A 230,686-nucleotide genomic window follows, 5' to 3' on the forward strand; every position below is an offset into this window, starting at 1 on the left:
AAATAAAGGAAAGCCTCACAGGTCTTGCAAATGAGCTGACTAAAGATGAAAAGAAATGGCTTGAGCGCAAAAAGACGATAATGACTTTCTTTTCTGTCTGCAGAAAGAAAAAGCTTACATTTCTTGTTTGCGCTTTGGCTGTAATTCTTGTGGTCTGTCTTTTTGTTACTTTTGCAGGCTATAACAGCAGGTCGCCCAAATATTATCTAAGGCTTGCCGGTGAATCAAAAAATTCAGGGGAAATGGACCAGGCCATAGATTATCTGACCCAAGGAAATCAGGAATTTCCGGATGATTCAGACATTATTTTCCGACTTTCTGATTATTATCTTGAGGTCGGCAAGAATGCTGAAGCTGTTGATGCACTTAAACAGATAACAGGGAGCTCATCTTTTTCTGATGAAAAAGTCCTTTCTGCCTATGAGGGAATAATCTCAATATATAAGCAGGAGGGAGCTTATCAGGAAGTGACAGTTCTTTTGACTGAAAAAGATACAGATATAACAAAATCTCTCAGGGAAAAATATATTCCTTCATCACCCCGGATGGTTCCTGTATCAGGGACATATGAAGGCACTGTAAATGTTGAAATCACGGCAGATGAAAACTGTAGCATTTTCTATACGGTAAATGGAGACAATCCGGATAACAGCAGTATTGCATATGAGAATGCAATCGTACTTGATGAAAGCGGTGAGTATGACATAAAGGCTGTATGTGTAAATGAATACGGTCTTTATAGTGAGATGACAGAGCAAAGCTATGTCGTGGAACATGGCGCACCAGCTGCTCCGGAGATAATGGAACCAAGTGGTGAATATAATCAGAATACAATGATAGTTGCTGTGGCAGAAGCTGGCAGTACTATTTTCTACACAACCGACGGAAGTGACCCGACTGTTGAGTCCAAACAGTATATTTCACCAATAACTATGCCTGTAGGAACTTCTGTCTTCAAGTTTATTGCATTTAATCAGGATGGTGACTGCAGTGAGATAGTTGAAAGGCAGTATCACCTTATCTATACAAGGCTTGTTTCTACTGAACAGGCTGTTAACAGTATTGTTAATACACTGGTAAGGCTGGATATCCTTTTGGATACAAGTGGTAAGGTGAGAGGCCAGGATGGACATAACGAATATATTTACAATTCTGTTATTGAAATTCAGGGCGCCGGTGAATATTATGTTGTTGTGGAAAATCATGTTTCCAATGACGGAACAGTTAAACCAACGGGACTTATGTATGCAGTAAACACACATGATGGTACAGTTAACAGACTTGGATATGATTCGAGTGGTAAGTATACGCTGATTACTATTTCTAACAGGTGAGCATTTTAACGCTTTACCAATTTAAATTACTAATTGAAATTTTAAGCAATTTATTTTATCATTGATGCAATGTAAATTTTTATTAATGTAGGAGGAAGACTATGTTCAAAATTTTAGAGGCAAATGAGCTTACTACAAACATTTATCAAATGATTGTTGAAGCTCCACGCGTAGCAAGCGCGTGTTTACCCGGCCAGTTCCTGATTATTCGTGTTGACGAGGAAGGTGAGAGAATTCCTCTTACTATATGTGATTACAACAGAGAAAAAGGAACGGTTGAGATCGTTGCTCAGGCAATTGGAGCTGAAACATACAAACTCTCAAAGTTAAAGGCAGGCGATGAACTTGCAGATGTAGTTGGACCACTTGGCAAACCTTCTGACCTCTGTGAGATGAGCGTAGATGAACTTAAGAAAAAGAAAATCGTATTTATAGCAGGTGGTGTCGGTACAGCCCCTGTTTATCCTCAGGCTAAATATCTTAAAGAACATGGTGTTGATTGCGACGTTATAATCGGTGCAAAAACCAAGGATCTTGTAATCCTTGAGGACAGATTTAAAGAGGTATGTAACCTTCACATCACAACTGATGATGGTTCTTATGGAAGAAGTGGAATGGTTACAAAGGCTTTGCAGGATCTTTGGGATGAAGGCAATAAGTATGATCACTGCGTAGCTATCGGACCAATGATCATGATGAAATTTGTATGCAAATTAACGCAGGAACTTGGAATTCCAACAGTCGTAAGTATGAACCCTATTATGGTTGATGGAACCGGAATGTGTGGAGCATGTCGTCTTACAGTAGATGGAAAGGTTCAGTTTGCATGTGTTGACGGACCAGAATTTGACGGACATAAGGTAGATTTCGATCAGGCTATGAACCGTATGAAACTGTATAAGACAGAAGAAGGCAGATTGTTCTTAAAAGCACAGGAAGGTGATACTCATCACGGTGGATGCGGAAATTGTGAATGATAAGATTGCGAGAACGAAGTGGAGCAATCCGTATATCATTAACACCTTTGAATAAAAAATAAGGAGATCAACAATGGATGGATTTGTTAGAGTTCCTGTAAGAGAGCAGGATGCAAAAGTGCGTGCTACCAATTTTGAGGAAGTATGCCTTGGATATAATAAAGAAGAAGCTGAAAAAGAAGCGCTTAGATGTTTAAACTGCAAGAACCCTCAGTGTGTTCAGGGATGCCCTGTTTCAATTGATATTCCTGCATTTATTTCACAGGTAAAAACAGGTGATGTGGAAGGAGCTTATCAGACTATCAGTAAGTCTAGCGCACTTCCAGCTGTCTGCGGACGTGTTTGCCCTCAGGAGAGCCAGTGTGAAGGAAAATGTATCAGAGGAATCAAGGGAGATGCTGTATCAATCGGTAAGCTTGAGAGATATGTAGCTGATACAGCAAGAGAACTTGGAATTAAGCCAGAGGGTGCAAAAGAAAAGAAAGGCAAGAAGGTTGCGGTAATAGGTTCCGGCCCTTCAGGTCTTACATGTGCCGGAGATCTTGCAAAGATGGGTTATGATGTAACTATTTTTGAGGCTCTTCACGAGGCTGGCGGTGTATTGGTATATGGTATTCCTGAGTTCCGTCTTCCAAAGACTGCTGTAGTAAAAAAGGAAATTGAAAATGTTAAGTCTTTAGGCGTTAAGCTTGAGACTGACGTTGTTATCGGTAAGTCAGTTACTATAGATGAACTTATGGAAAAGGAAGGTTTTGAAGCTGTATTTATCGGTTCAGGAGCAGGCCTTCCAAGATTTATGAATATTCCCGGAGAGCAGGCAATGGGTGTGTTCTCTGCTAATGAATTCCTGACAAGAAGCAATCTTATGAAGGCTTTTGATGAGAATTCAAGAACACCTATAATGAGACCTAAGAAATGTGTAGTTGTTGGTGGTGGTAATGTAGCTATGGATGCTGCCAGAACAGCACTTCGTCTTGGAGCTGAAGTACATGTTGTATATCGCCGTGGCGAAGAAGAGCTTCCTGCAAGAAAAGAGGAAGTTGGACATGCAAAAGAAGAAGGAATCATTTTTGATCTTCTTACAAATCCTGTTGAGATCCACGCTGATGAAAATGGCTGGGTAACAGGTATTACATGTATCAGAATGGAACTTGGCGAACCTGATGAGTCAGGAAGAAGAAGTCCGGTTGAAGTTCCAGGTTCAGAGTTTGATATTGAGTGTGATGCTGTCATCATGTCTCTTGGAACATCACCTAATCCTTTGATCTCATCAACTACTGAGGGACTTGAGATCAATCGCAGAAAGTGTATTGTTGCACAGGAAGAAAATGGACAGACATCAAAGCCGGGCGTTTTTGCAGGTGGTGATGCAGTTACAGGTGCTGCAACAGTTATTCTTGCTATGGGCGCTGGTAAAGCAGCAGCAAAGGGGATTGATGAATATCTTTCATCAAAGCAGTAAATAAATATATTTTTTATAATAAAAATCTTCCCAGGCCTTGTTAATAGGTTTGGGAAGATTTGTGTTTTATGCTATAATTAGTAGGATTGCGGATTGGAGAATAATTATGGATAAGAATGAAAAAATTAAAGTTGCTATTACATCTGGTATAGTAGCTGCAATACTACTGATTTTAGTGCTGTTTTTAGCTTTTTCAGGTAAAAATAAGAATGATGAAAAACTTCTTGACGAGAACATAAGTGAGTATGCTTCGTTGGAGAGTTCTTTGGATCAGAACACGGATTCCGGTGTTTTGGCATCTTCAGAAGAAGCAAGTAGTGAATCTTCAGGCACAGCTGAAGATAGCTCAAGTGCAGATGGAAGTAGTACAGAAATAGATTTACAGACAGGAAAGACAGAATCTTCGACTAATGACATTTCCGGAAACAGTTTATATTCAACTAAGGCAGCTGTTTTAAAGAACGTATACAAAGGTCTTGCTGTAGATACTAATGCACAGCTTAAGGAGATGTATACATATTGGGCAGATAATAATACTGAGGCTGTAAGAGATCTGGCTCATCTTGAAAGATTTGAGGCAATGTCTTATAAGCTATCCGGTACTTCTGATTTCTATTACTACGGCGATCTTAATTCTTCAGGTCTTCCGGAAGGAACAGGTCTTGCTGTATATGGAGATGATCAGTACTATTTTGGTGAATGGAAAAATGGAAAAAGAAACGGAAATGGTACATGGATAAATTTCTATCCTGAGTATAGTAACTACGTTGTTACTGAGCATATGTATACAGGTGGCTGGGTAGATGATCTTCCAACAGGCGATGGTCAGGAGCATTATGACTATGACTACACCAAAATGAATGGTGATGACATTTATGTCCAGAATGCTATTGGCAGTTTTGATAAGGGCTTCTATGATGGCAAAATGTATATCATAACCGTTGATAGAGACCAGAACACAGAAGAGTGGTTTGGAACATGTGAAGATGGCGTTTGGATGCAGGTAGTAAATACACATTTAGATAAAGATGGCAAGATTCCTGTTCTTCAGAACAAGAATGACGAAAAGGACTTTGTTTACATGACCGAGGAAGGCACAAAGGATAACAAAGTTTCGGGTATCATAGTAGGCGAAAAAAAGGCTAATTGAAGATTTGAGTAAGATAACAATTATTTGTGTAGGAAAAATAAAAGAAAAATACTGGAATGATGCCATTTCTGAATATTCAAAGAGACTATCCAGATACTGTAAGCTCAACATAATCGAGGTGGCAGATGAAAAGACTCCTGATAATGCGCCACCTGCAATTGAAGAGCAGATAAAAGATAAAGAGGGGAAAAGAATAATTAAAAATATCAATCCTTCTGCCTTTGTCTGTGCACTTGCCATAAACGGTAAGAAATTCACTTCAGAGAGCTTTTCTGAGTTTATAGACAGTCAGGGAGTAAAGGGAATAAACCATATTCAGTTTATTATTGGCGGATCTTTGGGACTTCATAAAAGTGTTCTTGATCTTGCTGATCAGCATATTAGTTTTTCAGATATGACTTTCCCTCATCAGATGATGCGAGTAATCCTGCTTGAGCAGATCTACAGGGGTTACAAGATCATAAGTGGTGAGCCATATCATAAATAAAGATTATTTATTGGGGATTAGTTTTATATGAGTGAAATTACAGAACTTAGATTATCACTTTCTGCAGAAGATGAGAGAGGGATTTTTGGGGAGAATGATAGCTATATCAGAAAAATTGAGGACAGTTTTCATGTTGAGATAATCGACAGAAACGGAGAGCTTCATATCATTGGCGATAAAGAAGGCGCCGGTAAAGCCGCAAGTATCATCAGGGAGCTTGTTCAGCTCTACAGAAGAGGCGGCGGAATAGAGGAACAGTCAATAAATTATGCCATAACACTCAAAGAAGAGGAGAAAAGCTCTTCCAAGCCGCGCTATAGCGAAAATGTTCTTGTAGATATAGACAAGGATGTGATCTGCCATACTATATCAGGCAAGCCTATAAAGCCCAAGACAATTGGTCAGAAAAAGTATATAGATGCGATCCGAAACAAAATGATCGTATTTGGACTTGGACCTGCAGGAACAGGAAAGACATATCTTGCGATGGCAATGGCGATCACTGCTTTTCAGAGAGAAGAAGTAAGCCGTATAATTCTGACAAGACCGGCAATTGAGGCTGGCGAAAAGCTTGGATTTTTGCCGGGAGACCTTCAAAGCAAGGTCGATCCATATTTAAGGCCATTGTATGATGCGCTCTATCAGATAATGGGAACAGAGAATTTCATCAAGAATATGGAAAAGGGTCTCATTGAAGTGGCACCCCTTGCATATATGAGAGGAAGAACACTTGATAATGCATTTATTATTCTTGATGAAGCGCAGAATACAACTCCGGCTCAAATGAAGATGTTTTTGACCAGAATCGGCTTTGGCTCAAAGGTAATTATCACTGGTGATGCCAGCCAAAAGGACCTTTCACCGGACGTTAAGTCAGGACTTGATGTGGCTCAGAGTGTCCTTAAAGGCATTGATGATATTGAATTCTGCACTCTTACAAGTAATGATGTTGTAAGACATCCGCTTGTTCAAAAGATAGTTAAAGCATATGAGGATTATGAGAAAAAAGCAGTAAATAAACAGAAAACAAAATCTATTAGAAAACTGGAGAAGTCTCATAAGTGATGGAAAAGAAAGAACTGTCTTTCAATAAAATTGAGTTGTTATATGCTGGTATGTTTATACTTACCGGCTTATTAGTGGGCTTATTTTCCTTTATACTTAGTAAAAGCTATGAAGCAATTTTACGGAACGTGATAGTTTCTCTTATAATGTCAGGAACAACTATTTTTATGCTTTTAGATGCTGCCGGTAGAGGAAAGAGCGGTTTTTCATATGATAATTATGATAAAAAAATAAGATTTGTAATTGCATATGTTATAACTCTTATTCTTTCCTGCGTGCTGTCACTTGTTCCTGATCAGTTTTGGCCATATATGTCATTTTTTGTGATATTGGCCCTTTTTTCAAATAATGAGATAGGAATGATATCAGGCACCAGTTTTGTGATCCTGACAGTAATGCTTGAAGAGAATGGCAGCTATTCAGAGCTTTTCATGTATGTGCTTGCAGGTGCTGTTGCTATTGCTGTTTTCAGGGATCTTAATGAGAACACAAAGATAGCTTTTCCTACATTTATATCTTTGACCATGCAGGCAGTCTTACTTGTGGCATTTAATGTTCTGTTTCAGAACAGAACTCTGGGAATTAAGGTTCTTTTATTGCCAATCCTTAATCTCATGTTAAATCTTCTGATACTTTTGATATTTCTTAATATGTTTGGTGTCTATGTTATCCGAAAGTCCAATGACATGTATATGGAGATCAATGACCCTGAATTTTCTCTTTTGCAGGCACTAAAAGAGAAGGATCCTGATGAGTATTACAGGGCTATCCACACAGCTTACCTCTCCGAGAGGATCGCTATGGGACTTGGCTTTAATGCGAGAGCGGTTAAGTCATGCTCTTATTACCACAGGATAGGAATTCTTGAGGGGAAGATGGACTATGAGGATGTTTCACATTATTATACAGAAAACAGCTTTCCTCTTGAAGCTATAGAGTTTTTGCGTGAATATATGGTGCCTTCAAAAGCATCAATAAGATCTAAAGAAGCTTTAACGGTGCAATTATCGGAAACAGTTATTGCAACCATAATGCTGCTTATAAAAAAAGACCCTAATGTGAATATTGATTATGATCATCTGATTGATGGAATAATAGATAAAAAAATAGAGAACGGTGAGCTTAACGCTTATGATGTTACCTTTAGGGAACTTAATGAAATGAGGAAAATCCTTAAGAAGGAGAAACTATACTATGGTTTTTTACGTAGATAATGAAGTAGACGCAAAATTCGATTTTGATATAGAAGAGATTGCAAGTCTTGTAGCCGCTAAGGTTCTTGAGACAGAGGGGTGCGATCATGAAGTTGAGATAAGTCTTATAATTACTGATGATGAAGGCATTAGGGAGATGAATAATGAATTCAGGGAAATTGACAGACCTACTGATGTTCTTTCTTTTCCTAATGTTAGTTATGAGATCCCCGGTGATTTTTCTGTAATGGATGGGGAACAGAATATAGACCTTTTGAATCCTGATACGGGCAATATTATGTTTGGGGACATTGTTGTCAATGAGAACAGGGTAAGAGAGCAGGCCAAAGAATATGGCCATAGCGAGAAGAGGGAATTTGCATTTCTGATAGCACACAGTATGCTTCATTTATGCGGCTATGATCATATGGAAGAGGATGAAGCTGCTGTGATGGAAAATAAACAGAGAGAAGTTTTAGAGGCACTTGGAATTACAAGGGACTGATATTTTGGGAGCAGAAGTATGAAGCAGTATTTTGAGGAAAAAAGAATAAGACCGGATGTTATTACATCAATGTTTTTCTTTTCCGTTCTTATAATGATGATTTATGAGATCATAACCCTTAGGATCTATGGGGACAAGGGAGCCGGCTTTGTTGCAGGGCCTATGGTTATTTTCTATATTCTGTACCTGGCATTTATTCTTGCTGTTCAAAAGTCAGTTTGGATCATGGTAAGGCTCAGGGCCAGAAGGTCACAGTATTTAAATGCACAGACCAATATGGTAAGGTCTTTTAGAATTTTTGCATTCTGTGGCCTGATAGTATTTGCAGTGCTTTTAATTAGCAGTTATTATTGCTCAGAAATTCTATTTGGGTCTACAAGATCTTTGTTTCATTGCATTATAGTTGCTGTATGTGCTTTATTTATGTCAATACAGGGCGTCCTAAGAGGTTACCTTCAGGGACTGGGCTATACAAAACCAATAGTTATTTCTGATGTGCTTATTGCAGTGTGTGCTCTTGTATCAGGAACTATAATATCTGCAGTTCTTTATAACTATGGACTTAAGGTTAATAATCTTTTCCATGTTAATGAGCTCAGCAGCGTTTATGGCTCAACAGGAATGATGATCGGAATACTTATTGGTGTTATAGCAGGCTTTATTCAAATTGTTGTAAGCTTTGTGCTCAGGAAAAATGAGATAAAAGAAATTGTAAAGCAGGGAGCACCAAGATACCTTGATAATAAGAATGATGTCCTTATTACCATAAGATCAATAATTCCTTTATATGTTACACCTGCACTGGTGATCCTTTTTGATATTGTTTTTTATGTTATACATCAAAAACGTATTGCTGCGGAGGGAGATTATATCCTTAACTACGGAGTATACGCAGGACGCGTGCTAAGCCTTATTTCTGTATTTGTTATTTTGGGTATCGTTCCATTTATTAAGATGTGGAACAGAATAATGGCGCGTATCGAGAGAGATGAGATAACAGGTGCAAAAGACAGATTGAAGTCTTTAGCGCATAGTTTTTTTGCTTTGTCTGTGCCTTGTATGGTCTTCATATTTGTTATGGCAAAAACGGTTGAGATTGCTGTATTTGGTAAGAATAATGATCTTTCAAATTATCTTATTGAATTGGGGAGCCTGTTAATTGTTTTTGCGCCTATAGCAGTTTTCTTTTCATGGCTGTTAAATCATATGGGAAAAGCAATACTTGCGCTTGTTTCAATTTTGCTTTCATGGATACTTCATGTTGTTATGATGTTTGTTTTAGTTATTTTTGCAAATATGGGAGCATATGGAATCCTTATATCGCTTATTGTTTCATTTGTTCTGTATGACATTGTTTGCTATCTCTTGCTTTGCAAGATGCTCAAATACAGACAGGAAATAATAAGGACTGTAGGAGTGCCGCTTTTGTGTTCTGCAATTGCAGGACTTCTTGCTTTTATAATCAATGTGATCTTCCTGAATCTGATAGGAGATATTTTGACTTTGGTTATTGCACTTCTTTTATATTCAGTTCTTTATATTGTACTTATGATCATCTTCAGGGGACTTACAGCAAAAGAAATAAGCAGGATTCCTTTGGGAAATGTATTTATGATGCTGGCCGGTAATTTTGGAGTTCAAAAAAGTTTAGAGGATTAAAATTGGATAGAAGAATAATTGTAGCCGGTGGTGGTGCATCAGGAATGTGTGCCGCTATATATGCTGCCAGAAATGGTGCGTCAGTGACCATAATTGAAAAGAATAATCAGCTTGGCAAAAAGCTCTCTATGACTGGAAATGGCAGATGCAATATTTCCAATCTTAACATGAATGAGAAAATGTATAATGCTGCTGCCGAAAAGAGAATGAAGCAGTGGCTTTCTGTCTATGGAGTTTTGGATGTTATAAGCTTTTTTAAATCACTTGGAATAGTTGTAAAAAGCGAAGATGGATATTTATATCCTTTATCAGGGCAGGCTCAGAGCGTTGTTCAGGCTTTTGAAAATGAGATAAAAAGGCTCGGGATCAATGTAATATTTGGTGAGCAGCTAAAATCGGTTGAACCCATTACAGGGGGACAGGAAAGAAAGTATCGCGTTATTACAAATAACACATTTTATGAGGCCGACAGGGTTATTATCGCCACAGGCTCTTTATCCGGACCAAAAACCACTATGTCTACCGGAGATGGATATTATATATGTAAAAAGCTTGGACTTACTATTAAAGATACTTATCCTGCTCTTGTCGGATTTAAGGCAGATCCTGAGGAGATAATGCCTGAAGGTGGTGTTAGAAGTCTTGCCGAGATTTCATTTTTACTTGGAACAGAAGTTGTTGCAAAAGAATATGGTGAGCTTCAGATAACCAAAGATGGCATCTCAGGAATTCCTGTAATGCAGGCAAGTTCTAAAGTTGTAAGATTATTAGAAGAAAAGAAACCTATAACAGCTGTAGTAAACTTTTTCCCTGATTATGATGAGGACGATTATGTATCCCTGGAAAAAGAGATGCTAAGACTACGTGATGAAAGAACACTTTCTGACTTTTTAACAGGATTTCATAATAGCTTCATTACAGATATGATCATTAAAAAGATGAAAATGGGCAGATCCATGAAAATGAAGAATATATCTGAGAGCATGGTTCTTAGTATACTTGATAGTTACAGGAATTATAAGATAAAACTTGATTCCAATTATGGATATTTGCAGTCCCAGGTTACATCAGGCGGTGTAAGTCTTGGTGATGTGAGGGATGATATGACCACAACATCCCATGACGGAATATTTGTCGTTGGAGAGCTTGTTGATGTTGATGGAAGATGTGGAGGCTACAATCTTCAATGGGCCTTTACATCAGGCAGCATCGCAGGAACTGTGGCATCGATATAGTTTTGGCTGTGCAAAGATTTTGTGTTTTGGATGATATGATTATAGGAAAATATAAATGATAAGAATTAACCAGATTAAGATAATTCATGACGAGAATAAGAGCTATGATTACGATACAATAAATGATGTCTTAAAGGCAAAGGTTGCAAAGATACTGCGAGTTTCTGTGGATGATATGGAATCCTTTGAAATTATCAGGCATTCGATTGATGCCAGAAAAAAGCCTGAGATTTATCATATTTATATTGTCGATGTTTCTTTGAAAAATAATAGTGAAGAAGGTGTCGTAAAGAAATGCAGGAATAAGGATGTTTCTATAATTGAACCTGTACGATATGCATTTCCTTATGTGTATCAGCATGGCAAGGAGGAAGACCTTAGGCCTGTTATTATAGGTGCGGGGCCTGCAGGACTTTTTTGCGGATATGTACTTGCAAAGAACGGATTTAAGCCACTTATTCTTGAAAGAGGTTCTGACGTAGATAAAAGAACAGAAATCGTTGAACATTTTTGGAAGAGCGGAGAGCTTGACGAAACCACCAATGTTCAGTTTGGAGAAGGCGGAGCAGGAACTTTTTCTGATGGTAAACTTAATACCATGGTCAAAGATAAGGATGGCAGAGGAAGAGCTGCACTTAAGATTTTTGTAGAAAATGGCGCTCCCATAGATATTTTATATGATGCCAAACCACATATAGGTACTGATATATTAAGAGATGTTGTTAAGAACATGAGAAACAATATCATAAAATGGGGCGGCGAAGTAAGGTTTGAATCAAAGGTCGATGAGATTGAGGTTTCAAAAGACAGTGAGATAAAAGCTCTCAAAGTTGGTGATGAATGTATCCCTTGCAGCGAAGCTGTTCTTGCAATTGGGCACAGTGCCCGTGATACTTTTTATATGCTTAAGGATAAGAATGTAGAGATGAACCCTAAGCCTTTTGCTGTAGGATTCAGAGTTGAGCATCCTCAAGCACTTATCAATTATTCGCAGTATAAAATAGCGGAACCAAAGGCCTTGGAGCCTGCGCCATATAAGCTTACGACAACTACAGATTCCGGAAGGGGAGTTTATTCTTTTTGCATGTGTCCCGGAGGCTTTGTCGTTAATGCTTCGTCTGAGAAAGGGAGGCTGGCTGTAAATGGAATGAGTTATAGCAGGCGTGACAGTAAAAATGCCAACTCTGCAATTATTATTACAGTTGATCCCAAAGATTTTGGCAGTGATGATGTATTATCCGGGGTAGAGTTTCAGCGAGGTCTTGAAGAAAAGGCCTATAAAGCCGGAAATGGTAAGATTCCTGTTGAGTACTATGGGAAGTTTAAAGAAGCTGTATCAGGTGCGTCAGATTTGGCTAATGAGGATGCTACATTGACTCAGGTTCAGAAAGATTTTAAACTTATAGAAAACACTCCATCCATGAAAGGAGATTATGTATTTGCAAACGTGCATGATATTCTTCCGGATGATTTAAATAATGCTTTTGTCCAAGGTATGGAAAAATTTGGACGAATGATAAAAGGATACAACAGCGAATATGCTCTTGTATCAGGAGTGGAGTCCAGAACGTCGTCTCCAGTCAGGATAGTCAGGGGGGAAAACGGGGAATCTGTCAATGTGAAGGGGCTTTTTCCCTGTGGCGAAGGTGCGGGCTATGCAGGTGGCATAATGTCTGCAGCGATGGACGGAATGAAAATAGCAGAATATGTGGCAGGGAGGATATGTAAAAAATGAAAAAAAGTAATTCTTTTGGGACAAAGCAGATTGCGATAACGGCGATTCTTTTGGCAATCTGTCTTATAAGTCAGATCTTCAAATCTTTAAGTGTTTTTATTACAGGGCCGGTTATAAATGCGTGCCTTCTATTGGCAGCTTCACTTGTTAATTTGCCATGTGCGATCGCCTTATCTGTTATTACTCCGATAACAGCTTACTTTATAGCGGCATCGCCTGTAATGATGGTAGTACCGGGCATAATTCCATTTATCATGCTTGGAAATGTGGTACTTGTAGTAGCTATGAATTATCTCTTAAAGGGAGATCTAAATGATTTAAAACTTGATGGAAGATTTAGCCTTATGTTTATTCTAAAGGCAGTTTTATGTGCACTTTTAAAGGCAGCTTTTATGGGCGTAACAATTTCCTTATGGCTATTACCTACATTTATTCCTGAGCAGTCACCACTTCGCCAGAAAATGCCTGTGTTCCAGTACACATTTTCAGCAGTGCAGTTTATCACAGCATGTATTGGCTTTATTTATTTCGCTATTATTCTCGTAGCAATCAAGAGTTATGCAAAAAGAAATAGTTAAGGAAAAAGACAGGATACGAAAAGAGGTCCTGGATAAAAGAAATCAGATCTCACCAAAGAATCTTTTGGAAAAAAGCAGCTTAATTTCTGAAAAGCTTTTTGCGCTTGAAGACTATAATGCTTCAGAGAATCTTTTGATCTATGCTTCTATGAAAAGCGAAGTCATAACAGATGGCATAATTGACAGAGCTTTGAAGGATGGTAAAAAGGTCTTTTGCCCAAAGTGCATGAACAGGCAGGAAGGAATTATGGAGTTCATCCAAATAAAAAGCATATTGGATTTAAAGGAAGGCTACATGGGAATCAGAGAGCCGCAGATTCTTGACGATTCAGTTATATTTGATGGACCAATAGAAAAAACTCTTGTAGTAGTTCCGGGGGTTGCTTTTGATAAAAGAGGCAATAGGATAGGGTATAAGGGTGGATATTATGACAGATTTCTTTTTAGGTTTCCTGGTATCAGATCTGCAGCGCTTGCATTTACTGAGCAGCTTGTTGACGATGTTCCTTACGATGTGCATGATATTCCGATTGATAAGTTGTTATATTCATAAAAAAAGCCTTTCACCTTTGGAGGTGGAAGGCTTTTTTCTATCTCTTTTTTATTATAAATGCTGATCTCTGTCAATTTTGTCGTAGTGTTTTTGAAGCCATGGATAAATGGCGGCAGTTAGTTTCATATCAAGATTAAAGATATAAACTCCAAATGTTACAACAAAGAGAATTAAAACAATGATAACAATTACTTTTAATATATGCAAAAATACGTACATTAGTGTTTCTCCTTTTACCAGCTCTTTTCATCAGGAAGGACTTCAAGTGATGGATCAATAGGCTCTTCCTGCATAACAGTTCTCATAAATGAGTTGATCTGATCTCTGACACCCTGGCGGGATATAATCCTTGGATCAAAAAGATCATGGGATACCCATACAAGAGGAATGCCTTTTTCTCTGGCTTTTTCTTCAAATAGACCGTGCATTCCATCAAGGGCTTTACAACTCATGTGCTCCCAGAGTATTACCATATCTGCATTGAACATTTCAACAAATTCCCAAAGCTCATCTAAAAGAACCTTATATCCGCCATGAGTTCTGTTTCGCATTATCATGTTCTCTGTAAGCCAGGCCATATCATAATAGGCCTGTTCTCTGTTTTCCGGAGTATCTACCTCAGCAATTTCTTTTGTAGAAACCATAGAAAGCATATCTGTGAGAGGAACAATTCCCCAGCAGTTTAAAAGCCATACAAGAAAGTCCATGTAATAATGAGACTGAACACCCCATACAATGGCGCGGTGACGATATTCTTTTGCAGCCATCTTCTTTTTGGCATATGCGGCTCTTGCAAGCTTTGTTATTGTCTTATCAGCTTTTTCAAAAGCGGGAACTCTGCCGCAGATAGCCATGTAGTTGGTTTCAGTGTAGAGTGCAAGGTTTGATCCAAATACCTGAGGATATGGCGTTCTGTTCATTTCAAGCCATTCCTGTCTGCACTTTGTGGCATAGTTGACTCTTTTTGCACATTCAAAATATGCTTCCCAGTTCCACTTGTGACCGGTGTGCTTTTCTACGAATGCTATTGCGTTACGGATTTCCTGAGCGGCATATTCCTGTACATCATCCTCTCTGTGACGAAGTGGAGCAGCAAGCTGGAATACAGGAATGTTGTCTTCGTGCTCAAGCCTCTGGGAAATGACACCATTTCCTAAAAGTGAACCATCACATGTAGTGTTACATTGAATTGCACAGGCACCAAGAATAGGAGCGTCATCATCTATTGAAACGCCGGCCTCGGCTTCAGGCATAGGGCATACATCGCCTGCAAGACCATATTCCTGGGCTACGTCAATGTAGTGGCAAGCCGCATACTGATTCAGAAGAACTGAAACATAGGTAGAAGGTGTTTCTCTGCTTAATACCTTAAGATCGGGAAAACCCATCATTACGGCGGTCATTTCATTTTCGTCAACCAGAACAACTTTGTCTGAAAATTTCTTGTCGTTGCCAATTCTTCTGTCACCTCTAAAAAGTGAGTCCAAAAGATTAGCTACGTCTTTTATTACAAGGTCCTGCTCTGTATGACAGATTCTCAGGTATTCTCCACGAAGTCCTTGAGTATGCCTGTCAACCATCATTGGAACAGCCAGATAGTTTGACATCCACCTGTAGCGGAACATTGCTTTTACATTTCTTGGTTTTGCAACGAACTTACCGAGAGTCAACATGATACCAAGCCATTTGGAATAGTCATACATTGTATCAACCAGGCCGCGCCATTCACGTCTTTTTCTGACAAGAGAGCCTTCTTTATAAAAATCGCCGAGTCTGTCGGCACCAATTTCTTTAGCCATTTTCGTTACCTCGCTGTATTTTTTTGATCTCTATGCTTTCAACAAAAGCCTGGACTCTGGTCTGCATCTGACCGGAGATTCCGATAGAATAAGGTCTGTCTACAGCAAGTACCGGATATCCATATTTGTTTCGAAGGATTGTAGAGCCCATCATTTTTTCGTAAGCCCATGGATCACAGAATTTCATCTGCTCATAAATGATTCCGTCAGCTTTGTAGTCTTTTGCAAGTTGATCTACGTATTCGCGTCTATGGTCCATTTTCTGTGTGTTCATGAAGCGAGGGCATTCGCCTCTGTTCATATATGCGCGGCAGATCTGAGTAAGAGCATCTTCCTCATCATTCAGGATAATAGGATTTCTTCCTGGAAGAGAGCCGTAGCAGTAGCGGTCAGCGCAGACATAGGCACCTGAGTTTTCTATGAGTTTTATAAAATCTGTGTCATCCATTTCTGAACCTACCACGAGAACTCTGGCTCTATAATTTTTCTTTTCATCAGGTTCACGTGTTTGCAGATCTTTAAGGGTCTCTTCTAATTTTTCTATCAAAAGATATTTTGGAGCTACATAAGTTGCAAGAGTAATAACGCTAAATTCATAGCCTGTGATCCTTGGGTTATCTTCTTTTCGGAATTCCCCTATAGCACGTATAAGTTCGCAAACACGATTGTGCTCAGCTACTGCTTTTCTTATAGCTGCATCGCTTACGTCGATTCCATAGCGTTCTGACAGCGGCTTTAGTATATGATTTTTACACTGCAATACATATAGATTCAGGCCATTGTCATCGGCTTTCATGGGTACTTCCATGTACTCAAAAAAGAAGTTCTTTTTATCTTTGCCAAGAGCCTTAAGGACTTCCATGTTCTCTATGCATCTGTTTATCATAGAGCAGCCATCAGGCGTGATGATACAGTCTGCAAAGTTAAAACCGCCTTCGATAGCTCTTTCTAAAAGAGCACGAGAGTATTCACATAAAAAGCTTGTCATGTAATAAGTGGAAATATCAAGAGAACCTGTCCTTGGTGCACGGAGTCTTGCAGAAAAGCATCCGGGCAGATTAAGGAGCGGTTCAGGAGTGTTTTCGCAGGTGTACGCAACGTATACCTTTCCCCCAGCCTGCGCTTTTTGAACCAGCTCATTGTTTGCCTCAAGGAGCAGGTTCTCAAAGAATATTAGATTTTTTAAGTCTTTCACTAAGTTCCCCTACCTTTATAAAGATTTAATGAATTTATATATTTAGTCTAATGTAATACTTAATTAGTGTCAATTTATTGTGCATTTTTATTGTGCTGGTATGAAAAATTTGCTAAAAATTTATAAAACAAGCACAATATATCGTAATATTGATATAATAATTCATATAATATGGTTTATCATGGAGAATTTATATGGATATACGAAAAGATGATCAGGATTTAGGTAAAAGTAAGAGACCTTTAAAGCGCAGCATTTTTTTGTTTGTTCTTTCTTTTATAACATTGCTTTGCCTTGTACTGAGTATACTTACTTACAGGTCGTTCAATTATTCGCTGTATCAATCTTACAATAAGCGAATGATTGATGTCTTAGAGTATGTCTACAGCCATATAGATATTGAAGATCTCTCAGAGTGCGTGGAAACAGGAATTGAATCTGAAAAATATACTGAACTTGTTTCTTTTATGGATTCAATTATGGAGGATTTTGATATTCATTACCTTTATATAATAAAGCCATATATTAATGGTGATGATTATGTGATGATGAATGTTATATCTGCTGATACAGCGGAGGGAAGAGAAACAGATCCTGATGGATATTATCTTGGATATATACTTGAAGATGTCTATGAACGCGAGGAACTTGTGCGTTATCAAATGTATCTGGATAAAGATAACATTTCCTACTTTAAAAATTTTAGCACTTGGGGCTATGACTACACTGCTATGATGCCTCTTATAAATAGTAAAGGCGAACATTTTGCAGCTCTTTGCGTAGATATTGAGGTCGACGATGTAGAGCGTGCAATTCAGACTTACACAGTAGCCAATGTTATTCTTATTGCCTTTTTGGGAGCAATGTTCTTTATTCTGTTTCTTTTATGGATGAATCGCAATATTACAGAACCAATAAGAAAACTTGAAAGAAGTGTTGTTTCTTTTGCTCAGAGAAGTCACTATCAGCATGATCCTTCGCTCCTTCATTATGAAGATCCCGGGATTCACACAAAGAATGAAGTTGAATCTCTTTCTAATGCTGTAAATCAAATGTCTCAGGATATGCAGGTGTATGTGAAAAACATCATCGATGCAGAAGGTAAAGTTCAGGACATGAAAAATCAGGTGAGCCATATGGATATTCTGGCTTATCAGGATGCTCTTACACACGTAAAAAATAAGGCATGGTATGACAAAACAGAGATTCGTGTAAATGATGATATTTCAAAGGGGGCAGCCAGATTTGGAATTATTATGATAGACCTCAACAATCTGAAAAAGATCAATGACAATTATGGCCATGAGCATGGTAATGACTATATTTTCGGAGCCTGTCATGAGGTATGCGTAATTTACGATCATTCTCCGGTATTTAGAATTGGCGGAGATGAATTTGTAGTTCTTTTGGAAAACAGGGATTTTGAGAACAGAGAAACTCTATTACAAGAGCTAAAGAATGCTTTCAAATTGTTTATGGAAGACGATAGCAGGGAGCCTTGGGAAAAATATTCGGCAGCAATTGGAATGGCTGTATTTGACAAGGATAAGGATTCTTCTATGAACGATGTATTTAAAAGAGCTGATAAGCTTATGTATGAAGACAAAATGAAATCAAAAGCTGCAAGAAACTAGTTTGAAAACTAAAAAGGCGATTGAAGATCAGGTATCTTCATCGCCTTTTTCACGCATTTCATAATTTTTATCTTCATCGATCATCTGAAGCATAATGTCTGCAAAATATGGATCAAACTGGGTTCCTTTTCCTTTTTCTATTTCAGCACGAACTTTTTCCTGGGGCATTCCACGTCTGTAGCTTCTGTTACTCGACATGGCGTCGTAGGAGTCTGCCACAGCGATGATCCTGGCTTCTTCCGGTATTTTATCACCGGCAAGGCCCTCAGGATAACCTTTTCCATCATATCTCTCATGATGCCATCTTGCGCCAATCGTAAGCTCAGGCATTTCCTTTATGTTTCTTAAAATAGTTGAGCCTTTTTCCGGATGAGATTTGATAATAGAGTATTCGATATCATCAAGTTTACCTTCTTTGTTGATGATTGCATCCGGTACGCCAATCTTTCCAACATCATGCAAAAGACCTGTGATATATATCCTTTGCTGCATGTCTTCGTCGTAACCGGCTCTTTTGGCGATTTCTTTTGAATATTCTGCAACTCTTACAGAATGGCCGTTTGTATAGGTGTCTTTTGCATCAATAGCTGCGGCAAGACTTTCAACGATTCCCAAAAAGAGCTGTTCATTTTCTCTTGTTTTCTTTTTTACTTCTTTTGTCAGTTCATTTTGAAGTCTTATAAGTTCAATACAATGACTTACGCGAAGGGTAAGGATCTCAGGGACAAATGGCTTTTTTATAAAGTCCATTGCACCAAGCTCAAGAGCTTTTGTCTCTATGTATCTGTTGTCTTCGGCAGTTAAAAAGATAACAGGGATCTCTCTTTTTCCAAGTTCTTTTTCCTTTTGGCGAAGAGCAGAGAGGGTCTCAAGACCATCCATTTCAGGCATGATAACATCAAGAAGGATAAGGTCTGCTGTTTGCGCCTCAATAAAATCCAGAAGAACCCTTCCGGATGTCATAGGGATTGCTTTCATATCAGCGCTTATTAAAATATTACGTATTGCGGCTATAATTGCCGGATCGTCATCCACAACAACAATCTTGTAAGCCATCGTATGCTCCCTGATAAATGCATTTGCCACGCCTTCTTTTTAATGATAACATCTTGCCATTATTACGAGTATAAACAGTTTGTAAAAAATAATAAAAAAATAGCTTTTGGGTATTTCGATTTTTACAAAAAGAATTTTGAATATTTCATTTTTTTAGAGATTATTTTTTCTTATACTGAATACTGTAATCAATATATGAGTTTCCCCAAGGGAAGCCATTTAGAGAAGGGAAGGGAATTATTATGAAAAAGAAGATTTTAAGTTCTCTGCTTTGCGCTACAGTTGCGGCTACAACAATTATTGGCTGTGGGCAGAGCGCACAAACAACTACAGAGACTCAGAGCGAAGCACCAAGTGAGGCTGCTACAGCTGAAGCTACTGCTGAGGCAGAAAATACTCAGGCTAAGGAGCCAGGGGAGAAGGTTACACTTTCAATTTACACACAGTATGCAGATGACGATACAAAAGTTCCATATGATTATGCAGTAGAGCAGCTTAAAGAAGCTTATCCTAATGTTGAGCTTAATCTTATTGTTCAGGCTCAGGATGATGGACAGACACTTAAAACTCTTGCAGCTACAGGACAGTTACCTGATATCTACCAGGCAAGTACTGATATTATCAATACTTTCCGCGAGTCAAATCAGATCATGGTACTAAATGATGTTGCAAAGTCAACAGGCTTCCTTGATAAGCTTTATGAAGCCAATAAGGATCTTGCATATGCAGAAGATGGAAATATCTACGCATTCCCATTTTCTGGACAGGAATATGTGCTCTGGTATTACAACAAGGCTCTCTTTGAAGAAAATGGCCTTGAAGTTCCAAAGACATATGATGAATTAAAGAATTGTATTGAAGTATTTAAGTCAAAGGGAATTACTCCTCTTGCACTTTTTGGACAGGAAGGCTGGAATACAGCAGCTGCCTATGACGTTGTAGCTACAAGATACACAGAGGGCGGTATTAAGGCACTTGATGAGGGAACAGCAAGCATCACTGATGAAGCTTACCTTACAGCAGCAAAGACATTGGAAGAGCTTGTTGCAGCAGGTCTTTTCCAGGATTCAGCAACAACAACAAATTATGATCAGGCATCTGAGATGTTCCTTTCAGGAAATGCTGCAATGTTCATAAATGGACAGTGGTATATTGAGGATGCAACAGCAGCTCTTGGTGAGAATGTTGACTGGATGTTCTATCCTGCAGCAGATGAAGCTTCTTATGAAGCTGGTAAGAGCGTATTCTCAGGCGGTGGAAGTGCATCTGGATTTGCAGTTAACCCTGATTCAGAGAATGCTGAGCTCGCAGCAGAAGTAGCAGAGTTTATCACAGAGAAGTACTGCGAAGCAAAGGTTATGTACAGACATAATCCACTTGTTGCTCTTGATACAGGCAAAGAACCAGATTCTGAGTATCCTGCAATGATGAAGAAGCTTTCAGATACACTTCCTTCAATCACAGCAACAACAAAGTTCACATGGGGACTTACAAATTCAACATTTAACGATGGTATACAGTCTGAGTCACAGGGACTTGTTTCAGGTCAGTTTACAGCAGATGAGTTCATTGCAGATATGAAAGACGTGATGGAATAATTATTATCAAAACTTGATAAACCAGGCGGCTTGCAACGGCCGCCTGATTTTATGATAAGGGAGAACCACCATGAAAAAATACATGGGCAACAAGCTTGCAATATTTCTATTTGTTTTACCTGCACTTGCAATTTTTATAATCTTTGATTTTTTTCCGATCATCCAGGTTTTTGCATACAGTTTTACTGACTGGAATGGTCTTACAACACCGACTTTTCTGGGTTTAAAGAATTACATAGACCTTTTTAATGATAGAGTTTTTTATACATCCAATAGAAATCAGCTTATTTTTGCAGTTATTATAACTGTATATCAGATGTTTTTTGCAACAGTATTTGCCATAACAATCTCTGACAAAAAGATGAAGGGCAGAAAGTTTTTGAGAGTTGCTTATTTCATCCCTGTAATCCTGTCAGTAACCGTTGTTTGTCAGTTGTGGAGCGCGATTTTAAGTGGCCAGGGACTTTTGAATAAACTGTTTGAGACATTTGGTTCTGATTATACTCAGAACTGGCTGGGTGACAGATATAAGGCAATCTATGTTATTGCTTTTGTAAATGCATGGCAGTGGATGGGCTATCAGTTTGCACTTATAGTTGCAGGAATCAAATCAATACCTGCAGATTATTATGAAGCGGCTAAAATTGACGGATGCTCAAATGTAAAAGCACATATGAAGATCACGATACCTCTTCTTGCGGAAACATATAAGTTTTGCCTGATCATATCCTTAACAGGTGGTATAAAGGCATTTACTGAAATGAATATTTTGACAGGCGGTGGCCCGAATAAATCAACGTTCACGCTTACCTACATGATGTATAATGCAGCATTTAAGAAGTCTGACTACGGATATGGTCTTGCATCTGCATCGATCATGGTTATCGAGTGTATGCTTGTAATGCTGCTCATCAACTTTATTTTCAGAGAAAAGAATCAGCTAAAAGAGGAAGAAAAATCTAAGAAGAGGAGGCTGTCATATGGAAACTAAAAGAAGTGTTTTACATAAAGTTTTTGTAGTGTTCTGTTGGATATATGCAGCTTTTTCACTATATCCGCTTATATGGATGCTTTTTTATTCATTTAAGACCAATCAGGAAATATTTGTCACAAATCCATTTGGATTTCCATGGCCATTACATTACGAAAATTACATAACTGCATGGACTAAATATGATGTGCCATTATACTTTTTAAATTCACTTCTTGTATCTGTAGGAACAGTAGTTATTACAATCTTTTGTGCATTGCTATTTTCCTATGCAACAAGTAGAATGATTTGGAAGGGAAGAACATTTACAAGGTTGTTTTTGGGGCTTGGAATGTTTATCCCTGTACAGGCGATCATGATTCCTGTAGTCAAGGTTGTCCAGAGATTCAATCTTATGGGAACAAGATGGTCCTTAATTTTCCCTTATATAGCTATAAACCTTGCATTTGCCTGCATGGTATACTATGGCTTCTTTAAAGGGATACCTATGGAGCTTGAAGAGGCTGCATGTATGGATGGAGCCAATATCTATCAGACATTTTTCAGGATCATAGAGCCACTTGTAAGGCCGGCTACAGTTACGCTTGTAATATATATTTTCCTAAATGCATGGAATGAATTCATTCTTGCCAATGTTGTAGTTGGAAGCATTCCTCAGCTTAAGACACTTCCTCTTGGAGTGTTGTTCTTCCAGGGCGAGTTTACGACAGACTGGGGCGGAATGGGTGCTACAATGGTTATTGCATCATTCCCTGCAATTATAGTTTATTCTATCTTCTCTGAGCAGGTGGAAAGTGCCATGACTATCGGAGGAGCAGTAAAGGGTTAATCTTGAATATGACATTAAAGGACATGGAGAGGCAGCATTCTGACAGGAAGCTTTCCGGTAAGGATAAAGCCCGCAACATGTCAATAAAGTATAAAATAGCATCAATGACAGTTGTAGTAGCACTAATACCAATAGTGCTACTTACTGTTTTGATGCTTATTTTTTATAACAGAGCAATTATGCAAAGAGCAGAAAAACAGATTGAAGAAAATATCAGGATCATGTCGGACAGGATCACATCTGTTTTGAAAAATGGCGAGCTTTGCTCAAATAATCTTACGATCGAGTTTAGTAATTTCTATAACGAAAGGATCATGAAGCAGGTAACAAGGGATGCGAGGATAACATCGCAGCTTTCCCAATCACTGCTTATTTATAATGGAATATCATCTATTGTTTTTATTGACTCTGAAGGGCGATTTTACTCAAGTGATCCCAAGCTTGAAGATATCAAGGATAAGATAATGGCTTCGGAGTACATATCATATTTAAAGGATATGGGCGGTAAAACTGTAATGATGGATCAGGCTGAAAACATCATGAACAGGGATGACAAAGAGATAGTAACCATGGGAAAACATGTCATAAATATTGTGACCGGAAGCCCTATTGGATATCTTTTTGTGAATATGGACAAGGATTATCTTATTGAATCTTCGCAAAGTGAGATAAGCTATTATTTCCTTTACGATACATTGGGAAACTGTATTTCTGAAAGTGACAGCAAAGAGCAGTTCTATTCTGATACAGATTTTTTAAGTGGCCTGATCAAAAGTCCTAAAGAACGCTTAAAGTATGGCGGTGAGACCTATCTTATGGCAAAGGACACACTTGATGAATTCAAGTGGACGGTTGTCGGGATCACAAATTTAAACAAGTTTAATGTGACAGGTAAGGACCTTTGGTTTATTTTGCTTACTACAGGCTCTATTTCTGCAGTCCTGCTTCTTTTATCAGTTGTTTTCTCAACCAATATAATAACAAGGCCTCTTAAGATATTGCATGACGGTGCCCAGCAGATTGCCGAGGGTGATATGAGCTACAGGTTCAGATTCAAGACAAAGGATGAAATAGGAAGACTTGGAAGAATCTTTAACTATATGACTCAGAGGAACTTAGAACTCCTAAATCAGGTAGATGAAGAGGCCAAAAAGAAAAGAGAATACGAGCTTGCCTTGATCCAGGAGCAGGTAAAGCCGCATTTTTTATATAATACTCTGGATATTATCATAATGCTCATTGAGATGAACAGGTCAAAAGAGGCTGCGAGAGTCACTCAAAAGCTTGCTAACTACTACAAGAATTCTTTATCCGGCAGTGAAGAGATTGTCAGTATTGAACGGGAAATTCAGATAACAAGGGATTATCTTGATCTTCAGACCATGCGATATGGAGATAAGTTTAAGTACGATTTTGATATTCCTAAAGAGCTATTTGGGATTAATATTCCTAAGATGACTCTTCAGCCTCTGGTAGAAAATGCAATTTACCACGGACTTAAGTACAAGGAAGACTGGGGCAAGATCACTATAACAGGACATAAAAACAAAGACACTATAAAACTGTATGTAACAGATGATGGAATTGGTATTGATGAAGAGAAACTTGCGTCCATGCAGGAAAATCTAAAGAGAAATGAGATTCCTGAAGATGCGGACAGAAAGCATTTTGGCGTATATAGTGTTGATCACAGGCTCAGATTATACTTTGGTGATGAGTATGGCCTTAGCGTTGACAGCCAAAAAGATCAGGGGACGACTTTTACGATCAGGATACCTGACGTAAGCGAAAAGAGGTAAATTGTTTTGAATAAGATTATGATTGTCGATGATATGCCTATTTTTTTGGAGTATTTAAGAGGTTGCATTGATTGGAATGCATATGGTTTTGAAATCTGCTGCGAAGCCCATGATGGCAGAGAAGCGCTGCAAAAGATGGAGGAATATCTTCCTGATGTAGTTCTGACAGATATAACTATGCCATACCTAAACGGTCTTGAGCTTTCTGAAAAGATCATTAAAGATTATCCTGATACTGCAGTTGTTCTGATAACAGGAAATAATGAATTTGAATATGCAAGAAAAGCCGTAAAGATCGGTGTTTGCGATTATATAGTAAAGCCTTTTGAAAAAGAAGAACTGATCCTTAGTCTTTTAAAGCTACAGGATAATATTGGAAAAGCTGTAGAGAACTCTCTTAGAGATGATTACGTTTTGACAGATGAGCTCAAAGCTCTTATATATGCCGGGATATCAGATTCTGAGCATTCAAACGAGATTGAAGAGAAGATATTTGGATGGGGCTCCGGGGCAGGATATTTGCTGGGGCTGGTTAAATTTGACGGGGATATAAATAATAACAGTTCAAGGGAAGAACTAATGAACTGGGAGCGCCTCATTGCAAAAATGCTTGAGGATAAACTTGATATAGATGGTGAAGTAAAGATTTTTAATGATTTTGAAAATAACATCATCATTCTCATGCGCTTCAATAGAGCTTCTGATATAAGCAATTTCAAGGGATATGAGTTTACAGATATTATCGATGTAGTAAAGAACCAGCTTGGCTTTGATATTACAATAGTTCTTTCAAGGGCTGATGAGCTAAAAGGTGTAAAAAAGGCCTATGAAAGAGCGCTTGGAACAGTGATGGTCAAGGGACATGGAAAACTTATAGACCTTAGAGAAGAGTCAGAGCCACCTGTTTTTACTTCACTTGACGCAATCTTCAGGCTCAATAAGGATATTGAAAATCTCTTATCAGATGACGTTGAAAATGTTATCAATACGATGTGGCAGCATATTAGAGAAGCGCATCCTAAGGAAGATGGGCACACTATCACTGATATGAATATTATAAGCAGTGCTCTCAGCGTACTTATGACTAACATTATCAATTCGGGATTTTCAATAGAGAAAATTTATGGCGATGGTTTTTCGCCGGAACACTTTTTTTCAGGATCGATAGGTTCTGATGAAATGAAGGATAAAGTGATATATCTTTTTAAAAAGAGGATTGAATTTGAAAAGGATAAGAAAAAGTCCAAGTCAAGAGATGTTGCGCTTTCTGCCAAGGAATATATAGAACAAAACTATATTAACAGTGAACTATCAGTTGCTGACATATCGGAAGTGCTTTGCGTTAACCAGACTTATCTCAGAAAGATGTTCAAAAGTGAAATGAATATGACTCTCTCTGAATATATAACACAGGTGCGTATGCAGGAGGCAAAAAGACTTATCACTGCAACAGATGAAAAATTATCATTGATTGCAGAAAAAGTTGGCTATAGCGATGTGAGTTATTTTTCAAATGTGTTCAAAAAATATTATGGAAATTCTCCACGTAGTATGAGCAAAGAGTAGTGTATTTTAAGCCATTTGTGGTATTATTTTAAATAACGAAATTTTCTGGTGACTTGATCTTAGAAGTGGAGGAGCTATGGTATTACTTGATATTTGTAAAAATGCGAAGGCTGCAAAGCCAGCAATGATAAAACTTTCAACAAAAGAAAAAAATGGGGCTCTTTTGGCAGTTGCAGAGGGTCTTATTAAAGATTGTGGCAAGATCCTTGAAGCAAACCGCATCGATTATGAAAATGGTGTTAAAAATGGCATGAATCAAGGGCTTTTAGACAGGCTAAAACTCGATGAAAAAAGAGTAGAGGCTATGGCTGAAGGCATCAGAGAAGTATCCGCACTTGAAGACCCTATAGGGCAGGAAATTGAGCATTTTGAGAGACCAAATGGCCTTAAGATAAAAAAGATAAGAGTTCCGCTTGGAGTTGTTGGAATAATTTATGAATCACGTCCAAATGTTACAGCTGATGCATTTGCTCTTACTTTTAAGTCAGGTAACGTGACTATTCTTAAGGGTGGAAGTGATGCTATAAACAGCAATATTGCAATTACAAATTCTATCAGAAACACACTTCAAAGCCTTGGTATTACAGCAGATGCCATTCAGCTCATAGAAGCTACGGACAGACAGGTTACAACTGATTTCATGAAGATGAAAGAATACGTTGATGTTCTGATCCCAAGAGGAAGCGCAGGACTTATAAGAGCGGTTGTAGAAAACTCTAATATTCCTGTTATTGAGACAGGAACAGGTAACTGTCATATATATGTTGACAAGGATGCTGATATCCAGAAGGCAATTCCAATCATAATCAATGCTAAGACACAGAGAATTGGTGTGTGCAATGCGGCAGAATCACTTATCGTTCATGAAGATATTATGGAGAAGTTCCTTCCTGAATTTGAAAATGCCATGAAAGAACACTCTGTTGAAGTCAGAGCAGATAAGCCAAGTAAGGCATATATGTCTTTTGCCATTGATGCAACAGAAGAGGACTTCGGAAAAGAGTATCTTGATTACATTATTTCTGTTAAGTCTGTAAAGAGTGTTGACGAGGCTATTGATCATATAAATAAATATGGCACCGGTCATTCAGAGTCGATCATCACTGAAAACAAGGAAACAGCAGATAAGTTTTTGGCGCTTGTTGATGCAGCATGTGTTTATGCCAATGCATCCACAAGATTTACAGATGGCTTTGAATTTGGCTTTGGAGCTGAAATAGGAATTAGTACACAGAAACTCCATGCAAGGGGACCAATGGGGTTAAAAGAGCTTACTTCCTATAAGTACCAAATCTGCGGAAATGGTCAGACTAGAAAATAAGGCATAAGAAGGAGTGGGTTTTTATGTTACAGGGTAATGAGGAAATACTAGAAGCCAAAAAACACATAATTGAAGTTGCAAGAGAACTTCATGAAATAGGGCTTCTTGTCAGAACTTGGGGGAATGTAAGTCAGAGGATTGACGAAAATAGCTTTTTGATCACACCAAGCGGCATTAAATATGAAGATCTTACTGTCGACATGATCGTGAAGGTAAATATTGATGATCTTTCTTACGAGGGAGATGTTTTGCCTTCTACAGAAAAGTGTGTCCATGCCGCCTGTTACAAAGAAAGAAAAGATATAGACTTTATTATTCATACGCACCAGGTTTATGCCTCCTGCGTTGGAACACTGGGAATTAAAAAAGTATTTTCATATCTTGATGATGAGGATATTGAGATTCCTGTCGCAGCATTTGCCCTTCCGGGGAGCGAAAAGCTTGTTGAAAATACTGTTAAAGCCATTAATAAATTTCCTGATTGCAATGGCTTTATTATGGCTAACCATGGAACATTATGCTTTGGCAAGAACTCAAAAGAGGCTATTTATGAAGCAGAAAAAATGGAAGTAGCCTGCAACAATTTCCTTATTGATGTCTGCAAGACAGATATTAAACACGGCGTTGAGTTTGGCTTTAATTCGCATCTTGAAAATGGAGAGATAGTTTATGAAATTCCCGATACTCCTAAGCGTGTCAAACACATTCATGAGCTTATTTATGCCAAGAGAAAGGATGTAAAATACATCATTCATAATAAATCAGAAGCTGTAATGACAGTATCAAGACGAGCTAATCATATGCGCCCGCTTTTATATGATTTTGCACAGCTTATTGGCGTAAGCGTAAAGGTCCCAAGCAATGAACATGGCAAAGACGGTATGAGCTATCACAATATTAAAAAGAACGTCAATGTTGTCTTTTCACTATATGATGGAGCATACTGCCTTGGCGCTTCTTATGACGATGCCATGGATGTGGCAGATGTTCTTGATAAGGGCTGCATTGCTCATGTCGCTGTAATGAGGCATGGCGAAGGGCACTTTTTGTCACTTTTAGAATGCATAAAGATGAACAGATTTTATAGAAAATCATACTCAAAGAGATCAGAAATTGTAAAAAAATAAATTGAAAGGCAGCGCATAAAATGATCAGAAGGCCGGAAAGCATCAAAAAAGGAAATACGATAGGAATAACAGCACCTTCTTTTGGAGCAGCAACAGAACCCTATAGTGTTCTTATTGATATAGCTATAAAGAATCTAAAAGAGAGAGGCTATAACATCATAGAAGGCAAGACAGCACGAATGGGTGATGGTAAGGGAATAAGTACAGACCCAAAAGTTACAAGTGCTGAACTTATGGAGTTTTATAAATCAGACGCCATAGATGCCATTATATCTGCCGGTGGTGGTGAGCTTATGAATGAAACCATCACTTACGTTGACTTTGAAGAGCTTAAGAATTGTAAACCCAAGTGGTATATAGGCTATTCAGATAATACTCATTTTATTTTTCCTCTTGTAACTATATCCGGAACAATGGGAATCTATGGCCCTTGCATAAACGGATATGGTAAAACCTGGGAGAATACAGAAAATGACGCTTTTGCGCTTTTAGAAGGGACAAAGACCGATTTTAAAGGCTATGATATGTATTCATACAGTGATGAGCCATCTGATCCTGATGCTCCTATAGATTACGATAAACTCATGACCTATGATCTTAACCAGAAAAAGATATTAAGTTCTTTTGACTGCAGTAGTAAGAAGGCTGTTAAGGTGGATGAGACAAAAGAACTTAAGTGTGAAGGGATGCTCCTTGGAGGCTGCCTTGATGTTCTCTTTGATATTGTTGGTACAAGGTTTGACAATATGAAGGAGTTTAAAAGAGAGCACAAGGATATAATCTGGGTTTTGGAAGAATGCGATCTTAATGTTATGTCATACAGAAGAGCGCTTTGGAACCTCAGAGAAGCTGGATGGTTTGATGATGCAAAGGGCTTTATCATCGGAAGAGCAAGAGCTGCAAGAGGAGAAGAGTTTACAGGAGTTGATGAATACAATGCTGTAACAGATATTTTGGAAGGCTTTGGTGTTCCTATCATAATGGACGCTGATATTGGACATATTTCTCCCATGCTTCCTGTAATTATGGGGGCAGAAGCAATTGTGTCCGCAAAGGGAAATGACTTAAGAATCAAGTATATAGAAAATTAATTCTGTTTAGGAAATCTTTATACGCAATAAAGTAAACAAACACTATAATATAAGTACCTGAGAACATGTATAATATGTGGAAATAAACAATTTTTTGTATTGTAGAGAGGTGCAAAATGAGAAAAATATTTAAAGGTTTAGTATTATTTGTATTAACTGCCGCAATTACTATTTTCACTATGAATCTCAATGTATTTGCCATGAGTGATGTTCCGGATTACTTTGATTTTCAGGATACTGTACTTTCGATAAATGCTGGCGAGACCAAGACCATGAGTATGAGGGCCAATTACAATTACACCTATTACCTGGGACCACATACAAGTGCAGCTACATATCTGGAGTGCTCATATGCAAGTGGAACTCAGAATGTTACATTTCATATTGGAGCAGATGAGACTGTAAAGAATGTATTTTTCTATTTCTATGTTGATGATGACAGGGTGCAGAATAAAGATATAGAGGATAATGTAGAGGTATACGTACAGAATATACAGACTACTTATGAAAGCATCTCTGTAACGCTTTGCGATGGAAAAACGGGTACTGTATCTAAAAATGGTAACACAGCTATTATGTATAATCAGGATAACGTTGCAATGGCTTCTTTTGCTCTTTCCAATAACAATGGACATAATGCTACCAATGGCTTAAAAGGAGTTGTTGAAAATGGAGCCAAGTATTTTGATGTAGTATCCGGCAATCCAAATGCAACACCGGTTGTTTCTGAGTCAGATAAGGGCGTCTTTATTGCTAATGGTTTTGCAGGTGTTTGCGTAAATGGCAATTATAAAAACTGGCCATAAACAAAAAAGATAATAAAAAGCATGTTGCTTTGTAATTTAAGCAACATGCTTTTTCTATTCTTTAGTAATCAGCAGATTTTACTTCCATCCAGGCATCATTGTATAGTCTGTCTGTTTCTGTTCCAAGATACTGATACGACTCTGTGTTTATTTCATTTAGATCAGGAAAGGCAACCTTGGAGTTGCGGATCGCGTCATCTTCAATGTTTTCCTGAGCTACTGTGTTAGGAGTGGAGTAGGTAATGTACTCAAAGTTCCTAAGAGCGATGTCTCCGCGGCACATAAAGTCTATCCACTTTTCAGCATTTTCAACATTTTTGGAACCTTTGGTTATTACCCAGGAATCAATCCATACGTTTGTGCCTTCCTTTGGTACTACATATTCAAGGTCAGGATTCTCGCGGGCTGTATAGATTGCTTCTCCTGAATAGATCACACCAAGAGCTGCCTCGCCACCGATCATCTTATCCCTTACCTGGTCAACAACGTAGGCCTGTACAAGAGGCTTTTGAGCTATAAGATCATCTGTTGCAATATCAATTTCTGAAGCATCTTTTGTATTCATTGAAAAACCGTTTTTGAGAAGTGCCACCATGAATGCATCTCTGACAGAGTCCTGCATGAGAATCTGTCCTGAATATTTGCTGTCCCATAGAATATCCCAACTGTCTACAGTTTCGTCAACCATAGTCTTGTTATACAGGATTCCGACTGTTCCCCAGCAGTAGGGCACTGAATACTTGTTTTCGGGATCAAAATCTTTGGATGATTCAAAGTACTGGTCACCAATGTTTACAATATTTGGAATATTGTCAAAGTTAAGCTCCTGTATCATGTCATTTTCAATAAGCTTTTGAATCATATAATCTGACGGGCATATAACATCATAAGCGGAGGTGTCCTGAGCGAGTTTGGCAAACATTATTTCGTTAGTTTCAAACATATCATATATAACATCAATTCCGGTTTCGTCTTCAAACTCTTTTATGACATCTTCATCTATATATTCACCCCAGTTGTATACATACAATTTACCGTTTGGGTATGAAGCGCTGTTTTTTACTCCGCATCCGGATATCAGTGTACTTAATGTAGTGAGAGATAGAAATATACTTAAGAATTTCTTTTTCATATGTAACTCCAAAGTTAGTCTTTATTCTTCTTTGCAGGGACTCTGTAGACAAGCATGAGCAGAGTCAAAACTACTACAAATATAATTGCAGACAAAGCATAGATTTCAGGCTGAATACCTCTTTTTACCTCGTTATAAATAAGAGTTGAAAGTGTTTCAAAACCAGAGCCTTTTGTAAAGTAGGTGATTATAAAGTCATCAAGAGACATTGTGAAAGCCATAAGTGCTCCTGATACGATTCCAGGCCATAGATCAGGGAGAACAGTCTTGTAAAAGGCATACAAAGGTGCTGCACCAAGGTCAAGGGCTGCCTCATATACATAGACATTCATGTTCTTTATTCTGGGCATTACACTTAGCATAACAAATGGAATATTGAATGTAATATGTGCCAAAAGAATAGTAGTAAAGCCGGAGCTTATATGTAAAAACCTAAAGAGCAGCATAAGTGATATACCTGTTACAATATCAGCGTTGATCATTGGTATATTTGTGATGCTCATTATAAATGAACGAAGCTTTTTGTTAAGGCCTATCATTGCAATGCAGGAAACCGTGCCGATGATGGTTGAGATGATAGTGGCAAGTACTGCAATTGACAAAGTGTTTATAAGAGCGCTGGCAACGGCTTCATCAGAAAGTAGATTAACATACCATTCGAGAGTGAATCCTCCCCATTTTGCTCTGGATTTACTTGAGTTAAAAGATAAAACAATTAGTGTGATAATGGGGGCATACATAAAGATAAGTAAAAGCCCCAGATATAATCTTTCAAGAACTTTTCTCATTTTTACTTACCTCCCTGATTGCCTGAAAGAGCTTCGATGATCATGTTTATGAAGATAAAGATCATAAGCACGATAGAAAGACCACTTCCAAGGTGCCAATCATACAGCTGTGTAAATTCCTGCTCAATGATATTTCCGATAAGAAGGATCTTGGAACCTCCAAGCATAGAGGAAATAGCAAAAGTTGTGAGGGCAGGAATAAATACCATTGTTATTCCGCTTAAAACGCCAGGAAGTGACAATGGGAATGTTATCTTAAGGAAAGTCTGAAGAGAATCAGCTCCCAGGTCTCTTGCAGCATTTATGACATTTTCATCTATTTTGCTAAGAGAATTGTAGATTGGAAGTATCATAAAGGGCAAAAAGTTGTAAACCATGCCAAGGACTATGGCTGCAGGCGTATTTATTATATTTATGGTAGGAAGGTGAAGTGATTCCAAAACAGTATTGATAACACCTTTTCCTTCAAGCAATGTCATCCATGTCAGAGTTCTTAAAAGAAAGTTCATCCACATAGGAAGAATGAAAAGAGTAACTATATATGTGTTTCTTGTAAGCTTCATGGATGAGAGGATCATTCCAAGAGGATATGCCAAAAGAAGGCACACCAAAGTGCTGATAAGGGCAAGTCTTATAGACCTTATCAGAGCCTTCATGTAACCAGGTTTTGCAATAGTTGCTATATTTTCAAAGGTAAAAAAGCCATCTTCAGTAGTGAAACCGTAATAGATGACCATTCCAAGAGGAACAAGTATAAAGATAAGAGCCCAGGCCATGTAGGGTGATGATAGAAGAGGGGCGGTATTTTTGTTTTTAAATAGTTTCACTTATTGCCTCCTCATCCTCTGACTCAGGAACGTTCATTATCTGAATATTGTATGGATCAACATTTATTCCAACATGAGTACCTACAGGTGAAAGCTTTGTTGAGTGTACTAAAAGCTCTCGTCCGCCGACCTCAACATCCATTTCATAATGGACACCCTTGAAGGTAAGGTCAGTAACGACGCCCTTTAAAGTGCCATTTTCGGGAGAAACCAGTTCAATATCCTCAGGTCTTATAACAACGTCTACAGGTTTATTCTCGCCAAAACCCTTGTCTACGCATGCAAATTTGGCTCCGAGAATCTCTACAAGTTCATCGCGAATCATTGTTGATCTGATAATATTGCTGTCGCCGATAAAGTCTGCAACAAAGGCGTTTTCAGGCTCATTATATATTTTTTCAGGTGAACCTTCCTGCTGGATATATCCCTGATTCATTACAACGATGTGATCAGACATTGTGAGGGCTTCTTCCTGATCGTGTGTTACATAAATAAAGGTAATTCCCAGTTCTTCTTTTAGTCTTTTAAGCTCATACTGCATGTCCTGACGCATTTTGAGGTCAAGTGCTCCCAAAGGCTCATCAAGCAAAAGAACTTTTGGCTCATTTACTATAGCTCTGGCTATGGCGATTCTCTGCTGCTGACCACCTGATAAAGATTCAGGGCTTCTGTTTTCGTAGCCTTCAAGATTAACAAGTTTGAGTGCATATTTGATCTTGTCTTTTATATAACTGTCAGATTTGTTCTTTATCTTAAGACCAAAAGCGATATTTTCTGCTACTGTCATATGTGTAAAAAGAGCATACTTCTGAAAGACAGTATTAAGCTGTCTTTTGTTGGGGGAAAGATTCGTGATGTCTTTTCCGTCAAATATAACACGTCCCTTATCAGGCGTTTCAAAACCACCTATTATTCGCAAGGTTGTAGTCTTGCCACATCCGCTTGGTCCAAGGAGTGTAACAAAAGAATTTTCATATATAGAAAGATTAAGGTCGTCCAATATAAGCTGACCATCATATGACTTACTGATATGTTCAAGTGTAATTAAGTCTTTACCCATTTCCTGCTCCTGATTATTAAAAAAGTATAAAAACTGACTTACTTTATTTTAATAAAGTTGTAGTAAGTGTCAATTACTTTTTTGCGTGATTTTTATGCTGTTTTTATCACAGTAAGTGACGATTGTTCCGTAGGTGGTATCGTAAGTTTCTATGCCAAGTGATGACAACAGATCCATAAGCTTATCATCAGCAGGTCTTTCGTTTGAAGTACTTATGATTGCAAAAGAAGGATCCACAAGAGAAAGCAGGTCACTTGTGTTTTTGGTATAGCCTCCATGGTGGGGCATCTTGATCCAATCTGCGGTCAAAGAGTAATCGTCATTTATTACCTGTTCGATCCTGTCTTTTTCAATGTCTCCAGTAAAAAGAAATTTCTTTGTCCCAAAGGTTATCATTGAAACAAGTGACATATTGTTGTCCATATTTTTGCTGTCTGAAAGTAAAACTTCCGGCGAGGATGCAGGGTAAATATCGATAATAAGGTCGTTATAGTTAAAAGAGATATTTTCATTAACAAAATAAACATTTTCCCTTGTTTTTATGCTGTCCATCAGACCTGCATAATATTCCTTCTGGCTCACATAGTCGGCAAGATAAATGTTCTTTACATCTACTGATGATAGTATTTTTTCAGCACTTCCTATATGATCCTGGTCATAGTGTGTGAGGATCAGGAAGTCTATTTCTGTAATTGAATTGTCTTTTAGAAAATTATCGATAGTAGTATAGGCATCATAGGTTCCTGTATCGATCATTCCGACAATGTCATCTGCTTGCAGCACAGCGCAATCAGCTTTTCCTACGTTTAAATTGGTTATGGTAAGACTACCTCCAGCGATTTCTGATGGTATATCAGAGGTGCTGGAATTGCCATGTGCTATAAACTGAGTAAGACCTATCAATAAGATCAAAAGACATATGATAAGGATAAGTAAAAGACCTGACTTTGATTTGTTTTTTTTCATTAGATATCCCTTTTTAAATTTTTATATATTAGTTTTATTATGGCATTATTTTGTGTCGGTAGTGTAAAAAAATAATAAAAAAGCTTAAATATTGATTACCTTCATGTACACATGATATATAATCAAAATAGAAACGCTATATAGACAATTGTGTGAGGTGTTCTCATGAGTGGTGGATTAGGGATCATAGCTCTTGAATCATTTGCAGAATCAGCAAAAAGAATCGATAAGATCCTTTGCGAGTGGCGCGGCGCAGACAGCTTTCTTATTGAATGTATATGCCCGAGATTTTCAAGCGGCGAAGGCAAAGCTGTGTTAAAAGAGTCTGTCAGGGAAAAGGATATTTTTATTCTGGTGGATGTATGCAACAATTCTATAAAGTATAAATTTGACGGAGAGTATAACAGAATGTCTCCGGATGATCATTATGCTGATCTTAAGAGAGTTATTGGCGCATGCAATGGAAAAGCAAAATCTATTACTGTGGTAATGCCTTTTTTATATGAAAGCAGGCAGCACAGAAAGGTTTTGAGAGAATCACTTGACTGTGCTCTTATGTTAAGAGAACTTGAACTTCTTGGGGTTGATAATCTGATCACTTTTGATGCCCACGATCCAAGAATGCAAAATGTTCTTCCTCTGAATGGTTTTGAGAATGTTTCTCCCACTTTACAATTTACACAGGCTCTTTTGACTGAGTATGATGACATTGAAATTGATTCAGATAACCTCCTTATCATAGCACCTGATGAGGGAGCAACAGAAAGAGCGGTATTTCTTTCTTCTGTTTATGGCGTTAATCTCGGTATGTTTTATAAAAGGAGAGATTACAGTCGTGTTGTTGATGGAATGAATCCGATAATTGCGCATGATTTTTGCGGCGGCGACATAAATGGGATGGATGCTATTGTAATTGATGATATGATAGTTTCCGGTAAGAGTATGCTTGATGTTTGCAGACAGCTCAAGGAAAGAGGAGCGAAAAGAGTATTCATTTTTGCGACCTTTGGTCTGTTTTCTTATGGCTTTAAAGAGTTTGATGAAGCATATGAAAAAGGCTTTTTTGAAAGGATATTTACAACTAATCTTATTTATCAGAAAGAAGAACTGCTTAGTAAAGAATATTATTACAGCGTAAACATGAACAGGTATATAGCATCTGCAATTGACACCTTAAACAGAGGAAAATCCATGTATAAACTTGTAAGACCACAGGATAGAATTAAGGAAGTTATTGCAGAGTATAAAGCAAAAGACGTTTAAAGTTTTGATTTCTTGTGATAGAATGTAGAAAATACGTAATTCTAGGAGGCAAACTAGTAATGGCTGGTAAAGATAAATACGTAGCTTATGTGTCAAGTTATACATCCGGACTGGGCACAAAGTATGGAATCAGAATTTATGATGTAGATCTTGAGAATGGAAGGCTTTATGAAAAGCAGAAGGTTGAAATAACCAATTCTTCCTATATTGGAATTTCACATGATAATAAAACTCTATATTCCATAACTGATGCAGGAGTAGAGTCTTATCACATTCTTCCTGACGGAAGTCTTGAATTTTTGAATGAGGCTTCTATCAATGGTATGCGTGGTTGCTACCTCAATATGGATCAGAGTGATAAGTTCCTTATTACAGCAGGCTATCATGATGGTAAGGTTACAATATTGAGACTTAATGAGGATGGCAGCATCGGTGAGATCACTGATGAGAAATATCACAAGGGCCTTGGTACTGCAGCAGGACGTAATCATGTTCCTCATGTTCAGTGCATTAAGGTTACAAAAGACAACAAGTATCTTCTTGCAGCAGATCTTGGAATGGACAGAATAAATGTTTATTCTCTTGATATGGAAACAGGTAAGATAAAAGAAGTAGATGTTATCCATTGCGATCAGGAATCATCTCCAAGACATATGCAGTTCTCAAAGGAAGGCAAATTCCTTTATGTATGTCTTGAGCAGAAGTGTTCCATCGAGGTTTATTCTTATGAAGATAAGAACGGTGATCCTGAGTTCGAAAGGATCCAGTCAGTATCAACTTCTGAAGAGGCTGATTCAATCGGTGTAGCAAGCAGCGCACTTACTTTCTCAGAGGACTACAATTATCTTGTAAGTTCTACTGCAGGTGAAAATAACGCACTCGTATTCAAGGTAGATAAAGAAACAGGTCTTATCACTAATAAGATCCAGCTTCCTGTAGCAGGTGAGTATCCTAAGGATGCAGCTCTTTTCCCTGACAACAAGCACCTTGTATCTCTTAACCACGAGTCAGATACACTTACATTCTTCACAGTTGATATGGACAAGGGAACGATGGTCATGAACGGACCTGAGCTTCCTGTATCAAGACCTAACTGTATCGTTTTCCATAAACTTTAATTTTTGAAATCAGAGCCTTCGCCAAGGTGCGAGGGCTTTTGGCTTATATTGGGAGGAAAATATGTCCGGATCTGTATTTGGTAATAATATAAAGATGTCCACATGGGGTGAGTCACACGGGAAAGCACTTGGGGTAGTGGTCGATGGATTTCCAGCTGGAATGGAGCTGGATGTTTTAGATATTCAGAAGTTTCTTGACAGGAGAAAGCCTGGAACATCCCCTGCAACCACACCAAGAAAAGAGGATGATGCTGTTGATATCCTTTCGGGCGTTTTTGAAGGAAAGACAACAGGTACGCCAATTTCTCTTATTGTAAAAAATACTTCTCAAAGATCTCAGGACTATAGCGAGATTGCGCAGTATTACAGACCGGGCCATGCAGATTTTGGCTTTGATGAAAAGTATGGATTTAGAGATTACAGAGGCGGCGGAAGGTCTTCAGGAAGGGAAACTATAGGAAGAGTTGCAGCAGGTGCGCTTTGTAGTAAACTTCTTAATGAGATGGGCATTAAAGTTATGGCGTTCACCAGAGCAATCGGTGATGTCGAGATTGATGAAAAGAAATTTGATGAAAAAAATATTCTTTTGACTCCGACAGCAATGCCTGATGCTGAAGCGGATAAAAGAGCGATGGAACTTATTTCCAAGTGCAAAGAAGAAATGGATTCTGTAGGTGGAGTGGTAGAATGCCGTGTTACAGGTCTTCCTGCAGGAGTTGGAGAGCCTGTGTTTGATAAGCTCGATGCTGTTATTGCTCATGCTGTTATGAGTATAGGCGCTGTTAAAGCAGTTGAAATAGGTGATGGTACGAGAGTATCAAAATACCACGGATCAGAAAATAATGATGAGTTTGTGATGAGTGATAGTTCTGTTGAAAAAAGAACTAATCATGCTGGTGGTATTCTTGGTGGTATTTCTGATGGAAGCGAAATTGTGATCAGAGCTTATTTCAAGCCGACTCCGAGTATTGCAAAGACTCAGAATACAGTTAATAAGTCAGGAGAAAATATTCAGGTGAGTATCCATGGGCGACACGACCCTGTTGTGGTTCCAAGAGCTGTGGTAGTGGTGGAGAGTATGTGTGCTCTTTGTACACTTGATCTTTTGATGTCAAATATGCTCTCAAAAGCAGAGAATATAATTGGATTTTATAAGAAATAATCGGAAATTAAAAAAGAGGAGCCTTGTGTTGTGAAACAAAGGCTCCTTTACTGCTTTTTTATTTTGTAGTCATAGCCTGCTCGGAATCAACTTTGGCGAAGAGGTCGTTGATCTTATGGCAAAGAGCCTTGCAACTTTGATTGTCCAAAATCTTTATAATTAGGATTTGGCCTTTGTTTAACATATGGCACTTCATCCAAATAGTAGTACATTTCTCTGTCGTAACTTATTGGAATATCATGCTGGAACTCCAGAAAAAGGTCAAGCTTATTACTGTATGAGTCTGCTATCATTTTGGCTTTTTGGCTATCAATACCGTGCTCAATATAGTATTTTTTTACTTTTAACGGTGTTGGCAGAAGCGAAGCGTTGACCAAAGTTTTGTTATGTACTAACTGAAGTCTGTTTATCTCAAGCTTATCGATTCCATTATCTTCTAAACGCAGTAGTGATGCTCTGTTCATGTACTGTGGGATGTCAAAAAACATGGAATTTCCGTTATCGTATATTGGAGCCATTGAGACGAACTTGAGAGTATCCGGATTTCGTAATATTCCAAAATTATCCCAGTGTCTGTCTGCGTTTGTAGTGATGAAATCTATCATGATCATATAATCGAGAAAGTTTTGAACATAGCCACAGTCTAAACCATTGTTTATGCAGATATCAATGAATTTATTTAACTCTGTTGAGGAATCATATGATTCCTCATTTTTATATCCTCCGGTAACTTGAAATGCTGTGATTAGTTCCAGATGTTCATCGGTGAAAAAGTGACATCTGCTGTATTTATTGATCTCAGAGTCCTCGCCAAGGATTTCATAAGGTGTATATTCACTAAATCCCTGTTGCCTATGAACCAAGGATACAAATGATTCATTAACATTTTGGATACCATTGGCATATTTTGGATTGCTCAACTTATCCAAAAACCATATCCCTTTTATGTTTATGGCTTTTTTGTCCAAGGATCCGTTTAATGCTGCATCTGGCGAGTTTGAATAATGTGCTCTTCCCTCACCACTGTGAAAATGTATTGTTTTATTCCCGTTTTTAAAGAGATTAACTTCTTCCCATAATAAAGTAAGTTCTGCAGGACATATCCAATATGTATCGGTAAGGCTTAACCCCAGGTTTTTCATTAGAAGTTCTGAAGGAGAAGAGCAGTCATATGCCTTTAGAAGGGAAAGAAGATGCTCTCTCCCTTCAGGAATTGAGCGCTGTTTCCACCAGTCATATAAATGCCTGCTTTTGGTTGAACCAAGGTAAGGCATATGCATAGGATTGATGATGTGGTGATTCATGATTTCACCATTATTGTTTAATTGCAAAATTGCAACATCTATATCTTTATGTTTCAGTATGAACATTCTGTCTTCGTTCATAATATTTTGATACCCCTTTTTCGAAATTAATCTGATTTATGTATTTTTCTACAAAAAAGCCCATTCGAGCGCATTCTGCATCAAATTTGGAGGAACTGTCGCTAAAATATGGTTCATATTGCAATTCATATTTTTTCTTTTGATGATAAAAAGTAATGGTGTAATCGGTGGAATTCTTTTTAAAGCTGTATTTTATTCCCGAGTTTGTCTGTGATACAGTAGGTTGTTTTTTACTTTTTGCAGGATAGAGATCATGTGATGATATAAGCTGCTTGTTGCAGTCACTGTCAACAATAAGACCGGCAGTGGTCATGTAATCAGCTATTTTTTCGATGGATGATTCGTTGACATATATCATGTTTACTTTGTGAAGCATTTTTTTGCCGTAATAATAAATTACATAGCAGTCATTATCTTTCGAATACTGCAAATAAAAAAGGAGATTATGGCTGGGACTGATTCCCATAGCATTTTCAAGTATTTTTTCGTTGCGTTTATATGGAACAATCATAGAGTCCGGACATTGTATGTTATCAAGAAGTGTCAGGTCTTCCTCAATTTCATGAAGCCGTTTTTCAAGATTCTGTCGTAAATCAAAGCACTGTTCGCATAGGTTTTTCTTGTTTTTTGATAGATATACAGAAACAAGGCGGTAATGCGTGTCTTTAAATTGCAGATACTCGCTTTTATTACCACGGATATTCTTAACAGAAATATAGCCTGGGATGGCGTATTTTTTTGAGAGACATTGAAGAAATGCCTTTTCTGATAAAAGAGAAGATTTAGTTTTGACTAGAAAGTCTTTTAATTCGCTCATAAACAACCTCATAATATAATGCTATACATTTATTGTAGGTTGTTTTTGGGGATGAGTCAATATATATCCGGTCATCATCTGATGGCTTGAGGCATTTTTACAATTATTATTTGGTTAGCTTTTAGAAAAAATATGCAAAAATAGTGAATTTTGCGTAAATAAGTTATATAATGATTTTTAGATGCCAAAGAAAACGGCCTTTTGCGTCTAACATATCATCATAAGTACAGTCAGCGCTTGATATCCGAAATAAGAGGGGATTTCTGATATGAATGCCAGTAACTTACAGAGGAAATTATCTTATAAGGAAAAGATAATTTTCAGAGTTAAAAAATTTAATAGAAAACATAAGGCTCTTTCCTTTTTAGGGCTTGCCTATGCAGTTATATCGATCACGAGCTACAACTTTTTGTTTTACTTCTATAGTAATGCCAAGAGATTTATAAGCCTTGCATGTATCTTGCTTTTCTTTGTATCAAGTAGTAGTTTTTCGCATCCAGGAATGTCTTTTGATATCAGTTTTGATTCTGATATGAATATTGATGGTTATTCGGGTGATTCTGCGGGAGAATTGTCTGAAGTTATAGACTATGAGTCTCAAGCGGAGCTTTCAGTAACTACAGTTGATGAATCTCTTCTTGAAGAGGCTATGGAAAGTGTTAATCCTGATGCCACAGAAGCAGAGCATATGATATCTGATAATAAAGCTACTTTATCAGAGATTTTGGCTGCAACAAGCAGTGCTTCAGATGAAGAAGAAAGTGCAGAAGCAGATTTTTCTGAAAATGTAACTGAGGAGATTCCGCTTTCGGATACTGTACCGGAGCATTCTTTTTCCAGTGATGACTGGCAGATAGTTCTTATAAACAAACAGCATCCAATACCTGAAGATTACAAGGTTTCTCTTGGAACTATCAATGGTTCGATGAGATGTGATGAGAGAATAATCTCACCACTTCTTGAAATGATGAGAGCAGCAAGCAGAGATGGCGCCAATCTTATCATCTGCTCACCATACAGGGATACGGAACGTCAGACTATGCTTTTTACCAATAAGGTGGATAGGTATATGAATGGCGGCATGTCTTATATGGAAGCTTACAATCTGGCTTCACAGGCTGTAACTGTTCCCGGATCTTCAGAGCATCAGATCGGACTTGCTATAGATATTATCTGTGACGGATACTCAAGCCTTGATGAAGGCTTTGCGGATACAAAAGCCGGGAAATGGCTTGCTGAAAACAGCTATAAATATGGCTTTATCCTTCGATATCCTTTGGGAAAAGAGGATATAACAAGCATAGAATTTGAGCCATGGCATTTTAGGTACGTGGGAGTTGATGCTGCCACAGTCATGTATGAGAATGGCATGTGCCTTGAAGAGTTTTGGAACACTTATGTTAATTGATTGAGGATTTTTATGTATAAGATTTTAAAAAAAGATGGAAACGCCAAAAGGGCAGAATTTACAACTGTTCATGGAACAGTGCAGACTCCCGTATTTATGAACGTTGCAACTGTTGCAGCTATTAAGGGTGGTGTTTCCACAGAGGATCTTGAAGGGATAGATACACAGGTTGTCCTTTCAAATACTTATCATTTGCATTTGAGACCGGGTGACGAGCTTGTTTACAGAATGGGTGGACTGCATAAGTTTATGTCATGCAACAAGCCTATATTGACTGATTCAGGCGGATTCCAGGTCTTTTCTCTTGCCAAAACACGTAAGATCAGGGAAGAAGGCGTGTATTTCCATTCTCACATTGATGGCCACAAGCTCTTTATGGGACCTGAAGAGAGCATGAGGATACAGTCACATCTTGGTTCAACAATAGCTATGGCGTTTGATGAGTGTCCTTCTGCCAAGGCAGAGCATGAATATGTTCAGATGTCTGTAGACAGAACAACCAGATGGCTTCTTAGGTGTAAGAAGGAAATGGACAGGCTTAACGGTCTTGAATACACTGTAAACCCTCATCAAATGCTTTTTGGAATTAACCAGGGTGCTATATTTGATGACATCAGGATCGAACATGCCAAACGCATAAGCGAACTTGATCTTGACGGATATGCGGTTGGTGGTCTTGCAGTTGGTGAGTCTCATGAAGAAATGTATCATGTACTTGACACTGTTGTACCATTCCTTCCAGACAATAAGCCAACTTATCTGATGGGAGTAGGTACTCCGGCCAATATTCTTGAGGCTGTAGACAGAGGCGTAGACTTCTTTGATTGCGTATATCCAAGTAGAAATGGCCGCCATGGTCATCTTTATACAAACAGAGGCCATATCAATATTCTGAATGCCAAGTATGAGATGGATGACACTCCTATTGAAGAGGGATGCGGATGCCCTGCATGCCGCAGATACACCAAGGCTTACATAAGACACCTTCTTAAAGCAGGTGAGATGCTTGGAATGAGGCTCTGCGTGCTTCATAACCTTTATTTCTATAATCACATGATGATAGAAATAAGAGAGGCCATTGAAAAGGGAGAATATAAAGCATACAAAAAGAGAAAACTTGAGGGAATGCTTGAGTTTGACAGCGAGACCATCGCTGATGGCTATAATATCGCAAGAAACTGGCGCAAAGGTTAAGAAAAATCAAGGCGGTATTGATTTTTCTTAATGGATGTATATATTCACTTGAATTTGATTTTTCTTTTTAGTATTATTGATTGGTATATATTACAAGTTTTGGAGGAAGGTATGGGATTATTTTTAACTACTGAATCTGCTGGCTCAAGCACAGCATTTATAACAACAATGCTTGTTTATGCTGCATTTATGGTTGCTATTTACTTCTTGTTCATGCGTCCTAACAGAAAAGAGCAGAAGCAGAAAGCTCAGGTACTTGCATCACTTGCAGTAGGCGATAGCGTTAGAACAACAGGCGGCTTTATCGGAACAGTTATTGATATCAATGATGATATGGTAATCGTAGAATTTGGTAACAATAAGAACTGTCGTATTCCTATGGTTAAGGAAGCAATTGTTGAAGTTGAAAAGCCTGAAGATGCAGTTGCAACTGCTGCTACAGATAGTAAGGATTCAAAGAAAAAGTAATTGACGGATTTAAGCCTGGCCAAGGTGCGCCCTGGTCAGGCTTATTCTATAAGTAAATAAAACACAAAGGAGCATGGGGATGAAGCTTAATATTACATGTATTCCAGGTGACGGTATTGGACCTGAGATAGTAAAAGAAGCCAAAAAAGTTCTTGATAAAGTGTGTGAAAAGTATGGGCATGAAATATCATATAAAGATGTTTTAATGGGTGGTTGTTCTATTGATGCCTATGGTGTGCCTTTGACAGATGAGACAATTGCTGCAGCAAAGTCTGCAGATGCTGTTTTGATGGGATCTATCGGTGGAGATACAAGTACATCTCCATGGTACAAGCTCGAACCGTCAAAGAGGCCTGAGGCTGGTCTTTTGGGACTTCGCAAAGCTTTAAATCTCTTTGCGAATCTGCGTCCTGCATATTTGTATCCTGAGTTAAAAGAAGCCTGCCCTCTTAAAAAAGAAGAGGCTGAAAAAGGCTTTGATATGCTTATTATGAGAGAACTGACAGGCGGCTTGTACTTTGGCGACAGATGTACAAAAGAAGTAGATGGTGAGCTTGTAGCAACAGATACACTTGTTTATAAGGAAAGTGAGATCCGTCGTATTGCAATTAAAGCTTTTGAAGTTGCAAGGAAGAGAAGAAGCTCGGTGATAAGCGTTGATAAGGCTAATGTTTTGGATTCTTCAAGGCTTTGGAGAAAAGTTGTTGAGGAAGTTAAAAAGGATTATCCGGATGTATCGCTTTCTCATATGCTTGTTGATAACTGCGCTATGCAGCTTGTTAAGAGTCCGTCATCATTTGATGTAGTTCTTACTGAGAACATGTTTGGAGATATATTATCTGATGAAGCAAGTATGATCACCGGATCTATTGGAATGCTTCCTAGTGCTTCCCTTAATGACTCCAGTTTTGGACTATACGAGCCAAGTCATGGCAGTGCTCCTGATATTGCAGGAAAAGATCTGGCAAACCCTATTGCTACAATTCTATCTGCTGCGATGATGCTAAGATATTCATTTAATCTTGATAAAGAAGCTGACGCTATTGAAGAAGCTGTCAAAAAAGTCCTTAAGGAAGGCTACAGAACAAAGGATCTGTGCCTTAATGATAAAGAAGGCTTTGAAATAGTTGGATGCATAAAAATGGGGGATTTGATTGCTGAACGAATTAGCGGTTGAAAAAACTGAAAAGAAAATATATGACATTTTGCCACACGAGCCGGAAACAATAGCAATGGCACTTCTGGTGATAGGTATGGGTGCTTATTACTTGTGGAGAATGTTTGCCATAACTCCACAGTATGATGAACTGTATACTTACTATACTTTCATAAGTAAAGGCCCTATATATGCAGCGATTCACTGGCCACTTCCCAATAATCATGTTGGATATTCAGTACTATCCGGTATTGTTGATTATTTTGGAAATTCTTACTTTGGATTAAGAGGAGTTTCATTTGTTTGTGCCATAAGCAATTTGATACTTGTTTACAGAATCTGCAAAAGATTCTTTTCTCATGGACTTCCTTTTGCAGCAGCTCTTTTATATGCTTCCATGCAGGTAATAAATGAGTACAGTGTTCAGGGAAGAGGGTACACACTTGCAACCCTTTGCTTCCTTTTATCTATATACTGTATCTGTCAGATCTGTAGCCTGGGTGAAAAGAGAATGTATTTATACTTTTCACTCTTTGGAGTCATCGTACTTGGACTTTATACAGTGCCAAGCAGCGTATACTGGGTTGTCCCTGTAGGACTTTCCGGAGCTTTGTATCTTTTTATAAACGCTGTGAGAAGTAAAAGCGTTTATGATAAACCATCAGATAATATATATAGAAAAAAGCTGATAAATCTCGTGTTTTCGGGACTGTTTGCTGCTGCGGGAACTACTTTTTTATACTCGGTAATATGGCTTGCTATTGGTTCGAATCTTCTTGTGAAAACTTCAGGATCTGAGTTTTTTGGATGGACACACGGAGCAGTTCTTTTGCGCTCTCCCATGAAAGCTCTTTTAACAGGTATAGATTATATGCTCTCTCAGCCATATATCCAGAGTCTTGAACCTGCTGTTTTCTGGCAGAGATATTTGGGCTGGAATTATAGCATGCTAAATTATATGCTTCCTGGTATGGTAATTGTTCTTATTGTATTTATACTGGCCGGAATGGGCTGTATGATCTATGAATGTATAAAGCATTTCGAATATAGCAGGACAGTAATAAATCTTGTTGCAATCGTTAATCTGTTGTTTATAGGTGTAATGCTGATACTTCAAAAGAAATTACCCTATCTTAGAGTTTTTGGATATAGCAGTTTTATTGTGGTTTTATGTGTGTGTTCTGTTTTTGAGAGACTGATAAATGTCCATATCAGGATATACAATAGAAAAATATCCGGTCTAAACAGTGAAAATGCCGGCTCTAAAGAAAACGAGATCATTACCCGCGAGGGGAAGTGGTACTTTGGGCTTGGGGTTTACATTCCTACAATTTGTGTTGCTATTTTGTTTTTACTCAGAGTTACAAGTTCGGACTTTAATTGTCAGCTTGGGCATAGAGAAAATGAATTGTTCAATACGCTATATATTGCGGATGTGACCAAGAAAAACAATCCGGCTGTTTTGGACTGTGATCAGCAGTACCTTATGAAATTTGGCTGGGACATTGATTGTACCAAGACAGATGTTGATGACGCGGATATGGTGATAGTGGATAAGGATATGCTTCAAAGCGGTTATAGCGGCGAGGATTTTTGGAAGTTCTATCAGACTCATGAAACGATAAATTGGGATTATTTAAAGACCATGAGAGTTATATATGAAAGTGAAGATTTTATTTTATATGTGAAATAATTAAGTTTATTATAATTTTTGTTTATATAGGAGGAGAATATCATGACAATGAACAGCGACAGAGTTATGAAAGGACTTCAGCAGGCACCACACAGAAGCCTTTTTAACGCACTTGGTTTTACCGAAGAAGAGAGAAGAAAACCCCTAATTGGTATTGTTAGTTCTTATAACGAAATCGTTCCGGGCCATATGAACCTCGATAAGATTACAGAAGCAGTTAAGCTTGCTGTAGCTGAAGCAGGCGGAATGCCTGTTGTGGTTCCTGCAATTGCGGTATGCGACGGAATTGCTATGGGACACATTGGCATGAAGTATTCTCTTGTAACAAGGGACCTTATTGCTGATAGTACAGAGTGTCTTGCAAAAGCCCATGCTTTTGATGGCATGGTTTGTATTCCAAACTGTGATAAGAATGTACCTGGACTTTTGATGGCTGCTGCAAGAGTTAATATTCCTACTGTATTTGTATCCGGCGGTCCTATGATGGCAGGAAGAGTAGATGGTCACAAGACATCACTTTCTTCCATGTTTGAGGCTGTTGGCAGTGTTTCTGCAGGAAAAATGACAGAAGAAAAGCTCTGCGAGTATGAGGAAAAAGCTTGTCCTACATGTGGTTCATGTTCAGGTATGTATACAGCCAATTCCATGAACTGTCTTACAGAGACAATTGGAATGGGACTTCCTGGAAATGGAACAATTCCTGCTGTTTATTCTGCAAGGATCAGACTTGCTAAACATGCAGGCTATGCTGTTATGGAACTTGTTAAGAAAGATATCAGACCAAGAGACATCATGACAAAGGATGCGTTCATGAATGCGCTTACTCTGGATATGGCACTTGGCTGTTCTACAAACACAATGCTTCATTTACCTGCAATTGCTCATGAAGCTGGAGTTGAGCTTAATATGGAGATTGCAAATGAAGTTTCAAGCAGAACTCCTAACCTTTGTCACCTGGCTCCTGCTGGCCCAACATACATGGAGGATCTTAATGAAGCAGGTGGTGTCCTGGCTGTAATGTCAGAGCTTGTTAAAAAGAATCTTCTTAATACAGACGCACTTACTGTTACAGGAAAGACTATTGGAGAGAATCTTGCAGGTGTAAAGAACCTTAATCCTGAGGTTATCAGACCAATAGAGAATCCTTATATGCAGTCAGGCGGAATTGCAGTTCTTAAGGGAAATATTGCTCCTGACACAGGTATTGTTAAGAAATCTGCTGTTGTACCTGAAATGATGACTCATGAGGGACCTGCAAGAGTATTTGATTGTGAGGAAGATGCAATCGCAGCAATCCTTGGCGGCAAGATCGTAGCAGGAGATGTTGTGGTTATCAGATATGAAGGACCTAAGGGCGGCCCTGGAATGAGAGAAATGCTCAATCCTACATCAGCTATTGCCGGTATGGGGCTTGGATCATCTGTAGCTCTTATTACAGACGGGCGTTTCTCTGGCGCAAGCAGAGGTGCTTCCATAGGACATGTATCTCCTGAAGCTGCAGTTGGCGGACCTATCGCGCTTATTGAAGAAGGAGATATCATCAGCATTGATATTCCTAATAACTCTCTTAATGTAAAGGTTTCTGATGAAGTTCTTGCTGAGAGAAGAAAGAACTGGAAGCCTAGAGAGCCTAAGGTAACTACAGGATATCTTGCTCGTTATCGTGAGCTCGTAACTAGTGGTAACCGTGGAGCTATTTTGGAAATTCCAAGAGCTTGATCGTTCTAATATTATTGAATAAGACTACTGAAAGTAAGGAGTTTTTTTATCATGCAGTTAACTGGAGCACAGATTGTTTTAGAGTGTCTTAAGGAACAAGGCGTTGATACGGTTTTTGGTTATCCCGGCGGAACAATTTTAAATATTTATGATGAACTATACAAACAGCAGGATGATTTTTTACATATCAGAACATCGCATGAGCAGGGCGCTGCTCATGCGGCTGATGGTTATGCAAGGTCTACCGGAAAGGTTGGAGTTTGTATGGCTACAAGTGGTCCTGGTTCTACAAATCTTGTAACCGGCATTGCAACTGCTTATATGGATTCGGTTCCTATGGTTGCAATTACTTGTAATGTAAATCTGCCTCTTTTGGGTAAGGATTCTTTTCAGGAGGTTGATATAGCAGGCATAACCATGCCTATTACAAAGCATGGATATATTGTTAAGGATGTAAAAGAGCTTGCATCTACTTTGAGGAAGGCTTTCAAGATTGCAAAAAGCGGAAGACCGGGCCCTGTTCTTGTTGACATTACCAAGGATGTTACACAAAAGAGCTGTGACTACAAGGCTGCTGCAATTGCAGAAGAAAAAAGAAAAGTAACTTACGACCATGACGATATATTAACAGCCATTAAGATGATCAAAGCATCAAAGAGACCATATATCTATGTGGGCGGTGGTGCTGTAATATCTGGTGCTTCTGAGGAACTTAAGAAGTTTGCGCATACTATTGATGCCCCTGTATGTGATACGCTCATGGGTAAGGGCGCTTTTGATGGCACTGATGAGCTTTACACAGGCATGATCGGTATGCATGGCACCAAAACTTCAAACTTTGGAGTTAGTGAGTGCGATCTTTTGATCACGCTGGGAGCTAGATTTTCTGACAGAGTTACAGGTAATGCAAAGACTTTTGCTTCCAAGGCTAAGATTCTTCAGATCGATATTGATGCTGCAGAGATAAACAAAAATATCAGGACCAATTTTGCTATTGTAGGTGATCTTAAAGAGGTTCTCTCAGAAATAAATAAAGAAATTCCTGTTATGGATCATTCTGAATGGCTTGATAAGATAAAGGATTATAAAAAGAAATATCCTTTAAATTACGAGACAGATAAGCTTACATGCCCATATATCATTGAAGAGCTGGATAAGCTTACAAAGGGTGAAGCCATCATATCTACAGATGTTGGACAGCATCAGATGTGGGCTGCGCAATATTATAAGTTCAGACATCCAAGAACATTTTTGACTTCAGGTGGTCTTGGAACAATGGGCTATGGTCTTGGTGCATGTATTGGTGCGAAGGCAGGAAACCCGGATAAGCTTTGTATCAATATTGCTGGAGATGGCTGCTTTAGAATGAATATGAACGAGCTGGCAACAGCATCTAAGTATAACCTTCCTATCATCGAGATAGTGATCAACAACAATGTTCTTGGAATGGTCAGACAGTGGCAGACACTGTTCTATGAAAAACACTATTCTCAGACAATCTTTGAGGACAAGGTTGACTACTGCAAGGTGGCTGAAGCGTTAGGATGCGCTGCTTTCAGAATTACCAAGAAGTCTGAAGTGGTTCCTGTTCTAAAAAAAGCTATAAACGCAGGCAAACCTGTCGTAATTGATTGTATAATAGAGGAAGATGATAAGGTGTTCCCTATGGTTCCTGCAGGAGCATCTATCAGCGAAGCATTTGATGCCGGGGATCTTGCTTCGAAAAAATAATTAGAAATAATGAAAAGTGATTTTGGGGGAGATCATGAGTAGAGCTTTAAAGGGATTATTAATTGCACTTGCTGTTTCAATTGCAGCTTTTATAGCTGTTTATATTGGACTGGGCTTTTATTACATGAATGGTTTTCCCTGCTTTACCTGGATCAATGGAGTTTACTGCACTGGAAAAAGTGTTGATGAAGTAAATGAAGAGCTCTGCCAGAAATATCAGTATGAAGGTATTGCCATTACTGATATTAGCGGAGCAGAGCTCTTTATATCTGCTAAAGATGCGGGCGTTCGCATAGATTTTACAAATATGCTTGATTCGTATCTGTCTGACAAAAATCCTTTTGCATGGGGCTATTATTTTTTTGAAAACCTCATTGTGAACCTGTCTCCGGATGTATATGTTGATAAAGATGCAATAAAAGACATAATATCCAAATGGGAAATATTCCTTGATGATGATGAACTTAATATTAGTATAGAAAAAACCAGAGATAGTGGTTATATATTAAAAGACAATCTAAGTAAAGCCCCTGTTCAGGAGGCTATTTCACAGGCTGTAATCGACAGTATAAAAGCGCTAAAAACTGAAGTAAGGCTCTATACAGTTGATGGGTGTTATACGGAAATTCAGTTAAACGAGGAACAACAAAAGATAGTTGATCTGTATAACAAGGTAGATGCCCTTCAGTCCTGCATGATCACCTATAAAATAGCAGATGAAGAAGTTAAAGTGGATAAAAAGATAGCAGCTTCTTTTATACTTACGGAAGATGATCTTGAAAGTGCAAAGGAAGAAAAAGTATCTAAAAAACTCCCTGGAAGTGGTCTGTTTATAGCAGGCGCGGAAGAAGAGAAATTTCCTGAAGATGACATTATTATTGTTGAGGGATTTTTGATGGATTCAAATGGGAATCTGATCCTTGGAGAAAGCAGGATGTATGATTTTCTTCATGATCTTTCAGCATCTCACAGCACTGAATGGGATCTTGCAAGGTATAGAAGTGGCGATGAGAATGCCGAGATCATAATAAACAATAATAGTAAGGGCAATGGGCTTGTATATGACATAGACTCTGAATTTGAGTATTTAAAGGATGCTTATCTTTCGGGTACTACAATGAATGAGGAAGTCAGAACTCTGGAGCTTTCTGATTCGGCAGTTGTGTTTAATGCAAAGGAAAGTCTTGGGGATACCTATATAGAAGTAAATATGGGTAAACAGGAGCTCTTTTATTATGTTGAAGGGAAGCTTTCTATGAATATGCCAATTGTTACGGGGAATGTTAACAGAGGAAGAGGAACTCCAACAGGAATATTTCCTGTCTATAATAAACGATATCACACAAATTTAGTTGGAGTAGATTACGTGTCTTATGTAAACTATTGGCTTGGAGTTCATAAAGGAGTTGGCATTCATGATGCTACCTGGAGATCAAAATTTGGAGAAGAAATATATAAAAGAGATGGTTCGCATGGCTGTATAAATTGCCCTTTGGATACTGTTTCACAGTTGTGGGAAGTCGTCGAAGTAGGAACTCCGGTTGTTTTGTATTACTGATAAAATCTGGGATTATGTAAACTTATTGTTAAATATGAAATGGTTTTTGCCATTTCATATTTTTTTGCTTTTTTAGAATAAAAAAATAAAATAACATTAATTATGGAATTGCATTATTGACATTTTTTTAATGACGACTACAATGTATTTAAAGGTTAAATTTAGCGATTCAACTCGCTGAAGAATATTATCAATATTACAAAAATCATCTACATGGATTATAGGAGGAGAGAAATGTCAAGAGTTTACAATTTTAGTGCTGGCCCGGCTGTTTTGCCAGAAGAAGTATTAAAACAGGCAGCTGCAGAGATGCTGGATTACAACGGATGTGGAATGTCTATCAATGAGATGAGCCATAGATCCAAGACTTTCGATAATGTTATCCAGACTGCAGAGCAGGACATCAGAGATCTTATGAATATTCCTGATAATTACAAGGTTCTCTTTTTACAAGGCGGTGCAAGTCAGCAGTTTGCAGCAGTTCCACTTAATCTTATGAAAAATGGTAAGGCTGCATATATCATTACCGGTCAGTGGGCTAAAAAAGCATATCAGGAAGCACAGAAATATGGTGAAGCCATCGAAGTAGCTTCCAGTGCTGACAAGACTTTCTCTTATATTCCTGATTGTTCAGATCTTCCAATCCCGGAAGATGCAGATTACGTATATATCTGTGAGAATAATACTATTTATGGCACAAAGTTTAAGACTTTGCCTAATACAAAAGGACATATCCTTGTTTCAGATGTTTCTTCATGCTTCTTATCAGAACCTGTGGATGTTACAAAATATGGAGTTATCTATGGCGGCGTTCAGAAGAACGTTGGACCTGCAGGCCTTGTAATAAGCATCATTAGAGAAGACCTTATTACAGATGATGTTCCCGTTTATACTCCTACAATGCTTAAGTGGAAGACTCAGGCAGACAATGGCTCTTTATATAATACTCCGAACTGCTGGAGCATTTACATGTGCGGGCTTGTATTTAAATGGCTCAAAGCCCAGGGCGGTCTTGAAGAGATGAAGAAGAGAAATGAAGAAAAGGCTGCTGTTTTGTATGATTACCTTGATCAGAGCAAAATGTTCAAAGGTACAGTTCGCAAGGAAGATCGTTCTCTTATGAATGTTCCTTTCATCACAGACAGCGATGAGCTTAACGCAGAATTTATTGCAGAAGCTACAAAGGCTGGATTTGTGAGCCTTAAGGGGCATAGAACTGTTGGTGGTATGAGAGCAAGTATCTACAATGCAATGCCTATTGAAGGTGTTAAGAAACTTGTTGAATTCATGGATAAGTTTGAAAAGGAGAGAGCGTGATCATGTACAAATACAAGTGTTTGAATCCTATTGCTAAGATCGGACTTAATAATTTTACTGATAAATATGAAGCTGTTGACAATGTTGATGACGCAGAAGGCATTCTTGTAAGAAGTGCCAACATGCTGGAAATGGAGTTTTCCGATAATCTTCTTGCCATTGCAAGAGCAGGTGCAGGCGTAAACAATATTCCTTTAGACAGATGTGCTGAGGAAGGAATCGTTGTATTTAATACTCCGGGTGCCAATGCTAATGGCGTTAAAGAGATGGTACTTGCAGCTATGCTCATTGCTTCAAGAGATATCATCGGAGGAACTGAGTGGGTCAAGGCGAATGCCGGAGATCCTGATATTGCAAAGCTTACAGAGAAATCAAAAAAGAAATTTGCAGGAACTGAAATTTTTGGCAAAAAGCTTGGTATCATCGGACTTGGTGCCATTGGCGTAAGAGTTGCCAATGCAGCAAGACAGCTTGGCATGGAAGTTTACGGCTATGATCCATATCTTTCAATTGATGCTGCATGGAGACTGTCATCAGATGTTAAGCACGTGACCAATGTAGATGATATCTATTCAAAGTGCGATATTATCACAGTTCATGTACCTGCTTTGGATTCTACAAAGGGTATGATCGGACAGGAAGCAATTGCTAAGATGAAGAAAGGCGTTATAATCCTTAATCTTGCAAGAGACATCCTTTGTGATGAGGTTGCAATCCTGGCCGGCATTAATTCAGGTAAGATCAGAAAATATGTTACGGATTTCCCGAATCCTACAACAGCAGGACATGACGGCTGCATAGTAATTCCTCATCTTGGAGCTTCAACAGAGGAGTCTGAGGATAATTGTGCAGTTAAGGCTGTTCTTGAAATGAAGGATTTCCTTGAAAATGGAAATATCAACAATTCGGTTAACTTCCCTAACTGTGATATGGGAATTTGCAATAATCCTCGAATTGCAATTTATCACAAAAATGTTGCAAACATGATCAGCCAGTTTACAAAAGAAATTGGTGAGGCCGGATATAACATTTCGGATATGACAAATAAATCTCGCGGCGATTATGCTTATACTTTGATTGACCTTGAGGATGGAATTGAGGATGCTCTTGTAAGTAAACTTGAAAAAATCGATGGAGTTATCAGAGTAAGGGTTGTAAGAAAAGACGTTTAATAAGAAAATGTATTATAATATCGGGTAGGAGTAAAATCCTACTCGATTTTAATATGCGGAGGAATAAAGATGGCTGATATAAGACCATTTAGTGCAATAAGACCAAATACAGACATTGTAAAAGAAAAGGCTGCACTGCCTTATGATGTTTATAACAGGGAAGAAGCTTATGAAGAAGTGATGAAGAATCCCAAGTCTTTTCTTGCAATAGACAGACCTGAAACTCAGTTTTCTAAGGATCAGGATATGTATGCTCCTGAAGTATATGAAAAAGCCAGGGATATGCTAAGAGACCAAATTTCTGACGGGACTTTTATCAAGGATGAAGACAAATGCTTTTACATTTATGAGCAGACTTTCAAAGGCAGAACCCAAACGGGAATTGTTGCCTGCGCATCTATTGATGATTATTTAAACAGCGTTATTAAAAAACATGAAAATACCAGAGCTGACAAGGAAGAAGACAGAATAAGACATGTCTATACCTGTGATGCCCAGACTGGTCCTATTTTCCTTTGCTATAGAAAAAACAGGCTTTTATCTGAACTTGTTATGAAAATAAAGGAATGCGATGCGCCTGTTTATGACTTTGAATCTAAGGATGGTGTTGAGAACAGAGTCTGGGTCATCTCTGATGAGGAAGAAGTTAATACAATAAGCAGGATTTTTACGACCATAAATTCTATTTATATAGCTGATGGTCATCATAGATGTGCTTCGGCTGTCAAAGTTGGTCTTATGAAGAGAAAAGAAGGTGAAGGAAAGGTAAGAGGAAAGCTTAAATCTGACTACTTTTTGTCAGTTCTTTTCCCTGATGATGAACTTGAAATAATGGACTACAACCGTGTTGTAAAGGACTTAAATGGCCTTTCTGAGGCTGAGTTCATGGAAAGGATTTCTGGGAAATTTGACGTTAAAAAGGAAGATGCTCCTGTAAAACCTTCTTGCAAGGGAGAGTTTGGCATGTATCTTGATGGCAGTTGGTACAGACTCGATGCAAAAGAAAGCATAAAGTCCGCTGATCCTGTTGCGGGGCTTGATGTATCTATACTTCAAGATCATATTCTTTCACCTGTCCTTGGTATAGGTGATCCAAAAACTGATAAAAGAATTGATTTTATCGGTGGTATTAGAGGACTCTCAGAGATAGAGAAAAGATGCGGCAAGGACTGTAAAGTGGGCTTTTCCATGTATCCGACATCCATATCGGAACTCTTTGCGGTTGCAGATGAAGGACTTCTCATGCCTCCTAAGTCAACATGGTTTGAACCTAAGCTCTTAAGTGGGTTATTTATTCATGATATCTGTGGTACAATTGTATAGTGAAATTCACGTTTTTTGATCATATTTTCTTATTATAAATTACCCAATGGGGAGGGAGACATGAATAGTAAGCTTTACAAGATGATGAATTGGCCTGAGATTGAGGAAATTATCTATTCTGATGGCGACAATCCACACAGAATTCTGGGGGCTCATAAAGTTGGCTCAAATTATCTTATTCAGGCTTTTTATCCTGATGCAAAAGAGATAAGTGTTTTGGTTGAGAATACCAAAAAGACTTATCCTATGGAACTTGCAGATGAGGCGGGCTTTTATGCTGTTTTGGTTCCATACATCGAGAAGTTTAGATATAAACTCGTGATCACAGATGTTAATGGGGTAGAGACAACTGTAGATGATCCATATGCTTTTGGACCGTATATGGACAGAGAGGATTTTATAAAATTTGGCAGTGGTATACACTACCATATCTATGAAAAACTTGGCGCACATCCTATGAAGAGGGGAACTGTTCAGGGAACTCTTTTTGCTGTTTGGGCGCCTTCTGCTGCAAGAGTAAGCGTTATTGGTGATTTTAATAATTGGGATGGAAGAGTATGCCAGATGCATAGGCTTGACCCAATTGGCGTATTTGAAATCTTTGTCCCAGGTGCTAAGGAAAATGATGGATATCAGTTTGAGATCAAGACCAGGAGCGGCCTTATCTTCAAGAGACCTGATCCATATGCAATGCTTAGCCGCGGTGAGAATGGCATGATCTCTGTTATCAGTGAGAGAAAATCTATTGTCTGGAACGATTCCAAGTGGCTTGCACAGAGAAGAAAATTTGATCTTGATGAAGCACCACTTTCAATCTGCGAGATTTCTATCGATGCTTTTGCCGGAAGACATGAAGGCAGGAGTACAATCGAAGAAATCACTTCTGATATTCTCGAGTATGTACAGAATCATGGCTTTAACACTATTGAGCTTATGCCGGTAATGAAACATGTTCCGGGGCACTATTACCATATTCTGGATTTCTTTGCCCTTGATGATTCGAATGGCACACCGGAAGAGTTCATGAAATTTATTGACACATGCCATGCTGCAGGTATAAGAATTATCCTTGACTGGGTTCCTACATTTTTCCCTAAGTCATCTTGCGGCCTTAGTAGTTTTGATGGAAAGTGCCTCTATGAGTATGAGGACCCAAGGATTGGCGTTCATCCAAAGTCAGGGGATCTGATATTTGATTATGGCAGAAAGGAAGTTACTAACTTCCTTATTTCCAATGCTTTGTACTGGATTGAAAATTACCACATAGATGGCCTTAGAACTTCTGACATTTCAAGGATTCTTTATCTTGATTATGACAGGAAACCTGGTGAATGGATTGCCAATATATATGGCGGTAATGAGAACCTGGAAGCACTTGAATTTCTTAAACAGCTCACAACTGTCATTCATAAAAACAATCCGGGGGTCGTTCTCCTTACAAAAGAGACAGCTTGTTGGCCACAGGTTACTGATGCAGTAGATGATGGTGGCCTTGGATTTGATTATAAATGGAATAACGGCTGGACAAGGGACTTCCTTTCCTATATGCAAAATGATCCGCTCTTTAGGGCTGGTCACCATGATGAGCTTACTTTCAGCATTATTTACAGCTATACTGAAAGATTTGTTCTTGGATTCACACATGAAGAGCTTGAAAAAGGTCTTGAGGGGCTTTATTATCTGATGCCTGGTGATTCAGTACAAAAGATGGCTAATCTGCGCCTTGCAATCAGCTACATGATGGTTCATCCAGGCAGAAAGCATTTATATATGGAGCCTGATGCCCTTACTGTAGATCAGTCTGTATTTGTTGAAAATATGCTCTCTAAACTTAATAAGCTCTATTATGATCATGATGCTCTTCATCAGCTTGACAGCTCTGATGGTGGCTTTGAATGGATCAATAACATGGCTACTGATGAATGTATGCTTTCATTTGTAAGAAAAAGCAATGATTCAAAAGAGATGCTTCTTGTAGTGGCTAATATGGCCGGCGTTGAAAGAACAGTTGAAATTGGCGTTCCTGCTGATGGCAGATACACTGAAATATTCAATAGTGATGACCTTTCCTATGGCGGAACTGGCGTTTTGAATGAGGGTAAAAAGGAAGCAAGAAGAAAAGAAGTGGATGGACGCGACTATTCTCTGTCTATTAAGATTGGTGCGGTATCTCTTTGTATCTTTAGCTATGTCCCTTATACTGAGCAGGAGAAAAAGATCCGTGCGATAAAGGAAGAAGAGGAAATCAAGAAAGAGGCCGAAAGACAGGAAAAACTTGCTGCTCTTAAGGAAATGCAGAGCAAAGAGGAAGAGAGAATCTTAAAAGAGCTCAAAGAAAAATATGAAAGAGAACTCTTAGAGCAGGAGAAGGCAATAGAAGAAAAGTATGAAAAGATTGAAGAAGAGAGAATTTCTACTATTGTATCGGCTGATGCCATAAAGAGTCTTTCTTCAAAGAAAAAGACAGGTTCAAAAGAATCTAAAAAGACTACAACTAAAACTTCTAAAAAGAAATAAATAATAAAAGCTGTGAATGCAAGCAATGCTTGATTTCACAGCTTTTTTGCAAAAAAAATAAAGCTGGAAATGGGACTTGAACCCACGACCTACTGATTACGAATCAGTTGCGCTACCAACTGCGCTATTCCAGCCTGCCACAAGGCACAAATTAAATTATACATTCCACAGCATGGATTTACAAGTAAAATTCAGAATTAATTATACTAATGTGCAGTATTTGTGCTATAATTCTAAATTGAAGTATTGTTTTTTATTAGAGAGGATCGAATATGAAAGAACTTAAAGATTACGTTAGAACCATTCCTAACTTCCCTGAAGAAGGAATTATGTTCAGGGATATAACATCAGTTTTACAGGATCCTGATGGATTTAAGCTTGCAATCGATGAGATGACAAGGCTTGTTGCAGATCTTGATTTTGATGTGGTTCTCGGTGCTGAATCAAGAGGTTTTATTTTCAGCGCACCTATTGCTTATCAGAGAGGTAAGGCACTTGTTCCTGTTCGTAAAAAAGGAAAACTTCCTTGCGATACAGTAGAAGTTGAATATGATCTTGAATACGGCACAGCTGTTCTTGAGATTCATAAGGATGCAATCAAGCCTGGACAGAAGGTACTTCTTGTTGATGACCTTATGGCTACAGGTGGAACAATCGAAGCTATGATCAAGCTTGTAGAACAGCTTGGCGGCGAAGTTGCAGGTATTCTTGTTCTTATGGAGCTTAAAGGCTTAAAGGGAAGAGAAAGACTTAGCAAATACAGACTTGATGCAGCAATCAGCTACGAAGGGAAGTAATTTTAATGGTACAAAACTTCGACGACGGAAAAATTGAAGCCATTGAGGAATTTCAATCGCCGGATGTGCTGTATGAAGGACTTATAGCAAGAGTAAGAAAATATCATCCATCGGATGATATTTCTCTTATTGAGAAGGCATATCAAAAGGCGGCTGAAGCCCACAGAGATCAAAGACGTAAATCGGGTGAACCATATATAATTCACCCTCTTTGTGTTGCAATAATACTTGCAGATTTAGAGCTCGATAAAGAAACTCTGGCGGCAGGTCTTCTTCATGATGTCGTTGAGGATACTATATGCACTAAAGAAGGGATTCAGGAGGAGTTTGGAGAGGATGTAGCTCTTTTGGTAGATGGAGTTACAAAACTGACTGCTCTGCAGCTTACAACTGACAGCGCCGGCAAGACTCAGGAACAGCTTGATATACAGGCTCAGAACCTTAGAAAGATGTTTCTTGCCATGGCAAAGGATATCAGAGTAATTCTGATAAAGCTTGCGGACAGGCTTCACAATATGCGTACTCTTTCTCATATGCCTCCTGAAAAGCAGTCCAGGATTGCGCAGGAGACCCTTGATATTTACTCACCTATTGCAGGAAGACTCGGTATCAGCCGTATCAAGGTTGAGCTTGATGATCTTTCGCTTAAATATCTTAAACCTGATGTTTATTATGATCTTGTTGAAAAGGTTGCAACAAGGAAGAGCGAGAGGGAAAAATACGTTGAGGACATTTGTGAAAATGTTCGAGATGCTATTTCTGCTGCAGGTATTACGGGTGATGTAAACGGCAGAGTTAAGCACTTCTTTAGCATATATAAAAAGATGCGCAACCAGAATAAGACTCTGGATCAGATCTATGATCTGTTTGCTATCAGGATAATAGTTGGTACTGTTAAGGACTGTTATGCGGCTCTTGGCGTTATACATGAGATGTATAAGCCTATTCCCGGCAGGTTTAAAGACTATATTGCCATGCCAAAGCCCAATATGTACCAGTCTCTTCATACAACGCTAATAGGCCAGACAGGTCAGCCTTTTGAGATACAGATCCGTACTTATGATATGCATCGTGCAGCTGAATATGGTATTGCGGCTCACTGGAAATATAAGGAAGCTTCAGATGGTAAAAAGTCTGAAAGCGGCGAGGAAGAGAAGCTTATCTGGCTTCGTCAGATATTGGAATGGCAACAGGACATGTCTGATAACCAGGAGTTTATGAGCCTGTTAAAGAGTGATCTTAATCTCTTTTCCGAGGATGTGTACTGCTTTACTCCAACCGGCGATGTAAAGAATCTTCCAGCTGGATCGACACCTATTGATTTTGCATACAGTATTCATAGTGCTGTGGGCAATAAGATGATCGGTGCCAAGGTTAATGGCAAGCTTGTTCCTATTGATTACAAGATTCAAAATGGTGACAGAATTGAAGTTATCACCAGCCAGAATTCCAGAGGACCCAGCAGAGACTGGCTTGCGATCGCTAAATCTACATCTACCAAAAACAAGATCAATCAGTGGTTTAGAAATGAACTTAAAGAGGAGAACATAGTCAAGGGACGTGAACTTCTCATTGAGTATTGTAAGAGTAAGGGCATAGATCTTTTCTCTATTTCAAAACCTGAGTTTCAGAATATAGTTATAAAGAAATATGGTTTCCACGACTGGAACGCAGTTCTTGCTGCTGTTGGACATGGCGGGCTAAAGGAAGGCCAGATCGTAAATAAGATGCTTGAGCTTAATGATAAAGAGCACAAGCGCAATATTACCGATGAAGAAGTTCTTGCAGCTGTGGCTGAATCCAATGTAACACCCCAGGTTTCAGGATCTGACAATGCTATAATTGTTAAAGGCGTTCATGATGTGGCTGTAAGATTTTCAAAGTGTTGCAATCCTGTTCCCGGCGATGACATATGCGGTTTTGTTACTAGAGGAAGAGGCGTATCAATTCACAGAAGAGACTGTGTTAACGTGATCAAGATGCAGGAAGAGGACAGATCAAGGCTTATTGAGGCCAGATGGCAGTCTGATTCTCAGTCCTTTGGCAAGTACGCAGCTACTATCAAGATATTTGCCAATAACAGAAGTGGACTCTTGGCTGATATATCACGAGCTCTTACTGAGAAAAATATCGATATCATTTCCATGAATACAAGGACCAGTAAGCAGGGACTTGCTACAATGGAAACATCTTTCCAGGTTTCATCAAGAAATCAGCTTAGAGAGATTGTTGACAAGATCAGACAGATTGACAGTGTTATTGACATTGAGAGGACTACAGGTTGATGGAAAAGGCTTTATCTATTGGAATGTTTACACTTGGCATGGTTGGAACAAATTGCTATTTTGTTTATAAACCTGATGCTGAATGTAACACAGAAGATTGTAAGCATGTTATATTTTTTGACCCTGCCGATCAGGGCAAAAAAATATATGAAAAGCTATCAGAGAATGGTTTTGTTATAGACCTTATCCTTTTGACACACGGGCACTTTGATCATATTGGCGGCGTGGAAGAGCTTAAAAATCTTTCGGGCGCCAAGGTCTATTGCTATGAAAAAGAACAGGCTATGTGTAAGGATGCATATTTAAATCTCTCAAACGATTACAATATGCACCTTAAGATTGTTCCGGATGGTTTATATAAGGACGGAGATACAATTTCTGCGGCAGGTATGAGTTGCAAGTTGATCGCAACTCCGGGCCATACATCGGGGAGCTGCTGTTACTATTTTGAAGAGGGCGGCATTCTGATAAGTGGAGATACCCTGTTTGAAGAATCTGTTGGAAGAACTGATTTTCCGACAGGCTCTACAAGCGAGATAATCAGATCCATAAAAGAAAAACTCCTTGTTCTTCCTGATGAAACTGTAGTTTATCCGGGTCATGGTGAAATTACAACAATAGGACACGAAAAAATGTATAATCCGTTTGTTATTTAATGCGGATTATATTTTTTTGATTTATTTGAGGCTTATTATGCAGGTTGTTTTAATAAAAGAAGATAAGTATACATACGATATTCATTCCCTTTATAAGGCTTTTTATCCAACTGAGGATGTAAAGGTTATTTTAGAGAATGACCTTGATAAGATAGATGAAGTAAAAAGGCTAAATTCTGATATCACTGTTTCAAGTGTTGATGTCAGCGTTTCAAAAAATGAGCTTAAAAAGAGCATTTACCTGGATCTGTCTGCTAAAACAGGTAAGACTCTGCCTTGGGGAAACCTTACGGGTATAAGACCTACAAGGATAGTTATGAATCTCATTGAAGAGGGAAAAAGCGACGATGAGATAGCTCACTATATGAAAGATATCTACTGTGTATCGGATGAAAAGATTGCTCTTAGTCTTAAGATTGCCCACAGGGAAAAAGAAATACTTAAATGTATAGATTACAAGAATGGTTACAGCCTGTATTTAGGGATACCTTTTTGTCCCACAACATGTTTATACTGTTCTTTTACGTCCTATCCAATAGGAGCTTTTTCGAATATTGTTGACGATTACCTTACTTGTCTTGAAAAAGAAATTGATTATGTTGCAGAGAATTTTAAAGATAAAACTCTGGACACAGTTTATATTGGCGGAGGTACACCTACAACTCTTGAGCCTCATCAGCTTGAAAGACTTATTGGATACCTTAAGTCAAAACTTGATTTTTCAAAAGTAAAAGAGTTTACAGTTGAGTCGGGAAGACCTGACTCTATAACAAGAGATAAGCTTAAAACTATGAAGAAGATGGGTGTGACCAGAATTTCTGTAAATCCTCAGACAATGAGGGATGAGACCTTGAAGCTCATAGGAAGAAGGCATACAGTTTCTCAGCTTATCGATGCTTATAATATGGCTAGAGAAGAGGGCTTTGATAACATCAATATGGATATTATCCTGGGACTTCCGGGCGAAGGCGCAAGCGATGTTGCTTATACAATGGAAGAGATAAAAAAGCTTGATCCTGATGATCTTACTGTGCATTCCCTTGCTATAAAAAGAGGATCAAAGCTTGCAGAGATCATGGAACTTGCCAAGCATAGAGGCAAAGATAGCACCACCGGTTCTTTTGATGATAAAAAAGATATTCTTGATGATATAAAGAATACAGAAGAAATGATGGAGATTGCCCTGAAGGGAGCAAGGGATATGGGGCTTGAACCCTATTACCTATACAGGCAGAAAAATATATCCGGCAATTTTGAAAATACCGGTTATGCCAGAAAAGGCAAGGCAGGAATTTATAATATTTTGATCAATGAAGAGGTTCAATCCATTGTTGCGCTTGGAGCCGGCACTGTGACAAAGAGAGTTTACGGATATGATGGCAGGATAGAGAGGTGCGATAATGTAAAGGATGTAAAACTTTACATGGAGCAGATTGATGAAATGATAGATAGAAAGAGGAAACTGTTTTTGTAAGAATCAGTGCCCCAATTTGCCTTAAACTTTTCTAAAGAGATTGAAAGATATTGTGCAATATGCTATCATATTGATAATAAAATGACGATATTGCTCAGAAAAATAATAATGCAATATCAAAGGAGGTTTTTTATGCTATTCCAACTTTATAGCAACCATGCAGCTATGCAGCTCATTGGATGGGTGTTGGTATTCTGTGGTCTTATTCTTATGAATGAGATTGGTCGTAGGACCAAAACTGGTGGAATCGTTGTATTTGTAGTGATTCCATGTATCTTAACTGTTTATTTTATTCTGGCACATTTAGGAATGTTCGGTGGTGCATCAAACCCAACCGTAGCATTCATGGACGGATGGTTCCATTACTTCAAGCTTTATGCTGCTGATATCGGCTGCGTAGGCTTTATGATGATCAAGTACAAATGGGGCATCGGCAAAGAAAAATGGTTTGCATGGTTCCCATGGTTCATCGTTGCAGCAAACATCATGATCGCTAACGTTTCTGATATGGAATCTGCTCTTGCAGCTTTCTCAATCACAGGAAACTTAAGTGGTGCATGGTGGGCATCTAACGAAGGCGTATTTATTTACGGCGGATGGTGGAACGTTGTTAATGCTCTTGCAGGAATGATCAACATTTTCTGTATGACAGGTTGCGTTCACCTTTATACATCTAAGGATAAGAACGAGTCAGATATGCTCTGGCCTGATATGACAATCTGGTTTATTCTTGCATACGACGTTTGGAACTTTGAGTATACATACCTCAACCTTCCTACACATTCATGGTACTGTGGTGTTGCACTTCTTCTTGCTCCTACATTTGCAAATGCATTCTGGAACAAGGGTGCATGGATCCAGAACCGTGCTAATACACTTGCTATCTGGTGCATGTGGGCTCAGGTTGTTCCTGCATTCCAGCTTAGTTCAAAGTTTGCAGCAGCACTTCCTTCAATCTACGGTGGAGCTACAGCAAACGGAATTACAACAATGGATCTTTATGACAAGGCAATTAACCTTTACAACTCAGGTGCCGGCAAGACTGCACAGGCAGGCGAGATTATCGCTAGCATGGGCATAACTGCTGATCCTAGAGCTCAGGGTGTTGTTGCTATACTTGCTATCGTTATCAACGTAATTTGCATCACTGAGATCATCAAGAGATCTATCAAACTTGGCAAGAATCCATATGCAAATGAAGTATTCGGCGATACAAAGGACTTCAAGCTTGCAATGGAGCGTGCTAAATAATGGATAATGTAAGAGTTATTGAAGTAAAGCGCAGCATATTTGAAAGCAACGATAAGGATGCTGACAAACTGCGCCAGGAGCTTAAGGAGAGCAAGACATTTCTTTTGAACTTAATGTCTTCTCCTGGATCAGGTAAGACAACTACCTTGAAAAAAACAATTGAGCTCTTGAAAGATAAATACCGCATTGGCGTCATGGAAGCTGACATTGATTCAGATGTTGATGCCAAGACAATTGCGGCAACCGGTGTTAAGGCAATTCAGCTTCATACCGGTGGTATGTGTCACCTTGATGCTGACATGACAAGACAGGGAATCAGAGAGCTTGATACAAGCGATGTTGATTTTGCAATTCTTGAGAATGTTGGAAATCTTGTCTGCCCTGCAGAATTTGACACAGGAAGCACCAAGAATGCTATGATCTTATCTGTTCCTGAGGGACATGATAAGCCACTTAAGTATCCTTTGATGTTTTCAATTTGTGATGTGGTTTTAATAAATAAGATTGATGTTATGCCTTATTTTGATTTTGACCTTGAAAAGGTAAAAGAAAATATCCTGTATAGAAATCCCAATGCAAAGATAATTCCTATCTGTGCAAAGACTGGTGAGGGTATGCAGGAATGGGCTGACTGGCTCTCAGCTCAGATTGATGAAGCTATAAAATAAATGGCAATAACAAGATGGGGATGCCAGGCGATCAACTTCGCCCGGCATCTTCTTGGGTAAAGGATAATTATGCACGAGTTGGGCGTTGTTTTTCGTATAATTGATGACCTTACTGAAGTAGGTAAAGAGAATGAACTTGAAAAAATTCATTCAGTAACTTTACAACTGGGGGAAGTGTCCGGAGTAGTGCCACATCTTTTGACAGATGCGTGGAAATGGGCTTCGGATAAAACTGAGCTTATGAAGGGCTCAGAGCTTATTATTGAAACTCTTCCGGCAGTTACATTTTGTGAGGACTGTAAGAGTGAATATGAAACTGTAGCGCATGGCAAGATCTGCCCTAACTGTGGCAGTGAGCACACATATCTCTTAAAAGGCAACGAATTTATGATAAAAGAGATAGCGGCTACTTAATGAGTTTTTAAAAGGAAAATGGTAGGTAGAGAGATGAATATGAATGATATGGATATGAAAGATTTAACAACTCCATATTCCCTTGATCCGGGACGTAATAAGGTAGATCCAAGGGCTGGAATCATCCCTGAATGGGTTGATATGAATGCTCCTTTTCGTGAACCACTGGCAAAGTTTGCGAAGGTAGTTACTGACAGAAAAAATATCAAACTTGGAATTGAGAAAATAACAAAAGAAAGCCCTGAATACTGGGGCCTTTACAATCTTATCACTGACGCTCAGTGTGAGATTGCACTTAAGATGGAAAAACGTAAACCAAAGACATTTGAGGAAATTGCAGCTCTTTGCCCTGAGTACTCAAAAGAAGAGCTTCAGAATCAGCTCGATGAGATGTCTTATAACGGTGTTATAGAGTGGAACTACGAGAATGAAAAACGTGAGAAACAGTACGTTCTTCCTATGTATGTTCCTGGTTCTGCTGAGTTTGGCAACATGAACTCAAGAGTTATTGAGGCTCATCCAGAGGTTGGACCTTTCTTTGAGAGAATGAGCCGTATTCCGCTTGAAGGACTTACTCATATGGTTCCTATGGGCGGAGCAGGCGTTGGAATGCATGTTATTCCTGTAGAAAAAGCTATCAATATGCAGGGAGAGTCAATCGACCTTGAGCATATTTCATACTGGCTTGATTATTATGAAGGAAAATATGCAGCTTCTCCATGCTCATGCAGAAGATCAAGAAAAACATTTGATCAGGGCTGCGCTGATGATCCGGAAGGATGGTGTATTGCTGTAGGTGATATGGCTGACTATGTTGTTGAGACTCAGAAGGATGGTCGCTATATTACCAAGGAAGAAGCTCTTGAGATCTTCAAGCAGGCTGAGGACAATGGCTTTGTTCACCAGATCACAAACATTGACGGACAGCACAAGATTTTTGCTATCTGTAACTGTAATGTAAATGTATGTTATGCACTTCGTACATCACAGCTCTTTAACACACCTAATATGTCACGTTCAGCTTATATTGCTCACGTTGATAAGGAGAAGTGTGTTGCATGTGGACGATGCGTTGAGGTTTGTCCTGCCGGAGCAGCAACTCTTGGACAGAAGCTCTGCAAAAAGGATGGAAGCGAAGTAGTTTATCCTAAGATGCCACTTCCAACTGAGAAAAAGTGGTCTCAGGATATGTGGACTGAAGATTATCGTGATATCAACCGTATCAATACTCACAAAACAGGTACTGCGCCATGTAAGACTGCTTGTCCTGCACATATTCCTGTTCAGGGCTACCTCAAGATGGCTGCACAGGGAAGATATGAAGAAGCGCTTGCTCTTATAAAGAAGTACAACCCACTTCCTGCTGTTTGTGGTCATGTATGTAACCGTCGTTGTGAGGATGCTTGTACAAGAGGAACAATTGATCAGGCTATCGCTATCGATGAAGTTAAGAAATTTGTATCAATGCGTGATCTTAAGTCTGAGACACGTTACATACCTGAAAAGGTAATTCCAAAGATTGGTGGCGGCTTCGATGAAAAGATCGCTATTATCGGTGCAGGTCCTGCAGGTATTTCTTGTGCTTACTATCTTGCACTTAAGGGATACAAGCCAACTATCTTTGAAAAGAATAAGAAACCGGGTGGAATGGTAACTTATGGTATTCCATCATTTGTTCTTGAAAAAGATGTTGTTGAAGCAGAAGTTGATGTATTGAGAGAACTTGGCGTAGATATTCGTCTTGGAGTTGAAGTTGGTAAGGACATTACCCTTAAAGAGCTTCGTGAGCAGGGATACAAGGCCTTCTATATCGCTATCGGATGTCAGGGTGGCCGTGGTGTAAACGTTCCTGGAGAAGATGCAGAGGGCGTACTTAAGGGTGTAGATATCCTTCATGCTGTGATAGATGATGAAAGCTACAAACTTACAGGCGATACTGTTGTAATCGGTGGCGGTAACGTTGCTATTGATGTTAGCCGTACAGCAATTCGCTGTGGTTCACCTAAGATCACACAGGTATCTCTTGAGACACGTGATATTATGCCGGCTCTTCCTGAAGAAATTGAAATTGCTGAGTCTGAAGGAATTGAGTTTAAGGGCGGTTGGGGACCAAAAGAGATCCTCACTGAAAACGGAAAAGTTAAGGGCATTATATTCAAGAAATGTACACAGGTTAAGAATGCTGAAGGAAAGTTTGATCCTAAGTATGACGAGAATGAGACAATGGAAATTGCATGTTCCAACGTTATTCTCTCTGTTGGTCAGGCTACGATCTGGGGCGATCTTCTTAAGGATGAGAAAGTTGAATTTAGAGGCCCGGCTCCTGTAGCTGATAAAGTTACTTTCCAGACAACTGTAAAGGATATATTCGTAGGCGGAGATATGTTCTATGGACCAAGATTTGCTATCGATGCTATTGCATGTGGTAAAGAAGGCGCTGAATCAATCCATAGATTCGTACAGCCTCACTCATCACTTACAATTGGCCGTGATCCTAACTTCTTCATCGAACTTGATAAAGATGATATCTCTATTAAGGATTATGATCATGTTGGACGTCAGCAGGCAGGTGTAAAGAAACCTGAAGATGGTAAACTTTCATTCCGTGATACAAAGCTTGTATTCACAGAGGAACAGGTCAAGAAAGAGACATCTCGTTGTCTTGGTTGTGGAGCATCAATCGTTGACCCTAACAAGTGCGTTGGCTGCGGTCTTTGCACAACACGTTGTGAATTTGATGCAATCAAGCTTACAAGGGATAACCCAGATTGCTCTACAATGCGCAAGGCGGAAGATAAGCTCAAATATATTCTTCCTAACGGTATTAAGCAGGCAGTCAGCAGACCATTTATCAAAAAGACACCTAAAGAAACAGCATGGCTTTCTGATAAGTAATTTAATAGAAAAATGATAAATTAACTAAGGATTAAGTCAGGTGCGATATAATCGGTACTTGACTTAATCCTTAAAAATGTTTATTAATAAGAAAGTTAAACTTTAAATTTTTTATGAAGGGGTAAGCTATCCTAATGGCAACTAGTAAAAAGACATCAGAAAAGAAAACATCACTTCTTATAGTTGAGTCACCTACAAAGGTTAAGGCTATCAAGAAGTTTCTTGGCTCAGGTTACGAAGTAGCTGCGTCAAACGGTCACGTAAGAGATCTTCCAAGAAGTCAGATGGGTGTTGACGTAAATAATGATTTTGAGCCTAAATATATAACTATTCGCGGAAAGGGAGATGTTTTGGCAGCTCTTAGAAGACAGGTCAAAAAAGCAGATAAAGTATATCTCGCAACTGACCCGGACCGTGAAGGTGAGGCTATTTCCTGGCATCTTATTTCTGCCCTTAAGTTAGATCAGGCAGATGCCAAGATTCAGCGAGTTACATTTAATGAGATCACTAAAAACGCTGTTAAGGAAGCCATGAAGCATCCAAGAGATATCGATATGAATCTCGTAGATGCTCAGCAGGCAAGACGTGTCCTTGACAGAATGGTTGGATATAGTATTTCACCACTTCTTTGGAACAAGATCAAAAGAGGTCTCAGCGCAGGTCGAGTTCAGTCTGTAGCCCTTAGAATCATTGCGGACAGAGAAGAAGAGATAGATTCTTTTATACCAAAGGAATACTGGACACTTGATGTTAATCTTAAAGTTCAGGGTGAAAAGAAGCCTCTTGTTGCTCACTACTATGGAAGTGGCAATGACAAAAAAGAAATCGAGAATAAAGAGCAGCTCGAAAAGATTATGAAGTCTTTAGAGGGCGCGAAATATACTGTTTCAGATGTGAAGAAGGGAGAAAGGACCAAGAAGGCTCCGCTACCATTTACAACATCAACACTTCAGCAGGAAGCGTCAAAAGCACTTAATTTCTCAACACAGAAGACTATGCGTGTTGCGCAGCAGCTCTATGAAGGAATTGATCTTGGCAGTCAGGGAACTGTAGGTCTTATCACATATCTTAGAACTGATTCTACCAGAGTATCTGATGAAGCAGTGGCATCAGCCAATGAATATATTTTAGAGAACTTCGGTGAGAAATATATTGCTGAAGGTTTGGCAGCTAAAAAGAGCGATGTAAAGATTCAGGATGCTCATGAAGCGATCAGACCTTCAATCATTACAAATACTCCTGTAAAGGTTAAGGATTTCCTTTCAAGAGATCAGTTCAGACTTTACCAGCTTATCTGGAGAAGATTTATGGCAAGCCGTATGGCAGCTGCCAAATACGAGACTACATCAGTTAAGATTGATGCAGGAGAAAGCAGATTTACTGTATCAGCTTCAAAGACAGTTTTTGATGGTTTCTTAAATGTATATACTGATGAAGACGATCAGATTGAAAAGAATGTGCTCATGAAGAATCTGGATACAGATACAAAGCTTTCCTTTGATTCTTTTGAAAGCGCACAGCACTTTACACAGCCTGCTCCTCACTATACAGAAGCTTCACTTGTTCATGATCTTGAAGCCCTTGGTATTGGAAGACCTAGTACCTATGCTCCGACAATTTCAACGATCATGGCAAGACATTATATTACAAAAGAGAATAAGAGTCTTTATATAACTGAGCTCGGACAGGCAGTTAACAAGATGATGATGGATGCTTTCCCTCAGATCGTCGATGTAAACTTCACATCTAACATGGAAGCGCTTCTTGATGGTATTGCCGATGGTAATGTTAAATGGAAGACTGTTATTGAGAATTTTTATCCTGATCTTGAGGAAGCGGTTAAAGCAGCTGAACAAGAGATGGAAAAGATACAGGTTCAGGATGAAGTTACAGATGAGATCTGTGATAACTGCGGAAGAAACATGGTTATCAAATATGGTCCTCATGGTAAATTCCTTGCCTGTCCAGGTTTCCCTGAGTGTAAAAACACTAAGCCATATTATGAGAAGATTGGTGTTGCATGTCCTAAGTGTGGGAAAGATGTTGTTCTTAAGAGAACCAGAAAGGGCCGTATGTTCTATGGATGTATAGATAATCCTGATTGTGATTTCATGTCCTGGACAAAGCCTGTTGCAGAGAAATGTCCTAAGTGTGGCTCATTTATGGTTGCAAAGAGTAACAAGGTAACCTGCACAAATCCGGATTGCGGATATGTCGGTGAACTTAAGAAGTAAATAATAATTTTCAGAAATCTTTAGCTTTTTTTCATAATTGTAGGCGCTTCAAGGTTTGAAGCGCCTATTTTTTTATGATATGATAACAATAGTGTAATTGTGCTATATACGTAATAACGTTCACAATTTCAACTAAGGGGGAAATACATTCTAAAGGAGAAACGTCATGAGTAGTGTACAGCTACTGGATAAAACCCGCAAAATTGGAAAACTGTTGCATAACAGCAATTCCGGAAAAGTTGTTTTTAATGATATTTGCAGGGTTCTTTGCGACATTTTATCCTCAAATATGTTTGTTATCAGTAAAAAAGGTAAAGTGTTGGGTATCGGCGAAAGTGCAGGAGTTGAATCTCTTAGTGAACTTTTGGTAGATAATGTTGGATCATTTATTGATCCAATGTTAAATGAGAGACTTCTGACAATTCTTTCAACAAAAGAAAATGTTAACCTTGAAACTCTTGGCTTTGAAGGAATAGATTCTTCAAAATTCCAGGCGATAATTACACCTATTGAGATCGCAGGTGAGAGACTTGGAACGCTTTTTATCTATAAAACAGACGTACCATACGATATAGACGATATTATTCTTTGTGAATATGGGACAACAGTAGTCGGACTTGAGATGCTCAGGGCTGTCAACGAAGAAAATGCAGAGGAGAGCAGAAAACTTGCTGTTGTTAAATCTGCTATAAGTACACTTTCTTTCTCTGAGATGCAGGCAATCATTCATATATTTGATGAGCTTGACGGAATGGAAGGCGTACTTGTTGCAAGTAAGATTGCAGACAGGGTTGGAATAACAAGGAGTGTTATTGTAAATGCTCTCAGAAAATTTGAAAGCGCTGGTGTTATAGAATCAAGATCTTCAGGTATGAAGGGAACATACATAAAAGTTACAAATGATGTTGTTTTCTCTGAGATCAAAAAGCTTAAACAGGAACTATAAAAAGCCGATAATATATGTGAAAAATACATTTCAGGATGGATTTTGATGAAAGGATTTATCTATACAAGGTAAATCCTTTTTTGTTTACTTTATTTTGTATAACCAAACATGTATAAACACAATATGAAGTATGTTTTACTTGTATTTTGTTAATAAAAATCATATTATTAATATATATAAGTTAAATTGACCGTATTGTGTTCTGATTTAATAAGGGGGCTCTATGATCAATAGTAATGTATTTGACTATATTAACGTTATGGATAAGGCGGCAGATGCTTCCTGGACCAGGAACGAAATTATTGCCAACAATATTGCTAATGTGGACACACCGGGATATAAACGTCAGGATCTGAATTTTGAAGATGAGCTTGAGAGGGCTCTTGGACATTCAAGATACAAAAGTATGGATGCCAAAGTTTCGGATCTTAAGGACAAGCATTTACAGGCAAGGGTAGTTAATGACTATTCAGGTTTCTCATACAGATATGATAAGAACAATGTAGATATTGATACTGAAAACGTAATGCTTGCAGCAAATCAGATTAAATATCAAGGCTTAATGGCCGGAATAAAATCTGAGTTTTCAAATCTACAGTTGGTTTCGAAATCTTCATAAAGGAGGATTAAAGTATGAGCATATTTGATTCTTTTAACATTAACTCATCAGGTATGACAGCCCAGCGCTTTAGAATGGATATCATATCTGAAAATATTGCCAATGCTAATACAACAAGAACTGAAGATGGTACTCCTTACGTCAGAAAGGTTGTTAGATTTGAAGAAAAGGGTACACAGACTCCTTTTTCAAGAATCCTTAATGAACGACTGGATCATTACTCTGGAACCGGAGTTAAGGTAACAACAGTTCAGGATGATACTTGGACTCAGATGAATGTTGTATATGATCCTTCACATCCTGACGCAGATGCAAATGGATATGTGACATATCCAAATGTTAATACTGTTACAGAGATGACTAACCTTATTGACGCAAGCAGATCGTATGAAGCAAATGCAACTGCATTTAATGCAAGTAAAAACCTGGCTTCAAGAGGCCTTGAACTTGGACAGGGTTAATGGAGGGTAGCTTATGGCATCTCTTGATATCTCTCAGCTTCGAAATGTAACATCAGGAGCTGTAAAAAATGCAGAGAAATTGAATAGCAAAGTTTACAATGTGCTAGGCGATGATGGCAAGGGGAATGAGCAGGCTTTTTCAATTATTTTTGACAGAGCTGTAGAGAATATTCATACTACGAATGCTTATTTGTCAGATGCAGAAAATGAAGAGATAAAGTGGTCTTTGGGACAAACGGATAATACACATGATCTTTCTATTGCACTTCAGAAGGCACAGACAGCACTGCAATACACAGTAGCTGTGAGGGACCGTGTCCTTTCTGCATACAGAGAGATCACTCAGATGCAGATATGAGCAATCCGTATATCGCTCAATACTATTAGTTTTCTTAAGTTTATGGGGAGGGAGAATGCATGGCTGATAGATTAAAGGCCCTGTGGCAAAAAATTCTCGACTGGTGGAATCAGTTTACTGCCAAGCAAAAGACCCTGATTGTGGGGGCCGGCTCGGTAATACTGCTTACCATTATCATTTTGGTTTCTGTTCTGAACCAACCTCAATATGTGTTATTGGTCAATGCCAATTCTACAAAAGAAGCTTCAGAGATAAAAGAGCTTCTTGATTCTAATTCCATAAATTATAAGATGTCAGATGATGGCTTGGAATTTAAAGTTCTGAAAAAAGATCAGGGTAATGCAAGCCTTCTTTTGGGTGCAAATGACATCCAATCTTATGCTTACAGTATTGATAATGTTACTGACGGCAGTTTCTCTACTACAGAAGCAGATAAACAGAAAAAATATGTATTATATCTTGAAAGCCGGCTGGAATCGGATTTTATAAACAGATTCACTGATATTAAGAGTGCTAACGTCCAGCTTCATATTCCTGATAATGATGGCACACTCATTGGCAATCAGGAAGAATCTTCAGCAAGTATTTTGCTTGAGCTTGATGAAAATGCTACGTTTAATGAAGACAATGCGGCTTTTCTTGCAAGGGCTGTTGCCAAGGCAATAGGTAATTCTTCTACAAAAGATATTGTTATCCTTGATACTAATGGAAATATGCTTTTTGCAGGTGATGAGGACAGTACTATTTCCGGTATGGCAAGTACGCAGCTTTCCTTAAAAGCCAAGGCAGAACAGCTTGTAAAAAATGAAGTAAAGAAAGTTCTGCTAGGGACTAAGCTTTACGATAATATTGAAGTTGCAAGTAATCTCGTGATGGATTTTTCACATGAAGAAACAACGGAGCATAACTATACACCTGCAGAGGATCAGACCCAGGGCGTTTTATCCCACGAAGATACATATAATGCTGAAAATGTTAATGGCGTAAGTGGTATTCCGGGAACTGATACAAATGCGGACAATGAAACTACTTATGTGACTCAGGATAATACGAATTCAACATCCACTATAACTGAAGAATCAAGAGATTATCTTCCAAATGAAAAAATAACAACAAGAACCAATCAACCGGGGGCAATTCAATATGCAAGCTCATCAATTTCGGTCACAGCAATTAACTATGTTGTTGTAAAGGAAGAGGATTACGACAGCGCAGCAAATAACAATATGACCTGGAAAGAGTATAAACTTGCCAATGCTGAACCTGCAGTTTTGACTGTTCCTGTTGAAGTTATTGATGTAGTATCCAAAGCAACAGGCATAGATTCCGCAAATGTTGCAATGGCTGCATATACTGAGTATGTATTTTTTGACAGAACAGGTGCTAATATAACTGTCACAGATATCCTGCAGATTGTAATGATTCTGATAATTCTTGGACTTCTTGCATTCATTATTGTCAGAAGCATGTGGACAAAGAAACAGACGCAGGAAGAAGCAGAACCGGAACCTTTGTCTGTGGAACAGCTTCTTGAATCGCAGCCTGAAGAAGCCCTCGAGGATATTGAGATGGATACGGGTTCTGAAACAAAGAAACTTATTGAGAAGTTTGTTGATGAAAATCCGGAAGCTGCTGCAGTTCTTTTACGTAACTGGCTTAATGAAGACTACGGTCTATAACTAAAGGGGAAAAGGGTATGATGGATACTGAAGTTTCTGCTGGAGAAGGCTCCTTAACCGAGGGCTTTACCGGTACACAAAAAGCAGCAATTCTTCTGATCGCACTGGGACCAGAGAAATCATCTGCTATATTTAAGCATCTAAAGGACGAAGAGATAGAGGAACTAACCTTGGAGATTGCAAATACACGAAGTGTCACTTCGCAGATCAAGGAAGCTGTTCTTGAGGAGTTTTATGGCGTCTGCCTTGCTCAGCAATACATTGCAGAAGGTGGTATCAATTATGCTAAGGAACTTCTTGAAAAAGCTCTTGGTGAAGACAAAGCTCTTGATGTTATTAGTAAGCTGACTGCTTCACTTCAGGTTAAGCCTTTCGAATTTATCAGAAAAACAGAGCCCTCTCAGATACTTACATTCATTCAGGATGAGCATCCGCAGACAATCGCTCTTGTTTTATCCTACATGTCACCTTCTCAAAGTGCCCTTATTTTGTCAGCACTTCCACCTGACAGGCAGGCTGATGTTGCAAAGCGTATAGCAGCAATGGATAGAACGAGCCCGGATACAATAAAGGAAGTTGAAAAAGTGTTAGAATCTAAGCTTGCTTCTTTGGTAAATCAGGACTTTACAATTATCGGTGGCGTAGATGCAGTTGTAGAAATCTTGAATACTGTAGATCGTGCAACCGAAAAACATATCATGGAAACTCTCGAAATCGAAGAACCGGAACTTGCAGACGAGATCAGAAAGAAAATGTTCGTCTTCGAAGATGTACTTCTTTTGGACGACCGTTCAATACAGAGAGTGCTGCGTGAGGTTGAAAATGCTGACCTTGGCCTTGCTCTTAAGGGAGCAACTGAGAACGTACAGACTGCTATCTTTAACAACCTTTCAAAACGTCTTGCAGCCATGATCAAGGAAGATATGGACTTCATGGGACCTGTTCGTATGAAGGATGTTGAGGAAGCTCAGCAGAAGATCGTTAATGTTATCAGAAAGCTTGAAGATTCCGGTGAAATTGTTATTTCCAGAGGCGGAGGTGATGAGCTAGTTGTCTAATCTTTTTAAAGGAGCTTTTATAAGCTTTGATGAATCAGACGCCCGGATAATTGACAACAATGAGCTTGCAAATAAGAAGATTGAAGAGTTTCAGGAGCAGGAGCTCAAGAGACAAAGAGCTATGATGGCCGAAGATGATGGGCTTTCATCTGAAGGTGAGGAAAATATCGATTTTTCTCCCGGAATTGACATGGAACAGCTTGATCAGCTCACAGAAGATCAGAGTATTCTTGGCGCTCCAAATGAGGATCCTCAATTCGATATGGAAGCCATGCAGGCTGAGATTGATTTTAAACTCCAGCAGGCCTCAGAGCAGGCTGAAGCCATTATAAACGACGCGCAAAATCAGGCAGAGGAAATAAGGCAGGGAGCTATAGAACAGGGGCATCAGGAAGGATATGATGCCGGCTACCAGGAAGGAATGGCTGCTGTAGAAAGTCTTAAAGCTGATATTGAAGCTCAAAGAGATGGTCTTGAGAAGGAATATCAGATGCTTGTGGATGAGCTTGAACCTGAAATGGTCGATGTTCTCACACAGATATATGAGCATGTGCTTGGGATAGAGCTTAGGGATGATAAGGGAATAATCCTTCATCTTCTTAAGAATACTCTTTCAAGGATTGAACCGGGAAATGACCTTATAGTCCATGTTTCGTCTGACGATTACGATGAAGTAATGGATGAAAAAGAGACTTTGAATGCATGTGTTACATCTCCGAATACTACGATGGAGATCATAGAAGATCCACTTTTAAAAGAAAATGAATGCATGATAGAGTCAGACAGCGGAGTTTTTGATTGTAGTCTTGGGGTTGAGCTTTCAGAGATTTCCAGAAAGCTTAAATTATTATCTTTTGACAGAAAGAAGAGATAGATATGCTGGTATCTTCAGTTGATTTGTCAAAATATAAAAAGATGCAAAATGCGCCATTTTACCGTACCCGTGGTAAAGTGGTCAATGTTATTGGGCTGACTATAGAATCTGCAGGGCCTGATGCAAAGCTTGGTGACATATGCCTTATCTATCCCAAGAAGAAGGATTCTGATACAGGAAATGAGCATCAGCCTAAGCCTGCTATGGCTGAAGTTGTTGGCTTTAAGGACAACCATGTTCAGCTGATGCCTTATGAGAACACAAGTGGTATTGGAAATGGTTCAATAGTTGAAAATACAGATTCGCCTCTTCGAGTTAATGTTGGAGAGGGGCTTCTTGGAAAAACACTTGATGGTCTTGGAAGAATTGATGGCACAAGCTATGGTAAAGGGGTAGCCCTTGAAGGCGGTGTTGCATATTCTGTTGAGAATCAGCCACCAGATCCAATGACAAGGGATCCTATTTCTGATGTCTTGTCCCTTGGTGTAAAGGCTGTCGATGGTCTTTTGACCGTTGGTAAAGGCCAGAGAATTGGTATATTTGCAGGATCTGGTGTTGGTAAATCAACTCTTCTTGGAATGTTTGCAAGAAACACTCAGGCTGACATAAATGTTATAGCTCTAATTGGAGAGCGAGGCAGGGAAGTCAGAGAGTTTATAGAAAGAGATCTCGGTGAAGAAGGCATGAGGAGGTCTATTGTTGTCTGTGCCACCTCTGATAAACCGGCTCTTGAGCGATTAAAAGCTGCAAAGACGGCAACTTCCATTGCGGAGTACTTTAGAGACAAGGGAAAAGATGTGCTTCTTATGATGGATTCCCTTACCCGTTTTTCAATGGCACAGAGGGAGATAGGACTAGCAAGTGGTGAACCGCCTGTTTCAAGAGGGTATCCGCCAAGTGTATATGCTGAGATGCCCAAGCTCCTTGAAAGAGCAGGTAAGTCCAGAAAAGGCTCTATTACAGGTCTTTATACTGTTCTTGTGGATGGTGATGACATGAATGAACCAATCACTGATACAGCCAGAGGTATATTGGATGGGCATATAGTCCTTAATCGTAAGCTTGCGCAAAAGAACCATTATCCTGCGATAGATGTTCTTGCAAGCATTTCCAGATGTATGTCAGCAATTGCAGATCCTGAGCATAAAAAAGCTGCAGGAAAGCTCAAAAATGTTCTTGCAACTTATAATGATGCTGAGGACCTTATAAATATTGGCGCATACAGGAGTGGAGCCAATAAAAATATTGATTACGCAGTTTCTAAAATAGAGCTTGTCAATTCTTTTCTTATGCAGGAAACTGATCAAAAGTTTACCTTTGAAGAAATAAGACAGACTCTTATAGATATGTTCAGGGATTGATAGCCTATGGCAAGATTTAATTACCGTATGCAGAGTGTCCTTAATATCAAGCAAAAAACTGAAGGACAGGTAAAAATGGAATTTGCCAATGCCCAGGCAGAACTCAATCAGCAGCTTGATATTTTGGATGAATATGTCAGACGAAAAGAGAATTATCTTTTGGAGGCGGAAGAACTCAGAAATGCAGAGAGTTTAAAGCTTCAGGATATCTTGGATAATCAGTATGCCACTGCACAGATGGATGTAATGATTGCTTCTCAGGCAAAAGTAGTTAAGGAATACGAAAAAAAAGTCGAAAGAGTTAGAGTAAGGTTAACAAGGGCAATACAGGAGAGAAAGATGCAGGAGACCCTTCGTGACAGGGCTTATGCAGAGTATTTGGAAGAAGAAAAACAGGAAGAAGCTAAAGAGAATGATCAGCGAACCAGCTTTACCTATGGACAAAGAGGAGATAAGACCAGATAATGGCTGATAACAATTTGACTATGACGCCTGACGATCCTAAGGCGGCCAAGAAAAAACTTGCAGCTGATAAAAAAGAATATAAGAAAAGACTAAAAGAACAGAGAAAAGAGCAAAAGGAAAAGGAGCAGGAATTTGCTGAAAGGTCAGCGGAAATAAACGGTGATAATGCAGGAGGCCTTGCTACTTTAGTTATTTCTTTTCTCATTATCCTCATCTGGCTTGCTATAATGGCACTTTTGATCAAACTGGATGTTGGTCATTTTGGTTCTGAGATTTTGGCACCACTACTTAGGGATATTCCTTATGTCAATCTGATCCTTCCAGAAGGATCAGTGCAGACTACAAATCCTGAAGCGGTAGTGGATTACAGTAATGCCGGGTCCAGCGCTGCAGGAATTGAAAATATTGACGAAGCCCAGGCATATATAAAGCGACTTGAGCAGGCATTACAGGCTGAGATGGAACAGAACAGCAGCTATGCTTCTTCAATTGAAAAGCTTCAGGCTGAGGTTGCAAGACTTGAACCTTTTGAGCAGCAGCAAAAGAAATTTTATGAGGAGCGTGCATCTTTTTACGAGAGTGTGGTTTATGGCGATTATGCTCCTGATGCAGCAGCCTATGCTTCGTATTATGCTATGATTGACCCTGATACGGCAGCTGAGATCTATAAAAAGATCATCCAGGGAGAGGTAGATGATGCTGCTATAAAGGCATTTGCAACTACCTATTCGGGTATGAAAGCAAAAAAAGCAGCTGAAATTTTCGATGAGATGGTTGCAGAGAATCAGATTGAACTTGTTGCCAGGATACTGGCTCAGATGAGTGTTGAAAATAGAGGCGATATTCTTGCAGCTATGGAAAAAGAAAATTCTGCAAAGCTTACGCAGCTGTTAGAACCAAATGCACTGGAACAAAAATCAACAAAAGTTACAGGATAATGAGATATTTACTATCATTTAATTTCTTAAAAGAAATGTGATTTGCTTTGAAGTGTAGAATTGGGAGAGTATTTTGAAATAAGCCTTTTGCTTATATCAAAATACTCTCCCATTTTTTTATATTTCTTATTAAGTATTCCATATAAAAACCGATATATGTTGTGAGAGTCTATGGATGTTTATGTCCAAACAAAATAAATATATTTGAAAGGAGGAACTTGATGAGCAGTACGACAAATAATGTAGGTGCAATGCTTACCTACATGCAGAAGTCGACTGCAGCAGTAAGTGTTTCATCAATAACGGAACTTAGTACTAAGGCAGGAAATGCTGCAAACAGTTTTAGTAATGTCTTAAATAAGACATCAGATGCTTTAGTACAGGCAAAAGATAATAAATCTCAGATTACTGACAATGCTGTAAAGCAAGGAAAAAGTAGTCAGGGAAAAGATGTAGCAATATCAAATGACAGCAATGGCTCGCAAAAGACAATCGGCAACAGCAAAAATAGTACCGATAATCTTCAGAACAAACAAAGTACTGATAATGTTACTAAAGTAGATGAAACCAATACAAAGAGCATGGAAGCAGATGAAAAGCTGCAGGAGGCTATAGGAGAAGCAGGAAAAGAACTTGTTTCTAAGATGGCCCAAGCACTTGATATAAGCGAGGAAGATATTTTAAGTGCTATGGAAATTCTTGGACTGATGGCTGGAGATCTTTTAAATCCTGAGAATGTACAGCTTCTGGTCACTGAAGTAATTGGTGAGGATAAGGCGCTTGATCTGTTAACTGACACAGATCTATATGCTACGATGCAGGACCTCATGGAGGGTGCAGATAGTATGAGGAGCGAACTTTTGAATGAGTTTGACTTATCCGAAGAAGACTTGAATCTTGCGATTGATAGTTTTGATGATGAACTGAAGGCGGTTGTTGATGGCCCTAAAAAAGAGGGACCGGCAGACAATACTGAAAAGGTGCCTGAGGTCATTGTAAATGAAGCTGGAGATGAGATTTCAAAGGATATCAAAGCACCACAGTCTAAAGAGCAGATACCTGAGATCAAGGTTGATGCAGGATCAGAAGAGGTAGAAATTACAGAATTTAAGCCTGTTGAAGAGACATCTGAATCTTCAAATAATCATAAAGAGACAAAGGATGGCTTAAATGATGGTGGTCAAAACGCAAATCTTTTTAATCAGCTCATAAACAATATAACAGAAGCCGTAGATTCTGGTTCTGCCAGTGCAATCAGCTATACTGACAGGGCACAGATGGAAAATATAATAAGACAGATTACAGAAAAAATAACGATTTCTGCAGGAAATGGTGAGACTTCCATGGAGCTTCAGCTTCACCCGGCTCATCTTGGCAACGTAAATATCCTTCTTACAAGTACAAAGGATGGAATAGTTGCCAAATTTACAGCACAGAATGAACTGGTAAAAGAAGCAGTTGAAAGTCAGATGGTAGCTCTTCAACAGAAATTTGACGCACAGGGAGTAAAAGTTACAGCAATTGAAGTTACTATTGCAAGCCATGCTTTTGAGCAAAATCTTGAGCAGGATCAGCAAGGGCAGGCATATGAGCAGGCTGAGGGCAGATCAAAAAAGTCGCTTCGGAGAATAAATCTTTCGGAAATCACAGAATTTGAAGAGGAAGATATGTCTGAAGAAGAACTTATAGCTACAAAAGTAATGGAAATGAACGGAAATACCGTTGACTATAGTGCATGATTTTTTGTGGGCTGGCTTTTATGCCAGCCCTGGAGGATAAAAAATGGCAGATTTAAGTTCAGTTGAAGCTATTATTGAAAACGGTAAGGTGAAAAACCTTGAAACCAATAATACCAGCAATAAAGCAGCTCCTACCGGTTACGACAAGGATTCTTTTTTAAAGATACTAGTTGCTCAGATGAAGTATCAGGATCCAATGGAACCGACATCAAATACTGAGTATATTTCACAGTATGCGACCTTCACACAGGTTGAACAGCTTAGTAACATGGCAAATTCTATGTCACTGTCAAGAGCTTCTGAGATGGTAGGAAAGACAGTAGTCATTACACAGACAAATCCTGACAACGGTAAGAGTACTGAGATCCAGGGCGTTGTAGATTTTGTTACTTATAGCGGAAATAAGGCTTATCTTAGCATTAACGGCACAAATTATAGCATCGATGATGTTACACAGGTTCTTGATTCTGATTATACTGATGCTCTTAAAGTTGTTGATGATTTCCAGAAGAATATAGATAAGTTACCTGAGCTTGAGTTTATTACTGAAGAAAAGCATGGTGAGACAATTGATTCAATGTATGACTATTATATGAACCTTGATGACAGGGCAAAGAATCTTATGAACAAGAATTATGCAACATCACTTCTTCAGTATGTAAATCAACTTGATGATATCAGAGGTGATACACACAGGACATTTTCCAAGGATAAGACATGATAGCAGTTAAAAGAACTATAGAAATACGCGGGAAAGGAGGGAATTAAAATTGAATATTGATGAGAGAAGATTTTTATCAATTGACCAGGTGCAGGGCCAAATCAAGAATGGAAATGTTCAAAAAGGTGATAACAAAGGCCAAAGCATTCAAACCGGAGCAAATTCTTTTGCCAGTATTCTAAATAAAATACAGGAATCATCCGATAATACTATTAGTTCAGAAGAACTAAAGTTTTCTAAGCATGCCGCAAACAGACTTCAGGACAGAAACATAGTTTTAACAGATGAGCAGATGGCAAGGCTTAATATGGGCAAGATAGAAGCAGGAGAAAAAGGCATTAAAGACTCTCTTATACTTATCGATCAGCTTGCTTTTATCGTTAATGTCCCTAACAACACAGTAGTAACAGCAATGGATCAGACAGAAAATAAGAGTAATGTTTTTACAAATATTGACGGAGCAGTGATTGCGTAACGGATTGGACCGAAGTGGCCAGAAGTGCCATCAGGAGATCTCGATTTCCCGACTGATTGAAGGAAATCTCTTTTAAATCACTCATCCGTCCAAAATCAAATATTGATATGCGCGTATACGCATAGGTTTTATGATGGAGGACTAAAGTCTTATGATGAGATCACTTTATTCTGGTGTTGCAGGACTTCGTACACACCAGACCAAAATGGATGTTCTTGGTAACAATATTGCCAACGTTAATACAACATCATTCAAATCCCAGTCTATTACATTTTCAGACCTTATGTATCAGACAACCCAGTCAGCATCTGGTGCTACTGAGACTAAGGGTGGTGTAAATGCAAGACAGATTGGTCTTGGCGCAAAGTCAGGTGCCATTGCTACAGCAATTGAATCCCAGGGCGCTACACAGACAACAAATAATCCATTTGATATCATGATCACCGGAAAGTCATTCTTCGTAGTTAATAACGGTAAAGAAAATCTCTATACAAGAGACGGTTCTTTCTACGTTGATGGTGCCGGTAACCTTGCAATGCAGTCTAATGGTTATTTCGTAATGGGCTGGACAGCACAGGAAGACCCTGAGACAGGAGCTATTACAGTAAATAAAAATGGTGGTTTATCCCAGCTTCAGATCATGAGCGCTGATAATACAACATATTCACCAGCATCTACAACAGCAGCTCTTTTCTCTGGAAATATCGATGATAATGATACAAACGTTATATCTGATGATGGTAAGACACTCACTCTGGAATTCTATGATAACAAGGGATATCTCTATACAGGTAAGTTCACATTAAAGGATACAGGTACTGACGATCTTTTTTCACTTCAGCTTACAGATATAATTGATTCATCAGGAACATCAATCGGATCAACACTTATGAAGGGCGTTACTTTCGGAGCGACTGAAACTACTGATGTTGGTGTTACAGACGCATATAAAGTTGAAAATGGTGCAACAACTTCAGTTGTTAAGCTCCTTGCAGGAGCTACTGTATATTCAGGTGTTCCAACATCAGGTGCGCTGTCAGATCTTATGACAACAAGTAAAGCTAAATATGCGGGCATTTTGAAGGAAGTCTACGGAATAGACGATGCTACAGTAACAAGTGGAACTGAAGGCTATTCAAAGACATCACTATTTACAATAAGTGAAAGTGGAACTCTTACAATTACATATGATGCACCAAAGGAGACCAAGAGCCCTTCAGGATATACATACAATTCCAATAATTCAAATTCATATTATGTATCCAGTGATGGCACCGGAAAAGCATATATTGTACCTTCCACAACAGAAGGTTCAATGAAAACAGTTGTAGGTAATTCCAAGACCTTGCAGGCAACACTTAAAACTGTCTTTGGTATAAATGACGACGATCCGGCAACAGCAACTCAGACATCTCTTGAGAAGTATATATCAAGTGATTACTATCGCTTTAAATTTACAAGCAATGCAACAGGAAATGATTCATTTACTGTTATCAGTCAGCATTATCCTGATGAGACCAAGACAGCAACTCCTATAACCAAGACAGCTCTAAAAAATTACATTGATGACTTTGAAAATCTTGAAGCTAAATTAAATGACACGACTGTTCCGGAAAATATTTATTATACATATGATAATGACACTTTAACACTTTATGGAACAAAACTTTCAGGCGAAGACCTTGAAGTACAGATAAGCGCTACGCAGCTTGCAAATATTACAACTGTTCCGCAGAATACTATATATGAGTATAACAATACAACAGTGATCACAAATGCAGCTAAAGCTGAGCTGGCGGCTGCTTTGGGCCTTGCAGATGCAGCTGCGCTGGATGCTTATATGTCCTCAAATGGTTTTACATATTTGGAGGTTAGCAATATTACAGGTACTCCCGGCATTTTGTTCTACAAGAGTGAACCGGTAGAAGTTGCCGATGAAAGTAATCCGATTTTCACACAGACTATTTTCTCCAAGACATATACAGCAAAAGAGGGTACATATCCTGAAAAGAAGGCATCTGAACTCGGCGGTGTATTTACCAACTCAACTGATGGATCAGCCTACGTTTTAAAGGGAACAGAAACAACTGTCAGTGATTACAGTAAAGAAATGCTGCAGGATGTGTATGGCCTTACAAAAGGTTCTGCAACTGTTCAAAATACATATAAAGTTAAGATTTCGGCAAATGGCGGAATATCAATTTATGATACTGTTTCTGTTGATAAGAACATAGCTTCAGACTATGCTACACAGACAGCTGCTGATGGAACACTTACTTATGTTACTACTGCGGATACAATTCCTGAGGGTTGGGAAGAAGTACCTAACACAGGAAATATTACAGACCTGATCTCAACAGCAACTGGCAATTATAAGAATCTTCTCAGCAAGGTTTATGGAATATCTGATTCAGATGCAGATGCGTTTGGAACAGATGGTACATATTCAATAAATGCTGATGGAAGCATTACTCTTACAACAGGTAGTCAGACTATTCAGCTTAAATTTAATCCTGCAAATGGTTCTCTTACTACAGCTAACGGAAATGCTAATGGAATGGTCAATATTAAATTTGATCAGACAATCCCTGGACTTGAAGCATTTGGATTCCAGCCAACTACTGCTGATGAAGAGGCTTTGAGGGGACAGCTTACAGTTGATTTCTCTACTGTAACTAATTACAACACAAGCGGAACAGCAACAATCAAGGCTGTAAAGGGAGATAAGTCATCTCTTAACACAGGACGTATGGTTGGTGAGATGAATGGTGTTACAATCGCTACTGATGGACAGATTCACGCAACGTATTCAAATGGCCAGACAAAGCTTCTTGGACAGATTGCTTCAGCTGAATTTGCTAATGCATCAGGTCTTTCAAAAGAAGGTGATAACCTCTATGCATCCACACTTAACTCTGGTGAGGCAACAATTCAGGATATTACTGTAGATGGAGGATATATGAACACAGGCGTTTTGGAAATGTCAAACGTAGACCTTTCAAAAGAGTTTACTGAAATGATCACAACACAACGTGGTTTCCAGGCAAACAGCCGTATCATCACAGTATCAGATACATTACTTGAAGAACTGACTAATCTTAAGAGATAAAATTTAATAATATAAATAAAAAGCGTCCCGTTGTCTCAAAAACAATGGGGCGCTTTTTTAGAAATCATTTTATTCTTACAATTTTGAATTTAAAAATTGCTATAATTATTCTATACATTTATAAGTGGCGAGGAGACGTTTTGTATGAGTGAAGCAAAGCAGTTAACTATAGAGAAAAAAGCTGCAGTTAAAAATGGTGTATTTAGAATGGTCATAGCAGTATTTTCAGTAATACTTAATGCGTTGATCATTGTTTGCGGTGTTATTTGGCTTAATAATACTTGGCATTGGGTCTCAATACTTTTTTCTCTTATAAGCTTCTTTGTGGTTCTGGGTATTTACTCTATGAATCAGACAGCATCCATAAAAATGCCATGGATCATGCTTATCCTGGTACTTCCAGTCGCGGGAATAGTTTTTTATTTTCTTGTTGGCTATAACAGGGGCACAAAAAAGATGAGAAAGCGCTATGAGAACATTGATGAAATTCTGCTGCCACTTTTGCCTGATAATAGTGACGTGCAAAATAATCTCAAAGCTAAAAATCCTTATGTCTCAAATATTACACATTATCTAAAAAAGTATGCCCGTTATCCTGTTTATCAAAATACGGACATTACATATTTTGATGACGCGCTAAAGGGTATCGAAGATCAAAAAAGAGAGTTATTGAATGCAAAAGAATTCATTTTCATGGAATATCATGCTATTGAGGATGCTGAAAGTTGGCACAGCATTCAGGATATCCTTGAGCAAAAAGTAAAAGAGGGAGTTGAAGTCAGAGTTTTTTATGATGACATGGGTAGTATTGGCTTTGTAACTACTGATTTTGTCAAAAGACTTCGTGCAAAGGGAATTCGTGCAAGAGTATTCAATCCATTTGCACCGGGATTAAATCTTTTTCTTAATAATAGAGATCATAGGAAAATTACTGTAATTGATGGAAAAATAGGTTATACAGGGGGCTATAACATTGCAAATGAATATTTCCATGTATCTGAGCCATTTGGATACTGGAAAGATACGGGAATAAAGCTTTGTGGCGATGCAGTTAAGTCACTTACTGTGACATTTCTAGAAATGTGGAATGCGATAAAAGGAAATGACATAGATGATGTTACTTTTGACAAATATCTGAAAAATAACAATTACAAGGCCCTTGAAAATGGATTTATAGCACCCTTTGCTGATAGCCCAATGGATAAAGAGCAGGTTGGAGAGGAAGTATACATGAGTATGGCTAACATGGCCAAAGACTATGTCTGGTACATTACGCCTTACCTTATCATTACTGAAGAGATGATCCATGCGTTATCTCTTGCAGCCAAAAGAGGCGTTGATGTCAGAATAGTAACTCCAGGTATTCCTGACAAAAAGATTGTTTACAGTGTTACAAGGTCTTATTACAACGCACTTGCAAAGAATGGTGTCAGGATATACGAGTATTCTCCGGGATTTTGTCACGCTAAAATGAGTATCTGTGACGATTTTGCAGCTACCTGCGGAACAATCAATCTTGATTACAGAAGTCTGTATCATCATTTCGAAAATGGCTGTCTTTATGCTGATTGCAAAGCAGTTAAGGACACGAAGGAAGATTTTGAGCAAATATTTAAGGAATCAAAGGATGTTACTGAATATTATTCAAAAGGCAGGGGAGCATTTCTTAGGTTTGGACAGCTTCTTTTGAGGTTGGCAGCGCCACTTATGTGAAGTGCTATTTTGCGAAGATAGTAGCAATGTGCATTTGCTAATAAACGATAGTGTAAAAACGCTATACAGAGCGTATTTTTTTAAAAGATACTGTTATTAATAAAAATGTTGTGCTACAATTATTTTATTACCACTATATGTTGTGTAACTATGCATATATATAAATGTTAAAAATATGTGAATGCAAAACGCAAAATTAATTTCAATATTATCGGTATAAAGTGTAATTAATTTGCAAATATGTCTAAAATGTGAACAAAAATATGAGTATTGGTACACTAAAAGTGGTAAAATATATATAGTTAGAAATAAAATTTCAATTTTCTGTGAAATTTTTCGAAACAATGAAATTTTTAGATATTGACGGGGTGATAGATGTCTAAAAGTATTATTGAACTAACAAAAATGGATACGAGGAAATTTCTTTTAAATGTTTCTTCCATAGAAACGGTAGAAGCTAACCCTGACACTGTGATCATCTTGCGCAGTGGCAGGAAATTAATAGTCAGGGAATCTCCTGAAGATATATATAAGATTATAGAAAACTAAACTTATAATGTTGCAGCCAAATATATCAGTTAAACGGCATATAACTGGTATCTAATATTTATATGAAGGGGAAAACAGTATGGATATTGCTTCATTACTTGGTGTTGGTCTTTGTTTTGTTTTCATGATTCTGAGTATTGTCTTTTCAGCTGGTATCACCGGCGTCGTATACTTCCTTGATGCTCCTTCGGCGATGATCACATTCGGTGGAGCACTCATGGCGGTTTTGGCGTCGAGAAGCATGCCAAGCTTTATTAATGGTCTGAAATCTTACACCCTTATTTACAAAATGCCCTCTGATGACACTAAGGGCACAATAAAACAGATTATTGATCTTTCAAATACAGCTCGTAAAGAAGGACTTCTTGCACTTGAGGAAGCAGCAAGCAATCTGGAAGATGCATTTATGAAAAAAGGCGTTGGTCTTATTGTAGACGGTACTGAGCCTGAACTTGTAAAAAGTATTTTGGAAGCTGAGATTGATGCAATGTCTGAAAGGCATAAATCTAATTATTCTTTCTTTGGTGATCTTGCAGGTATGGGACCTTCCTGGGGAATGATCGGTACACTTCTTGGTCTGGTTCTTATGCTTCAGAACATGTCTGATCCTTCATCTATCGGACCGTCCATGGCGGTTGCCTTGATCACTACATTCTATGGATCGGTTCTTGCAAACTGGTTCTGTTATCCTGCTGAGAATAAACTGAAAGCCAGAGATAATGCAGAATATATGGCAAAAAGTATTGTTATTGAGGGTCTTTTGTCTATACAGGCAGGAGAAAATCCTCGTGTTACAGAAGAAAAGCTTAAATCATTCCTGTCACCGGGTGACAGAGCTGCTTATGAAGCTGAGAATGGTTCAGGTGATGGAGGAGAATAATGGCAAAGAAACCTGAGGAAATAAAACCTGGTTTGCCGGCCTGGCAAGGTACCTTCGGTGATCTGATGAACCTGCTCCTTTGTTTCTTCGTTTTGTTGTTTTCTATGGCTACGATGGATGCGGCCAAGTTTGAAGAAGTAGCTGCATCATTCAGTTCGGCTTTTGGTATTTTTGATGGCGGTGAAATGGCACTTGGGCAGGGAGCACTTGTAGGCGATGGTGTTTCGCAGCTGACTGAGCTTTCAAGTTATATCACATCCATGGGTCTTGCGCAGACCGGAGATGATTCTGATTCAGATCAGGCTGATGTGGGTAATATGGACGAGGAAGAGCTTATGGAAGCGGCAGAAGAAGCTCAGATGGAAGCTTCTCAAAAGCTTGCAGAAAAAATAGAACAGGCCCTAGAAGAGGGAGAAATTGAAAACGAAGTTTCTCTTAACTATACCAGCCAATATGTTCAGCTTACTATCCAGGGTTCAATACTGTTTGATTCAGGCAAAACGGCTATAAAAGAGGATGTAATTCCTGTCCTTGAGAAAGTAGGACAGATACTTGAATCCTACGCTGGAGGAACAATAGATATTGAAGGTCATACAGACAATGTACCAATGTCATCCGGTGGAAAATATGCAAACAATGATGAGCTTTCATCAGGAAGAGCGCTTGCGATATTTAACTATCTTTGTGAAAACACAACCCTTGACCCATCAAATATTGTTCATACAGGGCGTGGTGAATATGACCCTATTGCAGATAACTCGACTGATGAAGGAAGAGCCCGGAACAGAAGAGTAGAGATTAAGATATACAATCCATTAAGTGCATCTTATTAAGAGGGGGATACCTTTAAATGAAAAAGAATTTATTATCCATTATTATTTTGGCACTTCTTGTAGTTAATCTGGCTATGAATGGATTTATGCTTCTTAGCGTTATGACTACAAATTCACAGACAGCAAAGCTTATTTCGGATATAGCTGCTGCCCTGGAACTTGAGGCAAGTGGCGGGGCAGGCGGAGGGTTCTCCGGATCCGCATCTGGTACAGTTGGCGTTGCCAATCTTGCAACCTTTGGATTTACAGGAGACAACAGCCTTACGATCAGCTTGAAACCTGGAGCAGATGGAAAAGCACATTATATGGTTGCTGAAGTTCTCTTTTCTATGAACACAGCTTCAGCAGATTATGCAACCTATGGAACTTCAGAATCTATAGCCAGCATGAATGATCTGATCAAGTCAAAGGTTATAGACATTCTTTCAAGTAAGACTATGGAAGAACTTCAAAGTGACATTCAGCCAGCGAAGGATGAAGTTATCGAGGCTATTCAGGAACTATATGGTTCAAACTTTATCTATGACGTAAGTATAACAGCAATTTATCAGTAAACTTATTACTTTAACACTAAATTACTACTGAGAAAGGAGATCCATTTTGAGTGAAGTACTGTCACAAAGTGAAATAGATGGTCTGTTGGCAGCGCTATCTAGCGGCGAACTTGATGTGGATCAGATGCAGGCGGCTGACGAAAAGAAAGTCAAGGATTATGACTTTAAACGTCCTGCCAAGTTCTCCAAAGAGCACCTTCGAACCTTGGAGATGATCTACGAGCATTATGGAAGACTGTTATCAACTACACTACCTTTGTATTTGAGAAAAAATGTATCGGTATCAGTTGCTAACTCTGAGACTGTTACATATTCGGAATTTAGTAATGCGCTTTCAAATCCTGTTATTTTAGGCGTCATATCTTTTTTGCCACTTCAGGGAACTATTATATTGGAGCTCCAGGCTAATATAGGCTTTTCTTTTATCGACAGAATGCTTGGAGGCGAAGGAGGAACCCTTGATAAGCCAAGGCCCTTTACTGACATAGAGATGCCGCTTATAGAAAAGCTTGTTACCATTTGCATGCAGCTTATGGTTGAACCGTGGCAAAGCGTTGTAGCCATAAATCCTGTAATGGAGAGAATTGAGACAAACCCTCAATTTGCCCAGGTTATTTCTCCAACAGATATGATCGCCATTGTCACTCTTAACATAAAGATAGGTGATACAGAAGGTCTTATGAACGTCTGTCTTCCATATTTCACATTAGAGAGTGTAATGGACAAGCTCAATACCAAGTTCTGGTTCTCTACAATGCAAAAGAACAATGATGAGGACTATCAGGATACGCTTGAAACCATGGTCAAACATGTTGATGTTCCGGTCAAGGCTATTCTTGGAAGATGTAATGTATCGGTCAGCGATTTTGTTCATCTTCAGGCCGGAGACATTATAAGGCTCGACAATAGAGTTAATACGGATATGCAGATCTATGTAGGCAATATATTTAAATTTACTGCGTTACCGGGTACGGCAAAAGATAAGTATGCTGTCAGGATAACGTCAGTTGTAAGAGAGGAGGACGAGTAGGAGCATGGATGGAATGTTGTCTCAGGACGAAATTAATGCTTTGCTAGCCGGAATGGATACTTCAGGCGGCTCAGATGCACCAGCGGACGCTCCTGCCGATTCCGGGGGAGATGCACCAGCAGAAGCAGCTGCTGCAACGCCACCAGTTGGAGGCAGTACAATTGATGAGTCACTACTTACTGATTCTGAAAAAGATGCTATCGGTGAAGTGGCTAACATCAGTATGGGATCTTCAGCAACAACGCTGTATTCCCTTGTAAACCAGAAGGTTAATATCACTACGCCCCAGGTTGAGCTTGCTAATTGGGAGAATGTGATCAACAACTATGAGAGACCTTGCGTATTTATCCAGATCAAATATACAGTAGGTCTTGATGGTACCAATATCCTTATTCTTAAGGAACACGACGTTATGGTCATCACTGACCTTATGATGGGCGGTGATGGTACTAATACTGAGGGAGAGATTGGGGAACTTCAGCTGTCAGCCATATCTGAAGCAATGAACCAGATGATGGGTGCCGCTGCCACATCTCTTTCTACAATGATCAACCAGAAGGTAGATATCAGCCCGCCACAGGCGACGCTTCTTGATATGATCAATGACGACCCTTCTGATATTGCTGAATTCCTTACAGGGACATTCGTAAGGATTTCTTTCAAAATGCAGGTGGGAGATCTGGTTGATTCAACTCTTATGCAGTTATATCCTATAGATTTTGCAAAAACTCTTAAGGATACTGTTATTTCAGGTGATTCAGGGGGAGGATCAGAAGCTGCAGCGCCTGCACCGGAACCTGCACCTGCACCTCAACCAGCTCCAGCTCCTGCGCCTGAGGCTGCAATGCCACAGATGGATCCATCGATGATGCAGGGCCAGCCGATGATGGGAATGCCACAGATGGGTATGCCTCAAATGGGTATGCCAATGATGGCTCCGCAGATGATGAATATGAATATCCAGCCTGCTCAGTTCCAGAATTTTGCCGGTGGCACGACCATTATGGCAGGTGGAGAAAACATAGGAATCATCAAGGATGTTCCGCTTGAAGTTACTGTAGAACTTGGAAGAACAGCAAAACCTATAGCTGATATTCTTGATTTTGCACCGGGAACCATCATAGAGCTTGATAAGGTTGCAGGTGAACCTGTGGATGTTCTTGTAAATGGTAAGTTTGTAGCTAAAGGTGAAGTTGTAGTTATTGAAGAAAGTTTTGGCGTGCGTGTGACCGAAATTGTTCAGTAGGATAAAAAATGACGGCAGATTCTTACATCCAGTTTATTTCTGTTCTGATTATTTTTATTGTAGTACTGGTGGCTACCTATTTTGTTACAAGGTATCTTGCCGGTTATCAGAAGGAGAAAAATTCTTTTGGCAATATTGAAATAATCGAAACAGGAAGAATTACGACTAATAAATACATACAGATAGTCAGACTTGGAGACAAGTACATGGCTATTGCCGTTGGAAAAGATGAAATAACGGCTCTTTGCGAAGTTGACAAGGATTCCCTTAAGCTGGCAGATTGTGAAGACCACAGCGCCAGCTTCAAGGAGATATTTGACAAATTCAAAAGCGAGATAAAAAGTAAATGACAAAAAGACGGGGAGATGGGAATAAAATAACTGGCCGAAAGAGCAGCGTAAAAAGAGGGATTATAGCTGCTTTAGTTTCTATTGCACTGATTTCTTTTATTTCTTTTTCTATTCCCATAACAGCTAAAGCCACTGAAGAAGTAGTAATTGATACTGAACCTACTGATCCAACTACAGATAGGGATTCATATCTTACAGGCTCCAAGGAAGAGAGGACTAATATCAATCCTCCGGGAGCATCAGAAGATCCGGATGACCTTCAAAAGCTGAATATAGCAAATACTGTTACTGTTACATATGATAACGGCAATGGTTCTGTTAATGGCGCTCTGCGAATTCTTATTACTTTGACACTTCTTTCGCTGGCACCGACACTCCTTGTAATGATGACTTCATTTACAAGGATCATTGTTGCACTGCATTTTACAAGAACTGCCATTGGTACCCAAACATCGCCTCCAAACCTGGTGATGATTGGGATTGCTTTGTTTATGACACTTTTTATAATGCAGCCAACATTGACTGAAGCTTATAACACGGCGGTAATTCCTTTTGAAGATGGACAGATGGATCAGACAGAATTTATTGAGACAGCCATGAAGCCTTTCAGGCAGTTTATGTATGGTCAGACTCAGAAAAAAGATGTTCTTCTCTTCATGCAGATAGATGGGATTGAGTGGGACGGAGAACTGGACAGTATTCCAAATGTTGTTCTTATTCCGAGTTTTATAGTAAGTGAACTTCGAACAGCATTTATCATAGGCTTTTTAATCTATATACCATTCATTGTTATTGACATGGTTGTTGCATCGGTACTTATGAGTATGGGTATGATGATGCTTCCGCCAACCACTATTTCAATGCCTTTTAAAGTTCTGTTATTTGTTCTGGCGGATGGATGGAGCCTTATTATTGGTAATCTGGTCAAGTCATTTTATTAAAAGGAGGCGTTTTTATGATCACATTATCGGATATCAATACAATCATGAACAGCGCGCTTTTTCTTGTGATCAAAATGTCACTGCCGGTTCTTTTAACATCTATGATCATCGGTCTGGTTATTTCGATCTTTCAGACTGTAACCTCTATTCAGGAGCAGACTCTTACGTTTGTACCTAAGGTTGTTGGAGTGTTTGTGATGATCATGCTCATTGGAAACTGGATGCTTACAGAATTATCGGGCTATATCATTAATCTGTGGTCAGATTTTTCAAAATATGTGAGATAGAGGGAATACATGATAGATTACTCCTTTAGTTATGGCGATCTTGAAATATTTCTACTGGTGTTTGTCAGGATTACGAGCTTTATATTTGTATGTCCCTTCTTCGGAGGCAGGCAGTCGCCTAATCTTGTTAAGATAGGTTTTGGACTCTTACTCTCAATACTTATCTATGGGGCAGTTCCTGTTGTCCCCCCGGATTATCATACACTTATCGGATATACAGTAATTGTGTTAAAAGAGGTTATGGCAGGATTTTTGCTTGGATATGCAGTGCAGCTCTCCACACTTATAGTTAATTTTGCCGGCACAATAGTAGATATGCAGATTGGACTTTCCATGGTGAATCTGTTTGATCCTAATACAAATGAGCAGTCGACTATTACAGGTACATTTTATTCGCAGGTCCTTACAATGATGCTTATTCTGTCAGGAATGTATCACTTTATCTTAAAGGCTTTAGCAGATTCTTTTACCCTGATACCTGTAAACGGAGTTGTTATCAATTCTGACAGAATGCTAAGTGCTGTTACAGCTTTCCTTAGGGATTACATAGTGATTGGGTTCAGGATAGCACTTCCAATATTTATCATTACCTTTATTACGAACGTTGTTCTTGGAATTCTGGCGAAAGTGTCACCACAGATGAATATGTTCTCTGTGGGTATTCAGATAAAAATAGTGATTGGGCTCTCTGTAATGCTCATTACGGTCATGATGCTGGGCGACGCATCCAATTATATTTATATAAATATCAAGGAGTTGATGAACGAATTTGTATACAGTATGCAAAGCGGCTGAATTTAAGCCTTTACTAATTGCATATGATCTTCAGTTTTTTGCAGAAGATGCAAACGGTGCTGAAAAGACCGAGCAGCCTACTGCGAAAAAACTTGATGATGCCAGAAAAGAAGGACAGGTTGCAAAGAGTCAGGAAGTTGCTACAGCCTTTAGCCTTTTAGCACTTTTTATTATCCTGAGATTCGTCTATGGGTTTATGGGTGAGATCTTTAGCAACACCTTTCAGTATGTTTATAATTCAATTCCCAATGTGGCAAGGACTTATGATGGGTACCTTCCGATTGCTTATATAAGCAGCCTTGTAATACATGCAATGCTTACACTGCTTTTATTATGTGCTCCGTTTTTTATTGTAGGTTTTTCTGTAGCGCTGATCTGTGATTTTGTTCAGGTTGGTTTTAAGCCAACAACAAAGCCACTTCAGCCAAAGCTTTCAAAGCTCAATCCTATTTCGGGAATGAAAAAGATCTTTTCAACAAGAAAAGTGTTTGAGCTTGCTAAATCAATCCTTAAACTTGGAATTATGGCAATTGTGATAGTATCGTTTTTTTCAGGGCGAAAAGAATCACTTTTTTTGCTATATGATATTCCGCTTAAACAGGCAATAGGTCTGATGGGTAATCTTATTATTGACTTAGGACTCAGGATAGCCGCAGCATACATGATAATAGCCTTTGCGGACCTTATATATCAGAGACGCAAATTCAATAAAGATATGATGATGACCAAGCAGGAAGTAAAAGATGAATTTAAGAATTCTGAAGGTAATCCTGAGGTTAAAGGTGCACAAAAGCGCCGAATGATGCAGGCTTCCCAGAGGAGAATGATGCAGAACCTTCCAAAAGCAGATGTTGTTATCACAAACCCTACTCACTATGCTGTAGCGATCAAATATGATGCAAATGAGGCTGATGCACCTATGGTCGTAGCCAAAGGCGCAGATTATCTGGCTCAAAGGATAAAAGATATAGCCAGAGAAAATGATGTTGAGATCGTTGAAAACAAGCCTCTTGCCAGAATGCTTTATGCAAATGTTGAAGTGGGAGAACTCGTTCCGCCTGAGCTTTATAAGGCAGTTGCCGAAGTCCTTGCTTATGTTTATCACTTGAAAGGCAAAGTTTGAGGTTTTTGTAAAAAAAGATTTGATGGAAAGGAGATAGTGGCATGGATTTATCAAAGATAAGAAACAGAGTCTATGATTATGGTCTTGCTCTTTATATCGTGGCAGCTATTGTAATGCTCATTATTCCCCTTCCTGACTGGATGCTCGATATACTTTTGGCATTTGATATGTCTTTATCTTTTGTGATCATGTTTACTGCTATGTTCGCAACAGAAGTGCTTCAAATGTCCTTCTTCCCAACAATCCTTTTGTTTACTACAATTTTCAGGATTGCTCTTAACGTTTCGTCTACAAGACTTATCCTTACACAGGGAAGCGCAGGGCAGGTTATTACTGTATTTGGATCATTCGTTGGTGGCGGCGACCTCATTGTGGGAGCTATCGTTTATGTAATTCTCATAATTGTTCAGCTCATGGTCATCAACAAAGGTTCTGAGCGTGTAGCTGAAGTATCAGCAAGATTCACACTTGATGCTATGCCGGGTAAACAGATGGCTATAGATGCCGACCTTAATACAGGAGCCATAACAGATGCAGAGGCAAAAGAAAGAAGAAGTAAGATACAGGAAGAAGCAAGCTTCTTTGGTGCCATGGATGGTGCTACCAAGTATGTTAAGGGCGATTCAACGGCCGGTCTTATAATTACTGCGGTCAACCTGATTGGCGGTATTGCCATGGGCGTACTCAGAATGGGAATGGATGTTAATACTGCCATTAATACATATTCAATACTGACTATGGGTGATGGACTTGTGAGTTCAATTCCTTCACTTATGATATCAATGTCAACAGGTATACTTGTAACAAAGGGCTCAAAAGAAGCGGATTTTGGCCATGTTCTCATAAATCAGCTCTTTGGAATGCCAAAGACTCTTTACCTTGTTGGAGGTGTTGTTGCAGGACTTGGTATTTTTTCACCGCTACCTACACTTTTGTATGTTACTTTTGGCGCTGGCTTTATACTTCTTGGAAGAATTGCAAGTCAGACAATTGAAGAGGTTCAGACTGAGACAGAGGCCACATCTCCTGAAGAAACTTCAGCGGAAGAAATAAGACAACCGGAAAACGTTACAAGTCTCTTGCAGGTTGACCCTATTGAACTTGAATTTGGATACGGTATTATACCCCTTGCTGATGTAAATCAGGGAGGAGATCTTCTTGACCGAGTTGTAATGATAAGACGACAGGTTGCACTTGAACTTGGAACTGTTGTTCCAATAATTCGTCTTCGAGATAATATTCAGTTGAATCCTAATCAATATATCATTAAAATTAAAGGTATACAGGTGAGTGATGGCGAGATCTTATTTGACCATTACATGGCTATGAATCCGGGTCATGTAGAGGATGAGATCACAGGTATTCCGACCTTTGAGCCATCCTTCCATCTGCCTGCCATTTGGATAACTGAGGGGCAGAGAGAAAGAGCAGAGAGTTTTGGCTATACAGTAGTTGATCCTCCGTCCATTATAGCTACACACCTTACTGAGATCATAAGAGAACATATTGCAGAGCTTATGACAAGACAGGATGTACAAAATCTTGTTGATAATCTTAAAGAGAACAATCCGGCTGTGGTGGATGAACTTGTTCCTAAGCTCATGAGTCTTGGTGAGATTGAAAAGGTATTACAGAACCTTCTTAAAGAAGGTATTTCCATTAGAGATCTTGTTACAATTTTTGAAACATTGGCAGATTTTGCTCCTTCAACTCACGACCCTGATATTTTGACAGAGTATGTGAGACAGTCATTAAAGAGAGCAATTTCTAATAAATTCTTTATGCCGGGTGAGACTACAAGCGTCGTGACTCTTGATCCTAAGATAGAACAGGAGATCATGAGCAGCGTTAAACAGACCGAGACAGGCGCATATCTTACTCTTGATCCGGCAAGGACTAAGTCAATTCTTAATTCTGTTGGTGAGCAGGTCAGAAAGCTTGAAGAAGCCGGTAAACAGGCTATCATCATGGCTTCACCTATAGTCAGAATGTACTTTAAGAAGATGACTGAGGACTATTATAAGGATTTAGTTGTTATTTCATATAATGAAGTTGAGGCTAACATTGAATTACAATCTGTGGGGATGGTAACTGCATAATATGATAATCAAAAAGTATGTTGGAAAAACTGAGAATGAGGCTACTGAAGAAGCAAGAAAGGAGCTTGGTACTAACATTGTTGTTATGAATGTCAGGCCAATGAAAAAGACAGGTTTTCTTTCTTTGTTCCAGTCTCAAAAAATTGAAGTGACGGTTGCTTTGGAGGATGAACCCGAAAAACCTGCTGTAAGGACGCTTTCGCCGCAAAGAGAAAATGCCCTGAATAGTCAGAGGGATACTATCGCCTCGGCAACACTTAACGCCACAAAGGTTAGGGAAAATAAAGACATAAGGGATGATAACAGTGCTATCGAGGAAAAACTTGATAATTTAAGTTCTCTCCTTGAAAAAAACTTCCTTAAAAGTGATAAGGAAACTGCTGACATGGTCATCGAGCCTTCTGAGGAAGCTGCATCCAAACCTTCATCTAAGGCTTCAGTTTCTGAGGAAACCTTGTCATTTATCAAATTATTGTACAATACTCTTATTGAGAATGAAGTTGATGAGATATATGTGAATCAGCTTACTGATGAAGTCGAAAAAATAAGTAAACCCGGCCTTCCTTTTGACTTTGCGCTTGCAAATGTCTACCAGAAGATGGTTCTTAAATTCGGAAAATCTGAACCTATCGATCTTGAAAAAGAGGGACCGAGGGCTGAAATATTTATTGGGCCAACAGGAGTTGGAAAGACTACAACAATTGCAAAGCTTGCCTCTGAACTTTCTGTTACCCAGAAAAAGAAAGTAGCTCTTTTAACAGTTGATACCTACAGGATCGCTGCAGCTGAACAGCTCAGAACCTATGCGTCAATTCTGGAAATCCCGTTCAGAGTAATTTATTCAGTAGATGAAATGAAGCAGGCGGCTGAAGATTTCAAGGATTATGACTATATTATGGTTGATACGGCCGGACATTCTCTTCACAACGATGAGTTAAAGCAGGACGTTGAGAGCTACATCAGAGTTTTGGAAGATATTATTGAATGCGAGAATTTCCTGGTTTTATCAGCAACTACAAAGTACAGGGATCTTATTGAAATAGCTGATGCATATTCAGAAATGGTTGCATACAGACTGATCTTTACAAAGATGGATGAAACCGGGGCTAAGGGTAATCTGTACAATGTAAGGATGCATACAGGAGCACCGGTGGCTTATATTACAAACGGCCAGAACGTTCCTGATGATATTGCAGTGTTTGATGCTCAAAAGATTGTAAAGCATTTACTTGGCGGAAAGTAAATTTGTTGGGGTATTTTATGGATCAGGCACAACAGCTTAGAAATATTATTAAGAATTCAAATAAGCCCGCCAGACCTCTTGCCAGGATAATTACTGTTACAAGCGGCAAAGGCGGAGTTGGTAAATCTAATGTCGCAATAAATCTTGCAATCCAGTTTAAGAGAATGGGCAAAAGAGTTATAATTCTCGATGCGGATTTCGGACTTGCCAATATTGAGATAATGTTTGGAACAGTACCAAAACATAATCTTTGCGATTTGATTTATCAGGGAAAAAATATTAAAGATATAATCACCTGGGGACCTGAAGGAGTTGGCTTTATTTCAGGCGGATCGGGTATTTCCGGCATGTATAACCTAAGCCGCGATTATCTGGTCTACATTATTGTTAATCTTGCAGAACTTGACGCAATTGCTGATATAATAATAATAGATACAGGTGCAGGAATATCTGATGCAGTTATGGAATTTCTGGTTGCAAGTGGCGAGATCATTCTTGTAACAACGCCTGAGCCCACATCCATAACTGATTCCTATTCATTACTTAAGGCACTTAATCAGTCACAAAGATTTTCAAAAGAGGATACTAAAGTAAAGGTAGTATCTAACAGAGTGTCTTCAGCAGAGGAGGGACAACAGCTTTTTAACAAATTAAATGCTGTTGTTGCAAGATATTTAAAATTGCCGTTAACTTACATGGGGGCAATTCCCCAGGATCAGATGTTATCAAGAAGTGTGATGCAGCAATCGCCGGTTTCAATCCAGTATCCAAATGCCAAGTCAGTAAAGGCATTTGAATCTATTGCGACGCAGCTCATGAATCCAACGGATACCGCACTTATTAAACCAAGGGGAATGGCAGCTTTCTTTTCACATATCATTACAGGAAGAAAACTGAGTTCATTGCCTTCAGCAGGTCCTAACATCATTGGTAGTGCACCAAATATACAATGAATGGAGAAAATTAATTAATGCTCAGTGATTATATATCACCCGGAATAAAAGTGGAGCTAAAAGCTACCGGTAAAATCTGGATGGAAGATGATTCCAGAACTAAACATATTTATATGAGTAAGGTCATGGATGTTACTTCCGACGACAGGATTGAAGTTCTAATGCCTTTTGAACAGGGTAAACTGGTGCTTCTCCCTGTAGATGGTGAGTACAGCCTTTGCTTTTACAGTACTAAAGGATTATTTCAATGTTTTTCAAAAATTGTCGATAGATATAGAAGCGACAATATGTATATTTTGGTTTTGGATCTTACTTCTGAATTACAAAAATTACAGAGACGCGAATACTACAGATTTAGTTGCGCTCTGGAGTTAAAATCCAGACTTTGTTCCAAAGAAGAACAGGAAGCATTTGAAAATAACAGGAAATATCTGGTTGATCCGGGTGTTCAGCTTCAGAGAAGCGTTGTTGTAGATATAAGTGGAGGAGGACTTAGATTCGTAGCAAATTTCCGCTATGAAGAGGGCGATACTATCTATTGTTCATATAAGCTTCCGGGAGCAGGTAGTTCAAACGAGTATGAAATGATATGCCATGTTTTGAAAGTTCAGGAACTTGAAAACAGGCCGGGGCTTTATGAACACCGTATTCAGTACCTGTACATTGATGAGACTTCCAGAGAAGATATTATACATTTCATCTTCGAAGAAGAACGAAAAATAAGAAAGAAGCAAACTTAATTATGAAAAATATTTTGATTATTGATGACTCTGCACTCATGAGAACTGTTCTAAGTGATATCATTAATTCAGATTCAAGATTCCAGGTGGTTGATAAGGCCAAAGATGGAGTTGAAGGTCTGGAACTTCTCAAAAAGAAGAGTTATGATGCTGTCGTTCTTGATATCAATATGCCAAGAATGGACGGTATTACATTATTAAAAGAGCTTCAGAAAAATAAGATCAAAGCAAAGATCATGATGGCCAGTACTGATACTAAAGAAGGTGCCAAGGTCACAATGGATGCGCTTGATCTGGGAGCTCTTGATTTTGTCCATAAACCAGACCGTGCATCTGAATGCAGAGGTGAGGATTTCACCAAGCATTTCATAGATACCCTTGCAGCGGTTGCCAATTCAAGAGCACCAATGCCTGCAAGGACGTTCTCCATTGAGGAAGCAAAGGAGTCAAGAAAGGTTGTCGAACTTGTCAGCAGATCTGCAAGTAAGATCACCGGAAACAGAATTGTGGCGATTGCATCATCAACGGGTGGTCCAAGAGCTCTTCAGTCTGTAATTCCAAAACTTCCTAAAAATCTTAAAACCCCGGTTGTTCTTGTTCAGCATATGCCGGAAGGCTTTACAGCCTCTCTTGCTGAAAGACTTGATTCTCTCAGTGAGGTAACTGTTAAAGAGGCGGCTGAAGGTGATGTTCTTGCTCCTGGATGTGTTTACATATCAAAAGGTGGCAAGCATATGCACATAGTTAAAAGTGGAGCAAAGAGCGTTATACACTATGTTGATGGCCCTACCAGAGAAGGTGTAAGACCTTGTGCAAACTTCATGTATGAATCTTTAATGGATTCTGATTATGATGAGATTTGTTGTGTGGTCCTCACCGGAATGGGTGCTGACGGAACAGAAGGAATCAAGAACTTAAAGTCAAAGAAAAAAGTTCATGTAATCGGTCAGGATGAAAGTACCTGTACCGTTTATGGAATGCCCAAAGCTCTAGCAACCGCTGGACTGGTTGATCAGGTTGTAAAACTTGAGAACGTAGCCCAGGAAATAATAATGAATGTCGGTGTGAATTGAGGGATTTCATATTCTTTTAATACTTCTTTAAGTTTTTTTTCTGCATTCCTCCATTCAAAAAGCCGATAATATGTTCAAAAGTATGCGATAATAAGATTATACTTTTGAAAGACCTATCACTTTTTTAATATGGAGGTAAAATAGTTATGGATGTTTCCCAGTATCTAAGTGTCTTTCTCGATGAAGCAAAGGAGCACCTTCAGTCACTTAATGATAACATTATGACTCTTGAGCAGGATCCTGAGAACGAAGATTGCATTAATGAGATCTTCCGTTCTGCACATTCCATGAAGGGTATGGCAGGAACTATGGGCTATACAAGAATGCAGAATCTTACTCATGACATGGAAGATGTTTTCTCTGATGTTCGTGGCGGCAAGATTAAGATCAAATCTTCCGACATTGATGTTCTCCTTCAGTGCCTTGACGCTATTCAGGGATATGTTGATAATATCACCGAGAATCAGGACGAAGGTACTGATGAACATCAGAATATCATAAAAGCTCTAGCAGATATCAGAAATGGTGGTGGTGGTGCAGCACCTGCTGCAGCCGCTGCACCTGCAGACAGTGCACCTGCAGCTGAAGCTTCGGCTGCTCCTGCTGATGGACCTGCTGATGGAGCTGACGGTTCTTCGGATTATAGGGCTATTCGCCTTGATCCATCTGTTAAATCCACATTAGAAGAAGCAAAAAGCCAGGGTAAAAAAATCTATGGCGTTACAGTACATATCCAGGAGTCCTGTATCCTTAAAGCTGCAAGAGGTTTTCTTGTATTTAAGGGACTGGAAGAAATTGGTGAGATTGCTGTTTCTGAGCCTAATACCCAGGATATTGAAGATGAAAAATTTGATTTTTCTTTCAGCCTGATTCTTATTACTGATGAGTCAAAAGAAAAGGTTGAAGAGATTGTAAAGGCTGTTTCTGAGGTTGAAACCTGTGAATGCGGCGAGTATGACCCTAGTGGTGCAAAGCCGGCTGAAGAAAAGGCAGAAGCAGCACCTGCAGCTGAAGCTTCTGCAGCAAGTAAGCCTGCAGAAACGAAACCTGCAGCACCTGCAGAGAATAAGCCTGCAGCAGCGGGAGCTGGTGGTGGTGCCGGTGGCAAGAAGCCTGTCGGCAAACCTGTTGTTAATAGAACAGTCCGTGTTGATATTGAAAAGCTGGATGTATTGATGAATCTTGTGAGTGAGCTTATCATTGCCAAAAACTCGCTTATATCAGCGGCAAATACATCAGGAGTCAGCAACGGAAATGTAAATGAACAGATCGAATACCTTGAAAGTGTAACCACAAACCTTCATGAATCAGTTATGAAAGTTCGAATGGTGCCTATTGAGAGTGTTCTTCAGAAATTCCCTCGTATGATCAGAGATCTTAATAAGACTCTTGGCAAGAAGATGGAACTTACAATGACTGGTGAAGACACTGAAATGGACCGTACCGTTGTAGATGAGATCGGTGATCCTTTGATGCACCTTATCAGAAACAGTGCAGACCATGGTATTGAATCTGCAGATCTTCGTGCACAGCGTGGTAAGCCTGAAGTAGGACAGATTTTCCTTCATGCATTCCAGGATGGTAACAGCGTTGTTATCGAAGTTGGTGATGATGGTAATGGTATTGATGCTGAAGCTGTAAAGAATAAGGCTATTGAAAAAGGAGTTGTTTCTCCTGATCAGGCAGCTCTTTTAACTGAGAAGCAGTGTGTAGAGCTCTTGTTCCATCCAGGCTTTTCTACAGCTAAACAGGTATCTGAAATTTCAGGTAGAGGTGTAGGTCTTGACGTTGTTAAGTCAAAAGTTGAGTCTCTTTCAGGCGAAGTAACTGTTAAGACAAAACTTGGAGAAGGATCCACATGGGTTATCAGACTTCCTCTTACACTTGCTATTATTCAGGCTCTCATGGTTATCATCGGTGAAGAAAAGTACGCTATTCCTCTTGATTCAATTCAGAGTATTGAAGATGTTTCACCTTCTGATATCAAGTTTGTAGAAAATAAGGAAGTTATCAATCTTCGTGGCAGCGTTCTTCCTCTTATCAGACTTAGTGAAGTTCTTGATACTGAGTCCACAAAGGACCCGGAGGAGGATATGGTTGTTGTTATTGCCAGAAAGGGTGACCAGCTTGCAGGTCTTGTAATAGATGAACTTATGGGCCAGCAGGAAATCGTTATCAAGCCTCTTGGAAAGTACACTAACAAGTGCAAACTGATAAGTGGTGCTACAATCCTTGGTGATGGCGAGATTGCTCTTATCCTTGATACTAATTCTATTTTCTGATTTGAACCTTAAGGTTGGTAAAGGAGAATAAAGATGAACGAACTTAGAGATAATTCCGATGTAGGAGAACTTATCCAGTATATTGTTATCAAAATTGATGATGAGCAGTATGGCATCAATATTAAATTCATTGACAACATAGTCAGAATGCAGCAGATCACAAGAGTTCCACAGGTTGATGAGTACCTCAAGGGCGTTATCAATATCCGTGGTGAGATCGTTCCTGTTATGAGCGTTCGCATGAAGATGGGACTTGCTGAAGACGAGATCACAAATAAATCAAGAATCATAATCCTTAAGACTGAGGCTGGTGATCTTGTAGGTATTATTGTTGATCAGGTAAATCAGGTTCTTACGATCGATTCCAATAATGTTGAGAAAGTCAGATATGACGACAAGAAGGCTAAATCTAATGGTTCATTTGTAAGTGGTGTTGGCCATTATGAAGGTGGCCTGGTTTCAATTCTCGACCTGGAAGCAGTTGTTTCAGATAAGGAAGCAAAGGAAAAAGCATCAAATGCCAGCTGATGGAGGATAACTAATGGGTGAAATGAGTTTGGATAACTTATCCAGCCAGTACTTTGATGTATTAAAAGAGCTGGGTAATATAGGTGCAGGAAATGCCACAACGGCACTTGCACAGATGATAGGTACTAAGGTTGATATGTCTGTTCCTCAGGTAAGACTTCTTGATTTTAAGGATGTAGGAGACCTGATGGGCGGAGCTGAGAAGATCATGGCAGGTATTTATCTTGCTGTAGAAGGAGATATTGATGGAAGTATCATGTTCCTTCTTGGAAAACAGGCTGCCAGACACCTTGTAGATAAACTTATGGGCACAGGGGCAAAGCCTGAAGAGGCTGATTTTGATGAGGTAGAAATGTCGGCCCTCAAAGAGGTAGGAAATATCATTACAGGGTCATATCTTAACTCTCTGTCTATGATGACTAACCTTAAACTTGTGCCATCTATACCATATGTTGCAATTGATATGGCGGCTGCGATCCTTAGCGTTCCTGCGATTCAGTTTGGAATGATGGGGGACAAGATCCTGCTGATTGAGACACAGTTCTTTGATGAGCTTAAGCTTAGCGGATATTTTATTCTTTTACCTGATATGGATGGTTACAGTAAGATTCTCTCTTCACTTGGAATGGGAGATGTTTCACTTTAACGAAGGGGCGACTTATGAGTCAAATAATAAAGGTTGGAATGGCCGATCTGAATATTTGTGTCAGCCCTGACGGAATTACGACATTAGGACTTGGGTCCTGTGTTGGAATTGCAATTAGGGATCCTGTAACCAAGATTGGCGGACTTGCACATGTTATGCTGCCGGATTCTACTGAGATAAAGAACAATTCTAATATTCCTAAATTTGCGGATACGGGAATTGAAGAGCTTGTAAAACAGATCGTAGCAAAGGGGGCCAATAAGACAAGGCTTGTTGCTAAGATAGCAGGCGGAGCACAGATGTTTGCATTTCAGTCTGCATCCCAGACAATGAGAGTCGGCGATAGAAATGTTGCAGCTTCTTTAAAAAAGCTAAAAGAGCTCAATATTCCGGTTCTTGCTCAGGATACAGGCGATTCATATGGAAGAACGGTCATTTTTTATCCGGAAAATGGTAACTATGTAATCAGAGCTGTTGGAAAACCAGAAAAGATTATATGAATACCGATAATGAAGATGAATTAAAAAAGTTTAATACAAAGCTGATCACTCCGCTGATAGTGCTTTCATGTACAGCAGTCATTGCAGTTTTTACGTACTTTAAGCACTATCCTGTGGGGGATTGGTTTGTGATTGTTTTCACCACAGTTGTTATTTTTCTTGTGATAGGTCTTTTGACAGAAAAGATGATCACAAGATTTATTGAAATTAATTATGAGAAGGCTATGGCAGAAAAGGCCGAAGCAGAAAGGCTAGAAGAGGAATCAAGGGCAGCCATGGAAGCAGAGGCAAATGGTGGAAACGGCGAGGAAACAGATTCTTTGGAAATAAAAGACATTCTATAAAATAAAAGGATTTGGGGATCTGATGCATGGATGAGGCAGGCAGAAATAAGTTATGGACAGAATATAATAAGTCAAAATCTGCTGATATAAGAGAAAAGCTTATTCTGGAATATGCTCCTCTTGTTAAGCTTGTTGCAGGCAGACTTAGTATGTATCTGGGCTTTAATGTTGAATATGATGATCTTGTGGGCTATGGCATTTTTGGGCTTATTGATGCCATAGACAAATTTGATCTTATGAAGGATGTTAAGTTTGAGACTTATGCAAGCCTTCGTATTCGTGGTGCAATTCTTGATCAGATAAGAAAAATGGACTGGATTCCCAGGACCATCAGACAGCGTCAGAAAAAAATCGATGCTGCCATCAGAGAGATCGAAAGGGATAGTGGACATGTTGCCACAGATGCTGAAATAGCTGCTAAAATGGATATTTCAGAAGATGAATATCAGAACTGGCAGAATCAGATGAAGGTTACAGGTGTTGTATCCCTTAATGAATTTATGGATCAGGGTGCTGATATTACTGAAGATGCCAATAATCACAGCGCGGGTTTTGTAAAGCCTGAAGATGCTGTTGAAAAAGAAGAACTAAAGAAGATGCTTGCTGAATCTTTAGAGCTTCTTACAGATAAAGAAAAGAAAGTTATTCTCCTTTATTACTATGAGGAGCTTACTTTGAAGGAAATAAGTGAAGTTTTGGAGGTTTCAGAATCACGTGTTTCGCAGCTTCATACAAAAGCACTGCAGAAGATGCGAAACAAACTTGGTGATTATTTGGGGATAATAACAAATTCCAGATGAGGATGATTTGATATGCATGGTTATTTCCAGTTGGTAATTACTGATAATGGTACAGGAATCAGAGTTTTTCCTCCTACTAACGGAGATGAAGCTCTTGATGTGAATGTTGTTCGTGATTATCTGGAAGATAGAAAAATTCAATATGATGTTGTTGTTTTAAATGAAGCTGTGACGAAAGCAGAGGATGATGTTGTCATTATCTCTGAAGCTAAGATTCTTCCGGAAAGAGAAGGCGTAAAATTCGACGTTTCCAAGGATCATATGACTGTCACAGCTTATTTTTTCCCTCCGACTGAAGGCGCTGAGCTTTTGACAGAAAAAGAGATCATGGATACTCTGGCTTACAGAAAGTATTCTTATGGCATACAGACTGATAATATACATACTTTCTTTGAACACAGAGAATACTGTAAAGAAATCCTTATCTGTCAGGGTAAACCTGTTAAGCAGGGACAAAACGCAAAAGTTGAATACCATTTCAATACCAACCTGCGAGCAAAACCTACTCTTAAAGAGGATGGAAGCGTAGATTATTTTAATCTCAATCTCATAAACAATGTAAATGAGGGAGATCTTTTGGCAACTCTCCACAAAGAAGTGTTAGGCGAGCCGGGGATTAATATCTATGGTGAAAACATAAAACCTGCTGCTGTTAAGACAACATTTATAAAATATGGCAAGAATACTGTTTTATCTGAAGATAAAATGACATTAAAGGCGGAAAAGTCAGGACATGTGACTTTAAAAGAGGGAAAGGTCACTGTTTCAGATGTTCTTACTCTTGAAAATGTTGATGTTGCAACAGGAAATATTGATTATGAGGGAAGCGTTGTTGTTAAGGGAGTTGTAGCGTCCAATTTCTCCGTTAAAGCCGGTGGAAATATAGTTGTTAAGGGAATTGTAGAAGGCGCAACTCTTGAGGCAGGCTCTGACATAATATTGGAGTGCGGAGCAAAAGCTGGCGGAAATATAATTGCCGGCGGAAATGTAGTTACAAAGTTTATAGAAAATGCTACAATAACAGCAAAGGGAAGCATTACAAGTGAATGTATACTCCATTCAAATGTTTCATCCGGAACAGAAGTAAATGTTACCGGTAAAAGAGGATTTATTGCAGGCGGAAAGGTAATCGCTGCCGATAAAGTGCAGGCCAAGATCCTCGGATCAGAAATGGGGGCCAATACCATAATAGATGTGGGTTCTGATCCGCAGCTTAAAGTAAGATTAAAAGAACTCCAGAAAAACATGGCTTTGTCACAAAAAAATATAGAAAGTATAAAGCCTACTATTGATGGTTTCAGTAAAATGCTTAAGGCCGGAGCCAAGTTTTCTCCGGAGCAGGTAGCAAGCGTTAAAAAGCTTATAGACATGAATAAAACATTAACTGAAAGCATTGAAAATGATGCCGAGGAATATACTCAGTTGATGGAAAAGCTTCAGGAGGCCAAAGAGGCTGAAGTAATTGTAGAGGGGACTGCTTATCCCGGTACTACCGTGAACATTGGGGAATTGTCCATGATAGTAAAAAAGCCGGTTCAATATAGCAGATTTGTTGTAAAAGAAGGTGATGTAAGACTGGCGCCAATTTAGGGGAATTGGTTTTAATGGAGGAGAAAAGCTATGTCAATTAACCGAATTGATTTTGGGGTAATTGCTGCTTCCAATGAAGTCTCTCATGTAAAAGCGGCAGAAGATGCCCGTCCTCTCATGGACAGACAGAATTTTCAGACTCAGTTTAATGAAGAAGTTGACAATCAAAAGAATTCTGTCAATCAAAAAGATGACGTAGGACAGGGTGAGATGAATTCCGATGCTCAGGACAAAGGCAGCAACGAGTACATGGGCGATGGAGGAAGAAACAGGAAGGGCTCTAAAGAGGAGAAAAATCCTATTCTTGAGAGGCAGTTATCTGTTGAAAAAATGGAAAAGATGGCCGGTAATATGATGGACAGGAACGGAAAGCCTGTTGATCTTAGGCTTTCTTCGGGTTTTGATTTGAAGATTTAATATTTCTATATTATAATAAAATATCGAATCAAAATTACTTTTTTATGGGGCATTTGGGCGGAGACAATGATTAGTATCACTGAGATTGTATTAATTGTGGCAGGTTTTGCCGCGATCATATTGGGGTATCTTCTTCCTGCGAGTAAGGAGCTTGATGAAGAAGATAAATTGCTCATGGAGAGGGAGATTCGTGAGCTTGTTCGTCGTGAGGTCGAAGATCAAAAAGAAACTATCGAAACTATGGTTGATGATACCGTAGATCTTTCTTTAGATAGAACTGAGCGCGCAATGGAGCGCATTTCTAACGAAAAACTTTCTGCAATCGGTGAATATTCTGACACCGTCATAAATGATATCCATAAAAATCATGATGAAGTAATGTTTATGTATGATATGCTTAATGACAAGCATAAGAATCTTACCAGTGTTGTTTCAGAAGTTGCCAAAAAGACTGATGAGGCAAAACAGGCTGTTTTGGATGCTGAGGCCACTGCCCGTGATGCTGCTCAAAAAGCCGAGTCTTTAAAGAGTATTCAGGATGCAGCTGTGCCTGAAAAGAATGTGCGGGCAATTCTTTTGGATGAGGATAAAGACACACTTAGTGGTATTCAGATACCTTATAAAGAAAAGATAGTTGTTCCAGCTAAAGAACCGCAGATACAGGAAGATGCACCTATTGAAAGCGGTTATGTAGATGAAAGAAATATTAAAGAACTTAAGGAGCTTGATGAGATTCCGGCTCAGGTTATATCAAGGACACAGGCATCAGGCCTGCATGTTATCGGGAATACAGGTAATGAACCGGCTGCTCCTAAGGAAATAGTCAGTGCAAAAGTAGTATCTATATCAGAAGCAAAGCCTGTCAATCCGGACAGAAATATGAAAGAGATAACGGCAGTAGACCCTGTTTCACAGAATAAACAGATCATTGAAATGCATAAGGCTGGAAAATCTAATATGGTCATTGCCAGAGAGCTGGGACTTGGAATAGGTGAAGTCAAGCTGGTCATTGATCTTTCAAATAAGCACAGGAAAGTAAAATAAGGAAGTTTAGAGGATGAAATTAAAGTATTATCTTCGCGGTATCGGAATCGGTGTTATTCTTACTGCGATCATTATGGGATTTGCTCTCGGAGGCAGAAAAGCTACTATAAGTGATGCCCAGGTTATTGAGAGGGCAAAAGAGCTGGGCATGACTGAAGGCGGAGTGCTTACAGACGGATCAGGAGAGGTGGAGAACAATGGCGCGACACTTTCATCTTCATCCGGTGAAACACTGGATGAAGCAGGAAAAGAAATATCTGAAGAAATCGACGAAACAGTCGCTCTTGCAAGTGAATCTATTTCTACTTTGGTTAAAGAAGAGGAAGAAAGAGAAAATAAGGAGAGCAAAGATACAGCAGCTTCTGGGAAGTCTTCTTCGGAAGCTTCGGCATTAGTATCAAAGGAAAAAGAGGATTCTTCTTCGATGAATGCTTCTTCAAAAGAAAATGAAGATTCATCTACAACTGGAAAAAGTGAAACAAAAACCGAAGAGAGCACAGCTACTGCAAGTGCAAATACAAGCGTAAATGCTTCTTCTGAAGAAACTAACCTGACTGAGGCGGGTTCTATAAATACTGAAACCAAGACCGTTACGATTCCCGGCGGACTTAGTTCTGATGGGGTGGCACAGGTTTTATATAATGCAGGAGTTATAGATAATGCCTCTTCATTTAACAGATATCTTATTGATCAGGGAAAAGACAGAATTATCAGATCCGGTACAAAAGTAATTCCTGCAGGTGCAACATATGCGGAAATTGCTGCTATAATAACGAAATGATGAGATTATCCTGCTTTTATTTGCAAAAGCAGGATTTTTTATTGCAAAAAAGTGTTGAATTATGGTTTTGGCTATGATAATATGATAGAGCTGTGTGAATGGGGATATTATGCCTAATTGCACAGACTGTCTATTGGCAGTAACAAAAATATGCACGTATATTTAATTCCTGATATGGTGTCAGCAGAGTGCTGATCAGATCGGGAGCCGCCTTTCTGATAACGCGCGGATAGGAGTAACGGCCAGGAGTATACGGAAGATTTTAACCAAATGGAGGTAATAACATGAGCGTTGTATCAATGAAACAGTTACTTGAAGCAGGTGTTCACTTTGGACATCAGACAAGAAGATGGAACCCTAAAATGGCTCCTTACATCTTCACAGAGAGAAACGGAATCCACATCATCGATCTTCAGAAGTCAGTTGTAAAGGTTGATGAGGCTTATAAGGCTGTATTCGAAATTGCACAGCAGGGTGGAACAATCCTTTTCGTTGGAACAAAGAAGCAGGCACAGGACGCAGTTAAGACTGAGGCTGAGCGTTGCGGAATGTACTATGTTAACGAGAGATGGCTTGGTGGTATGCTCACAAACTTCAAGACAATCCAGAGCAGAATCGCTAGAATGAAAGCTATCGAAAAGATGCAGGAAGATGGAACATTTGATGTTCTTCCTAAGAAGGAAGTTGCTCAGCTTAAGAAAGAGCTCACAAAGCTTCAGGCAAACCTTGGCGGAATCAGAGATATGAAGAGAATCCCTGATGCTATCTTCGTTGTAGATCCTAAGAAGGAAAGAATCTGCATTCAGGAAGCAGAGTCTCTTGGAATCACACTTATCGGTATCGGTGATACAAACTGTGATCCTGAAGAGCTTGACTTCATCATTCCTGGTAACGATGATGCTATCAGAGCCGTTAAGCTTATTGTTGGCAAGATGGCTGATGCTGTTATCGAAGCTAATCAGGGCGCAGAGTCTGATGCAGCAGCTAACTATGATGCAGAAGAAGCTGTAGAGTCTGAGGAAGTTACAGAGTAATCAGTTTTTTTGAATTATAACGCAGTCAATCAATCCTGGTTGGCTGCGAATTTGAATAAATATAAAATATCGGAGGATAAATGAATGGCTATCACAGCAGCATTAGTTAAAGAGCTTCGTGAGTCAACTGGCGCAGGCATGATGGAATGCAAGAAGGCTCTTACAGAGACTAACGGAGATATGGACGCAGCAGTAGAATACCTTAGAAAGAACGGTATCATGAAGGCTGAGAAGAAAGCTAGCAGAATCGCAGCTGAAGGTCTTACAAGAATCGCTGTTAAGGATGACACAACAGCAGCAGTTGTTGAGGTTAACTCAGAGACTGACTTCGTTGCTCAGAACGATAAGTTCCAGGCATTTGTTGAGGCTGTTGCAACACAGGCTGTTAATTCAGATTCTAAGGATATGGAATCATTCCTTGCTGAGAAATGGAACCTTGATGAGTCTAAGACTGTAAATGATGCTCTTGTTGAGATCACAGCAGTTATCAGCGAGAAGCTCAGCATCAGACGTTTTGAGAAGGTTGTAGCTTCTAACGGTATCTTAGTTCCTTATGTTCACGGTAATGGTAGAATTTCTGTTATCGTTGAGGCTGAGACAGATGTTGTTAATGACGACATCAAAGAGGCTGTTAAGAATGTAGCTATGCAGGTTGCAGCTCTTAGCCCTAAGTATGTTGCTTCTGAAGATGTTTCAGAAGAGTACAGAAACCATGAGAAGGAAATCCTTCTTGCTCAGGCTATGAAAGAGAACGAGGAGCTTCCAGAAGGAAAGAGAAAGCCTCAGGAGATCATTGAGAAGATGCTTATCGGACGTCTTAACAAAGAGCTCAAAGAGATCTGCCTTAATGAGCAGGTTTATGTAAGAGCAGAAGACGGAAAGCAGACAGTTGGTCAGTACATCGCACAGGTTGCTAAGAACAACAACGCTAAGCTTTCTATCAAGAGATTTGTTCGTTTTGAGACAGGTGAAGGAATCGAGAAGAAGAACGAGAACTTCGCTGAAGAAGTTGCAAAGCAGGCAGCTGGTCTTAACTAATCTTTTTATTAAATAAACATTATTGAGCTTGGTTTTTATTTCTGTACGGAACAAAAACCAAGCTCTTTTTGTTGACTGTTTTTAATGATTTATAGACGTAAATTCGTACTTTGATTTTAAGAACAAATGTTTTATACTGTATAGGTATGAATTTTTGATAGATTGGTGGTGGAATTTTGAATCAGGCGGTTACAATAAAGGGCACTAAATCAGGAATTATACTGGTTCTGGATAATGAAACGCCATTTGAAGAATTAAAGGTTGAGACTGCAGAAAGGTTTGAAGAAGCATCTGGCTTTTTAGGTCATAATTCCATGGGGCTTATTGTCAGAGGACGCAGGCTCTCAGAAAAAGAAGAAAAAGAAATAGTTGATATTATTACAGAACATTCACAATTAAAAATTGTTTGTGTTATAGATGAAGAATCTGAAGAGGAAAGACTTTTTAAATCTGTTAATACCAAAGATATAGGTCCATCTCAAAAAAGTGAAACGGATGAAATGGCGACTCCGGAGCATATAGTTCAGGATTATAATAATAATGCTCTTATCTACAATGGTAATCTTCGTTCCGGGCAGGATATATCCTGTGAGCAGAGTGTGGTAATACTTGGAGATGTTAAACCCGGCGCAAGCGTCGTATCCTATGGTAGTATTTTTATCTTGGGAGAGCTCAGAGGAAATGCGTTTGCAGGTGCAGGCGGAGACAGAGGGGCTTTTGTAATGGCGCTTGATCTTAATCCATTGCAGGTCAGGATTGCTGATTCAATTGCTATTTCACCGGATGCTGAGAAAGGCCCTAAACTAAGGCTTAAAAAGAAAAAACTACTGGCAAGTGCAGAAAACAACGAACCAGAAGTGGCATATATTGAAAACGGACATATAGTTAAGTCTTTATATGGCCCCGCTTTTTTAAGACAGCTTAACAAATAATACTTGGAGGAAAAATATGGGAGAAGTTATAGTAGTAACATCAGGCAAGGGTGGTGTTGGTAAGACAACCACTACTGCTAATATTGGTACAGGTTTAGCAAAACTTAATAAAAAGGTTGTTCTTATTGATACAGATATAGGACTTAGAAACCTTGACGTAGTAATGGGGCTTGAGAACAGGATTGTTTATAATCTTGTAGATGTAATTGAAGGTAATTGTAAGCGTAATCAGGCTCTTATAAGAGATAAGAGATATGAGAATCTTTTCCTTTTACCTGCAGCTCAGACTAAGGATAAGACAAGTGTAACTCCTGAGCAGATGAAAAAGCTAACAGAAGAACTTAAGGAAGAGTTTGATTATGTAATTCTTGATTGTCCTGCTGGAATTGAACAGGGCTTCAAAAACGCTATAGCTGGAGCAGACAGGGCACTTGTTGTTACAACACCTGAAGTATCTGCTGTAAGAGATGCGGATAGGATCATCGGTCTTTTAGAGGCTAATGAGATCAAGAAAACACACCTTATTGTTAACAGACTTCGTGCAGATATGGTTAAGCGCGGTGATATGATGTCAGCTGAGGATGTTATAGATATTCTTGCTGTTGATCTTATTGGTCAGGTTCCTGATGATGAGAATATCGTTGTCGCTACTAATAACGGTGAGCCTCTTGTTGGTGATAACTCACTTGCCGGTCAGGCTTACATGAATATCTGCCGTAGAATTGGTGGAGAACAGGTACCATTTCTTGATTTGGATCCTAAGAAAGGAATTTTTTCTTGGTTTAAGAAAAAGTGATAGAGGGGGGCAATTTTATGAAGATATCAGATATTTTCAAGAAAAAATCTTCAAGTGATGTTGCTAAAGATCGCCTTAAACTGGTTCTTGTTTCTGATCGTGCATCATGCTCACCAGAGATTCTTCAAAAAATCAGAAGCGATATCATAGAGGTTCTTTCAAAATATGCAGAAATTGATATGGATGGAATAGATATCAATATTACAAATGTTGATACTGAAACAAATGATGGTAAAACTGTTCCGGCTTTATATGCTAATATTCCTATCAAGAATATGTCTCATAATATTAAGTGATATAAGCCCCGGAAAAGACTATTTTCCGGGGTTTGTTATTTATGGCAACTACATTTGTAAATGGGGATTACAAAATGGATTACTCAAATTATGGCATTAGTTCTGTAAAAGCAAGGGAGCTTTATGCTTCAGGGAAAGGTAATATTCAGGTTGACAATACAGCAAAAACAACCTTGGATATCATCAAAGAAAATGTGTTTACATACTTTAACCTGATTTTCTTTATCATGGCTGTTTTGCTGATCTTATCAGGAGCATTTAATTCTCTTACATTTCTTCCGGTTATTATTTGCAACTCGCTTATAGGAATATTTCAGGAGATAAAAGCCAAAAAGGTTCTTGATAAACTTAATGTATTAAATCAGTCTACTGCTGTTGTTATACGTGATGGAGAAGAGGATATCATTCCAATCAATAAGCTTGTTGAAGGAGATTATATAATTCTTACATCCGGTAGTCAGATATGTGCTGACGCAGTTGTAGTTGAAGGTGAAATATCTGTTAATGAAGCACTATTAACTGGTGAGGCCGACGAGATCAATAAAGTCAAAGACTCTGAACTGATGTCTGGAAGTTTTGTTGTTTCGGGTAAATGTATAGCTAGACTTACAAGAGTTGGAGCTGACTCCTACATTTCAAAGCTTATGTTAAAAGCAAAGAATATGTCTAAAGCTTTGAAATCTGAAATGGTTAAGTCAATTGATTATATAGTTGTGGCGGCAGGTATTCTTATTATTCCAATCGGGATTGCTCTTTTTTGCCAAAGTGTTTTCGTTCAGGGTAATTCTTTTTCGGAAAGTGTCCCATCAGTTGTTGCTGCGCTTATTGGAATGATACCGGAAGGCCTTTATCTTTTACTTAGTATTACTCTTGGACTTAGTACTATAAGACTTGCTAAACAAAAAGTAATGCTTCATGATATGCGAAGCATTGAGACATTGGCACGTGTTGATACTGTTTGTGTAGATAAGACAGGAACAATCACTGACAACAGTATGCTTGTAGCAGAAGCGGTTCTTGCGAACAATGAAGAAGATAATGAGCTTTTTGAAGCGACTTGCAGACTTCTTTCAGAGTATCTTGGGTGTCTGCCCGATGATAATATTACTATGCATGCTCTGGAGGATTATTTTGGATTTACAACAAGCAGAAGTTGTGTTTCATTTAAGCCTTTTTCTTCCAGGTATAAATATAGCAGTGTAGAATTTGATGATTGCAGGTATGTTCTGGGAGCTCCTGAATTTATACTAGGAGAGAAAATAACAGATTATCAGGATACTATAGATAAATATACCCAAAAAGGTCTTAGAGTGTTGTGCTTTGCAGAATATGATGGAGATGCAGAAGGCGTTCTTGATGGAAAATTGTCGCATCCACTTTTTTTTATAACACTTCAAAATCCCATAAGAAACGCGGCCTTTGATACATTTAAGTACTTTGAAAAGCAAGGCGTTGACGTAAAAGTTATTTCAGGAGATAATCCGGTTACTGTATCTGAAGTTGCTAAAAAAGCAGGTATTAAAAACTACGATAAATATGTTGATGCAAGTACTTTGAATGATAATGATATTCCATTGGCGGTAAAAGAAAAGACAGTTTTTGGAAGGGTATCACCTGAGCAAAAACAAAAGATAGTAATGGCACTAAAAAAGAACGGGCATACAGTTGCTATGACCGGCGATGGCGTTAATGATATTCTTGCCATGAAGGATGCTGATTGTTCCATAGCTATGGCTTCCGGTTCGGAAGCTGCTGTTCAGGCTGCGCAGGTTGTACTTCTTGATAGTGATTTTTCACATATGCCTAAAATTGTTGCAGAGGGCAGAAGAGATATAAATAACATTGAACGAACTGCGACGCTGTTTTTGGTGAAAAATATATTTTCATTATTGTTGGCTGTATTTTCAATTATAAATGTTCTTATATATCCATTACAGCCATCGCAGATTACCATTGTTAGTCTTGTGAATATTGGAATTCCGGGATTTTTCCTGGCTATGGAGCCAAATAACAAAAGGATTGATGGACATTTTCTTGTTAAAGTCTTGCTAAAAGCAATGCCTGCAGCACTCACCGATTTTTTTGCAATTGCAGCGCTTGTAGTATTTAGTAATACTTTTGGAGTAGAGCAGACAGATGTTTCTGTTGCAGCAACGTTTCTTTTGGCAATAGTTGGATTTATTATTCTTACAAATATTTCATCGCCTTTGAATGCATACAGGCTTAGGGTTATTTTTGGCTGCATGATAGTCTTTGTTTTGGGAGCAATATTCTTTAATGATCTGTTTTCTATTTCTTATGTATCAAAGCCATGTATAATGCTTTTTGTTCTATTTGCTATTGCAACAGAACCATTTATGAGATATCTTACTAAACTGTTTAGATTTATAGAACTTAAATTTCAGATTTATTTTTTGAAAAATTATTAGTATTTTTCGAATAATAATGTATAATTAAATAGCATAAAATTATATTTAGGAGTTAGTTATGGTAGATAACGAAGAAAAATATGAATCATTAAAACTTGGAAATCAGCTTTGCTTTCCTTTATATGCTTGCTCAAAGGAGATAATCAGAAGGTATAAGCCTTATCTTGACAGGATTGATCTTACATATACTCAGTATATTACTATGATGGTCATGTGGGAGAAAAAAACTGTTAATGTAAAGACCTTAGGTGAGTGCCTTTATCTTGATTCCGGTACTCTTACTCCGGTACTAAAAAAACTTGAGTCAAAGGGTTATATTACAAGAGAAAGATCCAGTGAAGATGAGAGAAACCTCGTTGTTTCTATAACTACAGAAGGTGAAAAACTTAGGGATGAAGCTATCAGTATTCCTTCATCTATTGGTTCATGTGTCAAATTGTCTGAAGATGAGGCCAAAATTTTGTATAATCTTTTGTACAAGATTATTGGAAATGTGCGCTAATCTTTATTGATTTTTTTGGCGGATAGAAATATAATAAATTTCGGCTTTGTGTGCGGTTTTGTTAGACTTTTGTATCAGTTTGTGTACAAAAGTCAAAAAATTAACGAAAGCGCACATTATTTTTTGGAGGTTTTTTATGAGTTCTCATACCCATAATCATCACCATGATCCCGCAAAAATGAAAGCTATTGTAAACCGTCTGTCAAAAGCGATTGGACATCTGGAGTCCGTCAAGAGGATGGTTGAAGATGACAAGGACTGTACAGAGGTACTTATCCAACTGGCAGCTGTAAGGTCGGCAATTAACGGCTGCGGAAAAGAGCTCCTTAAAGAGCATATAAGTCATTGTATAGTTCATGCGGTTCAGGATGGGGATGAAGATGCTGTCAAAGAGTTAAATGACGCCATCGATAAATTTTTGAAAAATTCATGAGCTAAAAAATTTGAAAAAAGTATTTGAAAGGGGCGAAATACCTTGGCTATTACTATGTTAAACGCAGTAAACTTTCTTATCTTATTTCCTTTTTTAATGGCAGTGATCATAGGTTTTCTTAAAAAGGCAAGTCCTTTGAGAAGCGCAGTTATTATAATTGGTGGATTTACAATTATGGTAACTGCTATTTATGTTGCTGTTAATGTTCTTACATCCGGGGATACATCCCAGTTTGTATACTTAGAACATACACATGTGCCTGATATGCTCGTTATTGCCGGCGAGATTTTTCTTATGGGGCTTGTATGTTTTCTCAGCATTAAATACAAAAAGTATTATGCCATTATTTTTTCTCTTGTTGGAACCATTCCTGTACTTTGGATGGATCTTACAGGAAAAGCTGTAGAGGGCAATACACATATCCGTATTGATACTTTTGCAGCTGTTATGTATCTGATCGTAGGTATTGTTGGTATTCTTATTTGCATCTATGCATCAGGATATATGAAGGACTATCACCATCATCACACAGATGTACAGGATCGTTCTAATTATTTCCTTGCTCTTATGTTCGTATTCCTTGGTGCAATGTTCGGACTTATTTCTTCTGATAATCTTGGCTGGATATATTTCTTCTGGGAGATCACAAGTGTTTGTTCATTCCTCATGATTGGTTATACAAGAACACAGGAAGCTGTAGACAATTCATTCAGAGCTCTGTGGATGAACCTTCTTGGAGGATGCGGATTTGCGGCAGGTCTTTTGTACTGCAATTTAAATCCAGAATTACAGATTTCTAATCTGAGCCAGGTTACACAGACTTCAGCTCCGGCTATTGTTATTGTGCCTGTTACATTATTCGCATTTGCAGCTTTGACAAAAAGTGCACAGTTCCCATTCTCAAGATGGCTTCTTGGCGCCATGGTTGCACCTACGCCTTCCAGTGCACTTCTTCACTCAGCTACAATGGTAAAGATTGGTGTTTATATGCTCATCAGAGTAGCACCTGTCATGGCTGGAACTCTTACCGGAATCATGATCACTGTTATCGGTGGTTTCACATTCTTTGCAGCATCACTTCTTGCTATTACAGTTAGTGATGGTAAAAAGGTTCTTGCTTATTCAACAATCTCAAACCTTGGACTTATTACAGCTTGTGCCGGAACCGGTACTACCGAAGGTGTTTGGGCTGCAGTTATGCTTGTTTTGTTCCATGCAGTTTCTAAGTCACTTCTTTTCCAGACAGTTGGTGATATTGAGAACTGTATGCACAGCCGTGATATCGAGGATATGCATGGCCTTATCATCAAGCTTCCAAGACTTGCATTTATCATGATCATTGGTATTTGCGGAATGTTCATGGCTCCATTTGGAATGCTTGTTTCCAAGTGGGCTGCTCTTAAATCATTCGTTGATTCAGGTTCAGTATGGCTTGTTCTTTTCCTTGTTTTTGGTTCAGGAAGTACATTGTTCTACTGGGCAAAATGGCTTGGTAAGATCTGTACAGTTATTCACCAGTCATTTGAGCTTGAGGATACAACTCCTAGAAGTGAGATGGTATCTATTTTCCCATTGACATCACTTATTGTTATCATGTGCTTCGCATTCCCATGGATGTCAGGCCATATGATACAGCCTATACTTGATGAGGCTTATCATACAAGTATTCCCGATGTTATCGGCGGCAGCGATATTATTATCATGATGATAATGGTTGCAATGGTATTTATGATTCCTATCGGATCAAGATTCTTGTCAATTGGTAAGAACTCCAAGATGACAATGTCTTATGTTGCAGGTGTTAATGCAGGTGATGACAGACACTATATTGACTCTTTTGGAAAAGAGAGAGCTCTTTATATGTCTAACTGGTATATGACAGATTACTTCGGTGAAAAGAAACTTCTCAGACCTTGTATTTACATAGCTACTGTCCTTGTTGCAGTAATGCTTATCATTGTTGTTGGAGGTGCTTTCTAATGTCTATGATCATACTTAAGGCTGTACTTTATATTATTTTGGCACCACTTATTGGAGGACTTCTTTCAGGAATAGACCGTGTCATTTCTGCCCGTATGCAGGGCAGGCAGGGCCCTCCGGTTTTCCAGCCATTTTACGATGTTTATAAGCTTCTCAACAAGCAGACAACTGTTGTTAACAGTATTCAGGTTTTGTTTGTTACAGGCTACCTTATCATGACAATCTTTACCGGAACATTGTTCTTTGCAGGCGGAGATATGCTTTTAGTATTCTTTGCTCTTTCAATGGCTGAAGTTGTTATGGTCATGGCTGCATTTTCCACTAATGGTCCATACAGTATCATGGGTGCGCAACGTGAGCTTTTACAGATGATGTGCTATGAGCCTATGACACTTTTGGTAGCAATTGGCTTTTATTATGCAAATGGTAGCTTTATGGTAAATGATCTGATTCAGGCGAGCGTACCTGCAATCGTTCAGATTCCTGGTTTCTTTATAGGATTTGTATTTATTCTTATAATCAAACTTCGTAAATCACCTTTTGATCTTAGTACTTCACATCACATGCATCAGGAAATGGTTAAAGGTCTTACTACAGATCTTTCAGGTAATAACCTTGCATTTGTTGAAATAGCAGAGTGGTATGACACAGTACTAATGATGGGTATTGTTGGAATGTTCTTCTTAACAGCAAATCCTATCAGCAGAGTTTGGGCACTTATTGCATGTGCAGTTGTATTTTTCCTTGAGACACTTATTGATAATCTGTTCCCTCGTGTAAAATACATTACAATGCTCAAAGTTACATGGTCAGTAATTTTAGTTTTTGCAGGTACTAATCTGCTTATTCTTAATGTGCTTAAATAATACGGGAAGGGAATGTGAGATCAATGAAAATATCTAAATCACCATGGGTGTTACATTATGATGCATCCAGCTGTAATGGCTGTGATATAGAAGTTCTTGCCACAATGACTCCACTTTATGACGTAGAGCGTTTTGGTATCATAAATACTGGTAATCCTAAACATGCTGATGTTTTACTTTTAACTGGTGGCATAAATGCTCAGACAGCCCCTGTAGTAAGACAGTTATATAATATGATGCCTGATCCAAAGGTAGTTGTTGCCTGCGGAATCTGCGCATGTGACGGCGGTATCTTTAAAGAGTGTTACAACATTTTGGGAGGTGCTGACAAGGTTGTTCCTGTTGATGTATATGTTCCGGGATGCGCTGTCAGACCTGAAGCTCTCATTGAAGGTGTTGTTAAGGCAGTTGGTATTCTTGAAGAAAAGAGAAAGAAACTTAAAGAATCAATGAAACAGGGCTATTGTACTGTTGATTACAGTAAGATGGCTGTTCATATGACTGCTGATGATTATGATCCAAGTACACAGTATGATGCAGTTCTTACAGAAGAAGCTTTAAGAGAGCAGGCTGAAGAAAAGATCAAGGCTACAGCAAAGCCTGCGCCAAAGCCTGTTGCACCTGCGGCTCCGGCTGCTAATGCTTCAAAGCCTGTAAACGCTCAGGCACCTGTAGCTGCAGCAAATAATGCCGAGAAAGGAGATAATAAATAATGAATACAGAATTTATTAGTGTTAATCCTGAAAGCATTATAGATGAATCACAGAAGCTTAAGTTTAATGGTTATCATCTTATGCAGCAGTGTGCTACAAGGATACCTGATGGATATGAACTTATTTATACTTTTGGAAAAGAGCTCGAGGTTAAACAGCTCAAGATAACTCTTCCTGAAGAGAATGAAATATCAAGTATAACAAGTATTTTCCCATGTGCTTTCATATATGAGAATGAAATGCATGACCTTTTTGGTGTAAAGGTTAAGATGATAAATATAGACTATGAGGGTAAGCTTTATCGTACAGCGATAGAGACACCATTTAAGTAATTGGAGGAACTGTAATGTCTACTAGAAGTGTTATTCCATTTGGACCCCAGCATCCGGTTCTTCCGGAACCAATACATCTGGACCTTGTTATGGAGGATGAGAAGGTTGTTGAAGCTATTCCTTCAATAGGCTTCATTCACAGAGGTCTTGAAAAGCTGGTTGATAAAAAAGATTTTAATGAGATGGTTTATGTAGCTGAGCGTATTTGTGGTATATGCTCACTTGGACATGGCCTTGGCTATTCAGAAACTGTTGAACATATTATGGATATTGATGTTCCTGCCAGAGCGAAATATCTTAGAACTATCTGGTCAGAGCTTTCAAGAATCCATTCACATCTTCTTTGGCTTGGCCTTTTGGCTGATGCTTTCGGTTTTGAGTCTCTTTATATGGATTGCTGGAGACTTAGAGAGGATGCCCTTGATATGTTTGAGGCATCTACAGGCGGAAGAGTTATTTTCTCTGTAATGAAGATTGGTGGCATCAGAAGAGATGTATCAGATGAGATGTTAAAAGATTTTTACCAGAGAATTAATAAAATGGAAGAGGATCTTAAAGCTATAGCTAAGCCATTCCTTAACGATGCTGCTGTTCAGACAAGACTTCGCGGCGTTGGTATCCTTACTCCTGAGCAGGCTGATGCACTTGGATGTACAGGACCTTTCCTCAGAGCCAGCGGAATAAGTCGTGATATCAGATCAACAGGATATTGTGCTTATGGCGATATTGATTTTGAGCCAATCATTTCTACTGAAGGTGATTCATATGCCCGTACTGAATGCCGTATAAAAGAGATATTCCAGGCATTTGATATCATTCGTCAGTGTATCGACAAAATGCCTTCAGGAGATATAGATGTTCCTGTAAAGGGTATGCCAAATGGCGAATATATGATGAGAATTGAACAGCCAAGAGGAGAAGCTCTTTACTATGTAAAAGCTAACGGAACAAAGTTCATAGACAGAATGAGAGTTAGAACTCCCACATTTGCTAACCTTTCAGGTCTTGTTGAGACATTAAAGGGATGCGATCTGGCAGATGTACCTATTCTTGTACTTACTATTGATCCTTGTATCAGTTGTACTGAAAGATAATGAAATATTTATTTGGGATGGAGATTAGAGATGGCATTTGTAAGTTTTAAGAAAACAATTCTTCGTAACCTTGTATCAAAGCCATATACAAGAAAGGCAGAAAAGCAATTTCCTGAAGGAACCAGGGGACATGTCGAAAATGATATGGATGTATGTGTCCTTTGCGGCCTTTGCTCAATTAAGTGCCCAACGCATGCGATCACTGTAGATAAGGCAGCAAAGACATGGTCAATCAGACCTATGAGCTGCATACAATGTAGATGCTGTGTTGATAATTGTCCTAAGAAATGTCTTTCAATGGGTGTCAGATTCCAGGAACCCGGCGATGAAAAGATTACTAAGACGTTTAAACAGTCAGAGAAGGCAATCGCAGCACAGGAAGCTTTGATGAAGGCTGCAAAAGAACGTGCAGCTGCAGCTGCTGCAGCTAAGGCTGCTGCCGCAAATGCGAATGGAGGAGCTGCAAACGTAACTCCTGCTGCTACAGCAAACACACAAGAAAAGAAAGATTAATGACAGAAAAAATCTTAGTCAAAGGGGCGGTGCAGGGAGTAGGCTACCGCCCTTTTGTTTTAAAAAAAGCAACTGAATATGGTCTTAAGGGACAGGTAAAAAACATAGGAGCTGCTGTAGAGATTATTGTTTCCGGCTTGGAAAAAACTATAGATGTTTTTTGCGATGAGCTAAAAAATGTTCAGCCTGAGGGCTCTTTTGTATTAGAAATTGTCAGAGAAAAGCTTGATGAAAGCAGTCATTCTTTTACTGATTTTACAATTGTAGAAAGCTCAGTTATTGATCTTAATTCTGAACTTCCAATTGTATTACCTGATATAGGTATCTGTAATAAATGTTTAGATGAGATGCTTTCAAAAGATGATAGAAGATACAGATATCCTCTGATAAGCTGCGCTTCTTGTGGGCCTCGTATCAGTATTCTGGATTCGCTTCCCTATGACAGACATACGACAACTATGTCTGATTTTGAAATGTGCCCTGAATGCCTTTCGGAGTATAAAAATGGGCGCAGGAGACATGCGCAGACAATTTCCTGCCACGATTGTGGCCCTTTCATGATACTTGATTACTATGAAAATGGAGAATCTGTACATCTCGAAAGAGAAGGTGCTGTAAAAAAAGCAATTTCTCTTTTGAACGAAGGAAAGATCCTTGGCCTTAAAGGTGTATCAGGTTATCAGCTTATATGTAAGCCAGAGGATTCAATTGCTTTACGTTTACGACAGATAAAAGGCAGAGAAAATAAACCTTTTGCTGTTATGTTTTCAACAATCGACAGTATAAAACAGTATGCAGAAGTAAATGCAAAAGAAGAAGAGCTTTTATTATCTTCAGCAAGGCCTATTGTTTTATTAAGCAAAAAGAAGGATTTTCCTTATGAAGTCTGCAAAGACAGTAATTATATAGGTGCCTTTTTGCCATCTGCAGGCATACATAGATTATTGACAGATGGAGTTGGGCCTTTAATCTGTACAAGTGCCAATATTTCCGGGCAGCCCATAATTATTGATTATGATTCCTTTTACAAAAAGCTTATGGATAGATCAAAAGAATATTATGTTGATGGTGTTCTTTTCCATAAAAGAAGGATTAATCAACCACAGGATGATTCTGTAGTATTTGTTATACAAAATGAAAATGGAGAGTATTCTTCTCAGTTTATCAGAAGGGCAAGAGGTTTTTCGCCGCTTCCAATAATATGCAAAGGCTTTAATGATGATATCTCAACTATTTGTTTTGGTGGAGATCTAAAGAGCACATTTTCGTTTGCCAAAAAAGACAGAGTTGTTCTTAGTCAGTTTATAGGTGATCTGGAGGATGCTGACACACATGAGCTTTTTGATAAGCTTATAAAAAGAAATTCAGATCTTTTTTCATTTGTCCCTAAGAGAGCTGTCTGTGACAGGCATCCTTTGTATTTTTCGTCAAAGTATGCAAAAGAATATGTTAAAGAACGGGGCATAGAACTGATAAGATTGCAGCATCATTATGCTCACATTTTATCAGTGATGGCAGAAAATGAATTAAGATCATGTATTGGAATTGCCTTTGATGGTACAGGCTTTGGCGATGATGGTAAAGTCTGGGGCGGAGAAGTATTTTTGTGTAATGGCACAGAGTATACGAGAAAAAGTCATTTATCGTATATTAAGCTTATGGGCGGGGATACCGCTCCCAAAAAGGCAAATACAGTAAAAGAATGCTATGAGATAGCTTTAAATGATTGCGGCAATGAAATCGTTAAGGCTGCTCTTAAAAATAATATAAATACTTATGAAACTTCCAGTGTTGGAAGATTATTTGACTGCGTATGTGCACTTTTAGGAATAAAGGACTATAATTCATTCGAAGGTGAGTGTGCAATTTTACTCGAAAAAGAAGCTTCACTTTGTGACCGAAGTCATTATCCTTTGTTTGATATAAAAATTATCGAAAATGAAAAGGGTGAAATGATATTCGATCAGCTTGATCTCTTTTCACAAATAAAAGAATGCATTACAGAGAGCGAGTTTGATATTAAAGACATTGCTTATGGTTTTCATTTAGCTTTGGTAAATTATATTGTAAAAATATGTAGTATACTTAGAAGCAATGTCAAAGAATCAAAAGTTTGTTTATCTGGCGGAGTATTTGCAAACAGGATACTTTTAAAGAATACAATAGCTCTTTTGACAAAAGATGGATTTGATGTATATTGGAACAGGCTTGTTCCATCAGGAGACGCTGGAATCGCCCTTGGGCAGGCCTATTATGGATTATTGAAAGAGGAATAGATATGTGCGTAGCAATACCGGGAAAAGTTATCAATATAGATGGAACAAAGGCTACTGTTGATTTCAGTGGCAATACGGTCATAGCTGAAGCAGGCCTTGTAAATGTTAAAGTCGGAGACAGAGTTTTGGTTCATGCAGGCTGCATCATTCAGACTATGGATGAAAAAATGGCCGATGAAATGGAAGAATTATTTAATGAAATTGAGGATCTGACTATTTAATGGGATCAATAACTTTTGAAGAAATTCTTGATAAATTAAAAAACTATGATGGTGAAGAAGTACATATAATGGAGGTTTGCGGCACTCATACCGCAGCAATATCAGAAAATGGCATTCCATCAATGCTCTCTCCAAAGATAAAGCTCATTTCAGGCCCCGGTTGCCCTGTCTGTGTTACAGTTACAGCTGTAATTGACAGACTTGTTGAGCTTTCCATGGAGGAAAACACCATCGTACTGACATTTGGTGATCTTATAAGGGTAAGGGGAACACATAAGTCTCTTGCTGATGCAAAAGCTGATGGCGGTCACGTGAGAATGGTCTATTCTCCAATGGAAACTGTTAAACTTGCCAAGGAAGATCCCTCACATACATATGTTTTTGCGGCAATTGGCTTTGAGACCACAACCCCTGTGTACGCAATGGTATTAGAAGAAGCAATAAAAGAAAATGTTAAAAACCTAAAGCTTTTGACATCACTTAAAACTATGCCTGAGGTTATCAGATGGGTAGTTAAAAATGGCGGTGGAATTGATGGCTTTATTGCTCCGGGACATGTATGTGCAGTCACAGGAAGTGATACCTTCAAAGAATTGTCTGAAGAACTGGGAATTCCTTTTGTGGTTTCAGGTTTTGAAGGCAGGCAGCTTATTATGACTATATATGCTCTTTTGCAGATGAAAGGCAAGACAGGAATAAAGAATCTGTACAAGGGTGTAGTGACAGAGGAAGGTAATACCAAAGCCAGAGAAGTGGTTGAAAAGTATTTTGAAGTATCAGATGCCTCCTGGCGCGGTATGGGTAAAATAAAAGGATCAGGCATGGCTTTGAAAAAAGAATATGCCGATTTTGATGCTGGAAGCATAGGCCTTGATGAGGACCATATGCCACCAGGATGCAGCTGTGCAAGTGTACTTGTAGGTAAATTAAAGCCCTATGAATGTCCTTTATTTGGCAAAGCATGTACTCCGGATAATGCTCATGGAGCCTGCATGGTATCTACAGAGGGCAGTTGTTATAATTATTTTGTATCAGGAAGAAGATAGGAAGAAATTATGAAGATTACAATGGCGCATGGAAGTGGCGGTGAGTCAACTTCCGGATTGATAAGAGATATATTTGCTAAACATTTTCACAATGAAATACTTGATAAGCTTGAAGATTCTGCAGTTGTGGAAGGGTGTGGCAGACTTGCAGTTACTACAGACAGTTTTGTTGTTACTCCTATTGAATTTCCGGGTGGAGATATAGGAAGACTTTCAGTTTGTGGCACTGTAAATGATCTTCTGATGAGCGGTGCGAAACCAATGTACCTTACCTGCGGGTGTATTCTTGAAGAAGGCCTCGATATGGATGTTTTGGACAGAGTTATCTGTTCGATGGCTGAAACTGCAAAAGAAGCTGGAATCAAGATAATTACAGGTGATACTAAGGTAATTGAAAATAAAGGCGGAGAGAGCGGGCTTATAATAAATACATCAGGCGTTGGTTTTATCTCTGAAACATTAGATGTTCCTGGACCTTTTAAGCTAAAAGATGGTGATAAGATAATCATATCCGGTAATCTTGGTGATCATCATGCTGCGATTTTAGGAACAAGAATGGGAATTCAGAATAATATAAAGTCAGATGCAGCACCTCTTGCCTTGATGGTAAAAGGGCTTTTGGATAATAATGTAGAAGTGCACGCTATGCGTGATGTCACAAGAGGCGGCCTTGGGACTGTACTAAATGAGTTCTGCGAAAGCTCAAAATGTACAATTAATCTTTACGAAGAAAAAATGCCAGTTTCACCTGCTGTAAAAGATTTTTGTGGCCTTCTTGGTTTGGATCCTATGTATATGGGCAATGAAGGAAAGATGGTGCTGTCAGTAGCTGCAAAAGATGCAGAGAAAGCTCTTTCTATAATCAAAGGTTCTAAATATGGTGAAAACGCCTGCATGATAGGCGATGTAAGTAAAAATGACGGATCAGCCGATAAACATAATGTGATACTTAATACCAAAATTGGTGGCAAACGCATAATTGGTCTGATGTATGGAGAGGGACTTCCAAGAATTTGTTAAATGATGTAAAATATATGTCGTAACTTTCGATTTCTTGAAAGGATAAGTATTTAATGGAATTTAAAAGAATCAATAAAGATACAGTAACATGTATCATAACTGAAGATGATATGGACGAGCAGGGAATAAAGCTCGAGGATTTATTTGAAAAGAAAAAAGAAGCAATGGATTTTTTGCATGATGTAATGCGTAAGGCACAGGAAGAAGTTGACTATAAACCAACAGGTTCCTTTATGCCAATGCAGATCACGGTGTTGCCTGATCATTCCATTTCTTTGACTCTTTCTGAAAACGCTTCAGCTTCATTCGGAGAGATACTTAAAAATCTTACAGAAAAAGCAGGTATAACAATACCTAAGAATGTACTTGAGGATATCGGCGATTCAGAAAACGAAGACAGAATAAACAGATTAAATGAATATTTAAAGAGCTTAAAGCAGCTTACCAATTCCGTCAAAAATATAATGGAAGACTCGGGTCTTGCTGAGAACCATGATAAGATCCCGCTCAATCAGAAAGCATCAGCTGCTGATAATAAAGAAAAAGCAGATAAGATCTCAAATGGTGCTTCCAAGAAAAACCGTGATAAAGAACGACTTAAGTTCCATGAATATGTTTTCTCTTTTGCAAATATCAGTACTGTTATTGAGTTTTGTAAAAAGGCACCTTCAGATCTTAATATATCAAGTTCTCTCTATAAAAATGAACAGGATGGTAAATATTACCTTGATTTAAAGAGACTTGACGAAGAGCCAAAAGTATTTGCTTCATTATTTACAATGGCATATGAGTTTGGTCATTTTCAGGCATCAAATCAGCATGTGATCGCTCATATCCGTGAGTCCTATGACCTGATCATTAAGGATGATGCAATAAATTCTTTGGCGCAAGTTTAAGAAAACTAATGAATTATGAGTCGAGCGTATATGATGAATATATGCTCGACTTTTACATTATTATTTCAGTTAGGTATTTTTATGAGATTAAATAAATACATTGCCAGCTGCGGCGTATGTTCCAGAAGAGAGGCAGATAAGTTAATAGATGAGGGAAGAGTCACCATAAATGGTGAGAAAGCAGTATTTGGTGTTGATGTCACTGATACTGACAGCGTTTTCGTTGATGGCAAAAAGATAGAGCCTTCGGATGAGAAAATAGTGATCGCATACTATAAGCCGGTTGGTGTGACATGCACAGAAAAAGATAAGTATGCAGAAAAAACAGTTATAGAAGATCTTGGTTTTGACAAAAGAGTTACTTATGCAGGAAGACTTGATAAAGACTCTGAGGGACTTCTTCTTATGTCAAATGATGGTGAGCTGATAAATGCCATGATGAAAGGCTCCATGAAACATGAAAAAGAATATGAAGTCACAGTTGACACAGATGTGACGGGAGATTTTCTTAAAGCCATGTCTTCAGGGATGTATTTAAAAGAGCTTGATAGAAGAACCAGGGCCTGTGAAGTAAAAAAGACAGGCAAAAGATCTTTTAACATTATCCTCACTCAGGGGCTTAACAGACAGATTCGCAGAATGTGCGCAGCATTAGGGGCAAATGTAGTTAAGCTTCAAAGAATACGGGTTATGAATGTGAAATTAAAGGACTATGATCTAAAACCAGGGAAATATGTGGTTCTTTCAGAGCAAGTGGTAAAAAAACTCTATAAAGATGCTGGAATTGCCAGATAAATAATAATATACTGTTAGTATTATAGTTTTTTGGGAGTTTGTATGGAAAAAGAATTGATCAGGAAAGAGTATGATGCTTTAGTAAAGGAAATCAAGCATCATATGGATTTATATTATAATCAGGATGAACCTGAAATTTCTGACTATGAGTATGATAAGCTCATGCAGAGACTTAAGGCAATTGAAAAAGAAAATCCTGAATTCGTTACTAAAGCTTCTCCAAGCCAGATTGTCGGCGGAACAGCAAAAAGAGAAGCAGGTGTTAAAGTAACTCATAATGTGCCAATGCTTTCTATCGAGGACGTGTTCAATAAGGAAGACGTTTCTGCCTGGATAGAAAAGGTACATCTGATGCATCCGAATGCTTCATTTTCTGTTGAACAGAAAATTGACGGTCTTAGCATGTCCCTTAGATACACAAAAGATGAATCTGATGGCAAACTTCATCTTTCTCTTGCAGAGACAAGGGGAGATGGTCTGATTGGCGAGGATGTTACATTAAATGCTCTTGTAATTCCTGATGTTAAGCAGGTTCTTGACCTTCCCTATGAATATCTTGAGCTTCGCGGTGAAGTATATATGTCCCATGAAAGCTTTGATAAGTTTAACGAGACTCAGGAAATGCTGGGCAAAAAGCTTTCTGCAAATCCGAGAAACCTTGCGGCAGGAACTTTAAGACAGCTTGATCCTGAAATAACAAGGTCCAGAGGCCTTAAAATGTTCATTTTTAATATTCAGGACGGACCAATGGAGCTTATGCAGTCTCATTGTAAAGGCCTTGATATACTTGAAAAAGCCGGCGTTAAGACTGTTTTTCATAAAGAATGCAATAGCGCTTCTGATGTTTTAAATGCTATCGACACAATTGGCGATATGAGAGAAAATCTGGATTTTGATCTGGACGGAGCTGTTATAAAGATAGATCAGGTTCAGTGGAGAAATGATTTCCCATCAGGCTCAAAATACTCCAGCGGACATATAGCATATAAGTATCCACCTGAAGAAAGAGTTGTTGTTATGGATGAAATCCTTGTAGATGTGGGAAGAACCGGCAAACTTACTTTTACCGGAAGCTTCCACGATAAGGAAACAGGTAAGCCTGCAAGACTTTGCGGCACCAGTGTTTCAAGAGCAACCCTCCATAATCAGGACTACATAAATGAAATGCAGATTGGAATTGGTGGCGAGTATAAGCTTTTTAAAAGTGGAGAGATCATTCCAAAGCTTAACGGATGTGTGAAGGTACCGGAAATTGTATATAAAGCACCAGATAAATGCCCGGTTTGTGGCGGCCATTTATTTAGAGAAGAAGATACGGCTGATATCAGATGCGTCAATCCTACGTGTCCTGCTCAGGTTACAAGAACAATTTCATACTTTACTTCAAGAGATGCCATGAATATCATGGGACTTGGTGATACACTAGTAGAAGCACTTGTATCAGAAGGATTTTTGAAGAGCTATGCTGATATTTATCATTTATTTGAGCATAGAGATGTTTTGATTGAAAAAGGAATTATTGGCAAAGAGAAGAATACTGACAAGCTTCTTGCAGAAATAGAAAAGTCAAAAGAAAATGATCCGGTAAGGCTTCTTACAGGATTGGCTATCAGAAATGTAGGTAAGTCAACAGCAAGAGAGATCATGAAACATTTTGACAATCTACTTGATCTTAAGAAAGTTACAAAGGACGGCTTTTTACAGATTCCTGATATCGGTGAGACCACAGCAGAGGATTTATATGACTTCTTCCATGATGATAACAATCTTTCTATCATAGATGAGATGGAAAAGATGGGTCTTAATATGATAGTACAAAAGGATGAGGATGCATCCGATAAGCTTTCCGGAATGACCATTGTAGTTACAGGAACATTGCCAACTCTTGGAAGAAAAGAAGCGGAAGAGCTTATTGTTAAAAACGGCGGAAAAGCTTCAGGAAGCGTATCCAAGAAGACTTCTCTTGTTCTTGCAGGCGAAGCTGCCGGAAGTAAGCTTACAAAAGCCAATGAACTTGGTATTAAAGTAATTGATGAAGCTCAGTTTTTAGAAATGATCAAATAATATTTACGGAGTGATGAAATATGCCAATTAAGATTAAAAATGATCTTCCTGCAAGGGAGATCCTTGAACAGGAAAACATATTTGCTGTTGATGAGAACAGAGCCCTGCATCAGGATATAAGATCTTTGCAGATCTGTATTCTCAATCTCATGCCGCTAAAGGAGGATACAGAATTACAGCTGCTTAGATCTATGTCTAATACGCCTTTGCAGATCGATGTATCTTTTATGCAGATGAGTTCCCATCATTCATCAAATACGTCTCCTAACCATCTTAACAGGTTTTATCATCCTTTCGATGAGCTAAAGGAAAATACCTATGATGGTCTTATTATCACAGGTGCGCCTGTTGAGCAGCTTGAGTTTGAACAGGTTGATTATTGGGATGAGCTCTGCAGGGTGTTTGAGTGGTCAAAGACAAATGTAACATCAACTTTCCACATCTGCTGGGGCGCGCAGGCAGGAATTTATTATCATTATGGAATAGATAAAAAACCTTTGCCCGAAAAAAGATTTGGCATATACAAGCACAGAGTCATGAACAGGAAAGTACCTTTGGTCAGAGGTTTCGATGATGTATTTTCTATGCCTCACTCAAGACACACAGAAACTCCTGCCAAGGCTATTCATGATTGCGAGGACCTGGTTGTTCTTGCAGAATCTGACGTTGCAGGTATTTTCCTTTGCATGAATAAGTCTGGAAGTCAGATATTTGCCATGGGACATGCAGAGTACGACAGATTAACTCTTGATAGTGAGTACAAAAGAGATCTGGGGAAGGGTCTTGATATCAAAATGCCTATTAATTACTATCCGGATGATAATCCTGAAAATGTACCTGATCTCTTATGGAGAAGTCACGCGAATATTCTTTACACTAACTGGCTCAATTATTATGTATACCAGAACACACCATATCAATGGGGACAGATATTAGACGAAGAAAAAAGAAAGCTCGCATCCAAGATGCTGACTAAAAAAATGTAAGTGAGGGAGAAAAAATGGAACTTAGGAATATCTATACCTGCTTTCCGGGAGGAAAACATAAAGTATTAACTCTTAGTTATGATGATGGCAAGATTGCCGACAGAAGACTGGTTTCTCTGTTCAATGAGTATGGACTTAAGGGAACTTTCAATGTCAATTCAGGGCTTGTTAACAAACCATTTACTAATGCTTATGATGAGCGTATTCCTGTTTCAGAATATAAAGAGCTTTATAAGGGACATGAAGTTGCCTGTCACACTGTTTTACATCCTACAATTGCAAGAAGTCCAAAGGAGCAGATGGTGCTTCAGGTAATTGAGGATAGAAGAAAGCTTGAGGAAACACTGGGCTATACTGTAAGAGGACTTGCATATCCTAATGGTTCATATGATGACAATGTTGTTGATGCCTTAAAAGCATGCGGTATCAGACATGCAAGAACAGTTCATTCTACCTTGGGCTTCTCAATGCCTTCTGATTATCTTAGATGGAATCCTACATGCAGCCACAAAAATGAGGCATTGGAGAGACTGACAGAAGAATTTATAAATCTTCATAAGACACAGTATCTGTATATGATGTATGTATGGGGACACAGTTATGAATTTGAAATTGATAATAACTGGCATGTGATTGAAAATTTTGCAAAAAAAGTTGGCAACAAAGATGATATCTGGTATGCAACAAATATCGAAATTGTCGATTATATGGATGCAGCTGAAAGAGTGCAGGTATCGGTAAATGGAGATTTTGCATATAATCCAAATGCCATAAGTGTATGGCTTGAAGTTGACAAAAAACACATCGAACTTAAACCTGGAATTATAACCACGTTATAAATTTATAATATTTTAAGGGTCCTGCTAACATTGTTTTTTCTATTAAAATAAGTTAAAATATATATGTTAGGTCGTTTATTTTATTAAGATAGTTTAGACAAGGAGAATTATCATATGGCCCTTAATGTTGAGAACGATGACCTTGAAGTAAAGACAGATTCTAAAAAGAAACCTACAAAGAAGACTAAAGAGATGCTAGAAGAAAATGCTAAACAGATAGAAGAGCTCAAAGCTCTTCAGACAGAATTAGATCATGAGCTTGATGCGCTTGATCAGGATGAAAAAGAACTTGGTGAAAAATCTGCCCTTAATCTAGCTGTGACACATAAAAAGTTTGGTGAAGGAACAGTCATCACACAAGATGGTAAGTACATAGAAGTAAAATTTAAAGACGTTGTTAAGAAGTTTGTGCTTCCGGGATGCTTTGCAGATAAATTCCTTGAGCTTGAAGACGAGGATGTTTATGATTATTATGTAAAGGCTAATGAGATTCATAAGAAGCGCATGAATGCAGAACTCAAGGCAAAGTCTGCAACCTTTGCCATTCAGCGTCATGAAGATGCTATTGAGAAATTGAATGCAAAATTCAAATGATTAATAATGGTAAAAATAGATAAGAGCGGAACCACAGCGCGGTTTCCGCTCTTTTATTGTGCTAAAACAAAAAATCATTAAAAGTACCCTTAAGGGTACTTTTTAAAATTGGAGAAAAAAGATAAAATAATCAGCAGATGAAAAAGCTTGGCGAGGGTAAACTGGAGGAGTCATCTAATGGGATATATAAGAATTCCAAAGGTATATGAAAAATTAAAAAAGGCGGAAGAATTCTATTCACCTGTTATTATGACTGCAGCAAGTGGTTGGGGAAAAAGCGCTGCAATCGAATATTATTACAGAAGAAAAAAACCTCTTATCTTATATTGTAAAAATGGAAGATTAAATGAAGCGCCGGCTCCCGGGGCTTTTAGAAGCAGTATCATTATTATAGAGGATATGCAATGGCTTTATGATGAAGAGTCTATTGCCTATGTTCGAAGCATATTGAAACTTTCAGGAATTCAGGTTGTTATGCTGACAAGGGGAGGAATACCAAAATTTTTGGCAGCTGAAAGCATGGATCTTGGTTTTGTACGAATACAGGAAAAAGATTTTGCTTTTGGCGAAAAAGAAGTGGCTCAATTCTTCGAAGATATGGGATTAGAAATTGATCCTGCTGATGCGGAACTGGTTGCTAAGGCCTCATATGGATATGTCCGTGCAATTCATTCATATGCTATGAGAATGGAGAATGGCAATAGATATTCTGACGAGATGAAGATTGCTGTATGGCTTGATATGTATCTTTTATGGGATAGCATGATGACTGATCAGCAAGATGAAGACTTTTTAAATATAGCTTTGAGCGTATGCCAATATGATGAGTTTACGCTTGAAATGGCACAGCTTCTTTCCGGGGATCAAAATGCAGCAAAAACCATAGAATTTTACAGGCAGAATACACAACAGCTTGAAATTGGAAAAAATGGTTATTATTCACTTAGGCCTGAAATGAAAGGTTTTTATCGCTGGAAACAGAATCTGACCTGGCCAAAAGAAAAAAAGTATGAAAACTTCAGCAAGGCGGCCTGCTACTATGAAATGCAGGGAGATATAGCCAATGCTCTGAAATTCTATAAGAAAGCCGGATCTACAAGACATGTAAAAGAGCTTCTTATAAGAAATGCAAATACACATCCCGGTATTGGGCATTATATCGAGACAAAAGAATACTATTTTGAACTTCCGGTTGAAGAATTTAAGGATTCGCCTGTTTTGATAGCAGGAATGAGCATGCTCTACAGTCTTATTCTTTTACCTGAGAAATCTGAAGAGTGGTACAACAAGCTTCTCGATATCTATCAGGATAAATTTAACAGTAAAGAATTAAGAAAAGAAGCAAAAGCAAGACTGGCCTATTTGGACGTTGGGCTTCCTCATAGAGGGACAAAAGGCATTTTGGGCATTATGAAAAATGTATTTACTATGCTTCAAAATGGTGATGTGGTATTACCCGAGTTCTGTGCAACCGGAAATATGCCATCCATCATGAATGGGGGACTGGATTTTAGCGAATGGTCCAAAAATGATGTTCAGATAGCCAAATTCATGGGCAAGCCTGTAGCAACCATTATTGGCGATTTTGGAAAAGGACTGGTTACACTTTGTCTTGCAGAGAGTGGCTTTGAAAAGGGAACAATGTCTGCTTATGAAGTGCTTACAAGGTGCAATGATGGGTTTGATGCTGCCTCCCATGGCGGTAAGATTGAAATGTGTTTTGTTGCTGTCGGAATACAGGTCAAGCAGCACCTTATGGAAGGACAGCTGCCATCAGCCAAGCGTATTTTTAATTCTTTTGTAGAAAAAGCAAGGCTTGAAGGTGCAGATCAACTGGCAACGAATATAGAGGCCTTTGAAACATGGTTATCCCTCTTTTCCGGTAAAGATGGAACATATGAGGATTATATTAATAGCATTCCGGATGCAAGGGTTTCTTTTAGCACATTTGACAGATACAAACAGATGGTAAAACTAAGATGTCTTATTGCTGAAAACAGGCTGGAAGAGGCATTTGACCTATCGAACTTTTTGACAGGATATTATGTTTCATATAACAGAAATATACTGTGGATGGAAAATGAGGTGCTTAAGGCTGTCATTCTCTACAGATTAGGAGATTCTTACTGGAAAAAGATATTGCATGATGCGCTGAAAAAAGCCTGCGAATATCATTTTGTAAGACTGGTAGCAATCGAGGGGGCTGCGGTTCTACCACTCCTTAAACAGATGAGAGATGATGGAGGGCTAGGGGATATTGATGAAGAGTACGCATATTGTGTTTATTATGAGTGCATAAAAGTGGCTTCAAGTTTCCCGGATTATCTAAAGTACATTCCCAAGAACAATATCGATCTTACAAATCGAGAATTTCAGGTATTGTCGCTTCTTTGCGCAGGTATGCCTACGAACGACATATGTAAGACATTGGGAATATCTTATGACGGTCTTAAAAAGCACAATAAAAATGTATATAGAAAGCTCGGTGTTAAAGGCAGAGCAGAAGCAGAAAGAAAAGCTTCTCAGCTTGGGCTTGTACACAGGGGAACAATTTAGGAGGAACTCTTATGAGGTGGAAGATAGACGTCGAGATCATACGTGATGGCGGAATATGGCTTAGATTAAAAGATAAGAGAAAAAGAATTAAAAAAGAGGATATCGAGATATTAAAACTGATGGAAGCTGGAATTGTTGATGACGATGAGCTTTTGTCTCGTGTAGCCAAATTGACGGATAGCGATATCATCAGTTCAGGGTTTAGGCTTGCCCAATTCGTTGAAGACTATGGCGATTTTATTGCCCAGGCTACAAAATCATCTGTTTTTGGAATGTAAAAATAGAAGCGTTCTTAATAAAAAAGGCACATCATTGCGATGTGCCTTTTTGCTGCTATTTATATAGCCTTTTTCATTTTGTCATCAACCTTTTTTTGAGCTGTTGAGAGCATAAGCTTAATTCTGTTAAGCTGGTTTACTTCAGAAGCACCCGGATCATAATCAATAGCAACTATATTGCAGCCGGGATACATATGTCTCATCTGTTTGATAACGCCTTTTCCTACAACGTGGTTAGGAAGACATCCAAATGGCTGTGTACAAACAATATTTGAAGCGCCACCTTTAATAAGTTCAACCATTTCACCTGTTAAGAACCATCCCTCACCGGTCTGATTACCGATATCTACAATAGGTTTTGCATATTCAACAAGCTTATAGATACTTGTTGGTGGTTCAAAGTGTACGCTCTTTTCAAAGGCCTTTGTTGCTCCGCCTCTGAGTTTTTCAATAGCCCAGATTGCAACGCGCATAAGAGCGGCTGTCTTCTTGGAGGTTCCAAGCTCTTTTGCCTTATATATCTGATTGTAGAAGCAGTAGAGCATGAAATCGATAAGATCAGGAACAACAGCTTCAGCACCTTCTGCTTCAAGAAGATCAACAAGGTGGTTATTGGCTGCTGGTGCAAATTTAACAAGAATTTCACCTACAACGCCAACTCTTGGCTTTACTTCATCTGTTATCTCTATTTTATCGAAGTCTTCAATAATCTCTCGGCACATTTTCTGGAACTTTGCGAAACTCATATGCTTGGATGAAACAAAGTCAATGCATTCCTTTTTCCATTTCTCATGAACGGCTTCTGTAGAACCTTTGACCTTTTCGTATGGCCTCATTCTATATACACAGCGCATGAAGATATCTCCGAAAACAGCACCATAAGCAGCTCTTTTAAGCATTTCAAAGTTAATGTGGAAGCCGGGATTTGCTTCAAGCTTTGAAAGGTTAAGTGAAACAACAGGAATCTGTTCCATACCTGCTTTTTTAAGAGCACGTCTTATAAATCCTACATAATTTGTTGCTCTGCAACCGCCACCTGTCTGTGACATGATAACAGCAGTTCTATTGAGGTCATATTTTCCTGAATGGAGCTCATCCATAATCTGGCCAACAACCCAAAGTGAAGGGTAGCAGGCATCATTATTAACATACTTAAGACCCATATCAATCGCATGTCTGTTATCATTCTGCATTACAACAAAATTATATCCGCAAGCTCTGAAAGCGGGCTCTAAGATATCAAAATGAATAGGAGACATCTGAGGGCAGAGTATTGTATAGTTCTTTCTCATTTCTTCCGTGAAAAGAACCCTGTTATTTGCTGTTGAGCGAATTGTTCTCTGAGTATTTTTCTGCTTTCTAACGCGGATTGCAGCCAAAAGAGAACGTACTCTGATCCTTGCGCTTCCAAGACTGTTTACTTCATCAATCTTCAGGCATGTATAAATCTTATCTGAACCGGAAAGAATATCATTTACCTGGTCTGTAGTAACAGCATCAAGACCACATCCAAAGGAGTTTAGCTGTATGAGATCAAGGTCATCCCTTGTTCTTACGTAGCTTGCTGCAGCATATAATCTTGAATGATACATCCACTGATCAGAAACAATAAGAGGTCTTTCAGGCTTGCCAAGGTGTGAAACGCTGTCTTCTGTAAGAACTGCAACTCCATAAGAACAGATCATATCAGGAATACCATGATTGATCTCAGGGTCTACATGATAAGGCCTTCCTGCAAGAACAATACCGTGTTTACCATTTTCTTCCATCCACTTAAGAGTCTCTTCACCTTTTTTCTGGATGTCTTTTCTTGCGTTTTGCATTTCATCCCAGCCAGCCTTTGCAGCAGCAATGACTTCCTCGGCCGGAATCTCTGAAAATTCTTTTACTAAAGATGCTGTAGCAGTATCAAGGCTTGTGAAGGCCATAAATGGATTTCTTAACTTAACTTCGCCATTTGTAATAGCTTCAACATTGTTTTTGATGTTTTCTGAATATGAAGTAACAATAGGGCAGTTGTAATGGTTGGTTGCGCCTTCAACTTCCTCCCTTTCATAGAAAAGGCCTGGATAAAAAATGAAATCAACCTTTTGTTTTATAAGCCATTCAATATGTCCATGGGACAATTTAGCAGGATAGCACTCTGATTCACTTGGAATAGATTCAATACCAAGCTCATATATCTGGTGTGTTGACCTAGGTGAAAGAACAACCTTATAGCTGAGCTTTGTAAAGAATGTAAACCAGAATGGATAGTTCTCATAAAAGTTAAGAACTCTTGGTATACCGACAGTACCTCTTTTTGCCTTATCAGCTTCAAGTGGCTCATATCCAAATATTCTCTTATATTTATAATCAAAAAGGTTAGGGATATTATCGGCATTCTTAACCTTACCGATACCTCTTTCACATCTGTTTCCGGAAATATGAGTTCTTCCGCCTGTAAATTTATTTACAGTAAGACGACAGTGGTTTGTACATCCCTGACAGGTTGTCATGCTCGTTGAGTATTCAAGATTATTGATCTGCTCAATTCCAAGCATTGTTGTCTTATAGTCGTTTGTCTCAAAATATCTGTCTCTGGCGATAAGTGCAGCACCAAAAGCACCCATGATTCCTGCAATATCAGGGCGAATAGCTTCAGCACCTGATATGATCTCAAATGCTCTAAGTACAGCATCGTTATAGAAAGTTCCGCCCTGAACAACTATGTGTTCGCCAAGATCCTTGGCATCTGAAACTTTAATAACTTTAAAGAGCGCATTCTTGATTACTGAATAAGCAAGACCTGATGAAATATCTGCCACATCAGCGCCTTCCTTCTGGGCCTGCTTAACACGTGAATTCATGAAAACAGTACATCTTGTTCCAAGGTCAACAGGAGATTTGGCGTAAAGAGCTACCTTAGCAAAGTCCTGAACACTATATCCTAAGGATTTGGCAAATGTCTCAATAAAAGAACCGCAGCCTGATGAACATGCTTCATTAAGCTGAACTGAATCAACGGAGTTATTTTTTATATGAATGCATTTCATATCCTGTCCGCCAATGTCCAAAATGCAGTCAACCTTAGGATCAAAGAATGCAGCAGCATTGTAATGAGCAATTGTCTCAACTTCACCATCATCAAGTAAAAGTGCAGACTTAAGAAGCGCCTCACCATAACCTGTAGAACATGATCTTGCGATGGAGACTCCCTCGGGCATAAGTTTATATATTTCCTGAATAGAGGAGATGGCTGTCTTTAAAGGGCTTCCGTTGTTACTGGAATAGAATGAATAAAGAAGATCTCCATCTTCGCTTATAAGTGCACATTTTGTAGTAGTAGAGCCGGCATCAATACCAAGGAAAGCCTTTCCTTTATAATCATCAAGCTTTCTTGTTTTAACTTTATATTTATCCTGACGATTTCTGAATTCTGAATAATCATTCTCATTTTTGAAAAGAGGATCAAGACGTGATACTTCAGCTTCCATAACTATTTTATGGGAGAGCTTATCAGTCATTTCATTCATGGAATATGAAACATCTTCTTTGGCATTTAAGGCAGAACCTATAGCAGCAAAGAGATGGGAATTGTCAGTTTCAATCGTATGTTCCTCGTCAAGATTAAGTGTGCGGATGAAGGCAGCTTTTAGCTGATCAAGGAAGTGAAGAGGTCCACCTAAAAATGCTACATGACCCCTTATTGGCTTACCACAGGCAAGTCCTGAAATAGTCTGGTTGACAACAGCCTGGAAAATAGAAGCTGAAAGATCTTCTTTTGTTGCACCCTCATTGATAAGTGGCTGAATATCTGATTTTGCAAAAACACCACATCTTGCAGCTATTGTATAAAGAGAGTGGTAATTTTTGGCATACTCATTAAGACCTGTAGCATCTGTCTGTAAAAGAGAAGCCATCTGATCTATAAATGAACCTGTACCACCGGCGCAAATACCATTCATACGCTGTTCAACATTTCCATCTTCAAAATAGATGATCTTGGCATCCTCACCACCCAGCTCAATCGCAACATCAGTCTTGGGAGCAAGCTCTTTAAGTGAAGTAGAAACAGCTATAACTTCCTGGACAAATGGAACTTCCAGGTGCTTGGCAAGTGTAAGTCCGCCGGATCCTGTTATGACAGGGTGGATAGTTATATCGCCGCTTATTTTGTAAGCTTCCTGCAAAAGATCTGATAATGTCTCTTGAATATTGGCAAAATGTCTTTTGTAATCAGAAAAAATAATCTTGTGATTGTTATCCAAAAGGGCCACCTTAACCGTGGTGGAACCAATATCAATACCTAATGTGTAGTCCTTTGAAATCATATTTTAACCTCAACTTCTAAATCTATTGCTAAGCTATATCTTCTAATTTAATGTAGCTACAGACAATCTATATGATTATAATGCAGCGACATATAAAAATCAATTATGATAAATTGTGTAAAATTTAAAAAAACAACATTCGCTTATTAGTCTTTTTGTGATATGATTACTCTGTATGAGCATATGAAGGGGTATTATTATTTATGAAATCAAAAACAAAACGACTTTTTCTGTTATTATTATCAGTTATTTTGGTTTTTAATTTTAATAGCATTAAGGGCACAGCGGCAAAAAGCGTAACCAAAACAGTAAGGGTTGGTTATTATCAGAATGAGGTATTCCAGGAAGGTGCTTCAGATAAGTCAGTCAAAAGCGGCTACGCTTATGAGTACTATCGAAAGCTTTCTGAATACACAGGATGGAATTACGAGTATGTTTATGGCGACTTTGTAACCATATATAACATGCTTGTTAATGGTGAGGTTGATATTGTTGCGGGCCTTGCTTATACAGAGGCAAGAAGTCACCTTATTTCATATCCTGACCGTCCGCAGGGATCAGAACAATATAGCCTTGTTAAACATCAGGGAGATGACACGATTACTACAAACCCAAGCACCCTTAACGGTAAAAGCGTAGGTGTTTTGGATTCTGCCATAAAAGATTCTTTGGAAGAATTTTTGAATGAAAAAAACATAGATGCCAACGTTGTATCTTATACAGATTATGATACTCTTTTGGACGCCTTTGACAAAAGAGAAGTGGATACACTTGCAGGTGAAAGCGATGGAATATATGACAGAAGCCACGCTGAAACACTTTATCCATTTGGAGAAACAGACTATTTTATCTGCACAAGTAAAGACAGACCGGATCTTTTAAAAGAACTTAATGAAGCTCAGAGTCAGCTCTTTTTAGAGTATCCTGATTATATAAGTGTATTAAGAAATAAGTATTATCCAGAGTCGTTGGCCAGCAGAGCCTTTACAAGCTCTGAAAAAGAATGGCTTACTTCACATGAAAGTGTAGCTGTCGGATATCTTAATAATTATCTTCCATACAGTGATACTACAAAAGATGGCAAAGTAACAGGGCTAATTAAAGAGCTTGTTCCATATTTGTTTAAGCAACTTGGATATGAAACAGTTGCTATTGAGTATGTTGGATTTGATACATACGATGAACTTGTTAAAGCTATGGATGATGAAGAAATTGAACTTGCATTTCCTGTTGGCGGAGGCCTTTTCTTCTCTGAGGAAGATGGCATGTTCATATCAAAGCCTGTTATATCCTCGCTTACAGATCTGATATATTCTACGAATTACTATGATAATTCAAAGCAGATATTTGCAGTTAATGAAAGCAATAAACTTCAATATTATTACATTGCCAATCATTATCCAAATGCTACAATAGAGTATTATCCATCCATTGATGCGTGCCTTAAGGCTGTATTAAAGGGTGAAGCTACATATACGACATTAAATGGCCTTAGAACTGCATCAATGCTCAAAAATGCTGATTACGAAAAACTTTCATTCAGACAGCTTGGATATGCAGACGACATGTGCTTTGGCGTAAAGATTGGTAACGAGGGACTTTTGAAGCTTATTGACAGGGGACTTAGCAGATCTGGTACAGAGTATGTCAATAACCTTGGTTCTATCTATTCCGAGAATATGTACAAGTACTCCTTCAAAGATGTTTTGAGAGAGTATTTTATTGGTGCATTTATTGTATTTATAGTTGTTCTTGCTATTTTATCATTGCTTTTGCTTTATACTGTACGTATAAACAGGAAACGCATACGTGAAAAAGAAGATGCAAAGCGTGAGATTGAAGCTATCAATCAGGAGAAGTTCGTATTTCTTAATAAGATGAATAACTTCATGAGAGAACCAATCAATAACATTGTTTCTCTTATAAGGATTTCCGAGAATATGAATGACCTTACAAATATTAAGAATAATCTCGCTAAAATGGGCACTTACAGCAAAGAACTTACAACAATTCTTAATAATATTCTTAATATCAGCAGCTTTGAAAGTGGACAGGTAAAGATAGATGATAGCTTAAGCCTTTACAATTTCTTTGGAAAAAGAGTTCTTATTGTTGAAGATACACTTCCGAACCAGACAATTACAGGCGATATTATGAAAAAAGCAGGAATGGAAGTTCAGATTGCCAACGATGGACTTGATGCCTATGAGAAAGTCAAGGCAGCACCTTCAGGATATTTTGATGCTGTTTTGATCAATGTAGATGACAGAAATATTCAAGGGTACTTGTTTATTAAGAAAATAAGAGATATGGAAAACGATATAAGGTCAGAAGTTCCTGTTATCGCGATCACCGCCGATGAATCTGAAAGCGGAAAAGAAAAAATAATCAAGTCCGGTATGAATGGATATATTACTAAGCCTTACGATATAAAGGCTATTCTTGATAAATTATCAGGCATATTATTATGACAGAATGAGGATTTTCTATGAATGAATTTTTGAACAATATGGAAAGAAAGTTTGGAAAATATGCAATTCCAAACCTGACTTTGTATATCATTGGACTTTACGTTTTGGGATATGTATTACAGCTTGCTCCGCCAAGTGTAAATATCCTTGGATTTTTAACTCTTGATCCTTATGCGATCTTACATGGCCAGATCTGGAGACTGGTATCATGGCTTTTAATACCGCCAAGTTCTTTTAATATTCTAATCATTATCACTTTGTTCTTTTATTATTTTGTTGGTACCAGCATGGAAAGAACAATGGGAACATTCAGGTACAATGTCTTTATCTTAGGAGGCGTTGTGCTTATGATCATTGCATCATTTGCAACTATGCTCGTGTACAAGTTCTTTTTGGGAATTGATGGTGATGCTCTTGGCACAGTCATGAGCGCTTTTTCAATCTATTTCAGTACCTCATATATTCAGGAAATGGTATTTTTAGCATTTGCAATGTGTTTCCCGGATGTGCAGGTTCTTTTGATGTTTATCATTCCTATAAAGGTTAAGTATCTTGGCTATTTCTATGCAGCGCTGCTTGCATATAATGCATTTACAGGCGTTGCCAATAGCAATTATTTTGTATTTTTTGCTATTGTATTTCAGTTTGTCAATTTGCTTCTTTTCTACTTACAGACAGGCAAGATCAGTCATTTGAGGCCAAAAGAGGTAAAGAGAAGACGAGAATATCGCAATGCATCAAAGATGATGCCTAAGGGCATAACAAGACATAAATGTGCAGTTTGTGGACGTACAGAAGCTGAGTATCCGGATCTGGAATTCAGATTCTGTTCCAAATGTAATGGCAATTATGAGTATTGTCAGGATCATTTGTTCACACATCAGCACGTAAAATAAAGGAGCATCATGGGTAATTTAGAAAACAAAGAAAAAGAATTTGCGGCTATTTTAAAGAATGTTACAAGAACAGCCAGAGAAAATAAAAACATAATCACATCAGAGGAAGTTAAAGAAGCTTTTTCTGATCTTGAACTTGATGAAAAGCAGTTTGAAATGGTCTTTGAATACCTGAAAAGCCATAAGATAGGTGTTGATGAAGAAGCTGTTTTTACAGACGAGGATCTTTCTGAAGAAGAAAAGAACTATTTAGATGATTACATTGAAAGTTTAAATGCACTACCTGAGTTTTCTGATGGTGAAAAAGAAGCTATAGCGATTGCTGCTTTGGCAGGGGAAAAGGATGCGCAGGAAAAACTTATTACCATGTATCTTCCCCTTGTAGTAGATGTTGCAAGAATGTATTCCGAACAGGGAGTTTTTTTGGAAGATCTTATAGGCGAAGGAAATGTAGCACTTACCAAGGGCGTTACAATGCTTGATGCTGTGGGCGAGCCATCAGAAGTTGAGGGCTTTTTATATAAGCTTATGCTTGATGCCATGGAGAATATTATTCAGGAGAATCTTGCAGAAGATACAGGAAGCCAGAAGGTTCTTAAACTTGTTCAGGAAGTTGCAGACAAGGCAAAAGAACTTGCAGATGATCTCAGACGTAAAGTCACCGTAAAAGAGCTTATGGATGAGACAGGCTGGGACGAAGATAAGATTAGGAGTGCTATAAAGTTTAGCGGTGACAACATTGAAGATCTTGACAGCGGAGAGAAGTAATTAAGTATATGCAGAATATTGTAAATGAAGATGATTTCAAGTATTACATGCAGGATATTGAAAGATATTATTTTGGAGCTCGTTATAACTATAATGAGCTCTTAAATAATGAGATGGTCCCATTTAAGTTCAAGACCATAATATCAAAATATATTAAAGATGAAGTTGACCTTGATACAAGTCTTGAGAGTCATCTCTACTATATAGAAAAAGATAGTTTTGATTATAAGCTCTATAGGCAGCTCAGACTCAGGATCAGAACATCACAATATAAAAATCCTTCAGATCATGGAAAAGGTTTTAAAGAAAAAGTCTATACAATAGAACAGCTCGTGAAAATGTATAAAGACGAAAAAGAAGAGAAGGGAATCATTATAAGAGAACTTATCATATCAAAACTTGCTCTCTTTGGATTTTCCGTATAAAAAATATAATTCATAAAAATAGAAGAGTAAAAAATGCAATAAAAAAACTACCTGTCACCAGGTAGTTTTTATTATTACTAATTAAGCTCTTTCAACCTTGTTAGATCTAAGGCAACTTGCGCAAACGTGCATTCTCTTTGACTGACCGTTGACCTTAACAGCAACGTGCTGAACGTTTGACTTCCAAACTCTGTTAGATCTTCTATGAGAATGGCTTACGTTGTTACCGAAATGAACGCCCTTGCCACAAATATCACATTTAGCCATTTTGACACCTCCTTATAAGCCATGTAATCGTAAATAAATAGCATATTATTGCTTATGTTTTCGCAACATTGATATATTAGCAGAAACGAAAACTAATTGCAAGAGAAATATAGAAAATTTATGGTTTATTTTTTTATAAACTGCTATTATAATACTATATGGTATGCGAAAACGGCGGTGATAGCACTGCCTGTTAAGGAGGAATTATATGAAAGCTTCTGTGGTAAACACACACATGGGAAATATTTCTATTGATAATGAAGTAATTGCCCAGTATGCTGGTGCAGTCGCAATGGAATGCTTTGGAATTGTTGGAATGGCCAATGTAAATGTCAAGGATGGCCTTGTTAGCCTTCTTAAGCTTGATTCCATGACAAGAGGCATCAATGTTACACTTGATGATAACAACAAGCTTAAACTTGACTTTCATGTTATAGTAGCTTATGGAGTTAGTATCTCAGCAGTATCTGATAACCTTATCGACACTGTTAAATATAAAGTAGAGGAATTTACCGGGCTCGAAATCGAGAAGATTAATATCTACATCGAAGGCGTCCGTGTTATAGATTAATTGGCTCGATTGAGTTCTAGGAGGAATTAAGTTTTGAGTAATAATGTAATTGACGCTAAGCTGTTGTCAAAAATGTTTTTAGCTGGTGCCAAGAATCTTGAGGCAAAAAAGGAATGGATAAACGAACTTAACGTATTCCCTGTTCCCGATGGAGATACAGGCACAAATATGACAATGACTATCATGTCAGCAGCTAAAGAGGTTTCAGGTCTTGGCGATAGCAGCGACATGACATCCATTTGTAAGGCTATTTCATCTGGTTCCCTTCGTGGTGCCAGAGGTAACTCCGGAGTTATTCTTTCACAGCTCCTTAGAGGATTTACCAAGGTTGTTAAAGAACATGATGAAGTTAATGTAGAGATTCTTTCAGCCGCTTTTGATAAGGCTGTTGAGACTGCTTATAAGGCTGTTATGAAGCCTAAGGAAGGAACAATCCTTACTGTTGCCAAGGGTGCAGCTGAAAAGGCTCATGAACTTGCAGTAGAGGGAACAGATGATATCGAGTATTTCTGCAGCGAAGTTATTAAGTACGCTGATGAAGTACTTGCCAAAACACCTGATATGCTGCCTGTACTTAAGCAGGCTGGTGTTGTAGACTCTGGCGGACAGGGTCTTATGCAGGTTCTTAAGGGTGCTCTTGATGGCTATCTTGGAAAAGAGATCGATCTTTCCATAAATGAAGAAGCCATGACACCAGGCGCAAAAAAAAGTGCGGCTGGCAAGGAAGTTGAAGAAGCTGATATTAAATTTGGTTATTGTACAGAGTTTATTGTTCTTTTATCTAAACCTCTTAATATCAAGCAGGAGATAGACTTTAAGTCTTTCCTTGAATCAATTGGTGACAGCATTGTAATGGTGGCCGATGACGAGATATGTAAGGTTCACGTACATTCCAATGATCCTGGTCTTGCTATTCAGAGAGCTCTTATGTATGGTCAGCTTTCAAATATGAAGATTGACAACATGAGAATGGAACACAGAGAGAAACTCTTCCATGAAAATAATGATGGTTCCTGGGCTGAAATAAAGACTGAGATAAATGGAGCTGCTGAGCTTACACCAACATATTTACCTGGAGATGATATTCCTCTTGGTGACAAGGTTGAACTTGATGATACAAAGGAAGAAGAAATTCCTGAGATGCCTCACAAGGAAGTTGGCTTTGTTACAGTATGTGCCGGTGATGGCCTTGCAGAAATCTTCAGAGGACTTGGAGTTGATTACGTCATTGAAGGCGGACAGACAATGAATCCAAGTACAGCAGATATTATGGATGCTGTTGAAAAGGTTAATGCTGACACTGTAATAGTACTTCCTAACAACAAGAATATTATTCTTGCAGCTAATCAGGCAGCTATTATGGCAGAGGATTCAGATGATGGTAAGAAGATCGTAGTTGTTCCATCAAAGACTGTTCCTCAGGGTGTAACTGCAATCATTAACTATGTACCTGATGTAGCACTTGAAGATAACATAGCAGCTATGACAGATGCTCTTTCTACTGTTAATACAGGTGAAGTAACATATGCTGTAAGAGATACAGTTATCGATGATGTACAGATCAAACAGGGCGATTACATGGGAATCGGTGATTCAGGAATCCTTTCAGTAGGAGCTGAAATTGCTGATGTAACATATAACATGCTCGATAAGATGATGAATGACGATCTTGAACTCATCAGTGTTTACTATGGTGATGAAGTTGATGAGAAGGATGCTGAGAACTTAAAGAACAAGATCAGTGAGAAGTATCCACAGTGTGATGTAGAACTTCAGTATGGCGGACAGCCAATATATTACTACATAGTTTCTGCAGAATAATTTATAGATTAACCATAAGCCAGGCCTTAGTTTGCCTGGCTTTAATTTTCTTTATTGCGAGGTGTGTTTTGGGGAGCAGAGAACTTGAAGAAAAGGTTATAAATTTAAAGGGTATCGGGGAGAAAACTGCAAAGCTTTTTGAAAAATGCGGTGTACATACATGTGGCGACCTGATCAGATATTATCCAAGGGCCTATGATATTTATGGAAATATTGTAAATGCCTGTGATATGAAACCTGGTGAAATAAACGCATGTAAACTGACTATTATAGGAAGCATTGTTAAAAGAAGAGTCAGAAACCTTTCTATTATTGCTTTTGAGGCTGCTGACCAGACTGCAAGAGTTAAAATGACCTATTTTAACGCTCCTTACCTTGCAAGCGTGTTAAAACCCGGAACAACTCATGTCTTTAGAGGGATGGTTCAGAAAAAAGGTAATTTCCTTTCCATGGATCAGCCAAAAATGTATAAGCTTGACGAATATATGGCGCTTATGGGTCAGATGCAGCCAAGGTATCCTCTTGTTAAGGGGCTTTCTAACAACATAGTGATAAAGGCAATGCATGAGGCTTTTAAAAATGCAGGAAGATTTGAAGAATATCTGCCTGATGAAATAATCAAAAGTCATGGTCTTACAAGCTATAGCGAAGCTGTAGTAGGCATACATTTTCCTTCTGATGCGAAAGCACTGGAAAAGTCCAGAAGGAGACTAGCTTATGATGAGTTTTTACTTTTTGTGCTCAAGTTAAGGCTATTAAAAAAGTCTCAGGAAGTTATCAAGAATTCATATCCAATGATCGACGTAGCCGACACACAAAGGCTTTTGGAAAGACTTCCTTATAAACTTACAAATGCTCAGATGAAGGCCTGGGAGGATATAAAGTCTGACCTTTCCGGCGAAACAGTTATGAATAGGCTTATTCAGGGCGATGTAGGCTCCGGAAAAACAATTATTTCTTTGCTGGCTCTTTTAACTACAGCTGCAAATGGCTATCAGGGAGCTTTAATGGCTCCTACAGAAGTTTTGGCTGCCCAGCATTATGAGAGTTTTAAAGAGATTATTAAAAAATATGACCTAAAGACTTTAAAACCAGTTCTTTTAACCGGAGCTCTTTCTGCTAAAGAGAAAAAAGAGGCACAGAGACTCATAAGTGAGGGCGAAGTTAACTGCATCATCGGAACAAATGCCCTTATTCAGGAAAAGGTGAATTATAAAAATCTTGCCCTGGTTGTAACTGATGAACAGCACAGATTTGGAGTTCGTCAGAGAGAATCTTTGGCAGGAAAAGGCGATAAGGTGCATGTTTTATTAATGAGTGCAACTCCTATTCCCCGAACACTTGCAATTATTCTTTACGGCGATCTGCATATTTCTATAGTTAATGAACTTCCAGGTGGAAGAAAGCCTATTAAGAACTGTGTTGTTGGAACAGATTACAGACCAACAGCTTATAAATTCATAAAAAGTCAGGTGGAAGAAGGGCATCAGGCTTATGTAATTTGTCCCATGATTGAAGAAGGCGAACTTGATAATGTTGAAAATGTCACAGATTACACAGAAAAGCTTAGGGCAGCACTGCCTTCAGATATAAGAATTGACATGCTCCACGGCAAAATGAAGCCCGCTGAAAAAGACAAGATAATGGATGCTTTTGCAAGGAAAGATATCGATGTTCTAGTTTCCACAACTGTTATAGAGGTTGGCATAAATGTTCCTAATGCCACGGTTATGATGATTGAAAATGCTGAACGTTTCGGGCTATCACAGCTCCATCAGCTTCGTGGAAGAGTAGGAAGAGGCGATGCTCAGTCATATTGCATATTCCTTAATACTTCCGAGTCAAAAGAGGCCAAAGAGAGACTTGATATCATGAATAAATCCAATGACGGATTTAAGATAGCGGAGGAGGATTTAAGACAAAGGGGGCCTGGAGATCTTTTTGGTGTGCGTCAAAGTGGCGACCTTAATTTCCGCGTTGGGGATATATACCACGACAGTGATCTTGTTAAAGAATCAGCCATGGATGCGGACAGAATTTTGGTAAAAGATCCTGATCTTATGTTGCCACAACATAGTGTATTAAAAGAATTACTCAGCACAAAATCGGCAAATTTGGTTGACTTTGCCACATTATAAAAGTAATATTATTCTAGTGTAATAGTAAGAAAATAGGAGGATTATCGGCTTTTTGTCGGTAGAATATCTATATTATGTCTAAGATTGCAGTTATTACAGATAGTAATAGTGGTGTAACTCAAAGTCAGGCCAAGGAATTAGGGCTTTTTGTTGTTCCTATGCCATTCATGATAAATGATGAAGATTTTTATGAAGATATAAATCTTACTCAGGAGCAATTTTATACCAAACTTGGCGAGGATGCTGCCGTTTCAACAAGCCAGCCGACTCCTGATTCGCTTATGACTCTTTGGGATAAGGTTTTAAAGGATTATGACCAGATCATATATATTCCTATGAGCAGTGGTCTTTCAGGTTCCTGCCAGAGCGCATATATGATCGCTCAGGAAGAATATGAGGGCAAGGTTTTCGTAGTAGATAACCAAAGAATATCTGTAACTCAGAGACAGTCTGCTCTTGATGCACTTGAAATGGTAAAAGCAGGTTTATCAGCAGAAGAGATCGTCAAAAAGCTTATGGATACAAAATTTGAGTCAAGTATCTATATTATGCTTGATACTCTTTATTATCTTAAAAAAGGTGGAAGGATCACACCGGCTGCAGCTGCACTCGGAACACTCCTTCGTTTAAAGCCAGTTCTTCAGATCCAGGGTGAAAAGCTTGACGCATTTGCTAAAGCACGAACAACTAATCAGGGTAAGAACATAATGATAAATGCCATAAAGGCTGATATCGAAAATAGATTCGGTGGTATGGATGCAAGAGATTTTCATATTGCATGTGCTTATACCAAGGATTTAGAAGCTGCTACGGCTTGGAAAAAAGAAGTAGAAGAGGCGTTTCCGGGATTTGATATTCATATGGATCCGCTTTCTTTGTCAGTTGCCTGCCACATCGGTCCCGGGGCTTTGGCAGTAACTGTTACCAGAAAATTACATTTTTAATTTGAATTTATATTATTTAGAAAAAAGTTTTGAAAAGGGGTTTTGAATGGCTGCATACGAACAATATGACGCTTCGAGTATTACTGTTTTGGAGGGCCTTGAGGCTGTAAGGAAGCGTCCTGGTATGTATATTGGCAGTGTTTCTACAAGAGGTCTTAATCATCTTGTTTATGAAATTGTAGATAACGCTGTTGATGAACATCTTGCAGGTTTCTGCACAAAAATCCATGTGACATTAGAGGCTGATGGTTCAGCTACAATTGAAGATAACGGTAGAGGTATTCCTGTAGGAATGCACGCTAAGGGCGTCACTGCTGAGCGTGTCGTTCTTACTATGCTTCACGCCGGTGGTAAATTTGATAATAATGCATATAAGACCAGTGGTGGTCTTCATGGTGTTGGTTCATCCGTTGTAAATGCTTTGTCAACAAGGATGAGCGTCAGGATAAAAAAAGACGGCTATATTTATGAAGACAGTTATGAGAGAGGTATTCCCACAACTAAGCTTGAAAATGGCCTTTTAGTTCCTGTTGGAACCACAAAAGAGAACGGAACTACAATAAACTTTTTGCCTGATGACACAATTTTTGAAAAAACAAGATTTAAAGAAGATGATATCAAGTCCAGACTTCATGAAACTGCTTATCTTAATCCTTCTCTTACAATTGTTTTTCAGGACAAACGACCTGGTGTAGAGGAGTATGTTGAGTTCCATGAGCCGGATGGAATCACCGGATTTATCAAGGATATGAACAAGTCAAAAGAGGCTGTTCATGACGTTATATCTTTTAGCGGTGAAAGTGAAGGCGTTGAGGTTGAAGTAGCATTCCAGTACGTAAATGAATTCCATGAGGAAGTTCTTGGATTCTGTAATAATATTTATAACGCTGAAGGCGGTACGCATCTTACCGGCTTTAAGACAATGTTTACCAATGTCATAAACCAGTATGCCAGAGAGCTCAACATATTAAAGGATAAGGACAACAACTTTACAGGTACCGATGTAAGAAACGGTATGACTGCTGTTGTTTCCATAAAGCATCCAGATCCAAGATTTGAAGGCCAGACAAAGACCAAGCTTGATAATCAGGACGCTGCAAAGATTGTTTCCAAGATCACAGGCGATGAAGTTACAAGGTTCTTTGACAGAAATCTTGAGACTTTAAAGGCAATCATTGGTTGTGCCGAGAAAGCTGCCAAAATAAGGAAGACCGAAGAAAAAGCCAAGACTAATATGCTTACAAAGCAGAAGTATTCCTTTGACTCAAATGGTAAACTTGCCAATTGTATCAGCAAGGATGCTTCTAAATGTGAGATATTCATCGTTGAGGGAGATTCTGCCGGTGGCAGCGCTAAAATGGCCAGAGACAGAAACTTCCAGGCAATACTTCCTATCCGAGGAAAAATACTTAACGTTGAAAAAGCAAGTATTGATAAGGTCTTGGCTAACGCAGAGATCAAGACAATGATCAATGCTTTTGGCTGTGGCTTTTCTGAGGGCTATGGCAATGACTTTGATATAAACAAGTTAAGATATGACAAGATCATTATCATGGCCGATGCTGATGTTGATGGTGAGCATATTTCAACACTTCTTTTGACATTGTTCTATAGATTTATGCCTGAGCTTATTTTCCAGGGACATGTTTATATAGCTATGCCACCTCTTTATAAGGCTATGCCGGCCCGCGGAAAAGAAGAATATCTCTATGATGACAGTGCTCTTGCCAAATACAGGAATACTCATAAGGGCTCTTTTACACTCCAGAGATACAAAGGTCTTGGTGAGATGGATCCTGCTCAGCTTTGGGAGACAACACTTGATCCTGAAAAGAGATTATTAAAGCTTGTTGAGATTGAAGACGCCAAGATGGCATCTCAGATGACAGAACTTCTTATGGGTATTGATGTACCTCCAAGACGTGATTTTATACATCAGCACGCAACTGATGCAGAATTAGATATTTAAGGTTTGTTAGGGGAATAACAGTGGAAGATAGAATTATTAGAACTGAATACTCTGAAGTTATGCAGAAGTCTTTCATAGATTATGCCATGAGTGTCATAATCGCAAGAGCTCTTCCTGATATAAGGGATGGACTTAAGCCTGTTCAGAGAAGAACTTTATACGATATGTATGAGTTGGGCATAAGATATGACAGACCATACAGAAAAAGTGCCAGAATCGTCGGCGATACCATGGGTAAATATCATCCTCACGGTGATAGCTCAATTTATGACTGTCTTGTCGTAATGACACAGGACTTCAAAAAGATGATTCCTCTTGTAGATGGTCACGGTAACTTTGGTAACATCGAGGGTGATGGCGCAGCTGCAATGCGTTACACAGAGGCAAGACTTTCAAAGGTTACTCAGGAAAACTTTCTTCAGGATCTTGATAAGGATGTAGTAGATTTTTTACCAAACTTTGATGAAACTGAAAGAGAGCCATCAGTTCTTCCTGTAAAGATACCGAATTTTCTTATAAATGGTTCTGAAGGTATTGCGGTAGGTATGGCAACAAGCACACCTCCTCATAACCTTGCAGAAGTAATAGATGCTGAAATAGCTTATATTCAGGATGATTCTTTAACTACAAAGGATCTCATGAAATATATAAAAGGACCTGATTTTCCTACCGGTGGCGTTGTCATCAATAAGGATGAACTTAGAAACATCTATGAGACCGGTTCAGGTAAGATCAAGATAAGAGGTAAGGTTGAGACTGAAAAGGGCAAAAATGGCCACATAAATCTCGTTATTACAGAGATTCCTTACACAATGATCGGTGCCGGTATCGGTAAATTCATGGCAGATGTCGCTGAACTTGCCGAAAAGAAGATCACAAATGATATTGTTGATATTTCTAACCAGTCTTCAAAAGAGGGTATCAGAATTGTAATTGAGCTTAAAAAAGATACAGATGTAGAGAACTTTACAAATCTTCTTTACAAAAAGACTAAGCTTGAAGATACTTTCGGCGTAAATATGCTTGCTATTGATAACGGCAGGCCTGAAACCATGTCTCTTAAGGAAATCATGAGAGCATGTGCTGACTTTCAGTTTGAAGTAGCAACCAGAAAATATACAACTCTTCTTAAAAAAGAGCAGGAAAAGAAGGAAATTCAGGAAGGTCTCATCAAAGCCTGCAATGTAATTGACCTTGTTATTGAGATCTTAAGAGGCTCTAAAGATAGAAGCATGGCCAAGAACTGCCTTGTTAACGGCGAGACTGAAGGAATCAATTTCAAGTCAAGAGAATCTAAAGCAATGGCTTCTCAGCTTATGTTTACTGAAGCACAGGCTGATGCGATCCTTGAAATGAGACTTTATAAACTTATTGGACTTGAACTTGATGCACTTATTAAAGAGCATGAAGAGACAGTGGCCAACATTTTCAAGTATGAAGATATCCTTGAAAGCCATGAGTCTATGTCTCTTGTAATACAAAATGACCTTAATAAGATCAAAAAAGAATACCAGGCTCCAAGAAAGACAATAATCGATAACAGAGAAACCGCTGTATACGAAGAAAAGCCTGTAGAAGAAACAGATGTGGCATTTATCATGGACAGATTCGGATATGCAAAGACCATAGATGCCAACACATACGAAAAAAATAAAGAGACAATCCAGGCAGAATTCAAGTTCTCATTTATCATGAAAAACACTGGTAAGGTCTGCTTCTTCACAAATGCAGGAAATCTGCATACTGTAAAGGCGATGGATCTTCCTCAGGGTAAAATGAGAGACAAGGGAATTCCTATTGATAACGTCAGCAATTTTGACACTTCCAAGGAGACTATCGTCCTTGCTGCCAGCCAGTCTGAGCTTAATCTCTACAGACTTGTATTTACTACAAAACAGGCTATGATGAAGATAGTTGATGGCGGTGAATTTGATGTATCAAAGAGAACAGTTGCTGCTACAAAGCTTATGGATGGCGACGAAGTTGTAAATGTTGAAGTCATTCACACACAGAAGACTGTAATCCTTAGATCTAACGATGGCTATTTCCTGCGTTTCTATGTTGAAACGATTCCTGAGAAAAAGAAGGCTGCTGTTGGTGTCAGAGGAATGAGACTTGGAAAGAACGATTATATCAGGGATGTATATTATCTCAACGATATGGAAGAAAAGATGATCGAGCATAACGATAAAGAGCTTCAGCTTGGCCATCTCAAAGTTACGAGCAGAGATACTAAGGGAACAAAGGTGAGATTATGAGAGTAATTGCAGGTTCAGCTAGAAGATTACGATTAATAACTCCTGAAGGAAATGACACAAGGCCTACACAGGACAGAATTAAAGAGACACTTTTCAATATGATACAGAATCAGGTTCCTGGCGCTGTATTTGTTGATCTTTTTTCCGGAAGCGGCGGAATTGGAATTGAAGCCCTCTCAAGAGGTGCTACAAGGGCCTATTTCATTGAAAATGCCAATTCAGCATATAAATGCATCATGGAAAACTTGAGGACTACTCATTTTGAAGATGTTTCAACTGTTCTTAAGCAGGACGTAGTATTAGGCCTTAGGAATATTCATGAGAAAGAGGTTGATATTATCTTTATCGACCCTCCTTATCATGAGGACCTTTATGAGAGAACATTGTCTCAGTTATCCAATATGGACTATGTAACTCCAAATACCATGATCATTGTAGAAAGTGCTCTCGATATGGATTTCTCTTTTGCAAATGATTATGGCTTTGAAGTAAGAAGAGAAAAGGAATACAAAACAAATAAACATGTATTTCTTTATAGAAAGGAGTAACTGTGAAAGTTGCAGTATATCCCGGAAGTTTCGATCCAGTTACTTACGGACATTTAGATATAATAAAGCGTGCATCACAGATGTTTGATAAAGTTATAGTGGCTGTCATGTGCAATTCCGCTAAAACTCCATTGTTTACGCTTGATGAACGTGTTAAAATGATAAGAGAGTCAGTAAGTGGCCTAAATAACGTATATGTTGAGTCTTTTAGCGGTCTTCTTATAGACTATTGTAAAAAAGAGAACATTCATATTGTTATTCGTGGTCTTAGAGCCATTACAGATTTTGAGTATGAGCTTCAGATCGCGCAGACCAATAAGGAACTGTCTCACAATGAAGTTGATACTGTTTTCTTAACAACTTCACTTCAGTATTCTTACCTTAGCAGCTCGGTTGTAAAAGAAGTTGCAAGCTATAACGGCGATATTACTCCGTGTGTTCCGGATTTTGTCGCTGACACATTATATAAAAAGTATGGGTTCAGAAAATAAGTCAGGGGGAATTAAAAAATGACTAGCAGAATTGAACAGTTGATTGACGAGATAGAGACATATATCGACAACTGTAAACCTCAGCCTTTATCACAGACTAAGATAATTGTTAACAAAGAGGAAATTGACGAGCTTCTTCGAGAACTCAGAAGCAAAACACCAGAGGAAATCAAAAAGTATCAGAAAATCATCAGCAACAAAGAAGCTATTTTAAATGATGCAAGGAAAAAGGCCGAAGAAATCGTAAATCAGGCAACAATCAAGACTAATCAGCTTATAAATGAACATGAGATCATGCAGCAGGCATACGCCCAGGCCAATGAAGTCGTATCACAGGCTGCAATGCAGGCAAAAGAGATCCTTGATAATGCAATGATCGAAGCCAATAACATGAAGGGTGCTGCAGTTCAGTATACAGACCAGCTTTTGGCAGGAGTTGAGGATGTCATCGCACAGTCGATCGATGCCACAAGCAAAAACAATGATGAGATCATAGATGCTGTTAAGCAGCATAGTCTTGAGATCGTTAAATCAGTTTCACAGAGCAATGATAGCATTCTTTCAGCTCTTACACAGTACAGTGAAGTTATAAAATCAAACAGAGCTGATCTTAAACAACCTGAGGTTTCCGGAGATGCCGGATATACAGCTCAGGATGCAGTAGCCGGTGAAGCTGGTGATGCCGCTTCATCTGAAGCAATCAACCTTGATATGCTTAACTGATAGAACATTATAAGCTGCCGCTTTTTTGCGACAGCTTATTTATATCATAGGAATTTGCATTGCATCATACATGTGGGGGATTTTATGAAAAAAAGCATTATTTCTTTTGTTTTAACTATTGTAATTCTTTTGGGGCTTTTAGGGGCAACTACGCCTATAAAAGCAGAAGCTGCCTCAGCAACTAAGAATATTGTTATAGTGATCGATCCGGGCCATGGCGGAACCGGAGAAAGAAATCTTGGTGCTCAGTATAACGGATTTTCTGAAAAAGAAATGACAATGCAGGTAGCAAATGCAATGAAGGAAGAGCTTGAAAAGTATGACAATGTTTCAGTCTACTTAACAAGAACTACTGATACTTTTATATCCCTTGAGGACCGTGCGGTTACTGCCCAGAATTTAAATGCTGATTTTATGTTCAGCATTCATTTCAATGCTTCTTTGGAACATGATTTTTATGGGTCAGAGATCTGGACATCAGCCTTTGGTTCTTTTTATAAAAAAGGTGCTGAATTTGGACAGATAATGTCAGATGAACTCGGAAATCTTGGCCTTTACCAGAAAGGTGTAAAGACAAAAATTGGCAAAACAGGTAAAGACTATTATGGAATAATAAGGCAGAGCGTAGCAAGAGACATTCCTTGCGTAATTATTGAGCACGCCTACCTTGATCACGGTTATGATCTGCCATTTCTTAATACTGCCGGATTCCTAAAGACACTTGGAGTAACAGATGCAACTGCTGTGGCTAAGTATTTTAAGCTTACTTCCAAGACTACAGGAGCTGACTATTCCAATTATAGTTTCAAAACTGTCAGCATCCCAAAAACTCGTTTAAGTCAGGATTTCACAGAGCCGGATTACTGCAAGGTTTCCTGTGTTTCTTATGACAGTAACAGCAGAAATGCTCTTATCGAAATGAGTACAAAGGACAGCCAGTCACCTGTAATATATTTTTCCTATAGTTACGATGGCGGTAAAACTTACTCAATATTGCAGATGTGGGATAGAACAAAGGAGACACAGTCCTTTAATGTGAATATTCCAAAGGGTGTTGTGTCACCTACCATTATCTGCAGAGCATATAATAATTATGAACTTTACAAGGAAAGTGAACCTGTTTTGGTTACAGGGTATACCAATTAAAGAGAGAAGAAATTGAGATTAGATAAATTTTTGGGCGACCACAATGTTGGTACCCGCAAACAGATAAAAGAATATGTTAAAAACGGAAGATGTTCAGTAAATGGAACTCCCGTTAAAAAGGCTGACATTCATATTGATGAGAATGCTGATGTAATTACCTTTGATGGTATCGAACTTACATTTAGTAAGTTCCATTATTACATGCTTAATAAGCCAGATGGAGTAGTATCAGCCACTACTGATGGTAGAAATAAAACAGTACTGGATCTACTTAAGGATGAAAATGTTAAAGGTTTAAATCCTGCAGGCCGTCTTGATATTGATACTGTTGGACTACTACTTTTGACAGACGACGGCGGTCTTATTCACAGGCTTCTTTCTCCCAAAAAGCATGTTGATAAGACCTATGAAGTCCATCTTGAAAAAGAGATAAGTGACGAGGATATAAGTAAGCTTGAAAATGGCGTAGATATAGGCGATAAAAAAGATAATGGCGATCCGTATCTTACCATGGAAGCAAGGGTCATAAGGAAAGAAAATGACGACAAGGGCAATCCTGTTGTTCATCTTATTATCCATGAGGGCCGTTTCCATCAGGTAAAAAGAATGATGGAAGCTGTTGGAAATAAGGTTGTTTTCTTAAAAAGAGTTACATTTGGTCCGCTGGTTCTTGATGAAACTCTTTTACCAGGTCAGTACAGACCACTTACAGAAAATGAATTGAAAGAACTTGGAGTAGAATAACACAGGTAATATTATGAAACGTGTAGATAAAGGTGAATTTGGTTATATTGAATACAGAAAAAAAGTAGCGATAATAAGAACAGCTATATGCCTTGCAATTGTTCTTATCGTGTTTTTTACAGGATTATTTATATATCACAGTCAGAAGAGTATATTTAGTATTATTGCTGCAGTTCTTTGTCTTCCTACAGGTTGGAGCGGTGTAAACCTGATCATGTTCCTGAAAGCCAAAAGCTGCTCACTTAAGGACTATAAGAAGATTGAAGATAATAAGGGTGGTCTTTTGATCCATTATGATCACATAATCACATCCTATGACAAAAACTACTATATCGCAGCTTCTACTGTACTTGATAAGAATATATGTGCTCTGGCAGCTGATAAGGATATGGAAGAATCAGACTGTGAAAAACATATTAAAAAGATGATGGCAGGAAGCGGGTATTCAAGTTATAGCATTAAAGTATTTACAGATACTGATAAGTTCTGTGACAGGCTCCTTCAGCTTGATAAACTTCGCGAAGAGAAAAAGATTGATCCCGTTGCCATTGAAGAATCATGGGAAGTTGGAACTGTTCAGACTCCTGCGGCAGTTCTTTTATCCATATCTCTATGATTACCGGTCATGTAAATATATTCAGTTTATTTAAGGTTCTATAAGAAAAAAATGAAAGAAATAGTTATTGATAAAAATCAGGAAAGCAAAAGACTTGATAGCTTTCTAAAGGCTTATTTGTCTGAAGCAACCGGCAGCTTTATTTATAAGATGCTGCGAAAAAAGAATATTACATTAAATGACAAGAAAGCAGACGGAAAAGAAAAGCTTAAAGTCGGAGATTCTATAAAGATTTACTTTTCAGATGAGACATTTGATAAGTTTGTAGGAAAGAAAAACTCGCCCGTAAATGAGAAAAAAAGTTCTTCCTACGAGAAGCTTTCAGTTGAAATAGTTTATGAAGATGACAATGTAATATTTGTAAATAAGCCTGCAGGTCTTTTGTCCCAAAAAGCTGATAAAGATGATATAAGCCTCAATGACTGGCTTATCTATTATCTTTTAAATAAAGGCTCTGTTACACAGGAAAGTCTTTTAACCTATAAGCCATCCATATGCAACCGCCTTGACAGGAATACATCAGGTCTTGTTATCTGCGCTAAGTCTTTATCCGGCGCAAGAGAAATGAACCAAATGCTAAAAGACAGGACTCTTGATAAATTCTACAGAACGCTTGTATCCGGCAGAATTACCGATAGTATAAGGCTTAAGGGATATCTTTATAAGGATGAAGCCAAAAACAAAGTCTTTATAAAAGAAAATGATCCTAAAGATGACAGATATTCATATATCGAAACTGAGTATAAGCCTTTGAAATACTATGAAAAATCTGATCTTACCATGCTTGAAGTTAAGCTCATAACAGGAAAGCCCCATCAGATAAGGGCTCATCTATCCAGCATTGGCCATCCGCTTATTGGAGATATTAAATACGGCGGCAAGAAATATAATGGTATAAATTATCAGCTGCTACACAGCTATAGGATTCATTTCCCGGATAATATGTCCGGAGAACTTGAATATCTCTCGGGGAGAGAATTTATTGCAAAACTGCCTTCTGTGTTTGAGGGTATCTAGGGGGAGAAACATGCCAACTTGGAAATCAAGGGGACTTAGAGGTTCCACATTAGAGGAACTTATAAACAGGTCCAATGAAAGGTATCAGGAACTTGGCCTTGCGCTTATTCAGAAAATTCCTACACCTATCACACCCATTAACATTGATAAACAGACCAGGCACATCACACTGGCATATTTTGACCAGAAAAGTACAGTCGATTATATAGGAGTTGTTCAGGGCATTCCTGTTTGTTTTGATGCAAAGGAATGCGCTACAACTACTTTTGCCTTAGAGAACATTCATCCTCATCAGGTTGCATTTATGCAGGATTTTGAAAAGCAGGATGGTGTTGCTTTCTTTTTGATATATTTTACAAGTCTAAACGAGTTCTATTATTTACCCTATAGAAAATTAATAGAATTTTGGGAAAGAGCTGAGGATGGCGGCAGAAAGAGCTTTCGCCACGATGAGCTCGATATTTCCTATACAATACATTCGCCCGGTGAATCCGGCATTTTGATCCCTTTTCTTGATACTATCCAAAAAGATTTAGAAGAAAGGGAATAAATAATTGACATAAGTTAATATTGGATGTTAAACTCTTTACTATATTAGCGTACTATCAGAGTAGCACTGTACCACGCGAAAGTGAAAAGAGGTATTATGAGCAAAGTTCTGTTACATACTCCGGATGGAGTAAGAGATATCTATGGTGAAGAATGTAGTGACAAGAAAATAATTGCCGAGAAAATCCATGGCAAGATGAAGAGTTTTGGGTATCAGGACATTGATACACCTACATTTGAGTATTTTGATGTATTCGCAGAGGAAATCAATACTACTGATGCAAAAGAGCTCTATAAGTTTTTCGACAAAGAAGGAAATACTCTTGTTCTTCGTCCTGACTTCACACCGTCCATTGCAAGATGCGCTTCAAAGGTCCTGCTTGAAAACGGTACTCCTGTAAGAGTTTGTTATGAGGGAAAAACCTTCTTAAACACTTCTAATCTGCAGGGGAAGCTAAAAGAGAATTATAACATCGGTGTAGAGCTTATGAATGATGATTCTGTAATGGCTGACGCTGAAATGATAGCTCTTTTGGTAAGTTGTCTTAGGAGCGCAGGACTTAGCGATTTTCAGATAAGTGTCGGTGATGCCGGATTTTATAAGGGTCTTTGCATTGAAGCCGGTATCGATCAGGAAACAGAAGCGGCAATAAGAGAGCAGATCACTTCCAAAAACTATTTTGCAGCAGAAAGTCTTATGAACGAGCGCAACATAGATTCAAAGTATATTGACCAGATCCTTAAGGTTTCTGAATTTATAGGCTCTGATGATGCTCTTGATAAGGCTGAGAACATCGCCAATAACGAAATGTCACTAAACGCTGTTAAAAGGCTAAAAAAGCTCTATAAAGTGCTTACAAGCTATGGTGTTCAGAAATATATTTCTTTTGACCTTAGTGTCCTTAGTAAGTTTAATTACTACACAGGCGTGATATTTAGTGCCTATACCTATGGCGCTCCCGATGCTATAGCAAAGGGCGGACGATACGACAATCTTCTTGGAAAATACGGAAAAGATGCGCCTGCCATCGGATTTGTGATCATCCTTGATGACCTTATTTCTGCTTGTAAGAGACAGGGCATAGAATTCGAACATGAAGCATCTGCCATATCCGTTACTTATAACGAAGACAATTTTGATGATGCTCTAAAAAAAGCAACAGACCTAAGACAGCAGGGCAAAAATGTTTGTCTTTTGCATGAATAAATGGAGGCATTATGAGATATTTGACCTTTGCCCTTGGGAAGGGAAGACTTGTAGAAAGCACAATGGAAATACTAAATAAATGCGGTATTACCTGTGATGAGATCTTAGATAAAAAAACAAGAAAACTTATTTTTACAAATGAAGAATTAAAGTTAAAATTCTTTTTGGCAAAAGGCCCTGACGTGCCAACTTACGTAGAATATGGCGCTGCTGATATTGGAATTGTTGGCGCTGATACCATAATGGAAGAAAAAAGAAGGGTTTATGAAGTGCTTGACCTGGGCTTTGGAAAATGCAGGATGTGTGTATGCGGACCTGCAGAAGCCAAAAAGCTCCTTGAACATAGGGAACTAATCAGAGTAGCAAGCAAATACCCTGAAATTGCCAAGGATTATTTCTTTAACCAAAAACATCAGACTGTTGATATCATAAAGCTTAACGGCTCTGTGGAGCTTGGACCTATTGTTAACTTAAGTGATGTCATAGTTGATATCGTTGAGACAGGCTCAACACTTAGAGAGAACGGACTTGAAGTACTTGAGGAAATCTGCCCTTTGTCTGCAAGAATGATTGTTAATCAGGTCAGCATGCAGATGGAAACTGAAAGAATAAGAAAGCTTATAAATGACATAAAGGAGAATCTCTAATATATGCGCACAGTAAAACTTACCAAAGAAACAAAAGATGAGCTTTTAGGAAATCTTTTAAAAAGAAATCCCGGAAGCTATACAGAATACGAAAATACAGTAAATGAGATCATCAATAATGTAAGAGAAAATGGCGATAAAGCCCTTTTTGACTATACACTTAAATTTGATAAATTTGCTGTAAATGAAAAGACTATAAAAGTTACAAGAAAAGAGATAGAAGAAGCTTATAAAGAGCTTTCAGATGACTTTGTGGAAGTCATGAAAAAAAGCGCTGAAAATATCAGAGTTTTTCATGAAAAGCAAAAGAGAAATACCTGGATCGATACAAAAGAAGACGGAAGCATACTTGGCCAGAGAATCCTTCCTATCGAGATCTCAGGCGTATATGTTCCCGGCGGAAAAGCTGCTTATCCGTCAAGCGTTCTCATGAATGTAGTTCCAGCAAAAGTTGCCGGAGTTGAAAGAATTGTAATGTGCACACCGCCTTCAAAGGATGGCAAAGTAAATGCCGGAACCCTTGTTGCAGCAGATATAGCAGGTGTTACTGAAATTTATAAAGTTGGCGGAGCGCAGGCAATCGCAGCTATGGCTTTTGGTACAGCTTCAGTTCCAAAGGTGGATAAAATAACAGGCCCTGGAAATATATTTGTAGCATTGGCTAAAAAAGCATGCTTTGGACACGTTTCAATTGATTCAATCGCAGGTCCCAGTGAGATCCTTGTTTTGACAGATGAAACTGCCAATCCAAGATATGTTGCAGCAGATCTTTTATCACAGGCTGAGCACGATGAGCTTGCAAGCAGCATACTTATCACAACATCTCAGGATATTGCAGATAAAGTGTCAAAAGAAATTGATGAGTTCTTAAAAACACTTTCAAGGTCTGAGATCATCAAAAAATCTTTAGAAAACTATGGCTATATCTTTGTAGCAGATAATATGGATGATGCAATAGATGCTGCAAATGCAGTTGCATCAGAGCACCTTGAGATAATTACCAAAAATCCATTTGAGACTATGACCAAGATTAAAAATGCAGGTGCTATTTTCCTTGGAGAATATTCTTCAGAGCCGCTTGGAGACTACTTTGCAGGTCCTAACCACATCTTACCTACAAACAGGACAGCAAGATTTTTCTCACCGCTTTCTGTTGATGACTTCGTAAAAAAGACAAGTATCATTTCATATTCACAGGAAGGTTTATATAAAGTCCACAAGGATATTGAACTATTTGCAAAAGAGGAAGGCCTTACAGCACATGCAAATTCAATTGCAGTAAGGTTCGAAAATTGCAAGTAAACTTTCTAAAATAATTGTTAAATGCAAGATTAATAAATTGTTTATAATTAAATAGCAATATTTAGTCAACATAACGCAAGGAGCCACAAATTATGGGAGAAAGAATTGCAAGTGTTATCAGGAAGACAAAAGAAACTGATATCAGCGTAAAGCTTAATATTGACGGTACAGGCAAGGCTGACATTGAAACCGGAATTGGATTTTTTGATCATATGCTTGAAGCTTTTGCAAAACATGGTCTTTTTGATCTGGAAGTAAAAGTGAAGGGCGACCTCAATGTTGACGGGCATCACACTGTAGAAGATACCGGAATTGTCCTTGGACAAGCCCTTTTACAGGCTATAGGAGATAAAAAAGGTATCAGACGTTATGGAAGCGAAATTCTTCCCATGGACGAATCCCTTGTTTTAGCTGCAGTTGATCTTTGCGGAAGACCATATTTTGTAATGGATGCAGCATTTACATCTCCCATGGTTGGTGACTTTGATACACAGCTTGTGAATGAGTTCTTTTACGCAGTTTCATACTCTGCAATGATGAACATTCACCTGAGAGTTTTGACCGGCAGCAACGACCACCACAAGATTGAAGCAATGTTTAAAGCTTTTGCAAAAGCTGTAGATACAGCAACTATGGTCGATCCAAGAATAACAGATGTTTTAAGTACTAAAGGAGCTTTATAATATGTCAAAAATAAGAAAGCTTATTCCATGTATCTATCTTTATGACGAAAAGGCTGTAAAAGGCGTATCAGATAAAACTGTATTATGTGACGATCCACTGGAGCTTGTTAAGATTTACAACAAGAAGGGCGTCAATTCAATTTTTCTTTATGATCTTTCAAGAGGAATGGGGGATGAAGCCCATGATAAGGCCCTTGATATGATAAAGGCAATATGTAAAAAAGCTGACGGAAATGTAATAGGCGCCGGAAATATCAAGCGCATGGAAGATGTAAAAAAACTTCTTTACGCAGGATGTTCAAAGGTTGCTGTTAATCTTTCAGAGCAGAGCGAAATTGAAAGCCTTGCTGAAAGCTCAGAGAAATTTGGCAAAGAAAAAATATATGCAATATTCTCTGATGATGCGCAGACTAAAGCAAATAAAGAACTCGTTGAGAAATATACAACTGAACTTATATATTTTCCAAATTCAGTTAAGGATCTTGCTTCATCTGACATAGACTTTACAATATCCTACGTTATTGATGACTATGAAAAGAGCCTTGATGAATATAAAAAAGCTCTGGACAATGATAATTTTGAGCTTTTTGCCCTTAAGGGAGCTCTTTCGTGGGATGATCTTAAAAAGAATTCAGATGGCATGGTTCCAGTAATTGTTCAGGATTATAAAACTGATCAGGTTCTTATGCTGGCATATATGAACGAAGAAGCTTATAATAAAACTCTCGAGACAGGAAAAATGACATATTTTAGCCGTAGTCGAAATGAGTTATGGATTAAAGGAGAAACAAGCTCACATTATCAGTTTGTTAAGGCTTTGTATGCCGACTGTGACAAGGATACGATTCTTGCAAGCGTTAAGCAGATCGGTGCAGCCTGCCACACAGGAAGCTATTCATGCTTTTTCAATGAAATAGCCAAAACTGACTATGATAAAAAGAATCCTCAAAAAGTCCTGGATGAAGTATTTGATGTGATAAAAGACAGAAAGATCAATCCAAGACAGGGATCTTATACAAATTATCTTTTTGATAAGGGCATTGATAAGATTCTTAAAAAAGTGGGCGAAGAAGCTACAGAGATTGTAATTGCCGCAAAAAATCCAAATGATAATGAAATAGTTTACGAAATGTCTGATTTCCTGTATCATATGATGGTCCTCATGGCTGAAAAAAATGTTAGCTGGGAGGATATAACTGACGAGTTGTCAAGAAGATAAGGAAAAAGTATGAACGAAAACTTAGCTCTAAGCGATGAGACTTTGCTTGATCTTGAGAAACCTGAGAGATACATAGGCAATGAGGTTAACAGCGTCTATAAAGACAAAAACGCTGTTGATATCAGATTTGCCATGTGTTTCCCTGATGTTTATGAGATTGGCATGTCTCATCTTGGAATTCAAATTCTTTACGGAATGTTTAATTCCTATGAAGATGTATGGTGTGAGAGGGTCTATTCTCCATGGGTAGACGCTGACAAAGTCTTCAGGGAAAAGGACATTCCTCTTTTTGCGTTGGAATCACAGGATGAAATCAGAAAATTTGATTTCCTTGGATTTACCATCCAGTATGAAATGTGTTATACAAACATTTTGCAGATACTGGATCTTTCAAAGATTCCTCTCCTCGCAAAAGACAGAGACTGGGACTATCCTATAGTGATCGGTGGTGGCCCATGTACTTATAATCCGGAGCCTATAACGGATTTCTTTGATATGTTTTATATAGGTGAAGGCGAAACAAAATACAGAGAGATCTTTGACCTCTATAAAAAGTCAAGAAAAGAGGGTATATCACGTCAGGAATTTTTGAGAAGATGTTCTCATATTTCCGGCATTTATGTGCCTTCTCTTTATGATGTCAAATACAAGGAAGACGGAACTATTCTATCAATGACGCCTTGTTATGAAGATGTACCTGCACAGATAAATAAAGAGATGTGTCTCGATGTATCAAACCAGTTCTATCCTACAAAACCTGTTGTTCCATACATAAAGATAACCCAGGACAGGGTAGTATTGGAGATCATGCGCGGATGCATAAGAGGCTGCAGATTCTGTCAGGCTGGTCAGCTCTATAAACCTCTTCGTGAAAAAGACGTTGACCACCTAAAAGAGCTTGCTCTTGAAGCATTAAAAAACACCGGTTATGAAGAAATATCCCTTAGTTCCTTAAGTTCAAGTGATTATTCAAAGCTTCCTGAGCTTATAGACTTTTTGATCAAAAACTGTAACGAGAAGAAGGTAAATATTTCACTTCCTTCCCTTAGAATTGATGCATTTTCTCTTGATGTTATGAGCAAAGTTCAGGATGTTAAAAAGAGCAGTCTTACATTTGCTCCTGAAGCCGGAACACAGAGAATGCGTAATGTTATAAATAAGGGTCTTACAGAGGAAGATATTTTAAGAGGATCTCACGAGGCATTCCTTGGCGGTTGGAATAAAGTTAAGCTCTATTTCATGCTGGGACTTCCAACAGAAACAGATGAAGATATCCTTGGAATCGGTGATATCTGTAATAAGGTCGCTGTTGAGTATTTTGAGACAGTACCAAAAGAGAACAGAAATGGAAGAACAATTGATATTGTAGCAAGTACATCATTCTTTGTTCCAAAGCCATTTACACCTTTCCAGTGGGCACCAATGAATACCAAGGAAGAGTTCCTTGATAAAGCAAATAAGACAAGAAAAGGCATTATGTCACAGCTTAACCAGAAACATATCAAATACAACTGGCATGAAGCTGATGCAAGTATGATGGAAGGCGTACTTGCAAGAGGTGACAGAAGGCTTAATGAAGTAATCTTGAAAGCATATAAAAAAGGCTGCGTTTTCGATGCCTGGGGTGAATATTTTAGATTTGACACCTGGATGGAAGTCTTTGATGAGTGCAATATTGATCCATTTTTCTACACTACAAGAGAACGTGCTGAAGATGAGATTTTCCCTTGGGATATCTTAAACTGTGGAGTTTCAAAGGCATTTCTTTTACGTGAATGGAAGACTGCCCTTGAAAATAAGCCTTCATCTAACTGCAGACTTTCCTGCCTTGGCTGCGGAGCTGCATCTTATGGCGTAGGTGTTTGCACGGAGGGCAGATCATGAATAAATTACGTGTAAAATTTACCAAACATGGTCCTATTAAATTTGTAGGACATTTGGATGTAATGAGATACTTCCAGAAAGCTATAAGACGAGCTGAAATTGATATAAAGTACTCTGAGGGCTTTAGTCCTCATCAGCTTCTTTCATTTGCTCAACCTCTTAGCGTTGGTGTTACAAGCGACGGAGAGTATCTTGATATGACAGTTAACAGCATGGTATCAGTAACAGATGTTATGGACAGATTAAATGCTGTTATGAATGAAGGAATCAAGATTATAGCTGTAGAAGAACTTGACGAGACTTCAGTTAAAGCCATGACTGACGTCTATGCAGCGAGATATATCGCTAAATTCAGAGAGACTTCAAAGCCTGATTTTGACTGGATTTCTGAATTTAAAAAATACCTTTCAAAAGATACGCTTCCTGCAACAAAAAAGACCAAAAGCGGCTTTAAAGAAATCGATATGAAGCCTATGATATTCGATTATAAGTTTGACACTGAAAAACAGGAAGTTATGCTTCTTTTAAGTATGAGCAGCGCTACCACATTGAAACCGGCTCTTTTATTTGAGGGATTTTTCAAGAGCCTTGATAGAGAGTTCTCAGTATCAATGCTTTCACTTCACAGAATCGATATCTACAAGCTTGTTGAAAAAGATAACGAGAAATACATTGAACCTTTTATCGTAACTGACACTTCAGAGAGGTTTTATCTAAATGGCTGAAATTGTTATTTCAAAGTACCTTGATACACCGCTTGTTACAGCATTTATTGATAATAAACTGGAGTTTTTGGAATTCATAAGGGCAAGAGAGCTTCATAATATTTATCTTGGGAGAGTTGATCATATCGTAAATAATATTGATGCAGCTTTTGTTAGATATAAAGATGATGAAATTGGTTATCTGCCTTTAAAGAGCGTCCTCCCGGTCTGCGTTATTAACAGAAAGCTCGGGGCTACGGATTCAGTAAAAGCTGGCGATGAAGTAATAGTTCAGGTTGAGGTTGAAAAGATAAAAACCAAAAAGCCAAAACTTACTACCTATTTATCTTTGTCAGGAATGTACACTGTCTTAACACTCGGAAGAAAGGGCGTCGGAGCATCTTTAAAGCTCGATGACAATATAAGAAAAAGTCTTATTGATGATGTGAAGGAAGATTTTAACACATTATCTTTTGACAGTTCTTCGGCGTTTGGGGACACTTCTTTTGGAATCATTGTAAGAACAAATGCGGCTGATATTGATTGTAACAGGAAAAAGGCTATATTAGATGATGCATCTGAATGTATAAAACTGATGTCTCAGATACTTTCTTTGGGAACAAGCAGAACTGATGGCAGTCTTTTGTATTCAAAAGAACAGGCACTTTATGCTGAAAACGATGATATAACTCTTCCTTACATTGATAAAGCAAAAGCTTTTCTTAGAACTAAAGGAATCACAGATCCTGTTGTAGTCACAGATACAGGTATACACGGGATAAATTCAAAGATTCAGGATTTAAGAGGCAACAGGGTATGGCTCAAAAGTGGTGCTTATCTCATAATCGAGCAGCTTGAGAGCTTTAATGCCATTGATGTTAACACCGGAAAAGCTATTTCAGGTAAAAAAGATATATCCAAAAAGGTTAATATCGAAGCTGCACAGGAAGTAATGAGGCAGATAAGACTGCGAAACCTTACAGGCATGATCCTCATTGATTTCATCAACATGAAAGATGATGAGGATTATAATGAACTTATAGAGCTTGTGAAAAAGCTTGCACGCCAGGATTATATACATACTGAGTTTATCGATGTTACAGGCCTTGGTATTATGGAATTAACAAGAAATAAAAACGATAAATCATTAAAAGAAATATTGATTGATGTTGAAAAAGCTGTTGACATTAGTAAACATCAATGTTAATATACTATGGTATGCCGCATAACTAGGCAGAAGTGGGTTTATCCCCGCCAAAGTTAGCGAGTTTTTTTGAAGAAGGAGGTAACTTATGTACGCAATTATTGTAACTGGTGGAAAGCAGTACAAAGTTTCCGAGGGCGATGAAATCAGAGTAGAGAAGCTTGATGTAGAGCCTGGAAAAGAAGTAACATTTGATAATGTTATTGCAGTAAACGATGACAAGACTCTTAAGGTTGCTGGCGATGTTAGCGGAGCTAAGGTTAGCGCTACAGTTGTTGAGCAGGGCCGTGGTAAGAAGGTTGTTGTTTACAAGTACAAGAGAAAGACTGGATACCATAAGAAAAATGGTCACAGACAGCCATTCACACTTGTTAAGATTGAAAAAATCTCTATGTAATTATTAACAATTGGAATAATATGACTACTATTACAATTACCAAGACGTCCAGCGATAAATACAGATCAATCGAATGCAATGGTCATGCAGGTTTTGCTGATTATGGCAACGATATTGTGTGCGCTGCAGTTTCAGTTTTGACAATCAATCTTATCAATTCCATTGATAATTTCACTGAGGATGAGATAAGCGTTGTTCAGGATGAAGACAAAGGACTTATAAAGCTTAGTTTTAAGGATGAACCAAGTAATGATTCAGATTTATTATTAAGATCTTTTGAACTTGGTGTAGACAGCATATTCCAACAGTATGGAAAGAAATTTCTGAACATTAAATTTAGGAGGGAATAAGTCATGATGAATATGAACCTTCAATTTTTTGCTCACAAGAAGGGTGTTGGATCTACTAAGAACGGTAGAGACTCAGAGTCAAAGAGACTTGGAGCAAAAAGAGCTGACGGACAATTCGTAAAGGCCGGTAATATTTTATACAGACAGCGTGGAACACACATTCATCCTGGTGTAAATGTAGGAATCGGTAGCGATGATACATTATACGCACTTGTTGATGGTGTTCTTAGATTTGAGCGCAAGGGCAGAGATAAAAAGCAGGCTAGCGTTCATCCTGTAGAGAATAAGTAATTTGCTTAAACGGGCTTCAAACACATTTATGTTTGGAGCCTTCTTTTTTAGTAGAGCACTAAGTGAGGTTTTTTCGAACATAGTGCGAACAATACAAGTCAACTTAGCGAGGTTTTGACGAGCTTAGTTGAGCTTGTTTACCTTTCAAGGAGTTAAATTAATGCCAGTATTTGTAGATAAAGCAAAAATCTTTATACAGAGTGGTAAGGGCGGTGACGGACATATCTCTTTCAGAAGAGAAAAATATGTGCCAAACGGTGGCCCGGATGGCGGTGACGGTGGCAAAGGCGGAGACGTTATCTTTGTCATAGATGAAGGAATAAATACTCTTGCCGATTTCCATTATGGTGGAAAGTATAAGGCAGAGAATGGTCAGGATGGAAATAAGAGACGATGCCATGGTAAGAATGGCCAGGATCTTTATATAAAGGTTCCGGAAGGAACAGTAATAAAAGAAGCAGCTTCAGGAAAAGTAATCGCTGATATGAGCCTTGAAAACAGAGAGGTCGTTGTTCTTAAGGGTGGTAAAGGCGGCAATGGAAACATGCATTATGCTACTTCAACAATGCAGGCGCCTAAATATGCTCAGCCAGGACAACCGGCTCTTTCACTTGAAGTACTTTTAGAGCTTAAGGTAATTGCAGACGTTGGACTTGTGGGCTTCCCAAATGTTGGTAAGTCAACCTTCTTATCCAAGGTATCAAATGCCAAGCCTAAAATTGCAAATTATCATTTCACAACCCTTTCACCAATGCTTGGTGTTGTTGATCTTAATGATGCAAAAGGCTTTGTAGTTGCCGATATCCCGGGACTTATTGAAGGTGCTTCAGAGGGTGCAGGACTTGGTCATGAGTTCCTCCGTCATATTGAGAGAACCAGAATGATGATCCACGTTGTAGATGCGGCATCAACTGAGGGCAGAGACCCTATTGAAGATATAGAAGCAATTAATGAAGAACTTAAAAACTACAACGCTGATATAACAAGCAAGCCACAGGTTATTGCAGCCAACAAGATAGATATGCTTCCTGAGGGAGAGCAGGCAGAGATAATTACCAAGATACGTGAAAAATACGAACCTCTTGGAGTTAAAGTATTTGCCACTTCAACCCTAACTGGAAAAGGTATTCAGGAACTGTTATACTATGTAAGTAGGACCCTTTCTGAGCTTCCTGAAAAATCTGTTGTCTTTGAGCAGGAATTCTTCCCTGAAACAATGATAAGAGATGCTGAGGATGCATTCACAGTTTCTTACGATAAGGATACTGCTGAATATGTTATTGAAGGACCTAAGATTGAAAAGATGCTTGGTTATACAAATCTTGAGTCTGAAAAAGGCTTTGCTTTCTTCCAGAAGTTCCTTGCAGATAATGGAATTCTTGATGAACTTGAGAAACTTCATATCGGTGAAGGTGACACTGTAAGAATGTATGGTTATAGTTTTGAATATTATAGAAACGCAGATACTAAACCGGTATCTGAAGATGAGGATGAAGAAGAATGACATTAACAAGTAAACAAAGAGCTTATTTAAAGAGCCTTGCAGCAGATCTCGATCCTGTTTTTCAAATTGGAAAAGCGACTGTTACTCCTGAAATAACAGATGCAATTGCTGAAACCTTTAATACTCATGAGCTTATAAAGGTTACTGTACTTAAAAACTGTACAGAAGAAGTTAGTAATGTTGCTATCATGATATCAGAGAGAACAAGATCTGAACTTGTTCAGGTTATTGGTAGAAAGTTCGTATTATACAAGCCTTTTAAAGACAATCCAAAGATCGTACTTCCTAAAAACAAGAAAGCTTAATATTTCTAAACTTGTCGGAGGTTATTTATGGAAAGCAGAAAAATCGGAATACTTGGTGGTACTTTTGATCCCATTCACAATGCACACTTGCTTTTAGGCGAGTCAGCAAGAGAGCAATTTGGGCTGGACAGAGTTATCTTTATTCCAAATAATCTTGCTCATTTGCCAAACAGAACCGAAGTCGCAAGCGGTGAGAATCGCTATCAGATGGTAAAAATGGCAATAAAGGATAACCCCTATTTTACCTGTTCAAGAATAGAAATTGATAAAGACGGTGGTACTTATACCTACAACACCATACAGGAATTAAAGCTTATGTACCCGGGAGATGAGCTATTTCTCATCCTTGGTGGTGATTCTGTTATCGGAATTGATAACTGGTATATGGCAAAAGAACTGCTTCAGTCATGTACAATACTTGCTGCTGTCAGAGAAGATGATGATCTGGCTGCTTTGGATAAAAAGCGCAAAGAACTTGTTGATCAGTTCGGTGCAGATATCAGACTTCTTAAATTTAACAGAATAGATATTTCAGCAACAGAAATAAGAAACAGGGTTAGAACCGGCAGATCCATAAGGTACATGGTTCCTGATGAAGTTATTGAATTCTTATGTATAAAAGGATTATACAAATGAAGACTATTGAAATAACTCAGAAATTGCGAAAAGAGCTTTCTAAGGAATTAAAACCGGATAGATTTGATCATACTCTTGGTGTTGCATATACAGCAGCCAATATGGCGTTTATTCATGGTGCGGATGTCGATAAAGCCCTTATTGCTGGAATGCTCCATGACTGTGCAAAGTGCATGTCTCATGAAGATCAGATCAAAATATGTGAGAAAAATAAGATAGATATAACAGAAGTTGAGAGAAAAAATCATTCTCTTTTGCATGCAAAGGTAGGTATGTATCTTGCCAGAACAAAATATGACGTCTATGATACAGAGATTCTAAATGCAATAAGATGGCATACTACCGGCAGAGAAGATATGTCACTACTTGAAAAGATAATTTATATTGCCGATTTTATTGAACCAAACAGAAAGCCATTGGAAGATATGGATATCATAAGAAAAGAAGCATTTACCGATTTAGACAGATGTCTTGCGCATATTCTCCATAATTCTGTTATATATCTAAAAACTATAGGCAAAGAATGTGACGATGCTACTTTAAATGCATATCACTACTATCAAAAATATTACAAATAATCAGAGGTATTTATGGCAGATATTGAAATTTCAAAAAACATGGCAAAAATGGCTGTTGAAGCCCTTGAAGACAGAAAAGGAGAGGATGTTCACGTAATAGATATAAGTGAGATCTCAACTCTTGCAGACTACTTCATTATTGCCAGCGGTACAAACATCAACCAGGTACAGGCACTTGCAGACAATGTACAGGAAGTGCTTGGCAGAGCCGGTTTTGATACCAAGAACGTAGAAGGCTACGAGTCAGGAAAGTGGATTCTTCTTGATTTCGGTGACATCATCGTTCACATATTCGACAGTGAGAATCGTCTTTTCTACGACCTCGAGCGCATCTGGCGCGATGGTAAACTCATCGATTCTACATCACTCTAAATAATATACTTTTATTTAAACAGACGCAGCTGAGCTGAAAGTATAGGTATAGCTCTGTTCACTCTGATATTTTTCAATGTGATAAATTGGACATAAAACACCCACAAAAGTCTTGTTTCATGCTTATTCAGAACACAAGTCTTTTGTGGGCTTATTTATATCCATTTATCATCATTTCAAAATAAATCGTTCACCTCACTATGCCTACACTTTCAGTTCATCTGCTGTTCTTGCAAAAATATTAGTCTTTATTTGTGTAGTAAACCATAAATCCATAAGTGCCTATAACTTTGGATAGATCGATTTAGTATGAGCAATAGAGACAGTTAAGATAAAATTAAAGCCTTGTTTTCTGTTTTGAATAATCATGAAAGAAAACAAGGCGCATAATTTTATATTTACTGTGTCTTTGCGAATACTCCGAGATCTATACGAAGTTATAGGCACTTTTGGATTTTATGCCACTCGCGAAAAAGTATGGTTATTTGTAGAAGCGCATGATTCCGAAGACTTTGCCGAGGATAGTGCAGTCATCTACTATGATGGGATCCATTGTGTCGTTTTCAGGCTGAAGACGAATGTGTCCATTCTCTTTGTAGAAGGTCTTGACTGTTGCAGAATCATCGATGAGAGCAACAACCTGATCACCATTTTTAGCTGTATTGCAAACCTGGACAAATACCTGGTCGCCATTAAAAATGCCGGCATTGATCATTGAATCACCCTTAACATTTAAAATAAAAGCATCTGAGCCCTTAGGACACATACTTGCAGGAATAGGGATGTATGAATCAATATTCTCCTCTGCAAGAATAGGAGCACCTGCAGCTACCTGACCTATAACGGGAATGCTGACAATCTCAGTTCTTACCATGTTAAAACCATCATCACAGATCTCAATTGCACGAGGTTTTGTAGGATCCCTTCTGATATATCCATTTTTTTCAAGTGTTTCCAAATGAGAGTGAACAGAAGAAGTTGACTTAAGATTAACTGCTGCGCAGATATCTCTTACTGAAGGTGGAAAGCCTCTTGAAAGAGTTTGCTCTTTAATATAATCCAGTATTTCCTGCTGTTTCTTTGAAATATTCCCTTTAACCATGTGGACCTCCCAAATTTTTTCTAGATTTAGTATAACAAACTTCATATACAAAAGCAAATGTTTGTTCGGAAAATTTGTTCGATTTTTGTTGACAAACAAATGTTTGGTTGCTACTATGTATTTAGAACAATTGTTCGTAACAAATGTTCGCGGTGAGATTGGTAAGTAGTGTTTGGGTTATGTATGTGAGGTATAAAAATGAGTGAAGCAATGATGGCTGCAGCAAGTCTTTATAATGATTCAAGATTTTTTAGTCCAAGTGAAGTACGTATCAGAGAAAATAAAAAGCGCAGAGCTAAGATCGTTCGAAGACAGTATATTACCCTTATAACAGTAATTTCTGCAATGATATTTGCATTTTTCTTCTTTACTTTTTCATTATTATCAGATGCTCAGTCAGATACTTTTGTACCTGAGTACAAGTATTATAAGACTATAACAGTTCATACCGGGGATACTATCAGTGATATTGCTGTTAGATATTTTGACTCAGATAAATATAAAAACCTTGATCAATATATCAGTGAAATAGAAGATATCAACGGTCTTGGTGATACGTCTCTGGTGATGGCAGGAGAACAGCTTATTATTCCATACTATTCAACAGAATATAAATGATTGCGATATTAAAAAATAAAATCAACGATATCAAATGATATTTATATCGCAATTACAAATTTCTTTTTACATAAACACCCCAATAGTGTAATATATACTCATTGGGGGTTTTATGAAATTATCCAGTTTACTTTGTTATAATTCAATAGTCATTCAGTGCCATGATAATCCTGATGCAGATGCTATCTGTTCAGGATATGTTCTTTATAGATACTTTTCAGATAAAGGCAAAAATGTAAGATTTATTTATTCAGGAAATTTTGAAATTTCTAAGAGTAATCTTGTATATCTGATAGAAAGACTCCATATTCCAATTGAATATGTTACAAAGCTCAGTTCAAAGCCTGAGCTTCTTCTTATGACTGATTGCCAGTATGGTGAGGGCAATGTTCATAAATTTTCAGCGCAAAATGTAGCGGTGATTGATCATCATCAGGTATCAACCACACTGCCAAAGCTTAATGAAGTAAGAAGTAATCTTGGTAGTTGTTGCACTGCTATATGGTATCTTCTTAAGCTTGAGGAAGAGGAAGATTTTTTTGATAAAAAGATAAGTACAGCACTTTACTATGGCCTGTACTCAGATACCAATGCATTTTCTGAGATATCTCATCCTCTGGATCGAGACATGATAGAGAGTCTGGACTATGACAAGAGCCTTATTTTAAAGCTCAAGAACATGAATCTTACACTTCGTGAGGCAAAGGTTGCAGGAGTTGCTATGCTTGGCATTGAATATCATGAAAATGGTAAATATGCCATTTTGAAGAGTGATCCTTGTGACCCTAATATTTTAGGTCTGATAGGTGATTTTATCATTGCAATAGATTCGGTTGATGTTTGCATTGTGTATAGCATTTTATCATTTGGTGTTAAGTTCTCTATAAGGAGCTGTTCCAAGGAAACAAGAGCAGATGAGCTTGCTTCTTTCCTTGCAAATAAAATAGGTTCCGGTGGTGGCCATGTTGAAAAGGCCGGCGGTCTATTAAAAAATGAACTAATAAAAAAGCAGTATCCCGAGTATGTTGAAATAGAAGATATGGCAGCCAAATATTCTATTTCTAATATAATCAAAGAACGCCTTAATACATATTTTGATGACTGTGATATCATCTATGCCAAAAAGGCATCCATTGATCAAAAGAGTATGAAAAAGTACAGTTCATCAAATCTTGTAGTTGGCGTGATCGATCCTAAAGATTTTGTTACACCTGGTTCAATGGCTATCATCAGAACACTTTCAGGTGACAAAAATATTGAGATTAAAAATAAAACAATGCTTGTTATTACTGAAAATGGTGATGTTGTCCCGATCACAAATGACAATTATCTTAGCAGCTACACAAAAACAAGGAAAAAGTTCAAGCTAAGTACGGATTATAATCCAACAATAAAGATTGCTGACACCGGAAAAACGTATGTCTTAATGGATTATGTAAAACCATTTATATCAACCGGTAAAATGAATATAAGGGCAAAAAAACTCACGAAAATGACAAAATTATTCACTTGCTGGGATAATGATAAATATATGCTTGGTCAAAAAGGTGATTATATCGCAATAAGCCAGGATGATGCGCACAATATCTTTATTATTGATAAAAACCAATTTAAGAAGACATATTCTTCCGTGAAATAAAATATCTTTATGCCGCCCATAAAACTCCGATATTTCAGACAGTAGAAATATCGGGGTATTTTTTTGTTATTTTTTTACATTGAAGTAGCAAAGTAAATAATGTTAATATTTAAAAGCTACTATTTTGAATAATTAATTCAAAGAATTAGCAGTCAAACCAATCTGTTTTTGGGAGTTAAAATGGGGAATTACAGAAAAGCACATTACCGAACCAGAGATGGCCAAAGAATGAGCGCTTCTCAATATAAAAAAAGAAGAAAACTTGAAATATATTTTCATATTGCGTCTTTAGTTTTAATACTTGGTCTTATAACTTCTGGCATTTGTTTTCTTGCATATAGGCTCAAGCATAAACCTGTTGAAAATACAGAAGTAGCGCAGGATGCAGCCACTACAGAGCTGACAATTGTAGACACAGTCGTTGAAGATGTAGAAATAGAAGAAGAGAATCCATATTTGAAAGCTTCAGAAGATGCTGATTCTTTTTTTGACGGATATATTGTTGATATTGATTCAGATACAGCCTATATATCAAGTGAAGAAGTTCAAAGCTCATATGGTGTTCTGGTAAATCTGGATACAGGAAAAGCCGTTGCATCAAAGGATGGAAATGTCAGGATTAATCCGGCTTCAATGACTAAGATATTGACTCTTTTAGTTGCTGCCGAACATATAGATTCACTTGATGGTACATATACAATGACCCAGGAAATAGGCAACTATGTCTTTAGTAAGGATTGTAGTGCTGTAGGGCTAAAAGTCGGCGATGTACAGACTGTAAAAGACATGATGTATGGAACCATACTTCCATCAGGCGCAGATGCAGCTATGATGCTTGCAGAATATGTAGCCGGTTCTCAAGAAGCTTTTGTTGAGCTGATGAATGAGAAATTAGAAGAACTTGGTTTATCAGATACAGCTCATTTTACCAATTGTATTGGAGTATATGACGAAGACCATTACTGCACCCTTACTGATATGGCAATGATTCTAAAAGCTGCAGAAGAAAATGATTTGTGCCATGAAGTATTAAATGCCAGAACCTATACAACATCGCCCACATCTGAACATCCGGAAGGAATCACTATTTCTAACTGGTTCATGAGAAGAATAGAAGATAAGGACATTCATGGTGAGATTATGGGTGCAAAAACAGGTTTTGTTAATCAATCCGGCTGTTGTGGCGCAAGCTATATGATTTCTAATGATGGTACCCACTATATATGTGTAACTGCCGATGCATGGAGTTCATGGAGATGCATTTATGATCAGGTAGATATCTATCAAACATATACAAGTTAAAAGAAAAGCTTTGTCTTAGCATTATTATCTAAGACAAAGCTTTTATAATTTGTAATCATCTAAGTCCCTGAAGAAGTGACCTTGAATCCTTCATTGCTGTATCAGAGGCTTTAGCGTAAATATTTGTTGTCTGAATGCTCTTATGATTCATTTTTTTCTTAAGGAGCAGAATATTGTTATCACTTGCAGCATAAAAACTCATAGCAAAGCTTGATCTTAATTTGTGTGGAGATATTATCCTTGCCTTTTCAGGAAGACAAACGGACACATATTTTTTTACCAGAATCTCAACTGCGCGTACTCCAAGGCGATTTCCGGAAGTAGTAGTAAAGGCTGGAAATTTAAGGCTATTTAAACCGAATTTTGCTTTCTGTGATGAAAAATAAATTTCAAGATAGTCCCTACATTCATCAGAAAAATATACAATTTGAGTATCGCCACCTTTTCTGGTAACAATAACGCTGCAATCCTCGAGATTGTAATCAATAATATCTGTATCAAGCATCTCAGAAACTCGAAGCCCTGTGTCAAGGAGCAAAATAAACATGGCTGAATCGCGATCAGCGTAAATATAATGGACCTTTGCAACAGAATCATGAAGCTTGGTTCCATGGCGAACAGTATCAAGCAAAATCCTCTGTTCATCATTTGTTAAATAAATAACATCCTTTTCAGGAATTTTAATTGTCTTTGTAGCCGCAATCGGATTACGTGATACCTTGCCTGTAGCCACAAAAAAGCCATACATGCTCGAAAGAGATGCACGTTTTCTTTTAACAGTTGATTCCTTATGATTACCGGATAAAGTCGTCAAAAAACGGTTTATATCAAGAATTTCAATATTGGCAATGTCATTTATGGTCAGATCCTTGATTTCCTTGTCACAATATGCAGGAAGAAAATTGACAATATATTCAAGATAAACCTTTATGTCACGACAATATTCAAGCTTTGTAGCATAGTTTTCAACGCGTCCGAAGTTGTAAATAAAATCACTTACAAAATCAGGCATTTCACTTAATAGTTCATTGATCTTATCCGAATAATTGATCTTATTAGCTGGCATAAAAATAACCCCCGAACAAATGCCTATATAGATAATCTGATATAGTCTATTATATCACAGGGGTTTCATTTCGTAAAACTAGAATTTTGCGAAATTGTATCACGATCCCAGTATTCTGATATACCTTCTGATATAATCCGTGTTCTCATTGGTTTTCGGCTGGCTGATACTTGATCAACTGATGTTTTCTGAACCATTCTGCACTTACGGTAAGGCTTTTTACCGGGTCATTATCGATCCAGTTTTTATGGGTTTCCAGAACAATCGCTTCTACTTTGGTAGTTGCCCGTACATTTTCCAGGATAGTACCAAGGGCCATATTTCCTGTGCCAAGTTCTGCTGCATCTTGTTTGAGGATGGGCGTAATGAAAGGTCCCTTCTTTCTGCATCCCCTGTCATTGATGTGCCACATCACTATCCTGTCAGACAGCTTATTTACCAGGGCAGTAACATCGGCCCCACCATCTGCAATCCAATATGTATCAAGCTCAAAGTTGACATACTGAGGGTCTGTGTTTTCGATGATAACATCATATGCAGTTTTATCTTCTGAGACCTTCTGCAGCTCTACATTGTGATTGTGGTAAATGAGTTTCACTCCATAGGGCAAAAGAGCTTTTCCAGCCATGTTCAGGCGCTCAGCCAGTTTTTTTACCTCAGCGAAATTCCCGTAATCAAACCTGTACATACCGGTTATAACAACAGTGTCCGTTCCAAAGCTCAAGGCTTCTTTCGCAACAGCCTCGGGGTTTTCTTCAATGCTGTTAAGATAGCTGTGCAGGCTTATGACTCTCAATCCGCTCTCTGAGATTAGCTTCTTCCAATCGAGCTTTCCGCCATTCCCCGTGGGCATACCGGCAAATCTAGTAAGTAACCTCACAATAAAGGGCGTTGGCTTGATCATGAAGTCATTAAGTTCAATGCCATCATATCCTGCACTTTTAATAGCTCTAAGCGTGCTAAGTGCACTCTCATAACTATTGCATCTGCTACCAATCATTATCTGTTGCACACCCGTCAGTACTGTGTCTTTCATTATTTCAAATAGCCTCCAAGATGTTTTAAACTGGGCTTTGGTGCCCTGATTTGTGTTTTCCTGTCAACTGCGCAAAGACCAAATGTAAGCGCATAGCCTTTTTGCCACTCAAAATTATCGATAAGTGACCAGTGACAGTATCCGATAACAGGGATTCCATCATTTATGCAGTTCTGAACACCCTCGATTGCCTTGTCGATAAACTTAACTCTCTGCTCATCATCTGCTGTTGCAATTCCATTTTCGGTAACCATGATTGGCACATTTGGCATCTCCTCATGCACGCGTCTGATTACATGCTCAAGAGCCTCAGGATATACCTCGTAATCCATCTGTGTCATTGGTGTTCCCTCGGGAACAGGCACAATTCCATCAGGGCCGTAGGTAGTTCTTGTATAATTCTGAAGTCCAAAGAAATCGTCTTCCTTGATATAAGGAATGTAATGGCTGAACTCCTCATTCCAGTCGCTGTCTGCGCGCTCCTTGCCACCTTCTATGTACTGGCAGTCGTGCAGGGAAAGCGTAATACCAACTTTAATGTCGGGATTAACAGCCTTGATTGCTTCCTTGGCTGCCTGATGTGCCTTTATGACTATCATATCGCCATTTGTATCAGTTGCGGAGACAAATGTATGTGGCTGAGGATCTCCGAATACTTTGGCATTCTCCATTGCAGCCAGCTTCATTTTCTCCATTGGATCGGAGAGGTTAAGCCCAACCTGGACCTGCCCCTCCATGGAGTCACCATCGTTTTTAGCTGCATTTGCCATCTTTGCCATCATCTGCTTCTTAAATCTTTCCATGAGAGCGCCAATCTGAAGTCTCATGTTTGCCTCATTTATTGTGCATATATACTTTATCTCGCTTCCAAGCTGCTCTGTGACGAATCTTGCATAGTTGGCAAAAAGCTCTATAACCTGCTCATTATCCCATCCTCCGAGCTTTATAAGCCACACAGGTGATGTAAAATGCATAAGGGTAATAACCGGTTCAACACCATTGTCTCTGCAGCATTTGATCATCTTCCTGTAATGTTCAATCTCTTTTTCATCAAATTTGCCCTGCTCAGGCTCAATACGTGCCCATTCAACAGAGAATCTGTAGGTGTTAAGGCCTGCATCTGCCAGCATCTTGATGTCCTCTTCATATCTGTTATAGTGATCAACAGCATCCAGTGAAGGCTCAACAAACTGTGAATACTTCATATTCTCCATTACCCAGTAATCTGAATTTGTATTGTTTCCTTCAACCTGGTGGGCTGCAGTAGAAGCACCCAGCATAAATCCGTTTTCGAACTTGTTCATTTTCCTATCCTCCATAATTTAAATCTCATAACTTCCGCTCGTCAAAATTCTCTTTTCCCCGCTAGGGAGCTCCAGCTCTGCTTCCATTCCTCCAGGAATTTCAAAGTGGTATGCAAAAGTATTCGAGTTCTCAATATATCTCCATTCGGATACTATGCGCCCTCTCGGTGAATCATAGTAGCCTTTTGCAAATTTAAGTCTCTCATCCGGCACCGGCTTTATCAGGACTTTGTCAAAATCGTATCTGATACCCAGAATCCCCGACAAGAGCCATCCTGAAACAGCTCCATAGGAGTAGTGATTCAATGAATCATGTACAGTGCCATCTTCTCTGACGCCGTCCCAGGTCTCCCAAATAGTGGTAGCACCTTTCTCCACGGCATAGAGCCACGAGGGATAGCTTTTCTGCAACAGCAATCTGTACGCTGTATCTGCATAACCGTAATCCGCAAGCACACTGCACAGGAAAGGCGTTGAAAGAAAGCCCGTGTTAAGATGATAGTCATTTTTCACTATAAGCTCATTTAAGTCCTTCGCAGCTTCCACTGCCTCTTTTTCAGGCAAAAGACAAAATGCAAGTGGCCTTACGTACTCACACTGCCTCTCTGATCTGATATGTCCGTCCTTAAGAACCAGATATCTGTATGCTTCTGTGGCCTTTTCCGAGATTTCTTTATACTTATCTGCATCAGCGCTATTTCCGAGAATCTTAGATATTTTGGCGAGAATACCCGATGAAAAAGCATAGTAAGCAGTCGCAACTTCAGGCTGGCCATCTTTAAATGCAGCCATCATGGTCTTCATGACATCTGCCCCGGGTTCGCACCACTCACCGTAGTCCATTCCCGTGTCGATGATGTACTTCCTGTAGGGGTTCTTTCCAAAGCGGTTTTTGAGCTTGCTCTTTCCGGCTCTTCTTCCGAGGAAGTCCACCCACTTCTTCATCATTTCATAATTTTCTTTAAGTATCTGCTCATCGCCGTATATTCTGTAAAGATTCCAGGGCACAAGAACCGCCGCATCGCCCCAGCCCACAGAAGCTGAGAACATCTCAGCTATTTTGCCGGGATTGGAATTTCTAGGGCAGATATAGGCCATCTTGCCATCAGGATGCTGTCCTATCCTGACGTTTGCAAGCCATTTCTCATAGACGGCCCTGCAGTCCATGAGATACGCACCGGTCCTCACAAATACAGCCGCATCACCTGTCCAGCCGGCTCTCTCCCTTGTTGGACAGTCAGTAGGAATGTCACAGAAGTTTGACTTCATGGACCAAACACTGTTTTTAAACAGCTTGTTTACTTCATCCACACCACATTCAAAGCCTGCTGTCTCCTTCATATCCGAATACACAGCAATGCTCTTTATTTTGATATCAGACGGTGAAATATCACCTGTTATTTTTGCGTATCTATAGCCAAATATCGAAAAATGCGGCTTAAACTCATTTCTTCCACTCTTGCAGATATAGTTTATTTCCTGCTTAATTCCGCCGGATTTGTTCCTGTCTCCGGGCTGGAAATTACTGATCGTGAAGTTTCCGTTTTCATCCAGAATTTCACCGTGGATGAGACAGATCTTCTCACCGCCCTTGGCGTTTTCTACAACAAAAGACGTATAACCGGCAAGGTTCTGTCCGAAATCAAATACGCTCTCTCCATTCGGAGTATTGATGAGCCTTCCTTCAAACACCTCATGCTCAGTGATAAACGGCGCCTTCTGGGCTGTCAGATTTCTTTTGTCAAAAGACATCTCCCTGGCCTTATGCCACTCACCAAATCCTGCACCTGCATCGCAGGTTTCTCCAAGTTCAAGGTCAGTAAGCTTTATAGGCCCGTTTTCACATGCATCCCAGCTGCAATCCGTAACAAGTATCGGATTTTCCATGTCTCCATCGCCTATCACTGCGCCCAAAAAGGAAATATCCTCGCCATAGAGGTTTCTCACGCCGTCAATTCCGTTGCATCCTCTGTACCAGCCATCACCAAGCGTTATAAAGATCTCGTTTTCACCGGGCTTTAGCACTTCAGTGATCTCATACTCCTGATACTGAAGTCTTTTATCATACTCATCGCATCCCGGTGTCAGTCGTGCATCCGTGATTTTACGGCCATTTATCAGTATTTCATACAAGCCGTGGGCTGTAGCATATATACAAACTTTCCCCTCTTTATAAGAGAATGTGGTCCTTAAATATCCTGCTCCCTTTCTCTTATCAGGTTCTGTCACGGTTTCAGGTGATATCCACTTTGCTTTTTCAAAAATCTTAGCCGCTTCCATATAATACCTCTAGTATTCTTTACTGCTTTTTAATATTCATAAGGGCATTTGAAAGTGCCTTAATATCGTCAGATTCTATATCCATTCCGCCCTGCTGCAGAAGTTTAATGAGTGGTTGGCGAGCAATCATCTGTTGCATCGTTTCAGATATCTCTACTCCTTCGCCCATCCCACCGGCTGTCTTAGCAGTCATTGCAGCCATCATTCTGTCTAGTATTGCTTTTCCTTCAGGGGTTGCCTGAATCTCTGCCATTGTACTTGAAAGGGAAAGGTATCCCTCTTTTTCCTCAGGTTCATCTGCCTTGTCAAACCAGTTTCTGACCTTTTTGTCGGGAGCAAAGTATGCAGGATTGGGCTCAGAAACCTTGGCTATCTCCATTTCATCAGATAACTCGCCTGAAACAGCCTTTATTGTATGTACTCCGCTTATGGGAACATTAAATTTAAATACATGTTCTCCGCTTGCACTTGCCGCTTCTACACCGTCAACAAAGAGAGTTACGGACTTTTGGTTTGAATACACCTTTATCTCTGTATTATCCTCGATGCGATCGTGATATCTTTTTCCGCAAAGATGAACGAAAGGCTCATCTGACCACCATGCTTTATAGATATAATAAGCGTCTTTTTTCTGCTTCCTGTCAAAGGTGATGACACCCTTGTGGTTTTTACCGGGGTCTCCTGCCTCATCTCGTCCTGCTGCAGCAAACTCAAACATATTCCAGAGATATGTTCCCCAGATATATGGACGGGTGCTGAACATTTCAAGCATATGCTCGTGATAAACAGCCTGATAACTTTCTGTATAATCGCCTTTTTCAGGTCTTGGAGACTGTAGGCTAATTACTGAATCTGCTCCATACTCCGTAAGACCTATTGCCACATCAGGATGCTTACTATGGAAATCGTCAAACCACTTGTCATTGTCCTCCATCTCACCTACATACCAGCCATAATACAGGTTGTATCCGCGAATATCCGGCAATGTTACAAGAGGAGAGTCTGTCTCGAGAAGGAACAGATTTGCCATGGCAGAAAACCTTACAGGATCCATCTCGTGGACAATATCGTTTAATATCCTGTGGTTCTCCAAAAGATCTTCAGTTACGCCCTGCAGAGATATCTCATTTGAAAGTGCCCAGCACATTATTGATGCATGATTGTAATTCTGGCTTATCAGCTCTTTCATCTGTGATATGGTGTTCTCTCTTCCACTGTCCATATGTACGGTGATATATGGAATCTCAGCCCATACCACTATGCCCTTTTCATCGCAAAGATCATAGAAGTACTGATCGTGCTGATAGTGTGCAAGCCTGATGGAATTGGCGCCCATAGAGAGGATAAGTTCAATGTCCTCCTTGTGCATTTCTTTTGTCAGTGCATTACCAACCCCTGCTCTGTCCTGATGTCTTGAGACTCCGCGAAGCGGATAGCTTTTTCCATTGAGGAAAAAACCTTTTTGAGCATCAACATGGAACTCTCTAACTCCAAACCTGTCATAGATTCTGTCACACTCTTTTGTTCCATCCAAAAGAGTTGCCGTTATTTTGTACAAAAACGGATCCTTGAGACCATTCCATAAATGTGGCGCATTTATCGTGATCTTACCGCAGGCAACATATCCACAGGATGCATCCTCTGCCGGAACCACCTCAAACTCCTGCTCTGTTACGCCGTCTATGGATATTCTTACACTTTCGCCGCCGTTTACGTAGGCCTTGACCTCGATTTCTGCATCACTTCCGACAATTCTCGGAGTTACATAAAGTCCGTTTCCTCCATAGTAGTCCATGTCAAAGTGCTTTTCATCCACGATCACAAGATAGACGTCCCTGTATATCCCGCCGTAAAAGGTAAAGTCTGCTTTCTGAGGGTACACCCTTGTATTGGGCTCGTTGGAAACAAAGACTACCATTTCATTTGAGTCTGAAAGCGCCTCTGTAATGTCCGCCCTAAAGCAGGAATATCCGCCATCATGGCTCGCAACCTCACGGCCATTTAAAACAACTTTTGCGGAAGAATTAACGCCGCGAAATTCCACATACGCCCGCTGCCCCTCTTCCATTACCGGTCTATCAAATGTCTTTTTATAAAGGCAGGTTCCTCTGTAATACTGCTCAGGTCCAGTCTGTCCATCAACAGCATTCCAGGTATGAGGAAGAGATATACTCTCGCTCTTGCCCTCTTTTTCAAATATCCAGTTATCATTCCAAAGAATTGTTGTTCGCATATTTCACCTCTCCAGTTTTTTACTGACCCATTGCAGCCTTTTTCTTCTCGCCGATACTCTTTTGGATTTCTTCCATCTTCTCGTATGTGAGCTCGGAATTCTTCATTGCCAGAAGTGTGCAGATCCATCCCACTATAGGGAATCCGATAAGAAGTATTATGGTCATTACTCTGACACCGAAGGTAAGCGGATCACCCTGCTGAGGCGCTGTGGTTGTATATCCTATAAGTCCGATCATGAGTGTTGCGATAGTTGCACCAAAGGATGAAACTACTTTGTCAATGAAGCTGTAAGTAGCTGATACTGTCGCAGGCATATATTTTCCAGAGCGATCCATCTCATAATCAACAACATCCATTCTGAACGCACTTGTTGATACAGAAACAACCATCTTCATTGCGTTATTTCCAAATGTAAAGAGTACATAAGTGATTGCCATGAGAACTGCTCCGGGTGATAAGTTGCCTCCGAATACTGTTCCCACAAGAGTTGTAGGTGTAAACAAAAGATATACTGCAAATGCGATATTCAGTCCTATACAGTTCTTGGTCCAGTCGATCATGACCTTTCTGCTACCCTGTTTACCTGCAATCTTCGCGCCAATGATCGCAAAAATAATGGATGGAAGCATTGCAAGCGCAGAAAGAATTGATGATATAGCCATTGATCCAAGCATAATACCGTTAAGCATTGTGGATACTACTGCTGCAGAACCTATTGTCTGAGCCAGCTTATCGGAAGTTGCTGCCATGATGAATCTCTGAAGCTCTTTATTCTCTTTTATCAGCGACAGCATATCCTTAAAGCTAGGCTTTTCATCACTCTCGCCATCCTTTTTGATTCCTTCGAAATTCTCGGGAATATCATATGGAGCAATTCCTATACATGCCAGAATGTAGAAAAAGAGTGAAACAATTATTACCACTACATTGTATGTTGCGAAATATTCTGTTCCCTGAATGTTATTAAATCTTGGAAGAATCACAGCCGATGCCACAACGCTCATGATCATCGGAACCAAATATGAATACGCTGTACTCCAGACACCGATTGTAGGACGCTGCTTGGGATCATTTGTCAGAATGTTCATGTTGATCTGACCTGCAATACTTACGAATGTATAACCAATGATGTAGATCACATAGCAAAGAACAAAAAATGTTATTCCCGCTGCGCCTGTAAGCGAAAGCTTTGCTCCTATATTGCACATCAGTGTTGTAGCAATGGCCATTAGAAGCCATCCAAATATGATTGAGAATCTTACTTTTCCAAATCTTGAATTAAACCTCTCCATGAAAAAAGCTATTACCGGATCTGTAATACCATCCAAAAGCCTTGATCCTGTGATAATAAGTCCTGTAACTGCAACAAGTATCCCAAAGTTGGAATTTCCAATATATGTTGCACCATTCATAAGCAGATAAAATGCCATCTGCCCTGCACCTGTCATCATTGCAAGCGCAATATGCCAGGTTCTTGCTCTTTTATAAGTCACCCCATTTTCTTCTCTTATCAGAGATTTATCCTTACCCATTGTAACCCCTTTCAGTTGCATGTTAATCTTTGAAAGCTTTCATGTTATGGTCATAGTATCATTTAATTTTATAATATGTTAGAATTATTTTATCTTGGCTAGTATTATTTTATTGTTTTGAGGAATAAATATGGACCATACTCTTTTTTCAGCTCTTTTAAAAAACTTTCTCTCCGTAGATGTCCTGGATGCAACAGACATGGATAACTCTCTTTACGCCTTTGAAAAGAAATACTGCTTCAGCATCAAAATGCAGCCCATGTTTACAAGCAAGGCGCTTTACTATCTTCTGTCTTCATCCAAAGAAAGCATGATCTACGAGATCATAGACCATCTGGGTATATGCGTATCTTTTTTTAGATTTGATGACAGGATTTATTTAATCGGACCTTATGTAAAAGAGAAATATTCAGAGCTTAAGACAGAAACCGTACTTGCAAAAAACGATGAATCCTCATCCAAATCATTGGCGTTTAAGCTGTATTACACAGCATTTCCCATCGTTTATACCGAGCAGATCACCAGTGTTGTAAACAAATGTATAATTTCTTTTTCCCCTGCCGAGAGCGAGTATTCATACAGAAGACTATCGGGTTTTATTCAGAATGTATCTGAGGAAGATGATAAGACAGAACTGTCGGAAAGAAATTACAGTGAGATCTACAGGCGATACGATCAGGAAAAGCAGTTCCTGTCGATGATAAGAAACGGCGATACCAAAAACATCATGTCAGCATTTGAAAAAATGTCCAGTCCTGAGGTCCTTTCCGTATTTTCTAAGGAGAGCCTCAACTACTATGCCTCAGGCTATGGTCTGGCTATACTTAAAGCTCTTTCCAGAAAAGCCGCAGAAGAATCAGGTCTTTCGGTCATTACAATAGATGAGATTACCCAAAAATACACTCAGCTGTCTTCAGCTTCAAACAACGACGACCTTCAGACCCGCTATCAAATCGATATGATCATTGAGCTGACAAAGGCAGTTCACAATCATAAGCTGTCTCTGGACAAGTATTCACCTCCCATTCAGAGAGTCCTAGAGTACATAAATCTGCATCTCGGCGACCATATATCAAACGAAGACCTCTCAAAAAATGCCAGTATGTCCATTTCTCACCTGTCAAAGGTATTCAAAAAAGAAACTGGCGAAACCATGACCGAGTATATCGCCCTCATGAGATGCAAAAAAGCTGCCAACCTCCTGAATAAGACGAATCTTCCCATCCAGGAGATCAGCAGCTACGTTGGTTACTCCGACAATAATTACTTTGTTAAAGTATTTAAAAAGAACTATGATATGACGCCTACAGAATTCAGAAAAACAACGTGATTAATGGGTTTATCTTACAAGCAATATACTTCTCTTTAACCTGTTTTCTTGAATAAAAGCTTTCAAGCTCAGCTTTGGTTTCCTCAAGCGCCTTTTTAGTGCTGTCATTATTAGTTGGAAAGTCAAACATTTGATACAGATATCCCTGTTCTTTGGCCAGTTCCCAGCTCTTTGGATATACAAGTTCAAAAGAAAGTGCTATGTGACCAATGAGGTGTTCTGCAGGTGAAACCATAATATCCCGAAAAATGGCATGATGTTCTCTGACCTGATCCATGACTTTTTGTGAGACTCCCGATGAAAAAAGCACATCTCTTGTCACATTATATATTTCTTCCATAGGTGTCTCTACATTTACTCTCAAAATATCAACCTTGTCAGCATCCCTTAGAATATTGCAAAAGACAAGTGTTTTTCCTGATACCAGGCTATCAATCCTATACTTATTGTGCTGTCTGATCACTATCTCAAGGTCCTTATCCCATGACCTGAAATCCATATAATCTTTGATCAGATTTTCCTCTCCAAAAAGTAGGTCTGCTCCGAATTCAGCATGGTCAACAGATTCAGAATCAATGAAAGTATTATATCTTTTGACCTGTTCAAATCTCCCTACATCATGTAACATACCTGAAAGCCATGCAAAATCAATGTCCTCATCATCAAGTTCAAGGCTTTTTGCTATTTCTTCGCAGTTATCTGCTACTCTGTATGTATGAGCTATTTTGAGCGCTATCTTTGGATTTGATGGATCATAATTCCTTGTATATGCTGCAAAATGCTCTTTTACTCTTTGTCTGTCTATTCTCATTTTTCTTAATTATCCTCGATTACATTTATTGTACGTCCCAATGATACCATTTTCTAAGTCATTGCGTAAAAAAAGTTTATTTTTAATTTATAAAAATCTAACAACAATATCATCGCTTAGTCGTATAAATAAATATATGATAGATGTATAAATACGCACATAAGGAGGGATTATCATGAAAATAGAAGAAGCTGAAAAGATTATCAATAGCTCCAGTAATATGGATGAAGCCATGAAGAAACTAAATATCTCAAAAGTAAAATTAACTGACGAACAGTTAGATATGATTGCCGGAGGTGTTGACTGGACTAAAGTTGTACTAAAAATATTCAAAGAGGTTGTTAAAAATAATCCTGCAAAATAAATGAAAAAAAGGGATTCTCAATTACGGGAATCCCTTTAATTTGCATATATTCTTTCACTCTAATGACTGGCTTTTACGATTGATTCCTTCTGGCTTCATCCATAAAATACATTTTTGTACCGGGTTCAAAATGATTTTTGGGCCTGTTATTTTCAAAAATAGCATAATTTTTTAGCATATTCTTTATACTGTTTCTTGTTATAGCGCTTTCAGTCTGACTTAGTTCATTTGCAACATTTGAAAGCTCAGCAATCTCCTGCTGCATCATAAGCATGTTGTTTGCCATATTTTTCATGATCTGAAGAACATTCCCAGGATTATCCCTCATAAAATCATTTATCAGCTCCTCTGTTATTCTAAGCAGCTTAATCTTGGAAAAAGAAATGATCGTATATATTGCAGGCTTTTTAGTAAGAATTCCAAATTCACCAAAACAGCTGCCGGGGCAAAGTATTCCCAGGAGTACTTCATTTTCAGTACCATACCCTGTGTACATTTCAACATGACCACTTAAGATTTTATACATATCAAGATTTCTTTCGCCTTCCTGAAGTATAATTGTGCCTTCAGGAATCTCATATATCTGATTTCTTAGTGTTACGCTTTTTTCATCAAATACTTTGCCCATAAAAGACAGCCCTCTTTTTTCTCAAACATGGTTACTATTATCCCACAAAGGTCTGATACTTATTCCTGGTTTTCATTAGAATCTTCACTTATACTGTCTTCATCATTATTATAATCCTGCTGATCATCACCTTCATCAGAGCCACCGTCATGATCTTCAGATGTGTCCTCATTTATGGCTGCGTCTTCTGACTGCTTTATCGCATCTTCATTATCTATCGATACATTTTCATCTTTTTCATCAGAATCTTCAGCATTATTCTGAGCATCTGGATTTGAAGCTTCTACATTTAATGTTTCTTCACCGTTATTAGCGTCATCTGATGATTCTTTAATCTCAGTACTTTCCTCTTCTGCTGCAATATTTTCTTCCCCTTCTGCAACTACAGATTCTTTATCTTCAGAAACTGTTGTTTTTGCTTTTTCATCTGAAATTGCCTCGGTTACAACATCTTCTTTCGCTTCAGCTGTATCTGTACTCTCAGTCTGCGAATCAGTTGTTTCTGATTTAGCCTCACTGATTATAGGTTCAGCCGGTTCATCGGTTCCAACAGCTCTTAAACTCTTATCTGAATCTGTTTCATCAGCACTCTGATCATTTTCAGAATTTTGGGCCATGCCTTCAGCATCTTTTGCTGCCTGCTGACGTACTTCTTCAGCTAATTTCTGACTATTTTCAAATGATGTATCATAAACATGAACCTCAGTAACATAAGTTTCCAGGACATCTGAACCATATTCATCTTTGCTTAGCTGATACTGATTACCATAACTGTCACTTAATGTATATATAGGCATCAAATCAGTAATAGTCTGAAGTTTTAAAGAATTTTCCTTGTCAAAAAATACTGTGCCAATCGAATGGATCATGACATCTGTTGCGCTATCGACAACATATGAAGCTCCACTTAAAAGCTCAAGATAGCACCCCTCAAGAGTTTCGATATCGTTATAAGGTCCAGCCGCTCCATTGTATACATCCTGATATGAATCAAATGAAAACTTATCATTTTCAGAGGATACATTCAAAAAGATAGTTCTTAACTTTCCATCACTAGCAGCTTCTTTAAAATAATCCTCTCTCTTCTTATAGCCATCAGGTGTAGCTACATCACCTACGTTATTCCATATGGTCAATGGAATATATCCGAAATAAGTATTTGTTTCACTATCAAAATAAGTCATGTAAAAACTTGTTATCTGGTCGTTTAACGTATACCATTTCTGATCAAATGGAGTAACTGTAATACTTACACTACTATTTTCTGTAGATTTTTCTGATGCATGTGTGAAAAGAGATGTTTGCCCTATATCCTGATATGTGTTATCAATTTTTAAAGCAACCTTTACGTTTACAGTATTATCAATAACAACTGGATCAACATTGACAATTTCTATAGTAGCAGTTTGCTCTACGTCATCTTTGGTTATCGTAATATTATCTTTTTTCACGCGATTATCAACAAAGTAACTGATGATTTCTTTTAAATCTTCCGCCTCTTCAAAATCTATACCAGCTTTTTCAATAAGGACACTTGTTTTATAATCTTCGCCTTTATCTTCAAGGATCTTGATTATATCATCTACATTATAATTCTTAGTATCTTTCCAAAGGTCACCAACTACAAATGCTGAAACAGTGGTTAACGCCAATTGTGCATAAGCCTTCATATAAACATCATTGGCATTTATATTACCGTAAATTTCTTCCACATCTGATGCTTTGGTATTTATGTAGTTCAGATCGCCCTTTTCATCTTTGCCTGCATATACCTTTGTAAAAGGCTGTATTGGAAAATTGATACTAAGACCACAATTTACATATTCTTTATCTTTTCCACATGCATATATGATTGCATTATTATTAATTGAATTTTTAAGATTTATGCTTGCATTTTGTAATGCAGGGCTTATTCCTTGTTCATTACTTAGCTTATTACAAAGCTTAACAATATCTAAGAGGCAATTATTGTCATAACCATTTTTAGTGCCATAATCACCTTCTTTTCCAATTGTTGTTATTACCATTTCATAGCCTGTAATATCTTTAATATCACCAAGTAAAGCAATTGCAAAGTCGGTCAAAGCATCATTTAAATCATCCATCTTTGAACAATCAAATAGTGCAAGTGTTATATTACCTGAATTGTCCTTATACTGATTCATATATGAATCTATAATATTAGTTGCAAGTTCAGTTGTTTCCATATCGGGATTATCACTGTAAGCAGTCATAAATTCATAGTAATCCCAGCCTGCACCCGGTTCGTTTTCTTCAGAAAAAATAAGATAGTCAGAATATCCATGTAGCGCGTCTGCAACTTCAATTGTAGCCATCTGGCAGGCATCAAAGCCTATGAAATCAAATTTCTTGCCGTCTTGTATAAAATCTGAATTTTCAATTGAAGCCATCAGCTTGTCTAATGTAAAGCCTACATCATTCCTTTTATCGGTCTTTTTTTCTTTTACATCATCATCATAGATTTCATCAAAACCATATCCTTTTATTCCATTGCCATGATCCCATAAAATAAGATCATAATACTCAGAACTGGTTGAAGAAGTAACGTAATTAATAAAATCGGTAAGATATGTGTTGTCCAGGAAGTAAAGATCTGTATATGTCTCACGTAAAGAAAGATAATTTATATTATTATCGTCTTTAAGCACTTCATATATCTGCACATCCCGAGAAATATCCGTAGCATACAGATCATAAAGCTCATCAGCATATTTATTAACTTCTTTTTTCTCATTTTCATCCAGATCAGCTATCTGCTTGTCTGGATAAAGTAAATCACAGGCGTAATCTGCGTAGTAATCTCCATCATTCATGTGCCATTTTTTTGTGCCGCCTGTAGTGATGTATATCTTTGTATTATCAGGTATATTAGCTCTTAAAAGATCCAGCATATTTTTGGTACCGAAACAAGTATTTGACTCAAGGTCTGTACCATTTAAAAAGATCATAATAGTTCTGGTATAAAGATCAATAATATCTTGATTTTCAGACTCACTAGTCTCTTCTTTTGCTTCCTCAGTACTTGCCCTTTCAAGCTCAGCCTGTTCTTTAACAGCTTCTGCTATGGCAGCGTCAAAAGCCTCAAATTCCCTTGTATCTGCAATTGCAGTTAATACGCTCATAGGAATCTCAGTTCCATTTTCAAGCGCATCTATAAGAGTTTTATTTCCGGTTTTTTGTAATAAAGATTTATATCCTTCTTTTGAAATACCCGTAAAAATAGCAGAAAAACTTAAGGTTTTACCTTTTTTTAATTCAAGCTTGTTAAGGCCAAAGAAGAATTTAAGTGAAGGTAAACTTGTCTTTGCAAATTTTTCGTCTAAAACAGTTATATTCAGCGCTACTTTATTGGAACCTTCTTTTACCTCATATGTGTCTTTTCCATCATATGAGAGCAGTAGTCCGGGAAAAGAGTCTGATTTAAGAACTGTCCCTATAGGATACAGCTTTTGTAACTGATCATAAACAGATACGCTTGCTGCATAAGAAGTAAATGAATTGACACCGATAAGTAAAGGCGATGTCACAATCATCACTGAAGATAATAAAACTACAAGTATACTTTTTAGCTTTTTACCCATATACACCTCCATGTAAAAACAACACACTTCTTAGATATATATCGGGTAAAAAGCTATCCATGCTAATAATAAATCGATAAAAAAAGTATTAAATTCATGATCCTGCCGGCCCATTATACTTAAGGCAAAGCATAGTTATATCATCAAATTGATCTGCATCTTTAACAAAGCCTTCAATATGACTCTTTACATTAGAAAGAACCTGCTGTGGAGTGGCTTCTTTATCTGAATTAAGGGCTTCAACAAGCCTTTCCTCTCCAAAAAGTTCATTGTTTATATTTGTAGCTTCTGTAACACCGTCGGTATAAACAAAAAGCGTATCCCCTGGCTTTAGTTCAAATTCATGTTCTTTGTATCTTATGCCTTCTATTGTTGCAACTGCCGGAGAATGCCTGTATATAACAAGCTCGTAATCTCCATCTTTCTTCTTAAATGCAGGGTGCTCGTGACCTGCATTAACCGCTGTTCCTTTTCCTGTTGTAAGGTCAAAAATAGCAAGCCATACTGTTACAAAAAGCTCAGCAGTATTTCCCTCGCAAAGCTGTTCATTCACATTCATTAATGCCTGTGAGGGGCTGTCACCGGCCAAAACTCTGTTTTTGATAAGAGTCTTTGCAACCATCATAAACAGCGCTGCAGGTATTCCTTTTCCTGAAACGTCAGCCATTACAAGGGCTATATGGTTGTCATCTACCATAAAAAAGTCATAGAAATCTCCGCCGACCTCTTTTGCTGGGTTCATAGAAGCATAAAGATCAAACTCTTCTCTGTCAGGCCGGAAAGGAAAAATCTTCGGAAGAACATTTTCCTGAATTGATGATGCAAGCGCAAGATCTCTGTCAGAAACAGCTTTCGCGCGGCCCTGAGAAACATTTAATATGCAGTACATAAGAAGAATTGTCAGCATAACTGTAGCTGCTGTCGGAGAAAGCCCATATACTCCAAGAGTAAAAATACCCATGGAAACAGGGGCAAATACATATACAAAGAAAGTATAGATCTGATATTTCTCAAGCTGTTTTCTTTCTATAATAACCGCTGCAAGAGCTGAAAATGCTGTAAAAAAGGCATAAACCATCGATAATGGATAATATGGACTTCTATGATATATTCCCATCTCATCCACAGTGAAATAAACGCCTGTAAAGAGATTGACTATCCTCATGCCAACAGCAATATATAAGCCTACTTTGGCAATAATACCAAGGTTCTTTACGACACCCTTGTTGACCTTAAGATAGGTCATAGTATAGAGCCAGAAAAAGTAAGCCTCCACAGGAGCACAGAAATAATAGAAAGTATTATCAATAATATTCAAAACCCTCAAGCTTGGAACACCATCCAAAAGCCATGCGCATGCATCTGTGAAAAGTCCCAGATATGCAACGTTTATAAGAGAAAGCAAGTGCTTTAGATTTGCACCAGTTTTTTGAACATCCACAAGGCAGCAGATATATAATACATAACCGATCATCATACCCACAGCGTCAATACCTATATTGATCAGATATATATCTACAAGATCATTGATTCCTCTTAAATGAACGAGATAACCTACAACAATTACGAGTAAAATATATATTGCTGAAATAATAAAAGCTTCCCTTTGTTTATGGTTAGATAATCCCTGCATGATTGCCCTCTGTTTAAAAGAAATATAGATAGTTTCTACACTTATAATAATACGTTATTTTATATACCCAAAATTATTAAAAAAATATAAAAAAAGAGCATAGGAAAATCCTATGCCCTTTCGATTATTACTTTACTTTTCTTTTCATCATTCAAAGAATCAAGAGTAAAATAGTATTATACGTTTATAAACTTCTTTGTACTATCGCTAAGTTTGTTCGTAACCTGATTGTTATTATCCATGGCCTCTCCGATTTCTTGAATTTCTCCCACAATTTCCGTAGAGTTGGAAGCTGAAAGGCTGATGGCCTGTGTGGACTCTTCAACGGAATCGGTGATTGTAAGAATTGAGTCTGTCATGCTGTGCATTGTGTTATCAAGAGAGTCTGCCTTCTCAGTAAAGCCTTCAAGAATTTCATTCATTATCTCTGCTGTACTCTCATATTTCTCTCCTGTCTCAACAAAGGCTTCATAATCGGCAATAACAGTATTGTTGATAAAATCTACAACCTCGATGGCATTATTCGAAAGCTCCTGAACAGCCTTTGTCACATTCTCACTTATAGTCTGAATATTTCCGGCTGTCTGTCTGCTGTTATCGGCAAGTGCACTGATCTCCTGCGCAACTACCGCAAAGCCCTTGCCGGCTTCACCTGCTCTTGCAGCCTCAATGCTGGCGTTAAGTGCAAGAAGGTTTGTCTGGGAAGCTATATCGAGGATAACCTTGGTAAGTTCTCCGATCTGATTAACCTGCTCGCTTTCCTTTACTGACTCATCAAGTGTCTTGCTGAGCGCCTCAACTCTGGCACCTGTATTCTCTTTCTTCTGCATAGCCTCATTCTTAATGGTATCAGCTTCCTTCTGTATCTCGCCTGCACGCTCTTTTCCTGAAGCAACCTCATCATTGATGCTCTCCACCGCATCTCTTACATCATTGAGCTGCTCCTTAATGTGAGAAGCTGTAGTTGACACATTGTCCATGCTGGCGGAAAGCTCCTCAAGCGCCGCTGATGTGTTGGTGATGTTGTCGTTAGCCAAAGCGATCTGTGAGGTCATCTTGTCTGCGGAATCTGTAAGAATGAGTGTTCCGCTCTTAACATCTTTCATTACGCCCTGCAGGGTTTCAATAAAATCATTTATGCCGTCTCTTATAAATACAAGCTCATTTCCGGTCTTAACATTTACTCTTGCTGTAAGGTCACCATTTCCGGCGTTGATATCATTTATAATTTCCTGAACAGAGTCGGAAATCTTAACAATAACTTTGGTGATAAGAACAAATGAAACATAGAGGTTCAAAAGAAGGCACACGATAAACACAACCATTCCTATTACATTCATGACAGTTATCTTACTTTTTGACTGTGCCATATAATTTACAACATTACCCTTAAGTGCATCCACCGATGCATCAAGGGTTGTCATGCCTGCTTTGACACCTTCCATGTTAGTCATATAATCTCCGGTAAGTATCCCCGAGGCAACACGTCCATCGCCGGTTGTCATCAAGATATTGAACACTTCATCAACGTTCGCAATAAGAGCCTTTGCCGAAGCATCAAGCTGTGTCGTTGCGTTTGGATTGCCATACATAGTAAACTCATCGCCGATTTCTTTTACAAGAGTGGTCACTTCGCTCTCGTAGGATTTAAGCTCGCTTCCGATTCTCTCTTTATCAGCATCAGTGTAATATGTCCATAGTCCCAGTGCGCTCTGGATTGTTCCGTCAATCCTGGCCAGATCTTCCTTAACTGTTCCCTCTTTATGAACCAGCTCGGTTACTCCGGCAATTATACCCTGAGCACTGTCAGACATGGATGATACTCCATCGTTAACAATGTAGCTTACTATGTTAAATACCAGCAACATCAGAATATTAAAGAACAAAATCTGAACCGGAATAGATTTGAAAAAACTGACCTTATTCTTCTTGTTTTCAGTTGTCCTTGACATAGCGACACTCCTTTCAATATAATAAATATCCACCTATATACATTATATAGCTAATTATTGCATTGTTTTACGTTTAATATTTTTTTAATAAAATTAAATAAAAAATGCATAAAAACACAAAAAAAGAACTCCCAAATTGCATAACACAACTCGGGAGTCCCTCATTTAGTTTATCTTTCTTTTACGCAATACTTTGTGCCACATACAATCAAGGCTCCAAGTGAAGCAATAATAATTATCATTGCTCTTATCGGTAAATTGGTTGTATCATCTGTACTTGCTTTTCTTGCGCCAAGAACTGCTGCTTCTCTCTTTTCACCAAGAACTGCTGGTTCTGTAGGTGCCGGAGCTGGTGCAGGAGCTACTGTAGTAGCTACTAAAGGAACAACTGCAGGTGCAGGAGCTGAAGCTGGCTCAGGATCAGATTCAGAATCAGGTGCAGGATCAGGATCTGACTCTTCGATTATTACAACTACAGGATCATCGTTTGTTTCTTCCTGTGGCTTTTCTTTTGGATCATCCTCTTTGTTGTCGGGCTCATCTGGATCCACAACCGGATCAATTATTTCTTCTTCAATAGCTTTTTTAAGTGCTTTGATATTAATTCCTCCAAGTTCACTGTTTAAGGTTATCTTGTAGACACCATCAGATATCTTTTCAACGCTTGCTATTGTTTTTAAATAATCCTCATTATCAAGCTCATAGCCTTCCTGGAATGTAATGTTAAGAACCTCTCCAATTCTCATAGTTTCAAGGCCGTCGCCAAATACTCTTACATCCTCGCCATCATTCAAAAAATCAAGAGTAACTTCTTTATCGTGCTTAATTATATAATTTATTAATCCCTTAACAGTATCGATTACTTCTGCTGCAAGTTCATCCGCGTCATCTGAAGGTTCGTCATCAATATCATCTTCATCTACCGGATTTTCTTCATTGGTTGCAGCAAGCATGGGTACGGGTCTAAATTCATAATATTCAGAAAAATCAAATACTGAATCATAGTCCTGATAGCCAACAACTTCTGCATTATCGCCAAGGTTAAATTCATATACAACTATGTCTGGAGTTGCCGCAATAACTTCTGCCGCTGTTTCATATCCTTTATTTAGCAAAAGTACACCATATGCTCCGTTATCGTTGTCTTCTGCCTTGACAGTTTCCTCAACTATAACTATGCCCTTTACAGGTTCTGGCTTCTGGTTTCCTTCTTCAGAATTTGCTCCTGTCTCCGGATCAACATCTTCATCATCTGATAGTTCAAGTGCTCTAAGTCTTGGACCATCATCATTATCCATACCAATTATTATACCAATAGCAGCGGAAGGTATTTTTGAATACATTTCCATTTCAGAATCATCAAATTCCTCATCTTCAGTTTCTTCCATTTCGATTTTTCCGCTTGCTGTAACATCACCTTTTACATGTACTGTGCTACCATTATCTGATAAAACACCAAACGCTCCACCGGTTACATTGCCGCCGACATTAACATTTGATGGAATCTCTTCAATTTTCCCATATTCTCCGTCTTCCTCGACATATCTAGCTGCACATTCTCCATCTTCCCCTACATATATGGTTGCATATCCTTCTCCTGACACAACCGGTTCATTATACACATATTTTTTGCGTGTAGACGCCTCTATTCCAATTACATTTCCATCTACATCTTTTTCTACAGTAATATTGGACCCTCTTGATTCTATACCAGTCTCTTTACTTCCCTTAACACTACCTTCTACAGATATGGTTGAGTCATCTGACCTTATTCCATTTTTATCACCTGTAACATCTCCTCCAACTTTTATATCACTTTTCGAATCTGCAGTAACACCAGTAACATCTCCTGTCACATTGCCGGAAACATCTACTTTTCCATTATTAATATATAACCCCCAAACCCCAGTAACATTACCTTCCACAGTTACAGTTCCACTAACTTCTCTATCTTCATCATCATAATTCTTGTAAATTGCTATTCCATCATCTGTTAGTCCGGTGACATTACCACCAACAGTAACTTCACCTCCACCTGTTACATCTATACCATCTATAGCCCCTGTTACATTCCCTTTAACTTCAACGCTTCCCCCATTAACCACAATACCATATTCTTGAGTGCTACCTTCATTAGCATTAGCAGTAACATTTCCATCTACAGTCACTGTACCACCCTCATTACTTATCCCAGTACCCTTAGCCTCAACATCACCATGTGCTGTAACTGAGCCACCATTACTTACAATAATCCCCTCATAATCAGAAGTAATATTTCCCACTTCCTTTGAACTTTGTTCATCTGGATTTGAGGAATTTGGATCAGAAACAACTGTCTCTTTAGCATCCTCGTAATCACCCTCAGCTGAAACAGTAAATCCTGCCCCAATAGACGCAGTTGCAATCAGTATTGCAGATGTAGCAACTGCCAACGACCTGTGCATCACCTTTCTAAGCTTTTTACTTACCATAACATTTCCCTCTCTTTTAAAAATAAATTGTTGTTTTTCTGCAACATTATTTCCGTTTCCGAGAACATCATAACAATTTAAAATTAAAAAAAAAGTATCTTTTGGTTACCTCTTTTACGAAAATCTGTTTTCGTGATTATACACAAAAAAAGAGCCTGACCTAAAAAAGTCAGACCCCAAAAGACTGGATTATACATATTTATCACTGATTAGTCTTATCAGCTACAAGTAATTTTATAACCTCATCTAAAGAATTATTGCTATAAGAGTTTCCATTTATATCTGCAAAGAAATTTAATTTTCCATCTTTTCCAATACTGATTCCAAAATTGGAAATCTCATCCTTTTCATCAGTATTTTCGCTGATCTTTTTGCTCATATCACTGATCTTGGTCATAGCATCATCAATTTTTCCCAGAAGCTTATCCTTTGCCTCTTTATCTTTTTCATCGTCAGAAGCAAGAATTTTCATCTCATCTTCGGAAAGAATAATGCTATATTCAAGATCTCCGCCTATCTGCGACAGATCATCATCAGGCCCGGCCACAAATACATCGGCGTTTTCGTATTTCTTTTGAAGCAGGTCAACAACCTTGCCATACATTTCAACTTCCGGAGAAAAAGAAACTGTGGCGCTGTTTCCAAGGCCTGTTCCAAATACTGAGGCTTTACTACTAACATCTTTGGATTTATCAGCAGATCTTGCGTTTGACTTTCCCGCTGCTTTTGCCGTTTTAGTGGCATTTGCAACATTGCGGTACATTTGGCTGACATTATTACTTATACTGGCTGCCATAATTTTTCCTCCTTGAAAAATCAGAGCATAGATTCCTTTCTATGCAAAAGAATGTGAAAATATAAAATCACACTCGTTGTTCTTTGGGTTCAGATTATCACCTACTTTATAGCTAACCAATTAAATTTGTATTAAATTTTGTACATTCTGCAATATTGTTTCAAGTAATATCAAAAAACATGAAAGTCTCATTCAATCCATTCAGCATAAGCTTTTTCATATTCTTCCAGATTCATAGATTTTTCGTGCTTCTTATAGTATTTATAGCGCTGTCTTGCCATTCCATAGGAAGAATACTCGCCTTCAAACTCATTTAGCTTTGACATGATATATCCATCACCATTCATAATAGAGAACGGAACCACAATAGCATTACTGATGATGATATTTTCAGCCTCTGCAAACTCAGTAAATCTCCTGTCATTATCGTCAGTAATAGAAGAAGCAAGATCAATCTGCTCCCGCCATTTCTTATGTATCTTTTTCATCTCTGAATTATCTGAAAGCTGCCAGAATGTGTAGTCTCCATCATCTTCAAAGGGCTCTGTCCAGGTTTGAGGATCCTCATAATCCGCGCCCCAGCGGCATTTCATAAAGGCATATTTACCTGACATGCGAACTGAGAGTAAAAACCCCATATCGCTCCCGGCGGTTACTATAACATCGATAAAATCCTTACCCAAAGTCGATTCTATCTGTTCCTCCATCATATATGCTTCCTGCTTCCACCCTTCTGTTGAAGGATTATATGGCATAAGCATTTTTATTGGAAAAGTCACCCCTTTTGGCGTAAGTTCAAGCCTCGCAAGATCTCTGTAGATTCTTGCTTTTTTGGAGTCAAAAGAGTCATTTCCGGCGTGATACGCAAGTTTCCCATAAGATGTATAATCTTTCCCGTTAAATGAATTAGAGCCTTTAGGAGTGATCGTGTTATTTATAAGAATTTCCGGATCGTATGGTTCATAGAGCTTTAAAATACTTACCCTGTCTATTGATGCCATGATAGCTTTCCTAAAGCTTAAGTTTTCTACAGCTTTTTTCCAGTTATCAGGTTCATATCTTTTATCAAATAATGGTTCAAAATTAAAGGAATAAAAATATGAAAAAGAGCTATCTGGTCTTGATCTGTGAATATTCTCTGCATATTCAGTTTTGCTCATATACTCATCAAGATGATCAGGACTTATGATTGCCTTATCAACAGAGCCATTCATATATTGCTCTGGCCCAATTAACAGAGCATCAGCATCATAATAATTTTCAATTCTGTCAAGATAGACGTTTTTCTTATCCCAATAGGTGGGATTTTTTACAAATATCTGCTTTTCAAGTGGTTTAAAATAATGCAGTATATAAGCACCGTTATATAGCATGAACTCATTGTCTGTAGCAAAAACACTTCCAATCTCATTAAGGTACTTTCGGCAGATTGGGAGATACGTTGTATAAGATAAAACGCTGGTAAAAAAGGGACATGGTTTTTCTAAGATGTATTTCAAAGTCTTATCATCTTCTGCCACAACGCCAATATCAGAAGGGATTGTCTTTTCCGGTATTTCCTCAAAATCATCGGGGTTTAAGACATACGATGTAAATTCATAGTATTTCTGGGCATTTAAGACCACAGCCCCTGTCGAATACATGTACTGACAATCTGTATCATTGGCAGCATTATTGACATATTCTGCAGCACATACAAAGTCATCAGCTACTACATCTGCATAATAATTGCCGTTGTAGTCGACCCATTTTATTCCGTCCCTTAAATGAAAAGTCCACTCAGTAAAATCCTCATTTGACTCCCAGCTTTCAGCAAGTCCGGGGATAATATTGCCCTTTGTGTCATAGTCAACAAGAGCATCTATAACATTGGCACAAACTGCTGTATCAACAGCAGAACTTGTCACCAGGTAGTTTAGATCAATAACCTCCGAGGAATATACAGTCTTAAAAACAACTGCATCATTGTCGTAAGCATCTTCAAGGGTATGATTTTCAAGATCAGGAAGCTTACCATAGCAACCGGTCAAAAAAGTCATCACAAAACACAGGAATAGAAGTATGCACTTTTGAGAAAAACGCCTCATCCTCGCATCTCCTTTCCTATTGATTTGTAATAGAGCTCTTTATTGCGATACATCTCCTCCTCAGCAAGCTTGATTACTGTTAAAAGCTTCTTATCAGGTGTTGCCATGGCAAGACCACTTGCAACATGGTAATTTTCTTTTTCAATATCATCAAGAACCCTTCTAAGATCCTTTCTTACGGCCTGTTCATCCCTTTCATACCTGAATGCAACAAATTCATCACCGCCAATCCTATAGGTGTTATTTTCGCCAAATTCGGCGCTTATAATTGATGCTATGGTTTTTAGCATATTATCACCGGCCACATGTCCCTGGGTATTATTGAGCTCATGAAGGCCATTTACATCAAAGTAAATGCATGCCATACCATCTGTCCCCTGCTGTAGATGCTGGCAAAAGTATTCATACCTGTTTCTGTTTTGAAGGCCCGTTAGAGCGTCCATATTAGCTCTTCTTTCCATACCTTTAAGGGAACCGGTTGTAATATGGATAATGTAAAAGAAATAAATAATAAGAGAAATAGCCTCTGCGGCAATAAGCAGATATAAGCCAATATGCATTGGTCTTACAGCTTCGTAGACATATTTTTCCGGAACGCTAAGAACCATCTCCCAATTGGCTATTGTCATTGGCAGATAGCAATAATACATTATTTCATTTGTTGAATGATCACGAACAATAGCATAGCCGCTTTTTCCGCTTTTTATGTTTTCATCCAGAGTTTCCCCTGTACTTATGGCAAGGAGCTTTAGAGTTGACTCATCAAAATAGGTATTAATTCGGTTTTGGCCATCTATAAGGTACTTTCCGGTATCTCTTTCAATGATAGAAATAATGCCATGGCCGTTATATACTTCAGGAGACCATGCATCAATAATACCTGCAGGCGTTGTGGTACCATATATAAAAGCTATTGTTCTGTCATCTTTCCTTATAGGAACAAAGCTTCTAATATCCAAAACTGAGGGAATTTCAAGATCTCTTTGAAGGGTTGAAATATGTTCTCCCTTCGCAAGCACAGAATTAAAATCCAAAATCCCGGTTGCATCAATATCTTTTCCCGAAATTCTAATGACTTCATTTCTGGGCGTAAGAATAGCAGCCTCTGAAATATTGGAATTTACATAATAAATATTCAAATATCTGGTAACACCTAGGGAATGTAAAGATTCTCCGGACTCGGAGATAATTTTAGAAATAAGCCGTAACATATTACGGTCCGCACGAAATTCACCCTCGATGGAGCTTATGGCTTCATCGGTGGATTTTTTGAGTTCTAAATAACTTTGGTCTCTAGTATAGTTTTTTACATAGAGAACGTAAACAGTAGAATATAAGAACACGATCAGCATAAGAATGAGTGTAGCAATCAGGCTTCGCGTTCTAAATCTTTCCTGCGCACGCTTCCACATAGCTCATCCTCCATGAAAGGCCTGACAATTAAGTCAGGCCCTCTATAGGTGAATCAAAGTTTCTTGGAATGCTCATAGTCATCAATATACTGAGTAATAAATTTCACGGTACCATCTATACCGAGAATGCTTGAATTGATGCAAAGGTCATAGCTGTCAGCTCTGCCCCATTTCTTGGATGAATAATAGTTGTAATAGCTCTGACGCTGTTTATCCTTTTTATTCATCATCTCTCTTGCCTTGTCATCTGTTGTGATATCCTCAAACCGCTCTTTTATGCGCTTTATCTTGCACTCTTCATCAGCCGTGATAAAGAGATTAAGAACATTTGGAAAATCAGATAATGCATAATCTGCACATCTTCCAACGATAACGCAAGGGCCTTCCTGAGCAATCTTTTTGATAGTATCAAACTGTGCCAAAAAAACTTTGTGGCTGATAGGCATGTCAACAAAACTTGAAGAATTATATCCAAATGAATATGTGTCCATTACAAGGTTGTAAAGAAAAGAATTTGTAGGACGCTCATCATGATTCTGAATCATCTCCTCGCAAAAGCCACTCTCTTTTGCTGCTCTAGAAAGAAGCTCCTTGTCATAACACTTAATCCCGAAATGATCGGCGACCATTTCTCCTATTTCTCTTCCGCCTGATCCGAATTGTCTTCCAATAGTGATTATAGTATTCATATACATCACCCCTTTCCCCTTTTTCTTATTTTACCTTATTTAAGAACATTGAGCAAATGTGAAAAATACTCAGGTAGCGGCGCATCCGTTTCTATATACTCGTTTGTTGCAGGATGTATAAAACCAAGAGTCTTGGCGTGTAAGCACTGGCCGTTTAATTTGAATCTGCTCTTCCTGTTTCCGGCATACACCTCATCTCCCAAAAGAGGATGTCCAATATGAGCCATATGAACACGAATCTGGTGGGTTCTGCCTGTTTCAAGTCTGCACTCTATATAAGTCATATTATCTTCCTCAAATCGCTTTAGAACGCGAAAATGAGTAATCGCTTCTTTACCGCCACTTGTAACTACAGCCATTTTCTTTCTGTCATTAGTGCTTCTGCCAATAAGGGTTTCAATCGTGCCCTCATCCTCTTTGATTACGCCGTAGCAAATTGCATGATATACACGATTTATAGAATGCTCTTTGAGCTGTTCAGCTATTTTTTGATGGGCATTATCATTTTTACAGATAATAACTGATCCCGTAGTATCTTTATCAATCCTGTGAACAATTCCCGGCCTCATAACACCGTTAATACCTGATAAATTATCATGACAGTGATACATAACAGCGTTTACCAGAGTATCCTTATAATGACCTGCAGCAGGATGGACGACCATATCTTTTGGCTTATTTACAACAAGAACATCATTGTCTTCATAGATTATGTCCAGCGGAATATCCTGAGGCAATATCTCAGGGATCTCAGCAGGCGGAATCTCCATTTTAATATAATCATTTTCAGAGATGCAAAAGCTTGCCTTTACATTTTTTCCATTGCAAAAGACCTTTTTGTCATCTATAAGTTTTTTTATGTAAGTGCGAGAAAAAGAAGGGCTAAGCTCAGATAAAAGCTTATCTATCCTTAGTCCTTCATATTCGTCACTTACAACATATTCAAATAATTTGTTTTCACTATCCATTATTTTTCCCTAAATTTCTTTTGCTGGTTAAAGCTAAGGAAATTGAAATCATTCTCTTTATAGTAAAAAAGAAAAAGGATCACAAATAAAAATGTTGAAACAGTAACATATATATCTGCTACGTTAAATATCGGAAAATTGATGATAACAAAATAGATGAAATCAACAACATAATCGTTGCGAACTCTGTCTATCATGTTCCCGGCTGCGCCACTTGCGATCATAACAAGTAAAATATGCATGATATTGTACTTTTTGTCATCAGGCATTCTAAAGAGAACATAAGCTATAATGCAAAGTATCATTACAGCAACCAGGATAAAGAAAACCTTTTGATTCTGCAAAAGGCCAAAGGCAGCTCCACTGTTTTTTAAGAAATTAAGCTCTAATACGCCGTCAATTATCTTTATAGCAGGCTTGTCTTCCAAATGGATAACTGCAAGGTACTTAGTAAACTGGTCTAATAAAACTAAAAGTATTATCATCAAAAAATCAACCAGCAAAAAGATTTTTTTCTTTTTAGATAAATTTGTATTCATAAAAACTGATCAGTCTCCATTCTCAACGTAGATAATTTCATTTAAAGCAGCATTCATCTCTTCTTCGGTAACGGTTGTATCAATAAATGCTTTTCCAATCTTTTTAAGGAGAATAAACTTAATCTTATCTCCATCAGCCTTTTTATCTGACTTTGTGAGCTTTATCACCTCTGAAGGCTCAAGATTTTCTACTGATATAGGGAGATTAAAGGGAACAAACATATCCCTGATCTCGTAATATTCTTCCATAGCAATCAGCTCTTTTTTCCAGGAGATAAAAGCTGCTGCAACACAGCCAAGAGCTACGCACTCACCGTGAGTAAGTGAAAATCCTTTTGCCTTTTCAATAGCATGTCCAAGGGTATGTCCAAAGTTAAGAAGTGCTCTGTCTCCCTTTTCTGTGGGATCCTTTTCAACGACTGCTTTCTTGATCTCGCAGCTTCTTTTTACCATCTCAAGAACTACATCTGTATCCTTGTCTTCAATCTCGTACATGTTCTCAATAAGCCATGAATAGAAAGAAGCATCTTTAATAAGACCATGCTTCATAACTTCTGCAAATCCTGAAGCATACTGCCTGTCACTTAAGGAATTAAGAGTAGAAATATTCATATACACAAGACGAGGCATATGGAATGCGCCTACCATATTTTTATACTCATCAAAATCAACACCCGTCTTGCCGCCAATGCTGCTGTCTGTCTGAGCTAAAAGAGTTGTAGGAATCTGAATAAAATCAATTCCCCTAAGATATGTTGCAGAAGCAAAACCGGCCATATCACCAACAACACCGCCCCCAAGTGCAACAACAAGGTCATGTCTGTCAAAATGATTTTCAATCAAAACCTTATATATTTTCTCAATTTCTTTGAGATTCTTATTCTCTTCACCGGCAGGGATTGCATAAGCTATAACTGTCTTTGATACCTTATTAAGTTCCTTTTGAACATCCTTTGCATATAACTTCTCAACATTACTATCAGTAATTATTGCTATTTTCCTGCCCTCAAAGCCAAGCTCCCTAACCTTATCACTTAGCCCTTCAAAATCCTTTTCAAATATGATCTCATAACATGGCTTCCCACCATAGTTAACAACTAAACTTTCCATCCCTAGTATCCTCTATTCTTCTAAACAAAAATGAAGCTGCCGCGAATGCAGCAGCTTGTTATATTAATCGATTTGATGAGGTCCCTCTGGTATTCCACTACCGAAGCCGCTCAAAATATTCTGGAAATCGCCTGAAATATCAACTGATGCCGGTGTAATAATGAAGATGTATCTTGATATCTTCTGAAGATTACCTGAAATTGCAAATGTTGAACCTGATGTAAAATCTATGATCCTCTGTGCAATATCTACATCAAGGCCTTCTAAATTAAGCACAACTGTGCGATTTGCTAAAAGTGTTTCTGTTATCTCCCTTGCATCCTCAACAGATGTAGGTTTGATCACGCAAACTTCCATACCGGCAGCTGATAAAGCTTTCTTTGACCTGGATGGAACAACCTTTGGTGCAGGTTTTTTTGCCTTTTCCTCGGAAACATCAATAGTGGGATCATCCTTACCAATTGGAGCCTGATTATTTATTGACTCAATCTTGGACCCACCATCATAATAAGTGTCATCCTCGTCATAATAACCATCTTCATCCCCATTAAGCTGAATTGCTTTTAAGAATTTATCCATTACACTCATTTTATCTAATGCTCCTCACATTTATTTTTCCCAACAAAATCTCATATAATATTATCGTAGTTTTACGTATTATGTCAAATTTATATGGTTTTTTTAACAATTTTTAAAATTTTACCCCTGAGAAGAAGCTGATTCTGACGAATCTTTAGATATGCCTTCTGTTGGCTCTTGCGCAGGTTCCTCACTTACTTCATCAGATGACTCGCTTGAAGAAAGACCTGAATCTTCAGATGCGGATGTATCAGATGATTCCTGAGCACTGACATCATCTAAGCTGCCTTCATATGCGCTTTCACTCTCATCACCATGTTCTTCTCCGGAACTGTCAGATGCTTCATCTGCCTTTTCTGAATTCTCATCAACTGTTGATGAATCAAGAACAATGTAGTCATATACATTAAGTCCATACATAGTATTGGAACGAACTATGGCGTATTCATCGTTCTGATAAAGAATCTTAACCTGTCTGAAATCTGCATAGCCTTTGTTTATATTATAAACCCCAATAAGAGTATCTGTCTTACTAACAGTATATCTTTCATTGGAATCCGGCTTTATCAGTGTATCACCAGCTCTTAATGTGTCCGTATCAATGTAATACTCAGTATCTGTCTCATTATATACATCAAGTGAAACAAACTCGGTAGTGGCATTTCCCTGTTCGTCGTACTTTTCCCTTAGTACTCCTGAGGTGTTGTCATTATTGTTAATGAGGTAAGCCTTAGGGATCAGGAAAAAGCTCTTATTCACGATTGAAGAATTAGGAATCTTAAGTCCCGTCTCATCCTCTGTTATTAGCTCCACATTTAAAAATCTGTCTCTGCAGAAAGTTATCATGGAATTTGTAAATGTAAGCTGAACGAAGCTTTGGCCATCCACATTGGTATAGGTAGTGACCTTACCCCATGATTCATCCTGGTTTTTAATGAATCTGACCTTGATATATTCAAGATTCTCAAATTCCTGAAGTCTTTCAGGATCCTGTTCATTTATAATTATAGACCATTCTTCACTTGTGCAGAGCTTATAAACAGGGTCTCCTGCCTTAACAAGAGTATTATTGATAAGCTGAGTCTTTTCATAGTTCTTTTGGTCGAGCTTATCAAGAGTCATAGTCTCAAGTGTCAGATCCTCATATCCATCAATAGAATACACGACTATTCCTGTGTCAGGAGCATTTTTATATCCAATAGATGAAAGTGTTCCACTGCTTGAATTAAGAGATTGTATATTCTGCAGAATACTGCTGTTTGAAAGCTTTTGAACAGTTCCATCTATACTGACCTTAAAATCATATACAGTATAAAAATTCTGAGGGTCAAAAGATGAATCAAAATTTACAATCTGGCTTCGAAGTTCAGATAAGTCCTCATCACCAAGTGCGACTTCTTCAGAACCCTGTGATTTAAGATACTCAAGAAGCTGCCCTGACTCATCAACTGTATAAACAAGATTTCCTACTGCAACTCTTCCGCCTTCTGTTGCAAAATAATTGACATAACCTGCATTGTCACTGGTTATGATCTTCTCTGTACGAACAGCCACAGCATCATAAATATTATTAGTTGAAAGAGCTCCCTCTTTAACCTGATATCCAACTATATGATCCCTGCGCATATAAGTAATGACACTGATAACGATATAGATAGCCATTACGGAAAAGAATATCATTCCAATGTTTATATTATTTATATTGCCCGGATATTTTGTTACGCGGCTGTTTTTCTTAGCCATTTTCCCAACCTTTTATACTTTTTTACAATATATAAGCCGCGGAAAGCCCGCGGCTTATATACATTATACTTTAAAATTAAAGTGAAATTACAACCTTGGATCTAACATTTTCAGGAAGCTCTGATTCATCCATTGAAACGCTTAAGATGAAATCAATATTGAACTTCTCAGAAAGCTTTTCGAGCTTGTCAATAGTTTCTGTTATGTCCTTGCCCTCGAGACAAGAGATATTCAAAAATCCATCAAAATACATCTGTTGGAGATCGTGGTCCTGAGAAATAATACCACTTACGAATCCGATAAACTCATCAGAATTTGAAATCATAAACTCTGGAACTACAATAAGTCTGATCTTATTGTTTAATTCATACATGTGCTTGGTGTTCTTATCAAGAAATACTACACTTCCGAGTACATTCTTAACCTCGGTATTAACCTTGTCCAATAAACATTTTGTCTTTCCTTTACCCTTTTTCCCAACAATTAACTGAACCATCGGCATACCCTCCTGCTAGTTAGAATTTAAATCCTTGTAATAATTATAGAATATTACATGGTAAAAAACAACTCTATTTGGTTATTTCTGAAAGCAAAGATGACATGTCAGAGTAAAGTGTCCCACTGTCTGTATCGCGCATGATAACTGCGATGTAAGGACTTCCGTTTGTATCTCTTGCAAGCAGGATAAGGCAATGACCTGCAGCAGATGTTGTGCCCGTTTTACCGCCAATGACTGTAACACCCATAGGCGCTGACTGGCTGCCTGAAAGATACGCATTAGTGCTGGATACAGAAACCTCCTTTGAGTTACCTGATGAATCAAGATAGTTTGTGCTGTATTCAGTCATATTTATTATTTCACTGAAGGTCTCATATTGCATGGCAGCGTTAAATATCAGATACATATCATAAGCTGTAACATAGTGGTCCTCATCAGTTAAACCATGAGGATTTGTAAAATGAGAATTGGTAGCTCCAATAGCAAGGGCTTCCTTATTCATCATATCTGCGAATCCTTCAATGGAACCTCCAATATTAGTGGCAATAAGATTAGCTACATCATTAGCTGAATATATGAGCAGGATCCTAAGTGCCTGATCAAGTGTAAGTCTGTCACCTTCCTTAAGATTCACCTTTTGTGCTCCGCTCTCATTGACATAGACATTACTGTCTGCAACAAGAACCTGATCAAGCTTGCCGTATTTTAAAGCAACAAGAGCAGTCATGACCTTTGTCAGGCTTGCAGGATGAACCTGGAGATTAACATTTTTGGCATATAAGGTTTCTTTGTTATTGAGATCAAAAAGACCGGCGCTGACATCAGAAGAAATAACATCCTCATCTCCTGTTATATCGCCGCCTGCTACGCAAAGATCTGAAGCAAAAGTAGGATAATAATATGTATTTCTGACATCTTCAGTTGATGAAGATACAGAGTACTTTGCAGAATATGAAAAGTAAGAACAGCCGGTAAGTCCAGTTGTTCCTACTAAAAGACACAATAATAAAGCTATCTTACTTGTACATCTCACGCCACTCAAAATCTCCCCTATCCAATGACTTAAGTAAAAGCTCAGCTGATGCCAGATTGGTGGCAACAGGAATATTATGCATATCACAAAGTGACATGATATTGCTGATATCAGGTTCATGAGATTTTACTGTTAATGGATCTCTTAAAAAGATCACAAGGTCGATTTCGTTGTGCTCTATTGCTGCACCAAGCTGCTGAGCTCCACCAAGATGTCCTGCAAGATACTTGTGAATTGAAAGATTTGTTACCTCTTCTACAAGTCTTCCTGTAGTTCCTGTAGCATAAAGATCATTTTTACTAAGGATACCTCTATAAGCTATGCAGAAATTCTGCATAAGTTTCTTTTTCGCATCATGTGCAATTAAAGCTATATTCATGTACTTTAACCTCTCCCCAAAATATATTTGTTTCCTTGAAGTCTGACATTGAGCACAAAGCCAATGCCTACATAAACACTTAAAAGCGAAGTCAGACCGGCACTTACAAAAGGAAGTGGAAGTCCTGTGTTGGGCAGAACTCCGGTTGCAACTCCTATGTTTATAATGCCCTGAAAGCCTATCCAGCCTCCAACGCCTGCGGCGATTACCTCACCTGCTTTATCCTTGGCCCTCATGGAAACCATAAAGCATTCAATAGCGATACCAAGAATCAAAACCACAACAATACATGCCCCAATGAATCCAAACTCTTCACCGATAACAGTGAAAATAAAGTCTGTCTGGGACTCTGAAATAAATCCGCCATTTAGAACAGAGCTTATCTCGTTGGTATTATAACCCTTGCCATAAAGCTGACCTGAACCAATAGCCATCATAGAATTAAGTGTTTGATAAGCCTCTGAATTAGCATACTCTTCAGGATGTAACCATGCAAGAATTCTACGCTGCTGATAGTCCTTAAGAATACTGCTGTCTTCCTGAACAGCATTATAAATTATAAATAATACTGAAGGAATAGAAACAGATAAAACAAAGACGACTAGCTTCCAGTTAACACCGGCAACAAATATCATTGATGAAAAAATCATCATGACCATGATACATGTTGAAAGGTCGGGCTGCTTAAAGATAAGCCCCAAAGGAAGCGCAAGCAGTGCCAAGCAAATTAGAACAAAGCTTATGTTCTTAACTTTGTCCTTATATTTCATGATAAACTGAGCATAAAATAAAATCAATAAAATTTTGGCTGCCTCTGATGGCTGGAATGTTATTCCAAATAAGTTTATCCATCTTTGAGCTCCGTTTGTGCTGCTACCCAAAGGGGATAAAACAAGTGCCAAAAGAGCTACATTCAGTATATAAAACGGAATGTAAAGTTTTATCAAAAATGAATAATCAAGTAGTGAAATAAAAACCATTAAAACCACGCCAAAAACCATTCCTGCTGTCTGTTTGGAGACATAGGAAGGGTTGGCTGAGCTGATAGCCATTATTCCAAATATTGTAAGACCAATTACCATTATGACCAGAGGAAAGTCATAATCCATTATCTTGTATTTCTTTAACATTTTTCCCCCATTAATCGGCGTTTGTAGCACCATCCTGAAGTTCTCTTGCTGTACCTGAAAGGATATCATCCTCATCTCTAAGCTCAAAGTAATAAGAAAGAGCTTCTTTCGTAATCTGTGCAGCATAGCTTGATGTATAACCATAAGCAATTCGTGTTGCTATTGCAATTTCAGGCTTTTCATAAGGTGCGTAGCAGATGAAGAGTGAATGGTTTGGTCTGCTCTTCGACTCCTGCGCTGTACCTGTCTTACCGGCTACGTTAACTCCAAGATTTGCATAATAGGATTTATCCTGTACAACCTGTCTCATACCTAAATGAATTGCATTCCAGTAAGACTGAGGCATATCGATAGTATTTCTGACAGATGCACTGTACTCTTCAAGCAGATTACCGCTTGAATCAGTAGTTTTATCTATAAGAGAAAGATTATAACATGTACCACTATTTGCAATAGTTGTCACATATCTTGCAAGTCCTATAGTTGTATATGAATGACTACCCTGTCCGATAGCAGAACGAACAGCGTCCTGATCTGATACAGAAGGCTCTGATTCTGCAATTTCTATGCCTGATTTTTCAGTGAGGCCATACATATCTGCATACTGGGCAAGTTTTTCAAGACCGGTCTCTGATGAATAAGAACTACCCAAAAGACCAAGTCTGTAACCGACTTCATAGAAAAATACGTTGCAGGAATTACGGATACCACCTGTAACATTTAAGTTACCGTGTCCACTAGGATATATCCAACACCTTGGCGGATGATCGAGCTTATCAAAAATACCGCCGCAATAAATTGTTGAATCAGTAGTAATTACTCCTTCTGTAAGGCCTGCTGTCGCAGAAACAATCTTAAATGTAGAACCGGGAGCTGTCTTCTGCTGTGTAGCGTAGTTGTACAAAGGATTTGATTTGTCGCTTCTAAGTTTAGCGTAATATTCTGCATCAACGCCGTTTGCCATTTTGTTGTTATCGTATCCGGGATATGAAACTATAGCCAGTACATCACCGGAATTAACGTCAGTAACAACCATTGATCCTGTGCAGGGATCAAGAGCAAGCTGCGCAGGTGTAATATCCAGGTTGGAAATCCTGTTAGTCATAAAGGTATATGCTGTCTCGCCGCCTCTATCCCATATTCCCTGCTCTTCATCTGATAAAGTAACTTTATCCTGTTCAAGAAGGAGGTTGCAAACCTGAGTGCCACTTATGTTTCCATCCAGCAAAAGATATTTATAGAGCCTTGTCTGGAAGTCATAATCAGATGACATCTTATCAATGATGTAATCTACTATCTGAGCAAAGATTTCTTCAGAATCTGCATACTGATTGTCGATGCTGAGTTTAGAAACATCGATCCAGTTCATAGCGATAGCATATTTTAAGTATTCAGTAAGAGAAATTGTCTCATCTGTTGTCCAGGCAACATATACATCATCTTCTTTATCTACAAGAGTAGAATTGATGACGCCATCAGAATAAAGCATTGATGCAATATGGCTCATGTACCACTGATATTCACTGCTAAGGGCATTATAAGGAGTCTTTGTTGTTTCGAACTCTTCCCTGAGTCTTGAAAGAACGGATGCATTCTTAATTGTAAAAGCCTCATAAACAGCTTTCTCTGTTTCTTTTGCATCGTCCTCAGCAAAATGAGGTATATCAACAACGTCGTTGTCAAAAATAGCATAATAAACATCATAGATTGGGATTACAATACTGCTTGAGCTACTTGTCTCTGTATATGTGTATGTCTTTACATTCTGTATTTTGGAAACAAGGATACCTGCAAGTGACTGCTCAATAATATCGTAGCAGGCCTCAGTAAGATCTTTATCAATAGTAAGATAAACATCATTACCTGCAATTGAATCCACATAATTGCTGGTCTCAATTACCTGACCTGTATTATCTACATAAACAGTCTCAGATCCCTTTGTGCCCTGAAGCACAGACTCCATAGCCTGCTCAATACCTGATTTACCAACAGTATCGTTAAGTCCATAGCTTGAATTTATCTGCTGAAGCTCAGCAAGTTCATCCTCTGAAACCTTTCCTGTATAACCAAGAAGATGTGAGAAATACTGTGCATCAACATACTTTCTGGCTGTACTCTCCTCGATAGAAACACCCTCAAGCATGCCCAGATTCTCCATAACATCAGCAACTGTCTGGTCGCTTACATCAGAAGCAACTGTAGTATCAATGTACTTCTGATAACTGTTAGAATCCATATTGTAACGAACTGTCAAAACCTTAAGAGCTCTGTCATTGGTATAGCCCCTTCTTGCAACAAAAGAAGAAGATACTCCGGGAGTTTCATACTCTCCTACACCAAATTTTTTGCAGAGGTCATCAATAACATTCTCAGGAGTTTTTGTCTTTTCCTCGTACTTAAGGTCATTTATAGATGTGTGTCCATAAACATCTGCCAGGAATCTAAGAAGTGAATTACCGGTGACCTTAAACTCAAATTCATTGCTTTCGTTGAGAATAATATTGAAATCCTGATCTACTGTATCACCATTTTCCTCGATGATATCAATAAGAGCATTTAAAGTCTGGTTAATCGCTGTGTTTTTGCCTGAACCTGACTTATAAACGTCTTCTATAGTTACAGAATTGGCAAGTTCATTATAAGCCAGAAGATTACCATTTCTGTCATAGATATTTCCTCTTGTAGCAGCTATGGTCTTTTCTTTTTTGATCCTTAACTTAAAAGTATCAAGATAATACTCACCATTTATTACCTGCAGCGAAAAAAGCCTGTATATCATTACACAGGCCAAAGTAAACAGAACAAAAGAAACTATGACTGCTCTGGAAGTTATGAATTTAATTATGTTTTCTTTTATTTCATCAAACAAATTTCTTGGCGCTCCTTTGTTCCTTTTCATCAATGATATTATTGACCTTAAGGATGATCGGATAAATAAATATGGCTACGATAGCTGTATACACAACTTCAGGAATTATTACTGTCTGCATATAATAGCCGATATTAAATTTGGTCCTGAACAAGAACATCAGGATATAACAGACAAAGCCAAAAACAAAGTCTGATATTGTTATTACCATGATAGGGATAGCAACATTTTGTGAAAAAAAGATAATGTGAAGCTTTCCTACAATAAATCCAATATACATGTAAATTAGTGCAAAAAAGCCAAGATATGTTCCAAAGAAAATATCGACTAAAAGGCCGCAAAAAAAGCCTGTTAAAAGTCCCGCTTTATCTCCCTTGATAAAAGCTGTCGAAGAAGTCATTATCATAAGGACATTGGGCGCTATTCCACCAAAGTCCAGTGCCCTGAAAAGCGTAGTCTGTAAAATAAATGAAACTATGATAAATATGAAGTTTACAAGTATACGCCTAATATTCATAAAAAATCTTAATTTCCACCATTATTCTTAACTTGTAATATCACAAGTACTTCATTCATATGTTCAAAGTCCACTGCAGGAGAAAGAGTTCCTGACTTAGTAAGATTATTTGAATCATCTTCCAAAGTAGAAATATATCCTATCAGAATTCCGGGAAGATACTTATCACTGATATTTGAAGTCACAATCTTGTCACCGATGCTAACCTTGTCTGCATCATCAACAAGTTTAGAAAAGCTTATATATCCGCTTCTGTAGAGCTCCAGGTCTCCTGTAACGATAAGGTTATCAGAAGACGAAAGAACCATTCCGCTCACAGCAGAGTTATCAGCAATTATAGACTGCACTTTTGCCCAGTCAGGTCCAACATCAATTACTCTTCCTACAAGACCTGCACCTGCAATAACATTCATATCAATTGCAATGCCATCATCGGAACCCTTATCTATGACAAAAGAATAATACCAGTTGCCCGCATCCTTGGCGATAATCCTGGCTCCGGTCTTGGGATAATCACTATATTTTGAATCAAGCTCATACAATTCACGAAGCTCAGTAAGTTCATACTTTTCCTGCTCCAGGTTTGTATTGGCAATAGTAAGCTCATCAATCTGACTCTTTAGTCTCTCGTTTTCATCAAGAAGTTGTGTGATGGAAGCAAGTTTATCCGTAGTCTCTTTTATATAGCTTGAACAGATTGTGATTCCCTTTTGAAATGGTACAACAAATACACCTGCAAACGAGTTCAAAGGACCCGTAAACAGATTAGTGTTAAATGTGATAACAATTAACGCCGTACATAGAATTGTTAAAATAAAGAGGAGATATTTACTTGGAAGGGTAAATTCTTCTCCTCTTTGCCTTATGATGGGACTCATTTATCTATCCTCTTCGATTCCATATGCAAGAGGTTTATACTGATCATCTTTAATAATCTTGGCAAGACCAAGAGCACCTGAGCCAATAGGGTTCTCAGCGATATTTACATTAAGGCCAACACCGTTGCTAAGTCTCTGTGCAAGGTGGCAAACCTGTGAAGCACCACCTGTGAGATATAATCCGTGCTTGAAGATATCAGCAGCAAGTTCTGGTGGAGTCTTCTCAAGAGTAGCTTTAACATTATCAAGAATAACATCAAAGTTCTCAACAAGTGCCTGGTTAAGAAGATCTGTAGGGATCTTTCTCTCAACAGGAAGTCCTGTAACGATATCTCTTCCGTAAACAACAGCGTCCTTGCCCTCTTTTTCAAGCTCCTTAAGAGAAATCTTTACGCTTTCAGATGTCTTTTCACCAATAAGAAGTCCGAATTCCTTACGGATTACGTTTCTGATAGATTCATCAAACTTCTTGCCGCCTACCTTAATAAGCTTACTTACAACGATACCGCGAAGAGAAAGGATTGAGATCTCTGTTGTGTCATAGCCAACGTTTACAACTAAAACACCCTGAGAGTTCATAACATCTACGTTCATTCCAAGTCCGTCAGCAAGAGGCTTTTTAACCATCATGATCTTTTTAGCCTTGATTCCGGCATCATTGATAAGATCATGGAAAGCTCTTCTCTCAACTTCTGTAACGTCCTTAGGTACTGCAATATAAACATCACAAGGCTTAACGCTGCCCTTCATCTGATCTGTTATAAAGAGTTTAACAAGTGTCTCCATATGCTCAATATCAGCAATAACACCGCTGTTAAGAGGATATGATATCTTGATCTTGTCAGGAGCCTTCTCATACATCTCGTATGCAGAGTTTCCATAAGCGAAGATATTTGTCTTATTCTCAATAGCGATCATGTTCTTCTCTACTGTAAGACTGTCTTCATCCCTGTTGAAGATTTTGATATTGCTTGTTCCAAGATCAATTCCAAAAATATTAGCCATTTCTTCTCCTTATTGCCATAAAAGCCCTTTTTCTCCAAAGCTGTAATATGACTGATTTCCTATAATAATATGATCTATAAGCCTGATATCAAGCATATTGCCTGATTCGCTGATCTTATTGGTAAGTTCCGCATCTGCCCTAGACGGAGTCGGATCTCCGCTTGGATGATTATGCAAAAGAACTATACAAGATGCACCACTTTTAAGCGCATGTGTAAATATGTCTCTGGGAGACACCAAAGCTGAATTAACCGTGCCTATGGATAATACAGATTCATTTATAAGCTTATGCTTATTATTAAGGCAAAGAAGCACTGCCTTTTCCCTTTCTTCATGCCGCATCTTCTCCATATATATGGATGCGATCTGTCTGGATGACTCAAAGAAAGTTCCGCTAAAAGAACTCTGAACAGCCATTCTCTTAGCAAGCTCCGTAAGGCATTTTAGCTTAACAGCCTTAACTTCTCCAATACCGTGAACACTTTTTAGTTCATCAAGTGTCAGGGAAAAGAGCCCGTTTAATCCTCTCTCTTTACCGTTGGATAAGCTTAATATCTCATGGGCAATTTCTATTGGTGAGGAATTGCCACTGCCTGTGCGAATGATGATCGCGAGCAGCTCTGCATCTGTAAGACACTCCGGGCCTGCACTTATAAAGCGCTCATAAGGAAGCATTTCCTTGTAGGCACTGCTTCCAAAAATCTTATTATTTATTGTATTCATCTTTACCTTTCTGATATAACGCAATGCGCCGCTTCTCCAGGCAATCAGAAAAGTACAAAATGGTACAGCTAATAGTTTATCACAAAGATACCATTTTTACATCATAAAGCTTTTGCAAAGTCTTTAAAATACCATATTTAGCGTGTGGCCAGGTAAGTCCACCCTGGAAAAATACTGAATATGGCTCTTTTATAGGTCCATCGGCTGAAAGCTCAATGGATGAGCCTGATACAAATGCTCCTGCAGCCATGATAACCTGTGCATCATAGCCAGGCATATCCCAAGGCTCTGGTGTAACAAAGGAATCAACAGGCGCTGCAGCCTGAATTCCCTCGCAGAAAGCAATAACTCCCTCAGGTTTACCAAAAGTAACTGCCTGAATGATATCAAATCTGTCTTCGCTTCCGTTTGGACAAACATCAAAGCCAAGCTTTTCGTAGATATTTGCTGCAAAGATCGCACCCTTTAAAGCTGAAGCTGTTACTGTAGGAGCAAGGAAAAATCCCTGATAAAACTGAGGAAGGATTCCAAGAGAAGCTCCAACTTCCTTCCCAAGTCCTGGAGAAGTAAGTCTGAAAGCTGCATTTTCAACACACTCTTTTTTACCTGCAATATATCCGCCAATTGGAGCAAGTCCGCCGCCCGGATTCTTAATAAGTGAACCAACAACCATATCTGCGCCGAGATCTGTGGGCTCAATTCTCTCAACAAACTCTCCATAGCAGTTATCAACCATACAGAGAACATCTTTTTTAATGCCCTTGATAAAGCTTATGAGTTCTCCTATCCTCTCTACAGAAAGTGTAGGTCTTGTCTGATATCCCTTGGATCTCTGGATAGTTACAAGCTTGATATTATCGTTTTCAAGTAATACTTTTTTGATATTCTCAAAATCAAAGCTTCCGTCAGGTAATAGATCTACCTGTGAATATGAAACTCCATACTCAGCAAGGGATCCCTTTGAAGGCCTTATTCCAATTACTTCTTCCAATGTATCGTAAGGCTTTCCAACAGGAGAAAAAAGCATATCTCCCGGGCGAAGGTTACTCATAAGAGCAAGTGCAAGTGCATGTGTTCCGCATGTGATCTGAGGTCTTACAAGAGCATCCTCTGCATGGAAAACTGAGGCATAGACTGCTTCAAGCTTTTCTCTTCCGATATCGTTATATCCGTAGCCTGTAGTTCCAAGAAGGCAGGCTTCACTAACCTTATTATCCTGCATTGCCTTAAGAACCTTAAGCTGATTGTACTCAGCAGTCTCATCTATGGCCTTAAATCTTGGCTCAAGCTCCTTTAAAATCTTTTCTCCAAACTCATAAACTTCCCTTGATATACCAAGGGCTTCATACATATTACTGTTCATTTCCATAAATCCTAAGCATCTCTTTCAATATTAAATCTTCATCGTGGCCGAAAGCTTCTTTATCCAGCCATATTACATCTCTTTCACGTCTAAACCAGGTAAGCTGTCTCTTAGCAAAGTGCCTTGTATTGAGCTTTATCAGATAAATTGCTCTTTCAAGGTCGTACTCACCATTTAAATATCCGATCATTTCCCTGTAGCCAAGACTTTGCATGGACGTTGCCGTCATTGGAATGTCCATCTTAACAAGGTCCCTTACTTCCTGTTCGAGGCCATCGGATATCATTTTATCGACGCGAGCGTCTATGCGTGAGTATAACGTTTTTCTATCATCTGTCAATACAAAGTAGGTAAAATCATATGGAGAATCGTTATTACTCTGCTCTTTATTGTGTTCAGATATCTTTTTTCCTGTCTTTTTATAATACTCCAAAGCTCTTATAACACGCTTTGAGTTGTTCTCATGAATTATTTCTGCTGACTGAGGATCTACTTTTTTCAGCTCTTCAAAGAGTTCATGGCCTTCACCGTTTTCCGCTCTTTTCTCAAGCTCTTTTCTATAGGAATCATCCTCATCAGTTTCTGTAAAATCTATATCTCGAAGTACTGCCTGAATATAAAAACCTGTACCACCCACGAGAATTGGGATTTTGCCCCTTGAGGAAATATCCTCTATAGCTTCTTTTACAAGCTTTTGAAACATAAAGACATTAAAATCTTCCTTGGGGTCAAGAAAATCGATGAGGTGGTGCTTTACCCCTCCCATTTTTTCGGGAGATATCTTATCGGTTCCTATATTCATATATTTATAGACCTGCATAGAATCAGCGGAGATTATCTCTCCGCCAATAGCTTTTGCAAGTTCAATTGATAGCTTTGATTTGCCAACAGCAGTTGGCCCTGTTAAAACAACAAGCTTTTGTTTGCTCATTCCACTACTCGCTTAAACTTCTTATCAATCTCATACTTGGACATCGATATAATTGTAGGTCTTCCATGGGGGCAATTATATGGATTTTCAAGTGTCAGCAGTTCATCTAAAAGAGCTTCAAGCTCAGTCCTGGACATTCTTGTATTGCCCTTAACTGAAGCCTTACAAGCCATACTTGCTATCTTGTAGTTGATGACATCAGGTGTTCTGTCAAGGCTTGTTTCATGTGATAGCTCATCAAGAATCTCTATAAACATCTCTTTTTCATTCTCACAGCCAAAAAGGTCTACAGGAATTGCTCTCATAGCATATTCATGACCGCCGAAGTTTTCAATATTAAATCCAAGTTTTTCAAAGTATTGTCTGTATTTAAGGAAAAGCTCCTCCTCAGCTGCAGAAAGAGAAACAATAACAGGAGGATTAACCATCTGTGAAAGCTGCTCTCCTGACTTATATCTCTTCATCATACGCTCATAATTAACTTTTTCATGAGCAGCATGCTGATCCATAAGGAATATCTTGTCCTTAAAACCTATGATCCAATAAGTCCCAAAGATCTGACCTATTATCTCATATTCTTTTACATTTTCCCTGCTAAGAACCTTTTCATCAAAGAGATTAAGCTGAACAGGCTTTTCTACTATAACAGCTTCATCCTGCTTGATTATAGGAGAAGGTTTTTCTGTTTCTTTTGCCTTTGAGCCGTCTGAGTCCCCAAAGATCCTTGTCCAGACCGCAGACTTATTGGAATCCTCAATCTTAATAGGCTCCGCCTTGATTCCTGTTGCAAAAACAGGCTCATCTTCCTTTAATCTGTTCTCTTCGAATCTGACTTTTTCAAATGGCTGAGGAGCAATGTATTTCTGGGGTTTATCATCTTTTTTTACCGCAGATTTATCATCATCTTCAAAATCACTGAGAATTTCCGGTTTTTTATTATCAGGTGCCTCGGCCACAGCGCCTGAATTTAATGCATTTTCATCATTACCGGTATTTTTCTTTACAGGTTCATCCTCCCCAAGGAGTGCATCCGGTATCATCTCATGATTTCGCAGGGTGTTTTCTACATTTGTCCTTATAAAATCATAAAGAGCAGGTTGGTTTCCAAATCTTACCTCGAGCTTTGCAGGATGAACATTGACATCAACCATAGCAGGGTCAAGGCGCAGATGCAGAACTGCAAAAGGGAACTTATGCATCATAAGATACTGCTTGTATCCCTCTTCTAAGGCCTTGGACATGACCTTATCTTTTACATATCTTCCATTTACAAAAAAGATCTCAAAATTCCTGTTTGATCTGTTTATGGAAGGTTCTCCCAAATACCCCTCAAGGGTATAGCCGTTACCTGAAACATTTATAGGAACAAGGCTTACAGAAATATCTCTTCCATAGATCCTGTAGATTATCTCCTTAAGATCGCCGTTTCCTGTTGTAGAGAATTTATCCTCTTTATTATTTATGTAGTGAAAAGAAACTGTTGGGTTATCAAGAGCAAGATGCTCCATGACATCTCCAATATAGCTTCCTTCAGTCTGAGGAGTCTTAAGGAACTTCTTTCTGGCAGGAGTATTGTAAAAAAGATTCCTCACAATAAGTGAAGTTCCATCTGGCGCTCCAATCTCTTCAAAAGAAATCTCTTCACCGCCATTTATGGTATATCTTGTGCCTGTAAGATCATCAGAAGTCTTAGTTATCATATCAACCTGAGCAACCGATGAAATACTCGAAAGAGCCTCACCTCTAAATCCAAGAGAATGAATAGTATAAAGGTCATCTATGCAGGTAAGCTTACTTGTAGCATGACGTTTAAAGGCCTTGCGGATCTGACTTTTTTCGATTCCGCTGCCATTGTCGGTTACACGGATCATGTCGATACCGCCGCCCTTTATCTCAACTGTAACTGCCGTTGCACCCGAGTCAATAGCATTTTCAACAAGCTCTTTTACAACACTTGCAGGCCTTTCTACAACTTCACCTGCAGCAATCTGATCTATGGTATTTTTGTCCAGTTCATTAATAAAAGCCATTTAGTTTTTCCACCTGTTTTTCAAATCACTTTGAAGCTTATAAAGCGTGTTAAGCGCATCCATTGGGGTAAGTGTTGTTATATCTATTTCCTGTAACCTCTTTAATACGTCTTCATCTGTAACCGTATCAAAAAGAGTCATCTGATCTATATCCACATCATCATAGTGCTGTACTTTGACTTTTTTATCGTTCTTGGATTCTTTGGCAATACTCTGAACCTTTTCAGTAATATCATTATCCGTAAGTTCAGTCACAATCTCTTTTGCCCTGTCAATTACCATATCAGGAACACCGGCAAGCTTGGCAACCTGGATACCATAGCTCTTATCAGCGCCGCCCTTGATGATCTTACGTAAAAATACGATATCATCACCATTTTCCTTAACAGCGATACAATAGTTATTTACATTGTCCATTTTGCCCTCAAGCTCAGTAAGCTCATGATAATGAGTAGCGAACAAAGTCTTGGCTCCAAGTATCTTTCTGTTGCTGATATGTTCTGTTACAGCCCAGGCAATGGCAAGTCCGTCATATGTAGAAGTACCACGCCCTATCTCATCCAGGATAAGAAGTGAATTGGGCGTTGCGTTTCTGAGGATATTGGCAACCTCATTCATCTCTACCATAAAAGTGGACTGACCGCTTCCAAGGTCATCTGATGCACCAACTCTTGTAAATATCCTGTCAACAACGCAAATATCAGCTTTTTCAGCAGGTACAAAAGAGCCTATCTGTGCCATTAAAACAATAAGCGCCGACTGTCTCATATAGGTTGACTTACCGGCCATATTAGGACCTGTGATGATTGAAATGCAGTGCTTTTTATTATCAAGGTATGTGTCATTTGAAATGAACATATCTGAAGAATCAAGCATTCTCTCAACTACCGGATGTCTTCCGTTCTTAATATTGATAATACCCTTTTCATTAAGAGAAGGCTTAACATATCTGTTCTTTTCAGCCACATAGGCAAGGGATGCATACACATCCAAAAGAGCTATGGATTTAGCTGTACTCTGTATTCTGTTTATCTCAAGAGCAATGGAATCCCTGATCTTGCAGAACATGTCGTACTCAAGGTTATTTAACTTATCCTGTGCATTAAGAATAGTATCCTCAAGTTCTTTTAACTTAGGTGTTGTATATCTCTCGCAATTAGTAAGAGTCTGCTTTCTGATGAAGTAATCAGGCACCTTGTCCTTAAATGAGTTTGTAACTTCAAAGGAATATCCAAACACATTGCTGTATTTGATCCTAAGGTTCTTTATTCCTGTATTTTCTTTTTCTTCCTCTTCAAGCTGTGAAAGCCAGACTTTGCCGTTAGTTCCGGCTTCTCTGAAATGATCTATATCTTTATCAAAACCGTCTTTAATGATTCCGCTCTCTTTTATGGCAAGTGGTGGTTCCTCCACTATGGCACTGTCAATAAGATCATGGATATCAGTTAAAGGATCAAGATTTTCAGTAAGCTTTTTTATCTCTGGGTCATCCTGAATATCCAAAAGAGCTGTGATAATTGCAGGAATCATCTTTATAGAATTTCTGAATGCCAAAAGATCTCTTGGATTAGCGGTCTTAAATACAATCTTGGACATCAGTCTTTCAAGGTCATATACAGGATTTAAGTATTCCCTGATTTCCTCTCTTGTAACGACGTTTTTCAAAAGAGTATCAACTGCACCCTGCCTTAAAAGAATCTCATCCTTTTCAATAAGGGGCTGCTCAATGAAGCTTCTAAGAGTTCTGGCTCCCATGGCAGTCTTGGTCTTATCAAGAACCCACAGAAGGGTTCCTCTTTTCTGCTTATCTCTCATTGTCTCAACAAGCTCAAGATTTCGCCTTGTTGAGCTGTCAAGCAGCATGTACTTACTTGTAAGATAAGGATAAATATGAGTGATATTTGAAATATCCGACTTCTGCATATCTGTCAGATACTGCAGTAAAGATCCGGCAGCCACTATTCCGTTTGGAAAATCATCTATTCCAAGTCCTATAAGTGAAGAAACCTTAAAGTGCCTTAACAGCAGTCTCTTACAAGAATCTTCATCATAGTACCTTGAATCTAACGGATTTACAAAAATCTGAAGTCTATTCTTTAGATCATTTATATCGATTCCGGAAAAAGTAAAGGCCTCATTACAGATGATCTCCGATGGCATATACTTTACGATCTCATCATTGCAGGCCCTTAAACTATCAACCTCAGTAAGATAATAATCTCCGGTGGTCACATCAGCTATAGAGATTCCGATGCTGTCAGGTGAATAAAGAACACTCATGATATAATTGTTCTTTGTTTCCTCAAGGGACTGCATGTTAAGATTGGTTCCGGGTGTTACGATCCTTGTTACATCTCTTTTGACAATTCCCTTAGCAAGCTTAGGGTCTTCAGTCTGTTCACAGATTGCTACCTTATAGCCCCTGGAAACAAGCTTTGTAAGGTAAGAATCAACTGCATGGAAGGGAACTCCGCACATTGGAGCTCTTTCCTCAAGGCCACAGGCCTTTCCTGTAAGTGTAAGCTCCAGTTCCTTTGAAGCTACCTTGGCATCGTCAAAAAAGAGTTCATAAAAGTCACCAAGTCTGTAAAACAGTATGCAGTCTTTGTATTCAGCCTTCGTTTGAAGATAGTGCTGCATCATCGGTGAAACTTTTTCAATATCTATACTTTCAAACATGGTAGTGTTCTCCACGTTTATATCCCCATTTCATTAGATTTTAGAATTAAACCGCATGGCCCATGAAGTAGAAGCCTTTGCATTCATCGAGGCTAACATTAACAAATGTTCCAATAAGAGACTCATCGCCTTTAAAATGAACCAAAGTGTTATTTGAAAGACGTCCAGTCACAAGAGATGAATCTTGTTCATTAACACTTTCTACAAGAACTTCTGCAGTGATACCTGTCATCTTCTCTGACTGCTTGCGGGCTGTTTCCTGAACAACTTTAAGAAGCTTGTCGAAGTTCTTTTTTACCTCTTCTTCAGGAACCTGGTTCTCGAAAGAGGCAGCAGGTGTACCTGTTCTCTTTGAATAGATGAAGGTAAATGCATTGTCAAATCCAGCCTTCTTTACTACATCAATTGTGTCGTCTACATCGCTTTCTGTCTCCCCCGGAAAGCCAACGATAATGTCTGTAGTTATTGCAATATCAGGGAGCTTCTCGTGGATCTTATCTACAAGTGCAAGATAGCTCTCCTTTGTATACTTTCTGTTCATACGCCTTAAGATCTCAGTATTTCCTGACTGCAAAGGAAGATGGATATGTCTTGCGATCTTAGGATTACGGGCAATTACATCCAAAAGCTCATCAGAAAAATCCTTAGGATGAGGAGTCATGAATCTTACTCTCTCTATGCCTTTAACCTTGGACACTTCCTCCAAAAGCTCAGGGAAAGATATTCGATTTGGGTCACCCTCTTTAAAATCAAGGCCATAAGAGTTTACATTCTGGCCAAGGAGCATTACTTCTTTTACGCCGTCATTTGCAAGCTTTTCGCACTCTCTTATGATGTCCTTAGGATTTCTTGAACGTTCTCTTCCGCGAACATAAGGAACGATACAGTATGTGCAGAAATTGTTGCATCCAAACATGATATTTACGCCTGACTTAAATGGATACTTTCTAAATACAGGAAGATCCTCGACAATTTTGTCTGTTTCCTTCCAGATATCTATGATCATTCTGTCAGATACAAGCGCTGTACATAAAAGTTCAGCAAACTTATAGATGTTGTGTGTACCAAAGATAAGGTCAACAAAGCGATAGCTCTTCTTAATCTTTTCAACTGCGCTCTGCTCCTGCATAAGGCAGCCGCAGATAGCTATCTTCATATGAGGATTCTTTTTCTTGTGGCTTCCGCATGCGCCAAGTCGTCCATATACTCTCTGATCCGCATTATCTCTGACTGTACAGGTATTATACAGAACAAAATCTGCCTCTTCTGAATCAGTCTCTTCATATCCAACAAGCTTCAAGATAGCCAAAAGCTTTTCAGAATCTCTTGCATTCATCTGGCATCCAAAAGTCACAACACAGGCCTTTGGTGTTCTTCCAAGCTCTTTTTTCAGCTCTTCAACATAGCCTTTTGCCTCTTCAATAAAGCCAAGCTGCTTTAAGCTCTCGGCATCTGTTACTTCTTCTTTGTTTGCGTTTAAAATATTTATATCTTTCTTAAATTCCATTACTTATAACTCTTTCCGTACTCATTAACAATTCCAAGCAGAATATCTACAGTTTTTTCCATTTCCTGTACTGATGCATATTCATACTTGCCGTGATAGTTGTAGCCACCTGTGCAAAGGTTTGGACATGGAAGTCCCTTATATGAAAGGCTTGCTCCGTCTGTGCCGCCTCTGATCGGGAATTCCAAAGGTGTAACACCGATATCTGTCATGGCTTTTTTAGCATTCTCAATAAGATGCATGTGAGGTCTTATCTTTTCGATCATGTTTTTGTACTGATCTCTTACTTTTACCTCTACAGTGCCCTCGCCATATTTCTTGTTCAAATATTCAGCAGCATCAATAAAGAGCTGTTTCTTTTTCTCAAACAAAGCTTCATCATGGTCACGAATAATATAGCTTGCACTTGCCTTTTCTGTTGATCCGTTTACTTCTGTCAGATGGAAAAAGCCCTCTCTTCCCTGTGTATACATAGGATTCATCTGAACAGG

General features: G+C 38.5%; 203 protein-coding genes and 1 tRNA gene (2 of these 204 cut by a window edge). 153 read left to right on the top strand and 51 right to left on the bottom strand.

Annotation, left to right across the window (positions count from 1 at the left end; translation table 11 throughout):
* The 13 genes from C4S54_RS00645 to C4S54_RS00705 all read left to right on the top strand — a co-directional run.
* A protein-coding gene (locus tag C4S54_RS00645) for a chitobiase/beta-hexosaminidase C-terminal domain-containing protein (RefSeq protein WP_103867815.1) crosses the window boundary here: on the top strand, positions 1–1,334 show its 3' portion. It extends 109 nt beyond the left edge of the window; 1,334 of the gene's 1,443 nt are visible here — the last part of the coding sequence; the start codon falls outside the window, past its left edge; it ends in the stop codon at positions 1,332–1,334.
* A gap of 101 nt (positions 1,335–1,435) precedes the next feature.
* The gene (locus C4S54_RS00650) at positions 1,436–2,311 is read left to right on the top strand and encodes a sulfide/dihydroorotate dehydrogenase-like FAD/NAD-binding protein (protein WP_103867816.1); all 876 of its coding nucleotides are present in this window, start codon (positions 1,436–1,438) and stop codon (positions 2,309–2,311) included.
* A gap of 73 nt (positions 2,312–2,384) precedes the next feature.
* Positions 2,385–3,773 carry an NADPH-dependent glutamate synthase gene (gltA, locus tag C4S54_RS00655; protein WP_103867817.1) on the top strand — a complete coding sequence of 463 codons (1,389 nt, stop codon included), beginning with the start codon at positions 2,385–2,387 and terminating at the stop codon, positions 3,771–3,773.
* Positions 3,774–3,879: 106 nt separating this feature from the next.
* Positions 3,880–4,923 carry a hypothetical protein gene (locus C4S54_RS00660; protein WP_103867818.1) on the top strand — a complete coding sequence of 348 codons (1,044 nt, stop codon included), beginning with the start codon at positions 3,880–3,882 and terminating at the stop codon, positions 4,921–4,923.
* A 4-nt stretch (positions 4,924–4,927) separates the two neighbouring features.
* The gene (rlmH, locus tag C4S54_RS00665; RefSeq protein WP_103867819.1) at positions 4,928–5,410 is read left to right on the top strand and encodes a 23S rRNA (pseudouridine(1915)-N(3))-methyltransferase RlmH; all 483 of its coding nucleotides are present in this window, start codon (positions 4,928–4,930) and stop codon (positions 5,408–5,410) included.
* A gap of 27 nt (positions 5,411–5,437) precedes the next feature.
* On the top strand, positions 5,438–6,475 hold the full coding sequence (locus C4S54_RS00670; RefSeq protein ID WP_022773176.1) for a PhoH family protein: 1,038 nt from the start codon (positions 5,438–5,440) through the stop codon (positions 6,473–6,475).
* Positions 6,475–7,689 carry a hypothetical protein gene (locus C4S54_RS00675; protein WP_103867820.1) on the top strand — a complete coding sequence of 405 codons (1,215 nt, stop codon included), beginning with the start codon at positions 6,475–6,477 and terminating at the stop codon, positions 7,687–7,689. The genes C4S54_RS00670 and C4S54_RS00675 overlap by 1 nt, the downstream gene beginning before the upstream one ends.
* Positions 7,670–8,173 carry an rRNA maturation RNase YbeY gene (gene ybeY, locus C4S54_RS00680; protein ID WP_103867821.1) on the top strand — a complete coding sequence of 168 codons (504 nt, stop codon included), beginning with the start codon at positions 7,670–7,672 and terminating at the stop codon, positions 8,171–8,173. The genes C4S54_RS00675 and ybeY overlap by 20 nt, the downstream gene beginning before the upstream one ends.
* Before the next feature lie 18 nt (positions 8,174–8,191).
* The gene (locus tag C4S54_RS00685; RefSeq protein WP_103867822.1) at positions 8,192–9,832 is read left to right on the top strand and encodes a polysaccharide biosynthesis C-terminal domain-containing protein; all 1,641 of its coding nucleotides are present in this window, start codon (positions 8,192–8,194) and stop codon (positions 9,830–9,832) included.
* A 2-nt stretch (positions 9,833–9,834) separates the two neighbouring features.
* Entirely contained in the window at positions 9,835–11,067 is a 1,233-nt protein-coding gene (locus C4S54_RS00690; RefSeq protein ID WP_103867823.1) for an aminoacetone oxidase family FAD-binding enzyme, read from the top strand.
* Positions 11,068–11,122: 55 nt separating this feature from the next.
* Complete coding sequence (locus C4S54_RS00695; protein WP_103867824.1) at positions 11,123–12,802, top strand: NAD(P)/FAD-dependent oxidoreductase; 1,680 nt, start codon at positions 11,123–11,125, stop codon at positions 12,800–12,802.
* Positions 12,799–13,380 carry an ECF transporter S component gene (locus tag C4S54_RS00700; protein WP_103867825.1) on the top strand — a complete coding sequence of 194 codons (582 nt, stop codon included), beginning with the start codon at positions 12,799–12,801 and terminating at the stop codon, positions 13,378–13,380. The genes C4S54_RS00695 and C4S54_RS00700 overlap by 4 nt, the downstream gene beginning before the upstream one ends.
* A complete protein-coding gene (locus tag C4S54_RS00705; RefSeq protein ID WP_103867826.1) occupies positions 13,361–13,933 on the top strand; it encodes a 5-formyltetrahydrofolate cyclo-ligase in 573 nt (190 codons plus the stop codon). The genes C4S54_RS00700 and C4S54_RS00705 overlap by 20 nt, the downstream gene beginning before the upstream one ends.
* 51 nt (positions 13,934–13,984) lie before the next feature.
* Here the strand turns inward: C4S54_RS00705 and C4S54_RS16150 are convergent, their stop codons facing one another.
* Genes C4S54_RS16150 through C4S54_RS00715 form a run of 3 tightly spaced genes read right to left on the bottom strand, consistent with a single transcriptional unit; the run spans position 13,985 to position 16,927 of the window.
* Positions 13,985–14,152, bottom strand: coding sequence for a hypothetical protein (locus C4S54_RS16150; protein WP_022773165.1), 168 nt, complete (start codon positions 14,150–14,152; stop codon positions 13,985–13,987).
* A gap of 14 nt (positions 14,153–14,166) precedes the next feature.
* A complete protein-coding gene (locus tag C4S54_RS00710) occupies positions 14,167–15,732 on the bottom strand; it encodes a 2-hydroxyacyl-CoA dehydratase family protein (RefSeq protein WP_103867827.1) in 1,566 nt (521 codons plus the stop codon).
* A complete protein-coding gene (locus tag C4S54_RS00715; protein WP_103867828.1) occupies positions 15,725–16,927 on the bottom strand; it encodes a 2-hydroxyacyl-CoA dehydratase family protein in 1,203 nt (400 codons plus the stop codon). Before C4S54_RS00715 ends, C4S54_RS00710 begins: the two co-directional genes overlap by 8 nt.
* Positions 16,928–17,121: 194 nt before the next feature.
* Between C4S54_RS00715 and C4S54_RS00720 the strand changes: the two genes are divergently transcribed.
* The gene (locus C4S54_RS00720) at positions 17,122–18,561 is read left to right on the top strand and encodes a GGDEF domain-containing protein (RefSeq protein WP_103867829.1); all 1,440 of its coding nucleotides are present in this window, start codon (positions 17,122–17,124) and stop codon (positions 18,559–18,561) included.
* A gap of 27 nt (positions 18,562–18,588) precedes the next feature.
* Here C4S54_RS00720 and C4S54_RS00725 read toward each other — a convergent pair whose 3' ends face one another.
* Positions 18,589–19,617, bottom strand: coding sequence for an HD domain-containing phosphohydrolase (locus C4S54_RS00725; RefSeq protein WP_103867830.1), 1,029 nt, complete (start codon positions 19,615–19,617; stop codon positions 18,589–18,591).
* A gap of 242 nt (positions 19,618–19,859) precedes the next feature.
* Between C4S54_RS00725 and C4S54_RS00730 the strand changes: the two genes are divergently transcribed.
* The 9 genes from C4S54_RS00730 (at position 19,860) to C4S54_RS00770 (ending at position 30,745) form a co-directional block, all read left to right on the top strand.
* The gene (locus C4S54_RS00730; protein WP_022773159.1) at positions 19,860–21,215 is read left to right on the top strand and encodes an ABC transporter substrate-binding protein; all 1,356 of its coding nucleotides are present in this window, start codon (positions 19,860–19,862) and stop codon (positions 21,213–21,215) included.
* Between the two features lie 70 nt (positions 21,216–21,285).
* Positions 21,286–22,206 carry a carbohydrate ABC transporter permease gene (locus C4S54_RS00735; RefSeq protein WP_103867831.1) on the top strand — a complete coding sequence of 307 codons (921 nt, stop codon included), beginning with the start codon at positions 21,286–21,288 and terminating at the stop codon, positions 22,204–22,206.
* Positions 22,196–23,035 carry a carbohydrate ABC transporter permease gene (locus tag C4S54_RS00740; RefSeq protein ID WP_103867832.1) on the top strand — a complete coding sequence of 280 codons (840 nt, stop codon included), beginning with the start codon at positions 22,196–22,198 and terminating at the stop codon, positions 23,033–23,035. Before C4S54_RS00735 ends, C4S54_RS00740 begins: the two co-directional genes overlap by 11 nt.
* A gap of 8 nt (positions 23,036–23,043) precedes the next feature.
* Complete coding sequence (locus C4S54_RS00745; RefSeq protein ID WP_103867833.1) at positions 23,044–24,834, top strand: sensor histidine kinase; 1,791 nt, start codon at positions 23,044–23,046, stop codon at positions 24,832–24,834.
* A gap of 6 nt (positions 24,835–24,840) precedes the next feature.
* Complete coding sequence (locus tag C4S54_RS00750) at positions 24,841–26,400, top strand: response regulator transcription factor (protein ID WP_103867834.1); 1,560 nt, start codon at positions 24,841–24,843, stop codon at positions 26,398–26,400.
* A gap of 76 nt (positions 26,401–26,476) precedes the next feature.
* Positions 26,477–27,721, top strand: a complete 1,245-nt coding sequence (locus C4S54_RS00755; protein ID WP_103867835.1) for a glutamate-5-semialdehyde dehydrogenase — start codon at positions 26,477–26,479, stop codon at positions 27,719–27,721.
* A 23-nt stretch (positions 27,722–27,744) separates the two neighbouring features.
* Positions 27,745–28,848, top strand: coding sequence for a class II aldolase/adducin family protein (locus C4S54_RS00760; RefSeq protein ID WP_103867836.1), 1,104 nt, complete (start codon positions 27,745–27,747; stop codon positions 28,846–28,848).
* Positions 28,849–28,868: 20 nt separating this feature from the next.
* A complete protein-coding gene (locus tag C4S54_RS00765) occupies positions 28,869–29,939 on the top strand; it encodes a S66 family peptidase (RefSeq protein WP_103867837.1) in 1,071 nt (356 codons plus the stop codon).
* 116 nt (positions 29,940–30,055) lie between these two features.
* A complete protein-coding gene (locus C4S54_RS00770) occupies positions 30,056–30,745 on the top strand; it encodes a hypothetical protein (RefSeq protein WP_103867838.1) in 690 nt (229 codons plus the stop codon).
* 61 nt (positions 30,746–30,806) lie between these two features.
* Here C4S54_RS00770 and C4S54_RS00775 read toward each other — a convergent pair whose 3' ends face one another.
* From C4S54_RS00775 to C4S54_RS00795, 5 genes are all read right to left on the bottom strand, one after another.
* Positions 30,807–31,877 (bottom strand): ABC transporter substrate-binding protein, encoded by a 1,071-nt coding sequence (locus C4S54_RS00775; protein WP_103867839.1) that lies wholly within the window; start codon positions 31,875–31,877, stop codon positions 30,807–30,809.
* 14 nt (positions 31,878–31,891) lie between these two features.
* Positions 31,892–32,665, bottom strand: coding sequence for an ABC transporter permease (locus C4S54_RS00780; RefSeq protein ID WP_103867840.1), 774 nt, complete (start codon positions 32,663–32,665; stop codon positions 31,892–31,894).
* A 2-nt stretch (positions 32,666–32,667) separates the two neighbouring features.
* A complete protein-coding gene (locus tag C4S54_RS00785) occupies positions 32,668–33,441 on the bottom strand; it encodes an ABC transporter permease (protein WP_103868092.1) in 774 nt (257 codons plus the stop codon).
* Positions 33,442–33,478: 37 nt separating this feature from the next.
* Positions 33,479–34,552: an ABC transporter ATP-binding protein gene (locus tag C4S54_RS00790; protein ID WP_103867841.1), complete on the bottom strand. Its 1,074-nt coding sequence runs from the start codon at positions 34,550–34,552 to the stop codon at positions 33,479–33,481.
* 69 nt (positions 34,553–34,621) lie between these two features.
* Positions 34,622–35,518 carry a ComEC/Rec2 family competence protein gene (locus tag C4S54_RS00795; protein ID WP_103867842.1) on the bottom strand — a complete coding sequence of 299 codons (897 nt, stop codon included), beginning with the start codon at positions 35,516–35,518 and terminating at the stop codon, positions 34,622–34,624.
* Positions 35,519–35,683: 165 nt separating this feature from the next.
* Between C4S54_RS00795 and C4S54_RS00800 the strand changes: the two genes are divergently transcribed.
* The 3 genes from C4S54_RS00800 to aroC all read left to right on the top strand — a co-directional run bounded on the left by C4S54_RS00800 (position 35,684) and on the right by aroC (position 39,061).
* The gene (locus C4S54_RS00800) at positions 35,684–36,781 is read left to right on the top strand and encodes a ribose-phosphate pyrophosphokinase (RefSeq protein WP_103867843.1); all 1,098 of its coding nucleotides are present in this window, start codon (positions 35,684–35,686) and stop codon (positions 36,779–36,781) included.
* Between the two features lie 59 nt (positions 36,782–36,840).
* On the top strand, positions 36,841–37,899 hold the full coding sequence (locus C4S54_RS00805) for a lactonase family protein (protein WP_103867844.1): 1,059 nt from the start codon (positions 36,841–36,843) through the stop codon (positions 37,897–37,899).
* A 61-nt stretch (positions 37,900–37,960) separates the two neighbouring features.
* Entirely contained in the window at positions 37,961–39,061 is a 1,101-nt protein-coding gene (gene aroC, locus C4S54_RS00810) for a chorismate synthase (protein WP_103867845.1), read from the top strand.
* A gap of 113 nt (positions 39,062–39,174) precedes the next feature.
* On the opposite strand, the gene C4S54_RS00815 is transcribed toward aroC, so the two are convergent.
* Together C4S54_RS00815 and C4S54_RS00820 are read right to left on the bottom strand one after the other, a co-directional pair.
* On the bottom strand, positions 39,175–40,446 hold the full coding sequence (locus tag C4S54_RS00815) for a hypothetical protein (RefSeq protein WP_103867846.1): 1,272 nt from the start codon (positions 40,444–40,446) through the stop codon (positions 39,175–39,177).
* Positions 40,412–41,263, bottom strand: coding sequence for a hypothetical protein (locus C4S54_RS00820; RefSeq protein ID WP_103867847.1), 852 nt, complete (start codon positions 41,261–41,263; stop codon positions 40,412–40,414). The genes C4S54_RS00815 and C4S54_RS00820 overlap by 35 nt, the downstream gene beginning before the upstream one ends.
* A 268-nt stretch (positions 41,264–41,531) precedes the next feature.
* On the opposite strand from C4S54_RS00820, the gene C4S54_RS00825 reads away from it, so the two are divergent.
* From C4S54_RS00825 to glgB, 12 genes are all read left to right on the top strand, one after another.
* A complete protein-coding gene (locus C4S54_RS00825; RefSeq protein WP_103867848.1) occupies positions 41,532–42,671 on the top strand; it encodes a M15 family metallopeptidase in 1,140 nt (379 codons plus the stop codon).
* 12 nt (positions 42,672–42,683) lie between these two features.
* Positions 42,684–43,865 (top strand): tRNA guanosine(34) transglycosylase Tgt, encoded by a 1,182-nt coding sequence (gene tgt, locus C4S54_RS00830; protein ID WP_103867849.1) that lies wholly within the window; start codon positions 42,684–42,686, stop codon positions 43,863–43,865.
* Positions 43,866–43,976: 111 nt separating this feature from the next.
* A complete protein-coding gene (gene yajC, locus C4S54_RS00835) occupies positions 43,977–44,333 on the top strand; it encodes a preprotein translocase subunit YajC (RefSeq protein ID WP_022775618.1) in 357 nt (118 codons plus the stop codon).
* Between the two features lie 79 nt (positions 44,334–44,412).
* Complete coding sequence (gene leuB, locus C4S54_RS00840; RefSeq protein ID WP_103867850.1) at positions 44,413–45,510, top strand: 3-isopropylmalate dehydrogenase; 1,098 nt, start codon at positions 44,413–44,415, stop codon at positions 45,508–45,510.
* The gene (locus tag C4S54_RS00845) at positions 45,488–47,182 is read left to right on the top strand and encodes a glycosyltransferase family 39 protein (RefSeq protein WP_103867851.1); all 1,695 of its coding nucleotides are present in this window, start codon (positions 45,488–45,490) and stop codon (positions 47,180–47,182) included. Before leuB ends, C4S54_RS00845 begins: the two co-directional genes overlap by 23 nt.
* Positions 47,183–47,230: 48 nt before the next feature.
* Complete coding sequence (gene ilvD, locus C4S54_RS00850) at positions 47,231–48,901, top strand: dihydroxy-acid dehydratase (protein ID WP_103868093.1); 1,671 nt, start codon at positions 47,231–47,233, stop codon at positions 48,899–48,901.
* Between the two features lie 51 nt (positions 48,902–48,952).
* Positions 48,953–50,632 carry a biosynthetic-type acetolactate synthase large subunit gene (gene ilvB / locus C4S54_RS00855; RefSeq protein WP_200821026.1) on the top strand — a complete coding sequence of 560 codons (1,680 nt, stop codon included), beginning with the start codon at positions 48,953–48,955 and terminating at the stop codon, positions 50,630–50,632.
* A gap of 34 nt (positions 50,633–50,666) precedes the next feature.
* Entirely contained in the window at positions 50,667–52,190 is a 1,524-nt protein-coding gene (locus C4S54_RS00860; protein ID WP_103867853.1) for a L,D-transpeptidase, read from the top strand.
* A 234-nt stretch (positions 52,191–52,424) separates the two neighbouring features.
* On the top strand, positions 52,425–53,507 hold the full coding sequence (serC, locus tag C4S54_RS00865) for a 3-phosphoserine/phosphohydroxythreonine transaminase (RefSeq protein WP_103867854.1): 1,083 nt from the start codon (positions 52,425–52,427) through the stop codon (positions 53,505–53,507).
* A 2-nt stretch (positions 53,508–53,509) separates the two neighbouring features.
* Positions 53,510–54,679, top strand: coding sequence for a phosphoglycerate dehydrogenase (locus tag C4S54_RS00870; protein WP_022775628.1), 1,170 nt, complete (start codon positions 53,510–53,512; stop codon positions 54,677–54,679).
* Between the two features lie 69 nt (positions 54,680–54,748).
* Positions 54,749–56,002 carry a DUF1015 domain-containing protein gene (locus tag C4S54_RS00875; protein ID WP_103867855.1) on the top strand — a complete coding sequence of 418 codons (1,254 nt, stop codon included), beginning with the start codon at positions 54,749–54,751 and terminating at the stop codon, positions 56,000–56,002.
* 60 nt (positions 56,003–56,062) lie between these two features.
* Positions 56,063–58,519, top strand: coding sequence for a 1,4-alpha-glucan branching protein GlgB (gene glgB / locus C4S54_RS00880; RefSeq protein ID WP_103867856.1), 2,457 nt, complete (start codon positions 56,063–56,065; stop codon positions 58,517–58,519).
* Positions 58,520–58,580: 61 nt separating this feature from the next.
* Here glgB and C4S54_RS00885 read toward each other — a convergent pair.
* A tRNA-Thr gene (locus tag C4S54_RS00885) sits at positions 58,581–58,653 on the bottom strand.
* Positions 58,654–58,791: 138 nt separating this feature from the next.
* On the opposite strand from C4S54_RS00885, the gene C4S54_RS00890 reads away from it, so the two are divergent.
* The 76 genes from C4S54_RS00890 to C4S54_RS01270 all read left to right on the top strand — a co-directional run bounded on the left by C4S54_RS00890 (position 58,792) and on the right by C4S54_RS01270 (position 137,866).
* Entirely contained in the window at positions 58,792–59,316 is a 525-nt protein-coding gene (locus tag C4S54_RS00890) for an adenine phosphoribosyltransferase (protein ID WP_103867857.1), read from the top strand.
* 5 nt (positions 59,317–59,321) lie between these two features.
* Positions 59,322–61,601: a RelA/SpoT family protein gene (locus C4S54_RS00895; RefSeq protein ID WP_022775634.1), complete on the top strand. Its 2,280-nt coding sequence runs from the start codon at positions 59,322–59,324 to the stop codon at positions 61,599–61,601.
* Entirely contained in the window at positions 61,601–62,257 is a 657-nt protein-coding gene (locus tag C4S54_RS00900) for an MBL fold metallo-hydrolase (RefSeq protein ID WP_242973710.1), read from the top strand. The genes C4S54_RS00895 and C4S54_RS00900 overlap by 1 nt, the downstream gene beginning before the upstream one ends.
* A gap of 37 nt (positions 62,258–62,294) precedes the next feature.
* Positions 62,295–63,731 (top strand): coproporphyrinogen dehydrogenase HemZ, encoded by a 1,437-nt coding sequence (gene hemZ, locus C4S54_RS00905; protein WP_103867858.1) that lies wholly within the window; start codon positions 62,295–62,297, stop codon positions 63,729–63,731.
* Positions 63,732–63,863: 132 nt separating this feature from the next.
* A complete protein-coding gene (locus C4S54_RS00910; protein ID WP_022775638.1) occupies positions 63,864–64,982 on the top strand; it encodes a DUF5692 family protein in 1,119 nt (372 codons plus the stop codon).
* Positions 64,982–65,650, top strand: a complete 669-nt coding sequence (gene hypB / locus C4S54_RS00915) for a hydrogenase nickel incorporation protein HypB (RefSeq protein ID WP_022775640.1) — start codon at positions 64,982–64,984, stop codon at positions 65,648–65,650. The genes C4S54_RS00910 and hypB overlap by 1 nt, the downstream gene beginning before the upstream one ends.
* A 69-nt stretch (positions 65,651–65,719) precedes the next feature.
* The gene (locus C4S54_RS00920) at positions 65,720–66,064 is read left to right on the top strand and encodes a hydrogenase maturation nickel metallochaperone HypA (RefSeq protein ID WP_022775641.1); all 345 of its coding nucleotides are present in this window, start codon (positions 65,720–65,722) and stop codon (positions 66,062–66,064) included.
* Between the two features lie 141 nt (positions 66,065–66,205).
* Positions 66,206–68,959, top strand: a complete 2,754-nt coding sequence (locus C4S54_RS00925; RefSeq protein WP_103868095.1) for an FAD-dependent oxidoreductase — start codon at positions 66,206–66,208, stop codon at positions 68,957–68,959.
* A 134-nt stretch (positions 68,960–69,093) separates the two neighbouring features.
* Positions 69,094–71,193 carry a type I DNA topoisomerase gene (gene topA, locus C4S54_RS00930; RefSeq protein WP_103867859.1) on the top strand — a complete coding sequence of 700 codons (2,100 nt, stop codon included), beginning with the start codon at positions 69,094–69,096 and terminating at the stop codon, positions 71,191–71,193.
* Between the two features lie 166 nt (positions 71,194–71,359).
* Positions 71,360–72,139, top strand: coding sequence for a GTP-sensing pleiotropic transcriptional regulator CodY (gene codY, locus C4S54_RS00935; RefSeq protein WP_103867860.1), 780 nt, complete (start codon positions 71,360–71,362; stop codon positions 72,137–72,139).
* 223 nt (positions 72,140–72,362) lie between these two features.
* Positions 72,363–72,758, top strand: a complete 396-nt coding sequence (gene flgB / locus C4S54_RS00940; protein ID WP_103867861.1) for a flagellar basal body rod protein FlgB — start codon at positions 72,363–72,365, stop codon at positions 72,756–72,758.
* A 14-nt stretch (positions 72,759–72,772) separates the two neighbouring features.
* Positions 72,773–73,219 carry a flagellar basal body rod protein FlgC gene (gene flgC / locus C4S54_RS00945; RefSeq protein ID WP_022775649.1) on the top strand — a complete coding sequence of 149 codons (447 nt, stop codon included), beginning with the start codon at positions 72,773–72,775 and terminating at the stop codon, positions 73,217–73,219.
* Positions 73,220–73,232: 13 nt separating this feature from the next.
* Complete coding sequence (locus C4S54_RS00950) at positions 73,233–73,577, top strand: flagellar hook-basal body complex protein FliE (RefSeq protein WP_103867862.1); 345 nt, start codon at positions 73,233–73,235, stop codon at positions 73,575–73,577.
* A gap of 59 nt (positions 73,578–73,636) precedes the next feature.
* The gene (gene fliF / locus C4S54_RS00955) at positions 73,637–75,256 is read left to right on the top strand and encodes a flagellar basal-body MS-ring/collar protein FliF (protein WP_103867863.1); all 1,620 of its coding nucleotides are present in this window, start codon (positions 73,637–73,639) and stop codon (positions 75,254–75,256) included.
* Between the two features lie 17 nt (positions 75,257–75,273).
* Positions 75,274–76,314 (top strand): flagellar motor switch protein FliG, encoded by a 1,041-nt coding sequence (gene fliG, locus C4S54_RS00960; protein WP_330405543.1) that lies wholly within the window; start codon positions 75,274–75,276, stop codon positions 76,312–76,314.
* Positions 76,307–77,188, top strand: coding sequence for a FliH/SctL family protein (locus C4S54_RS00965; RefSeq protein ID WP_103867864.1), 882 nt, complete (start codon positions 76,307–76,309; stop codon positions 77,186–77,188). The genes fliG and C4S54_RS00965 overlap by 8 nt, the downstream gene beginning before the upstream one ends.
* Positions 77,189–77,190: 2 nt before the next feature.
* Entirely contained in the window at positions 77,191–78,549 is a 1,359-nt protein-coding gene (fliI, locus tag C4S54_RS00970; RefSeq protein WP_103867865.1) for a flagellar protein export ATPase FliI, read from the top strand.
* 6 nt (positions 78,550–78,555) lie between these two features.
* Positions 78,556–79,014 (top strand): flagellar export protein FliJ, encoded by a 459-nt coding sequence (locus tag C4S54_RS00975; RefSeq protein ID WP_022775657.1) that lies wholly within the window; start codon positions 78,556–78,558, stop codon positions 79,012–79,014.
* A complete protein-coding gene (locus C4S54_RS00980; protein ID WP_103867866.1) occupies positions 79,014–79,952 on the top strand; it encodes a hypothetical protein in 939 nt (312 codons plus the stop codon). Before C4S54_RS00975 ends, C4S54_RS00980 begins: the two co-directional genes overlap by 1 nt.
* 221 nt (positions 79,953–80,173) lie before the next feature.
* Positions 80,174–81,691 carry a flagellar hook-length control protein FliK gene (locus C4S54_RS00985; RefSeq protein ID WP_103867867.1) on the top strand — a complete coding sequence of 506 codons (1,518 nt, stop codon included), beginning with the start codon at positions 80,174–80,176 and terminating at the stop codon, positions 81,689–81,691.
* A 43-nt stretch (positions 81,692–81,734) separates the two neighbouring features.
* Positions 81,735–82,412, top strand: coding sequence for a flagellar hook capping FlgD N-terminal domain-containing protein (locus tag C4S54_RS00990; RefSeq protein ID WP_103867868.1), 678 nt, complete (start codon positions 81,735–81,737; stop codon positions 82,410–82,412).
* A gap of 49 nt (positions 82,413–82,461) precedes the next feature.
* On the top strand, positions 82,462–82,887 hold the full coding sequence (locus C4S54_RS00995; protein ID WP_103867869.1) for a TIGR02530 family flagellar biosynthesis protein: 426 nt from the start codon (positions 82,462–82,464) through the stop codon (positions 82,885–82,887).
* Between the two features lie 151 nt (positions 82,888–83,038).
* A complete protein-coding gene (locus C4S54_RS16355) occupies positions 83,039–85,996 on the top strand; it encodes a flagellar hook-basal body complex protein (protein ID WP_330405544.1) in 2,958 nt (985 codons plus the stop codon).
* 144 nt (positions 85,997–86,140) lie between these two features.
* Entirely contained in the window at positions 86,141–87,709 is a 1,569-nt protein-coding gene (cls, locus tag C4S54_RS01010) for a cardiolipin synthase (RefSeq protein ID WP_103867870.1), read from the top strand.
* A gap of 375 nt (positions 87,710–88,084) precedes the next feature.
* Entirely contained in the window at positions 88,085–88,258 is a 174-nt protein-coding gene (locus C4S54_RS01015; RefSeq protein WP_242973711.1) for a flagellar FlbD family protein, read from the top strand.
* 79 nt (positions 88,259–88,337) lie between these two features.
* Entirely contained in the window at positions 88,338–89,138 is an 801-nt protein-coding gene (locus C4S54_RS01020) for a motility protein A (RefSeq protein WP_103867871.1), read from the top strand.
* A complete protein-coding gene (locus C4S54_RS01025) occupies positions 89,138–89,971 on the top strand; it encodes an OmpA/MotB family protein (RefSeq protein WP_103867872.1) in 834 nt (277 codons plus the stop codon). The genes C4S54_RS01020 and C4S54_RS01025 overlap by 1 nt, the downstream gene beginning before the upstream one ends.
* Positions 89,972–89,988: 17 nt before the next feature.
* Positions 89,989–90,525, top strand: a complete 537-nt coding sequence (locus C4S54_RS01030) for a flagellar basal body-associated FliL family protein (protein ID WP_022773897.1) — start codon at positions 89,989–89,991, stop codon at positions 90,523–90,525.
* Between the two features lie 46 nt (positions 90,526–90,571).
* Complete coding sequence (gene fliM / locus C4S54_RS01035; protein ID WP_103867873.1) at positions 90,572–91,555, top strand: flagellar motor switch protein FliM; 984 nt, start codon at positions 90,572–90,574, stop codon at positions 91,553–91,555.
* 4 nt (positions 91,556–91,559) lie between these two features.
* On the top strand, positions 91,560–92,801 hold the full coding sequence (fliY, locus tag C4S54_RS01040) for a flagellar motor switch phosphatase FliY (RefSeq protein ID WP_103867874.1): 1,242 nt from the start codon (positions 91,560–91,562) through the stop codon (positions 92,799–92,801).
* An 8-nt stretch (positions 92,802–92,809) separates the two neighbouring features.
* Complete coding sequence (locus C4S54_RS01045) at positions 92,810–93,151, top strand: flagellar biosynthetic protein FliO (protein WP_103867875.1); 342 nt, start codon at positions 92,810–92,812, stop codon at positions 93,149–93,151.
* Positions 93,148–94,092, top strand: coding sequence for a flagellar type III secretion system pore protein FliP (fliP, locus tag C4S54_RS01050; protein ID WP_022773903.1), 945 nt, complete (start codon positions 93,148–93,150; stop codon positions 94,090–94,092). Before C4S54_RS01045 ends, fliP begins: the two co-directional genes overlap by 4 nt.
* Before the next feature lie 14 nt (positions 94,093–94,106).
* Positions 94,107–94,379 carry a flagellar biosynthesis protein FliQ gene (gene fliQ / locus C4S54_RS01055; RefSeq protein WP_022773904.1) on the top strand — a complete coding sequence of 91 codons (273 nt, stop codon included), beginning with the start codon at positions 94,107–94,109 and terminating at the stop codon, positions 94,377–94,379.
* 9 nt (positions 94,380–94,388) lie between these two features.
* On the top strand, positions 94,389–95,174 hold the full coding sequence (gene fliR, locus C4S54_RS01060) for a flagellar biosynthetic protein FliR (protein WP_103867876.1): 786 nt from the start codon (positions 94,389–94,391) through the stop codon (positions 95,172–95,174).
* Positions 95,149–96,297 (top strand): flagellar biosynthesis protein FlhB, encoded by a 1,149-nt coding sequence (gene flhB, locus C4S54_RS01065; RefSeq protein WP_103867877.1) that lies wholly within the window; start codon positions 95,149–95,151, stop codon positions 96,295–96,297. The genes fliR and flhB overlap by 26 nt, the downstream gene beginning before the upstream one ends.
* Positions 96,298–96,338: 41 nt before the next feature.
* Positions 96,339–98,396 carry a flagellar biosynthesis protein FlhA gene (gene flhA / locus C4S54_RS01070; protein ID WP_103867878.1) on the top strand — a complete coding sequence of 686 codons (2,058 nt, stop codon included), beginning with the start codon at positions 96,339–96,341 and terminating at the stop codon, positions 98,394–98,396.
* A 1-nt stretch (position 98,397) separates the two neighbouring features.
* Entirely contained in the window at positions 98,398–99,639 is a 1,242-nt protein-coding gene (gene flhF, locus C4S54_RS01075) for a flagellar biosynthesis protein FlhF (protein ID WP_103867879.1), read from the top strand.
* A gap of 17 nt (positions 99,640–99,656) precedes the next feature.
* The gene (locus tag C4S54_RS01080; RefSeq protein WP_103867880.1) at positions 99,657–100,592 is read left to right on the top strand and encodes a MinD/ParA family protein; all 936 of its coding nucleotides are present in this window, start codon (positions 99,657–99,659) and stop codon (positions 100,590–100,592) included.
* Positions 100,593–100,609: 17 nt separating this feature from the next.
* The gene (locus C4S54_RS01085; protein WP_103867881.1) at positions 100,610–101,332 is read left to right on the top strand and encodes a flagellar brake protein; all 723 of its coding nucleotides are present in this window, start codon (positions 100,610–100,612) and stop codon (positions 101,330–101,332) included.
* 2 nt (positions 101,333–101,334) lie between these two features.
* Positions 101,335–102,405, top strand: a complete 1,071-nt coding sequence (locus C4S54_RS01090; protein WP_200821027.1) for a protein-glutamate methylesterase/protein-glutamine glutaminase — start codon at positions 101,335–101,337, stop codon at positions 102,403–102,405.
* A 146-nt stretch (positions 102,406–102,551) separates the two neighbouring features.
* Entirely contained in the window at positions 102,552–104,687 is a 2,136-nt protein-coding gene (locus C4S54_RS01095) for a chemotaxis protein CheA (protein ID WP_103867883.1), read from the top strand.
* A gap of 33 nt (positions 104,688–104,720) precedes the next feature.
* Positions 104,721–105,215 carry a chemotaxis protein CheW gene (locus C4S54_RS01100; protein ID WP_103867884.1) on the top strand — a complete coding sequence of 165 codons (495 nt, stop codon included), beginning with the start codon at positions 104,721–104,723 and terminating at the stop codon, positions 105,213–105,215.
* A gap of 13 nt (positions 105,216–105,228) precedes the next feature.
* A complete protein-coding gene (locus tag C4S54_RS01105) occupies positions 105,229–105,861 on the top strand; it encodes a chemotaxis protein CheC (protein ID WP_022773920.1) in 633 nt (210 codons plus the stop codon).
* 14 nt (positions 105,862–105,875) lie between these two features.
* On the top strand, positions 105,876–106,361 hold the full coding sequence (locus tag C4S54_RS01110) for a chemotaxis protein CheD (protein ID WP_103867885.1): 486 nt from the start codon (positions 105,876–105,878) through the stop codon (positions 106,359–106,361).
* A complete protein-coding gene (locus tag C4S54_RS01115) occupies positions 106,358–106,705 on the top strand; it encodes a hypothetical protein (protein WP_103867886.1) in 348 nt (115 codons plus the stop codon). Before C4S54_RS01110 ends, C4S54_RS01115 begins: the two co-directional genes overlap by 4 nt.
* 26 nt (positions 106,706–106,731) lie before the next feature.
* Positions 106,732–107,505: a FliA/WhiG family RNA polymerase sigma factor gene (locus C4S54_RS01120; protein WP_103867887.1), complete on the top strand. Its 774-nt coding sequence runs from the start codon at positions 106,732–106,734 to the stop codon at positions 107,503–107,505.
* Between the two features lie 12 nt (positions 107,506–107,517).
* Positions 107,518–109,095 (top strand): DUF342 domain-containing protein, encoded by a 1,578-nt coding sequence (locus C4S54_RS01125; protein ID WP_103867888.1) that lies wholly within the window; start codon positions 107,518–107,520, stop codon positions 109,093–109,095.
* Positions 109,096–109,125: 30 nt separating this feature from the next.
* On the top strand, positions 109,126–109,512 hold the full coding sequence (locus C4S54_RS01130) for a hypothetical protein (protein ID WP_103867889.1): 387 nt from the start codon (positions 109,126–109,128) through the stop codon (positions 109,510–109,512).
* Between the two features lie 66 nt (positions 109,513–109,578).
* Positions 109,579–110,556 carry a DUF6115 domain-containing protein gene (locus tag C4S54_RS01135; protein WP_103867890.1) on the top strand — a complete coding sequence of 326 codons (978 nt, stop codon included), beginning with the start codon at positions 109,579–109,581 and terminating at the stop codon, positions 110,554–110,556.
* Between the two features lie 13 nt (positions 110,557–110,569).
* A complete protein-coding gene (locus C4S54_RS01140; protein ID WP_103867891.1) occupies positions 110,570–111,337 on the top strand; it encodes a hypothetical protein in 768 nt (255 codons plus the stop codon).
* A gap of 284 nt (positions 111,338–111,621) precedes the next feature.
* Positions 111,622–112,371, top strand: coding sequence for a 30S ribosomal protein S2 (gene rpsB, locus C4S54_RS01145; protein WP_022773931.1), 750 nt, complete (start codon positions 111,622–111,624; stop codon positions 112,369–112,371).
* 84 nt (positions 112,372–112,455) lie between these two features.
* Positions 112,456–113,409: a translation elongation factor Ts gene (tsf, locus tag C4S54_RS01150; protein WP_022773933.1), complete on the top strand. Its 954-nt coding sequence runs from the start codon at positions 112,456–112,458 to the stop codon at positions 113,407–113,409.
* Positions 113,410–113,585: 176 nt separating this feature from the next.
* Entirely contained in the window at positions 113,586–114,341 is a 756-nt protein-coding gene (minC, locus tag C4S54_RS01155) for a septum site-determining protein MinC (RefSeq protein ID WP_160110644.1), read from the top strand.
* A 16-nt stretch (positions 114,342–114,357) separates the two neighbouring features.
* Positions 114,358–115,137, top strand: a complete 780-nt coding sequence (minD, locus tag C4S54_RS01160; protein WP_022773935.1) for a septum site-determining protein MinD — start codon at positions 114,358–114,360, stop codon at positions 115,135–115,137.
* A 17-nt stretch (positions 115,138–115,154) separates the two neighbouring features.
* Positions 115,155–115,433 carry a cell division topological specificity factor MinE gene (gene minE, locus C4S54_RS01165; RefSeq protein WP_022773937.1) on the top strand — a complete coding sequence of 93 codons (279 nt, stop codon included), beginning with the start codon at positions 115,155–115,157 and terminating at the stop codon, positions 115,431–115,433.
* 41 nt (positions 115,434–115,474) lie between these two features.
* Positions 115,475–117,862 carry an HAD-IC family P-type ATPase gene (locus C4S54_RS01170; protein WP_103867893.1) on the top strand — a complete coding sequence of 796 codons (2,388 nt, stop codon included), beginning with the start codon at positions 115,475–115,477 and terminating at the stop codon, positions 117,860–117,862.
* A gap of 58 nt (positions 117,863–117,920) precedes the next feature.
* Entirely contained in the window at positions 117,921–118,364 is a 444-nt protein-coding gene (locus C4S54_RS01175) for a MarR family winged helix-turn-helix transcriptional regulator (RefSeq protein WP_103867894.1), read from the top strand.
* 136 nt (positions 118,365–118,500) lie between these two features.
* Positions 118,501–118,797 (top strand): metal-sensing transcriptional repressor, encoded by a 297-nt coding sequence (locus C4S54_RS01180; RefSeq protein ID WP_022773941.1) that lies wholly within the window; start codon positions 118,501–118,503, stop codon positions 118,795–118,797.
* Between the two features lie 135 nt (positions 118,798–118,932).
* Positions 118,933–120,777: an NADH-quinone oxidoreductase subunit 5 family protein gene (locus C4S54_RS01185; protein WP_242973712.1), complete on the top strand. Its 1,845-nt coding sequence runs from the start codon at positions 118,933–118,935 to the stop codon at positions 120,775–120,777.
* On the top strand, positions 120,777–121,643 hold the full coding sequence (locus C4S54_RS01190) for a respiratory chain complex I subunit 1 family protein (protein ID WP_103867895.1): 867 nt from the start codon (positions 120,777–120,779) through the stop codon (positions 121,641–121,643). The genes C4S54_RS01185 and C4S54_RS01190 overlap by 1 nt, the downstream gene beginning before the upstream one ends.
* 23 nt (positions 121,644–121,666) lie before the next feature.
* On the top strand, positions 121,667–122,356 hold the full coding sequence (locus C4S54_RS16360) for an NADH-quinone oxidoreductase subunit B family protein (protein ID WP_103867896.1): 690 nt from the start codon (positions 121,667–121,669) through the stop codon (positions 122,354–122,356).
* Positions 122,356–122,688, top strand: coding sequence for an NADH-quinone oxidoreductase subunit C (locus C4S54_RS01200; RefSeq protein WP_103867897.1), 333 nt, complete (start codon positions 122,356–122,358; stop codon positions 122,686–122,688). The genes C4S54_RS16360 and C4S54_RS01200 overlap by 1 nt, the downstream gene beginning before the upstream one ends.
* Positions 122,689–122,702: 14 nt before the next feature.
* On the top strand, positions 122,703–123,782 hold the full coding sequence (locus C4S54_RS01205) for a hydrogenase large subunit (protein WP_103867898.1): 1,080 nt from the start codon (positions 122,703–122,705) through the stop codon (positions 123,780–123,782).
* 30 nt (positions 123,783–123,812) lie between these two features.
* Entirely contained in the window at positions 123,813–124,295 is a 483-nt protein-coding gene (locus C4S54_RS01210) for a 4Fe-4S dicluster domain-containing protein (protein WP_103867899.1), read from the top strand.
* Positions 124,295–126,571: a carbamoyltransferase HypF gene (gene hypF, locus C4S54_RS01215; RefSeq protein ID WP_103867900.1), complete on the top strand. Its 2,277-nt coding sequence runs from the start codon at positions 124,295–124,297 to the stop codon at positions 126,569–126,571. The genes C4S54_RS01210 and hypF overlap by 1 nt, the downstream gene beginning before the upstream one ends.
* Positions 126,572–126,573: 2 nt before the next feature.
* A complete protein-coding gene (locus C4S54_RS01220; protein WP_103867901.1) occupies positions 126,574–126,792 on the top strand; it encodes a HypC/HybG/HupF family hydrogenase formation chaperone in 219 nt (72 codons plus the stop codon).
* The gene (hypD, locus tag C4S54_RS01225; RefSeq protein WP_103867902.1) at positions 126,792–127,838 is read left to right on the top strand and encodes a hydrogenase formation protein HypD; all 1,047 of its coding nucleotides are present in this window, start codon (positions 126,792–126,794) and stop codon (positions 127,836–127,838) included. The genes C4S54_RS01220 and hypD overlap by 1 nt, the downstream gene beginning before the upstream one ends.
* Before the next feature lie 9 nt (positions 127,839–127,847).
* Positions 127,848–128,858, top strand: coding sequence for a hydrogenase expression/formation protein HypE (hypE, locus tag C4S54_RS01230; RefSeq protein ID WP_103867903.1), 1,011 nt, complete (start codon positions 127,848–127,850; stop codon positions 128,856–128,858).
* A 53-nt stretch (positions 128,859–128,911) separates the two neighbouring features.
* On the top strand, positions 128,912–129,754 hold the full coding sequence (locus C4S54_RS01235; RefSeq protein WP_103867904.1) for an adaptor protein MecA: 843 nt from the start codon (positions 128,912–128,914) through the stop codon (positions 129,752–129,754).
* A gap of 81 nt (positions 129,755–129,835) precedes the next feature.
* On the top strand, positions 129,836–130,549 hold the full coding sequence (locus C4S54_RS01240) for a pseudouridine synthase (RefSeq protein WP_103868100.1): 714 nt from the start codon (positions 129,836–129,838) through the stop codon (positions 130,547–130,549).
* 42 nt (positions 130,550–130,591) lie between these two features.
* On the top strand, positions 130,592–132,613 hold the full coding sequence (gene ligA, locus C4S54_RS01245) for an NAD-dependent DNA ligase LigA (protein WP_103867905.1): 2,022 nt from the start codon (positions 130,592–130,594) through the stop codon (positions 132,611–132,613).
* Positions 132,614–132,633: 20 nt separating this feature from the next.
* A complete protein-coding gene (gene metA, locus C4S54_RS01250) occupies positions 132,634–133,599 on the top strand; it encodes a homoserine O-acetyltransferase MetA (RefSeq protein ID WP_103867906.1) in 966 nt (321 codons plus the stop codon).
* A gap of 14 nt (positions 133,600–133,613) precedes the next feature.
* Positions 133,614–134,438 carry a polysaccharide deacetylase family protein gene (locus C4S54_RS01255; protein WP_103867907.1) on the top strand — a complete coding sequence of 275 codons (825 nt, stop codon included), beginning with the start codon at positions 133,614–133,616 and terminating at the stop codon, positions 134,436–134,438.
* A 114-nt stretch (positions 134,439–134,552) separates the two neighbouring features.
* On the top strand, positions 134,553–135,032 hold the full coding sequence (locus tag C4S54_RS01260; RefSeq protein WP_103867908.1) for a hypothetical protein: 480 nt from the start codon (positions 134,553–134,555) through the stop codon (positions 135,030–135,032).
* A 177-nt stretch (positions 135,033–135,209) separates the two neighbouring features.
* Positions 135,210–137,588: a response regulator transcription factor gene (locus C4S54_RS01265; RefSeq protein ID WP_103867909.1), complete on the top strand. Its 2,379-nt coding sequence runs from the start codon at positions 135,210–135,212 to the stop codon at positions 137,586–137,588.
* An 11-nt stretch (positions 137,589–137,599) separates the two neighbouring features.
* The gene (locus C4S54_RS01270; protein ID WP_103867910.1) at positions 137,600–137,866 is read left to right on the top strand and encodes a hypothetical protein; all 267 of its coding nucleotides are present in this window, start codon (positions 137,600–137,602) and stop codon (positions 137,864–137,866) included.
* Positions 137,867–137,925: 59 nt separating this feature from the next.
* On the opposite strand, the gene C4S54_RS01275 is transcribed toward C4S54_RS01270, so the two are convergent.
* Complete coding sequence (locus C4S54_RS01275) at positions 137,926–142,179, bottom strand: 2-hydroxyacyl-CoA dehydratase (protein ID WP_103867911.1); 4,254 nt, start codon at positions 142,177–142,179, stop codon at positions 137,926–137,928.
* A 203-nt stretch (positions 142,180–142,382) separates the two neighbouring features.
* Here C4S54_RS01275 and C4S54_RS01280 point away from each other — a divergent pair, with 203 nt between their 5' ends.
* From C4S54_RS01280 to C4S54_RS01295, 4 genes are read left to right on the top strand one after another with little or no spacing between them, the layout of a single operon-like run.
* Positions 142,383–144,650 carry a response regulator gene (locus C4S54_RS01280; RefSeq protein ID WP_103867912.1) on the top strand — a complete coding sequence of 756 codons (2,268 nt, stop codon included), beginning with the start codon at positions 142,383–142,385 and terminating at the stop codon, positions 144,648–144,650.
* A 17-nt stretch (positions 144,651–144,667) separates the two neighbouring features.
* Complete coding sequence (locus C4S54_RS01285) at positions 144,668–145,546, top strand: hypothetical protein (RefSeq protein WP_103867913.1); 879 nt, start codon at positions 144,668–144,670, stop codon at positions 145,544–145,546.
* A 9-nt stretch (positions 145,547–145,555) separates the two neighbouring features.
* Positions 145,556–146,314: an RNA polymerase sigma factor region1.1 domain-containing protein gene (locus C4S54_RS01290; protein ID WP_103867914.1), complete on the top strand. Its 759-nt coding sequence runs from the start codon at positions 145,556–145,558 to the stop codon at positions 146,312–146,314.
* Between the two features lie 8 nt (positions 146,315–146,322).
* Positions 146,323–146,739, top strand: coding sequence for a hypothetical protein (locus C4S54_RS01295; RefSeq protein ID WP_103867915.1), 417 nt, complete (start codon positions 146,323–146,325; stop codon positions 146,737–146,739).
* A gap of 81 nt (positions 146,740–146,820) precedes the next feature.
* On the opposite strand, the gene rpmB is transcribed toward C4S54_RS01295, so the two are convergent.
* Positions 146,821–147,006: a 50S ribosomal protein L28 gene (gene rpmB, locus C4S54_RS01300; protein WP_022773970.1), complete on the bottom strand. Its 186-nt coding sequence runs from the start codon at positions 147,004–147,006 to the stop codon at positions 146,821–146,823.
* 208 nt (positions 147,007–147,214) lie between these two features.
* Between rpmB and C4S54_RS01305 the strand changes: the two genes are divergently transcribed.
* The 30 genes from C4S54_RS01305 to rsfS all read left to right on the top strand — a co-directional run bounded on the left by C4S54_RS01305 (position 147,215) and on the right by rsfS (position 175,824).
* On the top strand, positions 147,215–147,577 hold the full coding sequence (locus C4S54_RS01305) for an Asp23/Gls24 family envelope stress response protein (protein ID WP_022773971.1): 363 nt from the start codon (positions 147,215–147,217) through the stop codon (positions 147,575–147,577).
* Positions 147,578–147,610: 33 nt separating this feature from the next.
* The gene (locus C4S54_RS01310) at positions 147,611–149,398 is read left to right on the top strand and encodes a DAK2 domain-containing protein (RefSeq protein WP_103867916.1); all 1,788 of its coding nucleotides are present in this window, start codon (positions 147,611–147,613) and stop codon (positions 149,396–149,398) included.
* 68 nt (positions 149,399–149,466) lie between these two features.
* Complete coding sequence (recG, locus tag C4S54_RS01315) at positions 149,467–151,536, top strand: ATP-dependent DNA helicase RecG (RefSeq protein WP_103867917.1); 2,070 nt, start codon at positions 149,467–149,469, stop codon at positions 151,534–151,536.
* 74 nt (positions 151,537–151,610) lie between these two features.
* On the top strand, positions 151,611–152,480 hold the full coding sequence (locus tag C4S54_RS01320) for a DegV family protein (RefSeq protein ID WP_103867918.1): 870 nt from the start codon (positions 151,611–151,613) through the stop codon (positions 152,478–152,480).
* A 46-nt stretch (positions 152,481–152,526) separates the two neighbouring features.
* Positions 152,527–154,449: a DNA gyrase/topoisomerase IV subunit B gene (locus C4S54_RS01325; protein WP_103867919.1), complete on the top strand. Its 1,923-nt coding sequence runs from the start codon at positions 152,527–152,529 to the stop codon at positions 154,447–154,449.
* 59 nt (positions 154,450–154,508) lie between these two features.
* A complete protein-coding gene (locus tag C4S54_RS01330; protein ID WP_051142967.1) occupies positions 154,509–156,707 on the top strand; it encodes a DNA gyrase/topoisomerase IV subunit A in 2,199 nt (732 codons plus the stop codon).
* Positions 156,704–157,255 carry a 16S rRNA (guanine(966)-N(2))-methyltransferase RsmD gene (gene rsmD, locus C4S54_RS01335; RefSeq protein ID WP_103867920.1) on the top strand — a complete coding sequence of 184 codons (552 nt, stop codon included), beginning with the start codon at positions 156,704–156,706 and terminating at the stop codon, positions 157,253–157,255. The genes C4S54_RS01330 and rsmD overlap by 4 nt, the downstream gene beginning before the upstream one ends.
* Positions 157,256–157,257: 2 nt before the next feature.
* Positions 157,258–157,746, top strand: coding sequence for a pantetheine-phosphate adenylyltransferase (gene coaD / locus C4S54_RS01340; protein ID WP_103867921.1), 489 nt, complete (start codon positions 157,258–157,260; stop codon positions 157,744–157,746).
* An 18-nt stretch (positions 157,747–157,764) separates the two neighbouring features.
* Positions 157,765–158,469 (top strand): ATPase, encoded by a 705-nt coding sequence (locus C4S54_RS01345; protein WP_242973713.1) that lies wholly within the window; start codon positions 157,765–157,767, stop codon positions 158,467–158,469.
* Between the two features lie 84 nt (positions 158,470–158,553).
* A complete protein-coding gene (locus C4S54_RS01350) occupies positions 158,554–159,615 on the top strand; it encodes an N-acetylmuramoyl-L-alanine amidase family protein (protein ID WP_103867922.1) in 1,062 nt (353 codons plus the stop codon).
* A gap of 12 nt (positions 159,616–159,627) precedes the next feature.
* Entirely contained in the window at positions 159,628–160,359 is a 732-nt protein-coding gene (locus tag C4S54_RS01355) for a pseudouridine synthase (RefSeq protein WP_103867923.1), read from the top strand.
* A 13-nt stretch (positions 160,360–160,372) separates the two neighbouring features.
* Entirely contained in the window at positions 160,373–160,975 is a 603-nt protein-coding gene (locus C4S54_RS01360) for a hypothetical protein (protein WP_103867924.1), read from the top strand.
* 51 nt (positions 160,976–161,026) lie between these two features.
* Entirely contained in the window at positions 161,027–161,992 is a 966-nt protein-coding gene (locus tag C4S54_RS01365) for an RluA family pseudouridine synthase (protein WP_103867925.1), read from the top strand.
* 10 nt (positions 161,993–162,002) lie between these two features.
* Positions 162,003–162,542, top strand: coding sequence for a Holliday junction resolvase RecU (locus tag C4S54_RS01370; RefSeq protein WP_103867926.1), 540 nt, complete (start codon positions 162,003–162,005; stop codon positions 162,540–162,542).
* 96 nt (positions 162,543–162,638) lie between these two features.
* On the top strand, positions 162,639–163,748 hold the full coding sequence (hisZ, locus tag C4S54_RS01375) for an ATP phosphoribosyltransferase regulatory subunit (protein WP_103867927.1): 1,110 nt from the start codon (positions 162,639–162,641) through the stop codon (positions 163,746–163,748).
* Between the two features lie 11 nt (positions 163,749–163,759).
* On the top strand, positions 163,760–164,395 hold the full coding sequence (gene hisG / locus C4S54_RS01380; protein ID WP_103867928.1) for an ATP phosphoribosyltransferase: 636 nt from the start codon (positions 163,760–163,762) through the stop codon (positions 164,393–164,395).
* 3 nt (positions 164,396–164,398) lie between these two features.
* Positions 164,399–165,697, top strand: a complete 1,299-nt coding sequence (gene hisD / locus C4S54_RS01385; protein WP_103867929.1) for a histidinol dehydrogenase — start codon at positions 164,399–164,401, stop codon at positions 165,695–165,697.
* A gap of 92 nt (positions 165,698–165,789) precedes the next feature.
* On the top strand, positions 165,790–166,380 hold the full coding sequence (gene hisB / locus C4S54_RS01390; protein ID WP_103867930.1) for an imidazoleglycerol-phosphate dehydratase HisB: 591 nt from the start codon (positions 165,790–165,792) through the stop codon (positions 166,378–166,380).
* A 1-nt stretch (position 166,381) separates the two neighbouring features.
* Entirely contained in the window at positions 166,382–167,599 is a 1,218-nt protein-coding gene (gene hisIE / locus C4S54_RS01395) for a bifunctional phosphoribosyl-AMP cyclohydrolase/phosphoribosyl-ATP diphosphatase HisIE (protein ID WP_103867931.1), read from the top strand.
* A gap of 9 nt (positions 167,600–167,608) precedes the next feature.
* On the top strand, positions 167,609–169,483 hold the full coding sequence (locus C4S54_RS01400) for a TIGR03960 family B12-binding radical SAM protein (RefSeq protein ID WP_103867932.1): 1,875 nt from the start codon (positions 167,609–167,611) through the stop codon (positions 169,481–169,483).
* Positions 169,480–170,208, top strand: a complete 729-nt coding sequence (locus tag C4S54_RS01405; protein ID WP_103867933.1) for a TIGR03936 family radical SAM-associated protein — start codon at positions 169,480–169,482, stop codon at positions 170,206–170,208. The genes C4S54_RS01400 and C4S54_RS01405 overlap by 4 nt, the downstream gene beginning before the upstream one ends.
* The gene (locus C4S54_RS01410) at positions 170,201–171,394 is read left to right on the top strand and encodes a ribonuclease E/G (protein WP_103867934.1); all 1,194 of its coding nucleotides are present in this window, start codon (positions 170,201–170,203) and stop codon (positions 171,392–171,394) included. The genes C4S54_RS01405 and C4S54_RS01410 overlap by 8 nt, the downstream gene beginning before the upstream one ends.
* 85 nt (positions 171,395–171,479) lie before the next feature.
* Positions 171,480–171,788, top strand: a complete 309-nt coding sequence (rplU, locus tag C4S54_RS01415) for a 50S ribosomal protein L21 (RefSeq protein ID WP_022773999.1) — start codon at positions 171,480–171,482, stop codon at positions 171,786–171,788.
* A 20-nt stretch (positions 171,789–171,808) separates the two neighbouring features.
* Positions 171,809–172,138 (top strand): ribosomal-processing cysteine protease Prp, encoded by a 330-nt coding sequence (locus tag C4S54_RS01420; RefSeq protein ID WP_022774000.1) that lies wholly within the window; start codon positions 171,809–171,811, stop codon positions 172,136–172,138.
* Positions 172,139–172,141: 3 nt separating this feature from the next.
* Positions 172,142–172,429 carry a 50S ribosomal protein L27 gene (gene rpmA / locus C4S54_RS01425; protein ID WP_022774002.1) on the top strand — a complete coding sequence of 96 codons (288 nt, stop codon included), beginning with the start codon at positions 172,142–172,144 and terminating at the stop codon, positions 172,427–172,429.
* A gap of 160 nt (positions 172,430–172,589) precedes the next feature.
* A complete protein-coding gene (gene obgE / locus C4S54_RS01430) occupies positions 172,590–173,933 on the top strand; it encodes a GTPase ObgE (RefSeq protein ID WP_103867935.1) in 1,344 nt (447 codons plus the stop codon).
* On the top strand, positions 173,930–174,238 hold the full coding sequence (yhbY, locus tag C4S54_RS01435) for a ribosome assembly RNA-binding protein YhbY (protein WP_022774004.1): 309 nt from the start codon (positions 173,930–173,932) through the stop codon (positions 174,236–174,238). The genes obgE and yhbY overlap by 4 nt, the downstream gene beginning before the upstream one ends.
* A 27-nt stretch (positions 174,239–174,265) precedes the next feature.
* Complete coding sequence (gene nadD / locus C4S54_RS01440) at positions 174,266–174,874, top strand: nicotinate-nucleotide adenylyltransferase (RefSeq protein ID WP_103867936.1); 609 nt, start codon at positions 174,266–174,268, stop codon at positions 174,872–174,874.
* Entirely contained in the window at positions 174,871–175,452 is a 582-nt protein-coding gene (gene yqeK / locus C4S54_RS01445) for a bis(5'-nucleosyl)-tetraphosphatase (symmetrical) YqeK (protein ID WP_022774007.1), read from the top strand. Before nadD ends, yqeK begins: the two co-directional genes overlap by 4 nt.
* Positions 175,453–175,464: 12 nt before the next feature.
* Positions 175,465–175,824 carry a ribosome silencing factor gene (gene rsfS, locus C4S54_RS01450; RefSeq protein ID WP_200821028.1) on the top strand — a complete coding sequence of 120 codons (360 nt, stop codon included), beginning with the start codon at positions 175,465–175,467 and terminating at the stop codon, positions 175,822–175,824.
* Between the two features lie 481 nt (positions 175,825–176,305).
* On the opposite strand, the gene lexA is transcribed toward rsfS, so the two are convergent.
* Complete coding sequence (gene lexA, locus C4S54_RS01455; protein ID WP_022774010.1) at positions 176,306–176,926, bottom strand: transcriptional repressor LexA; 621 nt, start codon at positions 176,924–176,926, stop codon at positions 176,306–176,308.
* Between the two features lie 198 nt (positions 176,927–177,124).
* Here lexA and C4S54_RS01460 point away from each other — a divergent pair, with 198 nt between their 5' ends.
* The 3 genes from C4S54_RS01460 (at position 177,125) to C4S54_RS01470 (ending at position 180,485) form a co-directional block, all read left to right on the top strand.
* On the top strand, positions 177,125–177,544 hold the full coding sequence (locus C4S54_RS01460; RefSeq protein ID WP_022774012.1) for a LysM peptidoglycan-binding domain-containing protein: 420 nt from the start codon (positions 177,125–177,127) through the stop codon (positions 177,542–177,544).
* 112 nt (positions 177,545–177,656) lie between these two features.
* On the top strand, positions 177,657–179,183 hold the full coding sequence (locus C4S54_RS01465) for a DHH family phosphoesterase (protein ID WP_103867937.1): 1,527 nt from the start codon (positions 177,657–177,659) through the stop codon (positions 179,181–179,183).
* A gap of 180 nt (positions 179,184–179,363) precedes the next feature.
* Positions 179,364–180,485: a D-alanyl-D-alanine carboxypeptidase family protein gene (locus C4S54_RS01470; RefSeq protein WP_022774014.1), complete on the top strand. Its 1,122-nt coding sequence runs from the start codon at positions 179,364–179,366 to the stop codon at positions 180,483–180,485.
* Positions 180,486–180,540: 55 nt separating this feature from the next.
* On the opposite strand, the gene C4S54_RS01475 is transcribed toward C4S54_RS01470, so the two are convergent.
* The 6 genes from C4S54_RS01475 to C4S54_RS01500 all read right to left on the bottom strand — a co-directional run bounded on the left by C4S54_RS01475 (position 180,541) and on the right by C4S54_RS01500 (position 189,938).
* The gene (locus tag C4S54_RS01475) at positions 180,541–181,551 is read right to left on the bottom strand and encodes a tyrosine-type recombinase/integrase (RefSeq protein WP_022774016.1); all 1,011 of its coding nucleotides are present in this window, start codon (positions 181,549–181,551) and stop codon (positions 180,541–180,543) included.
* Between the two features lie 145 nt (positions 181,552–181,696).
* Positions 181,697–182,587 (bottom strand): sugar phosphate isomerase/epimerase family protein, encoded by an 891-nt coding sequence (locus C4S54_RS01480; protein ID WP_103867938.1) that lies wholly within the window; start codon positions 182,585–182,587, stop codon positions 181,697–181,699.
* On the bottom strand, positions 182,587–183,891 hold the full coding sequence (locus C4S54_RS01485; protein ID WP_103867939.1) for a glycoside hydrolase family 1 protein: 1,305 nt from the start codon (positions 183,889–183,891) through the stop codon (positions 182,587–182,589). The genes C4S54_RS01480 and C4S54_RS01485 overlap by 1 nt, the downstream gene beginning before the upstream one ends.
* An 18-nt stretch (positions 183,892–183,909) precedes the next feature.
* Entirely contained in the window at positions 183,910–186,171 is a 2,262-nt protein-coding gene (locus C4S54_RS01490; protein WP_103867940.1) for a family 78 glycoside hydrolase catalytic domain, read from the bottom strand.
* A gap of 19 nt (positions 186,172–186,190) precedes the next feature.
* A complete protein-coding gene (locus tag C4S54_RS01495) occupies positions 186,191–188,404 on the bottom strand; it encodes a glycoside hydrolase family 2 protein (protein ID WP_103867941.1) in 2,214 nt (737 codons plus the stop codon).
* 19 nt (positions 188,405–188,423) lie between these two features.
* Entirely contained in the window at positions 188,424–189,938 is a 1,515-nt protein-coding gene (locus tag C4S54_RS01500; protein ID WP_103867942.1) for an MFS transporter, read from the bottom strand.
* Between the two features lie 130 nt (positions 189,939–190,068).
* Between C4S54_RS01500 and C4S54_RS01505 the strand changes: the two genes are divergently transcribed.
* On the top strand, positions 190,069–191,268 hold the full coding sequence (locus C4S54_RS01505) for an AraC family transcriptional regulator (protein WP_103867943.1): 1,200 nt from the start codon (positions 190,069–190,071) through the stop codon (positions 191,266–191,268).
* Here C4S54_RS01505 and C4S54_RS01510 read toward each other — a convergent pair.
* Entirely contained in the window at positions 191,252–192,079 is an 828-nt protein-coding gene (locus C4S54_RS01510; protein WP_103867944.1) for an HD domain-containing protein, read from the bottom strand. The genes C4S54_RS01505 and C4S54_RS01510 overlap by 17 nt on opposite strands.
* Positions 192,080–192,254: 175 nt before the next feature.
* Here C4S54_RS01510 and C4S54_RS01515 point away from each other — a divergent pair, with 175 nt between their 5' ends.
* Positions 192,255–192,443 carry a hypothetical protein gene (locus C4S54_RS01515; RefSeq protein ID WP_103867945.1) on the top strand — a complete coding sequence of 63 codons (189 nt, stop codon included), beginning with the start codon at positions 192,255–192,257 and terminating at the stop codon, positions 192,441–192,443.
* 73 nt (positions 192,444–192,516) lie between these two features.
* On the opposite strand, the gene C4S54_RS01520 is transcribed toward C4S54_RS01515, so the two are convergent.
* The 29 genes from C4S54_RS01520 to pepT all read right to left on the bottom strand — a co-directional run.
* The gene (locus C4S54_RS01520; RefSeq protein ID WP_103867946.1) at positions 192,517–193,071 is read right to left on the bottom strand and encodes a Crp/Fnr family transcriptional regulator; all 555 of its coding nucleotides are present in this window, start codon (positions 193,069–193,071) and stop codon (positions 192,517–192,519) included.
* Positions 193,072–193,130: 59 nt separating this feature from the next.
* Positions 193,131–196,673 carry a clostripain-related cysteine peptidase gene (locus tag C4S54_RS01525; RefSeq protein ID WP_160110645.1) on the bottom strand — a complete coding sequence of 1,181 codons (3,543 nt, stop codon included), beginning with the start codon at positions 196,671–196,673 and terminating at the stop codon, positions 193,131–193,133.
* Between the two features lie 94 nt (positions 196,674–196,767).
* On the bottom strand, positions 196,768–198,306 hold the full coding sequence (locus C4S54_RS01530; protein ID WP_103867948.1) for a PP2C family protein-serine/threonine phosphatase: 1,539 nt from the start codon (positions 198,304–198,306) through the stop codon (positions 196,768–196,770).
* Positions 198,307–198,482: 176 nt separating this feature from the next.
* Positions 198,483–200,258, bottom strand: coding sequence for a methyl-accepting chemotaxis protein (locus C4S54_RS01535; protein WP_103867949.1), 1,776 nt, complete (start codon positions 200,256–200,258; stop codon positions 198,483–198,485).
* A 170-nt stretch (positions 200,259–200,428) separates the two neighbouring features.
* Positions 200,429–202,729 (bottom strand): hypothetical protein, encoded by a 2,301-nt coding sequence (locus C4S54_RS01540; RefSeq protein WP_103867950.1) that lies wholly within the window; start codon positions 202,727–202,729, stop codon positions 200,429–200,431.
* Positions 202,730–202,931: 202 nt separating this feature from the next.
* Positions 202,932–203,525, bottom strand: coding sequence for a DUF6033 family protein (locus tag C4S54_RS01545; RefSeq protein ID WP_103867951.1), 594 nt, complete (start codon positions 203,523–203,525; stop codon positions 202,932–202,934).
* 188 nt (positions 203,526–203,713) lie between these two features.
* On the bottom strand, positions 203,714–205,612 hold the full coding sequence (locus C4S54_RS01550) for an ABC transporter substrate-binding protein (protein WP_103867952.1): 1,899 nt from the start codon (positions 205,610–205,612) through the stop codon (positions 203,714–203,716).
* Entirely contained in the window at positions 205,609–206,751 is a 1,143-nt protein-coding gene (locus C4S54_RS01555) for a GGDEF domain-containing protein (RefSeq protein ID WP_160110646.1), read from the bottom strand. The genes C4S54_RS01550 and C4S54_RS01555 overlap by 4 nt, the downstream gene beginning before the upstream one ends.
* Before the next feature lie 326 nt (positions 206,752–207,077).
* Entirely contained in the window at positions 207,078–207,713 is a 636-nt protein-coding gene (locus tag C4S54_RS01560) for a cytidylate kinase-like family protein (protein WP_200821029.1), read from the bottom strand.
* 35 nt (positions 207,714–207,748) lie between these two features.
* Complete coding sequence (locus C4S54_RS01565) at positions 207,749–208,681, bottom strand: RluA family pseudouridine synthase (protein WP_103867955.1); 933 nt, start codon at positions 208,679–208,681, stop codon at positions 207,749–207,751.
* Positions 208,681–209,220, bottom strand: a complete 540-nt coding sequence (lspA, locus tag C4S54_RS01570; RefSeq protein WP_103867956.1) for a signal peptidase II — start codon at positions 209,218–209,220, stop codon at positions 208,681–208,683. The genes C4S54_RS01565 and lspA overlap by 1 nt, the downstream gene beginning before the upstream one ends.
* A gap of 9 nt (positions 209,221–209,229) precedes the next feature.
* Positions 209,230–210,330, bottom strand: coding sequence for a 3-dehydroquinate synthase (gene aroB / locus C4S54_RS01575; RefSeq protein ID WP_103867957.1), 1,101 nt, complete (start codon positions 210,328–210,330; stop codon positions 209,230–209,232).
* Between the two features lie 63 nt (positions 210,331–210,393).
* Positions 210,394–210,918 (bottom strand): cell division protein SepF, encoded by a 525-nt coding sequence (locus C4S54_RS01580; RefSeq protein ID WP_022774462.1) that lies wholly within the window; start codon positions 210,916–210,918, stop codon positions 210,394–210,396.
* 111 nt (positions 210,919–211,029) lie between these two features.
* Entirely contained in the window at positions 211,030–212,652 is a 1,623-nt protein-coding gene (locus tag C4S54_RS01585) for an HlyD family efflux transporter periplasmic adaptor subunit (RefSeq protein WP_160110647.1), read from the bottom strand.
* Between the two features lie 76 nt (positions 212,653–212,728).
* Positions 212,729–213,148, bottom strand: coding sequence for a twitching motility protein PilT (locus C4S54_RS01590; protein ID WP_103867958.1), 420 nt, complete (start codon positions 213,146–213,148; stop codon positions 212,729–212,731).
* A 73-nt stretch (positions 213,149–213,221) separates the two neighbouring features.
* The gene (locus C4S54_RS01595) at positions 213,222–214,184 is read right to left on the bottom strand and encodes a D-alanyl-D-alanine carboxypeptidase family protein (protein ID WP_242973714.1); all 963 of its coding nucleotides are present in this window, start codon (positions 214,182–214,184) and stop codon (positions 213,222–213,224) included.
* On the bottom strand, positions 214,168–214,563 hold the full coding sequence (mgsA, locus tag C4S54_RS01600; protein ID WP_074887428.1) for a methylglyoxal synthase: 396 nt from the start codon (positions 214,561–214,563) through the stop codon (positions 214,168–214,170). The genes C4S54_RS01595 and mgsA overlap by 17 nt, the downstream gene beginning before the upstream one ends.
* Positions 214,564–214,568: 5 nt before the next feature.
* The gene (locus C4S54_RS01605) at positions 214,569–215,693 is read right to left on the bottom strand and encodes an FtsW/RodA/SpoVE family cell cycle protein (protein WP_103867959.1); all 1,125 of its coding nucleotides are present in this window, start codon (positions 215,691–215,693) and stop codon (positions 214,569–214,571) included.
* A gap of 10 nt (positions 215,694–215,703) precedes the next feature.
* On the bottom strand, positions 215,704–218,562 hold the full coding sequence (locus C4S54_RS01610; protein ID WP_103867960.1) for a penicillin-binding transpeptidase domain-containing protein: 2,859 nt from the start codon (positions 218,560–218,562) through the stop codon (positions 215,704–215,706).
* Positions 218,555–219,079: a rod shape-determining protein MreD gene (gene mreD, locus C4S54_RS01615; protein WP_022774472.1), complete on the bottom strand. Its 525-nt coding sequence runs from the start codon at positions 219,077–219,079 to the stop codon at positions 218,555–218,557. Before mreD ends, C4S54_RS01610 begins: the two co-directional genes overlap by 8 nt.
* 8 nt (positions 219,080–219,087) lie before the next feature.
* A complete protein-coding gene (mreC, locus tag C4S54_RS01620; protein WP_022774473.1) occupies positions 219,088–219,957 on the bottom strand; it encodes a rod shape-determining protein MreC in 870 nt (289 codons plus the stop codon).
* Entirely contained in the window at positions 219,958–220,962 is a 1,005-nt protein-coding gene (gene mreB / locus C4S54_RS01625) for a rod shape-determining protein (protein WP_103867961.1), read from the bottom strand.
* A 9-nt stretch (positions 220,963–220,971) separates the two neighbouring features.
* Entirely contained in the window at positions 220,972–221,685 is a 714-nt protein-coding gene (radC, locus tag C4S54_RS01630) for a RadC family protein (protein ID WP_103868103.1), read from the bottom strand.
* A 79-nt stretch (positions 221,686–221,764) separates the two neighbouring features.
* Positions 221,765–223,048 carry a methionine gamma-lyase family protein gene (locus C4S54_RS01635; RefSeq protein WP_330405547.1) on the bottom strand — a complete coding sequence of 428 codons (1,284 nt, stop codon included), beginning with the start codon at positions 223,046–223,048 and terminating at the stop codon, positions 221,765–221,767.
* Entirely contained in the window at positions 223,038–223,979 is a 942-nt protein-coding gene (gene miaA / locus C4S54_RS01640; RefSeq protein ID WP_103867963.1) for a tRNA (adenosine(37)-N6)-dimethylallyltransferase MiaA, read from the bottom strand. The genes C4S54_RS01635 and miaA overlap by 11 nt, the downstream gene beginning before the upstream one ends.
* The gene (mutL, locus tag C4S54_RS01645) at positions 223,976–226,009 is read right to left on the bottom strand and encodes a DNA mismatch repair endonuclease MutL (protein WP_103867964.1); all 2,034 of its coding nucleotides are present in this window, start codon (positions 226,007–226,009) and stop codon (positions 223,976–223,978) included. Before mutL ends, miaA begins: the two co-directional genes overlap by 4 nt.
* Positions 226,010–228,688, bottom strand: a complete 2,679-nt coding sequence (mutS, locus tag C4S54_RS01650; RefSeq protein WP_242973715.1) for a DNA mismatch repair protein MutS — start codon at positions 228,686–228,688, stop codon at positions 226,010–226,012.
* A gap of 46 nt (positions 228,689–228,734) precedes the next feature.
* Positions 228,735–230,195: a tRNA (N6-isopentenyl adenosine(37)-C2)-methylthiotransferase MiaB gene (gene miaB / locus C4S54_RS01655; protein ID WP_103867965.1), complete on the bottom strand. Its 1,461-nt coding sequence runs from the start codon at positions 230,193–230,195 to the stop codon at positions 228,735–228,737.
* A protein-coding gene (gene pepT / locus C4S54_RS01660; protein ID WP_103867966.1) for a peptidase T crosses the window boundary here: on the bottom strand, positions 230,195–230,686 show its 3' portion. It continues 756 nt past the right edge of the window; the window shows 492 of its 1,248 coding nt (coding positions 757–1,248); its start codon lies beyond the right edge, outside the window — the gene reads right to left on this strand; it ends in the stop codon at positions 230,195–230,197. Before pepT ends, miaB begins: the two co-directional genes overlap by 1 nt.

This window comes from Butyrivibrio sp. Su6, assembly GCF_900108105.1.
Taxonomy (GTDB): domain Bacteria; phylum Bacillota; class Clostridia; order Lachnospirales; family Lachnospiraceae; genus Butyrivibrio.

What these genes read in the sequence shown, in the direction of transcription:
- C4S54_RS00650 (WP_103867816.1), top strand. Translation starts at nt 1,436, where the DNA reads ATGTTCAAAATTTTAGAGGCAAATGAGCTTACTACAAACATTTATCAA.
- gltA (WP_103867817.1), top strand. Translation starts at nt 2,385, where the DNA reads ATGGATGGATTTGTTAGAGTTCCTGTAAGAGAGCAGGATGCAAAAGTG.
- C4S54_RS00660 (WP_103867818.1), top strand. Translation starts at nt 3,880, where the DNA reads ATGGATAAGAATGAAAAAATTAAAGTTGCTATTACATCTGGTATAGTA.
- C4S54_RS00670 (WP_022773176.1), top strand. Translation starts at nt 5,438, where the DNA reads ATGAGTGAAATTACAGAACTTAGATTATCACTTTCTGCAGAAGATGAG.
- C4S54_RS00675 (WP_103867820.1), top strand. Translation starts at nt 6,475, where the DNA reads ATGGAAAAGAAAGAACTGTCTTTCAATAAAATTGAGTTGTTATATGCT.
- ybeY (WP_103867821.1), top strand. Translation starts at nt 7,670, where the DNA reads ATGGTTTTTTACGTAGATAATGAAGTAGACGCAAAATTCGATTTTGAT.
- C4S54_RS00685 (WP_103867822.1), top strand. Translation starts at nt 8,192, where the DNA reads ATGAAGCAGTATTTTGAGGAAAAAAGAATAAGACCGGATGTTATTACA.
- C4S54_RS00695 (WP_103867824.1), top strand. Translation starts at nt 11,123, where the DNA reads ATGATAAGAATTAACCAGATTAAGATAATTCATGACGAGAATAAGAGC.
- C4S54_RS00700 (WP_103867825.1), top strand. Translation starts at nt 12,799, where the DNA reads ATGAAAAAAAGTAATTCTTTTGGGACAAAGCAGATTGCGATAACGGCG.
- C4S54_RS00705 (WP_103867826.1), top strand. Translation starts at nt 13,361, where the DNA reads ATGCAAAAAGAAATAGTTAAGGAAAAAGACAGGATACGAAAAGAGGTC.
- C4S54_RS16150 (WP_022773165.1), bottom strand. Translation starts at nt 14,152, where the DNA reads ATGTACGTATTTTTGCATATATTAAAAGTAATTGTTATCATTGTTTTA.
- C4S54_RS00710 (WP_103867827.1), bottom strand. Translation starts at nt 15,732, where the DNA reads ATGGCTAAAGAAATTGGTGCCGACAGACTCGGCGATTTTTATAAAGAA.
- C4S54_RS00720 (WP_103867829.1), top strand. Translation starts at nt 17,122, where the DNA reads ATGGATATACGAAAAGATGATCAGGATTTAGGTAAAAGTAAGAGACCT.
- C4S54_RS00725 (WP_103867830.1), bottom strand. Translation starts at nt 19,617, where the DNA reads ATGGCTTACAAGATTGTTGTTGTGGATGACGATCCGGCAATTATAGCC.
- C4S54_RS00730 (WP_022773159.1), top strand. Translation starts at nt 19,860, where the DNA reads ATGAAAAAGAAGATTTTAAGTTCTCTGCTTTGCGCTACAGTTGCGGCT.
- C4S54_RS00735 (WP_103867831.1), top strand. Translation starts at nt 21,286, where the DNA reads ATGAAAAAATACATGGGCAACAAGCTTGCAATATTTCTATTTGTTTTA.
- C4S54_RS00740 (WP_103867832.1), top strand. Translation starts at nt 22,196, where the DNA reads ATGGAAACTAAAAGAAGTGTTTTACATAAAGTTTTTGTAGTGTTCTGT.
- C4S54_RS00745 (WP_103867833.1), top strand. Translation starts at nt 23,044, where the DNA reads ATGACATTAAAGGACATGGAGAGGCAGCATTCTGACAGGAAGCTTTCC.
- C4S54_RS00755 (WP_103867835.1), top strand. Translation starts at nt 26,477, where the DNA reads ATGGTATTACTTGATATTTGTAAAAATGCGAAGGCTGCAAAGCCAGCA.
- C4S54_RS00760 (WP_103867836.1), top strand. Translation starts at nt 27,745, where the DNA reads ATGTTACAGGGTAATGAGGAAATACTAGAAGCCAAAAAACACATAATT.
- C4S54_RS00765 (WP_103867837.1), top strand. Translation starts at nt 28,869, where the DNA reads ATGATCAGAAGGCCGGAAAGCATCAAAAAAGGAAATACGATAGGAATA.
- C4S54_RS00770 (WP_103867838.1), top strand. Translation starts at nt 30,056, where the DNA reads ATGAGAAAAATATTTAAAGGTTTAGTATTATTTGTATTAACTGCCGCA.
- C4S54_RS00775 (WP_103867839.1), bottom strand. Translation starts at nt 31,877, where the DNA reads ATGAAAAAGAAATTCTTAAGTATATTTCTATCTCTCACTACATTAAGT.
- C4S54_RS00780 (WP_103867840.1), bottom strand. Translation starts at nt 32,665, where the DNA reads ATGAGAAAAGTTCTTGAAAGATTATATCTGGGGCTTTTACTTATCTTT.
- C4S54_RS00785 (WP_103868092.1), bottom strand. Translation starts at nt 33,441, where the DNA reads ATGGCCTGGGCTCTTATCTTTATACTTGTTCCTCTTGGAATGGTCATC.
- C4S54_RS00790 (WP_103867841.1), bottom strand. Translation starts at nt 34,552, where the DNA reads ATGGGTAAAGACTTAATTACACTTGAACATATCAGTAAGTCATATGAT.
- C4S54_RS00795 (WP_103867842.1), bottom strand. Translation starts at nt 35,518, where the DNA reads ATGAAAAAAAACAAATCAAAGTCAGGTCTTTTACTTATCCTTATCATA.
- C4S54_RS00800 (WP_103867843.1), top strand. Translation starts at nt 35,684, where the DNA reads ATGAGTGGTGGATTAGGGATCATAGCTCTTGAATCATTTGCAGAATCA.
- C4S54_RS00805 (WP_103867844.1), top strand. Translation starts at nt 36,841, where the DNA reads ATGGCTGGTAAAGATAAATACGTAGCTTATGTGTCAAGTTATACATCC.
- aroC (WP_103867845.1), top strand. Translation starts at nt 37,961, where the DNA reads ATGTCCGGATCTGTATTTGGTAATAATATAAAGATGTCCACATGGGGT.
- C4S54_RS00815 (WP_103867846.1), bottom strand. Translation starts at nt 40,446, where the DNA reads ATGAACGAAGACAGAATGTTCATACTGAAACATAAAGATATAGATGTT.
- C4S54_RS00820 (WP_103867847.1), bottom strand. Translation starts at nt 41,263, where the DNA reads ATGAGCGAATTAAAAGACTTTCTAGTCAAAACTAAATCTTCTCTTTTA.
- C4S54_RS00825 (WP_103867848.1), top strand. Translation starts at nt 41,532, where the DNA reads ATGAATGCCAGTAACTTACAGAGGAAATTATCTTATAAGGAAAAGATA.
- tgt (WP_103867849.1), top strand. Translation starts at nt 42,684, where the DNA reads ATGTATAAGATTTTAAAAAAAGATGGAAACGCCAAAAGGGCAGAATTT.
- yajC (WP_022775618.1), top strand. Translation starts at nt 43,977, where the DNA reads ATGGGATTATTTTTAACTACTGAATCTGCTGGCTCAAGCACAGCATTT.
- leuB (WP_103867850.1), top strand. Translation starts at nt 44,413, where the DNA reads ATGAAGCTTAATATTACATGTATTCCAGGTGACGGTATTGGACCTGAG.
- ilvD (WP_103868093.1), top strand. Translation starts at nt 47,231, where the DNA reads ATGAACAGCGACAGAGTTATGAAAGGACTTCAGCAGGCACCACACAGA.
- ilvB (WP_200821026.1), top strand. Translation starts at nt 48,953, where the DNA reads ATGCAGTTAACTGGAGCACAGATTGTTTTAGAGTGTCTTAAGGAACAA.
- C4S54_RS00860 (WP_103867853.1), top strand. Translation starts at nt 50,667, where the DNA reads ATGAGTAGAGCTTTAAAGGGATTATTAATTGCACTTGCTGTTTCAATT.
- serC (WP_103867854.1), top strand. Translation starts at nt 52,425, where the DNA reads ATGTCAAGAGTTTACAATTTTAGTGCTGGCCCGGCTGTTTTGCCAGAA.
- C4S54_RS00870 (WP_022775628.1), top strand. Translation starts at nt 53,510, where the DNA reads ATGTACAAATACAAGTGTTTGAATCCTATTGCTAAGATCGGACTTAAT.
- C4S54_RS00875 (WP_103867855.1), top strand. Translation starts at nt 54,749, where the DNA reads ATGGCTGATATAAGACCATTTAGTGCAATAAGACCAAATACAGACATT.
- glgB (WP_103867856.1), top strand. Translation starts at nt 56,063, where the DNA reads ATGAATAGTAAGCTTTACAAGATGATGAATTGGCCTGAGATTGAGGAA.
- C4S54_RS00890 (WP_103867857.1), top strand. Translation starts at nt 58,792, where the DNA reads ATGAAAGAACTTAAAGATTACGTTAGAACCATTCCTAACTTCCCTGAA.
- C4S54_RS00895 (WP_022775634.1), top strand. Translation starts at nt 59,322, where the DNA reads ATGGTACAAAACTTCGACGACGGAAAAATTGAAGCCATTGAGGAATTT.
- C4S54_RS00900 (WP_242973710.1), top strand. Translation starts at nt 61,601, where the DNA reads ATGGAAAAGGCTTTATCTATTGGAATGTTTACACTTGGCATGGTTGGA.
- hemZ (WP_103867858.1), top strand. Translation starts at nt 62,295, where the DNA reads ATGCAGGTTGTTTTAATAAAAGAAGATAAGTATACATACGATATTCAT.
- C4S54_RS00910 (WP_022775638.1), top strand. Translation starts at nt 63,864, where the DNA reads ATGCTATTCCAACTTTATAGCAACCATGCAGCTATGCAGCTCATTGGA.
- hypB (WP_022775640.1), top strand. Translation starts at nt 64,982, where the DNA reads ATGGATAATGTAAGAGTTATTGAAGTAAAGCGCAGCATATTTGAAAGC.
- C4S54_RS00920 (WP_022775641.1), top strand. Translation starts at nt 65,720, where the DNA reads ATGCACGAGTTGGGCGTTGTTTTTCGTATAATTGATGACCTTACTGAA.
- C4S54_RS00925 (WP_103868095.1), top strand. Translation starts at nt 66,206, where the DNA reads ATGAATGCTCCTTTTCGTGAACCACTGGCAAAGTTTGCGAAGGTAGTT.
- topA (WP_103867859.1), top strand. Translation starts at nt 69,094, where the DNA reads ATGGCAACTAGTAAAAAGACATCAGAAAAGAAAACATCACTTCTTATA.
- codY (WP_103867860.1), top strand. Translation starts at nt 71,360, where the DNA reads ATGAGTAGTGTACAGCTACTGGATAAAACCCGCAAAATTGGAAAACTG.
- flgB (WP_103867861.1), top strand. Translation starts at nt 72,363, where the DNA reads ATGATCAATAGTAATGTATTTGACTATATTAACGTTATGGATAAGGCG.
- flgC (WP_022775649.1), top strand. Translation starts at nt 72,773, where the DNA reads ATGAGCATATTTGATTCTTTTAACATTAACTCATCAGGTATGACAGCC.
- C4S54_RS00950 (WP_103867862.1), top strand. Translation starts at nt 73,233, where the DNA reads ATGGCATCTCTTGATATCTCTCAGCTTCGAAATGTAACATCAGGAGCT.
- fliF (WP_103867863.1), top strand. Translation starts at nt 73,637, where the DNA reads ATGGCTGATAGATTAAAGGCCCTGTGGCAAAAAATTCTCGACTGGTGG.
- fliG (WP_330405543.1), top strand. Translation starts at nt 75,274, where the DNA reads ATGATGGATACTGAAGTTTCTGCTGGAGAAGGCTCCTTAACCGAGGGC.
- fliI (WP_103867865.1), top strand. Translation starts at nt 77,191, where the DNA reads ATGCTGGTATCTTCAGTTGATTTGTCAAAATATAAAAAGATGCAAAAT.
- C4S54_RS00975 (WP_022775657.1), top strand. Translation starts at nt 78,556, where the DNA reads ATGGCAAGATTTAATTACCGTATGCAGAGTGTCCTTAATATCAAGCAA.
- C4S54_RS00980 (WP_103867866.1), top strand. Translation starts at nt 79,014, where the DNA reads ATGGCTGATAACAATTTGACTATGACGCCTGACGATCCTAAGGCGGCC.
- C4S54_RS00985 (WP_103867867.1), top strand. Translation starts at nt 80,174, where the DNA reads ATGAGCAGTACGACAAATAATGTAGGTGCAATGCTTACCTACATGCAG.
- C4S54_RS00990 (WP_103867868.1), top strand. Translation starts at nt 81,735, where the DNA reads ATGGCAGATTTAAGTTCAGTTGAAGCTATTATTGAAAACGGTAAGGTG.
- C4S54_RS16355 (WP_330405544.1), top strand. Translation starts at nt 83,039, where the DNA reads ATGATGAGATCACTTTATTCTGGTGTTGCAGGACTTCGTACACACCAG.
- cls (WP_103867870.1), top strand. Translation starts at nt 86,141, where the DNA reads ATGAGTGAAGCAAAGCAGTTAACTATAGAGAAAAAAGCTGCAGTTAAA.
- C4S54_RS01015 (WP_242973711.1), top strand. Translation starts at nt 88,085, where the DNA reads ATGTCTAAAAGTATTATTGAACTAACAAAAATGGATACGAGGAAATTT.
- C4S54_RS01020 (WP_103867871.1), top strand. Translation starts at nt 88,338, where the DNA reads ATGGATATTGCTTCATTACTTGGTGTTGGTCTTTGTTTTGTTTTCATG.
- C4S54_RS01025 (WP_103867872.1), top strand. Translation starts at nt 89,138, where the DNA reads ATGGCAAAGAAACCTGAGGAAATAAAACCTGGTTTGCCGGCCTGGCAA.
- C4S54_RS01030 (WP_022773897.1), top strand. Translation starts at nt 89,989, where the DNA reads ATGAAAAAGAATTTATTATCCATTATTATTTTGGCACTTCTTGTAGTT.
- fliY (WP_103867874.1), top strand. Translation starts at nt 91,560, where the DNA reads ATGGATGGAATGTTGTCTCAGGACGAAATTAATGCTTTGCTAGCCGGA.
- C4S54_RS01045 (WP_103867875.1), top strand. Translation starts at nt 92,810, where the DNA reads ATGACGGCAGATTCTTACATCCAGTTTATTTCTGTTCTGATTATTTTT.
- fliP (WP_022773903.1), top strand. Translation starts at nt 93,148, where the DNA reads ATGACAAAAAGACGGGGAGATGGGAATAAAATAACTGGCCGAAAGAGC.
- fliQ (WP_022773904.1), top strand. Translation starts at nt 94,107, where the DNA reads ATGATCACATTATCGGATATCAATACAATCATGAACAGCGCGCTTTTT.
- fliR (WP_103867876.1), top strand. Translation starts at nt 94,389, where the DNA reads ATGATAGATTACTCCTTTAGTTATGGCGATCTTGAAATATTTCTACTG.
- flhA (WP_103867878.1), top strand. Translation starts at nt 96,339, where the DNA reads ATGGATTTATCAAAGATAAGAAACAGAGTCTATGATTATGGTCTTGCT.
- flhF (WP_103867879.1), top strand. Translation starts at nt 98,398, where the DNA reads ATGATAATCAAAAAGTATGTTGGAAAAACTGAGAATGAGGCTACTGAA.
- C4S54_RS01080 (WP_103867880.1), top strand. Translation starts at nt 99,657, where the DNA reads ATGGATCAGGCACAACAGCTTAGAAATATTATTAAGAATTCAAATAAG.
- C4S54_RS01085 (WP_103867881.1), top strand. Translation starts at nt 100,610, where the DNA reads ATGCTCAGTGATTATATATCACCCGGAATAAAAGTGGAGCTAAAAGCT.
- C4S54_RS01090 (WP_200821027.1), top strand. Translation starts at nt 101,335, where the DNA reads ATGAAAAATATTTTGATTATTGATGACTCTGCACTCATGAGAACTGTT.
- C4S54_RS01095 (WP_103867883.1), top strand. Translation starts at nt 102,552, where the DNA reads ATGGATGTTTCCCAGTATCTAAGTGTCTTTCTCGATGAAGCAAAGGAG.
- C4S54_RS01100 (WP_103867884.1), top strand. Translation starts at nt 104,721, where the DNA reads ATGAACGAACTTAGAGATAATTCCGATGTAGGAGAACTTATCCAGTAT.
- C4S54_RS01105 (WP_022773920.1), top strand. Translation starts at nt 105,229, where the DNA reads ATGGGTGAAATGAGTTTGGATAACTTATCCAGCCAGTACTTTGATGTA.
- C4S54_RS01110 (WP_103867885.1), top strand. Translation starts at nt 105,876, where the DNA reads ATGAGTCAAATAATAAAGGTTGGAATGGCCGATCTGAATATTTGTGTC.
- C4S54_RS01115 (WP_103867886.1), top strand. Translation starts at nt 106,358, where the DNA reads ATGAATACCGATAATGAAGATGAATTAAAAAAGTTTAATACAAAGCTG.
- C4S54_RS01120 (WP_103867887.1), top strand. Translation starts at nt 106,732, where the DNA reads ATGGATGAGGCAGGCAGAAATAAGTTATGGACAGAATATAATAAGTCA.
- C4S54_RS01125 (WP_103867888.1), top strand. Translation starts at nt 107,518, where the DNA reads ATGCATGGTTATTTCCAGTTGGTAATTACTGATAATGGTACAGGAATC.
- C4S54_RS01130 (WP_103867889.1), top strand. Translation starts at nt 109,126, where the DNA reads ATGTCAATTAACCGAATTGATTTTGGGGTAATTGCTGCTTCCAATGAA.
- C4S54_RS01135 (WP_103867890.1), top strand. Translation starts at nt 109,579, where the DNA reads ATGATTAGTATCACTGAGATTGTATTAATTGTGGCAGGTTTTGCCGCG.
- C4S54_RS01140 (WP_103867891.1), top strand. Translation starts at nt 110,570, where the DNA reads ATGAAATTAAAGTATTATCTTCGCGGTATCGGAATCGGTGTTATTCTT.
- rpsB (WP_022773931.1), top strand. Translation starts at nt 111,622, where the DNA reads ATGAGCGTTGTATCAATGAAACAGTTACTTGAAGCAGGTGTTCACTTT.
- tsf (WP_022773933.1), top strand. Translation starts at nt 112,456, where the DNA reads ATGGCTATCACAGCAGCATTAGTTAAAGAGCTTCGTGAGTCAACTGGC.
- minD (WP_022773935.1), top strand. Translation starts at nt 114,358, where the DNA reads ATGGGAGAAGTTATAGTAGTAACATCAGGCAAGGGTGGTGTTGGTAAG.
- minE (WP_022773937.1), top strand. Translation starts at nt 115,155, where the DNA reads ATGAAGATATCAGATATTTTCAAGAAAAAATCTTCAAGTGATGTTGCT.
- C4S54_RS01170 (WP_103867893.1), top strand. Translation starts at nt 115,475, where the DNA reads ATGGCAACTACATTTGTAAATGGGGATTACAAAATGGATTACTCAAAT.
- C4S54_RS01175 (WP_103867894.1), top strand. Translation starts at nt 117,921, where the DNA reads ATGGTAGATAACGAAGAAAAATATGAATCATTAAAACTTGGAAATCAG.
- C4S54_RS01180 (WP_022773941.1), top strand. Translation starts at nt 118,501, where the DNA reads ATGAGTTCTCATACCCATAATCATCACCATGATCCCGCAAAAATGAAA.
- C4S54_RS01190 (WP_103867895.1), top strand. Translation starts at nt 120,777, where the DNA reads ATGTCTATGATCATACTTAAGGCTGTACTTTATATTATTTTGGCACCA.
- C4S54_RS16360 (WP_103867896.1), top strand. Translation starts at nt 121,667, where the DNA reads ATGAAAATATCTAAATCACCATGGGTGTTACATTATGATGCATCCAGC.
- C4S54_RS01200 (WP_103867897.1), top strand. Translation starts at nt 122,356, where the DNA reads ATGAATACAGAATTTATTAGTGTTAATCCTGAAAGCATTATAGATGAA.
- C4S54_RS01205 (WP_103867898.1), top strand. Translation starts at nt 122,703, where the DNA reads ATGTCTACTAGAAGTGTTATTCCATTTGGACCCCAGCATCCGGTTCTT.
- C4S54_RS01210 (WP_103867899.1), top strand. Translation starts at nt 123,813, where the DNA reads ATGGCATTTGTAAGTTTTAAGAAAACAATTCTTCGTAACCTTGTATCA.
- hypF (WP_103867900.1), top strand. Translation starts at nt 124,295, where the DNA reads ATGACAGAAAAAATCTTAGTCAAAGGGGCGGTGCAGGGAGTAGGCTAC.
- C4S54_RS01220 (WP_103867901.1), top strand. Translation starts at nt 126,574, where the DNA reads ATGTGCGTAGCAATACCGGGAAAAGTTATCAATATAGATGGAACAAAG.
- hypD (WP_103867902.1), top strand. Translation starts at nt 126,792, where the DNA reads ATGGGATCAATAACTTTTGAAGAAATTCTTGATAAATTAAAAAACTAT.
- hypE (WP_103867903.1), top strand. Translation starts at nt 127,848, where the DNA reads ATGAAGATTACAATGGCGCATGGAAGTGGCGGTGAGTCAACTTCCGGA.
- C4S54_RS01235 (WP_103867904.1), top strand. Translation starts at nt 128,912, where the DNA reads ATGGAATTTAAAAGAATCAATAAAGATACAGTAACATGTATCATAACT.
- C4S54_RS01240 (WP_103868100.1), top strand. Translation starts at nt 129,836, where the DNA reads ATGAGATTAAATAAATACATTGCCAGCTGCGGCGTATGTTCCAGAAGA.
- ligA (WP_103867905.1), top strand. Translation starts at nt 130,592, where the DNA reads ATGGAAAAAGAATTGATCAGGAAAGAGTATGATGCTTTAGTAAAGGAA.
- metA (WP_103867906.1), top strand. Translation starts at nt 132,634, where the DNA reads ATGCCAATTAAGATTAAAAATGATCTTCCTGCAAGGGAGATCCTTGAA.
- C4S54_RS01255 (WP_103867907.1), top strand. Translation starts at nt 133,614, where the DNA reads ATGGAACTTAGGAATATCTATACCTGCTTTCCGGGAGGAAAACATAAA.
- C4S54_RS01260 (WP_103867908.1), top strand. Translation starts at nt 134,553, where the DNA reads ATGGCCCTTAATGTTGAGAACGATGACCTTGAAGTAAAGACAGATTCT.
- C4S54_RS01265 (WP_103867909.1), top strand. Translation starts at nt 135,210, where the DNA reads ATGGGATATATAAGAATTCCAAAGGTATATGAAAAATTAAAAAAGGCG.
- C4S54_RS01270 (WP_103867910.1), top strand. Translation starts at nt 137,600, where the DNA reads ATGAGGTGGAAGATAGACGTCGAGATCATACGTGATGGCGGAATATGG.
- C4S54_RS01275 (WP_103867911.1), bottom strand. Translation starts at nt 142,179, where the DNA reads ATGATTTCAAAGGACTACACATTAGGTATTGATATTGGTTCCACCACG.
- C4S54_RS01280 (WP_103867912.1), top strand. Translation starts at nt 142,383, where the DNA reads ATGAAATCAAAAACAAAACGACTTTTTCTGTTATTATTATCAGTTATT.
- C4S54_RS01285 (WP_103867913.1), top strand. Translation starts at nt 144,668, where the DNA reads ATGAATGAATTTTTGAACAATATGGAAAGAAAGTTTGGAAAATATGCA.
- C4S54_RS01290 (WP_103867914.1), top strand. Translation starts at nt 145,556, where the DNA reads ATGGGTAATTTAGAAAACAAAGAAAAAGAATTTGCGGCTATTTTAAAG.
- C4S54_RS01295 (WP_103867915.1), top strand. Translation starts at nt 146,323, where the DNA reads ATGCAGAATATTGTAAATGAAGATGATTTCAAGTATTACATGCAGGAT.
- rpmB (WP_022773970.1), bottom strand. Translation starts at nt 147,006, where the DNA reads ATGGCTAAATGTGATATTTGTGGCAAGGGCGTTCATTTCGGTAACAAC.
- C4S54_RS01305 (WP_022773971.1), top strand. Translation starts at nt 147,215, where the DNA reads ATGAAAGCTTCTGTGGTAAACACACACATGGGAAATATTTCTATTGAT.
- C4S54_RS01320 (WP_103867918.1), top strand. Translation starts at nt 151,611, where the DNA reads ATGTCTAAGATTGCAGTTATTACAGATAGTAATAGTGGTGTAACTCAA.
- C4S54_RS01325 (WP_103867919.1), top strand. Translation starts at nt 152,527, where the DNA reads ATGGCTGCATACGAACAATATGACGCTTCGAGTATTACTGTTTTGGAG.
- C4S54_RS01330 (WP_051142967.1), top strand. Translation starts at nt 154,509, where the DNA reads ATGCAGAAGTCTTTCATAGATTATGCCATGAGTGTCATAATCGCAAGA.
- rsmD (WP_103867920.1), top strand. Translation starts at nt 156,704, where the DNA reads ATGAGAGTAATTGCAGGTTCAGCTAGAAGATTACGATTAATAACTCCT.
- C4S54_RS01345 (WP_242973713.1), top strand. Translation starts at nt 157,765, where the DNA reads ATGACTAGCAGAATTGAACAGTTGATTGACGAGATAGAGACATATATC.
- C4S54_RS01350 (WP_103867922.1), top strand. Translation starts at nt 158,554, where the DNA reads ATGAAAAAAAGCATTATTTCTTTTGTTTTAACTATTGTAATTCTTTTG.
- C4S54_RS01360 (WP_103867924.1), top strand. Translation starts at nt 160,373, where the DNA reads ATGAAACGTGTAGATAAAGGTGAATTTGGTTATATTGAATACAGAAAA.
- C4S54_RS01365 (WP_103867925.1), top strand. Translation starts at nt 161,027, where the DNA reads ATGAAAGAAATAGTTATTGATAAAAATCAGGAAAGCAAAAGACTTGAT.
- C4S54_RS01370 (WP_103867926.1), top strand. Translation starts at nt 162,003, where the DNA reads ATGCCAACTTGGAAATCAAGGGGACTTAGAGGTTCCACATTAGAGGAA.
- hisZ (WP_103867927.1), top strand. Translation starts at nt 162,639, where the DNA reads ATGAGCAAAGTTCTGTTACATACTCCGGATGGAGTAAGAGATATCTAT.
- hisG (WP_103867928.1), top strand. Translation starts at nt 163,760, where the DNA reads ATGAGATATTTGACCTTTGCCCTTGGGAAGGGAAGACTTGTAGAAAGC.
- hisD (WP_103867929.1), top strand. Translation starts at nt 164,399, where the DNA reads ATGCGCACAGTAAAACTTACCAAAGAAACAAAAGATGAGCTTTTAGGA.
- hisB (WP_103867930.1), top strand. Translation starts at nt 165,790, where the DNA reads ATGGGAGAAAGAATTGCAAGTGTTATCAGGAAGACAAAAGAAACTGAT.
- hisIE (WP_103867931.1), top strand. Translation starts at nt 166,382, where the DNA reads ATGTCAAAAATAAGAAAGCTTATTCCATGTATCTATCTTTATGACGAA.
- C4S54_RS01400 (WP_103867932.1), top strand. Translation starts at nt 167,609, where the DNA reads ATGAACGAAAACTTAGCTCTAAGCGATGAGACTTTGCTTGATCTTGAG.
- C4S54_RS01405 (WP_103867933.1), top strand. Translation starts at nt 169,480, where the DNA reads ATGAATAAATTACGTGTAAAATTTACCAAACATGGTCCTATTAAATTT.
- C4S54_RS01410 (WP_103867934.1), top strand. Translation starts at nt 170,201, where the DNA reads ATGGCTGAAATTGTTATTTCAAAGTACCTTGATACACCGCTTGTTACA.
- rplU (WP_022773999.1), top strand. Translation starts at nt 171,480, where the DNA reads ATGTACGCAATTATTGTAACTGGTGGAAAGCAGTACAAAGTTTCCGAG.
- C4S54_RS01420 (WP_022774000.1), top strand. Translation starts at nt 171,809, where the DNA reads ATGACTACTATTACAATTACCAAGACGTCCAGCGATAAATACAGATCA.
- rpmA (WP_022774002.1), top strand. Translation starts at nt 172,142, where the DNA reads ATGATGAATATGAACCTTCAATTTTTTGCTCACAAGAAGGGTGTTGGA.
- obgE (WP_103867935.1), top strand. Translation starts at nt 172,590, where the DNA reads ATGCCAGTATTTGTAGATAAAGCAAAAATCTTTATACAGAGTGGTAAG.
- yhbY (WP_022774004.1), top strand. Translation starts at nt 173,930, where the DNA reads ATGACATTAACAAGTAAACAAAGAGCTTATTTAAAGAGCCTTGCAGCA.
- nadD (WP_103867936.1), top strand. Translation starts at nt 174,266, where the DNA reads ATGGAAAGCAGAAAAATCGGAATACTTGGTGGTACTTTTGATCCCATT.
- yqeK (WP_022774007.1), top strand. Translation starts at nt 174,871, where the DNA reads ATGAAGACTATTGAAATAACTCAGAAATTGCGAAAAGAGCTTTCTAAG.
- rsfS (WP_200821028.1), top strand. Translation starts at nt 175,465, where the DNA reads ATGGCAGATATTGAAATTTCAAAAAACATGGCAAAAATGGCTGTTGAA.
- lexA (WP_022774010.1), bottom strand. Translation starts at nt 176,926, where the DNA reads ATGGTTAAAGGGAATATTTCAAAGAAACAGCAGGAAATACTGGATTAT.
- C4S54_RS01460 (WP_022774012.1), top strand. Translation starts at nt 177,125, where the DNA reads ATGAGTGAAGCAATGATGGCTGCAGCAAGTCTTTATAATGATTCAAGA.
- C4S54_RS01465 (WP_103867937.1), top strand. Translation starts at nt 177,657, where the DNA reads ATGAAATTATCCAGTTTACTTTGTTATAATTCAATAGTCATTCAGTGC.
- C4S54_RS01470 (WP_022774014.1), top strand. Translation starts at nt 179,364, where the DNA reads ATGGGGAATTACAGAAAAGCACATTACCGAACCAGAGATGGCCAAAGA.
- C4S54_RS01475 (WP_022774016.1), bottom strand. Translation starts at nt 181,551, where the DNA reads ATGCCAGCTAATAAGATCAATTATTCGGATAAGATCAATGAACTATTA.
- C4S54_RS01480 (WP_103867938.1), bottom strand. Translation starts at nt 182,587, where the DNA reads ATGAAAGACACAGTACTGACGGGTGTGCAACAGATAATGATTGGTAGC.
- C4S54_RS01485 (WP_103867939.1), bottom strand. Translation starts at nt 183,891, where the DNA reads ATGAACAAGTTCGAAAACGGATTTATGCTGGGTGCTTCTACTGCAGCC.
- C4S54_RS01490 (WP_103867940.1), bottom strand. Translation starts at nt 186,171, where the DNA reads ATGGAAGCGGCTAAGATTTTTGAAAAAGCAAAGTGGATATCACCTGAA.
- C4S54_RS01495 (WP_103867941.1), bottom strand. Translation starts at nt 188,404, where the DNA reads ATGCGAACAACAATTCTTTGGAATGATAACTGGATATTTGAAAAAGAG.
- C4S54_RS01500 (WP_103867942.1), bottom strand. Translation starts at nt 189,938, where the DNA reads ATGGGTAAGGATAAATCTCTGATAAGAGAAGAAAATGGGGTGACTTAT.
- C4S54_RS01505 (WP_103867943.1), top strand. Translation starts at nt 190,069, where the DNA reads ATGGACCATACTCTTTTTTCAGCTCTTTTAAAAAACTTTCTCTCCGTA.
- C4S54_RS01510 (WP_103867944.1), bottom strand. Translation starts at nt 192,079, where the DNA reads ATGAGAATAGACAGACAAAGAGTAAAAGAGCATTTTGCAGCATATACA.
- C4S54_RS01515 (WP_103867945.1), top strand. Translation starts at nt 192,255, where the DNA reads ATGAAAATAGAAGAAGCTGAAAAGATTATCAATAGCTCCAGTAATATG.
- C4S54_RS01520 (WP_103867946.1), bottom strand. Translation starts at nt 193,071, where the DNA reads ATGGGCAAAGTATTTGATGAAAAAAGCGTAACACTAAGAAATCAGATA.
- C4S54_RS01525 (WP_160110645.1), bottom strand. Translation starts at nt 196,673, where the DNA reads ATGGGTAAAAAGCTAAAAAGTATACTTGTAGTTTTATTATCTTCAGTG.
- C4S54_RS01530 (WP_103867948.1), bottom strand. Translation starts at nt 198,306, where the DNA reads ATGCAGGGATTATCTAACCATAAACAAAGGGAAGCTTTTATTATTTCA.
- C4S54_RS01535 (WP_103867949.1), bottom strand. Translation starts at nt 200,258, where the DNA reads ATGTCAAGGACAACTGAAAACAAGAAGAATAAGGTCAGTTTTTTCAAA.
- C4S54_RS01540 (WP_103867950.1), bottom strand. Translation starts at nt 202,729, where the DNA reads ATGGTAAGTAAAAAGCTTAGAAAGGTGATGCACAGGTCGTTGGCAGTT.
- C4S54_RS01545 (WP_103867951.1), bottom strand. Translation starts at nt 203,525, where the DNA reads ATGGCAGCCAGTATAAGTAATAATGTCAGCCAAATGTACCGCAATGTT.
- C4S54_RS01550 (WP_103867952.1), bottom strand. Translation starts at nt 205,612, where the DNA reads ATGAGGCGTTTTTCTCAAAAGTGCATACTTCTATTCCTGTGTTTTGTG.
- C4S54_RS01560 (WP_200821029.1), bottom strand. Translation starts at nt 207,713, where the DNA reads ATGAATACTATAATCACTATTGGAAGACAATTCGGATCAGGCGGAAGA.
- C4S54_RS01565 (WP_103867955.1), bottom strand. Translation starts at nt 208,681, where the DNA reads ATGGATAGTGAAAACAAATTATTTGAATATGTTGTAAGTGACGAATAT.
- lspA (WP_103867956.1), bottom strand. Translation starts at nt 209,220, where the DNA reads ATGAATACAAATTTATCTAAAAAGAAAAAAATCTTTTTGCTGGTTGAT.
- aroB (WP_103867957.1), bottom strand. Translation starts at nt 210,330, where the DNA reads ATGGAAAGTTTAGTTGTTAACTATGGTGGGAAGCCATGTTATGAGATC.
- C4S54_RS01580 (WP_022774462.1), bottom strand. Translation starts at nt 210,918, where the DNA reads ATGAGTGTAATGGATAAATTCTTAAAAGCAATTCAGCTTAATGGGGAT.
- C4S54_RS01585 (WP_160110647.1), bottom strand. Translation starts at nt 212,652, where the DNA reads ATGGCTAAGAAAAACAGCCGCGTAACAAAATATCCGGGCAATATAAAT.
- C4S54_RS01590 (WP_103867958.1), bottom strand. Translation starts at nt 213,148, where the DNA reads ATGGTTCAGTTAATTGTTGGGAAAAAGGGTAAAGGAAAGACAAAATGT.
- mgsA (WP_074887428.1), bottom strand. Translation starts at nt 214,563, where the DNA reads ATGAATATAGCTTTAATTGCACATGATGCGAAAAAGAAACTTATGCAG.
- C4S54_RS01605 (WP_103867959.1), bottom strand. Translation starts at nt 215,693, where the DNA reads ATGTTAAAGAAATACAAGATAATGGATTATGACTTTCCTCTGGTCATA.
- mreD (WP_022774472.1), bottom strand. Translation starts at nt 219,079, where the DNA reads ATGAATATTAGGCGTATACTTGTAAACTTCATATTTATCATAGTTTCA.
- mreC (WP_022774473.1), bottom strand. Translation starts at nt 219,957, where the DNA reads ATGAGTCCCATCATAAGGCAAAGAGGAGAAGAATTTACCCTTCCAAGT.
- mreB (WP_103867961.1), bottom strand. Translation starts at nt 220,962, where the DNA reads ATGGCTAATATTTTTGGAATTGATCTTGGAACAAGCAATATCAAAATC.
- radC (WP_103868103.1), bottom strand. Translation starts at nt 221,685, where the DNA reads ATGAATACAATAAATAATAAGATTTTTGGAAGCAGTGCCTACAAGGAA.
- C4S54_RS01635 (WP_330405547.1), bottom strand. Translation starts at nt 223,048, where the DNA reads ATGAACAGTAATATGTATGAAGCCCTTGGTATATCAAGGGAAGTTTAT.
- miaA (WP_103867963.1), bottom strand. Translation starts at nt 223,979, where the DNA reads ATGAGCAAACAAAAGCTTGTTGTTTTAACAGGGCCAACTGCTGTTGGC.
- mutL (WP_103867964.1), bottom strand. Translation starts at nt 226,009, where the DNA reads ATGGCTTTTATTAATGAACTGGACAAAAATACCATAGATCAGATTGCT.
- mutS (WP_242973715.1), bottom strand. Translation starts at nt 228,688, where the DNA reads ATGTTTGAAAGTATAGATATTGAAAAAGTTTCACCGATGATGCAGCAC.
- miaB (WP_103867965.1), bottom strand. Translation starts at nt 230,195, where the DNA reads ATGGAATTTAAGAAAGATATAAATATTTTAAACGCAAACAAAGAAGAA.